This window comes from Paenalcaligenes hermetiae, assembly GCF_039543645.1.
Classification (GTDB): domain Bacteria; phylum Pseudomonadota; class Gammaproteobacteria; order Burkholderiales; family Burkholderiaceae_B; genus Paenalcaligenes; species Paenalcaligenes hermetiae.
Genome location: NZ_BAABKD010000001.1, coordinates 170733 through 346996, shown reverse-complemented (window position 1 = coordinate 346996; position 176264 = coordinate 170733). Strand labels below are relative to the sequence as shown.

The following is a 176264-nucleotide window of genomic DNA, read 5'->3' as shown; positions in this document are numbered from 1 at the left end:
GGTGAGCTAACGAATAAAGGCTTAGTATTTGGTGCCAACGAGGGTGGTCCATTTACATCTAAGCTGGGTTCCAGAGTGACGGTTGCCGGTGCTCAGGACAATGCTGATTGGTCGAAGTTCGACGAAGGCCAGAACATCATGACGCAGATTGAGCAGGATGCTGATGGCAACAGTGTGATTCGTGTGGCCTTGTCCAAAGACATCGATCTGGGCGAAGAGGGTAGCCTGACGACAGGAAACACAGTCGTAAACAATGCTGGCCTGACGGTGAAAGACGATCAGGGCAACGAGACCTCTACGACAGCGGCAGGCACTACGGTGAAGAATGCCGCTGGTGACACGACTACCGTAGGTGCAGGTTCGATCACGGTGGCAGATGCAGCCGGTAACAGCACAGATATCGGCAGCACGCAGGTCGTGGTGGGCGGAGCAAACCCGGTCACGATCAATGGTGATACCGGCCGAATCGGCGGACTGACCAATACAACCTTTGATCCAAACAACTTCACCAGCGGCCAGGCGGCTACTGAAGACCAGCTCAAGTTAGTCAGTGATGTTGCGAATGCAGGCTGGACGGTGACTGATGCGAAAGGCAAGAGCGCCAATATTGGTCCGAAAGGAGTTGTGACCTTTGTGGGTGATGAGAACATCACGGTCGCGCAAACGGGTGTCGACAATGACGGTAGGGTCGAGGTCAAACTGAATAAAGACATTGACCTGGGTGAAGAGGGCAGTCTAAAGACCGGCGGCACTACCATAAATAATGCGGGTGTTGCGATTGGTGAAGCAGTTCACTTGGGGAGCACGGGCCTAGTCCTAACGGGTGGGCCTAGCATTACCCTAGGTGGCATTAATGCGGGTGATATGCGCATCACCAATGTAGCCGCCGGAACGGCCCCAACTGATGCTGTTAATTATGGGCAGTTAAAACCGATTGAGTCGTTTGTTGGCTTAGATGGTAACGGATCCTTTGCGTATAACGGCGGCCAGCATACATCTTTGAAAGATGTTCTGGATAGCTTGCATTGGAACGTCGAAGCACCAGTTGAGAATGGTAATACAGGGGGGGCAAACACTGGTGGTACCGGTGGTGGTTCTAACACCGGAGGCTCAGGTGGCAGTGGTGTGGGGGATAGTTCTACTCCGATCCACAACGGCAACACCGTGGGCTTCGTGGCCGGTGACAATATCGTCATCTCCAAGACCGAGCGGCCGAATGGTGCAGGTGCGGATATTACGGTAGCAGTCTCCCAGGATATGAAGGTGAATTCCATTACGGCTGTAAAGGTTCAAGCTGATGAAATCCATATTAGCAACGGAGGTCCTATTATTAATGAGAATGGGATCAATATGGGAGGTAAGCACATTACCAATGTAGCAGCGGGCGTCAATGACACCGATGCTGTGAATGTGAGTCAGCTGAATCAGGTTGCGGGTAATCTGCAAGGCCAGGTTAATAACATTCGTCATGATATTCATCGTATGGATAACCGGTTAAGAGCAGGTGTGGCGGCGGCGATGGCAACAGCTTCTTTGCCGCAGGCATACTTGCCCGGTAAGAATATGATGTCTATGGCGGCTGGAACCTGGCGTGGAGAGTCTGGTATGGCCATTGGGTTTTCCGGAATTACCGATAATGGTAAATGGGTATACAAGCTTTCCGGTAATACCTCATCACGTGGTGATTATGGTGGTGCAGTAGGTATTGGTTATCAATGGTAAGTCAGCCTTGATGATAGTTGCATCGGTGCTTTAAGCAGCACCGATGCACAACACTCATATTTAAAGGAATTCATATCATGAAAAGAAGTTGGCTTGGAGCTGCTCTCTTTAGCAGTTTTGTGCTTGTGGGCTGCGGTACCTTGAGTCAGGTCGACTCTAAGGGGGAGACGGATAATCCAGTATTTCCCGAGATCGATAAAGTGACATTTGAAGTAGGTTCCTACCCGAATATTGAAAACTTACGACAAGTTCAGAAAGGAGTGACTCGCGATCAGCTCTATAATTTGCTAGGGCGCCCACATTTCTCGGAAGGGTTTAAAGTTCGTGAGTGGGATTATTTATTCCATTTCAACACGCCCCAAGGTGTCAAAACTTGTCAGTTTAAGGTCCTTTTTGATAAAGATAAGTTAGGCCAGAGTTTTTACTGGAAGCCAAGCGAGTGTGCCTCAGTGTTGGATGATACGCCTAAACCGGAGCCGGAGCGCTCTCTTTCCTTATCGGGCGATGTGGCCTTTGCTTTTGGCAGTGCTGTTTTAACAAGTGCCGGATTAGGTAAGATTTCTGAGCTGGTGGATCAATTGGGTCAGGTAAATGAGCTAGAGCGAGTTGTGGTATCAGGTCATACTGACCATATCGGGAGCTCAGCTTTTAATCAGCGTTTATCTCAACAGCGAGCAGAGGCAGTCAGGCAAGCCTTGATTAGCGCTGGTATTAAGCCAAATATAATTCTTGCGCAAGGTTTTGGTGATCAGCATCCTTTAGTGCACTGTGATCAAGGAAATCGTAGTGACTTAATAGCTTGCTTAGCTCCTAATCGTCGAGTAGAGATTGTGATCAATGCTGTTAAGTAAAACAAATATGGCGTATATATGCGGGATTTTTAATCGGAAAAGAAATGAGATTACTATATAAGTTAGTGACTGTATTGGCTTTGGCCATTGGGTTAACGGCATGTCAGCACACAGCTTCACAAAGAGCCCCAGAGGCTGTAGATCCAGTACCTCCTGTAGTTCAACAAGGAAATACTGGGGGAGCCCAGTCTCAATCACAATCTTCTGTGGTCATTACTTTGCATTTAGCGCAAGAGCAAAAAGAAGATACGTTAGTAGCAGTTGATGTAGGTGGAGAGAACTTATACGCTTTACCTCAACCTGTTTTAACTCAGGCGGACTTGTTGCGAGTGACACCTGTTACTACAGCTGATCAGCGAACCTTTCTTTTATTGGAAATGAATCAAAGAGGATTGGGTAAATTACATAGCATTACAAGACAGGCGCAAGGGCACTTTCTTTTGTTAAGTGTGCAAGGGCAGCTGGCCAGTATTGCACGTATAGGAGAGGTGATAACAGATGGACGCCTGTTAATCCAAACTCAAAATGCTCAGCATACACAGGCTATTTTGAATATGATGAAAGGCGGCTAGTGGGGAATCCATATAGGCCTACCGTTCTTTAGCAAGGAATTAATAGCTAAGTCCGACTTGAGCTTGCTTCTGTTTGACTCTTTTTTGGGTTGGTCAGAAGCAAGCTCTTTTTGTTGTATGAATACGGCATAAATCGTTGGGAGTTAAAGAAAAAGCTTGCCTAAATGCTGTTTTTTGCTAAAATGATAGATTACTTGATTTTAAAATAGTATTTGCTATACAAAAACAAGTAGACCAAACACACGTTTTGTTTCTCGCAAGATTTCAACCCAGGGTTCGGCGCTAAGCTACTACAACCAATTGCAGTGGTTATCAACAACGTCGAATCTGACGGGACCAAAACTGGTTGCGTTGCTTGGTAGACTATAGTTAGTTCGTACCAGGTTGTGCAGTTAAGTTGGAACAGGAAAAATCATGATTCAAATGCAGACCACGCTGGATGTGGCCGACAACACTGGTGCGCGCTCCGTAATGTGCATTAAAGTGTTGGGTGGCTCCAAGCGCCGTTATGCCGCAATCGGTGACATTATTAAAGTCACTGTAAAAGAAGCGGCCCCGCGCGGACGCGTCAAAAAGGGCGAAATTTACAACGCTGTGGTAGTTCGTACTGCCAAAGGTGTTCGCCGCAAAGACGGTTCGTTGATTAAATTTGGTGGCAATGCCGCCGTTTTGCTTAACGCAAAACTAGAACCCATCGGCACCCGTATCTTCGGTCCCGTTACGCGCGAATTGCGTAGCGAGAAATTCATGAAGATCGTGTCGTTGGCACCCGAAGTACTATAAGGAGCCTAGGATATGCAAAAAATCCGTAAAGGCGACGAAGTCATTGTGCTAGCCGGTCGCGACAAACGTCGCCGTGGCACTGTGTTGCGCGTTGATGGTGACCGCGTTGTGGTCGAAGGGATTAACGTTGCTAAAAAACATGTGCGTCCTAACCCCATGGCTGGCGTACAAGGTGGCATCGTAGACAAAACCATGCCTATTCACATCTCTAACGTTGCTTTGATTAACCCCGAAACCGACAAAGCTGATCGCGTTGGTTTTGACGTTGTTGACGGTCGCAAAGTGCGTGTATTTCGCTCCAACGGTAAAGTCGTTGGCGCTAAGGCATAGGGGACGACATCATGGCACGTTTACAAAAATTCTACCGCGATACCGTTGTAGCTGACTTGCAAAAGCAGTTTGGCTACAAAAGCATCATGCAAGTACCTCGTATTACAAAAATCACTCTAAATATGGGTGTTTCCGAGGCCGTTGCTGATCGTAAAGTCATCGACCATGCCGTCGAAGACATGGCGAAAATCGCAGGTCAAAAACCTATTATTACCAAAACCCGCAAAGCGATTGCTGGTTTTAAAATCCGCGAAGATTACCCAATTGGCTGTAAAGTCACATTGCGTGGTCGCCGCATGTACGAGTTCCTCGATCGCTTGATCACCGTGGCATTACCACGTGTTCGCGACTTCCGTGGTGTACCAGCTCGTGCTTTTGATGGCCGCGGTAACTTCAACCTAGGGGTAAAAGAACAAATCATTTTCCCCGAAATTGAATACGACAAAATTGACGCAGTTCGTGGTTTGAACATTAGCATCACCACCTCTGCTAAGACCGACGAAGAAGCCAAAGCGCTATTGAACGCTTTCCGCTTCCCGTTCCGTAACTAAGGGGCGATGACGTGGCAAAACTATCACTCATCAATCGCGATATTAAACGCGCAAAACTGGTCGAGAAATACGCTGCTAAGCGCGCTGCGCTAAAAGCCATTATCGACGATCAGTCTAAGTCCGACGAAGAACGTTATCAGGCGCGCTTGGATCTACAAAAGCTTCCTCGCAATGCCAACCCAACACGTTTGCGTAATCGCTGCGTTGTTACTGGTCGTTCTCGCGGTGTTTACAAACAATTCGGTTTAACTCGTCATAAAATCCGTGAAATGGCGCTCAAGGGCGAAATTCCGGGTATGACCAAAGCTAGCTGGTAGGAGAAATCACATGAGCATGAGCGATCCAATCGCCGACATGTTGACCCGCGTTCGTAACGCACAAATGGTCAACAAGCAGTCGGTATCCATGCCCTCCTCGAAGCTAAAAGCTGCCATTGCAGCAGTGCTAAAAGACGAAGGCTACATTGAAGACTTCCAAGTAACTGGCGATAAAAAGCCTGTTTTGGAAATCACCCTAAAATATTACGCTGGACAACCCGTTATCGAGCGCATCGATCGCGTGTCGCGTCCTGGTCTACGTATCTACAAAGGCAGCAATCAGATCCCTCAGGTGATGAACGGCCTAGGCGTAGCGATTGTTTCCACCTCTCGTGGTGTGATGACTGATCGCAAAGCCCGCGCTGCTGGCGTAGGTGGCGAAGTCCTCTGTTACGTGGCATAAGGAGATCATCAATGTCACGTATTGCAAAATATCCAGTCGCTTTACCTAATGGCGTAGAAACAACCATCGCAGAAGATCAAATCACTGTTAAAGGCCCACGCGGTACTTTAGTTCAGCCTTTGACTGGCGATGTTAAAATCGAGCTAAACGAAGGTCAGCTTACTTTTGTAGCAGCTAACGACAGCCGTCATGCTAAAGCTATGTCCGGTACCGTTCGTTCCTTAGTGAACAACATGGTTACTGGTGTTAGCGCCGGTTTTACCCGTAAACTACTTTTAGTTGGTGTGGGTTTCCGTGCACAAGTACAAGGCAACGCCGTTAAGCTCCAACTTGGTTACTCTCACGACATCGTGCATGAACTGCCCGCTGGTGTGACAGCCGAATGTCCAACCCCAACCGAAATCGTGTTGACAGGTGCGGACAAACAGGTTGTCGGTCAGTGTGCTGCTGAAATTCGCGCTTACCGTCGCCCTGAGCCCTATAAGGGTAAAGGCGTACGCTACGCCGAAGAGCACGTAGCCCTGAAAGAAACCAAAAAGAAATAATCGCACAGGCAAGGACGAATTATGGACAAGAAACAATCTCGTTTGCGTCGTGCAGTGGCAACTCGCAAGAAAATTGCCGAGTTACGCGTACATCGCCTGGCGGTACACCGCACCAATCTGCACATTTACGCCAACATTATCTCGCCCGAAGGCGACCGCGTTTTGGTCAGCGCCTCTTCGGTGGAACCCGAAGTGCGCAAAGAGCTGGCCAATGGTGGCAACGTTGCAGCTGCTGCACTCATCGGCAAACGTGTTGCCGAGAAAGCCAAAGCCGCTGGTATCGAAACCGTTGCATTCGATCGTTCGGGCTTCCGTTATCATGGCCGCGTGAAAGCGTTGGCTGACGCCGCGCGTGAAGCCGGCTTGAAGTTCTAAGGAATTATCAAATGGCTAAAGCACAAGGCAGACAAAATGCCGACCAGGAGCGCGACGACGGCCTGCGTGAAAAAATGATTGCGGTTAACCGCGTCAGTAAAGTCGTCAAGGGTGGTCGTACCATGAGCTTCGCTGCATTAGCAGTAGTAGGTGATGGGGATGGCCGTATCGGGATGGGCAAAGGAAAAGCCCGTGAAGTACCCGTTGCTGTACAAAAGGCCATGGAGCAAGCCCGTCGTGGTTTGTTTAAAGTGGCGCTAAAAGACGGTACGCTACATCACTCCGTAGTTGGTAAGCATGGTGCCTCCACTGTACTTATCTCTCCCGCTGCTGAAGGTACTGGTGTGATCGCCGGTGGTCCTATGCGCGCGATCTTCGAAGTAATGGGTGTACGTAACGTTGTAGCTAAGAGCTTAGGCTCCAGCAACCCGTACAACATGGTTCGCGCAACCCTAAATGGTTTGCGTGCTTGCTCCACACCGGCTGAAATTGCTGCTAAACGTGGCAAAACAGTTGAAGAAATTCTGGGGTAAATCATGGCACAGAAGCAAATCAAGGTTACTCTCGTGCGCTCTGTTATCGGTACAAAAAAAGACCATCGTGACACCGTCCGTGGTCTAGGCTTACGCCGCGTTAACAGCAGCCGCGTTCTGGTTGATACTCCCGAAGTTCGTGGCATGATCCGCAAAGTGGATTACTTAGTCACCGTTTCGGAAGCCTAAAGGAATCGGCATGTCGCAAATGCAATTAAATACATTAAAACCTGCTGAGGGCGCCAAACACGCAGCCCGTCGCGTTGGTCGCGGTATGGGTTCCGGTTACGGCAAAACAGCAGGGCGTGGTCATAAAGGTCAGAAATCACGTTCTGGCGGTTACCACAAAGTTGGCTTTGAAGGCGGTCAAATGCCTTTACAGCGTCGTCTACCTAAGCGCGGTTTTACTGCCCCAGGTGGTCACTTGCACGCCGAAGTCCGCTTGTCTGACTTACAACGTTTAGACGTAGAAGAAGTCGACATTCAGGTACTGAAGCAAGCTGGCATTGTTGGTCAGCTCGTGCGTTACGCTAAAGTCATTAAATCCGGCGAGCTGTCCCGCAAAGTCGTTTTAAAAGGCTTGCGTGCAACAGCAGGTGCCCGTGCTGCTATTGAAGCTGCTGGCGGGTCTTTGGCTGAATAAAAGGGGTCACGGTGGCTAAAGCACAGGCAAAGGGTAAGACAGGTTCTGGATATGCTGATTTAAAGCGGCGTATTGTATTCCTGCTGCTCGCGCTGGTTGTTTACCGCTTGGGTACACATATTCCCGTCCCAGGGATCAATCCAGACGCACTATCAGATCTATTCCAACAAAACTCAGGTGGTATTTTGGGTTTGTTCAATATGTTCTCTGGTGGTGCGTTGCAACGATTCTCAGTGTTCGCACTGGGGATTATGCCCTACATTTCTGCATCGATTATTATGCAGTTAATGTCGGTGGTTGTGCCTACGCTCGAGGCAATCAAAAAAGAGGGTGAAGCGGGTCGTCGAAAGATCACCCAATACACTCGTTACGGTACAGTGTTTCTTGCACTATTCCAGGCAATTGGTATTTCTGTTGCATTGGAGTCACAACCCGGTCTCGTCATCGACCCCGGTTTGTTATTCCGCTTTACTACAGTTGTGACCTTGGTCACGGGCACCATGTTTCTCATGTGGCTCGGTGAACAAATCACTGAACGTGGTATTGGTAACGGGATTTCCATTATCATCTTTGCTGGTATTGTGGCAGGTTTACCTAGCGCCCTTGGTGGCTTGCTAGACCTAGTACGAACCGATGCTATGTCGATATTATCTGCATTGTTCATCATCGTGCTGGTGGTTGCTGTTACGTACTTTGTTGTATTTGTCGAGCGTGGACAACGTCGTATCACGGTCAACTACGCGAAACGTCAGGTAGGTAACCGTATTTATGGCGGACAAAGCTCGCACTTGCCGCTGAAGCTGAATATGGCAGGGGTAATTCCTCCTATTTTTGCCTCGTCAATTATTCTGCTTCCAGCTACAATTGCCAGTTGGTTCTCCACTACACCGGGTCTGGGCTGGTTACGTGATTTGGAAGCTGCGCTTTCACCTCGTCAGCCTTTGTACATCACGCTGTTTTCAGCTCTGATTATTTTATTCTGCTTTTTCTACACGGCATTGGTTTTCAATAGTCGCGAAACAGCAGATAACTTGAAAAAAAGCGGTGCATTTGTACCTGGTATACGTCCCGGAGAACAAACAGCACGCTATATTGATAGAATCTTGTCCCGCTTAACCTTAGCTGGCTCGATTTACATCACTATAGTTTGTTTGGTTCCGGAGTTTCTGCAGATGCGCTGGAACGTACCATTCTACTTTGGTGGTACTTCCTTGCTAATTATTGTTGTAGTTACTATGGACTTCATGTCACAGGCGCAAGCCTACGTGATGTCTCAACAATATGACTCGTTGCTGAAAAAGGCTAACTTTAAAGGCACGGGTTTGCCTATGCGATAGAAGAAAATGGCAAAGGACGACGTTATACAAATGCAAGGCGAGGTTGTAGAAAACCTCCCAAACGCAACTTTTCGTATCAAGCTAGAAAATGGCCATATGGTGTTAGGCTACGTTTCGGGCAAGATGCGTATGCATTACATCCGGATTCTGCCGGGCGACAAGGTCACAGTGGAGCTCACGCCCTATGATCTTAGCCGAGCCAGAATTGTATTCCGCTCTAAATAAGCAGCGGCCGGTTTAAGAAAACTAGGAGTCAACCATGAAGGTAATGGCATCAGTGAAGCGGATTTGCCGCAACTGCAAAATCATTAAACGTCATGGCGTGGTACGTGTAATCTGCACTGATCCCCGTCACAAGCAGCGTCAAGGCTGATACGCCGAAACGCAACCGATTTAACAAGGAACAACCATGGCCCGTATTGCTGGCATTAACATTCCGCCGCATCAACACGCCGAAATCGGTCTAACCGCGATTTTCGGTATCGGTCGTACTCGCGCTCGTCAAATTTGTGACGCCGCGGGCATTGAATATTCCAAAAAGATCAAAGATCTTACCGACGCCGAACTAGAAGTCATTCGCGAACAGATTTCGCAATTTAACGTTGAAGGCGATTTACGTCGTGAAGTCCAATTGTCTATCAAACGCTTGATCGACTTGGGCTGTTATCGTGGGATGCGCCACCGTCGCGGACTGCCTGTGCGCGGTCAGCGTACACGCACTAACGCACGTACCCGTAAGGGACCACGTCGCGCAGCGCAGTCTCTGAAGAAATAATCGAGGAATAGAAGATGGCTAAAGCTTCTGGCGCATCGCGCGCTCGTAAGAGAATCAGAAAGAGCGTCTCCGACGGCATTGCGCACGTTCAGGCGACCTTTAACAACACAATCATCACTATCACCGATCGTCAAGGCAACACATTGTCTTGGGCGACATCGGGTGGCGCTGGCTTTAAAGGCTCGCGTAAATCCACACCGTTCGCTGCACAGGTAGCCGCCGAAATGGCTGGCCGCTCTGCAATGGAATACGGTATTAAAAACTTGGAAGTTCGCATCAAGGGCCCTGGCCCTGGCCGTGACTCGTCGGTTCGCGCATTGAATGCACTTGGTATCAAAATTACCAGTATTGCAGACATTACGCCGATCCCACATAACGGCTGCCGTCCGCCCAAGCGTCGTCGCATCTAAGGGGAAGATACGTGGCTCGTTATATTGGACCTAAATGTAAACTCTCACGTCGTGAGGGTACTGATTTATTCTTGAAAAGCGCTCGTCGCTCCTTGGACTCCAAATGTAAATTGGATTCTCGTCCAGGTCAGCACGGTCGCACCTCTGGTTCCCGTACCTCCGACTACGGCTTACAGTTACGCGAAAAGCAAAAACTAAAGCGTATGTACGGTGTATTGGAAAAACAATTCCGTCGCTACTTCCATGAAGCAGAGCGTCGTCGCGGTAATACCGGTGAATTGTTAATTCAATTGCTCGAATCCCGTTTAGACAACGTTGTCTATCGTATGGGTTTTGGTTCCACACGTGCAGAAGCACGTCAGTTGGTAACTCACCGCGCAATCGAAGTTAACGGCCGTACTGCGGATATCGCTTCCATGGCAGTTAAACCCGGTGATGTGGTTTCCATTCGCGAAAAAGCACGTTCCCAAGTGCGTATTAAAGAAGCACTCGAACTTGCACAAAGCGTTGGTCTTCCACAATGGGTTGAGGTCGACACCAGCAAACTTAGCGGTGTATTTAAACAGGTTCCAGATCGTGCTGATGTGGCACGTGATGTGAACGAATCGCTAGTTGTTGAGTTGTACTCACGCTAATTAACCCAAGTCTTCGGATTACGGTTATTATCACTTGGCCCACTTTCTTTTTATAGATGGTGGGCCTTGTGGTCTCTTACCACTTGTTGGTTTTTATTATTCCATCAGCCTTATCGGTGTAACGAGCCGAGGGTATTGAAAAGGAAATCTCATGTCTCAAGCCTTTCTAAAGCCGCGTTCTATTGAAGTCGAGGCCATCACTAAACATCACGCCAAAGTTATCATGGAGCCTTTTGAGCGTGGTTATGGCCATACGTTGGGTAACGCACTCCGTCGAATCTTATTGTCTTCCATGACAGGTTATGCACCCACCGAGGTACAGATTACCGGTGTGGTACACGAATATTCCACCCTCCCCGGTGTACGTGAAGACGTGGTTGACATCATGTTGAACTTAAAAGGGGTGGTATTCAAATTACACGGTCGTGAAGAAGTCACCTTGACGCTCAACAAATCCGGAGCTGGTGAGGTTTACGCGCGTGATATTGAGCTGCCACATGATGTGGAGATCATTAACCCCGATCATCACTTGGCGACCCTAACTGACGAAGGCAAGCTTGAGATGCAAATCAAGGTCGAGCAGGGCCGTGGCTATGTGCCTGGTAACGTTCGTGCTTTGTCCGAAGATCGTCAGCACACGATTGGTCGTATTATTTTAGATGCGTCTTATAGCCCGGTGCGTCGTGTTAGCTACGAAGTAGAAAACGCGCGTGTGGAGCAGCGTACAGACTTGGATAAATTGGTGTTAGACATCGAAACCAATGGCGTGCTCACCCCCGAAGAGGCTGTACGTCAAGCAGCGCGCATTTTGATGGATCAGATCTCTGTATTTGCGGCGCTAGAGCACGAGGAAGACACCTTCGAGACCACCGAGCGCGCCGCTCCGCAGATTGACCCTGTCTTGTTACGTCCTGTGGATGACTTAGAGCTAACCGTACGCTCTGCAAACTGCTTGAAAGCAGAAAACATCTACTACATTGGTGATTTGATTCAGCGCACGGAAAACGAGCTGCTTAAAACACCTAACTTGGGTCGTAAATCGCTTAACGAGATCAAAGAGGTATTGGCGGCACGTGGCCTAACCTTGGGGATGAAGCTAGAAAACTGGCCTCCGCTAGGTCTAGAGCGCCCTTAATCGCCGACACCTAAAAAAGCAGGCTATGGCAGATAGTGATGGGTCATTGTTTGCCATAGCCACGCTGTTTTCGGGGTATAAGCAACGGATTTGACGAAGGTCTTGTCATCAGTTTTTAAAACTCTGCTATAATTATTCGTCTTTTTTACTGCCAATTGGCCCGCAGCTGTGCTGATAGAAGAGCCTGGGCAGCGTATGGCATTAAGCCATACAAATAAGATTCACTTTATTTAATAGGAAAATTATCATGCGTCATCGTCATGGTTTACGTAAACTAAATCGTACTAGCAGCCATCGTTTGGCTATGTTCCGCAATATGTCGGTTTCTTTGATTGAGCACGAAGCCATCAAAACCACTTTGCCTAAAGCCAAGGAATTACGTCGAGTGATTGAGCCTTTGATCACGTTGGCTAAAAACCCAACTGTAGCAAACCGTCGTTTGGCTTTTGCACGTCTACGCGACCGTGATGCGGTGACCAAGCTTTTTGACGTGTTGGGACCTCGTTTTAAAGATCGTAACGGTGGTTACACTCGTGTGCTTAAAATGGGCTTCCGCCAGGGCGACAATGCACCCATGGCCTACATGGAGCTAGTAGAGCGCACCGAAGCAGAAAACAACGACGCTGAATAATAGTTATTAAGCGTGTTAAAAAACCCGTTTCCATATGGAAGCGGGTTTTTTTATGAGGATGCGTTTAGGGTTTGATTGCGATTTTTAACACACCATCACGTTGGTTAGCGAATAAATCATAAGCTTCTACAATGTTGTCGAGTTGGTATTCGTGGGTAACCAATGCGGTAAAGTCAAAACGATCAGCGGCAACCACACTCATCAGCCGACGCATACGCTCTTTGCCCCCTGGGCAGAGCGCTGTATTGATCCGATGATCGCCTAAGCCTGCAGCAAAAGCATTCACTGGGATGACAAGGTCTTCGGCATAGACGCCAAGGCTAGATAGCGTACCACCAGGTTTAAGCACCCGCAGCGCTTGTTCAAAGGTTATCTGTAGTCCTAGGGCTTCAATACTTGCATCGACGCCACGGCCAGCTGTGATTTTTAGGATCTCATCAACGACATCCACCTGATTGAAGTTGAGCGTAATATCAGCGCCCATTTTTTTAGCGATTGCTAAACGATCATCGTTACCATCAATGGCAATAATGACACTAGCGCCTAATAAGCGCGCACCAGCGGTAGCGCATAAGCCAATTGGGCCCTGCGCAAACACAGCAACCATATCACCAATTTTGATGTTCGCGTTTTCTGCGCCTTTAAAGCCGGTGGACATGATATCAGGACACATCAGTACGGATTCGTCGCTAAGGCCATCGGGGATAGGGGCTAGGTTGGCTTGTGCATCGGGGACAAGCACGTATTCGGCTTGGGTGCCATCAATCATATTACCAAAGCGCCAGCCCGCGGTGGCTTTGTAGCCGTGGCATGGGCATGTGTCATCATCGTCCAGAAGATAAGCCCCGTCTTGGGAGGGAAAACCGTCTTGGGAAGGATAAGAAGTGAAGCTTGGGCAAATTGCCCCTGCAATGACGCGTTGGCCTTCTTGGTAGCCTCGCACATTACTGCCTAGCTTTTCAATGATACCAACCGGCTCGTGTCCAATCGTCAGTCCAGATTTGACCGGGTATTCTCCCTTTAGAATATGGATGTCCGTGCCACAAATCGTGGTGGTAGTGATTTTGACGAGGGCATCGTTTGGCCCGACATCCGGAATGGGTTTGTCGACGAGTTCGATGCGGTTTTTTTCTACAAATACTGCAGCTTTCATCATTGCCATAATGGTTCTCCTGAGGCAAAAAGGATGGTTGGTACAGCTTTAAAAAAACACGTCTATTATTCACAATAACATAAAAAAACGGCACTAAAGGGAAATATAAAACGATTAAAACGCCTCTAATAGTCTATTTTTAAATGCGGTCGCAGCAGGGGCTAAGGTACGGGCAGAACGTTCATAAATATAAAAACGACGGTAGACCGCTGGGTTATTAATCGGTCGCATCACCAGTCCATAGCGCTCGACCAGTGGGCGAGCATAAGGCATACATACGGTTAACCCCAATCCTGCATGGACCATACTTAAAGCCGTAGACATAAAGCTCACTAAATGGGCCGGTTTAAGATTGAGCTCTGGACCATATTCTGTGCTATCTAAATCCCCAGAAAGCCGTTTTGTAAACTGACCTTGTAATAAGATAAGGGCTTGGCCTTGTAGCTGTTGCCAAGACAGGCGATCGGCTTGAGCAAGCGGGTGTTGCGGTGGCAGCACCACATGAAAAGGGCTCTCAAATAACAAGGTGGATTGAATCTCTACGCTGCTATCACGCTCAGGGCCAACACCAAAATCCACTTCGGCAGCGAGGACTTTGTTGGCCACCTGTTCTACACCACAATCATAAAGTTGAACCTGAATATCTGGATAGTGTTGGTGAAATTGCGCTATGACGGTGGGAATAACCGTGCTGGAAAGCAATTGTGGAGCTGCTATACGTACAATACCTTTTTTTAACGCTTTTAGACTAGCGGCCTCGTCTAATACATTACCTAAGTCCGATAAAATTTTATCGACTAAGGGGTATAAGTCTTTACCCACATCAGACAATTGCACGCGGCGTGTGCTGCGATCAAAAAGCTGCAGACCAAGGGAGCGCTCCATCTGCTTAATTAGGCTGCTTAAAGCGGACTGGGTGATAAATAGGTTTTGAGCGGCGACGGTAAAACTTTGGGTTTTGGCAAGCTCTACAAAGGCACGTAATTGGCGCAGGCTGATATTCATTTGGGCTATCTCTGAGGTTGATCTATTTATTAGTTTAATTGATAAATCAAAGGAAAAAATCCATTTGATTCATAGATGGTTTTCGTTTTTAATGAAGTAGCTATCAGTGTTTTGTCGTCGTGACTTATCTTGATGACGTTCAGCAAGGAGACTGCTGCCATGATTAAAAAAATACACCATGTGGCTTATCGCTGCAAAGATGCGTATGCCACCGCAAAATGGTATGAAAAAAATCTTGATATGAAATTGGTTTTGGCGATTGCCGAAGACAGTGTGCCATCAACGGGTGAGCCTGACCCTTATATGCATATTTTTTTAGATGCGGGAATGGGTAATGTGTTGGCTTTTTTTGAGCTGCCAACACGTCCTGAAATGGGGCGTGATGAAAATACGCCAAAATGGACGCAGCATTTGGCCTTAGAAGTGGATTCCATGGATACCTTATTGCAGGCAAAAGCACGCTTGGAAGCCAATGGTGTCAATGTGATTGGTCCGACGGATCATGCTTTATTTCAATCCATTTATTTCTTTGATCCCAATGGTCACCGTTTAGAGCTGGCCGTAAATACCCCTTTGCCCGGTATGAATGAAGCCTTGGATGAGGTGAAGTGGGACATGCTCGAGGAGTGGAGTCGCACCAAACGTGCGCCTAAACATGCCGCGTGGTTGCATGATGGAAGCTATAAGGAGATGTTTAAATGAAATTAGCCAGCCTAAAACAAGGCCGTGATGGTGCTTTGGTGGTAGTGAGCCGTGATCTAACCCGTTTTAAGGTGGTGGCAGATATTGCCCCCACTATGCAATACGCTTTAGAAAATTGGGAGCAGTGTGAACCAGCACTACAGCAGGTCTATGAACAAATTAATGCTTCAGCGGATCATACTCAAGCTTTTGATGTGAACTTGTTTCACTCTCCGTTGCCGCGCGCTTATCAGTGGGCAGATGGCTCAGCGTACATTAACCATGTGGAGTTAGTACGCAAAGCACGTAATGCCGAAGTGCCAGCCTCGTTCTACCATGACCCGCTGATGTATCAGGGTGCTTCCGATGGTTTTTTAGCGCCTACGGATAAGGTGGTTGCAGACCCTGATTGGGGCATTGATTTTGAGGCTGAGGTCGCGGTGATTACGGGTGATTTGCCTATGGGGGCAACCGTAGAGCAAGCCGCTCAATCCATTCGCTTGGTGATGCTAGTCAATGATGTGAGCATGCGCGCACTGATCCCCGCGGAACTAGCAAAAGGGTTTGGTTTTTTACAAAGTAAGCCGGCGAGCGCATTTAGTCCAGTGGCCGTCACACCCGATGAATTAGGAGACAAATGGGCCGATCACAAGGTACATCTTCCTTTGCTTGTGGAGCTAAACGGTCAGCCCTTTGGTCAACCCAATGCGGGTGTAGACATGACGTTTAATTTTGCTCAGCTTGTAGCTCATGTAGCTAAAACCCGCACCGTTTGTGCAGGTACGATTGTTGGTTCGGGCACTGTTTCAAATAAACAAGGCAGCTTATGGGGCTCTTCTATTGAAAATGGGGGCGTAGGCTACTGTTGTTTGGCGGAGGTACGTATGTATGAAACCATCGAGCAGGGCAAGCCCTTAACGCCTTTTATGCAGCCGGGTGATGTGGTACGGATTGAAATGAAAGACGAGGCAGGGCAAAGCATTTTTGGTGCGATTGAAAACGAAGTGGAGCGCTTTTAAGCGTTAGCCGATAAGAAAAAAGGGTGCTTTGCCCGCACCCACCAAAGGAGTATTTATGCGTTTATATACGTATTTTCGTAGTTCAGCCGCATATCGAGTGCGTATTGCTTTAGGTTTAAAGCAATTGGATTGGGAAGCGGTTCCGGTTCATTTACTGCGTGACGGGGGGCAGCAACACAGCGAGGCGTATAAAAAAAAGAATCCTGCTGAGCTGGTTCCAGTCTTAGAAGACGCAGGACAAGTGTTTACGCAGTCGTTGGCGATCATCGAGTATTTAGATGAGGCGTACCCAACGACACAGGCCTTACTGCCGGATGATCCTGTCGCACGCGCCCATATTCGTGGGTTGGCGCTGCAAATTGCTTGTGATATTCACCCTTTAAATAATTTACGTGTTTTACAGTACCTAGAAAAAAATGCCGCGTGGGATACAGCACAACGCCAGGAGTGGTATTTGCATTGGGTGGGGACCGGGCTAGAAGCCTTTGAAAAACAATTAGCGGTTTATAATACATCGGGTGAGTATTGCTATGGTTCACAGCCAACCTTAGCGGATGTGTGCTTGATACCGCAAGTCTTCAATGCGCAGCGCTTTGGTTATGCAATCGACCATTTACCGCGGGTAGCACAGGCGGTACAGGCTTGCTCGCAACTACCCGCTTTTATTCAAGCTGAGCCTGCTCAACAAATGGATGCAGAGTAATGCAGTTACAGCCTCATTCGGTGGATCAAATTGTTTTAGTCTTATCAAATGCGCCCGACGAGGCGTTGGCAAAACGGATAGCGCACCTCACCGTAGAAGAGGGTTTAGCCGCTTGTGTGAACCTTGGGCGCCCTGCCTTGTCTATGTATATGTGGCAAGGCACGCTGGAGGGCGCCGAGGAAATCCCCCTCACCTTTAAAACCACAGGGGCAAAAGTAGGAGCATTGATGGAAAGAATCCGCTCCTTACACCCTTACGAGGTTCCCGAAATTCTTGTTCTCCCTGTCATTGCGGGGTTGGATACATATGTTAACTGGGTAAAAGAACAGACCTCCGCGTAGCCTTGGTGTGATAAAAAGCTAACATCAAACCAAAGGAATGATTCTATGTTGGGTTCTACACCCGCTTGGCAAGGCGGACGGTGGTATCGTCTTTTCTTTTTATTCTGGGTCAGTGTGGTACTGCTCATTGCGCGTCCGGCACAGGCTTTTGATGAGTTTTTAGACCCTGAACAAGCGTTTCAGTTATCGGTAGCCATGCATAGCCCCACCGAGGTGGATGTGCATTTTCAAATCGCGCCAGAATACTACATGTACCAATCGCGGTTTGCTTTTAGTTTGAATGATGACGAGCAAGCGGTGGGTGATCCGGCTTTCCCCCCCGCTCAAGTCATTTATGACCCCACCTTTGATGAGGAAATGGCGGTATTTAGGGAACAGGTAACGGTTCGTGTACCGGTTCAACCTGGCTTAGGCATACCGGGGTTACCCCTGTCATTGGCGATTACGTATCAAGGGTGTGCTGATGCTGGGCTTTGTTATTCCCCTATGACAGAGACGATCCAGCTCACCGCTGTGGAGGGGGGCTACAAAGCGCAAGGGCGCTGGGTAGTGGATAGTGTGCCAGAGCCCTTAGATCATGTGGTCGAGGCACCAGCCGCTGCAGTCAGCTTTACCGAGGCATTTAGCTTAAGTGATACCGGCATCGCTGGTTTTCTTGCCCAGGCCTCGTGGGCAGAAATGATGGCCTTGGCTTTTGTGCTTGGTTTGCTGTTGTCATTTACCCCTTGTGTTTTACCGATGGTGCCCATTTTGTTAAGCATTATTGCTGGCCAAGGGGTCAAACCCACGGATTCACGCTGGCGGGGCTTAACGTTGGCTGCGGCTTATGTATTGGGTATGTCGTTGGTTTATACCGCTCTAGGGGTGGCCGCTGGCTTAGCGGGTGCGAGCTTAGCAGCCTGGTTGCAAACCCCTTGGGTGTTGAGTCTGTTTGCTGTCATTTTGGCCGTTTTAGCGCTCTCCATGTTTGATGTGTATAACTTGCAGGTACCTGCCGGTATGCAGTCATCGTTACAAGGGCGGCTAGCTAAAATTCCCGGTGGTAAATACGGCGGTGTGTTTTTAATGGGCATGCTTTCAGCATTGATTGTGGGGCCATGTGTGGCCGCACCGTTAGCTGGTGTGTTGTTATTTATCTCGCAAACGGGTGATGTGGTCTTAGGGGGCGCAACATTATTCGCGCTGGCCTGGGGCTCAGGTGCACTATTGCTTGTAGTGGGGGCATCGTCTGGGGCGCTATTGCCTAAAGCCGGTGGTTGGATGAATGGGATTAAATACGGCTTTGGGATCCTGTTACTTGCCACGGCGTGGTGGATGGTGAACTCAGTCTTACCCACATGGGTATTGATGTTGGGTTGGGCTGTCTTAGCGATTTGGTCCGCTACGCTATTAGGAGCATTCCGTCGTTTAGAAGCCGAGGCAGGCGTATTCCAACAACTATTAAAAGGGGTTGGTATTTTGGTGGCGGTATGGGCCATAGCACTTACCGTTGGGGTGGCGTCAGGGAGCCGAAGCATTACCCAGCCTTTAGCTGGATTAGGGCTGGGTGGTAGTGCAGGAGCGGTAAATAGTGTGGCAGCGCCTCCATTTGAGCCGGTGACTTCTATTCAGGAGCTAGAGGCCGCACTGGCGGCGGCAGACCGACCTGTTATATTGGATTTTTATGCAGATTGGTGTGTGTCGTGCATCGAAATGGAGCAGTTCACCTTTACGGATCCAGAGGTTGCTCAAAAAATGGGGAACATGATTTTGTTACAAGCCGATGTGACCAAAAACACCCCAGAGGACCGTGAGCTGTTAAAGCGTTTTCACTTATTTGGGCCACCCGGCATCATTTTCTTTGATGCGCAGGGCAACGAGCTTCCCGACCCTCGGGTCGTTGGATTTATGCCGGCGGATAAGTTTAGCGCTGAGCTAAACAAAGTCGTACGTTAAGTAACACGAGCTGCACATAAAAAACGCCAGCCTAATACGCTGGCGTTTTTATTAGGGCATCGGATTTATTGATTTGCCTGCATCCATTTAGCCGCTTCGATCGCAAAGTACGTCAAAATACCATCGGCACCGGCACGTTTAAAAGCGAGTAGCGATTCCATCATGACTTTATCGTGATCGAGCCAGCCATTTTGTGCAGCGGCTTTGAGCATGGCGTATTCTCCGCTGACTTGGTAGACAAAGGTTGGCATACCAAACGCGTCTTTGACCTCGCGCACAATGTCTAAATACGGCATACCTGGTTTGACCATCACCATGTCGGCGCCTTCGCGTATATCGGCGGCGACCTCGCGGACTGCTTCTAAGCGGTTAGCAGGATCCATTTGATAAGAGGCTTTGTCGGACTGACCCAGGTTCGCGGCAGAGCCTACGGCATCCCGGAAAGGCCCGTAAAACGCACTCGCGTATTTGGCCGAATAGGCCATGATACGTGCGTCAATAAAGTGGTTTTCATCCAAGATGTTACGGATCGCGGCAACACGGCCGTCCATCATGTCGCTAGGAGCAATAATATCCACACCTGCTTGGGCTTGGGTGAGTGCTTGTTTGCACAAAACAGCTACTGTGGGCTCGTTAAGCACGTAGCCGTTTTCATCAATAATACCGTCTTGACCGTGACTGGTATAAGGATCCAGCGCCACGTCAGTTAGCACGCCCAGCTCTGGAAATTCTTTTTTTAACAGTGCAACGGTACGAGGCACCAGACCATCTGGATTCGCAGCCTCTAGTCCTTGAGGGCATTTTTTTTCGGGCTCGATAGAAGGGAACAGCGAAAGCACAGGGATACCAAGTTTTACGCATTCTTCGGCTACGGCTAAGAGCTGGTCAGGCGAATAGCGATAGACGCCAGGCATAGAATCGACCGCCTCGCGGACGTTTTTGCCCTCGCGAATAAAAACGGGGTAAATAAAATCATCAACGCTAACGGCGGATTCGCGCACCAAACGGCGGGTGAAGTCATCACGACGGTTGCGGCGTGGACGGCTTTGGGGGAAATGAACGTCAGGAATAAATTTTGTCATGGTACAAATTGGGGGGAAATCCAGTTTTCGATATGTTGCGTGGCGTCTTCGATACCAATACGGTGCGTCGCGGAAAAGGGCAACGCATGCAAAGCACCAATGTCTTTAAGCTGCTTACGTGCGGCAGCTACCGCTTGGATACGTTTACCATACGCAAATTTATCGGCTTTAGTTAATAATACTAATACCGGTCGTCCGGTGGGCGCAATCCAATGGGCCAGTTGTAAGTCTAAATCGGTCAGTCCGCGACGAATATCAATCACTAAGACAATGCCAGCTAGGGAATTGCGCGTCCGTAAATATCCGCCAAGCACTTGGTCCCACTGCTGTTTTTCTTGACGATTAACCGCCGCATACCCATATCCGGGCAAATCGACTAAATAACCAAGCTGGGCATCGGCTTCTAGAGGGTCCGGAATGCCAAACATGTTGATCAGACGTGTTCGCCCCGGTGTTTTACTGGAAAAGGCAAGGCGGCGTTGGTTTGTTAAGACATTGATAGCAGAGGACTTACCCGCATTAGAGCGCCCCACAAAGCAAACCTCTGGAGGGCCTTCGGGGGGGAGCTGGGACAGTTGTGCCGCAGAGATGGTGAAGCGAGCGCGATGTAATATAGACATGATTGCAGCAAATTCCGTTTAATTTTGTAGCTCTATTGTATAATCACTAAGTTTAATACGGTAACGTCGTGTTCTTGGCAAAGATTCTTTCGCAGAATGCGGCGGGTTTGGCGGCATAAGCCCCTTTTTTGCTTATCCAGTTGAATCGCGATTGTCGAGGACTACATGAAGCGCGTGCTATCAAAATTTATTATCACAAGCAGCCTAATCGCGGGTTGTTCCGTGCTAAGCCTAGCTTATGCTGCCGACGCAGCAAAGCCGGACTTACAAAAAGGCGAACAGCTCTACCTAAATGGTAACGTCTCTAAAGGCGTTTTAGCCTGTGTCACCTGTCACGGAGAAGCTGGCAACAGCACCCTAGAGGCCAACCCAAACTTGGCAGCTCAGCCTTTTGAATACTTGGTTAAACAGCTTAATGATTTTCGCCCTAAAAAAGAGGGCGAGCCTGCAGCTCGTTTAGCCGCTGGTGGCGCTCCTGCCGTCATGGCAAGCATTGTGGCAAATATGACCACCGAAGAAATGCGTGATGTCGCGTTTTACCTTAGCCAGCAGCCTTTAGACCCCGAAAAGGCCGCCACAGCAACTAACTTAGATACATTAGAGCGCGGTCAGCAGATTTGGCGGGGTGGTTTACCAGAACGCGGTGTAGCGGCTTGTGCTGCCTGTCATGCACCGAATGGTGCTGGGATCCCCGGTCAATACCCACGCTTAAGCGGTCAGTTCCCTTCTTATATTGCAGAGCAATTACGTTTATTCCGTAGTGGTGACCGCAACAATCAAGTCATGATGCATGATATTTCCGATCGCATGAACGATGCCGATATCGATGCTGTGGCGGATTACGCAGCAGGCCTACGTTAATTCTGCTCTGACTAACGCTTTTTAAAGCTCACCTTGTACGTATAAAACACAAGGTGAGCTTTGCTGTGTTTATGTGTAGGTAATAGTGGGGAACTTATTGCTTACTGTGCGTTCTAATGGGATCAACCCTTCCTCTTACTTTTATCGTTATCTAATTCTGTGACTGTATCTACCACCCAGCGTCGAGCAACTGTTGAAGATGTCATGGAGCTGCTTGGCTCCATGCGGTTCGCTATTAGCCTTTTGGTTTTTATCTGTGTTGCCAGTCTTATCGGCACAGTACTCGCACAAAACCAGCCACTTAATGTTTATATCGATCAGTTTGGTCCTTTTTGGACGGCTTTATTCGATAAATTCACCATTTGGAATGTGTATAACAGCTGGTGGTTTTTAGTTATTATGGGTTTTTTGGTGGTGTCGACCACTTTATGTGTGATTCGACATACCCCTAAAATGCTCCGAGACTCTCGCACCTTTAGGGAATATGTACGGGGGACAAGTTTACGAGCATTCCCCCATCGGGTCGAGATCACATCCAGCCACACCCCCCAAGATAACCTAGCGCCGATCCAGCAGTGGCTTAAAGCACATGGCTATGCTTACCGCGTTCGTGATGACGAAGACGGTAGTTACATGGTAGCGGCGAAAAAAGGGGGAGCAAATCGTTTAGGCTACATTTTTGGGCATGTGGCGATTGTGGTGATTTGTATAGGGGGGCTGCTAGATAGTGAACTACCGATTCGTATTCAAGCATGGTTGGGGGATAAAACCCCCATCACGGAAAATATGTTTATTTCCGAAGTCCCCCCCGCTGGGCGGTTGAGTTTATCTAATCCTAGCTACCGCGCTAATATGCTTTTGCCCGAGGGCGCAAAAACCTCTCATGCTATTGTTAGTTACGGAGAAGGGGTTTTGATCCAGCCAGTGCCATTTATTGTGGAGCTAAAGCGTTTTATCATTGACTATTACTCTACTGGTATGCCAAGCAATTTTAAAAGCGAGGTAGAGGTCATTGACGAGGAAAATGGTAAGCGCTTTACTCAGGTGATCGAGGTGAACGAGCCTTTGCGTTATCGTGGGGTAACCATCTACCAATCTGGCTTTGATGATGGTGGTAGCAAACTGGTGCTAAGCGCTTATCCTTTACAAGGGGCTGAATACGAGCCCGTCCGCCTAAAAGGGGTGGTTGGCGAAAGCGCGCCCGTGATTTATAACCAACAGGGCGATAGCGTAGAGGCAACCTTTACAGAGTTACGAGTCTTTAACGTTGAGGACCTTACCGATGGTGATCCACAACCTAAAGCTTTGATGGATCATGTGGCCTCCGTAGCGGGCAGTGGCGTTAAGCCCAAAGACGATCACTTAACCAATGTGGGGCCAAGCATCCACTATAGGCTTACGACCAAAGATGGCCAGGCGATGGAGTATGTGAACTACATGGCTCCCATGACCTTAGACGGGTTTCCGGTGTTTTTGCTTGGTATGCGCCGTAATCAAGCCGATTTTTTCCGTTATGTACGAATTCCTGCCGATGCAAAAAGCTCAATGACAGAGTTTATGCAGTTACGAGCAGCGGCAACCGACACGGCTAAATTGCAATTGGCAGCTAAACGTTTTGCCATGCGCAGCGGGCAAATGGAGGCCGGCTCTTTGATTGAGTTAGCGGCTTTTAAAACCATTGATACCTTTGTACGTAAAGGGTTTAATGGCATTATTGAACCAGTGCCAGAGGCGGAACGCGAGCGTATTTTGGGTTTAACGGTGCCCATGCTCCAGATGACGCTTTTGGAGCTGCGTAATCTGGTGCGCGAAGAGCACGGTTTAGCACCTATTGATTATAGTGGGGAAAAAGGCGCCCACGAGGAACAATGGGTACAGCTCGCTTTATTGGCTTTTGCGAACTTGCCCGAATATCCGGCTCCCGTGGTGTTAACGCTAGATAGCTTTGACCAGGTGCAAGCCAGTGTTTTTCAGGTCTCACGTAGCCCTGGTATGTATATTGTGTATACCGGTAGCTTGTTCTTGGTGATCGGTGTGTTTGTGATGATTTATGTGCGTGATCGTCGTATTTGGGTGTGGGTGCGCCCACAGGATACGGGCAGCATTTTGACGGCAGCCATGACATCACAGCGCCGTAATTTAGACTTCCAACAAGAATTCCAACGCTTCCAAACGGCGTTTGAGCGTTTGTCTGCAGATCGAGGTAATCAACATGTCTAATTCCGCTGTTACATCTTCTCCCTCTATGTGGGGTGATGATCCGCGGTCTCCCAGCGGGGACGCGCGAGGGGTGCGCGGTCGTCCAACCATAAGTGATGCCATCTACTTTGTTGTATTGGCTTTGGCGGCAGTCTACTGTTTAAAAACCTATCCCGATAGCATGGATTACTACGAGCGCATTATTCTTGTCGCCACCGTGCCAATGCTGGTGTGGATGGGTTGGCTCTGGCGGCCACTGCGCACCATGACGATTGTGATCTCGTTGGTGGCGTTGTTTGCTATTTGGCTTTATAGCCCTGATGGAAACTTAGCCAATGGCGATATCAATCGCGCTGAGACCGTCTTTTTTCTGAAATACCTGATCTCTTCTCAATCCGCTATTTTGTGGATGTGTGCATTATTTGTATTAGCTACGGTAATGTACTGGATAGGGATGGCAAGCCCGACTGCGGCTTGGATTGGCTCTGGGCTGACATGGGCAGCAGTGTACGCAGGCTCGATCGGGTTATTGGTACGTTGGCGTGAAGGGCACTTATTAGGCCCTGATATTGGTCATATTCCTGTGAGCAATTTATACGAGGTTTTTGTCCTCTTTGCGCTCATGACCGCTTTATTTTACTTGTACTATGAACGCCGTTATGCCACCCGTGCTTTAGGCGGTTTTGTCTTGCTGGTGGTGTCCTCCGTCGTGGTGTTTTTGTTGTGGTATTCCTTTACGCGTGATGCCCATCAAATTCAGCCCTTAGTGCCAGCACTGAAAAGCTGGTGGATGAAAATCCACGTGCCAGCTAACTTTATTGGTTATGGTACGTTTGCGCTATCTGCGATGGTGGGTTTTGCCTATTTAATCAAAGAAAATGGTGAGACCACTTCCTGGGCGAAACTATCTCCCGTATTTATTTTAGGGGTGCTGCTTTGTGCGGAGCCGTTAATTTTTAGCTCGGGTAAATTTTCAGCCACATGGATGCTGTATTTTGGTATTAGTGCCATCATTGTTGGTTTAATTATGGCATTCCGCCGTCCTATTGCACAGCGCTTACCTGATTTGGAAATCCTCGATGACATTATGTATCGGGCGATTGCAGTGGGCTTTGCTTTCTTTACGATTGCCACGATTTTAGGTGCCTTATGGGCAGCTGATGCCTGGGGAACTTATTGGCAGTGGGACCCTAAAGAAACATGGGCCTTAATCGTTTGGTTAAACTACGCCGCTTGGTTGCATATGCGCTTCATGAAGGGACTACGAGGTACATTTAGCGCCTATTGGGCATTGGTAGGCTTGCTTGTGACGAGTTTTGCCTTCCTCGGTGTAAATATGTTCTTATCGGGTTTGCATTCTTACGGTGAGCTGTAAGACTTTTATAAAATTACCCCACCCTGTACAGGGTGGGGTAAGTGATTTTTGCCAAATAATAGTTAAAAACTAATATGGCTAGTCAATAAGACGTTCGCTATCAAATAAACTTTCTAGACTTTCTCGGGGGCGAACGAGGTGCACGGATTGGTCATCTACGATGACCTCTGCAGCACGAGGGCGTGTGTTGTATTGACTGGACATCGTAAAAGCATACGCCCCAGCAGACATGATGGCGAGCAAATCGCCTTGGGCTAGGTGTAAAGCGCGATCTTTGGCCAGCCAGTCGCCGCTTTCACAGATTGGCCCCACAATATCATAAGCCGGGGCAGGCGCAGAGCCAGTGCGTGGGCGAACAGGCTCTACGTCGTGCCAGGCGTCGTAGAGAGTAGGGCGAATTAAGTCATTCATTGCTGCATCAACGATTGCAAAATGCTTGTCTTGATTGGTTTTTACGTATTCAACCCGTGTTAGCAATACGCCGGCATTACCCACCATGGAGCGCCCGGGCTCCAGCACGAGCTGTAAATGCCCTAGATCCGCAGCGTCCAGCGCTTTGAATACCGCGCTTAATAGTTCGGTAGGCGTGGCTGGGGTTTCGTCGGTATAGCGGATCCCTAAGCCGCCACCAATATCTAAATGGCTAAGAGTAATGCCCTGGGATTGGAGCTGCTTAATGAGGGCAATAAGTTTATCGAGTGCGTCTAAATAGGGACTGATCTCAGTGATTTGTGAGCCAATATGGCAATCTACGCCCACGATTTCTAAGTGAGGCATAGCCTGAGCGCGTGCATAAATAGCAGGGGCTTCGTTGATATCCACACCAAACTTATTGTCTTTAAGGCCAGTAGAAATGTAGGGGTGGGTTTTTGCGTCCACATCGGGATTAACTCGTAGGGAAATAGGTGCTTTTACGCCTTTTTCACCAGCGATTTGGTTAATACGCTCTAATTCGGCTTCAGATTCGACATTAAAGCATTTAATACCCGCATCCAGAGCGGCTTCGATTTCCCAACGTTGTTTGCCAACGCCGGAGAAGACGACTTTAGCGGGGTCGCCTTTGGCGGCGATGACGCGCGCGAGTTCCCCGCCTGAAACAATATCAAAACCTGTGCCTAAGCGAGAAAATTCATTTAAGATAGCCAGATTTGAGTTCGCTTTCATACCGTAGCACACCAGCACATCGCGCCCTTGTGCGGCGACATGATAGCTATACCATGCATCATGCAGGGCCTGGCGTGAATACACGTATAAAGGTGTACCGAAATCATGCGCTAATTGCTCTAAAGAGACATTTTCAGCATGCAAGGTGTCATCTTTAAGTTGAAAGTGCTTTGCTACGGTCATAATTAAGTCAAAGTAAAAATTAAGCACGCGCGGCTGCTTGAGCAAACTCAGGCAAAGTCAAAGGACCTTTGTATCCGCATCCAGTCATAGCCACTATCATAGCGATAAATAGCAAAGTACGCAGGGGTTTCAGTACGGTTTTCATGGATTAAAAAGGAATCAATCCTGGTGTGGTAAGGGGGTCAAGGGCATCGCCTGGGCGTTCAAGCTGTTCTAGAAGTTGACCAATACCGTCTTCGTTGTCTTCAGCCCCTTCTTCGATATAAAGAGTATCATCCAAAACTGAGGGCAGACCTACACGCAAGATGGCTTTGCCAGGAGGGAACTCGTCAAAGTAGAAATTACCATCGATTTGCTTTAGGCCCGAGGGGACAGGTCCAAGCGGCTTTTGGGGAATGTCTTTGAGTGCGGTTTTCATATAGTCAATCCAAACCGGCATGGCTAAGCCACCACCGGTTTCACTGGCTCCTAAAGAGCGGGGCTGATCAAAGCCTAGCCAAGCAATGCCAACGATATCTGGTGTATAGCCGGCAAACCATGCATCATGAGAGTTATTGGTTGTGCCCGTTTTGCCACCAATATCATTGCGTTTAAGGGTAGCTGAAGCACGAGAGCCAGTGCCAGAAGTGGCCACACCGCGTAGCATATGGTTCATGACATAAGCCGTTCTTGGGTCGATAGCGCGGGCATTACTGTCGCCGGCGACTACGGGTTTAGCTCTCATGATGACCTTGCCGCTACCGTCTGTAATATGATCAATCAGATACGGTTGGACGCGGTAGCCATTATTAGCAAATACGCTGTAGGCAGTAGCGAGTTGTAGAGGGGTTACACTGCCTGCACCCAAAGCAAGGGGTAATACAGCGGGTTGACGGGCACGATCAAAACCAAAACGCACAATATAGTCTTGGACGTATTTAGGCCCAACGGCTTGCATGATACGGATAGATACCATGTTTTTGGACTTGTAGAGTCCATTGCGCATGGTGAGCATGTTTTCATAGCGACCACCATAGTTTTTTGGATTCCATGGCTTTGAGCCGGTTTGGGCAGACGTTAGGCTAAAAGGTTGGTCCGAAATCAAGGTTTCGGGGGTGAGCCCTTTTTCTAGCGAAGCGGCATAAATAAAAGGTTTAAAGGCGGAACCGGGCTGGCGCCATGCTTGGGTGACACGGTTAAATTTACCATCAGAGAAATGGAATCCACCGACCATGGCTTGAATCGCACCGTCTTGGGGGCGCATCGAGACAAAGGCGGCTTGAACGGCCGGCATATTGATGACTTCCCAGTAGTCGCCGTTATTGAATAAATACACCACGGCACCACGATCAATGCGCTCTTTGTCATTGGCGTTTTTGGTTAAGCCCCGCGCCACAATGCTTAGAGCCCGTTTATTGTCAACGGTAATAATATTGTCAGCGGTGCGGGCGACGGTGATTTGTGTTGGGCTGGCCGATAGCACTACCCCCACTAATAAATCACCTGCATCAGGGTGTTCGCGTTGGACTTTTGCCAAAATGTCACTAAAGGCTTCGGTGTCTTGTTCGATATTAGCGGGTAAGTTGACGCGAGCCTCAGGACCGGGGTAGCGAGCACGGCGTGTGTATTGCAGCACAGCATCGCGTACGCTTCGGTAAGCAGCTTCTTGTTGTTTCGAGTCAATGGTGGTGTAAACATTGAAGCCACGTGAATAAATACCATCTTTATACACACCATATAGTAACTGGCGTGCTAGCTCTGCTGCATATTCCCCATGAATGGCATAACCACCTGCGGGCATGCCTTCGGCGGAACGGATCTCAATAGCTTGATCTAGGGCGGCTTGATGCTCATCTTGTGTGATGTAGCCTAAGTTCAACATGCGGCGTAGGACGACCACCTGTTGGCGTTTCGCCTCGTTATAGTTGGCAATGGGGTTGTAGCGCGAGGGGGCACGCGGAATACCGGCGAGCATAGCGGCTTCGGCTAACGTGATTTCAGTTAAGGGTTTTCCAAAATAAGCCCGCGATGCTGCCGCAAAGCCATAGGAGCGGTGTCCTAAAAAAATCTGATTCATGTAGAGCTCTAAAATTTGGTCTTTGCTCAACATGGATTCAATTTTAAAGGTCAGTAATAGCTCATAAAACTTACGTGTGTAGGTTTTTTCTGAGGAAAGGTAAAAGTTACGAGCGACCTGCATGGTGATCGTACTGGCTCCTTGTGATTTAGCGCCTGATGCTAAGTTTGCCAGTACCGCACGACCGATACCTTTCAGGTCTACCCCACTATGTTGATAAAAGCGATCGTCCTCTGCTGCTAGGATGGCGGATTTCATCACGTCCGGGATTTCGTCCAAGCGCATGACATTGCGCCGCTCCTCGCCAAACTCGCCGATGAGGACTTTGTCCGCCGTATAAATACGCAATGGTACACGTGGTTTATAGTCGGTCATTGCGCTAAGATCAGGAAGGTTTGGCCATGCTAAAGCCAACGCCAAAGCCACAACTAATGCTCCACATGCCGCAAGACCTGTGAAGAAAATGGCAGTCTTAAGAATAAGACGGATCAGCCACGAACCGGAGGCGGGCGCAGTAGTATGAGTAGATGAATCAGTAGAGCTCATTGTGGGCAAATAGTGGTTATCTTTTAGAGATAAATAGGTGGGTTTTTATAAGTAAATAAATACTCGATAAAGCTGAAATCAATAGGCAGCTAATGCGATAATACACAAATGACAGATTTTTTATCCGCAGACCTCATGCAAAATGAAATTTTAACACCTCTTAGTCCGGCTGATTTACAGCGATTGTTACAACCAGGTCATCAGTCTATTTTTTTAATAGGCATGATGGGAGCTGGAAAAACCACGTTAGGGCGCCAGTTAGCTCGTCATCTGAAACGTGAGTTTTATGATTTAGATCACGAGCTAGAAGCGCGCTGCGGAGTGCCTGTTGCTACGATCTTCGACATTGAAGGCGAAGCCGGTTTTAGACGACGTGAAACCTTGGAGCTGGACATTTGTTCGCGTCGTCCTGAAATAATCTTAGCCACAGGGGGTGGCGCCATTTTGGCCGAGGCCAATCGACACATGCTCAAAGAGCGGGGTACGGTTGTTTATTTACGCGCTAATATTAATGAATTATATCGGCGACTAGAGCGGGATAAAACCCGCCCTTTATTACAAACTGCAAACCCGCAAGAGCGTATTGCGTCTTTGTTAGCAGAGCGTGAGCCGATTTATGAACAATTAGCAGACGTGGTGTTTGAAACGGGGTCTGCACCGGTGCATTTAGCGGCCAAACAATTACTAGATGTCTTAAAAGAGCAAGAGGTCATTTCATGAGTGTAGTACAAGTCAACACACCAGGTGGCAACTATCCCATACATGTTGCATCCGGGCGTTTAACTCAGCTGGCACAATCTATCCCCGCTGACGCTACCACTATTGCGCTGATTTCTAATCCTACCGTTTTTGCGCTGTATGGTGAAACTGTATTAAATGCACTACAGTCCACAGAAAAAAAAGTCGTGCAAGTGCTTATCCCTGATGGGGAGCAGTATAAAAATAGCCAAACATTGGATCAGATTTTTGATGCTTTGTTACAAAACCGATTGGATAGAAAAGCGGTTATTGTCGCGTTAGGTGGGGGCGTAGTTGGGGACATTAGTGGTTTTGCGGCGGCTTGTTTTATGCGAGGCATTCGTTTTGTGCAGGTGCCGACTACATTGTTGTCCCAAGTGGATTCATCAGTAGGGGGGAAAACCGCGATTAACCACCCCTTAGGTAAAAATATGATCGGGGCGTTTTACCAGCCAATCGCTGTAGAAATCGATATTGACGTATTAGGGACGCTTGGACAAAGAGAAATCGCAGCTGGGCTGGCCGAGGTCATCAAATACGGCATGATCACGGATGCTGATTTTTTACATTGGTGTGTGGAAAATGCCGCGGCGCTTACCGCCTTGCAGCCTGATGTGGTGCAGTATGCTGTACAGCGCTCATGCGAGCTTAAGGCCTATGTGGTGTCACAAGATGAGCGCGAGTCTGGTCTGCGTGCCATATTAAACTTTGGTCATACTTTTGGTCATGCCATTGAAGCGGGGCTGGGTTATGGTGAATGGTTGCATGGCGAGGCCGTGGGCTGCGGCATGATAATGGCTGCTGCCTTATCCGCCGAGGTCTGTGGCTTGGCGCCAGAGCATGTGCAGTTAGTCAAAGATCTCGTTGCTGCTATCGGTTGTCCTACCCAGCCTCCACAGTGGGAAGCAGATAAATGGATTGATCTGATGGGGTTAGATAAAAAAGCCGAGGGCGGTCAGCTGCGCTTTGTTTTATTACCTGAGCTAGGCAAAAGTGTGGTGCAAGCCGTAGATGTAACTACGGTGAAAAAAGTCTTAGCTCAATTTTAGGAGTGATGATGTTAGCCGCGTATGCATGTAATCCTGAGCAGTCCCAAGGTCGTCTTTATCCTGAACCCCCGCCCAGTGGGCGTAACGCTTTTCAGCGTGATAAAGACCGAATCATTCATTGCAATGCATTTAGGCGCTTGGAATACAAAACCCAGGTGTTTGTGAACCACGAGGGGGATTTATTTCGGACGCGGCTAACACACAGCATCGAGGTCGCACAAATAGCCCGAGCCATTGCGCGCCGCTTAGGTCTACACGAGGACTTGATCGAAGCCATCGCCCTAGCGCATGATTTAGGGCATACGCCTTTTGGGCATGCCGGACAAGAGGAGCTGAACCTGTGTATGCGTGAGCTAGCACCCGAAGCCGGTGGTTTTGAGCATAATTTACAAAGCCTGCGTATTGTGGACCATATCGAAGAGCGTTATGCGCAATTTAATGGCCTAAACCTATGCTTTGAGACGCGCGAGGGGATTTTAAAACACTGTAACCGGCGTCATGCTGAGCGCCTTGGTGCGGTGGGTTTGCGCTTTTTAAATGGCACGCAGCCTTCTTTAGAGGCTCAGGTAGCCAATCTGGCCGATGAGATTGCGTATAACAACCATGATATTGATGATGGGCTACGCTCGGGGCTCATTACCCTAGAGCAGCTCTTAGAGGTGCAGGTTTTTGCTGAGCATCACGAGCTGGTATTGCAGCAATACCCACAGCTGCAGGCACCCACTATGCGTAAGCGCCTGATTGCTGAGATTATTCGGCGTATGATTCATACCTTTGTGGTGGACTTATCAGAAACTACCTTGGCCAATCTAGCGCAACATCAGCCCCAGTCGGTGGACGAGGTGCGACAATGCCCGCGTTTAGCCGCATTTAGCCCCGATATGCGAGCTCAAGCTGATGAGCTTAAGCGCTTTTTGCGCCAAAACTTGTATTATCACGATCGGGTTTTACGCATGACCCACAAGGCACGGCGTATTGTGCGAGATTTGTTTGAGGCCTTTATTGCTGAACCAGGGCTTTTGGCAGCTGAGCATCGACGCGAGGATTTTAACGAGCAAGCACGAGCCATAGCGGACTATGTGGCGGGCATGACAGACCGCTTTGCTATTAAAGAACATCGTGACTTGTTTGTGATGTAAAGCGTTAATAGGTGTACGGGTAGCTTATGCTTGCGTGTTTAGTTACCTGTTAGCAGGGGCTGTAAGTAACGGCCGGTGTAGCTTTGGTCGCAGCGGGCAACCGTCTCAGGGGTGCCCTCTACAACGATTTGTCCGCCCCCATCGCCCCCCTCTGGACCAATATCAATAATCCAGTCAGCGGTTTTGATGACATCTAGGTTGTGTTCGATCACGACCACTGTATTGCCGGCATCGACCAGTTGATTCAGTACATCGAGTAAAAGCGCAATATCTTGAAAATGTAGCCCTGTGGTGGGCTCATCTAAAATATATAGTGTATTGCCAGTACTACGTTTAGAGAGTTCTAAAGCGAGCTTAACCCGCTGTGCTTCCCCCCCAGACAGGGTGGTAGCGCTTTGACCCAGCCGTAGATAAGACAAACCGACATCCATCAAGGTTTGGAGCTTGCGCGCAATCGTGGGGACCGCCTCAAAGTAGGTCATGGCCTGGGCTACGGTTAGATCCAATACCTCGCTGATATTTTTGCCACGATAATGAATTTCTAGGGTTTCACGGTTATAGCGCGCACCATGACACACATCACAAGGCACGTAGACATCAGGTAAAAAGTGCATTTCAACTTTTACCACGCCGTCACCCTGGCACGCTTCGCAACGCCCCCCTTTCACATTAAAAGAAAAGCGACCGGCGTCATAGCCGCGTACACGAGCTTCGGGCACACCAGCAAAGAGCTCTCTAATAGGCGTAAACAGGCCCGTGTAGGTTGCGGGATTGCTTCGTGGTGTACGGCCAATGGGACTTTGATCTACGGTGATGATTTTATCTACATGCTCAAGACCGGTTAGGCGCTCATAGGGAGCGGGCTCGCTTTGGGCGCGGTGTAAGGCTTTAGCCACGGCTTTGGCGAGCGTGTGATTGATTAAGGTGGATTTTCCGGATCCGGAAACCCCCGTAATGCAGATAAAGCGCTGCAAGGGTAAGTGTAAATCCACCTGTTTTAAGTTGTTGCCGTGTGCTCCCCATAGGCTTAAGCGCGGTAGATCAGGGGTGACGGGGCGCGTATGAATGGCTTGGATTTTTTTAGCGCCACTTAGGTACTGACCAGTCATCGAGTTTGGGTCGTTCATTATTTCAGCTGGCGTGCCCTGAGCAATAATTTCCCCGCCAAGCTCTCCAGCACCTGGCCCCATATCGACCAAATAATCGGCTTGACGCATCATATCCTCATCGTGCTCAACCACAATGACGCTATTGCCTAAGTCTCGCAATTGTTGCAACGTGAGAATCAGCTTGTCATTGTCACGCTGGTGTAAACCAATGGAAGGTTCATCCAGCACATACATCACACCGGTTAAGCCAGAGCCAATTTGACTGGCGAGGCGGATACGCTGCGCTTCCCCCCCCGAAATGGTGTTGGCTCGGCGATCTAAGGACAGGTAGCTTAGACCCACATTATTTAAAAAACGTAAACGTGCTTGGATTTCTTCAATGATGCGTGCTGCGATATCTTGTTTAGCACCGCTTAACTGCAGGTTGGCAAACCACTCCAAACAGTCTTGTAAGGACAAGTGTTCCACTGCATAAATGGGTTGCGGGTCATTGTCGCCTAAGTAAACATGGCGAGCAGCGGTATTAAGCCGTGCTCCATGACAAGCAGGGCAAGTTTGAAGACGCCGTAGTTTGTTGAGCTCTTCACGTACCGCACTGGAGTCGGTCTCCTGCCAACGTCGCATTAGATTGGGGATGACCCCTTCAAAGGGGTGGTGTTTAATCGTGGTGGTGCCTTTTTCTGTCAAGTAGATAAACGGGATGGCTTCCTCGCCCGAACCATATAAGATACAGTGCTGTACGTTAGGGTCTAATTGATCAAAAGGCTCATCAATGTCAAAACCATAATAATCCGCGAGGCTTTTGAGTAGATTAAAGGTGAATGCATTGCGACGATCCCAACCAGCAATCGCGCCACCTGCTAGGCTGAGATCCGGCACAGCGACCACCCGCTTTGGATCAAACACCTCGGTTTCTCCTAAGCCCGCGCATTCTGGACAGGCTCCTGCCGGGTTATTAAAACTAAATAAGCGAGGCTCGAGCTCATCAAGATGATAGTCGCATTCGGGGCAGGAAAAATGCAGGTTAAAACGCTGGATGGCTTCGGTATCCATATTGAGCACATCGGCTTTGCCTGCACTGAGCTGTGTGGCCGTTTCTAAGCTTTCGGCTAGGCGCTGAGCGCTATCGGCGCGAACGCGCAAGCGATCGATAACCACCTCGATCTGTGGCGTGGTGTCTGTAGTGGCTAAGGGCTCATCAAGACTTTGCATGACCCCGTTGTAACGTACCCGCACAAAGCCTTGAGATTGCAGGCTGCGCCCGAGCTCTATTAGGTCTTGGTTTTGCTCTAAGGCAATAGGGGCTAAAATGGCGACGCGCGTTTCTTGTGGCCAAGCCAATAGTGCATCTACCATCTGGCTAATCGTATGTGATTGCAAAGGCAGCTGATGGATAGGACAATAGGGCGTACCGACACGGGCATACAATAAACGTAAGTAATCATGGATTTCGGTGGTGGTCCCCACGGTGGATCGCGGGTTATGTCCTGCTGCCTTTTGTTCAATAGCGATAGCAGGAGACAGGCCTTCGATTAAGTCCACATCAGGCTTATCCATGATTTGTAAAAATTGGCGTGCATAGGCAGATAGGCTTTCCACATAGCGTCGTTGACCTTCCGCATATAGGGTGTCAAAAGCTAAGGAAGACTTACCTGAGCCAGATAAACCGGTAATAACAACCAGTTTCTGACGGGGTAAGTCTACTGAAAGGTTTTTCAGATTATGCGTGCGTGCACCGCGAATACGTATTAATTCCATTCGATTTTTTACGTGCTAGGGTCAAAAGGCTAACGTACTACTATAGCGCGCTATGTGTCTTCCTGTCCTAAAACCCGTAGGCTATTGGCTAAAGTATTAAATTATTCAATGAGGCATGAGCCAGTTCATGAGCAGGCAAACCATTTCATCTAAACGTGAGCGAATATCACTTAACCCCCAAGAGCGTAAAGCCAGTGTATTGTTGGCTTTGTTGTTTTCTACACGCATGTTGGGCTTGTTTTTATTGACCCCTATTTTTGCTGTGGCCGCCCAATCGATACCTGGTGGAAATAATGCAACAAAAGTCGGTATTGCGTTGGGTGCGTATGGGCTTACCCAAGCAATTATGCAGATTCCTTTAGGGATGGCTTCGGATAAGTGGGGGCGCCGCCCTGTGATTATGGGCGGAATGTTGCTTTTTGTTTTAGGTGGGGTAGTGAGTGCCCTAGCACAAAGTGTAGATGGCATTATTGTGGGTCGCGTTTTACAGGGTTTAGGTGCGATTTCTGCAGCGATTACCGCTTGGGTAGCCGATGCGACCCGCCCCGAGGTGCGCACCCGTGCCATGGCGATGGTGGGCTCGGCAATAGGCTTGTCTTTTGCTGTGTCTTTGGTTTTATCGCCCGTATTAGTGGGGCAGTTTGGCTTATCGGGGCTTTTTTGGGCTATTAGCTTATTAGGCTTTGTTTGCTTATTGCTCGCCACTTTTGCTATTCCCGAATACCCGCAGGCGGAACCGATCATACGTGCTAAAGCATCGGATGTATTGAAGCAGGGGGACTTATTACGGCTAAATTTTGGTGTATTTGCCTTGCATTTTATTTTGATGATGCTGTTTGTGGTGATCCCAGGGGTGTTGGCGCAACTAGGACAGTTTGATTCTGGCTCTCTGTGGAAGGTATATTTGCCGGTAATCGTGCTGTCGTTTGCTTTGATGATACCGATGGTAATTTACACGGAAGTACGTAAAGCGCACCGTCGCGTTTTGCAATGGTTAGTCTTAGCATTAGCCGCGATTATGGCGTTGATGCCATGGGCCAGTTTTAGCTTGTGGGCGATGGTGGTGGCTTTATTTGTTTTCTTTGTGATTTTTAATACCTTAGAGGCATTACAACCCTCTATGGTGTCCCGCGTTGCCCCTGCCGAATATAAAGGTTTAGCCATGGGTTTTTACAATACAACGCAGTCGCTGGGCGTGTTTGGTGGTGGTTTAACGGGGGGTGTTATCGCCGCCACGGTTGGTGTACATTGGGCGTTATGGATCGGTGCGGCACTAGCTCTATTATGGTGGCTAACAACCCGACAGTTTAAAACGGTTTTATAAACCATTAGGCGAAAAGATCACATTGGTTGGGTTAAGCCACTGGGGCAGAGAAATAAAATCCCGCATAATAGATCATCGAATTTACTTGAGATAGGAATACAACATGGCATCAGTTAATAAAGTCATTTTAGTTGGCAACCTTGGGCGTGATCCCGAGGTGCGCTACACAGCGAGCGGGTCGGCAATGTGCAATCTGTCCATCGCGACTACATATGCTACGCGTGATAGCCAAACTGGCGAGCGTCGCGAAGAAACCGAATGGCACCGCGTGGTGATGTTTAACCGTTTAGCGGAAATCGCTGGGGAATACTTGCGTAAAGGCCGCCCGGTTTATATCGAAGGCCGCCTTCGTACCCGTAAATGGCAGGGGCAAGATGGCCAAGACCGTTACACCACTGAAATCATTGCTGATCAAATGCAAATGCTAGGCGGGCGCGGGGATAGTGGTGGAGACTTTGGTGGTGATGACTATAATCAAGCCCCACAGCCTCAGCGCCAAGCCGTACCACAGCAAGCTGCTGCGCAGCCCGCACCTCGACAAGCTCCGCCTCAGCAAAATTATCAAGCGTCCCCAATGGATAACTTATCGGATATGGATGACGATATTCCGTTTTGACCCGGTGCGCGACAAGTTCCGCCATTCAGGGCGGGGAAGGATAGCGCGGACGGCGCAGCCGTCCTATAATGGCATTGCTGCCGACAACCAAGGCAGCCTACGGCAGGGCATGCCGGAAGTAACGCCTGTGGAGATACGAGCAGCGGTTGCGCACTCGGCCCAGGAACCCACCGAAGCGACTCAGGAGTGGCTCAATGCCGCACCTGAGCGCCGTAGGAATCTCCGGCCTTCAGGCCGGGGAGGATGTCAATGTTGTGGATGCGTTTTTGAAAAGAAGATGGGTTTGCTTACATTTATGCGCGGCACTTAGAGGGTAAAGCAGTATGCTGAAAGTGTGCCATGTTGCATAAGCCGAATACTTAAAAAGGAGGCAGTATGAAATCCATTCTCTTATGGTTGTTGGGTGTGCCTATTCCTATTATTTTATTGATTTGGTTGATTTGGGGATAACCCTTGCTAAAAGTAAAAAATTATGCGTTAATGGGTGGCTTAGCTTAATTTTGTAAGCTAAGCCACTTCTTCATTTTTTGCAGCGTTTTGCTGCCATGTCATCGCGTTTTCTGACCCCCCGCCTGTTTTAGCATATATATGCCTTTGCTTATTAGGTTGATTGGTCGGCCCGATGCTTTCCAATTAATCTTTGCACCTGTTTTTTGATAGGTGTAATTGTTGTTGTGCTTACAACAAAGGTCATATATGTCTTTTGAAACCCTAGGTTTATCGACTCATTTGGTTTCCGCCCTAAAAAAAGCGGGTTTTGAATCCCCAACATCGGTGCAGTCGGCCTCCATCCCTAAAGCGCTTGAGGGCCATGATTTAATGGTATCGGCACAAACAGGCAGTGGTAAAACCGCGGCTTTTATGCTGCCTGCCTTACATCGTATTGTTTCCAATCCCCAGCGGCCTCGGGGCGTGTCCGTATTGGTATTAGCACCAACGCGAGAGCTGGCGATGCAGGTAGGGGACGCAGCAAAAACCTACGCTTCTCAGTGTCGAGATTTGCGGGTGGCGGTGGTTGTGGGCGGCATGCCTTATGGCGCTCAATTAAAAGCCTTGTCGCGCCGTGTGGATGTGCTGGTAGCAACTCCAGGGCGCTTGATGGATCATTTGCAGTCTAAGCGCGTTAAATTAAATACAGTACAAACGCTGGTGCTGGATGAAGCGGACCGTATGTTAGATATGGGCTTTATCGAAGACATTGAGCGTATCGTAGCGCGTACCCCTTCCGAGCGCCAAACCCTTTTATTTTCTGCAACCTTAGATGGCTCAGTGGCAAAATTGGCTAGCGCTATGATGCGCGACCCGTTGTCGATAGAGGTCTCGGGTCACAAAGAAAAACACCAGAATATTACTCAGGCTTTGCTCTACGCTGATAATCAGCACCATAAAGAGCAGCTGTTAGATCATTTACTACGCGATAGCAACTTAGATCAAGCGATTATTTTTACTGCTACCAAGCGTGGTGCGGATGAACTGGCCGATCGTTTATGTGACGAAGGGTTTGCGGCAGGTGCATTACATGGGGATATGAATCAGCGTCAGCGCACGCGCACCCTGAACTTATTACAGCGCCGTCGTTTACGTGTGTTAGTTGCTACGGATGTTGCCGCGCGTGGTATTGATGTGCAGGGGATTAGCCATGCCATCAATTACGACTTGCCTATGCAGGCCGAGGACTACACCCATCGTATTGGTCGTACAGGGCGGGCAGGCAAAGATGGTTTGGCTTTTACTTTAGCGAATGTGTCTGAGCGTCATAAAGTGCGTCGTATTGAGCATTTTATTGGGCAGCCGATTCCGGTAGAAACCATTCCTGGTTTAGAGCCTACTAAAGCAGTACGTCCTACTTATAAAGCCCGTAAAGGTGGGGGCGGTGGGCGTGGACGTCGTCCGGCTTTTGCCGCTGGGGCGCGAGCCACAGAGGGGCGTCGTGATACCCGTCCTGCGCGTCCATTGGGGCCAGACACACGTCCGGCAGCTCCAGCCCGTGGGGAAAAGGCTGGTGCTTTAGATAAGTCACGTCGTCCACGTGGGGCGAAACCACAAGGGCGTGCTGAAGGATTTGCACAGAAAAAAGGGCGCGGCCGTTTTGAGGCGCGTGCCGGGCAGCGTTAAACGTATATGCTAGTTACAAAACACCCCAAATGCTGATGGCATTTGGGGTGTTTTTATTAGAAAATCACCGTGCAATTAACGAATAAGATTGGGTAGCCCTGTGGCAATTTGCGGTAAGCAAAACACCAAAGCGAGTACGGCAATTTCAATGATCAAAAAGGGTACCGCAGCACGGTAAATGTGTGGCAGACGGATTGAGCTGGGCACTACACTTTGCATCACAATCAGTAGCAGACCAAACGGTGGGGTGAGTAAACCAATTTCCAGTGTAATCAGGATCATTACCCCTAACCATACGGTATCCACCCCAGCGGCTACTGCCAGCGGCATAAAAAACGGTAAGGCAATCATCATCATACTTACCTGATCCAACACCATCCCCAGCACGAGTAAAATCAGTAGCATACCGATTACCAAAGTGACTTGGTTTAAGCCCAAGCCTTTAATTAGGCCTAAGAAGCCTGTGCTTGCACCAGAAAAACTGAGCAATTGAGCAAAGGTGGTAGAGGCCGCTAAAATAAATAAAATAACAACGGATACCTTGGCTGTTTCGATTAGGCTTTTCCATAAGGCCGGCCAGCTAAAGGCTCGATAAAACAAGGTGGCTACCACAGAAGCCGTAACGCCAATGGCCGCGGATTCTGTAGGAGAGGCCCAACCCGCCAGCATAGAACCGACCACAGCGATAAAAATACCAAGCAAGGGAACCACGTCTTTGACAAAGGGCCGCCATTTTTGCCAGCCGCTCAACCCCAGGTCATCGTTAGGGTCAGAGGGGGCGTCTTGGGGGCGCAAACGGCTACGAATCACCACATAGGCCAAAAAACCCATAGCCATGACCAAGCCCGGCAAAATGCCACCAATTAAAAGACGCTCAATAGAAATACCAGCTAAGCTGCCGAGCATCACAGCCAAAGCAGATGGGGGAATGAGCATAGCAATCCCCCCGACCGCCATGATCGGCCCCATGGACATGGTAGGGTGATAACCACGACGTTGCATTTCTGGCATCATGACTCCGCCCATCATGGCTGTATTCGCAATAGAGGAACCAGACAGCGTAGCAAAAGTAGTACCACCCAAAATACTTACGATAGAGAGTTTGCCGGGGACGCGTGAGATCACACGCTCAATTGCTGTAATCGCTTTAAAAGCCAAGCCGGTATGAAATAAGACTTCTCCCATCAACACAAAGAGGGGGATAGGAGTCAAAGAAAAGCTGGTAATGGAAGAGGTCGTATTGCGTACCCATTGGGCCAGACCGGCTTCTTGACCTAAAAACACCCAAGCTCCAATCAGGTTGACGGCCAAAAACGCAAAAACCACTGGCGTGCCTACTGCCATTAAGAAAAATAGGGTGCCCAGCATCAGGGCTAATGCAGATTGCCATTCCATGGTTAGGCCTTTTGACGAAATTCAAGAGCAAGGCGACGACCAAACTCAATGGTTAATAAGCTTGACCCAAAAAGTAGCGGCACACTTAGCCACCATTCAGGAAAAATCAGTTCTTTAAACACCACACTGCCTTGCTGCTGGGCGTCCAACAACACCATTAGCGATTGGTAGGCCAACACAGCACAGACGATGAGCCCAACGGCATGACAAAATAAGGCGAAAAAGCGTTGTAAAAAGCGCGGTAAAAGATGCAAAATCACATCGACTCGAATATGGCCATTGTGATAGAGCAGCCATGGCGCTGCGATAAAGGTGGCTACCATTAACATATATTCGGTAATTTCCACGCCTGCAGGAATTAGGTCGATGTTGAGGTTACGCAGCACTACATCAGCGGTGACCAGTACACTCATCAAGCCAAAGGTGATAGCTGCGAGCGCACCACAACAGGACATCAGAGCGTGATAGAGACGATTTTGGCTAAGGGTCGAAGATGCAGACATCGTGTTCTCTTTGGTTCAGAAAGGAAAAGGCATCGTTGGCCTAAGCACGCCGATGCCTTTTATGGGATACATCAGAATTAAGCAGGGTCTTTACCAAAAAGGCGTTTAATTTCTTTAGCATTTTTGGGGCTGACTTTGTGTAAATTATCCCAGCCAGCTTGATACGCTTTGTTGAGCAGATCGGTGGCAGCTTCTTCAGGCAAAGTAAGCACTTGAACCCCCGCGTCTTCTTGTCGACGTTTCTCTTGTTCACCACGCTCTAGCTCTGCCTCGTTAAGCGACTCCACCCACTGTACTTGTTTCTGTAAAAAGGCTTTTTGCTCATCGTTCAGCTTTTCCCAGCTGTTTTTGTTCATAAAAAAGCCGACTTCTACGTTATAAAAACCGGGTTCTACACGATATTTGGTTTTTTCTTGCCATCCTAAGTCCAATAAACCGACAGAGGGCCAGCCGTAGCCGTCTACCACCCCACGCTCAAGCGCGGTATAGGTTTCTCCAGGAGCAATTTGAATAGCGGTTGCTCCCAGTGTACGTAATAGCGCTAAGTAGACTGGAGTGCTGCGGATCTTAAAGCCTTTAAGCTCGGCTTTATCAATAGGCTTATTCACATAGAGATGGTATTGCAGACCATCGGTAACGCGAGCTAACCACACCATATTTGCTTTGTCTTGGTGGATTTGGTTCATAAGCGCATAACCGCCATTTTCGCGTAGCTCGCTCATGCGACGATCGGTAAGCGTCATGGCAAGGGCTTCAGGCACTAAATTGGCATGAAAAACCGCGCTGGTATTAGCAAAGTCGACAACCCCAGAACGTAAAGCATTGCCGACCTCAAAGGTAGGGATAGACTCAGGGCCACCTACGACGTGAATCTGTAAAATGCCTTTGCCTTCGTTGTTCACCTTTTCTACAAAAGCATGAAAGCGCTCGGAGAAAAAAGCGTCTTGGGTGAAAGCGGACACGGCTTTAAGCGTGGTTTCCGCAGCCTGTAAGCCAAAGGCGCTTAGTGCTAGTGTGGCACCAATCAGTAGACGAGAAGAAATGTTGAACATGATAGGCCGTTCCTGTGTTGTCGCGTAAAGCATGAAATCCAATATATTTATAGTTAAATATATTACCGATAAACTATCTCTTCGGCTGCATAGGGTTTTTACCAGTAAGCCGGCTTAGTCTTGTGGTATTTAACGTTAAGGATTGTGGGTAGGTACTGGATTGACCCAAAGCTCAGGTACAATTTTGTGGTGTTGTGAGCATGTGACAAGGAAATAGAATGCGGGTGGCATGGCTTTTATTTGTGGCAGGATTGGTAGCAGGGTGCCAGCGCGCGCCCTCTTTTGCATTAGTGGGCTCGTACTTTCCGGCGTGGCTAATTTTTATTTTATTGGCGACTTTAGTCACTATTGTGATTCGCTTTGTCTTTATTCGTCTGGGGATTGATGATGCCTTGCGTTTTAAATTATTGGTCTATGTTTGTATTGCGCTGAGCTTATGCTTTGGTGCGTTATTGCTGTTTTTTACACGGTAAACCCCCATGGAATCTTCAACCATTTCTACCCATAAAAAATGGGCTTCGTTAATTAGCGTGGTGGTGATAGTGTTAGCTATCGTTCTGGGTGCGTGGCATGCTTATCGTACTACCTTTAACCCCTTGTCAGAAGATGCATCCATTGAGGCCAATGTGGTGCATATTGTGACGACCGTGCCTGGACGTATTCAACGCTTATATGTGAAAGAGGGGGATAAGGTAGAAAAAGGGCAGTTGTTGTTTACGCTGGATCCCGAGCTATATGAAATGCGGCTAGCTCAGGCAAAAGCTGAGCTAGCTTTTGCACAAGCCACACTAGCAGCAAAAGAGCGTCATATCCAAGCGCAGTTGCATAATTCCAGCATTACGAATGAACAGATTGAGCGTGCTCGCACGAACTTAAAGCTTGCTACACAAAGCCAGGCTCGTATGGCGGCTTTAGCTCCAAAAGGCTATGTGCCCCAACAGCAATTAGACCAAGCAAATACCATGAAGCGAGACGCAGAAATTTCTTTGCGTCAAGCTTTAGAGCAAGCGGGGGCTGCCGAGGCTATGGTGAGCACCACTGATGCTGAAATTGCTATGGTGGAAATGCGGCAGCAGGGGTTGGCTATTGCAGAGCGAAATTTACGAGAAACACAGGTGCGAGCCCCCCAGACAGGGCGTGTTGTTGGGCTGCACGTGAGCGAGGGCGAACATTTAATGCCAGAGATGAATCTTTTTACCCTGATTGATACCACGCATTGGCATGCAACGGCCATGTATAGAGAAACAGCTTTAAAACATATAGAGCCAGGTCTATGTGCCACAGTATATGTAATGGCTAATCCTAATGTGGCGATCCAAGGCAAAGTGGAAAACATTGGTTGGGGCGTTTCGTCAGAGGACATTATTCATTTGCCACGTGGGATGCCTTATGTACAAAAAACCGTGAACTGGGTAAGAGTCGCACAGCGGTTCCCCGTACAAATTGCACTGGATGTAAAACCAGAGCACGAGTCATTATTAAGAATGGGAGCTTCTGCAACCACCATTATTCATGATGGGCAATATTGTGACTAGTTCAATTTGGTCTCGAGTCAAATCAGATCTGCGGCCGTTTAGTGGCCGTTGGGAGCAGTCTTGGCGTATTGCTTTGTTATGTGCGCTGATGACATTAGTCGCAATGACCTACCAAATCCCCGAGGCAGCCATTAGCTGTTATGTGATTTTTTTTGTTATGAAGTCCGATGCTGCCGAAAGCACGGTATTGGCTTTGGCATTAGTGGTTTTGGTTTCTATCGTTATTTTGGCTCTTGTTGGGCTAGTGAATCTTACCATTGACTCACCTCCAGCACGGCTAACTGCTTTGGTCGTTAGCTCATTGTTTTTTTTATTTTTAGGTGCAGCCAGTCGTTTGGGCCCTTTAGGTGGCATTATTGCGTTGGTAATCGCTTTTGTCCTGACTTTGCTTATGTACGTGCCAGTCGGGGAGCTGGCCACTCGAGCTTTACTGTATGCTTGGTTGATGGTAGCCGCCCCAATGGCGTTGGTGGTTGGATTTAATTTACTTGTGGGGCGTCAGCCCAAGCACGTGCTAGTCAATGAGCTTATTGAGCGCTTACAGTTGGCGGCGATGGCGTTAGAGGGACAAGCACCAACAACCGCATTGCGTCAAAATCTAGCACTAGGTGTCGAAGCACAGCAAAAAAGATTAAAGTGGCTTAAAGCTTTTCATTTGGTGCCTACGACTACGTATAAATGGTTAGATGCGGCGGTGTTACAGAGCTATCGTATCTTATTGGCAGTGTTGGCGTTAAGGAATCAACAGCAGACAGAGCATAATGTAGAGCTAGCCGCTGCTTGTCGTGCCGCTGCACACGATTTAGCACAGGGGCGACGACCACAGTTATGGTCGTTTACGCAGTCATACACCACCAACAGTGCTGCACATGAAATCAAAACCGCTTTGATGGCGTTAGCCAGCGAGGATAAGCCGCCGGTTATCCCCGAGGAAAAGCGTCCTTTTTTTGCTGCCGATGCACTAACTAACCCGATCTATCAACAAATAGCTATTAAGGCGACTGGTGCGGCTGTACTGTGTTATTTGATTTACAGTGCTATTGACTGGCAGGGCATTCATACAGCGATGATTACGTGTTATGTGGCCGCTCTAGGCTCCACAGGAGAAACCATTCATAAGTTATTTTTGCGTATTGTTGGTTGCTTGATCGGCGCTTTGTTTGGGGCGGTGGTGCTGTTGCTGTTTATGCCGTATATGATATCGGTTGGTGCTTTGATGATCGCGGTGTTTGCGGTATGTTTGCTTGCCGCTTGGGTGGCACTGGGGTCTGAACGCATTTCCTATGCAGGCATTCAAATTGCGTTTGCTTTTTTGTTGATTACTTTACAAGGGTTTGGGCCTGATATTGATTTGAGTGTGGCACGTGATCGGGTGGTTGGAATTTTATTGGGTAACGTGGTGATGTATTTGGTTTTTACCCATATTTGGCCGCAAAGTGTTATGCGTTCGGTGCAGCGGCGCCTTCAGGTGATAGAGAATAAGCTTCAAACGTTAAGGCAGCAAAGCACGCAAAATAAAGCGGCGGCGGTACAATGCGCCGCTGGTATCGCCCAAGAGCTTGCTTGGGTGAAATATGAGTTTGGGCTAGTGCTTTTAGAGCCGAATGACCTACGCCCCGCGGCAACGGTGATTAAGCAGACGCGTGCGCAAATCAAACAGTTACAGCAGCGCTTTGAACAGCGTGGCTTGTTAACAGGGGGGTCGGAAAAGCTAGCGTTGGTGTAGTGGAGGCAAGGCCGCGATGTCGATTTGTCCCATCATAAAGGCTAAATTTGCCGAGGCAATTAAAGCTGCTGAGTAGGCGACGGTTTGAGCTTGAGTGGCGTCAATAAGAGCATTGGCGGCCTCGGTGGCTAGCATCATGCTGCCTAGTCCAACCTCGTAGGACTCGAGTGCCGCATCATAGGTTAGGCGAACCGCATCGACCAATTCGGTAGCGGCGGTATAGGCCTCTAGTGCAGAGCGTAGGCTATTGGCAGCAAAATGAATTTCACGTAGTGCATCGTTTTGATTTTTACGTACGAGCTCTTTAGCGGCGGCGGCGCGAGCTTCGGCTTCGCGCAAACGCATGCGACGTAATCCACCATCGAATAAAGGAATACTCACCCCCAATAGCACAGCCGTAGAGGCAGATTGCGGGCTGGTTTCAGCCAGGCCATTGATATTAAAGTGGGTGGAGCCGGCTGATGCTACGCCCATTAGGGCAACTTTGGGTAAGAAGTCAGCTTTTACCGAATCGATGGATTTTTCCGCGGCACGTCGTGCCGCGTCAGTAGCGATGAGATCAGGGCGATAGGCCAGTGCTGCTTGCAGCGTAGCATCGTCGGGTAGGTCCTCATAGCGTGGTAATTGTCGATCAGAGGCGTCAGCAATATGAATCTGCGTAGTGGGGGGTAAGCCCGCTGCAGCAATTAGAGCGTGATAAGCGTTACGCTCTGCGCCTTGGTTTTGAACCAAGCGGAAATTAGCTTGTGCTTGTAGTTGTTTAGCCTGAGCTACGTCTATCGCTGTGCCGACCCCTGCTTGAAATCGAGACTGGGCGGCGTCGACAAGCTTAGTGGTGTTTTGTAAGTGTTGGCGAGCTAGCTCGGTTTTTTGACGTGCTGCACTGTATTCGTAAAAGGTGCGTGCCACATTAAAGATGATGGCTTGATGCGCGGCATTAAATTTAACTTGGCTGGCAAAGCTCATATCCGAGGCTGCACCATGTAAAGCATTTCTTTTGCCAAAATCAAAAAGCAGCCATTTCAAGCTTAAGGCGGGTACAACACCATGGACAGAGCTATGTGTACGGGTGTCAATATCTATAAGAGGTAAGTCTAGGTCTGTGTGGCGTTTGCTGCGTTGGTAGCCCCCAATGACGCTGGCTGAAATCATTGGTAGGTAGGTAGCTTTAACCATGCCGGCAGCAATGGCGGCCTGCTCGGCTTCTAGCCAGGCAATGCGAGTAATAGGGTTATTGGCTTGTGCTAAGTGAATGAGCTCTTCGAGCTGATAACTATGTTGTGTATCCAGCTGCTCCACTTCTGGTAGGTGGCTTAAATTAAATTGAGGAGGGTAAGTGGGTACCGTAGGCGCTGGCTGTTGTGGGTTAGCGCTTACCGTTGGTGGTGGGTTAGGGATGGGCGGCAAAGCCGTTTGGCAACCTACCAGTAAAGATACCATCAATAAAAAAACGCCCGATCTAAACATAGATAAAAAACCAAAAAACTGTAGTAGCACTAAGTGTACCCGTATCTTTACTTTTGGTTTAGGCGTTTTGTTGTAATGTTACAGAGGGACGTACCCCATATAGACGTTGGTAATCGGCGGCAAACTGACCCAAATGACTAAAGCCGGCAAGAAGAGCGAGCTCGGTGACCGTGTGGCGCTGGGGGTCTGCTTGTAATAAGCGTTGGTGCACATCGTGTAGACGCTGTTTTTTAACGTATTGCATGGGGCTAATGCCTACAAAGTCTTTAAATCCGGCATAGAGGGATCGGGTGCTAATCCCAACATGTTGGGCAATACGAGTTACGCTTAAAGGCTCTGTTAAATGTTGGTGAATATAGTCCTTGGCTTGTTTGATAGCGTGAGGTGTTAATGTTTGTATGCTAGGTAAGAGTTGATTGTGCTCCCATACATCTAATAAGCAAGCAAAAAACGTGTCTTCTAGTTGCCGTTGGGTCTGTGCCTGTTCGAACCAGCTGCCTTCAGAGGCTTCTTGAAATTGCCATTGTAATAAGCGCCATAAACTGGCACCAGCCCCTTGGTCCAGAGCTAATACTGGAGTAAAGAGAAGCTCACCCTGTAAAGGACGCTGGTAGTGTTTTTGAAAAAAATGTTCCAGGCTGGTTTTACAGATACGAATAAAAAGCTTGTCAGTGTGCTGACTATGTTGCATAGAAAACATTTGGTTTGGGTTAAGTAACGAAGCACGTTGTGAGCTGTAATAAAAGCTTTGATGAGAAAGCTGAATTTTTTCGTGGCCCTGAATAGGAATTTGTAAAAGATAAAAATCGGTTAAAGGTTGGGGCTGAATATGAACCGTAGCACCATAACGTAAGCGCCCCCAGCCCAGTCGTTGGCTTGCGCGATAGTAAAGGTGGGTATTGAGTTGGGAGGCGTTATTTATTTTCAGGTGGTGGGGACAGAGTACTTGTGCGACATGATGTTGCACCTGATCTACGTCGTAGGAGTGCAGTTGAGCATAACGCTGTAGAAGTTGATGCATACGAGCCTCCTTATAAACGATTCCACAAAAATACTATAGTAGTAATTAATTTAGGCCTAATCTATTAGTACATATACGCAGCAAGTCAAGAGCTGGGAATCCACAGGAAAAATGTGCGGTTTTTTGATAGGGGTGCAGTTTTTAGATAGTAGCAGTCAGCGTTATGTTTTTAAATATAAAACAAAGACTTATTATGTTTAGGAGACAAGCATGGCGCAAAACCGTTTATTAACTAAGGACCATTTTTTGCTCGGTACATTTGCCACGAATTGTGGTGGTGGTATGACCGTGTCAACTTTACCTGATCGCTGGCAGGCTACATGGGAAAACAACGTAAAACTGGCGCAGATGCTTGATGAGGCTGGCATTGATTTTATGTTACCAATCGCGCGCTGGGTGGGGTATCGCGGCGAGACGGATTTTCATGGCTATGTGTTAGAAACTATTACCTGGGCGACGGCACTGTTAGCACATACGAAAAATATCAATGTTTTTGCAACAGTACATACCGTTGCTAACCATCCTGTGGCGTTGGCTAAGCAGATAGCCACGATGGCTCAAATTAGTGGCAATCGTGTGGGTCTAAATATCGTAGCGGGTTGGAATAAGCCTGAATATGATGCACTAGGTCTAGATTTGCCTAATGATCATGAAACGCGATATGGGTATGCGCAAGAATGGTTCGATGTTGTGCGTAAACTGTGGGATCATGCGGGACGTTTTGATTGGGAGGGAAAATATTTTCAGCTTAAACAGGTGCATAGTGATCCACGGCCTGATTATCACCCTCCTATTTTTAACGCAGCGGGTTCTGGTCAGGGGCGAGAGTTTGCAAGCAGTAATGCGAATTTTTTATTCACGCCGGCCATGGAGCTAGAGCGCTCACGTCAAGAGGTCGCTGAGCTTAAAAAAATGGCGGCAGATAAAGGGCGTGAGGTTGGGGTGATGACTTTTTCCCATGTAATTTGTCGCCCAACCCAGGCAGAGGCAGAAGCAGAGTGGCAGCGCATGCTTGACCATGCAGATACTGGGGCTGTGGATAATTTAGTGAATTTGCAGTTTGCGCATGCTCATTCTTTTCCCCATGAGCTTTTAGCTCAGATTCGAGAGCGTATGACAGTAGGGCATGGTGGTTTCCCGCTGGTAGGGACACCAGAGCATGTGGCAGATCAAATCTGTGCGCTGCATGAGGTCGGTTTTCGGGGGACGACACTCTCATTTTTTGATTACGTCAAAGAGTTTCCTTATTTCCGTGACGAGGTGCTCCCCATTCTAAAAGCGCGTGGTATTCGTGACGCCTAAAATGGGGAACGGTTTTTTACCTACTGAGCTAGCCATTGTAGGAGCTGCTGGCTCAGTTGGTCCCCAGCCATCCCAAAGGCTTGGATGACGGCAGGGATATCGGTACTGGTCGCCGGCTGCTCAATGACAAAGCGTTGACTGCGCTGGATAATGGATTGTGCTCTGTCGACGAGCTGGGCCTCGAGCTGTACCACAACCACGGGCTGTTGTTGGCGGTATTGCACTTGAAAATGACGTAGATAGCTCTCTAGCGCCCATTTTGTTTTAACGGCGGCATCGGTGCTAACCGCTTGAAACAGCTGTGCATCGTGTAGAGCTTGTACCAAGCGGTCACGTAAAATGACAGGAGCATTATCGGCCCATTGGGTGCCTTTATACACCTGCATTTCACTACCATCTGGCTGTACGATCACACGATTGCTATTAATTAGGCGATTTGCATTAGGTGTTGCCACATAAAGGCTGTGATCTTTGTTTTGTTTCAGTGCTGCCATTGGGGCGGCGGGCAGGTCATAACGAGTTTGAGGCTCGGCTTCAGGCAGAATGGAGCAGCCCCCAAGTAATAAAGCGGCGCTAAGCAAAACAGGTTGAATCAAATGACGAGTGGTGCAAATCATGGTTGGAATTCCTGTATGGTGTCACCGCCCAACATATATTGAGCCGGATTATTATGAAGCTCTTGGGTAATGGCTTTGATATTAGCAAGGGTCTGGCGTAATTCTTGCATAGCCGGTGCGATTTGAGCAAAACCCTGACTGCCTTGATTGATGGCTGGCGCATTATCTTTGAGAATATGTTGTAGCTCTTGGGTGGCTTGCGTTAGGTTTTGCATGGCTTCGTTGGCTTTAGCAAAGGCGCCACTGCCTTCTTTTGTAATCAGCTGGCGTGTTTCTTTGAGCATTTTTTCTGCTTCGGCGCTTGCGCTATTTAGACTTGCAAATAAGTCGGGAAGGTCTTGAGTACCGTCAGCAAGTTGTTCGAGTAGTTTTTCGAGTTGCTCAATGCTGTTACCAATACGTTTGGCATTATCGGAAGATAAAAAAGCGTTAGCATTAATCAGTAGCTCGGAGACATTGGTCATTAACTCCTCACCACCGGCCATCAGTTGTGCAATAGGTGAGGGTGTAGCCATGATAATGGGTTTTTTCTCACCCTCAGGGGCAACCAGATCAGGGCTATCTGGCGTGCCGCCTGTGAGTTCAATTACAGAGGTGCCCGTAATACCTGTTAAGGCTAAGCGTGCTTTGGTGTTTTCTTTTACGGGGATGGTTTCTTGAATCGTAATACTCACAAGTACACGACGGATATCTTGTGGGTCTAGCTCTAATCGTGTGACCTCACCAATACGAATCCCATTGTATTGCACGGCGCTGCCGCGGCTTAGCCCTCGGACAGCCTCGGTAAAGACCACGGTGTAGTCTTTTGTTTTATTATCATTACCGGTTTTGGCTAGCCAGAGCGCAAACAGGACTGCGCCGGTAGCGATGAGTAAAGTAAAAACGCCGATCAGAATATGATGTGCGCGTGGTTCCATTATGTATTCTCCTGACGTCGTTGTTCTGCTTTTTGAGCGGCGCGCCCACGGGGCCCCTGAAAATAATCCTGAACCCAGGGGTCATCAAACTGCTCGACGACGTCTAAACTATCATTGATGATGACTCGCTTCTGGGATAGCACGGCGACACGATCACAAATGGTGTAGAGCGTGTCTAAGTCATGGGTGACTAAATAGACCGTTAATCCTAAGGCATCACGTAAGGTCAAAATAAGTTGATCAAAATCGCTGGCCCCAATAGGATCCAATCCGGCCGTGGGCTCATCCAAAAACAAAATTTCAGGATCTAAAGCAAGCGCTCGTGCCAAAGCAGCGCGTTTTATCATTCCACCGGACAACTCGGAAGGGTATTTATGTGCCGCATTGGCAGGTAAGCCTGCGAGAGCCATTTTAAGCCGTCCTAGGTCTTCGGCTTCGGCGCGGCTCAGACCACTGTGTTCTATTAGGGGCATGGCAATGTTTTCGACCACTGTTAGGGATGAAAACAACGCCCCTTGTTGAAACAACACCCCAAAACGACGCTCTAATTTAGAACGTTGTTCAGCATTAAGATCGGCAATTTTTTGACCAAAAACGGTGATTTCGCCCTCGTTAGGTGGACGTAATCCTAAAATGGCACGTAATAAGACGGATTTTCCAGTACCGGATCCGCCCACAACCCCGACGATTTCGCCTGGGTAGACGTCCATATCCAGATTCTCATGGACCACATGTGAGCCAAACTGATTGCGTAAATGGCGCACTTTAATGATGGGTTCTTGTTGCTCACGCTTTTTTTGACGAGCTTTACGGTCGGTTAAGTCGGTCATTTACCACCCCATTTCCATATAAAACAAGGCGGCCAGCGCATCCAGTAAAATTACGATAAAAATGGAATGGACCACCGCTGCGGTGGTACGTTCCCCGACGGATTGTGCACTTCCTGTGACCTTAAACCCTTCTAAGCAGCCGATCACTGCAATTAAAAAGGCAAAAATAGGTGCTTTCGCCATGCCTAAAAAGAAATGCCGCACTGAAACGTCTTGCTTAAAAATCTCAATAAACATGGTGGGCGAGATGTCTAAGGTCCAAAAGCTGACTAAAGCGCCCCCGAAAATCCCCGCAATCATACCAATAAAGGTCAGCATGGGTAAGGCAAGTAGCATGGCTAAGACACGGGGTATTACGAGAATCAGCAAGGGGTTGAGCCCTTGAGCACGCAACGCATCAATTTCTTCGTTGGCTTTCATGGAGCCAATCTGAGCTGTAAACGCACTGGCGGTGCGTCCGGCCATGAGGATTGCTGTCAAAAGGACCGCAAACTCACGTAGAAAAGAAAAGCCGACCAAGTTAACGGTATAAATTGTTGCTCCAAAATCCGCTAAGATCGTAGCCCCTAAAAACGCAATCACGGCGCCGACTAAAAAAGTTAGGAGTGCAATAATGGGTACGGCATTAAAAGCGGTTTCTTCGACCTGCGCCACAATCGCTGTTACACGCCATTGGCTGGGGCGTAGCATATTGAAAAACAGGGTCTCTAGAGTAAGACCAATAAAAGCGAGTAACTCTATTGCTTGGCGCCAAAAGCGGTGGGTCGCTTCGCCGATACGTACAAAAAAATCGCCAATAGCAGAGTGCTGTGGTAGCGGCGGGGGTGGTTCTTGAGTACTGAGAGCATGGGCCACGGTGCGTAGCAGGGCGGCGCGTTCCGCTGATAGCCCTTGAGCATGATCGAGCTGCTCTTCAAGATGTTCTGGTGTCATGAGCAAACACAACTGTTCTGCGCCTGCTGTATCCAGTTTTTCTAATGAGGAAAAATCAATATGCTCGTATTTTTGGGCATGCTGCGTAAACTGAGCGAGCTCGTGACACAGCTGACGGTAGTGCGCTAACACCCATTCACCCTGAAGAAACAGGGTGTTGTTTTCATAGCGAAGAAAGTGAAAGGAGGATTGAGCCATAGACACAAAGTCTACCGTAAAAAAATAAACCGGTTGTTGTTTATCAGCGATAGCTGGGGGCAATCACGCTCGTTTTGGCGAATCTTTGCAATTTGTGGCAGGCTTTGGCTCTGCTGTTTAGACAATCTATGCATTTTAGTACAAGTTAGAGGTTATGCACGAAGTGTGATTGAAAAAAGGATGGGGGCAGACTCCTAGGGTTTACCACTAAACAAAAAGGGCATGTGGCGAAAAAACAAGGTATACACTTAGAGTTGGTGAGTAGGATTGAAATAGAAATTGCTATAGGAAACATTTATGTTTGAACATGTCGCCCCTTATGCAGGGGATCCTATTTTTCGTATCGCCGCGCAATATCAGGCGGATCAGCGTGAAAACAAGGTTAACCTAACTATTGGCCTGTACTTTGAGGATGACGGCAGCGTACCTTTGCTCGACTGTACCCAAGCGGCAGAGAAACATTGGGCAGCAAAGAAATTGCCTCGTACTTATTTGCCCATGGAAGGATTAGACACGTATCGGGATGGGGTTCAGCGTTTGGTATTTGGCGAGCAGAGCGAAGCGTATCAGTCTAAACGCATTGCTACGATTCAGACATTAGGTGGTACCGGTGCGTTAAAAGTTGGGGGTGATCTTTTGCACGAGGCCTATCCAGATAGTCAAATGTGGATTAGTGATCCGGCTTGGGACAATCACCATGCGATTTTTGGGGGCTGTGGTATCAAAACTAATAAATACCGTTATTTTGATGCCCAGACCCAAGGGGTGGATTTTGAAGGCATGATGGCTGATCTGGCGCAGTTACCTGCTCAGAGCTTTGTGCTATTGCACCCTTGCTGTCATAACCCAACCGGGGCCGACTTATCCAAGGAACAGTGGCAGCAACTGATTGCGCTCATTAAAGAAAAGCAGCTCATCCCCTTTTTAGATATGGCTTATCAGGGGTTTGGGCAGGGGCTCGATGAGGATGCCTATGCAGTACGGGCTATGGCACAAGCCGGTGTATTGTTTTTAGTCGCAAACTCTTTTTCTAAGAATTTTTCTTATTATTCTGAGCGCTGTGGTGGCTTATCGGTAGTGTGCAAAGACCAGGCTGCTGCAGAGCGAGTTTTAGGCCAACTGAATGCATGGGTGCGTAAAAATTACTCTAACCCGCCTTCGCATGGGGGGCACGCAATTGCGACAGTGTTAAATACCCCCGAGCTGTATCAAGGTTGGGTAGGTGCCGTCGATGCGATGCGTGCGCGTATTCATACGATGCGTCAAACGGTTTATGACAGGCTAACAGAACTAGCCCCGCATTATGATGCGAGCTATATGATTAAGCAGCAGGGCATGTTTAGTTATACCGGCTTGTCTTCGGAACAAATTCTACGGTTACGCGAGGAGTTTGGAGTCTATATGTTAGATTCAGGGCGTATTAGCGTACCAGGGTTAACAACAAAAAACGTAGAGTATTACGCTAAATCACTAGCTGCGGTTGTGTAAATTACTTTTCGTTATCTTAAGAGCAAGGACGCTTTGAGCGTCCTTTTTTTATGCCTAGTGATTACCCTCGTTTTCATGGGTGGATGCCTAAAAGCACAAATTCTCATGCACAAAAACACAAATGTGGCGAGCGCTGCTTTTTATACTTGAAGTGTAAAAAAACGCCTTAGCCCGTATAACGAGGAGACCAATTTATGACAACGCAGACAATTTCAGGGATTCGAGAGCATATGATTATTGGCGGCCAGCCAGTAGATCAAAGCCAAGGTGAACGCATTCCTGTTTATAACCCCGCTACAGGGCAAGTGATTGCACAGCAACCAGAGGCAGGGACTCAGGGGGTGGATCTGGCCGTAAAAGCGGCGCATCAGGCATTGACCGAGTCCGAGTGGGCCACCATGCTACCCGCACAGCGTGAGCGCTTGTTATTAAAACTGGCGGATTTGCTCGAGGCCAATGCGGACGAAATGGCGCAGCTTGAAACAGCTAACAATGGTAAGTTGCTTAGCATATCGTATGGGCTTGAGGTGTATTCGGGCGCACAGTGGTTACGTTATATGGCGGGCTGGGCGACAAAGGTTTCAGGGGATGTATTAAATGTTTCTATCCCTTTTCCACCAAAGACGGGCTATCACGCTTATACCCGTTTGGAGCCCGTAGGCGTGGTAGCGGCTATTGTGCCATGGAACTTTCCTTTGTTGATGGCGATTTGGAAAATGGCCCCAGCGCTTGCTGCTGGGTGTACCGTGGTTTTGAAACCCGCAGAGGAAACCCCCCTAACCGCCATTCGTCTTGCTGAATTAGCGTTAGAGGCCGGTATCCCCGCCGGGGTATTTAATGTGATTACAGGACGTGGAGAAAGCACCGGAGCAGCGTTAACCGCTCATCCTCTGGTCAATAAAATTTCCTTTACAGGGTCAACAGAAGTTGGGCATATCATTGCCGCACAAGCGGCTAAAGATATGAAACGAGTAGCCCTAGAGCTTGGTGGAAAGTCGCCTGTTTTGATTTTTGACGATTGTGATGTAGAGCAAGCCATTCAAGGGGCGGCGAATGCGATTTTCTTTAACCAAGGGCAGGTGTGTACAGCTGGCTCTCGGATTTATGTGCAATCCGGTATTTATGATGAGGTCGTCAATGGTATTGCCGCTTTAGCCGATCAGATGGTGTTGGGTGATGGCTTTGATGAGAAGACGCAAATCGCACCATTGATTTCGGCTCGTCAAAAAGAGCGTGTGGAAAAGTATATTGCGATCGGTCAAAAAGAAGGGCGCCAATTGACCACAAACACCGAGCGACCAGAGCAAGGTTTTTTTGTACGACCGACCGTTTTTGCGGATGTGGATATTGGGGCCCGTATTGCTCAGGAAGAGATTTTTGGCCCGGTACTGGTGGCGAACCGCTTTGAGCAAGAAACACAAGCCATCGAGCTTGCGAATCAAACCCCTTTTGGCTTAGGTGCCAGTGTTTGGACCAACGATGTCAATCGCATTCATCGTCTTGTTCCGGCTATTCAGGCAGGAACAGTATGGGTGAATACACATAATATGCTTGACCCGCATATGCCATTTGGAGGCTTTAAACAGTCAGGGGTCGGGCGCGAGCACGGAAAAGCCTCTGTAGAGGCGTATTTAGAACCTAAGTCTGTATGTATTGCGTATAGCAAATAAAAAGGGGGCTATTGCCCCCATCAAAAATAGAAAAAATAAAGTAAGGAGACAGCCATGTCATGGAAAGGGTGGACATGCGTGGGGTTGTTGTTAGCTAGCTCAGCGAGTTGGGCAGACCCCAGTGCTAGAGATTGGATCCCTGCGCCCGCAGGCACCAACATTATTGCTGGCTATCTTGGCTACCAAAAAGCAAATCGTATGTATGAAGATGGCCGTCGAGTTCAAGGCGCCCCTAAACTCGATGTGCAGTATGGTATTTATCGCCAAATGCATTATCGCGAACTCGCGGGTAAAACGGTGCAATATGAGGTCATCGTTCCGGTTAGTCGAGCCACGCTAAAGGGGAATGGTTTTCCTAAAGATCGTCTTAGCGGAGTCGGAGATGTGAATATCGGCGCTGCGGTGTGGCTTCATAACAATGATGAAACGCGAACTTATGTTGCTTGGGAGCCGTTTTTAGTGCTACCGACTGGGCGCTATCGTGGATCTCAAGCGGATGTATCGCCAGGAGAGAATAGGTGGAGCCTAATCCAGGATTTTGCTTTTGTAAAAGGGATAGGCAAAAGTAGTTATATCGAGGGGATGGCTGAGTTCGAGGTTTTTGGGAAAAACACGAATTATTACGGTCAAACGCTGAAAAAAAATCCGGCGATGCGACTTATGGCGTTTGCCTCTACCGATTTGAGTCCCTCTACTTACGTAGGGTTACGCTATCGTTATGAAACAGGGGGCAAAGAAAAGATCCATGGACAAAAGGTAGCTGGGTCAGCTAACGATCATCAGATTGCGGCAGAATTAACGCACCAACTTAATGATCAACATCAGTTGCAGCTGCAATATGCACACGATATCAAAGTAAGAAATGGACCAAAATTTAACGGAGTGCAGTTGCGCTATGCCTTTCTATTTTAAAGCGTAATACCAAGCCAACAAAGGAGATAACAATGCAATTATGGAAAAAGCGTGGGGTGCAGACAGCGTTAGCCGTCGCTGGAGGTCTATTCGCTTTAGGAGCGATGGCACAGCAGTACCAACCGATGGAGCGGTTAACGGGTGGGCATAAACTATCCCCAGAGGCGCAAGACCGGATCTATGTGATGGATACGGTTTTTCATCATCTAACAGAAAGCCGTGTTCATATTTTTGATGGGGCCAACGGTAAGTTTTTGGGCATGATTCCTACGAGCTTTAATGGCCACATGCAGGTATCAAATGATGGTAAAAAAATCTATACCATGACTACATATCACGAGCGAGTCACTCGGGGTAAGCGTACGGATGTCGTGGAGATTTGGGATGCGCTATCACTTGAGTTCGAAAAGGAAATCATCCTACCGAATAATCGTGTACAAGGCTTGAACTATCGAGGCATGTTCCGTCAATCCACGGATGGAAAATTCATTATTTTACAAAACGCGACCCCTGCTGTATCGGTAGCGGTGGTCGATGTAGAAAAGGGCGAGCATGTAGCAGAATTGACGGCTACGGCTGGTTGTTGGAGTGTGAATCCGCTACCTAATCGTGATCGGAGCTTTACGACGATTTGCGGAGACGGCACCTTATTGACCATTGATTTAGATGAGAACGGACAAATCTCGTCGCAGCATCGTAGTGATACCTTCTTTTCCGTTAAAGACGACCCTATTTTTATTACTCCCGGTTTTGTGGATAACAAAGCGCATTTTGTGTCCTTTTATGGAAACCTATACACTGCCGACTTTAATGGGGAGCAGGTCAAGTTAGAGTCATCCTGGTCCTTAGTTAATGACGAGGATAGAGCGAAAGGTTGGACACCAGGAGGTTATAACCTATTAGCGACTCACGATAAAAATAAACGCTTATATGTGCTCATGCATCCCGATGGAGCTGAGGGAACCCATAAAAACCCAGCTGCTGAAATCTGGGTGTTTGATTTAGTGAAAAAAGAGCGTATTGCCCGTGTGCCAGGCTTGGATATTTTATCGTTATCTGTGGATGAGCCAGGTAATCGCTTGCTTGGGATTGATGGGGGCAATGTTCATATTTTTGACATCAGTGCAGCTGAGCCTAAGTTGATCCGCACTATTGAAAATGCGGGAGAGGCCGCTTTGCAAGCTGAGCCACATCCAGCAGTCAAAGGGAGCTAGCCATGGACCCGTTGATACTGTATTTGGTTGCTGCAGCACTGGCTGTGATTCTGCTGACCGGTGCTTTGGATAAGCTGCGGCACTTTAGCGTATTTGAGGGGGCTGTGCTGGCATATCGCTTGATTCCGGCCAGTATAAGCAAAGTATTTGCGGGGGCATTTGTTGCGGCGGAGCTGGCTGCAGCCCTGTTATTACTGCTCCCTCATTGGCGTACTGAAGGGGCGTGGCTTGCACTAGGGGTGCTGGGGGTGGCTACGGCTGGCGTTGTGGTGAATCTAGGACGCGGTCATACCGATGTGGCGTGTGGGTGTGGCAATTTAAAACAGCAGTCCGCGGGTTTATCTTGGTGGTTGGTGGGACGCAATGCGGTGCTGTTATCGGCATTAAGCGTGCTGTTTTTGCCTCGCACTGCTTTTATTGAGCGGTCTTTGGGCTGGGTCGATGGACTTACATTTTTTGGGGCCGCCCTCGCTTTACTAGGGTTGTATTTTGCCGCCAATCAGTTAATTGAATCCCATATCAAGTTACAAAAACTCAAGGAGATTTAAATGGGAGCGCTTGTTATTTCAAATGTGTTGTTGTGGGCAGTCATTGTGGCTTTGGTGATTGTGGTGTTGGCGCTATCGCGTCAAATAGGTGTGCTTTATGAGCGTGTAGCGCCGATGGGAGCCCTGACGATGGACAAAGGGCCAGAAGTGGGCGATGCGGCTCCTACCTTTGAATTAAATGACCTATTGGGACGCCCACAAACCATTGGTATGCCCTCAACGCATAGCCAGTTACTGTTCTTTTTATCCCCAACCTGCCCAGTGTGTAAAAAACTGATGCCCATTTTGCGCTCCATTGCGAGCACGGAAAAATCCTGGTTGCGTGTGGTGTTAGCGAGCGATGGTGAAATGCCAGAGCATTTGGCATTTTATAAGCAGGCCAACCTCGACCCTTTCCCTTACATTCTATCAACGAGTTTAGGCATGAGCTTTCATATTAGTAAATTGCCCTATGCCGTACTCATGGATGAAAACGGGGTGATTCGCGCTAAGGGGCTTATTAACTCACGTGAGCAGCTAGAGAGCCTGTTTACAGCAAAGGAACTGGGGGTAGCATCGATGCAGGACTACTTGCGTCATGCTGAAACCAATCCAGCGGAGCTCAATGAGTTAAATCTTTCACGTAAGGAGAAAAACAATGCATTGGTTGGATAATTTAGGCGAGCAGATTTCGCGGCGCTTAGCGCACCGCTCATCGCGTCGTAGTGTATTGGCGACATTAGGTAAGTCACTGGTGGCTACTGCGGGTGTGTTGCCTGTGCTACCTGTAGCGCGCGCGGCGAATCGATCACCCGGGCTGGATATTTCTGAAGTCAGTGACGAAGAGATGAACTCTTGCGACTACTGGCGTCATTGTGCGGTGGATGGCTTCTTATGTTCATGTTGTGGAGGGACCGCAAATACTTGTCCTCCTGGAACAACGCCATCACCGATTTCTTGGGTGGGCACGTGCCATAACCCGCATGATGGTAAGGACTACCTAGTCAGCTATCACGATTGTTGCGGTAAAACCGCGTGTAACCGCTGTGCATGTAACACGCAAACTCGTGAGCGTCCCGGCTATGAGTTTTTCTTACATAATGATGTGAACTGGTGCATGGCAAATGAAAACAGCACCTTCCACTGCACTACCTCCGTATTAATTGGTCTAGCGAAAAACTAATACCAAAGGGCAAGCCTTTTTGTGCTTGCCCTCTTAAGAGGAGACAAAAATGAAAGCGTATTTGTTTACAGCTTTGGTGGGAGCGCTGTTCATATTGAGTCCGGCTACACAGGCAAAGCGCCCTATTCCAGCGACTAACGCAGAGCAACTGGCGTATTTTTTAGGTAATGAGGGGGCCTATAAAGACTATATGTTGCAGTGCGCAGGCTGTCATCGTTTTGATGGGAAAGGTGCAGAAAACCGAGGAATCCCCAGCTTTGTGGACTCGATTGGTTTATTTACACGTCTTCCTGAGGGGCGCTCTTATATGATTCGTGTGCCCGGTGCTGCCCAGTCACAGATCAATAATGATGAGTTGGCATTGGTGCTGAATTGGATTGTGGCGAATTACAGCCCTGAAGAATACCAAAGTGGCCATTACAGGCCATTTACTGCGGCAGAGGTCGGGGCATCACGGGGCCATCGTTTAGCAGATGTGGCCGCAGAACGCGCTCGACTAGAACAGATAATGCAGGAAAAAGGGTGGCAGCCAGCGAATTACCTTTATGGTCGAGCTGGGCGCTAATAGGCGTGCTAAGGGTTTATCTGCGTAGGCGATTTGGGGTTAAAAGCAGTATAAATAACAGAGAAAATTATAAAAGGCTGCAATGTTGAAGTGACGAGGTAGCCATGTTATTACACACATCACCCGTACAATTTCACTCACTAGACGATTGGCGCACGTTTATTGACCAAACCTTTGTGCCCCTTGAAGTTCAAGTGCGGGGGCGGGGAGGGTTTGTGCCACAAGCAGGGCATTGTGCTGTTGGCCCACTTTCTATTACTGAATTACACATTAGCGCAACCACCGTTGTGCGGACGCCGGCCTTAGCAAAACGGTCTGAACAGGCCATCTATAAAGCATCTTTACAGCTACAAGGCACAAGCGAGATTATTCAAAATAACCGTCGTGTGACCCTGACACCTGGGCATTGGGCCATGTATGACACGACGCAGCCCTATACTGTGCATGTGGGCGATGATGCACAGTTTTTGGTGCTTATGATCGAACCTGATCTACTCAGCATGTGGCAGCCTTACTTATCGGTGGCTTTAGCACGTAGTTTTGATACACAGTCAGGGTGTGGGCACTTGGTGCGGCAAATGCTAAAAAGCATTATTCGTCAACCACAAACCTTTTCTGACACTACCGCTGACAGCGTTGCGCACGCTTTGATTCAGCTCATGGGGGCGCAGCTAAGTGAACCGTTTCTTGCGGATACTCCTAAGCCGCAAACTGTGCGTGAAATTCAACTTGTAAAAATTCAGCACTATATTCAACAGAACCTGCATCGTTCCGATTTAAACGTAGATAAGCTGTGTCAGGTTTTTAGATGCTCGCGGCGTTATTTGTATAACTTATTTGCTCTACAGGATTTAGCTCCAGCAGACTATATACAGCGTCAGCGTTTAATAAGCAGTTGTGAGCGGTTGGCTGATCCAAGCTATCAGCGGCCGATTGCGGAGCTTGCCTACCAGCATGGGTTTAAAGATGCCACCGCCTTTAGTCATGCTTTTCGGCGTCGTTATGGGGTGTCGCCGACGGTATGGCGTCAGCAGCAGCTCTCTCAGGCTGTGATGTAACGCGTAGTGCCAAGCTAATAAAACGATGAAAAGCACGGGCTTGCGGCTTATTGAATACCGCCGGTTGCCAGGTCATGACATAGGGCCACTCTAAATCTAAAAAACGCGCTCCCACAGGCATGCAAAGTTGTTGTTGTGCCAACAGAGGCTGCACATAGGCGTATTGGGCCAACATGATGCCATGCCCAGCCTGAGTCGCAGCAAGTGCTTGGTGCGATAAGCTAAACGTAAGCCGAGGGGGAGGAGGGGTAATTGGTTCTGCTTGAGCATAGTGAGCAAACCAGTTTTCCCAAGAGGGTGGGGAGCTAAAACGCGGTTGCCAATCCACCGCAATAAGAGGGTGTTGACACAAATCCGTCAGCTGATGGATGGGGTGATTAGCGATCAGGCTAGGGTGACACACCGGCACGACCCGATCTGTAAAAAGCGTTAGATAATGTAGGTTCTGAGGGATAGTTTGCGCATAAGTAAACCGAAAATCCACCCGCTCATTGGCGTAATCAGGCTCGTGATGTGATCCATGCAAGTGCAAACGCACCACTGGCTCTTGGGCTTGTTGCCAAGCGTGGAGTCGCGGTAATAGCCAGTCATTTAAAAAAGAAGGCAGCGCACTAATGTGTAAGCTGCGTTCTTGTTCATCAAGCAATAGTTGTGTTTGCGCTTCGCGTAGCTGCTCAAACGCTTCTGTACAACGCTGATGAAAATCCACCCCAGCGGCAGTAAGGCGCAAACGTCGGCCCTCTTTAAAAAATAACGCCGCACTCAGGTGTTTTTCTAGTAGTTGGAGCTGTTGGCTCACCGCACCGGTGCTAATTCCTAAGCGGCGTGCCGCGTCTTGAATACTTTCACTATGGCCGACCGTTTCAAAAATTTGCAACGCACGTAGTGGGGGCAACGTCTGCATACTCACCACCTATTGTTTAGAAAAACTAAAATAAAAAGCAAAATTTATTAGATATTATTGTTTTATCATCCGGTTATCTACTCTTATTTATGCTTCCATTACTATGTTCTTAGAAAATGCTTGGTATGTTGCCGCCTTATCGACCGATGTGAGCCGTCGTCCTTTTGCGGTAAAAATGTTGAATCAGTCGTTGGTATTGTTCCGTAAACAAGATGGCACGGTGGTGGCCTTAGAAGACTCCTGTCCCCACCGTCGTCTTCCGTTATCCATGGGACGCGTACAGGGTGATACCATTGAGTGTGGCTATCACGGCTTACGTTTTGATTGCTCGGGAGCCTGTGTGGGCGCTCCCACCGCAACAGATATTCCCCCCACCGCTGTCGTGCGCCAATACCCGGCTGTAGAAAAATATGGGGTCATTTGGGTGTGGATGGGTGATGCCCAACAAGCCAATGCAGACGATATTATCCAAATTAAAGAATGGGATGATCCCAACTGGGGTGTTAATCGGGGCGATGCCATGGAGGTAGCTTGTAATTATCTCTATATTACGGATAACCTTCTTGACCCTTCACACGTAACGTGGGTTCACCAAAGCTCATTTGGTAGCCATGATTTGGTAGGAGTACCGCTGGAAGTCACCGAGGCCGACAACGGAGTAACAGTTTGGCGCTGGTTGCGTGATATTGAAGTGTCTCCGTTTTACAAAAAATTTGTGAAATTTGAAGGTAACTGTGACCGTAAACAGCAGTATGAAATGCGCTACCCCGCCCATGCCGTAATTCGTGCTATTTTTACGCCAGCCGGCACCGGTAGTGACGAGGGGGATTTTCATCCTGATGTGTTCTTGATGGACTCGTATAACTTTTTGACGCCTATTGATGAAAAGAACACGCGTTATTTTTGGTTCCAGCTACGTAACTTTAGTCCAAATGACGAGGAGGTCTCGCGTATTTTTAACGAAGACGTGCGCGCAGCGTTTCACGAAGACAAGGTGGTGCTCGAAGCGGTACAGCAGGGTATGGATGCCAAAGGCGCTCGTTTGAGCTTGCCTTCGGATAAAGGCGCCTTGTTATTCCGTCGACGTATGAGTGAAAAAATACGAGCAGAAAAAGCCTAGCTATTCACGCTTTTGGTTTAATACTGTAATCTAGTGTGTATAACTTTATTAATTGATGTATTAACCGTTTTTTAAGCAGGGTCATCGTCACATCATGGATTCTCACACCCCTTATACGTTTTCTAATCGGGCTAATCAGCTCACCAGCTCCGCTATTCGAGAGATCCTAAAGGTCACCACTCGACCTGAAATCATTTCTTTTGCGGGTGGTCTGCCCTCAGCTGACGGTTTCCCTATTACTGAACTACGCCAAGCCTTTGATACGGTACTGGCTACTGATGGTCGTGCTGCGTTGCAGTATGGTCCTACCGAGGGTTACACCCCGTTGCGCGAGTGGGTGGCACAGGACCTGAGCACCGAAAACGTCAACATCGATGTGAACGAGGTATTGATTGTCTCTGGTTCACAGCAAGCATTAGATATGCTTGGCAAGCTATTTATCGATGTGGGTAGTAAAGTTCTAGTGGAATCGCCCACTTATTTGGGCGCGTTGCAATCCTTTTCTGTTTTCGAACCAGAATACGTGGCAATGGACACGGACGATGGCGGTTTAATCCCCGCCGAGGTCTCTACAGCCAAAGCGGCTGGTGCCCGCTTTTTGTACGCTCTGCCTAACTTTCAAAATCCCACTGGGCGCACTATGAGCGAGGCACGGCGTCAGGAACTCGTCGAGCGTTGTGCCGCTGCTGGTATCCCTATTATCGAAGACGATCCTTACGGAGAGCTGCGCTACAAGGGCACACCTCAGCCGAGCTTGCTCCATCTGGGCCGCAAAGCCGGTGCTACCGTGGTACGCTTAGGCTCGTTTTCTAAAGTCTTAGCACCCGGATTGCGTCTAGGCTATATTGTGGCGCCAGCTGCGATTATCGATAAATTGGTCCAAATCAAACAAGCCACCGATTTGCACTCGCCCTCGGTGACACAAATGGCAGTGTACGAAGCCGTAAAAGGTGGGTTTTTACAGCAGCATTTGCCAACGGTACGTGACTTGTATAAACAACAATGCCAATACATGTTGGATGCCATGGCGCAGCATTTCCCCGATAATGTAAAATGGACACGCCCCGAAGGGGGGATGTTCTTATGGGTAACCTTGCCTGAACACATGGACTCGCAAGAGCTATTGCATAAAGCCATCGAGCGCAATGTGGCTTTTGTGCCGGGCGAGCCTTTTTATGCTGCCGGCGAACCCAAGCGGAACACGTTCCGTCTAAGCTTTGTGACGGTTTCCGAAGATCGTATCCGTGAAGGGATTGCGATCTTAGGCCAACTCATTCGCGAGCAAATGTAATTGGTTCATTGAGCATGAGCAGCCGTGCTTTGTCACGGCTGTTTGTTTTTGAGCGGTCTGATTATGCAGCCTCATTTTCCTTCTCCTTTTGATTCCTCTCGGCCAGATCTGGCGGATATGCGCCCCAATGATTGGGTGGCGCGCTGGCTACCACCGTCTTGGGGGCCGTATGCACGGCTTTGCCGCTTAGATCGTCCTGTAGGCACGTGGTTAACGTTGTTGCCTTGTATTGCCGCCCTGATTCAAGCGGCAGGGGGCTGGCCGGATCTTTGGCGGCTTTTTATTTTTTCTTTCGGTGCGTTATTGATGCGCGGCGTGGGCTGCTGTTTTAATGATATTTTTGACCGAGATTTTGATCATCAGGTTGAGCGCACTCGCTTTAGACCTTTGACAAGTGGACAGCTAAGCCTTAAGAACGCGTGGATTTTTGTTTTTGCTCAGCTCGTCATTGCCGCCTTATTATTATTGGCGATCAACAGCTACAGCCGTTGGCTTGCTTTGTTGTTATTGCCGTTAGTGGTCATTTACCCGTTATGTAAGCGTTTTACGCATTGGCCGCAAGCGGTGCTTGGTATTGCTTTTAATTGGGGCATGTTGATGGCGTGGTCGGATACGCAAAACACGGTGCCTTTAGCCGCTATCGCTATGTGGGCGGGGGCGGTAACGTGGCAAATTGGCTACGACGCGATCTATGGCTACATTGATATGGAGGACGATCTAAAGCTTGGTCTTAAATCCGCGGCAATTCGCTTTGGGGATCAGGGCAAACTGTGGTTAAGCGGTTTTTATGGGGTGAGCGTATTACTTTGGATATGGGCAGGCTATGCCATGGGTATGCATTGGGCATACTTTGTGATTATGGTGGGGATCGCACTGCACTTAGCGTGGCAAATCTATCAGTTTGATCCCAAAAAGCGTGAATTAGGCCTGCCGTTGTTTAGGGCAAACATGACGGTTGGTGTGCTTTTAGTCATAGCGGCTTTAGGTGGCACATTACTGTAAAAGGGTGGGCCTCATCATAGATCCATGTAAAATGACGCCTGATCCGGTGCTTGCCAGATCAATTGAGATTGAGACAGTCCGCCCAGTGGGGCGTTACAAAAAAGGTGCTTTATGCCAACCACAATGGAAATGGTTGCAACTATATTGTTTGCAACGGCAATTATTCATACGTTTTCGGTCCCCGTCTTTGCGCGTTTAGCTAATAAGGGCGGGCCCCATGCAGGCCTTTGGCATATGTTGTCCGAGGTCGAAGCCGTTTTTGGTGTGTGGGCGTTTGTTTTAATTGTGTTTATCTCTGTGTTTATCGGCCTGGATCAGGCGGTTGAATACATGGATACACGTAATTTTACTGAGCCAGCTTTTGTTTTTGCGATCATGGTAGTCGCAGCGAGCCGCCCCATATTAGAAATGGTGTCTAAGCTCGTCAAAGTCATTGCTAATATCCTACCGATTCGTAATGAGTACGCCATGTTCTTTGTCACCATGTCCGTGGTGCCACTTTTTGGTTCCCTAATCACTGAACCGGCAGCGATGACACTGGCGGCGTTGTTATTACGGGATCAATATTTTAAACGCTCTGGTAGAGCAGTCTTTAAATACCTCACTATTGGGGTTTTGTTTGTCAATATTTCCATCGGTGGGGTACTGACTTCGTATGCGGCCCCACCCGTACTCATGGTGGCGCAAACCTTTAATTGGGACACGGCCTATATGGCGACACACTTTGGTTGGCGTGCCGCGGTGGCTGTGTTGATCAATGCTGCGCTTTTGACCTTTATTAGCCGCTCTGCCTTAGTGGAGGCCCCCGAATCGATTCCCCAGCCTACCGATACCAAGCAGCGTCCAGATGTACCATGGGTTGTTATGGGCATTCATTTGCTGTTTTTAGTGGGTATTGTTTTGTCTGCTCACCACCCGGTGATCTTTTTGGGTATGTTGATGATGTTTGTGGGGTATGCACACGCCTACTCCAAACATCAAAACCCGCTCTTGATTCGCGAGGGGTTGATGGTGGGCTTTTTCTTAGCGGGATTGGTGATTTTAGGCGGCTTGCAAAAATGGTGGTTGCAAGACCTCTTGGGCGGTATGTCACCCTTGGCGCTTTTTGTGGGAGCGACGGCGCTAACAGCGATCACAGATAATGCGGCGCTGACTTATCTTGGCTCTTTGGTCGAGGGCACTAGCGAGCTTTGGCGTTATATGCTGGTGGCGGGGGCGGTGACCGGCGGTGGCTTAACTGTAATCGCGAATGCACCTAACCCAGCGGGTTTCTCGATTCTAAAAGGTACTTTCCCCGATGGCGCGATTTCTCCCTTGCGCTTGTTAATGGCCGCAGCCGTCCCCACGTTAATTGCGGCGGGTATGTTTTTATTACCTACCTCTTTTTAATGAAAACTGGGTGTTGCGTACCCAAGCACTGTACGTTGGGTGCGCAAACGCGCTAAAATTAGCGCATTGTGTTTGTTTGATTATTGATTTATAGGATTAGTCGTGCCTATTTATGCTTATAAATGCAGCGCTTGTGATCATGAACAAGACGTCTTACAGAAAATGTCTGATCCTGTGCTGACGGTTTGTCCCGCGTGCAATCAGTCAACCTACGTAAAACAGGTCACAGCCGCTGGCTTTCAACTAAAAGGTGATGGTTGGTACGTAACCGATTTCCGCGATGGCCCTAAATCCAATAGTGCCCCATCCGGCGGTTCCTCTGACTAAACCATAGGGCGCTCGGCGCCCTTTTAATCCTATATTGTTTACAAGTTTACTGGAGTCATCCTAGATGCGTACCTGCTACACCGGCGAATTAAACACCCAACATCTGGGTCAAACGGTCACCTTATTCGGGTGGGTTCACCGCCGCCGCGACCATGGTGGTGTGATTTTTATCGACTTACGCGACCGCGCTGGCTTAGCGCAGGTGGTGGTTAATCCGGACAATGCCGATATGTTCGCCACAGCCGAGCGCATCCGTAATGAATACTGCTTACGTATCACTGGCGAGGTCCGTGAGCGCCCCGAGGGCACGGTTAATCCCGATCTACCCTCTGGTCAGGTCGAAGTGGTGTGCTCTGAAATCGAAATCCTTAATCCTTCTGTAACGCCTGCGTTCCAGCTGGATGACGACAACCTATCCGAGACCACGCGCTTAACGCATCGTGTCTTGGACTTACGTCGCCCCCAAATGCAAAAAAACCTCATGTTGCGCCATCAGGTCACACGTGCCGTGCGCAACTACTTGGACGACTTAGGTTTTATTGATATCGAAACCCCCGTGCTAACCAAAAGCACCCCCGAAGGCGCGCGTGACTATTTAGTCCCATCTCGTGTTAACCCCGGCGAATTCTTTGCTTTACCCCAGTCGCCACAGCTATTTAAACAGATGCTGATGGTATCGGGCTTTGATCGTTACTACCAAATCACCAAATGCTTCCGTGACGAAGACTTACGCGCGGATCGCCAGCCAGAATTCACTCAGATTGACTGCGAGGTCTCTTTCCTTAACGAGGAACAAATCCGTGAGATTTTTGAAAACATGGTACGTCATGTTTTTAAAACGGTTTTGGATGTCGAGCTCCCTAACCCTTTCCCTACCATGACTTGGCAAGAAGCCATGCACCGTTTTGGTTCGGATAAGCCCGACTTACGCGTTAACCTCGAGTTCACCGATGTGGCTGACCTCATGAAAGACGTGGACTTTAAAGTTTTCTCCGGTCCGGCCAACGACCCTAACAGCCGCGTCGTAGCACTGCGTGTTCCAGGTGGTGGCGAGCTGACCCGCAGCGAGATCGATGCCTACACGAAATTTGTCGGGATTTATGGCGCCAAAGGGCTGGCTTACATCAAAGTTAACGATGCCAAAACCATTCCTGGTGGCCTACAGTCTCCTATTGTAAAAAACATTCACGATACCGCCCTTAGCCAGCTGATTGAGCGCACCGGAGCGCAGGATGGCGATTTGATTTTCTTTGGTGCTGACAAAACTCAGGTCGTTAATGATGCGATCGGGGCGCTACGCATTAAAATCGGTCACAGTGAGCATGGTCGCAAAAACGGTCTGTTCACCCCTGGTTGGAAACCTTTGTGGGTGGTGGATTTCCCCATGTTTGAGTACGACGAAGAAGACAAGCGTTATGTCGCCGCTCATCACCCCTTTACCAGCCCTAAAGACGGTCACGAAGACCTACTCACAACCGAGCCTCAAAAAGTCTTAGCCAAAGCCTATGATATGGTATTGAATGGCTGGGAAATGGGCGGTGGTTCCGTGCGTATTCATCGCGCTGATGTCCAAAGTAAAGTCTTTGCCGCGTTGGGTATTGATGAAAACGAAGCCCGTGAAAAATTTGGTTTCTTGCTTGATGCCTTGCAGTACGGGGCGCCGCCGCATGGTGGGGTCGCTTTTGGTTTGGACCGCATGGTCACAATGATGGCCGGGGCCGACTCCATTCGCGATGTTATTGCTTTCCCCAAAACCCAGCGTGCGCAGTGCTTGTTAACCCAAGCGCCTTCCGCAGTGGATGAGAAACAGCTCAAAGAGCTACATATCCGCTTGCGTCCTACGGAGCCTAAACCTACGGTTTAATAGGAGTCATGTGTGTCCATTGTCCGCGTTGTTAGCTATAACATTCACAAAGGTCGTTCAGCTACGGGAAATCGTGAATCGTTAGCTGACTTGCGGCTTGGGCTCTACAATTTGGCACCGGATTTATTGTTTCTGCAAGAGGTCCAAGGCCGTAATGAGCGGCGTGCTACCTTAGATGCGCAACACGAGTCTTTAGCTGCCGCGCTGAGCATGCAAACGGCGTATGGTTGTAATGCCGTACGCCAACATACGGATCATGGTAATGCGTTGCTCTCCCGCTATCCCATTTTACAGTTTGAAAACCAAGACGTTTCAGATCATCGCTTAGAGCAGCGGGGTTTGCTGCACGCGGTGGTTGAGATTGATGACACGCCAGTGCATTGTATTGTGGTGCATTTGGGGTTATTTGCGGGTGGGCGTACACGCCAGACACAAGCGCTAGTACAGCGCATCAAAGACCTGGTTCCAGAGCATGCGCCGTTAATTATTGCGGGTGATTTTAATGATTGGACCAATAAATTGGCGCCATTATTTGTCGACCAGCTTAATTTATACGAAGTTTTTTCTTTTTCCCCCGAAGGCCTAGATAAAAAGCGGTTTCGTCTAAAAGCCCCTTCACGCTGGTTAAAACAGGGGTTTACGAACGATGGCCAGCAGATGACAACTATTCCCGAGCTTGGGGCAAATGGCGCAGCACGTATGACGCCGCCACCACGTACTTTTCCCGCTGTCTTCCCTTGGTTGCGCCTGGATCGTATCTATCAGCGCGGTTTTGCTGTGCGTAGCGCCCGAGTCTTGCACGGGGCGCCTTGGTCACAGATTTCTGACCATGCGCCAATCTTTGCTGAGCTTGAGCTGCCTTAGTCTGCGCGTTATTTTGCTACCCCTCTTTTCAGCAGTTTTCCCCATAACGGCGTTTAGCAATAGCTGTTAAACTGGGCTTTTTTATGCCACACAGATATTGGGAGGGCAACAATGATTAAAACCAAAGCAGCCGTAGCTTGGAAAGCAGGCGCCCCATTAACCATCGAAGACGTCATGCTACAAGCACCCAAGGCCGGTGAAGTCCTGGTAGAGGTCAAGGCCACAGGGCTTTGCCATACGGACTTATACACCTTGTCCGGTGCTGATCCCGAAGGTTTGTTTCCTGCCATTCTCGGTCACGAGGGTGCCGGGGTGGTGCTCGAAGTGGGCGAGGGGGTGACCTCGCTCAAACCGGGCGACCACGTGATCCCACTATACACTCCTGAATGCCGTCAATGTAAATCCTGCCTTTCACAAAAAACCAACCTGTGTACGGCGATTCGTGCCACGCAGGGCAAAGGCCTGATGCCTGATGGCACGTCGCGCTTTAGCATTGATGGGCAACCTATCCATCACTATATGGGGACCTCTACCTTTGCTAACCATATTGTTGTGCCAGAAATTGCTTTGGCCAAAATCCGAGAGGATGCGCCTTTTGACAAGGTGTGTTATATCGGTTGCGGTGTCACCACAGGCCTAGGCGCGGTTTTATTTACCGCTAATGTCGAAGCCGGTGCAAATGTGGTGGTCTTTGGCTTAGGGGGTATTGGGTTAAACGTGATTCAGGGCGCTAAGATGGTGGGCGCAGATAAAATTATTGGGGTAGACATTAACCCAGATCGGGAAGCACTTGGCCGTCAGTTTGGCATGACGGATTTTGTGAATCCTAACGATGTGGAAAACGTGGTGGATCATATTATCCAACTAACCGATGGCGGAGCCGATTATTCCTTTGAGTGTATTGGCAATACGCAAGTCATGCGTCAGGCTTTAGAGTGTACCCACCGTGGCTGGGGACAGTCCATCATTATTGGTGTGGCTGAGGCCGGTGCCGAAATTTCCACACGTCCTTTCCAACTGGTTACGGGACGTGTTTGGAAGGGGTCGGCGTTTGGTGGGGCGCGTGGTCGTACGGATGTACCAAAAATTGTGGATTGGTACATGGACGGCAAAATTAATATCGATGATCTCATCACCCACCATTTACGCTTGGATCAAATCAACGAAGGTTTCGAGATGATGAAGCGCGGTGAATCCATCCGTTCTGTGGTGATGTACTAGTCCCACATACTATCCATCTATCCCCGCCGGTGACGGTGGGGGCATTTAGGAGATCAAATGACAGTTCAGTTGGAATTAGTCAGTGAGCACCGTTGTTACGGGGGCTGGCAACGCTATTATCAACATGCTTCCACCGCGATTGGTTTGCCGATGCGCTTTGCTGTATTTTTACCAGAGCAAACCGAAGCAAGCTCGGCCAAAGCCGAAGGCGGTCAGCCTATGGGTACTACGCGACGCCCTGTTTTGATTTATTTAGCTGGTTTAACATGCACCGAGGACACCTTTACGGTGAAGGCTGCTGCCCAACAATATGCTGCGCACCATGGGTTGATCTTGATCACACCAGACACCAGCCCTCGTGGTGCAGGGGCACCTGGCGAAGAGGAGAGCTGGGATTTTGGGACGGGTGCTGGGTTTTATGTGGATGCCACTACGCCTGATTTTGCTAAGCATTATCGTATGGAATCTTATGTAGCCGATGAATTGTTTACCCTGGCTACGACCGTACTGCCTGGTGATGCGGAGCGGGTTGGGATTTTTGGGCATTCCATGGGGGGGCACGGCGCGCTTGTTTTGGCACAGCGTCACCCTGATAAATTCAAATCCGTGTCAGCATTCGCTCCCATCGCGGCACCCACACGCTGTCCTTGGGGGGAAAAAGCTTTTACGGGTTATTTGGGTGAGGATCGTAGTCAGTGGGAACAATACGACGCGAGCTGCTTAATGAGTCAGCAAACCACCGCTCCCTATCCAGGGGGGATTTTGATTGATCAAGGGTTGGCGGATCAGTTCTTAGAGCGCGAGTTGTATCCACATGTGTTTGAAGAAGCCTGCGCTAAAGTTGGGCAGCCTTTGGTTCTGCGTCGTCATGACGGTTATGACCACGGTTATTTTTTCATTATGACATTTATGGGTGATCATATTGCCCACCATGCACGTCAGTTAGGTGCGTAGTCCGCTCCTACTTTTGGCCGGTTGAGCAGGGCTTAACCGGCAGCGTTGTCACAAAAAAGCAACATTACAAAATGAGCCGCATTTGTTAATTTTTTTGCAAAAAAACACAAAAAAAGGGAACTTTAGGGAGTTTTTCGTCTCTAATCTAGTGTAAAGTGAAAATAATATAGTTATTAGCACTCCCAATCTAGCAGTGCTAAAATAGTAATATTAGACATTTATCATTTGGTGTGATAGTGGGTTTTCCCCTTACTACCATTTAATAGGACACGATAATGACCCAAGGTACAACAACATTGGCTCTACCAAACAACCAGTTGGCCGCAGCGGTATCCAACCCTGGCGCGTTGGGCACCATCGAGGCCTATATCACAGCAGTTAACCAGCAACCCATGTTAACTGCTCAAGAAGAAATCGACTTAGGGCGTCGTCTGCAGCAGGACGGCGACCTTGATGCCGCACGTCAACTCATTATGTCGCATTTGCGGCTGGTGGTATCGATTGCACGTCAATACCTTGGCTACGGTTTGCCCCATGCTGACTTAATTCAAGAGGGCAATATCGGCCTAATGAAAGCCGTTAAACGTTTTGATCCTAATCGTGGTGTGCGCTTGGTGTCGTTTGCGGTGCATTGGATCAAAGCCGAGATTCACGAGTTTATTATCCGTAACTGGCGTTTGGTTAAAATCGCCACAACCAAAGCACAGCGAAAACTATTCTTTAATTTACGACGCATGAGCCCCGAGGACGGGCAGACACTTGATCCAGAACAGGTGGACGAAATTGCGCGAGAGCTTAATGTACGTCCTCAAGACGTTTCTGAAATGGAATTACGGATGTCTGGCGCCGAAATGGCACTAGAATCCCCTTATAACGATGATGACGAAAATGGTTTTGCTCCCATTTCTTATTTATCAGATGACGGCGCGTGGGAGCCATCCAATGTACTAGAGCAGCGTGCACATGTACAACTACAGGGCCCTGGTCTAGAAAACGCGTTGGCACGGCTCGACGATCGTTCACGCCATATTATTGAATCCCGTTGGCTCCAAGACGATAAAGGTTTAACCCTGCACGAATTGGCTGCGCAATATGGGGTATCGGCTGAACGTATTCGTCAAATTGAATCTGCCGCTTTGAAAAAACTGCGTGGTTTTCTTGAAGCAGAGGCTGCCTAAAAGATTTTTACAAACTGTTACGTGATGATTGGGAACTTAGCGCTGTCATCAGGGACTAACATCTATCAGCCATACAACATCCCCCTTGTTTGGTATGGCTGATAGCCTGTCTTGGCTTCTCCTTACCCAAGAGTCAGGCGCTGAATGTGCCCCAACATTCACATTTACCCTCCTTACGGAGGGTTTTTTTTTGGGATTTAACCAAACCACTGCTGCATTTTTTCTCTTGCTTTGGTTTTGGTTTCATCGGAGATATGCATAGCTACCGTACCAATAGCGGCGACGATCATACCTAAATCATCGGTATAGCCCACAAGGGGCGCAAAGTCAGGAATAGCATCTAAAGGAAAAATAAAATACCCCAATGCCCCGATCATTACGGTTTTTGCCCAGGCTGGAGTTTTAGGGTCTTGGGCACCATAATAGAGCCACAAGGCTTTTTCCACGACTTCTGCCCCCGCTTTTTTGGCGTAGTGTGCCAGTTTGTTCCAAAAACGGGATTCTGAGTAATGTTGGGCATGGTTTTCGGGTTGTTCCATTACAATCTCCTAATCAGTTATTTATAGATGGGGGCAAAAAGTATTTTTACATCATGGGTAAAGCATACGCTTAGGGTTTGATAAAACACAACGGCTTAGAGACAACACATGACATCTTCACATAAAAATGCCAGCTGGGGAGAGCTGTTATCGGGGCGCAATGGCTTGCGCGCCATTGCCTTGGCGGGTGGGGTGGCCGTCTATGCTATCAATATTTATATTGTGACGACTATCATGCCGTCGGTGGTGCAAGATCTTGGGGGGATAGACTACTATGCGTGGAATACGACCCTATTTGTGGCTGCCTCTATTTTAGGGTCAGCTTTTGCGGCAAGCCTGATAGATTTTCTTGGCTTACGCGCTGCTTATTTATTAGCGATCTTAATCTTTGTATTAGGCTCGATGGTAGCAGCCATGAGCCCAAACATGGGCTTTTTATTAGGCGCACGTACCGTTCAAGGGGTGGGGGGCGGTATGTTATTGGGTTTAAGCTATGCTTCTGTGCGTTTAGTGTTTGCGGAACGTCTTTGGCCAAGAGCCATGGCTCTGATTTCGAGCATGTGGGGGATCGCAACCTTGTCTGGCCCTGCTGTAGGCGGAGTGTTTGCTAAAAGCGGTCAATGGCGTTTGGCTTTTTGGTCTACCGTACCAGTAGCACTACTCATCGCTTTGTTGGTGGCCTCGCAATTAACTTCTCGCCAAGAAAATCGCGACAATGAGCTTAACCGCCCCCCATTATTAAAAATCGCTTTGTTAACGGCTTCTGTTTTTGTTTTAGCGTTTGGTAGCTTAGGATATTCGTGGCTTTGGGTAGCACTCTCTATTGTTGTGGTGTTGACGATTCTATACGGAATTGCTCGGGATGATATGCAAGGCCATAACCCACTTTTTCCACAGGGTACTTATTCACTACGTCATCCGTTAGGGTGTTTATATGCGGGTATTGGCTTAATGAGTATTGGGGTGACCAGTGAAATTTTTATCCCTTATTATTTGCAGCATATACATGGTGTACGTCCTTTAGCTGCAGGCTATATGACGGCATTGATGTCAGCAGGTTGGACTACTGGCTCCATATTAATGGCCAGCCGATCGCCGCGTTTTGCTAACCGGTTGTTTAACATAGGTCCTGTGATTTCAGGGCTAAGCTTAGCCGCGCTTGGAGCATTATTGCCCTGGTTCGGTTTAACCACCTATTACGAAATGACGTGGGTATTATATATACCTTTGTTTGGGGTGGGTTTTGGGGTGGGGATGATCTGGCCGCATTTATTGACACGAGTGTTTAGGTCAGCGCGAGCAGGCCAAGAAAATTTGGCGTCTGCCTCGATTACCACACTGCAACTGTATGCTATGTCGATTGGGGCCGCCATGGCGGGGATGGTGACCAATGCCGCGGGTTTTAATCGTGGTGACCTGATCGGGGCGCAGCATTCTGCCGCGGCGCTGTTATGGGTGTTTGCCGTGGTGCCCTTTGTGTTTTTATTTATTAACCGGCCAGTCAAGCAGGTGGTATAAGCCATTATGCCTTGGGCACAGTTTGCTTTTGAAATGCCCATAAAGGGGGTAAGAAAACTTCGCAAACAAGCACTTGCAAGCTGTCTTTGCTAAAACAGGAGCGTCGAGCCCAAGCGTTATGCTGGTTAAAAGGTTCGGGTAGCCACGCGGCGGGGTAGGAGCAAATCTGCATTTGCCCCCGTACAAATGCTTCGTGCAAAGATAAGACCTCGCCTAAAGGGCGTGTGCCGAGCTGATCCAAAGGGAAGCCACTGCTTTCTAGCGAGGCTTTGGTGGCGAGGCTGCGCGCAAACACCCAGGGCGTACCATGCCCCCGTAGAAATACCTCTCGAACCCATGTAGGGGTATCAGGGGTGACAGCCAGTGCTTGGGCTTCATCATCACGTATGTCAAGCCAACCTTCGGCCAAAGGCTCAACCGCAAATTGCTGTTGGCTGAGCTGTTTGAGCCGTGCCGTTAAGGAGCCTGGCTCGAATAGCCAATCGTTTAATAAGGGGTGAGGGTGTGGGTCTTGGGACCAGTGAATAGCCATAGTGTGTGGGTATCAAAGCAAAAAGCAGCAAAACCCCAAGAATACCACGAGCTTGCCCTTATTTAGGTAAACGGAAAAGCACAGGGTCTGGTCCAAGCCGGTTCGCATCATCATGCAACGCAGCAATAGCGCGCATGTCTTCAGCGTCTAATGTAAAATCAAAAATCGCAAAGTTACCGCGGATACGTTCAGGGGTAACGCTTTTACTGATCACCATGTTGCCAAGTTCAATTTGCCAACGTAGCATAATTTGGCCTACATTGCGTTGATGCTTTGCCGCAATTTCCGTTAAAGTTGGGTTATCCCAAAGCGTGCCTAACCCCATCGGGCTCCAAGCCTGTGTTTGGATCTGATGTTGTTGATTAAATGCGCGCATGGCGGCTTGCTGAAAACCTGGGTGGAGTTCAATCTGATTAACCACGGGGGTTTCACCGGTTTCGTGGATTAAACGCTCTAGGTGATCCTGGTTGAAATTACACACCCCTATGTTTTTAATTAAGCCTTCGTCGCGCAGCTGGATCATGGTCTGCCAGGTTTCAACATATTGGTTGATTTTAGGAACAGGCCAGTGGATTAAATACATATCCACATAATCCAGTTTTAAGCGCTCTAGGCTTTGGTAAAAAGCAGTTTTGGTAGCGTCATGACCATGGCTATCGTTCCAGACCTTGGTTGTGACAAAATAATCGCTGCGGGGCAAGCCACTGGCAGCCAGACCTACGCCCACGCCCGCTTCGTTTTCGTAGATGGTGGCTGTGTCGATGAGCCGGTAGCCGGTTTCCAGCGCGGTTTCAATCGCTTGGGGAACGTCATCGTTTGGAATTTGCCAGACCCCAAACCCCAGTTGTGGGGCGGTATGGCCGTTGTGAAAAGAAACCAGAGGGCTGACTTGCATGGTTAAAGCTCCTAATTTTGTCTCTTACTAATGAGGGTTGGAATGAGTGTTCATAGTGAAATAAAGCGCCGTACAGTGCCAGAAATTATGGCCTACAAAGGCCAGAAAAAAATCGTTTGCTTAACGGCGTACATGGCTCCCATTGCGCGTTTGGTCGATCCGGCTATGGATTTGATTTTAGTCGGGGACTCCACCGCAATGGTGGGCTATGGTATGCGTGACACCCTAAGTATTACTTTACAGCAAATGGCCGATCATGGTGCGGCCGTAGTTAATAGCACGGAACAGGCTTGCGTGGTGATTGATATGCCTTTTGGTTCCTATCAGGTTTCACCCCAGCAAGCATTTGAAAATGCGGCTTTTATGTTAGCGCGTAGCGGTGCGGCGGCTGTAAAAATCGAAGGGGGGGCTGCCTTAGCACCCACCACGCAGTTTTTGGTGGAGCGGGGCATTCCCGTTCTGGCGCATGTAGGCCTGATGCCTCAGTATGTGAATACCATGGGTGGTTTTAAAGCGCAGGGCATGAGCGACGAGGCCGCAGAGCGTATTTTGGCGGATGCCTTAGCCCATCAAGAAGCCGGTGCTTTTGCCGTAGTGGTCGAGGGGGTAGCAGAAGCCCTTGGGCGGCGTATCACAGAGCAATTGGCGATTCCCACGATTGGTATAGGGGCGTCGCCTGCTTGTGATGGGCAAATTTTAGTCACCGAGGACATTTTAGGTCTAAGCGGTGGCCGTATTCCCCGCTTTGCTAAACAGTTTGGTGATGCCGCGACCGTAATCCAACAAGCGGCGCAATCTTATGCTGATGAGGTACGAAATGGTACTTTTCCTACTTTAGATCATTGTTTTGGCGTAAAAAAATCTGCCAACTCTTAACAAAGTGTGTTAGGGAAATTACCCGTTCGCTCCTTATCTAGACGTTGTAACATGAATCTAACTGGATAATAGGGCAGTAGTGTGCTGCTAAACAGGAGAAAGACGATGCGAAAACGGTTTAAAAAATCCTTCTTTTCCAATGGGCTTCGTTTAACACTTGGAGCCGCCATTTGCTCAATGATGTTGGCACCTTTGCCCGCTGCGGCTCAACAAAAATTTGTGAGCATTGGTACGGGCGGCGTCACGGGTGTGTACTATGCTGCGGGTGGCGCAATTTGTCGTTTAGTTAACAAAGACCGCGCCGAGCATGGTGTGCGTTGCTCTGTAGAGTCTACGGGCGGTTCGGTCTTTAACGTTAATACTATTAAAGCCGGAGAATTAGACCTGGGCGTGGTGCAGTCTGATGTGGGCTACAACGCTTATAACGGCGAAGGTCAGTTTAAAGATGCCGGTGCTTACAAAAAGCTACGCTCTGTTTTCTCTATTCACCCAGAACCTTTTACCGTTGTGGTGGGCAAAGATTCAGGCGTGGAAAAATTCGAGGACTTAAAAGGCAAACGTTTTAATGTGGGTAACCCAGGTTCTGGTACTCGCGCCTCGATGGAGCAGCTGTTAGCAGCTATGGGTACAGATAACAGCTTTTTTTCTCTAGCTTCAGAGCTCCGGCCTGATGAACATGGTCAAGCTCTATGCGATGGCAAGATCGATGGCTTTTTCTATGGTGTTGGCCACCCTTCGGCAAATATCCAAGACCCCACGACGACATGTGGCGCTAAAATTGTCTCGTTAACGGGGGAAGCCGTTGATAGCCTAGTTGAAAAATACCCCTACTACGCTAAAGTCAACATTCCTGGGGGGCTTTACCCAAATAACCCAGATGATATTCCTACCTATGGGGTATTAGCGACCTTTGTGACTTCCGAAGACACTGACGAGGCGGTGGTCTACGAGGTAGTAAAATCGGTCTTTAACAATTTTGAAGACTTTAAGCGTCTTCACCCCGCTTTAGGGCATCTGGTGAAAGAAGACATGGTGAAAAACGGGCTTTCCGCACCTTTGCACCCGGGTGCAGAGAAGTTCTTCAAAGAGCAGGGGTTGCTGTAATACGAGCGTGACATCGCTGTGTTACACCGCATCACTGGGTATCACCGGTTGCTATGTTGTACGTAACGGGCTGCCTCATAAGGGCAGCCCGTCTTTCCTAGCTGCAGGGCTAGGCTCACAAGGATGTCTATATGAGTTCCACGCCTAACGAACACGATCTACAACAGTTGGTCGAAGAGGTCGACCGCGGGGGGCGCCGTGTCAGCGGCTTATTCGGAGCCTTAGTTTTTACGGTGGCGCTATTTTGGGCTGTATTTCAGTTGTGGTATGCCTCGCCTTTACCGTTTACCTTTAATTTTGGCATTTTGAACGACACCGAAGCGCGAGCCTTACATTTAGGCATTGCGATGTTTTTAGCTTATGTGGCTTTTCCGGCTACATCGCGTTCGGCGCGGGATCGCATACCTTTGCATGATTGGTTATTGGCCCTGATTGCTGGTTTTTGTGGGGCGTACCTGTTTTTATTTTATAACCAGTTAGCGCTACGCCCCGGTATCCCCACCACTATGGATGTGGTGGCCGCAAGCATAGGTTTAGTACTGCTGCTCGAAGCCACGCGCCGGGCGCTGGGAATGCCGATGGCGGTATTAGGCACGGTGTTCATTTTGTATGTGTTTTTAGGGCCGTGGTTGCCCGATGCTCTTGCCCATCGCGGGGCCTCATTAGAGCGCTTGGTCTCGCATATGTGGCTAACCACCGAAGGGGTATTTGGGGTAGCGCTAGGGGTATCGGTTTCTTATATCTTTATTTTTGTGATGTTGGGCTCGTTGCTAGACCGATGCGGCGCTGGCAACTATATGATGCAGGTGTCTTTTTCTTTGCTAGGGCATTTGCGTGGTGGCCCAGCCAAAGTAGCGGTGTTATCGTCGGCAGTCAATGGGGTGGTGTCGGCGTCTTCGACCGCTAACGTAGTGACTACGGGTATTTTTACCATTCCGCTTATGAAGCGAGCAGGTTATGGGGGCGTACGCGCTGGTGCTATTGAAACCGCCGCCTCAGCCGACGGACAAATTATGCCACCCGTTATGGGGGCTGCCGCGTTTTTAATGATTGAGTACGTGGGGATTCCCTACACCGACATTATTAAACACGCCTTATTGCCCGCGCTATTATCGTATATCTCACTGTTTTATATTGTGCATTTAGAAGCCCTAAAACTAGGGATTCAGCCAATGATGGCAGCGGCCACACCACGCACCTTAATCCAAAAAGTCGCTCGCATCGGTATGGGGGTATCCGGTACGCTGATCGTGATTGCCGCTATTTATTGGATTGGGGTGGGCACCCAGCGGCTGTTCCCACAGCAGGCTTTTGGTATCTTGGTCACGCTGCTGGCGTTGCTTTATGTGGGCTTGGTCTGGATGGCCTCACGCCACCCGGACTTGCCTGATACGGTCAGCGTGACCGATCCTGTTCGTCCAGAGGTCTGGCCTACGGTGCGCACTGGTTTATTTTTTCTTATCCCTATCGGTATTTTGGTGTGGAGTTTGACCATTGAACGTTTATCCCCTGGGTTATCCGCTTTTTGGGCGGTAGTGGCGATGTTGGTTCTTATGGTGACACGGCGTCCACTGCAAGCCTTTTTCCGTCAACAACAGATTAGCGCTGCTTTTGTGCAGGGGTTGCGAGACGCTATCGATGGCCTGCAAGCGGGCGCGCGTAACATGATTGGGATCGCTCTGGCATGTGGCACGGCTGGGCTGATTGTGGGGGCGATTACGTTAACCGGCTTAGGCCTACGCATGACCGCTTTTGTAGAGCTGGTTTCTATGGGCAATGTATTGCTCATGCTGGGCTTTACGGCGTTGGTGTGTTTAATCTTAGGTTTAGGCATGCCTACTACCGCTAACTACATTTTGATGGCTACGCTTATGGCGCCAGTGGTGGTGGAGCTTGGGGCGCAGAATGGCTTGATTATCCCCTTGATCGCTGTGCATATGTTTGTGTTTTATTATGGGCTGATGGCCGATATTACCCCTCCAGTGGGTTTGGCGACATTTGCAGCGGCGGCGATTGCTGGTGAAGACCCGTTACGCATTGGTATTCAAGGGGTGAAATATGCGATGCGCACGGCGGTGTTGCCTTTTATGTTTATCTTTAATCCACTTCTGTTGCTAATAGGCATAGACAGTTGGTACGAGCTAATTTTTGTGGTGGTGGGATCCATTATTGGCTCATTAGCTTTTGCGGCAGCAACCATGGGGTGGATGCGCGTTAAATCCAAACCTATTGAAATTATCCTGTGCTTGGTGGCGACATTTATGTTGTTCCGCCCCGATTGGTTTATGGATTATTACCAACCTAAATATCTGTCGGTAGCTCCTTCTCAGATCTACGAGGTCGCAGCGGATCTGGCGCCCGGTAAACGTTTTGTTGTGGAAATCGAGGGCATGAACTTAGAAGGGGACGAGCTACGCAAAACGGTAGGTACGGTCTTACCCCCTTTACCAGAAGGCGCAACCGATCTGGATACCCAAGCGGCTGGGCGTAAACGTTTAGCCGATGCTGGCATTGGTTTGATGGCGTTTGGGGATATGGTGCAGATTTCAAACATCAGCTTTGGGAGCCAGGCGCGTCGAGCGGGTTGGGAACAAGGTTGGGACGTGGTGGCGGTAAAGCAGCTGAATCCGCAGCGCCCCTCTGAGTATTTGGTGTATATTCCTGCTTTATTGATTTTATGGTTAATTTGGTGGCGTCAGGGGGCTCGTCTCAGAACGGAGCCTCAGCCGGTGTTACAAGCTGGTCAGAGTATATAAGATCAGCCTAGGATAACGACATGAAAGAAACCGCAGGGCAGCAAGGGGGGCTTCAGGCCCCTCTTGCTGTTAAAAATGGGATTGCACCCAGCCGCGTTTGGTTACCAGAGGGTGATTGGCACTCTGTAGGCGAATTTTTACTGCAACGTTTTGAGCATGTGGCACCCGAGGCATTACAGAAACGCTTAGCACAAGGGGATATTGTGGATGCACAGGGCAAGCCCGTGCATTTTCATACACCGTATCGGCCGCAGCAGTGGCTCTGGTATTACCGCTATGTGGAAAACGAGGTGCCCGTGCCTTTTGCGATGCCGATTTTATATGCAGATGACACACTGATCGCCGTGGATAAACCCCATTTTTTAGCTTCTATACCGGGGGGGCAGTATTTGCAGCATACGGCGCTAACGCGTGTGCGCCAGTTGTTTGATGATGCCACTATTACCCCTTTGCATCGCCTTGATCGCGAAACGGCTGGTGTCTTGTTATTTTGTCGGCAGCCCGCTTTGCGTGGAGCGTATCAGAGCCTTTTTCAAAGCCAATTAGTGGATAAGGTTTATGAAGCCATTGCCCCGGTTTCTAGGGTAGTTCAGTTTCCTTTGCAATACCGCAGCCGTATCGTGGCACCTAAAGGGCAGTTTTTGATGAAAGAGGTAGCGGGTGAGCCCAATAGTGATACGTTTATTTCCTTGCTGCGTACGTGGCAGGACCCCGATCACGGTGTTTTGGGCTGGTACAAATTACAGCCCAGCACAGGGCGTAAACATCAGCTGCGTGTGCATTTACATGCGCTAGGCACACCGATTATTCATGATAGCTATTATCCCCCAGGGCAGCCGCCATTGGCAGCTGACGATTTTAGTCATCCTTTGCAGCTACTAGCGCGCTCTATTGCTTTTATCGACCCGATCAGTCACGAGTATCGCGTATTTACCAGCCAGCAGCAGTTAGCTTGCTTGCCAACGGTGAAGTCTTAGTAGTGTTGTAAATAATGGTGGATTTGTTGGCGATCGGCGGACTGAGCAAGGGCTAACGCACACAGACTGCGCGCCGCTAGTGCTGAAAGCTGATAGGCGGGCAGGGTATGGTAGCGCTTATCTTGCTCCGAAGGCGCAACTGGACCATTGGGGATACGGCTGGCGCGCACACAAAGCACCCCTTTTTCGGCGGCATACAGGGCACCTGCACGCGCAGAGGGGCTCAAGCTACCATTGCCGACGGCGGCAATGATTAACGCTTGTGCGCCGGTATCCACGGCAGCTTGATATAAGGCAAGGGGGGCGTCGACGTAATCATAAATCAGATCAACACGGGGCAGATGAGGGGTAGCAGGCAGTTGTAGCGCACATGCCTTACCAAAAGCAGGGCGGGGGGCGTGGTGGATATAGACTCGTCCCTGACTGACCAGCCCTAGGGCTCCAGCTGTGGGGGCTCCAAAAGCCTCTGGCATAGAGGTATGCGTTTTTTGTACAAAGCGTGCACTAAAGAGCTGGTCGTTCATTAAGACCAGTGTGCCAAGGCCTTGTGCGGCTTCGGTACAAGCCGTTAAAACGGCATGATATAGATTTAATGGACCGTCGGCACTTAAAGCCGAGGCAGGGCGCATGGCGCCTGTGACCACCACAGGTTTAGGGCTTTTAATGCACCAGTGTAAGAGCAGGGCGGTTTCTTCGAGCGTATCGGTACCATGTGTGATCACGACGCCATCAACGGTGTCTTGATCCACAAGCTGTTGTACGGTTTGGATCAAACGGTGCTGAACGGCAAAATTCATATCTCGGCTATCAATATGACTGACCTCATGCAGCATTAGGGTAGCGAGATCCGTTAATTCCGGCACGGCGGTAATCAGGTCGTGGGCAGATTGCGCTACTTTGTAGTCTCCCAAATGGGTTTGATTGGGGTGACACGCGGCAATGGTGCCCCCGGTTGTGACAATAGCAATGGTTTTTTTAGACATACTATGCCCCAAGAGGGTTAGCTAGAGGCTTTTAGATGTAATTGGCGCTCAATCAGATGAATAACGGCCAATAAGCTAAAGTTAATGGCCAAATACAAGAGCCCAGCAATCACAAAGGTTTCAACGATGGCATAGTTTTGACTCATAATACGGCGAGCGTAGCCGGTGAGCTCAAGCACCGCAATGGTAGAAGCTAAACTCGTGCCTTTGATAGCAATAACAATTTCGTTGCTATAGGCGGGCAGGGCTTGGCGTATAGCAAGAGGTAAACGCACTCGTTTAAAACACTGCCAGGCAGACATGCCAATGGCTTGAGCGGCTTCGATTTGCCCTTTGGGCACGGCCTGAAAGCCCCCACGAAAGACTTCGCCCACATACGCACCACTATTGAGCGCAATCGCTAAAATCGCCGTGCGGGTGCCATCACTAAATAACCACCATAAAAAGGGGACTTGTTTGACCCAGCTGATCATGCCTACGCCGTAATACAGTAAAAATAACTGCACTAATAAAGGCGTGCCCCGAAAAGCGGTACTGTAGCTAAATGCCACGGCACGTAATACGCGTTGATTGGATAAACGCATCAACGCTAACCCAACGCCAAGCAAAAGCGATAGGGCAATCCCCCATAGGCCAATATATAACGTCAGCCCAAAGCCTTTCCATAGCACACCTATGGTGTAAGAAAACTCGTCCCAACTCATCATGCCACGGCTCTCATGCCACGACCGGCGTATTTTTCTGCGATGACAAACAAGGCCTGACTACCTATACCAATAATAAAAAACAAAAAGCCGGCAATTAAATACATGGCTAAAGGCTCGCGCATAGCAGCGGCGCCAAGCTGTGCCGCACGCATGATTTCAACGAGACCAACCAGAGCAATCAGCGCTGTGTCTTTGAGGGCGGTTTGCCACACGTTATTGCACCCGGGCAAAGCAAACCACGTCATTTGTGGAATAACGACGCGCCATAAACGCTGCCAGCGCGACATACCAATGGCTTTTGCGGCCTCGATTTGACCGGTAGGAATCGCTTGTAAAGCACCCCGAAACACTTCTACGCTATAAGAACCCGCCACTAAGCCTATCGCTAAAATACCCACCGCGGCAGGAAACCAGCGGTTGATGAGTTCTTCCAGTTGGAGAAAGTCACCCAGCTGGCTAACAGAGTGAATCGAGCCAAAAAATAACAGGTAAATAATAAGCAGTTCGGGAATACTGCGAGTAATGGTGGTGTAGACGCTAACCAGCCCGCTTAACCACCGCGGGCCGTTTAGTTTAATGCTGGCACCGGTTACACCGATGAGCACACCGAGTGCCATGCCCAAGACCGAAATAAATAAGGTCATGGCAGCACCGCGCAAAAACATCCAGCCCCAACCATCGTTGAGGATGCGTAACAGGGTTTCCAGCATGGTTATCCGTCGTTAGGCCTTACTTGCACGCATCATAGTTAGCGATATCAATGTCGAACCATTTTTCGCTGGCGCTTTTAATGGTCCCGTCTTCGATGAGCTCGCAGAGTGCGGCATCCACACGGGCTTTTAAGTCAGCATTGTCTTTGTGAATCCCCACAGCAATGCCATAGCCTAAGGTTTCGGGGTCAGAAGAGCCCTTGATGACGGTTTCGGTTAGTGCATAATCTGTGGTATTCATTTGCTTTAAAAAGCGTGACTGTGAGGTCAGGTCAGCAAAGGTGCCGTCTAAGCGTCCAGAGTCCAAGTCAATCTGCATTTGATCAAGGGTCTCGTAGTCTTTGATATTGACTTTTGGGGCTACCTTGGCAAGAAAAGCGCCATGTGTGGTGCCGCCTTGGACGCCAATGGTTTTACCCGCCAAATCGGTGTAGATGCTTTCGGCGGAATCGGCTTTAATGGCAGGGGTATCGGCTTTAAGAATAAAAATGGCGTCTTCTACCGCATAAGGCAAGCTAAAGTTAATACGCTTGGCTCGCTCAGGAGTATAGGACATACCAGAAATAATCAGGTCGAAACGGTTTGCGCTTAACGAAGGAATTAAGCTATCAAAGGCTTGCACCACGAACTGACAGTCCGCGTCCAGTTTTTTACAGAGTGCGGCGCCTACATCCGCATCAAAGCCAGTGACGTTGCCTGCGGCATCTACCATACTCCACGGGGGGTAGCCGCCTTCGGTGCCGATTTTATAAGAGGTTGCGGCGATGCTGGCAACGCTAAACAGAGCAAGTCCTGCCCCGATAAGGGTTTTTTTCAGATTCATAAGGGTCTCCTTTAAGCCAAAGGCTGTAAAAACTGCTGTAAACGCGTGGATTGTGGATGATCGAAAAGCGCAGCAGGTGTGCCAGCTTCTTCGCACAAACCATTGTGCATAAAAATAGCATGGTTGGAGACTTCACGGGCAAATTGCATTTCGTGGGTCACCAAAATCATGGTGCGGCCTTCTTCAGCCAGTTGACGAATAACTCGTAAGACCTCGCCGACCATTTCAGGGTCCAGCGCCGAGGTAGGCTCGTCAAACAACATGACCTCTGGATCCATGGCCAGAGCGCGTGCTATTGCTACGCGTTGTTGTTGACCACCAGAAAGCTCAGAGGGGTAGGCGGTGGCTTTGTGAGCCAAACCGACTTTATCCAATAGGTGTAAAGCATATTCGCTGGCTTGCGCCTTGGCGATTTTTTTTACTTGGATAGGCCCTTCGATCACGTTTTGCAAAACGGTACGATGTGACCATAAGTTAAAGTTTTGGAACACCATCCCTAGACGGGCACGCACTTTTTCGAGCCGTTTTGGGTCGCTACTGACCATCGTGCCATCACGTTTGGCGTGGCTGCGTAATACATCTTGACCAATATGGATCTCGCCTTGGTCAGGGACAACCAAGTGGTTGATGCAACGCAGCAGCGTGCTTTTACCTGAACCGGAAGCACCAATAATGGATAGCACATCGCCCTGTTGGGCTTGGAAAGAAATCCCTTTTAGGACAGGTAGGTCGCCAAAGGATTTATGAATGTTGTGTACCTGTATCGCACAGGTCGCAGAATCAGTAGGAACGGTCACTGTTTCGGCCGTAGCAAAGAGTTAAAAGCAGTATTATAAACGGCTTTTGCGTTTCGGGCGCACCACGCGCCTGTTCAAATATATCGCGTGGTGAAAAGCCCTTAGCATTCAGGTAAAAAGAGCGCGCATGCACGTGTTTAGGGATATAAGCCACGCAGGTCGCGTGCTTCTAAAATGCGGGTACAGGCGCTGATGAAAGCCGCTGTGCGTAAGGTCACATTGTGAGTTTTAGCAACGGCTGCTGTGGCATGATATGCATCGCGCATCATACGACCTAAGCGCTCATTGATAAGGGCTTCTTCCCAGAAGTAGCTGGAGAAATTTTGTGCCCATTCAAAATAGCTAACCGTGACACCACCGGCGTTCGCGATGACATCTGGCACCACGGTAATACCGTTTTGGGTCAGAATATCGTCGGCCTCTGGTGTGGTGGGGCCATTTGCGCCCTCGATCACGATTTTGGCGCGGATTTTGTCGGCATTGGCAGCGGTGATTTGGTTTTCCAAAGCAGCCGGAATCAAAATATCACAGTCCAACGCCCAGAATTCGTCGGCTTGTAAACATTCACCCGCTTGCGTATGGGCGGCTAACCCGTCTTTGGGGTGATATTGGCTTAAGATTGTAGGAATATCCAGCCCTTGATCCTGATAAAGGGTGGCGGTGTGGTCTTGGAGTGCAATGACTTTTGCTCCTGCCTCATGAAACAGTTTTGCGGCAATGCCACCCACATTCCCACAGCCTTGAACAATGACGCGTGCGCCTTGCAGATCAAGGCCAGCATCTTTAGCGGCTTCTACGCCAACGGTAAAGACCCCGCGCCCGGTGGCTTCCACGCGGCCTAAGCTCCCGCCCAAGGATAACGGTTTGCCAGTGACCACGCCGGTGCTTAACTGCCCCGTATTCATGGAATAGGTGTCAACCATCCATGCCATGGTTTGAGCGTTCGTGTTGACATCGGGGGCAGGAATATCTTTATCGGGCCCGATAATCATGCCGATTTCAGTGATATAACGACGGGTAACACGCTCTAGCTCACGCTCAGAATATTGCCGTGGGTCGATACGGATCCCGCCTTTAGCGCCGCCAAAAGGCACATTGACCGCCGCGCATTTAACGGACATCCAAGCAGAAAGTGCCATGACCTCGGAGAGCGTCACGTCTTGATGGTAACGTACACCCCCTTTACCCGGGCCGCGGGATAAATTATGTTGAACGCGGTAGCCTTCAAAATGGGCGATGGTGCCATTGTCCAACTCTACTGGCACATCAACCGTTAAAATACGCTTAGGACGTTTTAGGGTTTCGACCCATTTTCCCAGTTTGCCCAAATAAGGGGTGACACGCTCTACCTGTTCTAAATAAATACCCCACGGGCCGAGCTCGTTTGGGTTTAAATAGGAGGGTAATTCGTGTTGAGATGGTTGGTTCATAATTTCCTCTTGCATGGATGCGGAGGTGGACATCGGTATAGATGCGAGATTATTGATATTATTTGCGCAGAAAAATACCGAAAATTTGACAAATAAGGCGCAAATTTTAGTATTTGCTCCCCCAAAGTCAAGTTTACTGTGCCGCCAAAATCAAAAAAGATACTACAGTGTATGGACTTTAGGCAATGATTTTTATGAAAAAAACGCATAAAAAGCCATTAAAAGTCGCTTTTTGCTGGTAAAAACACGAAAAACCCTTCAGGCCGATGATTTGATGAGTAAAGTAATGAAACAGCGACTTCAGCAGTTATTGCAACGTATTGCCATCGCTTGTGAGCAAGCGCAAAGAGAGCCCCAGTCTGTGCGGTTGTTACCTGTAAGCAAAACCTTTTCCCATGAGCTGGTGCAGCAGGCCATTATGCTTGGGTTAACTCGATTTGGTGAAAATCGCATACAAGATATTCGTTCAAGATATGAGTATTTTGCCGAACAGCCGGTGCAATGGGTGATGATTGGTCACGCCCAGACGAATAAAGCGCGCGATATCGCTCGCTATGCCGATGAGTTGCAATCATTAGATCGCTTAGCTTTGGCCGAGGCACTCCAACGCCGTTTGGACGGGGAGCAGCGTTGCTTACCTGTTTACATCCAGGTCAAAACTGCCCAAGAAGACAGCAAGTTTGGCTTAGACCCGAGCCAGCTGATGCCTTTTTTAGCGCAGCTTAAGCATTTTGATCGTTTGCAGCCCCAAGGCTTAATGACCATGGCAACCCAAACCGACGACCCCAAAGAAATACGGCGTTGTTTTGCACAGTTGCGCCTGTTGCGTGACCAAGCCCAAGAGGCCGGCTATGAAAACATCACCCGACTATCCATGGGGATGAGCGGGGATTTTGAGCTGGCCATTGCCGAGGGTGCGACCGACATACGGGTTGGCTCGGCCTTATTTGGGCACCGTGCTTAATCCACGTGTGCAGGTGAGTGCTATTAAACGGTGCGCTTATAAATTAGGGAAATATGTGCAAAGGCGATTTGTAGCTCGGGGCTAGCCCCTTGAAAAACAACGGGCCGCCCCCGCTTAGTAAAGCAAATCAAACGCTTAGAAAAAAATAGCGGTACAAATTTAGCAAATTTTAAATCCTCCCAGGCCAGCTCGCGTTTGAGTATCCAGTCTTGTTGAATACCGTGCTCGCTGATGGTGGTTTGCCCTGTGAGCATATAAAAAGCCACAATAATCATACCGCTATAAGCCAGTATCACCCCAGCGATAATAGGGGTGTCGACTTGCTGACCATAGGTGGTGGCGATATAGACTAATCGCACACCAATAATAGCAATAAGCAGCCATGCCAAGATGGCGATAGCCTTGGGCCAAGAACGCCCCCGCACTGGTAGGGGGCCTATAGTAGAAAATAACGCTGTGGATTCAGAGCTCATTGATTTTTAAGAAATAAAGCGCGACCAGCACGACTATTAGTGGGTTTGCCGATCTGTGCCGAGATCCATGCACCGGTATCCACTAACTGGGGCAGATCTAAACCCGTATGAATACCCATGCCGTGCAGCATATAGACCACATCTTCGGTGGCGACATTACCTGTGGCTCCTTTGGCGTATGGGCAACCACCCAGACCTGCAACAGAGCTATGGAAAATGGATACTCCCACCTGTAAAGCAGCAAGTATATTCGCTAAAGCCTGCCCGTAGGTATCATGAAAATGTCCAGCGATTTGTTCCATGGGAACAAGGGTGGCTACGGCCTCCATGAGCCGTGCCGTTTTCAGCGGTGTACCCACACCAATGGTGTCGGCAATGTCAAACTCTTGGACGCCTAAGTCCTGCATACGTTTTACTACATCCAGCACCGTTTCTATGGCGGTTTCCCCATCATAGGGGCAGCCAAGCGCGCAACTGATGCTTGCACGCAAGCGTACCCCCGCATCCAAAGCGGCTTGGGCCACTGGGGCAAAACGGGTGATGGATTCGGCAATACTGCAATTGATGTTTTTTTGAGAAAAGGATTCGCTTGCGGCACCAAAAATCACGACCTCGTCGGCCTTGGCTGCTAGTGCGGCCTCGAAACCACGTAGGTTGGGCGTGAGGGCAGAGTAAATAGTCTGAGGACGCCGTTCAATGCCGGCCATGACCTCGGTGCCATCGGCCATTTGCGGTACCCATTTTGGGGATACGAATGATGCCGCCTCGATATTTTGAAAGCCTGCCGCACTGAGCCGGTTAATCAGTTCGATTTTGATGGCGGTATCAACAAAATGTTTTTCGTTTTGCAAACCGTCGCGAGCGGCGACTTCGACGATTTTGACGGTGGTGGGCAAGCTCATGATAATGTCTCCTAGCGGCGTTGGTATTTGCCGTCTTTGTGTTGAATAATATGGTCAGAGAGTTCCAGCTGCACTAATAGGGACCCTACCTGAGCGGTACTGAGCCCACTGCGAAGCTGAATATGATCGGCGCTAATGGGATCATAGCCCATGCAGTCCAAAAGCTGTTGTTGTGCGTTGGATAGGGGGGCAGTAGCAGCAGGGATTATGTTTTGGAGCAGCGGCTGAGTGGGTTGTAGCTCCTCTAAGATATGCTCAGCCGACTCGACGAGTTTTGCTCCACTGCGGATCAGCTGATGACAGCCTTTGTGTAAAGGGGAATGGATTGAGCCGGGTATAGCAAAGACCTCGCGACCAATATCGGCGGCAAAGCGTGCGGTAGTCAGTGAACCGCTTTTGAGGGCGGCTTCTACGACCAGCACCCCTTTAGCGAGCGCTGCCACGAGCCGATTACGGCGTATGAAATGATGGGGTAACCCCCGTGTTCCCAAAGGGAATTCACTCAGCAGCAAGCCCTGCATCGCAATCTGATGAGCCAAAGTACGATTACGAGCGGGATAAACAAAATCTAGGCCTGTACCAAAAACCGCAATGGTACTATGGGCTTGCTGGGCGGCTAAAGCCCCTTGATGGGCGGCCGCGTCCACCCCTGATGCTAAGCCACTAATAATGCTCCAGCCTTGTTGGCACAAAAACTGGGCAAAATCATAGGCGTTTTTTTTGCCAGATTCGGTAGCACTGCGTGCGCCAACGATGGCAAGCCCCGGATACTGGAGCTGGCTGAGATCGCCTTTGGCGTAGAGAATTAACGGTGGATCAGCGAGCGTTAACAAAGCGGACGGGTAGTGGCTGTCTGCTAAACAGATCAAGTGCTGGTCGGGGGATTGGAGCCAGTGCAGCGTGGCCTGGATTTTGGCTTCCAGTTCATCGGGCAGGGTGCTGCGTAATTGGGTAGCAAGAGCCGTAGGAATAAAACGGTTGAGCGTACCTACAGACTGCTCATAAATCTGGTGTGGCAAACCAAAATTGGCCAGCAACAAGCGAGCCGCATCTGCCCCCAGATTGGGTTCTAGGGACAGACGTATCCAAGCATAACGTTCGTGATCCGAGGCAGTGGTTGTATTCATGCTGATATTGTAGTTATTTTTAAATACCACGCCTATTGTGACATTTACGTAGAAAGGTAAATCAACCTTGAATTAATGGAGGCATGTGGTCTATATTCCAGCGGGTTTCTTGCTCATAAGCATAGCCAAGTTGTAAAACAGTAATATCATCATAAAGCCTCCCCATTAGTTGCATGCCCATAGGTAGTCGATTCTGATTAAAGCCAACAGGAACGTTCAAGGTGGGTAGTCCCGCTAAGGAAGCTGGGGTTACGACTTCCATCCAACGATGATAAGTATCCATTTCTTTATTTAGAATTGTTTTAGGCCAATAGATGTCAGCATCAAAGGGAAATACTTGAGCTGTGGGCAAGACCAAAATATCGAAGTTTTGATATAGAGTTAAAAAAGCTTGATATACCCGCGACCTAGCTTCTGCCGCTCTAAATGTATCGACTGCATTCATTTTTAATCCGCCTTCTAACTCCCAGATAATCTCAGGTTTGAGCTGTGACTTCTTGTTTGGGTCTAGGTAGGCTTCTTCTAGTAGCCCGGCAGTCATCCAATGACGCCAGCCTAGCCAAGCCTTCCAAATTTCTATTTCGGATAAAGGGAATTGAGTGGGTTCTACGTGATGTCCCATTGCAGCAAGTGTGTTAAGACCCTGTTCGCATAAGTGCAGAATATCGGGATCAATAGGTAGTGACCCGTTTAAATTACCTAGCCACCCTATACGTAGTGATTTTGGTGGTGTTAAGGGCTGTAGAAGTGGAGTTAAGTCTATATGGGCAGAAAGAGGGGCGCGTGGATCTGGACCTGCTTGAGTGGCTAATAGTCGAGCTGTATCAGAAATGGTTCTCCCCATAGGGCCCTCATAGCCCAATTGAGTAATGTAGAGCTCTTTGGTTGGGCCGACAGGGACAATACCTTGACTAGGACGATATCCAATAACATTGTTAAATGCCGCTGGATTACGTAGAGAGCCCATCATATCACTACCGTCAGCGACAGGAAGCATTTTTAAAGCCAGAGCCACAGCTGCACCGCCACTACTTCCTCCCGCCGTTTTGGAGGGATCATATGCATTGAGTGTTGTACCAAATAGGGTGTTGTAAGTTTGTGAGCCATAACCAAACTCAGGTGTGTTGCTTTTTCCAATAAAAATGGCACCCGCTTGACGGATTCGACTCACCATAATGCCATCCTCTTTGGGAATAAAACTTTTAAAAAGAGGGGACCCAAAGGTAGTTGTAATCCCTTGCGTTGCGGAAAGGTCTTTAATCGCGTGAGGAAAACCATGCATCCAACCTAGATAGTTTCCTTGGCTAAGCTGTTGATCTTTTTCACGAGCTTGCTGAATGAGTACCTCAGGATCTTGCAGGGAAACTAATGCATTGACTTTAGGGTTTAATAGATGAATTTTATTCAGATAGGCTTGCATTACCTCTACACAAGATACTTTTTTGTTTTTGATGTTTTTGGATAATGTCAGAGCATCCCAAAGGGTGATTTCATTTTGTAAGATCTGCTGCTCGCTAGGGCTCCAGGTAGTGTTAGCCAAAATACTGCGTGGCAGGATTAAACTGGGGGTGAGTAAAGCCGCAGAGGCTAAATAAGAACTTTTTTTGATAAACTCACGGCGAGAAATGGTCATAGTTTTGTCTCCTTGTTTTATGAGGTTTTTTATTATTATGAGTAAGGAGAGTGGCTCTGGGATTAAGAGAAAACCATAAGTTTTTGTGCGGATGTAAACTTGTTTTTGTGATTTTGTGCACGGGGGTGTCCGATGGTTTCGTATGCCTTTCTAGTAAAAAGAATAAATTAGCTTAAAATAAGTAGAACTGAATATTACTGACTTGGATCTAATCGACATGTGTTTGTCGGTAAAGATCAACTGGAAATTATGGCTCTATTACCTATACTTCAATATCCTGACGAACGCTTACACACGGTAGCTAAACCCGTAGAAAAGGTGGATGATCGTATTCGTCAATTAGTTAAAGACATGGCTGAAACCATGTACGACGCTCCTGGTGTGGGTTTGGCAGCCACTCAGGTAGACGTGCACGAACGGGTGGTGGTCATTGATGTCTCGGAAAATGGCGATGATCTGTTGGTATTAATTAACCCCGAAATCACATGGTACAGCGATGAGAAGCAGGTCTACGAAGAGGGCTGCTTATCGGTATCGGGCATTTATGACAAAGTCGAGCGTGCTGCCGAAATCAAAGTTAAAGCCTTAAACGAAAAGGGTGAAACATTTGAGTTTCATGCGGACGGTTTACTCGCTGTGTGCGTGCAGCACGAGCTGGATCATTTGGACGGCAAAGTGTTTGTAGAACACTTATCGTTATTAAAACAAAATCGCATTTTGACACGTATCCGTAAACAACAGCGCGAAGCCAAAAAAGCCGCAGAAAAGGTAATGGTATGACGCTAAAGGTGGTTTTTGCAGGTACGCCAGATTTTGCTCGATTGGCGCTGGAAGCGATTTTAGCGGCAGGCCATCAGGTTCCTTTGGTTTTAACCCAACCCGATCGCCCTTCTGGGCGTGGCATGAAATTACGTCCATCGCCGGTAAAACAGGCCGCGCTGGATGCGGGCATCCCCGTGGCACAGCCATTAAGTCTTCGTTTAGACGGTAAACACCCTGACGAAGCACAGGCGGTGCAGCAGCAACTGCAAGCCATTGCGCCGGATGTCATGGTGGTAGCCGCCTACGGGTTGATTTTGCCACAGTGGGCCTTGGATTTACCCAAATACGGTTGCTTAAATATTCATGCCAGTTTATTACCGCGTTGGCGTGGTGCTGCACCTATTCAGCGTGCGATTGACGCCGGAGATGCAGAAACCGGTATTACGATTATGCAAATGGATGCAGGCCTAGATACGGGAGATATGTTGCTCGTGCGAAAGCTCGCTATCCAAGAGGATCACACGGGAGCAAGCCTGCATGACGAATTGGCTCAGTTAGGTGCCGACGCAATTGTTGAAGCCTTGGCACAGTTACCACAGCTCACGCCCACACCACAGCCAGCTGATGGTGTGACCTATGCGGAAAAGCTCCATAAATCCGAATCCCCCTTGGATTTTACCCAGCCTGCGGCGGTGTTAGCGCGACGGGTGCGGGCATTTAACCCTGTACCAAGTTGCACCATGATGTTGCCGGGGCTAGAGCAGCCGATTAAGGTCTGGCAGGCGCAGGCTATTGATCAGCCAACCACGGCTACGCCTGGTTCGGTGGTCGCAGTCTCGGCACAAGGTATTGATATTGCGACGGCAGATGGTGTTTTACGTTTAACCGAGCTACAACGGGCAGGCAGTCGGCGCCAACCCGTGGCTAGCTTTGTGCAGGGCTGGCAGCTGCCAGCTTAGCTTTTTGCTGCTGGCGCCATTCCCACACGGCGATTACGGCGCCACTGCCACACACGATACCAATTCCTACCCAGCTCAGCGCGTCGGGAAACTGTCCCCACAGTAGCCAGCCTAGCCCCGCCGCGCTGATAATCTGTAAATACACAAAAGGGGCCAGCACTGAGGCCGGTGCGCGTTGGTAGGCTTGTATTTGTAATAAATGACCGAGGGCACCAAACACCCCAGTAGCGGCGAGCGCAAACCAGTGTGGCGTATCAAAGGTGCTAAAAATCGGCCATACCTCGGGCAAAATAAAAGGCATCAGCAGGGTGGTTAACACCGTACCTACTAAGCCACTCCAAATGAGTGTGGTCATGGCATCATCAACGGCCACGCGTCGCGTCACAATATATTGGGTTGCAAAAAGCACAGCGGTAATTAAACCAAACACCACTCCTAATGGGTGTAAACCAGAGCTGGGGCGAATGATTAGCATCACCCCCAAAAAACCAACTGCGGCGGCGATCCAGCGTGAAATACGCGGGGGCTCTTTGAGTACCCATGGTGCCACAGAGAGCACAAGCAGTGGGGCTAAAAAATTAATTGCCGTGGCTTCGGCTTGGGGTAGATAACGTAGAGCAGAAAAAAAGGACAGCGTGGCAAACAGCATAATTAAGCCACGTAGGATTTGGTCTTTAGGACGCTTAGCCTTAAGGATTTTGATGCCTTTTGTAGGTAAAATAATCCCAAGCACTAAAAGCAAATGGATCATATAGCGCGCCCAGCACATCACCAATAAAGGCAGTCCGGCGGCCATGATCCATTTGCCACTGGCATCCAGAGAGGACAGCGCCCAGGTTGATAAAATTAATAAAATAATACCGAAAATAGGGCGCTGAGGTGTCATAAACGCTAAGAAAGTAAAATTGATTCGATGGTTAAACCCACATTAAGTAGATGCAGGTCATGATAAGCGGGCGCGGCGACCATAAAGCCAACAGGCGCGCTTTGAGCTGGTTGGCAAGGGATTGAGAGCGCGCATCCATTTAAAAAATTGATAATAGCAGGATTACGCAATATCGTCCCATTGATACGGAAATAGGCTTCCTCGTCCTCTAGCTCAGCCAGTGTTGGGGGCACAATGGGGGTGGTAGGTAAAATCAAAGCATCATAGGGCGCTAAGCGTGCTTCCATGCGAGCAATCCAGTCCATGCGCGCATTTTGTAATTCGATGTAATCGGCGGCACTTTGTTCTTTGCCGCGTAAAATACGAGATGCCACGCGCGGATCATAGGCGGCTTCGTGGTTAGCTATGTGGTCTTTGTGATAGAACCAGGCCTCTGCACACACAAAGCCCCCTAAACGATTGATATAAGGCAGCTCATCCAGTTCGGGGATTTCCACCTCGTCAACGTGTACCCCTTGGGCTTTAAGCTGCGCTACGGCATGCTGAAACACTGCAAGCACCGTTTCATCGGCACGTCCAAACACATAGTTGGTAGGCATCAGCAAACGCAGCTGCTGAGCGGGAATGGCTTCAAGCGAGGGTTCGGGCTCACCGCTTAGGACGGCATCGACCAAAGCACAACACTCTACAGACAAGCCCAACGGACCACTGGAATCCAGAGAGTGCGACAACGGCATCACGCCCTCGGAGGGGATCCGATCCGCAGTGGGTTTGAAACCGGTAATCCCACAAAAAGCCGAAGGAATACGAATGGAGCCACCGGTGTCTGTACCAATGGCGGCTACTGCCATGCCATCAGCAACCGATACACCTGCACCCGATGACGAGCCCCCAGGAATGCGACCTGTTGCTCGATCCCAAGGAGAGCGTGGTGTGCCATAGTGGGGGTTAATACCCAAACCGGAAAAAGCAAATTCGGTCATATTGGTACGCCCCACAATAATGGCGCCCGCATTGATTAGGCGCTGCACTAAGGTAGCATTTTCTGTGGCGGCGGGTGCATCCTTTAATAAGGCCGATGCGCCGCGTGTAACATCCCCTTTGTAATCAAATAGGTCTTTAATAGAAATAGGGATACCTTCAAGAGCAGAGCGAGCCAGACCGGCGGCACGAAGCGTGTCAGAGGCACGAGCGGCTGCGCGGGCCTGCTCGGCATAAACGGAAATAAATGTCGTCGCGCCTTCGCCGTTAGGATCAGCGATACGCGCCAGCGCTTGCTCAGTTAAAGCCAAGGCGGTGGTTTCTCCAGCATCTAAAGCACGCTGTAGTTCGCGAATACGGGCAAACTTAGACATAATGGTATCCCTATAAATAAAAATGATTAAGCGATTTCGGGGAGGAACTCAATCTCGTACGTATGGCGGATACGACGGTTTAAACGGGGGTCGAATAACTCCATCGTAAACTGGCTTGCGGGACGAATGGTTCCTATGGTTGCTACTGTACCGCAAGTCATCACCGTTTTTTCTGGTAATTGGTCTTGTTGGAAGTGTTTTTTTATCAAGTCTAGCGGGTGCAATAAGCTAGCCACCGCCCCATCTTGATAGGCAACTTCTTGGCCATCTTCGGTGATCCAGGCGCGTAGAATCAGCTCATCCCAATGCGCGGCCACGTCGCTAAAACGCCATGCCGTCGTGGCCACGGGCTTAACACAGACCTGCTTGGATAAGGCCACACTGTGTGCTTCTAAGGCACGGTCAGTGTGGTCAGAGGCCAAGCCCACACAAAGCTCACCGTTGTGCTGAAAAACCAATACCTCGGCTTCACCAGAGCTGTGTGGACCCACAACTTGTACCCGTTCGCTTTGTACGAGCTGATTGGTCGCAATGCGATAGTACAAAGGCACATCGCTAGGGCGTGGCACACCCAATTCGGCAAGCTCTAAAATATGATGCTCAATGGCTGCACGATCGCGCCCCGCCCAGCCCGCTACAATACAATAGTCCACACCTACCTGAATGGATTCGATACGACCATCCGCTGCTAAAAGCTCAAACTGTAACTGCATAACACACCAACCTTAACCAAAGACACGGGGAAGCCAGAGCGCGATATCTGGGAAAATGGCTAATAAAAACACCATGCCCAATAACATCAGCACAAATGGCAAACTACCTATCATGACGTCATTCATACTGCCTGCGGGACGTAAGCTTTGTACCACAAACAGGTTGAGTCCAACCGGGGGCGTAATCAGTGCGACTTCAACCAAGACAATGATTACAATACCCAGCCATACGGGATCAAAACCCAAAGCCATCATAACGGGCGCAACAATAGGAATGGTGGTGATCATCATAGAGAGGGTTTCCATAAAACACCCCAGCACCAGATAAAACACCACAAGGACAAGCAACATCAATGTGGGTGACACCCCTAAACCAGTGATCGCGCTTGTGATGGCATTGGTGAGTCCAATGCCAGACATAATAAAGTTTAAAAATGCGGCACCAATAACGATCAACATGATCATGGCAGTGGATTTCATGGTGCCCTCAAAGGTTTCTTTGAGCATTTTCCAGCTTAGGCGACGGCTAAATGCCGCTAAAATTAACGCCCCGATCACACCCAATGCTGCCGCTTCGGTAGGGGTGGCGACACCGGCATAAATAGAGCCCACAACTAAAAAGAAAATCGCTAAAGGAGGAAGCAAATGCACCAGGCTTGCAAAGCGTGCACGCCAAGGGGCTTGGACTTTTTTGCCCCCCCATGCGGGTTTGACGATACAGGCTAACGCAATCACTAAAATAAACAGCAATGCCATACCCAAACCAGGCAAAATGCCAGCTAAATAGAGCTTAGGCACCGAGGTATTGGTCAACACCCCGTAAATCACCAAGTTAATCGACGGGGGAATTAAGATCCCGAGCGTGCCCCCAGCGGCTAAACTGCCTAAAAATAGCGGTTCGTGGTAGTTTTGTTTTTTAATTTGCGGCAACGCCACCGTACCGACCGTGGCCGCGGTCGCCACACTGGAACCCGATGTTGCGGCAAAAAGAGCGCTGGCGCCAATATTGGCGTGCATTAAGCCGCCGGGTAACCATGATAACCACAAGCTCATGGCGTTATACATGCGCTCCGCCAGACCAGAACGTAAGAGAATTTCGCCAAGCATAATAAAGAGCGGCACAGCAACCAATAAAAACTCATTACTGGTTCCCCAGGCGACTTCGCCCATAGCACGGCTTAGCGGTAAAAAAGAATACAGCGGATCTAAAATCAGCCCTAGCACACCCAGAGCCGCCCCAACGGGGATACTGACCCCGATTAAAATTAACAACAGAGTTAAAGCGGTAGCGATCATGATTGTTGCTCCATTTGCACTAAACGCTTACCGGATTCGGCCTCGGCGCTGGCTTCTTCTTTGGTGGTGCGGATACCGCAAATACGTTGGACCTCGGCCATGTTACCCGTAACTAAGGCTAAAGAAGCACGAATTAACATCAATGCCAGTACTACACAAAGCCACACTAGCCCCGCTGCCCAAAGGGTCTGAGGGATCCAGAGAGGTGTACCCAAAATGGTGTTTGCGGTGGATTGGCTTTCCCATGACATGCCGGCGACTTCGGCGGCATAACGGGTTAAATACACAATAAATACGGCCAAAGCGACTAAAGCGACCCAGTCTAAAAAGGCCGCAATACGCACTGGCAAATGCTGGTAGATAGCATCAATACGGATATTGGCGCGATCCAGTGTGGCAAATGACAACGCCCATGACACACTAATCGCAAAAGCATAGCCGGACAGCTCGTCCGAACCGCCAAGGGGAGAGTTGAGAAACTTACGACTAAGTACATCCAGCGTAATGTAAATGGCGCTTAGCAAGGTCAAACCGCCGGCGATCCAGATCGCTATGCGTGAAAGCGTGGTCGCACCATTGAGCAGTCGCCCCAACAAAGAAGTGGGAGTAGAAGTTGTCATCGGTCACACCTGATAGAAAAAAGAGGGCGTTTGACCCTGTGTGACATCAAACGCCCTTGGTTTATGGCTGCGGGAGGAGCAGCTAAACCAAAAAGAAAACAAATTATTTGTTAGCTTTTAAACCCAACACTGGGCCAATGTACTGGTTAAAGCTATCCACACAGTCGGCTGAACAACGTTTGGCCCAACCTGGAATCACGGTTTTATCCATGACGTCTTTGAGCAGCTTTTGGTCTTCTGCCGAAGGCTCAACTAGTTTCATGTTGCCTTTAGGCTCAAGCGTACATGCCTCGGCACCGGTGTTGCAGTCGTAACCCTGTTGGGTTTCCGTGGCGGCAGCGGCCCAAATGTCATCAACAAGGGTTTTAACATTGGTTTCTAAGAACTGTTGCACTTTGGGGTCGAGCTTATTCCAAAAAGCTTTGTTCGCCACAATTAATTGTTGGTTCCAGTTAATAGGCAACGCATACAGGTGGTCGCTGACTTCGTACCATTTGGCGGAATAGCCAGAGAGTGAGCCGGTAATCGCGCAGTCCACCACACCATTTTGTAGAGCAGGTACGACCTCACCGAAAGGAATGGTTACGCTGCTGCCACCAAATGCTTGTACAAATTCTGCTTGGGTGCGGCTGCTTGTGCGTACTTTTTTCCCTTTCAAGTCACTTAGGCCTGCAAAGCTGCCTTTGCAGAACAAGACTTGGGCTGGATAAGTAGAAATCCCCAACAGTTTGGTGTTGATGCCATCATAGTGCTTTTCGTAAGCGGGTAAAAACGCATCAGTGATTTCACGTGCGGTTTGAATGTCAGGTGCCAAACCAGCTAAGTCAATGGCCTCGTTGATGGGGTTGTCCGTAGCAAAATAGGCTAATGTAGCGCTACCAATAGGGATTACGCCTTGGCTGACCAAGCGTAATACCTCTGGTCCTTTTAAGCCCATCTCGTTGTAGCCTTTGATGTCTACCGTGATTTTGCCATCCGATAGCTCAGGGATGGTTTTAGACCAAAAAGGGTGCTCGCCATTTTGATAGGCGGTGAGATTACTTAAGCCACCGACAACGGTTAATTTAGTTTTAGGTAGGTCGGTGACTACCTCTTGGGCTTGAGCTGATACAGCGGCCAAGCCTAGAAAAGACGCGGCTAACAGACGTTTCATGAAGGGTCTCCTGAAATTAAGCTCACAGTAGGTATAAGTTTGTTTCAGTTTCGATTGCACCTTATTGTTTGGAAACTGTCCAATTGTATGTTTAGATGTGTGTCTATAAATTATTCTTATACATGGGCCGGGTACTGCTCAGAAATGGATTGTGCTAAACGAGCGACAGTACGCGCAGCATGACTGTCGGGTGAGTCCAGCCAATGGGCATAAAAAGCCAAAGACGGAAGCGGCTTTTCTACTTTCAAACGACGCAGTTTTCCTTGGGAAAGTAGCGGTTTTGCCAGCTCTTCTGCTAGCACGCTAGGTCCCATGCCGCGCGAGGTCATATGTAAAATGGTACTCAGCGAAGCACTGCCATAAATACGCGGAGATTCCACTTTAGCCTCGTGTAAAAGTTGATCAACAGCACGATAAGGTAAGCTGCCTACCGGATACGTAATAACAGGGTAAACCCCTAGTTCCGCAACACTTACTGTACGTCCATGTAAGCGTAATGTAGGGCTGGCAACCCAGACTAAAGGGTACTCACCAATGGGGAGGTATTCGGTTTTTTTATCCGTATCATTTCCCACAAAAAAAGCTAAATCTAACTGATAATTCAGGAGCTTTTCCCGTAATACTTGACTGGTATCCACGTGAATTTCAATAATGAGAGCAGGGTATTGGGTATGTAGCTGCTCAATCAGAATATGCAGCCACGTATGAACTAAGGTTTCTGCCACCCCTAAATGAAAAGTGCCACGAATCACGTTGGGGCTTTGAGCGACACGCAGCATTTCGTTACGTAGCTCTAACATACGCTGAGCGTGTGAAAGTAATTCCTGACCTTTTTCTGTGAGCTTAATACCGCGCGCACTACGGTCAAAAACCCGTGTTGAAACCTGCCGCTCAAAGCTGGCAATACGTTGAGAAATCGATGGTTGCGTGGTGTTTAGTTTTTCGGCTGCGGCACTAAAGCCTCCTAACTCGGCCACCCAAACAAAAGCTTCAATCTGTTTGAAATCAATCATAAAAATTCCCTCGGTGCAGGGAAGAATACGCGTGTAAAAACACGAACACTTCGCCGCTGTTGGCGTAAATCAATTGGAAATGATGGGGATGTCACCTAACTATCAGTTACTATAGCGCTTGATAATAAAAGCTGTTAGTTGTTGTACCCACTATAATCGACGCTATGAGTAAAAAAATCTTAATTGTGCGCACCTCATCATTGGGGGATTTGGTGCATATGTTGCCGGCGATGAGCGATATTGCCACGCATTACCCCGATGCTCAGATTGACTGGGTAGTCGAAGAGTCTTTTACCGAAATCCCACAATGGCACCCAGCCATCCACGAGGTGATTCCGGTCGCGCACCGCCGTTGGCGTAAAAACTGGTGGTCGGCCACATCACGCGCTGAGCGGGCTGCTTTTAAACAGCGCTTGCGTCAAACCCGCTACGACATTGTGTTAGATATGCAGGCACTATTAAAAACAGTATGGATCACCCGTTTAGCCTATGGACAAAAACATGGCTTGGATTGGAAATCCGCGCGCGAACCGCTAGCTTCGTTGTTTTTTCAGAAAAAACATCGGGTCGAGTTTTGGCAGCCGGCCATTACGCGCCAGCGTTTACTGGCATCGTTAGCCTTAGATTATAGCTACCAAGGGGAGCCGGACTATGGGCTACAAGCTATTACCACTGCGGTAGAGATTGAGCCCGTTGCTTTGATTATGCCATCGGCGAGTCGTGACGATAAGCTCTGGCCCGAAGCCAGTTGGCATAAAGTTTTTGATTATTTGCAAAACCAAGGGTTGGGTTTACGTTTATTAGCAGGTAGCCCAGCAGAAGCACAGCGCGCACAACAATTGATTGTAGGACGTCACAATGCTGAGGTTTTGCCGCGTATGGGTTTAACGGATGTGGCCCATGCGCTAGCCAAGGCGACGGTAATGGTGGGCTTAGATAGTGGATTAACCCATTTGTCAGCGGCATTAGAGCGCCCAACCATAGGGATTTATAAAGCATCCACCCCTGTGCGCACGCCACTGGTGAGTCGTGCTTACACTGCCAGTTTAGGCGACAGAGGTCAAGAGCCTAGCGCTGAACTTGTGCTTAGTGCAGTGCAGCAAGCCTTAAGTCGCGGTTAACGGTACAATAAGCATTCAAGGTTAAAGGTTGGATACGTTTGAATCGTTTTATTTACACGTTGTTATTGCGGCTGGTTTCACCCTTTTTATTGGGGTGGATGTATGTGCGTGCGCGTAAATCCGGCGGCCGATGGCAGGTTTTTAGCCCATTACGTTTTGGGTATTATGGCAAGACAGCACGCCCTAAACAGGCGGGGCTAATCATGGTGCATGCTGTCAGTTTAGGCGAAATGCGGGCGGCTCAGCCACTAGTACAAGCCCTACTTTCCGAAGGGCATACGATTTTGTTAACCCATCTGACTTATACCGGTTATGCCGAGGGGCAGCGGGCATTTAATGCCGCCATCGCAAACGGGCAGCTAATACAACAGTGGTTGCCTTATGATTTCCCCGGTGCTGCCAAGCGGTTTTACGCTTTTTATCAGCCTCAGCTTGTGGTGGTGATTGAGCGTGAGGTTTGGCCCAATTTGCTGTATCAGGCGATTCGCGCTGATATCCCTGTGTTTTTAGTTAGTGCGCGTTTTTCGGCTCGCTCATTGCGTAAATCATTACGCATGGGGGCACTTATGCGTAACGCTTATGCGCGATTTGCCGCCATTTATGCTCAAACCTTTCAAGATGCACAGCGTTTAGAGCGCGCCGGTGCTAAAGGGGTACGGGTATCAGGCAATTTTAAATTTGATGTGCAACTTGCTCTGGATCAGGTAGAGCGTGGTAAGCAGTTTGCAGATCGTTTAGGGCGCAAAATTGTCGTGATTGCCAGCACCCGCGAGGGCGAGGACCAAATGTTTATTGATGCTATGCGTCGTTATATTCGGCGCGAGCACCAAATGGATCTAGACGCCCGCGAGCGCACCCTGTTTTATTTGATTCCACGTCATCCTCAACGCTTTGAGTCCGCAGCAATTTTATTAGAAGCCGAGGGCTGGAATGTGGTGCGGCGCTCGCAATTGGTACAGAGCGGTGATTGCACTAGCCGTTCTTTAGCGTGCTGCAAAGAAGCCGATGTGCTTTTAGGCGATTCGCTGGGGGAGATGCCTTGGTACTATGCACAAGCGCAGGTGGCGATCATTGGTGGTAGTTTTGCTCCACTGGGTGGGCAGAATTTTATCGAAGCTTGTGCGCTGGGCGTGCCGGTGATTGTAGGGCCGCATACACGTAATTTTGAGCAAGCTGTAGATGATGCCCTTAAAGAAGGCGCGGCCTTGCGTGTGCAAAATGCTGAGATAGCATTAAAAACGGCAATGCAGCTTCTTGAGGACAGTACGCAGCGCCAACGTATGGCCGATGCAGGCTTACATTGGGTACAAAAGCATGCCGGCTCTGTAGAGCGGGTCATGGCAGGGATTCATGAGATCCTAAAACAACAGCATGTACGCCAAAACCGCTTAGATAAATAAAGCTCAAAGTGAGTAGGCGTAAAAAAACCGCATGGTATACATGCGGTTTTTTTTAATCTTTACAAAAAATTAGATTTTTTGTACGGATTTGGCTTGAGGGCCTTTTTGACCCTGAGCGGATTCAAAAGAAACGCGCTGGTTTTCGTCTAAAGACTTGTAACCGGTGCCAAGAATATCAGAGTGGTGTACGAATAGGTCTTTACCACCGTTTTCGGGGGTGATGAAGCCGAAGCCTTTTTCGTTGTTAAACCATTTTACGATGCCGTATTCTGTTTGCATGATAGATGCTTCCTAAAAAATAAATGAGCGACTGCGCCCGACGAACAGATTTTCAAGGTACAAAATTGGGCAATGCAATTTACTATGTAGCAAACAGATTGAACGAACTTCGACGAACTTGATAACCTACTGATTAAACACTTTAGTATGAATGCTAGGTCTACGTCAAGGAATATATTTAGATATTTTTCATATAAGTTGTGTCATTGTTTTGCAGAAACTCCAATAATATTTTTGCACTGGGCGAAAGCTCCTTTTTTCGCCGTACACCAATGAGGAGTTCGCGTTGTGCCCAAGCATCATTAAGCCAAACAAATCGTGTGTTGGGTATCTGAAATGTTTGTGTGCTCTGATGGGGCAAAACCCCGATCCCCATACCCGCATTGACCAGCAAGCACATGGCCTCGTAGCTGTCGATCTCGGCGCGTACAGGAACACTGCGGTTGGCCTCCATCGCAATTTTGGTAATTTGGTAATTTAGCTGGGTGCCTGCTCGTAAAATAATATGGTCATAATCCAAACACTGTTCAAAAAAAAGACGATCAAATTGAGCTAAATCATGGTCTAAAGGAACCAGCACCCCAAGATGATCATGCCGAAAAAAATAACTCTCAATATCGGCATCGTGGGGTAATGCTGTGTAAATTCCTATATCGGCTTGTGATTTTTCTATTTCATAAACAATTTCTAAACTGTTTTTTTCTTCTATTTTTAATTGCACCTCGGGGTGTGCAGAAATAAAATCCGCTAAAACATGGGGTAAATGCTGGGAAATAACGGATATATTTGCTAACAAATGGATATGGCCTTGTTGCCCCTGTGAGTATCCTTGTAAATGACTTTTTAAATCTTGAACGCTATTTAAAATACTGCGGGCGCGGTATAGCAGTTCCATACCGGCTTGGGTTGGGTGTACCCCCTTGTTTGTGCGCCGCAGCAAAGGTGTGCCGAGCTGATCTTCCAGGTCGGCAATACGGCGGCTAATTGCCGCGGCGGCAATATGCTCGCGCTGCGCTGCTTGGCTAATTGTGCCCTCTTCGACCACGCGCACAAAAAACCGCAGGCTGACCAAATCCATGCCTATCTCCCTATTGGCTTAAAAGCCGTATTTTAACGCAGGCACAAAAAACCCCGCCAATAGCGGGGTTGGGGCTGAAACAGCGATTAAATAGCGGTCTTGCCAGATAGCAAGAAGCCCGCATCGGGTACACGGGTCTCTAGACCCAGGGTTTTAAGCATCTGGTATACCGTGGCCACTGCTGCGGACAGCACGGGTTTGCCAATCATGTCCTCAGCACGCTGGATCGCAGGCAAAGAAGGCATCTGCACGCAGGCAGACAACACAACGGCATCAACGCCATCGTGGTCTAAACGCTTCACGTGCTCTAGTAAGTTTTCGGGGTTGAGCAAACCAACCTCAAGGTTATCCGATACTTCAAGACTGATCGAGTCTTTGACCTCGATGCCCTCGTGTTCGATGTACTCCACCACACGCTGAGTCAGTGGCTTCATGTAAGGGGTAATAACCGAAATTTTCTTGATGCCAAACTCGCTCATGCTGTTTACCAGCGCCCCGGCAGAGCTGAGAACCGGAATATCCACGCCTGTGCTTTTAACAGCGGCCTCTAGGCGCTCTTGGGATTGACGGTGGTAGCCATTACCCTGTGCCATAATCGCCACTAAGCAGGCGTAAGCCATCACATCACAACGCGCATCGGCAAGCTCTACCACACAGCGATCGCTAGCAGCGTCCATGGCTTTAAGCTCTTCGGGTGTGACGTTCATCATGCGCATACGCGAAGAGTGAAACGTAAAGCGATCCTCTGGCAAAATCCCCATGCGAGCATTGAGCATGGCTGGGATTTCGGTTTCCATGGTGGTGTTAGAACTGGGTACGATTTGACCAATACGATAGGTTTTCATTTTTGTCTCCGCCTTAAAAAAATCGGTATGACTAACAGGATAAAGGTAGTGTAGCGTCGCATTGGTCGTGCGTAAAACAGTATTTGATCATGCTGCCATCACAATTTGTGATGGCGAGAGTCGGGTTATGATTAAATACGTTCAAGCCGATAGCTGCCGCTCAGCACGTCTTGCCACCAGCTTTCATTATCTAAATACCATTGCACGGTTTTGCGCAGACCGCTTTCAAAGGTTTCCTCAGGAGCCCAACCTAGCTCGCGTTCGATTTTAGTAGCATCAATGGCATAGCGCACATCGTGCCCAGGGCGATCCGTAACAAACGTAATTAAATCGGCGTACGGTTTAGGCTGACCATCGACCACCCAAGGACGCATCTCATCGAGCAAAGCACAAATCTGTTTGACGACATCGATATTGGCTTTTTCATTATGACCGCCGATATTATAGGTTTCACCAATAGCCCCACAGGTAGCGACTTTGACTAAGGCGCGGGCGTGGTCTTCGACATAAAGCCAGTCGCGAATCTGCTGGCCGTTACCATACACCGGCAGTGGTTTGCCTGCCAATGCGCTCAGAATCATATGGGGAATCAGCTTTTCAGGGAAATGATATGGCCCATAGTTATTCGAGCAGTTCGTAATCACCACCGGTAGCCCATAAGTACGATACCAAGCGCGCACTAAATGATCCGAGCTGGCTTTAGAGGCCGAATACGGAGAGCTAGGAGCATAGGGGGTGGTTTCGGTAAATAAATCGTCGGTACCGTCTAAATCGCCGTAGACCTCATCGGTAGACACATGATGAAAACGGAACGCGGTTTTCTCTGTTTCGGGTAACTGTGTCCAGTAATCTCGTGCGGCTTCTAAAAGCGTATAGGTCCCTACAATATTGGTTTGAATAAACGCACCGGGCCCTGTAATCGATCGATCCACGTGCGATTCGGCCGCTAAATGCATGACGGTCGTGGGCTTAAATTCTGAAAAAATACGTGCCACCGCTTGGGCATCGCAAATGTCATGGTGATAAAAGGTATAGCGATCGGCGTCTTTGGCGTGAGCTAAAGACGCCACATTGCCCGCGTAGGTGAGTTTGTCGAGGTTAGCAACATGAAAAGTCGTGTGATCGATTAAATGGCGAATCACTGCAGATCCAATAAAACCTGCTCCTCCAGTTACAAGGATACGCATAGGCTTTCCAATTGGCATAGGTAGATAAATCACTTAAATTGGTTAGTTAAATAGCTTTTCAGGCTCATAGCTGCTTGATCTTTGGCAGATAGGATTGGATCTCCTGTAAAAGGCCAGTCAATATTTAAATCAGGGTCATTCCAAGCAATAGTGACTTCAAACTGTGGAGCATAATAATCCGTGGTTTTATATAAAAACTCGGCGCTCTCGGAGAGCACCAAAAAACCATGTGCAAAACCCTCGGGCACCCAGAGCTGGTGTTTGTTTTCAGCTGATAAATACGTTCCTACCCATTGGCCACAGGTAGGCGAGTCCGGGCGAATATCCACCGCCACATCAAAAACCTCGCCCTGTATCACGCGTATGAGTTTGCCCTGAGGCTGTTGAGTTTGAAAGTGCAGCCCGCGTAACACATGTTGAACAGATTTAGAGTGGTTGTCTTGCACAAAATTAACTGTACGGCCAATTGCTGCTTCGAATAGGCGGTGATTAAAACTTTCAAAAAAGAAGCCTCGCTTATCATTGAACACCTTGGGTTCAATCAAGAATATTTCGGGAATAGCTAAGGCTGTTGCTTTCACTTCAATAACCCCATTAAATACTGCCCATAGCTATTTTTAGCTAGTGGTGTGGCTAAGCGTTGTAGCTGCTCGGCATCTATCCAGCCTTGACGATAAGCGATTTCTTCTGGACAGGATATTTTTAGCCCTTGACGCTTTTCAATGGTGGCAATGAACTGGCTCGCTTCTAGTAAGGAATCCGGGGTACCCGTATCGAGCCAAGCATAGCCTCGCCCCATAATCTCGACATGAAGTTGGTTTTGGGCAAGGTATAGTTTATTTAAGTCGGTAATTTCTAATTCACCGCGAGCCGAAGGTTTAAGATCCCGTACTAAATGCACGGCCTGATTATCATAAAAATATAACCCCATGACGGCATAATTAGATTTAGGTTGCGTGGGTTTTTCCTCTAGGGATAAGACCTTTCCTGTGGGGGCGAACTCTACTACGCCATAACGCTCAGGGTCATGGACGTGGTAGGCAAACACTGTGGCACCGATCTGTCGTTGACAGGAGCTTTGTAATAGCTTATGAAAATGATGACCATAGAAAATATTATCACCCAGCACTAATGCAGAGGGGTGATTACCGACAAAGTCTGCCCCAATCATATAGGCTTGGGCTAAGCCATCGGGGCTTGGCTGCACGGCGTAGGATAAATTTAAACCCCATTGTGAGCCATCACCAAGCAGCTGCTCAAACCGTGGTGTGTCTTGCGGTGTAGAAATCACTAAAATATCGCGTATACCCGCTAACATTAGCGTAGAAAGCGGATAGTAAATCATGGGTTTATCGTAAATAGGTAAAAGCTGTTTATTAATCGCTAGTGTGACAGGATACAGTCGTGTATTGGATCCGCCAGCTAAAAGGATACCTTTGTGGCCCATTGTGTTTAAAGCTTTGTAATAGGGGGTTAAAGCTGTGCAAATAGAGCTAATTGCGCTACGGCACGTCGTACATGAGTTTGCCAGTGAGGCAACTGTAAGTCTAGCTGCTCCAGTAACAAGCTACTATCCAAATGAGAAAAAGCAGGGCGTGTGGCAGGGGTTGGGTAATCTGATGAGGGGATGGCCAAAACATTGTCAGGCTGTACGCGGGGGCGCATACCATGCGCAATCATCTGTTGCACAATATAGCGAGCAAAGCCATGCCAACTGGTTTGACCAGCGGCGGTAAGATGATATAAACCCGAAGGCATTTGTTGCCGACGATACGCCCAAATGGCAAGGGCTGTCACATCTGCGATCAGCTCAGCAGAGGTTGGCGCTCCAAATTGATCGTCTACTACAGTAAGCTGTTCGCGCTGCATGGCTAAACGCATCATCGTGCGCAAAAAGTTATTACCGTGCCCAGCAAATACCCAGCTGGTTCTAAAAATTAGCTGCTCACAGCCGCTGTTGCGCAGGGCGATTTCCCCGTCCCATTTGGTTTGACCATAGACGTTTTGAGGATTGGGTTGGTCTTTTTCGGTATAGGGTGTAGTTTGTTTACCATCAAAGACATAATCGGTGGAATAATGCACCACTAGGGCATGATTTTTATAAGCAAACTGCCCAATACAGCCAATGGCTTCGGCGTTGATACGCTGTGCGGTGGCTTGGTCGGATTCGGCTTTGTCCACGGCAGTATAGGCGGCGGCGTTTACGATGACGCTGGGTTGAATCTGCGCCAACGTAGTGTGTAATGCTTTTATATTTAATAAATCAGCGCGGTCACGACCTAGCGCCGTTACTTGCCCTAGAGCAGATAAGCTACGTTGTAATTCTGTACCAACCTGTCCGTCTTTACCTAAAATTAAAATATGCTGCATTCATACATTATATGGCTCTAACAGCGAGCCGGTTGGCTCGCTGAGAATAAATAAGAATTATTTCATGCCAAGGGCTTTTAAGCATTGTGTCAAAGAACGTTGCGCGGTTTTTTGATACATGCTTTGTTCATCGATTACAGCACAGCCTAGATCGCGCTCAAAGCGCGCTTGGTTAGAGAGTTGTTTGTATTCAGTGGTGCGATTGTCGCCCAGATTGGATTGAAAAATCCCCGCGGCACTGACGGGCAAAAAATCCTCGTACACAATAGGGTCTAGTTGTACATCACCATTTTCAACAAGCTGAGCGATGGAGGTGTCGGTGGAGTATTGGCCGGCTTTGGCTAAACCTTGTTCCGTTGGAGTGTAATGAAAATACGCTAAATCTTGCTGGAATAGACTGAATAAATCATCGGGGAAGGCCTGAAAATGGTGTTCTAGGGTAGCGTAATACTGCTGAGCATTGGCTTCGGTGGGGGCGCCGCCCATGTCGTTGCGTGTGGCAGCTAGCAGTTGGTCATATAGCTCGCGCCCTTTGGTAGTGAGGGCGGCACCGCGCTGTTCAATTTCCCCAAAGCGGGCGGTGTGGCTACCACGCTCGTGGCCGTGTTGGTCTGTAAAGCGTACGGCCTCTTCTAGGGCTTTAAAGCTGGTTTGGCGCAATAAAATGGGGTGTTGACGGCGGGGTGGGCCTTCGATGACGGCTTTGGGTTGAATACCACGTAGTGGCATTTGGTGTTGTACGGCATCAATATCCAGAGTGCGAGGCGTCAGGTGGTTAATATGCGGGCCTTTAAATGCAACCACGTCGGCGATCAAGCGATGCTGGTCATGTAGCGCGTCGTATTGTGTGCTGGTTACGGTGGCGTCGGCATGCCAACGGAAGGTTTCCAGCGCTTCTTGGACAAATTGCTCGGCATCGGCAGCATGGAGCCCACCCTGTTGTTCGTGTTTTTCAATAAGTGCAAGCGCACCAGGGGTAAAGATTTGTCGGCGTGCCAAAATGGCGGCAGCGTCATCACGCAGTGTGGCGTTGTCGATAAGCTCTAAGCGCAGCAGTGACGTAAATACCCGAAAAGGGCTTTGTTTTAGCTCGTCTTCGTGCAGAGCCCGAAAAGCGGTGGAATGAACCGGCACACCGGCAGGGGCTAGGTCATAGTAGCCTACAGGGAACATACCCATGACTGCAAATAAGCGACGGATGGTGTGGAGTTCTTGGGCGGTGCCCACCCGAATCGCTCCATGGCGCTCCTCGTCTAATCGCGCCAGCTCATGGGTGTTGTGCAGATGTTGGCGCAAGGCGGGGTCGTGCTCTAAGCAGTGCTGGTTCACTGCTGCCACCAAATCCATCAGATCACCATATAAGGGCACTTCGTTTTTGTACATGGCGGACATGGCCGCAGAAAACTGGGCGCGGATTTGGCTAGGTGAAACAAAAGAGGTAGCGCTCATGGGGTCTCCTAAGATTTTTAATGTAGAGGCTGGTGATGTTTTAACACCTGTAAAGGGTGTTGGATTTTTTGTTGGCTAAAGCGGTCGACTTGGCTACGGCATGAGTAGCCGGTAGCAAGCAGGCGACCACTAGCACCATGGCGTGCCACAATGGGTTGCCAAGATTGTTGATAAATGGTGGCCGAGGTGGCTTGGTGCTGGCTCTCGTGACCATAGGTGCCCGCCATCCCGCAGCAGCCACTGGCTAGATTCACCAAATGCAAACCAAATTGCGCAAAGACCTCGCGCCAGAGAGCGGCTGCTTGGGGCGCTGTGGTTTTTTCTGTGCAGTGTCCCAGCAAATAGTAGGTGTTGTCCGCGGTGGTGGCTGGAGCGTTAGGGGCCAGGCCTTTGGCGCTGAGCCACTGGTGGAGCCACTCTTGGGGTAAAAGCACGGTGGGTACGGCGGTGTGGGGGGCGAGCGCTTGTTGGTATTCCTGGCGATAGACCAAGGTCATGGCTGGATCGATCCCAATTAACGCCACGCCCTGTTGGCTAAATTGATGAAGTCGCTGGGCATGGCGTTGGGCTTGTTTTTTAAATGCCGGTAAAAACCCATGAACATGGAGCGGTTTGCCGTTTGGCATAAAGGGGGCAATAAAGATACGAACATCTAGCTGATGCAGCAGTTCGAGCCAGTCTGCCCATAATGGGGTTTCAAAATAACGGGTAAACGCATCTTGAACCAACACCACGCTATTTTGCTTTTGCTCGGAGCTCAGTTGGGACAAGGTTTCTGGTGTGGCAACCTGCGCCCCATAGCGGTTAAGTAGCTCTTGCCAATTGTCTTCGGCAAGTAAAGGAATATCGCTTAGCCCCATGGTTTTTTCCATGAGTTTTTGTGCCCAGGGTTGGCGCATGACCCCGTTATAGAGAGCAGGGACTTTGGCAGCATAGGGCAATGCGTACTCTAGGGATGCTACCGCATAGTCTTTGATTGGGCGCAGATAGCGACTGTGATACAAGTGTAAGAATTTGGATTTAAAATCGGGCACATTGACCTTGATAGGGCATTGGCCAGCACAGGATTTACAGGACAAGCAGCCGTCTAAGGCTTCGTAGACCTGATGGGAATAATCGCTTTGTTTTTTGCGTGGTTGTTGCCAAGTGAATTTTAGTTTTTGTCCAAACTGTTTGGCGTGTTCAAGCCAGCCTTTTGGGGTTTGGTATTGGCTAAGATCCACACCCGCTTGGTTTTGTAAGCGTAGCCATTCGCGTATGGCCGAAGCGCGCCCTTTGGGAGAGTGTAAACGGTCGCGGGTAGCTTTCCACGAAGGACACATGGCATCGTCCACATCGTAGTTGTAACAAGCGCCGTTTCCGTTACAGTACACCGCGCTGTCAAACTGTTGCCAGTTAGAAGAAAAAATTTGGCGATCAAAATCCCCCCGAAACGCGACATCATCTACTGCTAGTAATGTGGCATTGGGTAGGGTGGCGGGGGTGGCGATTTTGCCCGGATTCAGCTGATTATAGGGATCAAAGAGGGCTTTGATCTGTTGGAGAACGGGGTACAGATCACCAAAAAACTTAGGGGCATAACCTGAGCGCAAGCCTTTGCCGTGCTCCCCCCAGAGTACGCCACCGTATTTATGTACCAGCTCGACCACTTGGTCGGTGATGGGGCGGATTTTTGCCGCTTGTTCGGGGTCTTTCATATCGAGCGCGGGGCGCACGTGCAGCACCCCCGCATCCACGTGCCCAAACATGCCATAGCTGAGCTCAGCTTCGTCCAACAGTGCTCTGAATTCGGCTATGAAATCGGCCAGGTTTTCGGGGGGGACGGCGGTGTCTTCCACAAAAGGTTGGGGGCGGACTTCGCCTTGGACGTTACCCAGCAGGCCGACGGCGCGCTTACGCATGCCATATACGGTGTTGACTTGTTGGGCACCGGTGGCCACGGTGTAGCCTAAGCGCGTAACGCTTTGGTCTTGGTCAAGGTGGTCGATAAACGCATCGACCTGTTGTTTTAAGGCAACATCATCATTACCGGCAAATTCGACTAAGTTAATGCCGCGGGTGGGTGTGCCGTCGGCGTTGTCGGGGAAATAGTCGGCAACGCTGTGCCAAACAATGTCATTTTGCGCAAGCTCTAGGACTTTGGAGTCCACTGTTTCGATAGAGAGCGGTTTGAGCGCCATGAGTGCTTTGGCGTCACGCAGCGCCGCTTGAAAATCCGCATAGCGGACGTTGACTAGAATCTGCTCGGTGGGGATGGGCAACACATTGAGCTTGGCTTCGGTAATAAAGCCTAAGGAGCCTTCGGAACCGCAGAGTAAGTTGTTTAGGTTAAATTCGCCATTTTCTTTGATATGCGGCAAATCATAGCCTGTTAGGCAGCGGTTTAGCGGAGGGAAAGTGTCTTGAATTGCTTGGGCATGGGTGGTGATCAAAGCATCGATCTGCTGGTAGATGTCACCAAACTGAGGATCGTTTTTAAATGCTGGAAGCTCGTTTTCGCTTATAGCAAAGGTATCTAGAACATGTCCCCCTAAGACAACGGTTTTGAGCCCTAAAACATGATCACGGGTTTTGCCATAAGTGCAGCTGCCTTGGCCGCTGGCATCGGTGTTAATCATGCCGCCAATGGTAGCGCGGTTCGACGTGGAAAGTTCGGGGGCAAAGAACAAGCCATGCGGTTTGAGTGCGGCGTTGAGCTGGTCTTTGACTACCCCTGCCTGCACAATAGCAACGCGCTCACGAACATCAATGTGCAGAATTTGATTCATATGGCGGGATAAGTCCACCATGATGCCATCGGTAAGTGACTGCCCGTTGGTGCCGGTGCCGCCGCCGCGTGGACTCAATACAATGCCACGGTATTTTTCTTGTGCTACTAGGCGGGTCAAACAGATGACGTCCTCGGTGTGTCGAGGAAACACGGTGGCTTGAGGTAAGCGTTGATAGACAGAGTTATCCGTAGCGAACACGACGCGTTTAGCATAATGCGATTCGATTTCACCTTTAAAGCCTTGTTGCTTTAAGTCGGTTAAGAAATCAGCATAACGCTGCGTTTGCGGCGTGTTCGGAACAGGTAAAAAGGCAATGTGTTTCATGTCTTCCTTAGCAATGGGCTAAGCAGTCACCCAGAATCGCCAGCCCTTGGTTCAGAGTGTCTGCTTCGATAGTAAGCGGGGCGAATAGACGCATCATAGGATGACTTGCTCTGCTAGGCACAAATGGCTGTTTTTTGGAGCATGACCCATTTATCACTACGATTTCGTCAAAGCCATTTTCTATTTTACCTAATACATGGCAAAGCACTGATGGCTTCTTGCACGCAGATGCCCAATCATCATCACACCAAAATTTCATGAGCCTGACAAACGAAATTAACACATGGATTTATTCCTTTTTTTCATGATGGTTTGCGGTGATGCAGGGGTTAGCTTGAATCCAGGTAATAAACTGGCGTAGTGCAGGTTCGTGGGCTTCGTGCTCGGCATAGGTTAAATAGTACGCCCCTTGACTAGCCAGCTCGGCAGGCCATGGTTGGATTAAGTGTTGCTTAGCTAAAGCGGGGGCAGCTAAAAAATGCGGCACTAAGGCGACTCCATATCCGCTGAGTGCGGCTTGAATGCACGCTGACCACGTGGCAAAGCGCGGGCCTTGATAGCTGTGTAGTGGCTCGACGCCTTGTTCGAGGAGATACTGATGCCAAGCGTTGGGACGTGAGCCACATTGAATGAGAGTCATGTGTTGTAGATCAGCGGCCTGTTGGACGGGATGGCGCTGTAATAAATCGGGGTGACAGACGGCAATCATGCCTTCATCAAATAATTTAAGTGCACTGATGCCTTCCCAGTTGCCCTGGCCAAATAAAAAGGCAGCATCACAGTCTAAATGCAACCGCTCGTGAGGGTGGAGTAAATCAACAAAATTTAATTGAATATGTGGATGTTGGTGAAAAAAGGGACTGAGGTAGGGGATCAGCCAATACGCCCCAAAGCTAGGGTGAGCACCGATGGTAAGAGTTTCTAATGTGGCATCTTGGCTGAGCATTTCTAAGGTGGCATGCTCGATATGTTGGAGGATTTTTTGGGTATGTTGTAGATAGCGCAGACCGGCTGGGCTTAGAATTAAACGTTTGCGTACCCGACTAAATAGTTGGGTCTGTAGGTTGGACTCAAGTTGTGCTACTTGTTTGCTGACGGCACTTTGGGTCAGGTTAAGCTCCTGGGCAGCCAGCGTAAAACTCAAGTGGCGTGCAGCGGCCTCAAAACACTGCAACGCGGTGATGGAGGGCACTTGGTGACGAGGTAAGCCAAAGGGCAAAGAATGTCGCATTTTGTTAACAAAAAATGATAAAGTGAGGGTTGCGGCTTTTTAGCATCTTAAACGCTTCTTATTCTCAATGTCTTCATGTCTACCGCATTACAACCCGCTCTTTCTCAGGTTTTGCTCGCTTCAGCGCGCCATATTCAAGACGTGCTTCAGGGGGCGTCGCTTACCGATTGCTTAGCTCAAACACCTGCACCGTTACGGGCAGCGTCGCAAGCGCATAGCTTTTATTGCTTACGCCACCTAGGCTTGGCACAGGAATTACGCCAATTATTGGTGCCGCGCCAGCCTAAAGAGGCATGGTTTGATGCGTTAATGCTACAAGCGTTGTTGTTAGTGGATGTGGCAGTGCAGGTACAAGCAGATAAAAACGTATTTGCAGATCGCCCTGAAACACCGGTGTATTCGGTGCATACGGTGGTAGATCAGGCGGTGGAGGCCGCGCAATCACAGCGATCGATGCGTCCGCTAAAGAACTTGCTGAATGCGGTGTTGCGTCGATTTATTCGTGAGCGTAGCGCGTTATTAGAAAAGGCACAACGTAAGCCGCAAGCTCGTTGGAATCATCCTATGTGGTGGATTCGGGCTTTAAAAAAAGCGTATCCCTCGCAATGGCAAACTATTTTACAGGTCGCTAATATCCCTGCGCCGTTAACCTTGCGCGTGAACCAGCGGCGTTGTTCGGTAGCACGTATGTTGGCTTTATTAGAGCAAGCGGGGATCGAGGCTTGGTCGCCTGCAGAGCCTACCATTGTGTTAGCGCAAGCGCGGCCTGTGCAACAGATTCCAGCCTTTGATTTGGGGTGGTGGTCGGTACAAGATCATTCGGCACAGCTGGCAGGGCAGCTGTTACCGTTGGCGGATGGGATGCGGGTATTGGATGCTTGTGCTGCCCCCGGCGGCAAAACCGCACATTTGCTAGAGCAGGCTGACATTGAGCTTATCGCTTTAGATGCGGATGCCCGACGGCTGACGCGGGTGCATGAAAACTTAGCCCGTTTAGGTTTGGACGGGGCACATGTACAGATTCAAGCTGCAGAGGCTCAAGCGGTGGCGCAGTGGTGGGATGGAAAACCGTTTGATGCCATCTTAGCCGATGTGCCGTGTACGGCATCGGGCATTGTGCGGCGCCACCCAGATATTCGTTGGTTACGGCGAGCTACCGATGTGGCGGCAACGGCAGCATTACAACAGCAGATTTTGCAAGCGCTGTGGGGCACGCTGAAACCAGGGGGGCATTTATTATACGTGACCTGTTCGATTTTCCCCGAAGAGGGGCAGCAACAAATTGATCATTTCTTAACACAGCAGGCAGATGCGGTATTATTACCACAGTCGCCTTTACAACGCTTACCCACCGTAGATACGCCTGAACAAGCAGGTGGCGATGGGTTTTTCTATGCGCTTTTGCAAAAACGCCCAAACTAATGGACACGCAATGAGCTGGCATCGTCTTGTTACTACTTTTATGCTGCTTTGGCTATTGAGCCTGCTAAGCCCTTTAAGCATGGCCGTAGCAGATGAGCTCACCCTATCGGCGACGGAAGAGGTGACTATGGTCTCTCCTCATATCGCTGATAACAAGCTTTATATCGATGCGGATATTCATTTTGACTTGCCTGAGCAACTACGCGAAGTTGCTCTAAAAGGGGTGCCTCTGCATTTCACCGCTGATGTGGAAATTAAAAGCCGACGCTGGTGGTGGTTCGATAAAACCGAAGTCAAAGAAAGTCAAACTTGGCGCGTGGTATATAACGCGTTGACGCGTCAGTGGCGTGTGGGTTCTGGGGACTTATTATGGCCGGAGTCTTCTCTACAAGACGCGTTATACCCCATGCGTCATATTCGTAATTGGGCGGTAGCGTATGCGATTGATCTAGATCCGAACCAAGTGTATGACGGCAAAATCCGCCTGCGTTTAGATACCTCGTTACTCACTCGTCCGCTACAGGTGGACGCTTTAAATGGCCGTGCATGGACTGTCGCCACCCCATGGAAAAATTTCAGTTTCTCCGTCGACGCGCTCCAGCCTTAATCCGCTGGTCGCTACGTACCGCTGCTTTTGTGGCGGGGATCAGTGCCGTGGCACTACTGGCGCTGTTGGTCTGGTCGACGGCGAATGCTTCTCGTTTTGCACAGTACTATGACGTTTTATTTAGCTTAAACGTAGTACTGGCTTTTGCGCTGATGTCTTGGGTGCTGATCCTGACGGTGCGACTATTACGGCAAATTCGTCGGCGTCAGTTTGGCTCGCGCATGACCGCGCGTTTTGCTTGGTATTTTACCTTGATTGGTATTATCCCCGGAGCGTTGATTTATGTGCTTTCCGTACAGTTTTTATCCAAGTCGATCGAATCTTGGTTTAATGTGCGGGTAGATACCGCGCTGGAATCGGGGCTAAATTTAGGGCGTGCGGCGCTGGACCAGCAACTTGATGATTTAAAAATCCGCGCGCGGCAGCTCGCGCGTAATCTTGACGATAGCCAAGGCGACGTGGCATTGATTTTAAGCACGTTGCGCGAAGGCTCCGGCGTGAGCGAGGCCATGGTGTTTACGGGCGGGGGGCGTTTGTTGGCGTTTTCCTCATCAAATTATGCCGTGTTGATGCCTGATATGCCGCCGCAGCAGGTGTTCAACCAGTTGCGGGTAGCACACGAATATGCGGCCGCCGAAGTCGATGAGCAAAGTCCGAATGAAATGGGACTGCGCTTACGTGTGGTTTTGCCTTTAACAGGAAATGACAATACGTTAAGCCAATACGGGATCAATCCTGATAAACGTTGGCTACAGGTATTGCAGCCTGTACCCGAAAAGCTCGCCCGTCATGCTAATCAAATTCAACAGGGGTACAGTGATTATCAAGAGCTGGCCTTATCGCGTACCGGCTTGCGCAAACTATACAGCCTGACGTTAACTTTGGCGCTGGTGCTAGCGGTGTTGGCGGCGGTTTTGTCAGCTTTTGCGTTATCACGGCGTTTAGTACGCCCACTTTTGACCTTAGCCAGTGGCACCCAAGCCGTCGGGGTGGGGGACTACCGTCCCTTGCCTGAAACGGCGGCTAAGGACGAGGTCGGACAGCTGACGCGTTCGTTTAATGCCATGACACGTCAGCTCGAAGAGGCGCGGCGCATGGTGGAAAATAACCGCCGTCAGCTTGAGCGCTCCAATGTGTATTTAGAGTCCGTGCTTAGCCACTTATCTTCGGGGGTGTTGGTTTTTGATCGGGACTTTAGGCTAACGCGTTATAACGAGGGCGCAGCGCGTATTTTGCAGGTGGATTTAGCGGCACTTTTGGGTAAACCTTTGCATCTTAATGATGCCGTCATGGATTTTGAACATCATATTCAAGACGCCTTTGCAGCCCATGTGGCGGTGGAGTCCGAGCGCGAACACTGGCAGCAGCAGTTTGAGACCCAAATCGCCACCGAGCACGATGTGGAGCCGGTGACGATTACGCTGTTAGCGCGGGGCACCACTTTGGTGGTGGACGGAATTCGCAATGGCTATTTAGTCGTGTTTGATGATATCAGTGATGTGATTTCGGCAAACCGTTTGGTTGCATGGGGTGAGGTCGCGCGCCGTTTAGCGCATGAAATTAAGAACCCTTTAACACCGATTCAGTTGTCAGCGGAGCGTCTTGCGTTAAAATTAGTCGACAAGCTTGATGAGCGCGATGCGAATATGTTGAAGCGGGCTACCAATACCATTGTGAATCAGGTGGCCTCGTTAAAACAAATGGTGGAAGATTTTCGTGAGTATGCACGGACTCCACCGGCACAAATGCAGGCGGTAGATATTAACGCGCTGATTACAGAAGTCTTACACTTATATGGTTGGGATCCACAAACCCAAAGCACAGCAGAAAATCAACAGGTACAATTACAAATTAGCCTTCAGGACAATCTGCCTTTGGTGGAAGGCGACCCAACCCAGTTACGACAGATTATTCATAATTTACTTAGCAATGCAACGGATGCATTGCTGCAGGATGCCAGCCAACCGCAGCCGTGTATAGTCGTACGCACGAGCCTGACAGCGGATAACCAAAACTCCCAGTCTGCGGTACGATTAGTGGTGTCGGACAATGGGCCAGGCTTTGACGAAGCCATTTTGGCACGGGTGTTTGAACCCTATATCACAACCAAATCCACTGGTACTGGCTTAGGACTTGCTATAGTTAAGAAAATTATTGAAGAACATGGCGGTAAAATTGATATTGCAAATCGCCACGACGGGGGGGCGCGTATTTCGATTTTATTTACGCACCTAGCCAACACGACGCAAACACTGCATAATCAATCCGAAGGCAGTGATGATGCCTAAAAAGAACGTAGGGACGGTTTATGGCCAGAATTCTGGTAGTTGATGACGAAATCGGTATCCGTGAACTCTTATCGGAAATCTTATACGACGAGGGACACTCGGTAGAGGTCGCCGAAAATGCGGCACAAGCTCGCGAGGCGCGTCTGCGCGCACGACCAGATCTCGTGTTATTGGATATTTGGATGCCTGACACCGACGGGGTCAGTTTGCTCAAAGAGTGGGCAGCACAAGGGCTTCTGGATATGCCAGTGATTATGATGAGTGGTCATGCAACAGTAGACACCGCGATGGAAGCCACCCGCATTGGTGCGGTGGATTTTCTCGAAAAGCCCATTGCCATGCAAAAGCTGCTCGATGCGGTGGCGTCTGGGTTAGAGCGTACGGTGGTGGTACCTAAAAATATCGCGCAAAATACGGCACGCGCTGCGACCGCGCCGGCGGCTGCCGCAGCACCAGCGGTGGTGCAGCAACAAGACGAGTCGTATTTGGGTTCGATATCGTTGGAGCTGCCGTTACGCGAAGCACGTGATGAGTTCGAGCGCATTTATTTCGAATTTCATCTTGCCCGCGAAAACTACAGCATGACACGGGTTTCCGAGCGCACGGGACTAGAGCGTACCCATTTATATCGCAAACTAAAACAGCTGGGCATCGATGCCTCTGCGCGTCGGCGTCAGCAGTCGTCTTAGTTTTTGCGCTTAATACTTGACAAGGGGATATGGATTTCATTCCCTTGTTTTTGTATGGCTGCGCGCCAAGCGTGGCCATAGGCGACTTCTATACTTAAATGAATCGTGCCATCCATATGGCGTTGGGCTTCTAGCGCGTCGATCACACGTAAATAGTCGGCTCGGCCGATAATATGCCGATGGGGGTTTGGGTTGCCGCCCATCGCGCGCACGTCCTGCAATAGGGTTTCTGCCGATTTATACGTCAGGGTGATGATTTCTTGATCCATGACGGGGTCACTAAACCCATTTTGCAGCAGCATATCACCATAATCATGCATATCTACAAAAGCCATGGTTGCCGTCGTGACTTGGGCTTGCTCAAGCGCGTGGCGTAATTCTTGTAGCGTAGCCGGGCCAAAGGTAGAAAACATTAATAATTTATCCGGGCGCAGTAGTCGACGCCACTCTTGAATCACCTGCGGGGGATTAGGGTGCCAATGTAAAGCCAAATTGGACCAAATCAAATCAAAAGATTGGGGGGATAGGCCTGTTTTAGCTAGGTCGGCTTCTACGAAAGTGGGTGATTTTAGGGCTTTTTTTCGTAAACGTTGCCATAGACTAGGCTGGTGGCCGTAGCGTTGTTGGGCAACGGCCAATAACGCAGCGCTGTGGTCTATCCCTACGTAGTCCATATCTACATAGCGTGCGCGCAAGGGGTCAATGGCATGACCCGCACCGCAGCCCGCATCAAGAATCTGCTCTGGTTGCACCACGATATACGCTAAACGGGACAGCATACGTTGGGCGATTTCGCCGTACAAAAACTGGGGCGCATCTAAGGGCGCACGACGATTAAATTGCTGTCGCACGGTTTCGGAAGAAATAGGGCGGGAAGGGGTCATGACACACAGCCTTTTGGTAAACATACTCCTAAAGGTTTTATTATGGCTGATTTCCTATCTCTAGGCGACTTAGGGCGATGGTGGCAGATAGTGGATGCATTGCGTCAGCGTATTCCTACAGCGTGTGTGTTGTGTGGGGAGCGCACACAAGGGGGCGGTTTATGTTCATTTTGTGTCGCCGATTGGCATTATCGTTATAAACATGTGCGTTGGCGCTGCCAAAGGTGTAAAGTAGCGCAGTTGAGTGGTGTATGTCGTGCGCAGCAGCTATGTCAGCGTTGTTTAGTACAGCCGCAGGCTTGGCATGCGCTAGCAGTCGCTTTTGATTATGTGGCGCCTTTAGACAGTTTGATTTGGCGTTTTAAAAATTACCACCAGCTGCGTTTAGCGCCAATGTTAGCGCGTATGATGCAACAAGCGATGTGGCGTGATGGTTGGGAGCTCCCTACAGCGATGGTGGTCACGGCGATTCCTTCGCGGCGGCAGGCATTGCGCCGGCGTGGATTTAATCCCGCCATGGAGCTGGCGCGTTATTTGGCGCGTTATTTGGGTTTGCCTTTAGCCTCGGATTTGTTAGCGTTGACGCAGCCCAAAGCAGATCAAGCGCAAAAACACCGCACGCAATCGCAGCGCTGGGTGCATGCACAGCATGCTTTTGTTTGGCGGGGGGCCCCGCCTCCTGAAACGTTATTATTGGTTGATGATGTATTGACTACGGGCAGTACGCTACACAGTGCCGCTTGTTGCGCCCTAAATCATGGGGTGAAACAGGTCTATGCTGTGACGTTAGCGCGTGTGCCGTGGTCGATGTTGTGATGGTGTTATGTTCCATATTGTTCTTGTATCCCCTGAAATCCCTCCTAACACCGGTAATGTGATTCGCCTTGCGGCTAATACCGGTGCCTATTTGCATTTGGTGGAGCCATTAGGTTTTAGGCTCGAAGACAGCAAGCTTAAGCGAGCGGGTTTAGATTATCACGAGTGGGCACGCTTACAGATCCACCCCAATTTACCCCAGGCATTGCAGCATATTGGGGCAGTACCAGAGCGCTGTTTTGCCATGACGACCAAAGGCTCATCGCTGTTAGGTGGGCAGCGTTTTCAAAAAGGGGATGTATTTGTATTTGGCTGCGAAACGGCAGGATTGAAACCCGAGCAAGTGGCGCTTTTTGCACCAGCACAAAGGCTGCGACTACCCATGATGCCTGAGCAGCGCAGCCTGAATTTATCGAATGCTGTCGCCGTAACGGTGTTTGAGGCCTGGCGCCAGCTGGGTTATGAGGGCGGGGTTTAATCCAGTGTTAATTGTAAGCGCTCGATGACTTCGTCCCAAACCACTTTTTCCGATTGAATGCGTTCGGTCATGGCGGCGGGGCTAGAGGATTCGGGCGTAAAGTACAACGCACGGATTTTTTCTTGTACCTCGGGGCGAGCTAAGACCTCTTGGGTCAGTTCGTTTAAACGGGTTACGATGGCTTCTGGTGTGCCGGAGGGTACAAAGAGAGCATCCCAAGAAATGGCCTCAAAGCCTTCAAAGCCCTTGGTTGCGGCCACGGGTGGCATATTCGGCACCAGCTCGCTTTCCTCCAAACTGGTTACGGCTAAGGCACGGATTTTGCCCGAGTTGACTTGGGGCATGGCAATACCGGGTACCATGAATGCGCCGTGAATATCCCCTGCAATCACACCTGAAATAATCTGCGGAAAACCGCTATAAGGGATATGGGTGAGCTCAATGTCAGCCGCATGTTCTAACATAGCCATGCTCAGATGCGATGCGCTACCGGCTCCGACCGAACCGTAATTTAACGCCCCTTTTTCTTTTTTAGCTAGCTCGATGAATTCAGTTAGGTTAGTAGCGGGTGAATCGGCGGGCACAATTAACACATTGGGACTGGTACCCACTAAAGAAATGGGTTGTAAATCTTTGAGTGGATCGTATCCTAATGATTTTTTATACAGGGTGGGGGCTGTCACCATAGGACCATTGATGGTCAATAGTAGCGTATAGCCATCGGGTTTGGCTCTGGCGACAAAACGTGTGCCAATATTGCCACCTGCGCCAGGTTTGTTGTCGACGATGATGGTTTGCCCGAGGGCTTGAGACATGGGCTCGGCGATCGTGCGCGCCAATACATCAGGCGATGAGCCTGCGGGAAAGGGAACAACCATTTGAATGGTTTTTTTAGGCCAGTCGGCAGCGATCGCCGCGCCAGTCGAGGCCAGTAATGCCACACCAGTGGCAGCGGCAAGCACTGTTTTTTGTAAAAATTTAAGCATAGTTAGTCATCATAGGAATGTTCTAAGCGGGCGACGCGGGCGAGCAGCTGCTGCACGGCTTCCATGGGAGATAAGCCATGAAATAATACGTCGCACACCGCTTGGGTGATCGGGGCTTCGATTTGGTGTTGTTGGGCAATACGCAAGGCGGCTTGAGCACAACGCACTCCCTCGGCCGTTAAGCCCGAAGCCAAAATAGCATCCAAGGTTTTGCCTTGGGCAATAGCTAGCCCCACCTGTCTATTGCGTGATAAGTCGCCGGTAGTGGTTAACACCAAATCGCCTAATCCAGTTAGTCCAGAGAAGGTAGCGGCTTGGCCACCCAGCGCGGTACCGATGCGTTGCATTTCAGCTAAGCCTCGAGTAATGAGTGCCGCGCGGGCGTTAGTGCCCAGAGCAAGCCCGTCGCTAGCACCGCAGGCGATGGCGATGATGTTTTTGAGCGCCCCGCCTATTTCTACCCCGATTAAATCAGTGCTGCTATAAATGCGCGCAGACTGTCCATGCAAAATGGATACGGTGCAGGCGGCCAAATCTGGTGCGTGGCTTGCTACAGTGAGCGCTACGGGTAAACCTTGGGCGACCTCTAGCGCAAATGAGGGGCCCGATAAGGTACCGGTTTTGAGCCATGAGTAAGCAGGCAGGTATTGAGCGGTGATTTGATGCGGCAGTTGGGAGGTTTTCGGATCAAAGCCTTTGCAGGTGCGCAAAATATACAACGGGTGACGACGCTGCGTTGGTAAGTAATCGTGTAAACGAACGCAGATGTCTTGTAAACCGGCTAAGGGCACACCCAGAATAATTAATCCGGGTTGGCTATCATCGCCCAAAACGTGATCAATGGCGCGGGCAAAATCATCGGTAGCCTGTAGCGTGGTGGGCAGCTTTACCCCCGGCAGATAGTGCGGCAGCTGGTGTTGCTGGTTAATGGCGGCGGCGCTGTGGGCATTACGCGCCCAGATTAAGGTGGACGCACGGTGGCTGGCAAGCGCCGCTAATGCGGTGCCCCAGCTACCTGCGCCCAGTACCGTGACGGGAACAGTAGATAGGGCGTTTGGCATTACTGAACCTGTTGGTTTTCTTCACCATTGGCGGCAGCCATTTGCTCTGCCACCCGCTGCTCGTAGAGTGCTTGGAAGTTAACTTCGCTTAGATGCAAAGCAGGCAACGAGGTCCGGTTGATGGCATCGGCGATGGTGGCTCGCAGATAGGGGTACAACATGGTGGGGCAAACAATACCAATGAGTGGATCGAGCTGCTCATCAGGAATGTTGGCGATTTCAAAAATACCGCCTTGGGTGGCCTCGACCAAATATAAGACCTTGTCTTCGATGCGGGTGGTTACGGTGGCGGTTACGGTGGATTCAAATACCGTTTGCGCCAAGCGCTTTGCACCAACATTGATTTCTACGGAAACGCTTGGGCCCTCTTGTTCTAAAAAGATTTCTGGCGCGTTGGGCATTTCCAAAGATAAATCTTTGACGTAGCTGCGTTGCAAGCTAAAGACGGGGGCGTTTTGCTCTTCGGCACCTACGTTTTGATTTTCTTGGTTTTCAGCCATGATGTACTCCTGTGGGGTAAATGAATAAATAATAAATAAGACGTATTACGCCGATAATAAGGGCACTAAGCCACCCGCTTGATCCAATGCGGCTAAATCATCATAGCCGCCAATATGTTGATCGCCAATGTAAATCTGGGGCACAGTGCGGCGTTGCGTGCGCTCCATCATGATGTCACGCTGGGCGGGATCACGATCAATGAAGATTTTTTCAATCTCTGTTACACCGCGTTGTTTGAGTAACATCTCTGCGCGGGTGCAAAATGGGCACACTTGGGTGCAATACATTGTTACCTTAGCCATTCGTCATACCTTTGTAGATAGTTTAGGATTTCTTAGTGGGTAAACCGGCCTGTTTCCAAGCCATGAGACCGCCTTCCAGGATAGCGACTTCTTTAAAGCCTTGTTTACGTAGCAAGGCGGCGCTGCTGTTGGCGCTGCGGCCTGTGTCACAAACCACGATAACGGGTTTGTCTTTAGCGAGTTTTTCTGTCTTGGAGGCTAGCTCTGCTGCTGGAATGTTACGCGCTTGGGGAATATGCCCTGCTTTATAGCTATCGGGCTTGCGTATATCGATTAAAATAGCTTGGCGTTGGTTGATTTGTTGTACGGTATCATTGGGGCTGATGAAGTTTCCACCCCGTTTGGATAGACCTGGAAACAACAACATCATGCCAGAAATAAATGCCACGACTAAAATCAGCAGATTGTTGGTATCGGTTAAAAAGTCCACGATGAGTCCTGTGTAAAACCTAGTTTAAATAAAAGAGTTAATTGGGCAAAATCGACTAATTATAATGGACAAAAATTTTGTAATCTAAAGGCTATTTTTACCATGTATAAACTTGTACTGATGCGCCATGGCGAAAGCCAGTGGAACTTAGAAAACCGTTTTACCGGTTGGACAGATGTCGATCTTACCGAAGCGGGGCGTGAGCAAGCCCGCCAAGCCGGTGAGCTCTTAAAGCAAAACGGTTTTAAATTTGATATTGCCTTTTGCTCCGTTTTAAAACGGGCGATTCGTACATTATGGATTGTTTTGGATACCATGGATAGCGTCCATATCCCCGTAGGCAAAAGCTGGCGTTTAAACGAGCGTCACTATGGGGCGCTGCAGGGTTTGAATAAAGCGGAAACCGCTCAAAAATATGGTGATGAGCAGGTTCATATCTGGCGTCGCGCTTATTCAATTGGTCCAGACCCAGTTGCCGAGGATGACCCTCGTCATCCTAAACATGATCCCCGTTATGCCAATCTTAAACCAGAAGACTTGCCCGCTACAGAATGCTTAGAGCAAACCGTAGCGCGCGTTGTTCCATTTTGGAATGATTCCATTGCACCAGCGATTCGTTCAGGTCGCAGCGTATTAGTCACTGCACATGGTAATAGTTTACGTGCTCTGATTAAACATATCGACAATATCTCCGAAGAGGATATTGTGAATTTGAACCTACCGACGGGGCAACCTTTGGTTTTTGAGCTTGATGAAAATCTTAAGCCGATTCGCCACTATTTTTTAGGCGATGAAGAGGCCATCAAGGCACAAATGGCCGAGGTTGCAAACCAGGCGAAAGCCAACTAATCAATCAAAAGGTAATTATGCTGTTGCGTATCTGGGCGCTTCTTTTACTGAGTATGGGTGTCATGAGTGGGGCCTGGGCTCAGGCATCGCTCAGTGCGCAGCAGGCCGAGGCACAAAAGCAGCGCGCTGAGCTTCAACGGCGCATTGCTGAAATCCAAAAACAAATTGAATCCACACAAAGCGATAAAAAACAAGCGCTCACGGCTTTGCGCGATGTAGAAAGCCGCATTTCAGATACCGATCGTGAGCTAACGCTTTTGCAACAACGGCAAACGCAGGTGCAAAAACATCTGGCTGATCTGAAACAACAAATTCAACAACAACAAAAAAAGCAAGAACAAGGTCAACAGCAGTTGGCGGAACAGCTTCGGGCGCAATATGCCAGTGGCTTATCACCATGGACGGCATTGTTGTCGGGCAAAGACCCCCAGCAGATCCAACGTGAGCTTGGTTATTTAGGGTATGTGACCCAAGCTCAAACTGAACAGGTTCGGGTATTGCAGCAGGGCTTAGCACATTTACAACAGTTGCATGCTGCCGTAGCCAGTAATGAAAAAGAATTGGCGCAGCTAGCCGCACAAACCGAGGTGCAAAAACAACAGTTCATGCAACAGCAGACCGAGCGGGAAAAGGTGTTGGCGCAGGTGCAAGATCAGCTAAAACAGCAGCAAACGCAGGCCAAAACCTTAGCCAATAATGATGTGCGCTTAGGGCAGCTGATCGACGGTTTAGAAAAAGAAATCGCCCGCCAAGCAGAGCTACGGCGTCAAGCCGAAATTCGCCGTCAGGCAGAGCAAGCACGTCGTCGCGCAGAAGAGCAGCGCCGTCAGGCAGAGCAAGCTCAGCGTTTGGCCGAGGAAAAAAAGCGTCAAGCCGAAGCCGCGCAGCGTTTAGCACAGCAGCGTGAACAGCAGGTTCAAGAAACCCAAGCCCTTGCAGCCGTGGAACAAGAGGCAGCTCGTAAAGCCGAGGATGCGCGTTGGCAGGCCTTAGCGCATACGCCCGCTCAGCCAGCAGCACCCGTGGCGCCACCCCCGCCACCGCCTTCTCCCAAAGCACCAGCGCCGCCACCTGCTGTAGAGCCGGAGCGTGGCTTTGCGGGTTTAAAAAGGGGCTTAACCCCACCAGTACGGGGTGAGACTCTAGGGCGGTTTGGTGCTGAGCGCCCTGAGGGTGGGCCATGGCGTGGGGTGGTGTTTCGCGCGCCAGCAGGTACTCCTGTTAAGGCCATCAGTGCTGGGCGGGTTGTATTTGCAAACTGGATGAGTGGCTTTGGTAATTTGTTAATTATTGATCATGGCGCGGGTTTTTTAAGTGTCTATGGTAATAATCAAAGTGTGTTAAAACAGGTCGGTGACGTAGTGCAAGCAGGTGAAGCGGTAGCACGAGTTGGGGCAACAGGCGGGCAGGTAGAGCCGGGTGTCTATTTTGAAATACGACAAAATGGTCAGCCCGTAAACCCCTTGATTTGGCTAGGCAACTGATTGCCTAAACGCCTATAATGCGGCATAAAGCACAAACAGATTGCGTTGTTGATATTACAAATATAGGACTCTTTGCATGGGCTCTCGTAGGCTAAACCGAATTGGGTTAATTTTATTAGGTGGTGTGGGGGGGGTGCTCGCTAGCTTGGCTATTAATGCCGTGGCACAGCGTGGAGAACCTTTGCCATTGCGCGAACTACAACAGTTTGCCAATGTTTATTCAGCCATTAAAAGCAGCTACGTCGAACCCCTCGAAGACAGTGCTTTAATCAACGAAGCCATTAAAGGTTTATTTAATGATCTGGATCCCCATTCCACTTATCTGGATGCCGAGGCGTTTAAAGAAATGGAATCCATGACGCAGGGCGGTTTTGGGGGGTTAGGGATCGAGATTGGCCACGAAAATGGTTATCCCACTGTGATCTCGCCGATCGAAGACACGCCTGCGGCCAAAGCTGGGATTCTCGCTGGTGATGTGATTGTGAGCATTGATGGCAAGTCCACCAAAGATATGTCTTTAAATGAAGCCGTCAAAAAGATGCGTGGCGAGCCTAAAACGTCGATTACATTGAGCATCCAGCGCGGTGAGCAAAAGCCTTTTGACGTCACAATTGTGCGCGACCACATTAAAGTCAAAAGTATTCGTGGTAAGCGGCTTGATAATGATATTTTATATGTACGTATTTCTCAGTTCCAAGAGCGTACGGCTGCCGATCTAATCACACAAATTCAAACCCTAAGCAATAATCAACGTCCACGCGGCTTGGTGCTTGACGTTCGTAATGACCCGGGTGGGTTATTGGATAGCGCTATTGGTGTGACCTCCGCTTTTTTGGATCAGGGGGCATTGGTGGTGTCGACTAAAGGGCGTATTCCCTCGTCCAACCGTGAATACTACGTGAAGCCACTAACACAGGTGGTAGGTAGCAATGATCGGGATGTGGCCCAGCAGTTATCTTGGCTCAAAGATATCCCTATTGTAGTTCTGATTAACGCGGGTTCAGCCTCGGCCTCGGAAATTGTCGCGGGGGCATTACAAGACCATGGCCGCGCTACCGTCATGGGCACGCGCAGCTTTGGTAAAGGCTCTGTACAGAGTGTGTTGCCGTTGGATAGTACGTCTGGCATCAAACTCACTACCGCGTTGTATTACACCCCAAGCGGTAAATCCATTCAGGTCACGGGGGTTGAGCCGGATATTTATGTGGATGATACCGCCCAAGGTAATCTATTCCGTATCCCGCGCGAAGCCGATTTGCAGCGCCATTTGAACAATGCTGGGGTCGAGGATGAGTCCTCTTTTAATGCGGACGAGGACAGCTATGTCAAAGAGCCGAAGATGTTTGAGTTTGGCGGCGAGGATGATTTCCAGCTACAGCAAGCTATTAACCATCTCGAGGGGCGTCCAGTGAAGAAGTCCGATCCTTCTGCACAGCCTAAGTCGGATAGCGACACAAAGGATACCAATGAAACGGCAAGCCCCGAGGCTGAAAAAAAAACTCCAGTAACTAAGTCCGGGGAGGTAAAACGTTACCGTATTACGCCCGAGGGCTTACAACCGGTGCAGTAAATGGCGGATACGTCTTTAGATGATGCGCAGTTAATGCGCTATGCGCGGCATATTTTGCTTGATGAATTTGGCATTGAAGCCCAAGAGCGCATTTCCTCTGCTCGAGTTTTAATCATCGGTGCGGGGGGCTTGGGCTCTCCCGCCGCCTATTATTTGGCCGCCGCAGGGGTGGGGCAGATCACATTGGTAGACAATGACGAGGTGGATTTAAGTAATCTACAGCGCCAGATTTTGCATAACTCCGAACGTGTTGGGGTGAATAAAGCCCTTTCAGGTCAGCAAACCTTGCATGCACTTAACCCCCTCATTCACATTGTTCCTTTACCAGATCGTCTGGATGAGGCAGCGCTGCATCAGCTTGTCCCACAACACGATGTGGTTTTAGATTGCACCGATAATTTTGCTACTCGTCACGCGATTAACCGCGCTGCGGTGGCGCACCGCGTCCCTGTTGTATCGGGCGCGGGGATTCGTTTTTCTGGGCAAATCAGCGTCTATGATCTACGCGACCCCAACGCCCCTTGTTACCATTGTTTATTTCCCGAAGCCGATGATGTGCAGGAATTACGTTGTGCGACTACCGGTGTTTTGGGGCCATTGGTAGGCATGGTGGGGTGTGTACAAGCCGCCGAAGCCTTAAAGCTGCTTGGCGGCTTTGGCGAACCTTTAGTTGGTCGTTTACTAAGCGTGGATGCGCTGACCATGCAATGGCATACGGTTCGCTTTAGAAAAGATCCAGAATGTTTGGTGTGTAAACAGTAGTATTACATTTAAGCTTTTTTCAAAAACTCAGATTTTAGTTCGTATGAAATACCGTTGATGCGACAAGCCACATCGTGATCGCCATCGATAAGTCGAATTCCACGGGCCTTAGTGCCTTTTTTTAAATTGGTGGAAGAACCTTTGACTTTGAGGTCTTTGATTAAAAGCACGTCGTCGCCGTCTTGTAAAAGATTGCCGTTGCTGTCACGGACCTCGCGGCTTTCTTCTACAGGGGTGTCAGCCACCATGGGCCATTCATGGGCGCAGTCGGGACAGATATAAAGATCGTCATCGGGATAAGTGTGCTCCATGGCGCATTGGGGGCAGGCTGGAATATTTTGCATTGGGTTTCCTTTGTATCAATTAGTGCAAATCAGGGTGATTTGCTTACCGTTGAGCGATTTTAACTGCTTTTCTTGTTTTGTAGACTAGCGCCAGCTTGTTGTGGCAAGCGTTTAAAGGAAAAAAAGGAAATCGCAGTGAGCCCGCCGATGACTATGAACCCCCAAAAGAGATCCTGAGTATGGACTTGAGCATGTTGATGCCAATGCATGCTGATGTTTAGCGTGATCGCAGCACAGGCCACGCCTAAGCTGATCCCTAGTTGTTGAGCCATCGCCGCAAAAGAGCTGGCACGGCTCATGGCCTGTTGATCTAGATCGGCGTAGGTAAGGGTGTTTACGGCCGTAAACTGAAGAGACCTAAACACCCCACCTACGCCTAAAATGCATGACATCCACCATAGCGGTGTGGATTCGCTAAAAAAGCCGCATAAGGCAATAAATAGACCCGTGAGCAAAGCGTTATACATCAGCACATTTCTATAGCCAAAGCGGCGAATAATCCGTGGCGCAAGGGGTTTAATTACAATCGCGCCTACGGCACTGGTAAAAGTCACAAGCCCTGCTGCCAAAGCGCTCATGCCAAAGCCAAGTTGCAATAAAAGGGCTAACATAAAGGGTACTGAGCCCAAGGAAAAGCGACATAAATTACCGCCAAAAATAGAAATCGCAAAGCTGCGCGTGCGTAATAATGACAAATCAATAATAGGAAAGGCGACGTGTTTGGCATGCCATATATACCAAGTAGCTGTAATTAGCCCTGTGCCAAACAATAGTGCTAATTGCTTAGGGCTCAATTCGCTATGCCCGATGGACTCAAAGCTCACCACCAGACAAGCTAATGCCATCGCACTTAAAAAAAAGCCCAGCCAATCTAAAGGAGGCGCTTCATTGGGTAAATCGGCTCGTATATAGCGTAAAACCAAAGCAATACCTAATAGGCCAACAGGGATATTGATTAAAAAAATCCAGTGCCAAGAAAAATAGGTCACAAAAAATCCCCCTACGGGTGGGCCCACAATAGGACCAAGTAGGGCGGGTAGGCTTAAAATGGCCATGGCACTGAGCAGATCGGATTTTGGGGTGCGTCGTAGCAAAATAATACGCCCAACAGGCACCATCATGGCTCCTGCCAGCCCTTGTACAATGCGGGCAGCAATTAGCTGGTTCAGGCTTTGTGAGATGGCGCAGGCTAGTGAACTTAGCGTAAAGAGTAAAATCGCGGCAATAAATACGCGTCTGGCGCCAAATTTATCTGCAGCCCAGCCGCTGACTGGCACAAAGACCGCAACGGCAAGCAAATAGCTGGTGATAATGGTGTTCATGCGAATGGCATCGGTGTTCAACGATGCTGCCATCATGGGCAAAGCCGTAGCCACTACGGTGGAATCGAGCATTTGCATAAAGAGGGCACAGCCTACAATGTAGGGAATAATGCGAATCGCACGGCGTTCTTGGGGGGAAAGTGGGGTTGGTTCCGATGACATGTGTTTTGTGGGCTCAGTTTGCAGTACACTACGTGTATGTTTAATGACTTCTCTACGCACCATTATGGCAAAGAATTACGAATCTGAAATCACCCAATTTTTAAATGATTTCAAAAAACAAAACCCTGCAATCGAAGCCGGTCAGCGTGAAGGGCGCGCTCGGCTTTGGGACAAGCATATTGATCCCGAGCTTCAAGAGGGGTATCGTGCTGCCGCTGTGCCACAACCCCCCTATGTGTATTATCAAGACAATTAATTTGTAGCTTAAGGTCTACGGCCGTCATATAGATTGAACACTGCAGCAGATAGTCGTCATTCCGCCTTAGACTCTAAGGAGGTCTACGCTCGCCTATATGGGGAGCCGCTTTTTGCGATTCCACAGGATTTATACATCCCCCCTCAAGCATTAGAAGTGGTATTACAAAGTTTTGAGGGGCCCTTAGATTTACTGCTTTATTTGATTCGTAAGCAGAACTTTGATGTATTAGATATTCCGATGGCCGAAGTCACCGAGCAGTATTTGGAATATGTAGAGCAGTTACGTCAATCTAATCTTGAATTAGCGGGTGAGTACTTGTTGATGGCGGCGCTACTGATCGAAATTAAGTCGCGTATGTTGCTCCCCGTCAAGAAAGCCGATACGGGCGAGGAAGTTGAAGATCCTCGCGCAGAATTAGTGCGTCGTCTTTTGGCGTATGAGCAAATGAAACAGGCGGCTTTGGATTTAGATGCGGTACCACGCGTAGAGCGAGATTTTTGGATAGCGCACGCTAAAGCTGACTTGCATATTGAGGAAATTCTGCCCGAGGTCTGCGCAGAGGATTTACGCCAAGCATGGCAAAATATATTGCGGCGCGCCAAGCTCCATCAGTCGCACACCATTACGCGAGAGCAGTTGTCGGTGCGTGATCATATGAGTCAAATTCTAAGGCGCTTGTCAACGACCGAGTTTTTAGAGTTTAATCAGTTATTTAATGAATTGTTACAGCAGCATACTGCAGATGCTACTGCCGTGGTGGTAGTGCATTTTTTAGCCATGTTGGAACTGGCAAAAGAAGCATTGATTGCGATTAGCCAAGCCAAGCCGTATGATCCGATCTATTTGCGGTTGGCTTATCGGCAGCCAGCAGTACCTGCTTGATTTTTTCCATCGGAGTTCCGAGTGAAAGTTGTTCACACCATTCAAGAGTTGCGTGATCAGTTGCAAGGTCAATTGCGGGTTGCGTTTGTACCCACAATGGGGAATCTGCACGACGGGCATTTGGCCTTAATGAAAATGGCACGGCAACACGGAGACCCTGTGGTGGCCAGTATTTTTGTGAATCCATTGCAATTTGGGCCAAATGAGGACTTTGCTGAATACCCGCGTACCCTTGCACAAGATATTGAAAAACTAGAAAAAGCACGGGATGTCTATGTGCTTTTTGCTCCATCTGAAAAAGAGATGTATCCAGAACCGCAAAGTTTTCGTATGCAACCGCCTAATGACTTAGGGAACATTCTCGAAGGTGAGTTTAGGCCGGGTTTTTTTGATGGTGTTAGCACGGTAGTGATGAAGCTGTTTTCTTGTGTGCAGCCCCGCGTTGCTGTCTTCGGTAAAAAGGATTACCAGCAGTTAATGGTGGTGCGCAAGATGTGTAGGCAGTTTCAACTGCCAGTGGAAATTCTGGCACACGAAACGGTACGTGAAACGGATGGCTTGGCCATGTCCTCGCGTAATCGTTACTTATCCGAAGCCGAGCGCAGCCAAGCCCCACAGCTTTACGCCTGTTTACAAGCGGTGCGAGAGCGTGTGTTGGCCGGTGAAACCGATGTTAAAAAAATCGAAAGCGAAGCAGCAAAGCAGCTAGAGCAACAAGGGTGGCAAGTGGATTATTTATCCTTGCGTCGTCAAAGCGATTTGTTAATGCCATCAGCCGAGCAAATCGCTCAAGGTGAGCCTTTAGTGGCACTAGGTGCAGCCCGTTTAGGGCAAACGCGATTGATTGATAATTTAGAAATCTAATCGCTCATATGGATAGTTTGAGCGCTGAGCTCAAACCCTCCTAGCGGGATACGGAGTGGGATTTTTCTTAAAGCCTCTTATGCTTTTTGTAGCGAAAAGCATAGGAGGTTTTTTTTATGTCTGTAGCTGTGTATTTAAGCCGTTGGACGGTCCAAGAACGCAAAGTGATGTATCAGGTGATGGTTGGGACCCCTAATAAATGTATAGCAGGGGATTTGACCATGTCGTTACGTACTGTGGAAGCGCATCGCGCAAGTGGTATGACTAAAATACGACTGCGCAATGCGTTAGAGCTCCAGAGTGTGTTACAGCGTAAGTCTTTAGAGCAAGCTCAAGGACGACAATTAAGCCCTACGTGGTTTGGTAGCTCCTCGATCGGGTCAATATCGGGTTGACGGCTGAGATGGGTTTCTAGGGTGGGACGTACGTAGTTAAACACATTGACGCGGAGCTGGTGGTCATACATGAAGCTAAAGTCACCAAAAACGGTTTCGTTTTGCGTCATTAACACAATGCGCGTAGGGTTACTGCCAATTTGGTGCCAGCAGCCTTCGCTGGTGACTGGAGCTACATTTTGTGTGATATCGGTGGCACGCATACGCCATACACCCTCTGGGCTCATGGTAACGACTAAGCGTACAGGCATGCAGCTTTTATCCGCTGGTGGGCAGGACATCGTGCCTAAAAAGGTGCGCGGCTCTAGGAGCTCACGGATTTGCCCCGATGTAAGACCGTCAGCTTTGTTTTGGCTAAGGGGTTGATTTAGGCCAAAGTTGACTTGTGACGTTGCTTTAGCCTTATCGCGACCTCCGCGGGCGTGGTCTTGAGCCTCGGTTAAGCTGCCACGTGGGCTGCTCGTTACAGGGTTTTGGGCGCAACCCGCCAAAACAGCGGCGGTAGTGAGTGTACAGAGGGGTAACCACAGGCGTAAAAGTGATTTTTTATGCATAGACAGCTCCTTTTGAGGCGAAGGCGGGCAGGATGTATTTATGGGCATTATATATTGGGCTGAGCGCAGCCGTCATAAGTCGTGTGTATTTGGATGCGCTCCCATTTTATGCACAACGAGTGCATTTAGGGCAGACTGCTGACGAGTCCTTGTGGTGGATGAGTGTACGGCATGGTTTCCTGCAGCGCTCCTCCTATGCTTTGGTGTGGCGCGTAGGCACCGCAGGACTATTTGGGATGGGGCTGGCTGTCTTTGCTCTTTATTGGCCATGGCTACCAACTCAGCCAGACTTAAACGTAGTAATGATGAGTGTATGGCTTGGATGTTTGCTATGTTTAGCACGTATCGATGCACTCTGTAGGCTATTGCCAGATGTATTAACCCAGCTTTTATTGTGGATAGGGCTCCTTTATCAACTGCTCATTTCAGAGCCAGTAGTAACACAGGCGTTGTGGGGGGTGCTGGGCAGTTATGTATTTTTGCGGGCCTTGAACGCTTTTTGCGTTTTTTGTTTTAAACATCCAGTCATGGGGCACGGTGATGTTAAATTACTGGTGGCATTATCTGCTTGGCTAGGGCTAGGTACGCTGGGGGTGTTATGGTTTTGGGCGGCGCTTTTTTGTTTTATCATACAGATAATTTGGCAAAAAACGTGTTGGCCCACAGGGCAGTGTGCATTTGGTCCGTATTTGGTTGCGGCAGCTTTTTTGGTGTGGTTACTTCCTGATAGCCGACTCTTCTAGGTGATCAAAATATGTTGAAAATAGGGTTAACTGGTGGGATTGGTTCGGGTAAGTCTTTTGTGGCGGATCTTTTACAAAAGCATGGTGCAGCCATCGTGGACACCGATGTGGTGGCACATCAGCTAACAGCTCCAGGTGGTGCTGCGATACCTGCCATTCGCCAGCAGTTTGGCAGTGCATACATAACGGCTGAGGGCGCTATGGATAGAGCGCGTATGCGCGAACTCGTCTTTCAGCAGCCAGATCAGCGCGAGAAGCTACAAGCTATTTTGCACCCTTTGATTCGAGACTTTACATTTAGAAAGGTGCAGCAAGCTCAAGGGTGTTATGTTGTTGTGGTTGTGCCATTGCTGGTTGAGTCTGGCACATGGCTTCAGTATGTGGATAGGGTTTGTGTCGTGGATTGTGATGAGCCAACACAAATCGAACGTGTGATGCAGCGCAGCGGGCTGACAGCCTCTCAAGTCCAGCGTATCATGGAGGTTCAAGCCTCTCGCCAACAAAGGCTAGCGCATGCTGATGATGTCATCGTCAACGACGGGACCACCTCTATTGAGCAGTTAAATGTGCAGGTGCAGCAAATGCACGCAAAATGGTGTGAGTAGGCAAAAAAGTAGTAGCCTCTCAATAACTGATTGAATCATTTAGGGTTTTTATTACGTGATTTTGTACGAGTACCCCTGTAACGAACGAGTACGGACTTTTCTGCGTATTGAATCTTTATTCAAGCGCCTTTTTTACTTTACCCAAGGCTCAGACCCTTATTTACATCAGGTGGCGATAGCGACCTTGTTTGACCTGCTTGATGTAACTGAACGTACCGATTTGCGTGGGATGGTATTACAAGATTTAGAGCGCCAGCGTGTGGCGCTTAATGCATTGCGTGAGCACCCGCAGGTCTCTTTGGATGTTTTAGAAAGTACGTTAAATGAGATTGCACGCATTGTTCAGGGTTTATCAGCGCAAGGTCGGATCGCTCAAGATTTGCGTGATAATGAGTGGTTATGCAGCATACGTGGGCGATTAGCTGTTCCTGGAGGGGCGTCTCAGGTTGATATCCCTTCTTTTTATAGTTGGCAGATGTTGAGCCCTGAGCATCGTCAGGCCGATATTAAAGCGTGGACGCAGTCTTTTATGCCGTTGTATCAGGCGTTGGATCTTATTTTGCGTATTTTGCGCGGGGCGGGTGATCGCGTGCAGCAGGTGGCAGAAGCGGGTGCTTATCAAGAAATGCTGGGCGGAAAAACTTTTCAATTGTTACGGGTTTGGGTCGATGAGCAATATGGGGTCTATCCCGACATGAGTGCAAATAAATACGTGATTTTAGTGCGGTTTTCTCGTCATGGCGCTGATCATAAACCCGTTACGGTTAAGCAGGCGATTCCTTTTCAGCTAGCGCGCTGTAATATAGGTTAACACTAGGTTAGGGATCCGACATATATGGCAGAAAAAACGGGGCAGCCCATCGCTAAAAAGCGTAGCTGGCTATTGATAGTGATTTTTATTCTCGTTGTAGGCGGGACATGGTTCTGGTGGGCAAAAAAGCCAGCAGCACCGTCTGCGGGGCGACCTCCTATGGGCATGCGTGCTCCTCAAACACCCGTGCGTGTGGCTGAAGCCATTCAGGGTATAGTCGAGGAACGTTTGCATGCGGTAGGGACTGTGCAGGCGTTTAATACCGTTACTGTACGTAGTCGCGTCGAAGGCGAGCTACAAACGTTATTTTTTAAAGACGGTCAATTTGTGCAAGCGGGCACTGTCTTAGCTCAGATTGATCCACGTCCTTATCAAGCAAAACTGGACCAAGCTCAGGGGCAGTTACGTCAGGTTCAGTCTCAGTTGCAACTAGCACAAAGCGATTTACAACGGTTTCTCCAGTTAGAAAAGCAGCAATCCATTGCTAAGCAACAGGTTGATAATCAACGGGCTTTGGTAGAGCAGCTTAAAGGCTCAGTTACCACGGCACAAGCGGCCGTTGAGGACGCGAAGCTACAACTTGAGTACACCAAAATCACCTCGCCTATTGATGGACGTCTAGGGCTGCGTAATTTAGATGAGGGGAATTTAATTTCTGCAGCCAATACGGATGGTCTAGTCGTGATTACGCAAACGCAACCGATTGCGGTGAGCTTTTCACTACCAGAAAAAGATTTATCCCGCTTATTTGAGCATTTGCAACTTGAGCAGTCGCTGCCTGTGCAAGTTAGTGATCGTCAAAATAAGCTCATTAGCACAGGGTCGATTTTAGCGGTAGATAATCAAATCAATTTGAATACTGGTACGGTGCGAGTTAAGGCCTCAATGCCAAACTTAGATAATCGATTATTTCCTAATCAGTTTGTGAGCGTGAATGTATTGCTAACCAAACATCAGGGGATTGTGATACCTGCTGCCGCTGTTCAAACTGGCTCTATTGGGGATTTTGTGTATGTGGTTGGCGCTGATCAAAAGGTGTCTATACGCCCAGTAAAGGTTCAGCTTACGGCCGATGAACAAAGCTTAATTGCAGACGGTTTGGCTCTGGGTGAGCAGGTGGTGGTAGAGGGCACTGATAGGCTGCGAGAGGGTAGTCAAGTCAATCCGATTAACGGTAAAGGGCAGGCTCAAGGGGACGCAGCGCGCGCAGCAGCTCCCACGTTGGTACAACCCTAAGGGGGAATAGGTGAGCATTTCCCGTACATTTATTTTGCGGCCAGTAGCGACTACTTTAGCCATGGTGGCGTTATTGTTAGCAGGGCTAATGGGATATAAGGCGTTGCCCGTGGCCGCTTTGCCACAGGTGGATTATCCGACTATTCAGGTGGTGACCTTGTACCCAGGGGCTAGCCCAAGCGTAATGGCATCCTTGGTGACTTCACCACTGGAGCGGCAGTTTGGACAAATGCCAGGTTTGGCACAAATGAGCTCCGCCAGCTCTGGGGGGGCGTCGCGGATTACATTACAGTTTGATTTAGGGCTGTCGTTAGCTATTGCAGAACAAGAGGTACAGGCCGCAATCAATGCAGCGTCAAATATGCTGCCTTCTGATTTGCCCTCGCCACCTTTATATAACAAGGTAAATCCGGCGGATCAGCCGGTCATAAGTTTGGCGGTGACCTCACCGACGATTCCGTTGCCACAGGTGCGCGACCTAATTGATTTGCGTGTGGCACAAAAGCTGTCACAGGTAAATGGGGTGGGTTTGGTCAGCATTGCGGGTGGGCAGCGCCCAGCCGTGCGCATCCAAGTGGACCCCGAGGCGTTAGCAGCGCGTCAGTTGACCATGGCATCCGTGCGCCAAGCGGTCGTGGGGGCGAATGTCAATCAGCCTAAAGGCAGTTTGGATGGACCACAGCGCTCGACCACAATTAGCGCTAACGAGCAGCTACGTTCGGTGGCTGACTATGAAAATCTCATAGTGCAATATGTGGACGATGCGCCGTTACGATTAGGGGATATTGCCACCATTGTGCATGATGCCGAAGACATTCGCCAAGCGGCATGGTTGGGCACAGAGCCAGCGATTTTGTTGAATATTCAACGCCAACCTGGGGCAAACGTGATCGAGGTGGCCGATCGTATCAAAGCCCAGTTAGCTAGCCTACAAGCATCATTACCTACGGGTATTGATATTCAAGTGGCCACGGATCGTACGTTGACAATCCGTGACTCGGTCAAGCAAGTGCAAGCAGAAATGCTGATGGCGATAGGGCTCGTGGTGCTGGTGACCTTTGTGTTTTTGCGCACTTGGACGGCGACTTTTATTCCCTCGGTGGTGGTGCCATTATCTATTGCGGGCACGTTTGCTCTGATGTTTTTGTGGGGGTTTAGCATTAATAACCTCACACTGATGGCGCTGACCATTGCGACGGGTTTTGTGGTAGATGATGCCATCGTCATGATAGAAAACATCGCCCGCTACATCGAAGAGGGGATGGCGCCTTTGCCCGCTGCCTTAAAAGGGGCGCAGCAAATCACTTTTACTTTGATCTCGCTGACGGTGTCTTTGATAGCTGTGCTGATTCCGTTGCTGTTTATGTCAGATGTGATCGGACGCTTATTTCAGGAGTTTGCGATCACGTTGGCAATAGCTATTGCGCTGTCCTTATTGATTTCACTTACCTTAACGCCGATGATGTGCGCTCGTTTGTTACGTGCGCCAGAGGCCATGGAAAAACGGCCTAATGCGTTTATACACTGGGCAGATCAGGCCATGCAGCGTGTGGTGCACGCCTATGATCGTGGTTTACATTGGGTATTGGCACACCAGCGTTTAACGCTATGGGTAGCAGTGGCTACGTTGTTGCTGACGGCAGGGTTGTACTGGATTGTGCCTAAAGGGTTTTTTCCGCAACAAGATACCGGCATGGTGCAAGCTATCACCGAAGGGCCACAAACAGCCTCGTTTAAGGCAATGGCGCGGCTACAAACTCAAGCTGCAGAAACCATTTCGCATCATGAGGATGTGGCGACTGTGACGTCTTTTATTGGGGTGGATGGCAATAACCCCACGTTGAACACGGGACGTATGCAGATTGCGTTGACACCGCATGCGCAACGCACAAAAACCGCGGCGCAAATTATCGAGGAGTTGGCGCGTGATTTTGGCAATGAGCCCGATTTCAGAGTGTATTTTCAGCCAATCCAAGAGCTTACGGTAGATGATCAAATCAGTCGTACTGCGTATCAAATGGCGTTGTCAGATCCCGATCCTCTTGTGCTTAATACCTGGGTACCATCGTGGTTAGAGCATTTGCAACAGTTGCCTCAGCTGGCAGAGGTAGCGACGGACCTGCAGAGCCGAGGTCAGCAAGTGATGGTAGAGATTGATCGGGATGCTGCGGCACGGCTAGGGATCAGTAAATCTACCATTGATGATGTGTTGTACGATGCCTTCGGGCAGCGATTAATTTCAACGATTTATACGCAGTCTGCTCAGTACCGTGTTGTGCTTGAGGTGGCGCCCTCGTTTAGTCAGTCTCCCGAAGCATTACGTGCTATTTATGTGCCTACGCGCTCGGGCGAAGTCGTGCCTTTGGCAGCGATTGCTCAGATGCGGCAAATGGCGGTAGAGCTGTCTATTGATCGTTTGGACCAGTTTCCTGCAACGCAGTTATCGTTTAACGTGGCAAAAGGGTATTCCTTATCCGATGCGGTGCAGGCAATACAACAAAGCGCAGTGGATTTAGGGTTGCCAGATTCCACGGAGCTGCGGTTTTTGGGGGCAGCGCAAGCGTTTGAGGCGTCTTTGTCGAGCACATTATGGTTGTTGTTGGCAGCGGTGGTGACGATGTATATCGTGCTGGGTATTTTATACGAAAGCTATATTCATCCTATCACGATATTGTCTACCTTGCCTTCAGCCACGATAGGCGCCTTAGCGGCTTTGTTAATAACAGGGCGAGAGCTCGATATGGTGGGGGTGATTGGCATTATTTTGTTAATAGGTATTGTGAAAAAAAATGCCATCATGATGATTGATTTTGCCTTGGTCGCACAACGCCAAGACAAGCTGCCTGCTCAGCAAGCCATTCACCAAGCCGCACTCTTACGCTTTAGACCTATTTTAATGACGACGTTTGCCGCGTTATTTAGTGCGATTCCCTTGATGTTAGCCAGCGGCTCGGGGGCTGAAATGCGTCAGCCTTTAGGGCTGGTGATGGTAGGGGGGTTGATTTGCAGTCAGGTATTAACGCTGTTTACGACACCGGTGATTTATTTGTTTTTTGATCGCTGGTCACAGCGTTGGTCACGTATGCGACAGAGGTCAGCATGAAACGCTGGTTAACCGGCTTTATTATGCGACCGGTGGCGACCACGTTGTTGTGTGTGGCGATGGTGTTTACGGGGTTGCTAGCTTTACGGCAGCTGCCGGTGGCGCCTTTGCCACAAATGGATTTTCCGATGATCTCGGTCAGCGCAAGCCTACCGGGGGCGAGCCCCGAAACCATGGCTTCCAGCGTGGCTACGCCTTTGGAGCAGGCTTTGGGGGCGATTTCTGGCTTGTCAGAAATGAGTTCCCGTAGTTCTGAAGGCTCGACTCGTATCACGCTCATGTTCGAGTTGGAGCGGGATATTGATGAAGCAGCACGAGACGTACAAGCAGCCATTAATCAGGCACGCCCCATGTTGCCGTCGGGCATGCGTGGTGTTCCTACTTACCACAAAGTGAATCCATCTTCGGCGCCGATTATGGTGTTAGCGATGACCTCGCCAACGGCAAACCAAGCGCAGTTATATGATTTGGCGACGACGATTGTGGCGCAAAAATTGGCGCAAGTAAAAGGGGTGGGAGAAGTATCCGTGGGTGGGGGGTCACTGCCGGCGGTACGGATTAGTATCAACCCCCAAGCGTTGGCGGTGGCTGGATTGGCTTTAGATGATGTACGCACAGCGATTACAAATGCGAACCCATTACGCCCGAATGGGTTTTTAGAAAATGACCACGAGCAGTGGTGGTTAAGCACAGATCGCCAAATGAATCAGGCGCAGCAGTTTGCTCCGTTAATTGTTGGTTGGAGTAACGATAGCCCGATTCGCTTACAAGATGTGGCTACGGTCGAAGATTCTGTAGAAGACATTAATAATTTTGGTTATGTGAATGATCAGCCGGCGGTATTGTTGATGGTGCGGCGTCAAGCCGATGCCAACATTATTGAAACGGTTGAAGCCATTCGTGAGCGTATCCCTCAGTTTGAAGCCATGATGCCCGCTGGGGTACAGATTCATGTGGCGCAAGATCGCACCCCGAGTATACGTGCCTCGATGCAAGAAGCACACAAAACGCTGTTCATTGCAGTGGGATTGGTGGTGTTGGTGGTGCTGGTGTTTTTACGTGATTGGCGTGCGGCATTGATTCCTGCCGTAGCGGTTCCTGCCTCCTTGATCAGCACATTTGCGCTCATGTATCTTTTTGGCTTTACGCTAAATACGATTTCGTTAATGGCGTTGATTGTAGCAACGGGCTTTGTGGTGGATGATGCCATTGTGGTGCTGGAAAGCATTATGCGCCATTTAGAAAAGGGGGCAACGCCGCTACGGGCCGCCGCCCGAGGGGTTCGGGATGTGGGCTTTACCGTTACCGCCATGAGCGTTTCTTTGGTGGCGGTGTTTATCCCGATGTGGTTGGTGGGTGGTTTAGTGGGGCGGCTTTTTAAAGAGTTTGCCGTCACGCTGTCTGTGGCCGTGATGATTTCTTGGTTGATTTCCTTGATGCTAACGCCAATGATGTCTGCCAAGCTATTACGTGTACGCCCACGTCATGAGCAACAACGTTCTGGAAAAATAAGCCGATTGTTTTATCGGACGGGGCAGTATGTGGTACATGGCTATCAGCGTAGTTTAGGCTGGGCGTTACGACATAAGTTTCTGACCTTGTTGTCGTTGTTTGCCACGATTATTTTAAATGGTTATTTATATACGGCGATCCCTAAAGGCTTGTTTCCTCAGCAGGATACGGGGCAATTGATGGGATTTTTCCGTACAGATCGTGGGATGGCTTTTGAGGCCATGGTGCCAAAATTAGATAAATTTAGAAAAATTATTTTAAATGATCCCGCCGTAGCGAATGTGGCGGTGTTTGCTGGGGGTAGAGGGGGGAGCAACTCATCAATGATTTTGGTTGAGTTGTTGCCAATGAATGAGCGCGAGGCCACTGCGTTCGAAGTGGTGGCACGGCTGCGTAACCAATTGCAGTCGGAGCCAGGAGCACGGATGTTTTTAACGCCACAGCAAGATATTTTTGTAGGGGGCGGTTTAGGTCGTGCCGGTTCGTATAGTTACAGTTTATTAGCGAGTGATTTAGCTCTACTAAAAGAGTGGCAGCCCAAAGTTCAGCAGGCGATGGCCGCGCTACCAGAGCTAACGGATGTGGATACCGATTCTGATGATAAGGGCTCGCGTATTGAATTGCGTATTGATAGAGAAAAAGCGACTGCCTTAGGTATTGATATGGCTTTGGTGGCTTCAACGCTAAATAATGCGTTTAGCCAACGACAGGTGTCGGTAGTATATGGGCGCTTGAATCAATACTATATCGTAATGGGGGTAGAAAAGCGTTTTGCGCGAGACCTCGAGTCATTACAGCAACTGGAGGTCGTGGCGCGCGATGGGCGGCGTATCCCGCTGGCGGCTTTTACACATTTTGAGCATGGCAATGCCCCCTTGAGTGTGAGCCATCAGGGGTTGTTTGTGGCAGAGAGTGTGTCTTTTGGCTTAGCGGACGGTGTGTCTTTGGATCAGGCGTTAGTTGCTATTGACGAGGCAATGGCAAGAATTAGCCTGCCTACGCATGAAATCCAAGCAGGCTATGAGGGCTCGGCACGCATGATGCAAAATGCCTTAGCGCAACAGCCTTGGTTGATTTTAGCTGCCCTAGCAGTGATGTACATTGTCTTGGGCATGCTTTATGAAAGCTATATGCACCCACTGACCATTTTATCCACATTACCTTCGGCCGGGATTGGAGCGTTATTAGCACTTATGTGGGTAGGGCAAGAGTTTTCTATTATTGCCATGATCGGGGTGTTTTTATTGATTGGTATTGTGAAAAAAAATGCCATTATGATGGTGGATTATGCTTTAGATGCGCAACGCCATCATGGTATGACAGTGACCGAGGCCGCTTACGAGGCCTGTCTGGTGCGATTCCGACCTATTATGATGACAACCATTTCGGCAATTTTAGGAGCCGTGCCGCTGATTATTGCGACCGGCCCCGGGGTAGAGATGCGACAGCCTCTCGGTTTAACGATTGTGGGTGGTTTGATTTTAAGTCAACTGCTTACGCTTTACACCACACCAGTGGTCTATATTTATCTTGAAAAACTCGCCCAACGATTCCGGATTAAAAAGGCATAACAAGCATGATGCGATGGTATAAAACAGTAATAGCTTGCGGTGTAATCATTTTAGCTGGTTGTGCCGTGGGTCCGGACTATGTACGCCCTAATATAGACGTGAATGATGAATATGCGCATTCGCTGGCAGCGGACCGTTCCGCTTGGGTGCCGGCAACGCCTTTGGGGCAAGCAACAGATCAGTGGTGGCAACGCTTTAATGATGATCAGCTGGCACATTGGATACAGGAGTTATTTGAGCATAATCAGAACCTTGCGCAAGCGGAAGCGCGTTATCGCCAAGCTCAAGCGGCGTTAGGACAAGCGCGAGCCGGCTTATTTCCGACTTTAGATATGGGGGCATCGGGGCAGCGTGCTGGCTCCGGGCAAAGCGCACCTACCAATCAATATAATCTGAACGCGAGCGTTAGCTGGGAGCTGGATGTCTGGGGGCGTGTGCGGCGTAGTGTAGAAGCGAATCAAGCAAACTTAGCGGCTAGCCAAGCAGATCTAGCGGCGACGCGTTTAAGTCTTGCTTCAACGTTTGCACAAAGTTATTTTCAGGCCAAATATGTACGTGCAGCTCAACAGCTTTACGACCAAACTATTGCCGCTTATGAGCGCAGTTTAGCTATGAATCAGCAGCGCTTGGCTGTTGGTATGGTGTCTGTGGCGGATGTGGCAGCGGCTCAGTCTCAGTTGGAAAATGCGCGTGTACAACGGCTAGCCTTGGATCGACAATGGGGGCAGTTACGGAATGCGATGGCAGTGTTATTAGGGCGTGTGCCATCCCACTTTGCTTTACAGGCTGATGCGGTGTTTTCCGCACTTCCATCCGTGCCCGTAGGTCTACCTGTACAGCTATTATTACAGCGACCAGATGTAGCCGCTGCTGAACAACGAATGGCTGCTGCCAATGCCCAGATAGGGGTGGCAAAAGCGGCGTGGTTACCGAATCTTAGCCTTTCAGCGCAAGGGGGCTATAGAAGCGGGTCGTGGTCGGATTGGATCAGTGTGCCAGCTCGTTTTTGGTCGTTAGGGCCGGCATTGGCATTAAGCATTTTTGATGGGGGGGCGCGTACCGCACGTGTCAATGAGGCCATGGCGGCCTACGATGCACAGGCAGCGGCCTATAAACAAACGGTACTCGAAGCCGTGCGCGAGGTTGAAGATGCTCTAGTGCAATGGCATGGCCTGCATAAAGAGCTAACGAATCAACAACGCGCTTTAGACGCTGCTCGTGTATCTTTACAATTAACGCGTAATCAATATGAAGCGGGGCTGATTGACTATTTGTCGGTAGTGCAAGTCGAAACTAACGCATTAAATGCCGAGCGAGCAATGCTCAGTCTACAAAGTGAGCTATTTATTGCCGCGACTAAACTCATGACGGCGCTTGGGGGGCAGTGGTAGAGATATAAAGAGTAACCCTACTAGTAACGATAGCTCTTCTCAGTTACTTTACTCCTAAATATTTTTTATAAAAATAATGGAGACATGAATGAAATTTTGGAAGCTGAGCTGTTCTGTCCTGGGGGTTAGTTTACTTTTTGGCTGTGCAATCTCGCCTAGTGATTTAGGTAATCAAGTAACAATCAAAAGAGATACCTATGGCGTACCACATATTTATGCAAAAGATACCTACGGGTTATTTTATGGATACGGCTATGCCATAGCGACAGATCGCTTATTCCAAATGGAAATGGCTAAAAGAATTGGGCAAGGAAGGGTAGCGGAGGTTCTAGGCAGGGACTATTTGTCGTTAGATGAAGTTACCCATAGTAGATTTGACCCTAAAAGTATTACTACACAGTTGAGCCAGTTGTCTGATGAGGATAGACAAATTTTCAAAGGTTATGCTGCTGGATTTACTAAGAGAGTTGAAGAAGTTTTGGCCAGTCCTGAAACCTTATTGCCAAAAGAGTTTATTGATTACGATTTTTTGCCGACAGTCTGGCAAGAGGAAGATATTGCTCTCGTGTGGGTAGGGCTGATTTTGAATCGGTTTTTTGCCACGAGCTCAGAGATTGCTAATTTGACTCTTTTAGAAAGGTTGAGAGACACGCTGGGTGAGGATTTAGGGCGGGATTTTTATGAACAAGTAAAATGGTTAAATGATCCTAGTGCCCCTGTAATTATTCAATCAGAGCATCAGGAGGTGCGCTCTCAGACCACCACAACTTATTTGAGTTCTTTATCACAGCATACAGCGAGTTACTTATTAGAAAAAGACCGTTTAGCCTTAGGAGATGCTTTTATTAATGGTGTTCCTACGGCGAGTAATGCTTGGGTGTTACGAGCAGAGAAAACGCAAGAAGGAGTTCCCGTTTTATATAATGGGCCACAGCAAGGTTGGTATACCCCGGCTATGACATATGGTGTGGGCTTACATGGTGCTGGTTATGATTTGACAGGCTTAACGCCTGTAGGTCTGCCTGCTATTTTATTTGGCACTAATGGAAAAATAGCATGGGGATCTACAGTAGGTTCTTTAGATACGAATGATGTGTATCAGCTAAAACTCAACCCCAATAATCCAAAAGAGTATCTTTATAATGGGAAGTATATTCCTTTTGAGCATAAACAGGTTTCTATACCTGTCAAAGGGGAACGTGAAAAACTTATCGACGTTTACAAAAGCAAGCAGGGGTTTGTGAGTGCTTTTGATCTGGAAAGTAAGACAGCTTACGCAAATAGAAGAAGTTGGGAGGGATTAGAAATTGAAACGCTACTAGGCTGGGCAGAAGCCGCTAAAGCGACATCATGGGATGAGTTCATGGAACAAGCTAAGCGGGTAGCGGTTTCAATTACATGGTTTTATGCGGATAAGAATAATAATATTGGAGCGGCTGGTTTAGGTCGTTTACCCATTCGGTCAGAACAACAACATATTCAGTTCCCAGCAGTAGGTGACGGAACTATGGAGTGGTTAGGCTTTTATGATTTTGACCATAATCCTAAAATATTAAATCCTACAAATGGATATATTGCTAGCTGGAACAACAAGATATTTTCAGGGCTTCTAGCAGACTCCGCCCATTTTTCGTATGTGGATCGAGTGCAGGAATTATTAGTAGAGCTAGAAGCCAAAGAGAAGCTTACCCAAGATGAAATTTGGGGGATTGATAATAAAGGGGCGTGGGCGGATTTACATGCTCGTTATTTTGTTCCATATATTATTCAAGCAGCGTCTAAAGCAAATATGCCTGATTTTTTTCAGCAGGTCGCCGTAGAGCTTGAGGGTTGGGATTACAAGTTAATACCTGATGAGACAAAATCGTATTATCAAGGAGCTGCACCAGCGATTATGCGAGCATGGCTAGAAGAAATGGCACATTTGCTTTTATCTCCCGTTTTACCCAAAGACATCTTGGAGGGATATCTCTCTGATTTATACATATCAAATGACGATCCACGCAGTGCGCAACCAGCTTTAGTTGCTAAATTAGTTTGGAATGCACTACAGGGAGAGGAGTCTTCAGTGCTTCAAACGATTGACCTATTGCAAGGTCAGGCCGCGAGTGATGTGGTGCTGCAAGCCTTAAAAAATGCAGTGGCGTCTTTAATAAAGCAACATGGAGAGAATATAGATGATTGGCGAGTGCCTGTTGCTACCATGCTTTTCTCTCATCAAAGTGCGGTGAGAGTGCCTTGGGGAGACAAAGATAATGAGGTCAGAACTCCTGTTTATGGCAATACGGGTAGCTCAAGCTACATGGTGTCTTTAATGGGAGGGAAGTTTACGATGTGTTCGGTTACCGCACCAGGGCAGAGCGGTTTTGTTAGCCCTGACGGAGTAACTCATCCTCATTATAAGGATCAGGTGCCTTTGTTTGAGGCATATAGTTGTAAAAAGGATCCCGTTGGGGAAAAGCAGATTAAAAAAGCGATACATTCGCAACAGAAAATTTTTTATTAGGTTGTTTTAGTCCCCCTGCATCCACTGCTCTAATCCCTCCACCCAGTCTGCTGCTGGCAACCCGTAAGCCATGGTGATTTGGGTGGCGCGGTCATAGAGAGCCTCAAAATCAACCACCGGCGGGGTTTTGAAGGCGATGGCAACAATGTTGCCATCATGGGATTCAGGAAGCCAAGCCACGGCGCCAAAGGCCTGTTGTAAATAGTTTAAATGGCGAGCATGAACATGAGCATTGCCTAAAATATTTATAGTTAATAAGCCTTCATCCGTTAGTACGCGTGCGCATTCATTATAGAAATCTTGTGAGCCGAGGGCCGGTGCATGCGCTTCGGCACCATATAAATCCACTTGTAGCACTTCTACGCTTTGCATTGGTGCAGATTGTAGATGCGCGAGAGCACAGCGATGAATGACATGTAAACGCTGATCATCATCAGGTAATGCAAATAATGCCCTACAGGCACGAATGACATCGAGGTTGATTTCGACGGCAGTGATTTTGCTATCGGGGTAGTTCTGATAACAAAACTTAGTCAGCGAGGCAGCGCCCAGACCTAATTGCATAATATGCGTGGGCTGGTCCATAAACAGCTGCCACATCATCATTTGCTGAATATACAGCAGCTCTAGCTCATTGGGTTGGCTTAGGCGCATAGCGCCTTGTACCCATTCGGTGCCTAAATGTAAATAACGTACGCCATCGTGTTCGGATATGGTGACAGGGTCCATGGTCTTAATCAGTAATGAGTTGTCGGATACCGGCAATACCGTGCGCACCAAATGTTTGCGCTTGTTTAAAGGTGGTAGGGGATTGTCCCCCAATTGCAAAGGCAGGTCGCCCTGCTTGTTGTGCGAGCTCGTAAAACCTTTCCCAGCCTAGTGCCGGTTGATTTGGGTGGGATGGCGTATCTAATACATGCCCAATCACAACAAAATCACTATTTAGTTGTTGTGCGTGCTTTATATCTTGCGCGTGGTGAGCCGAGACGGCAAGGAGCTGGCGCTTGTTAATGGGGGCTGCGTGTTGATTTTGTGCAAGGCGAGCCGCATCGTGACTGCGTAAATGGAGTCCGTCAGCATAACCAACCCAATCCCAAGGGTGGATACTATTCAGTAAGCAGAGGGCTCCCCATTGGTGACATAAATCCACTGTTTGCTGTAAGGCGGCTAAACAATCAGGGTCATTGGGATGGTTGTTCTCCCAAGCAGGCTCTCTGAATTGCACCAGTCGTACTCCCTGTTGTAATGCCTGATGCAGCTTTTCTAGCCAGATCGATACGCCACTTTTTTGTCCGATATTGCTAAGTAAATAGTGTTTGGGTAAGCGTAACCAACGGAGAATCGGGAAGGTGGCAGGCAAAATAGGTCCTATCGTTAATGGAATAGGCTGCTCGGGATGACACCAAGCTAACTGCTGATTTTCTTGTGGGGTTGGAGTGCCCTGCCACTCGGTGACTTGATAAAAGTTAAGCTCTACCGTACTGCGTGGATAGTGATGGATATAGCGGATCCAAGGTGATAGGGTCGTTGCATGGATACCGATTTCCTCGTGGAGCTCGCGGATGAGCGCTTGGGGCACGCTTTCATTGGTTTCGATTTTACCGCCTGGCAGCTCCCACCAATGTGGCCAGGGTTTATCGGCAGGACGACTGCCAAGTAGTACATGTCCCATTGGATCCAGAATAACGCCCACGGCAACCCGAACGTAGGGGGGATGGGTTTTAGTTGTCATGGCGTGCTACCCAGTCCCGTGCAAATTGTTGTGCAACACGCCCCGAGCGGGAGCCGCGGTGTAAGGCCCATTGTAAGGCTTCGCGACGGGCATCCTCGACACGCTCAGCAGGATAGCCCAGTGTTTTAAGCCAGTAATACACAATATCCAAATAATCGTCTTGTTTAAACTGATAAAACGATAACCAAATCCCAAAGCGTTCAGATAAAGAGACTTTTTCCTCTACGGCTTCGCCATAATGCAGTTCGCCCGTAGCAGGTGTACTGGTCTGTAAGTTTTCCGCTGCGTATTCCGGCATAAGATGGCGCCGGTTTGAGGTCGCATAAATCAAAACATTATCACTGGGAGCGGCGACGGAGCCATCCAGTACAGATTTTAATGCTTTATAACCGCTTTCGCCGTCTTCAAAGGATAAGTCATCACTAAAAATAATAAAGCGTTCGGGGCGGTCAGCAATCAATTCAATGATATCTGGTAGGTCTCCCATGTCGTCTTTATCAATTTCAATCAAACGCAAACCTTGATCTGCAAATTGATTGAGCATAGCTTTGACTAAAGAGCTTTTGCCCGTGCCGCGGGCTCCTGTCATAAGGACATTATTGGCGGGTTTGCCTGCTACGAATTGAGCGGTGTTGCGTGTAATGATATCTTTTTGTTGCTCAATATGTTGTAAATCTTCAGGGGCAATGGTGGCAATATGTTTTACGGCATCTAACCAGCCACGCGCGCCTCGACGCCGCCAGATAAACGCGTGGGCATCCCAATTAATAGCGGGTGGGGCTGGCGGCAAATAGGCTTCGAGCTGTTCAAGCACACGTTCGGCGCGTTGTAACAAATTGCTTAAGTCGTAATTCAACATATTCTCCATTTAGGCTAAAAGACGTATGATGCTGGGTAGACGTGGTTTTTTTGTCTTTGTGATTTTTATGCGGCGCTAAATTCGGCGTTATCGCCACAACACCGTATAATTATCCCTTTACTCTTGGATTTTTACCAAGGTTGGTATTTTTTTCGTTCGGAACGCGCTTTGAATCTCCCAAATCTAATGACCCCCATCGCAGATGACATGAAAGCCCTTGATGCGGTAATCCGCGGGCGATTAAACTCAGAAGTCGTCCTTATTCGTACTATTGGGGAATATATTGTGGGCGCGGGTGGCAAAAGAATGCGCCCCGCTTTGTTATTGTTAATCGCCAATGCATTAGGCTACAAAGGCTCACATCATCATCTATTGGCGGGTGTGGTGGAGTTCATCCATACTGCCACGTTATTACATGATGATGTGGTTGATGAGTCCGACTTACGCCGAGGCCGTAGCACGGCTAATGCGGTGTTTGGTAATGCTGCCAGTGTGTTGGTGGGTGATTATTTATACTCTCGCTCTTTTGAGATGATGGTGGAAACGCAGTCAATGCGTGCTATGGCAGTACTCTCTGAAGCCACTACTATCATTGCCGAGGGCGAGGTCTTACAGCTGTTAAACGTACACGATCCGGATGTGTCCGAAGAACGCTATATGCAGGTGGTGCGCTATAAAACCGCCAAGCTTTTCGAGGCCGCAGCACAAGTGGGGGCGATCTTATCTGCAGCCAGCCCCGAGCTTGAGTCGGCCGCTGCTGCGTATGGGCGTCATATTGGTACGGCTTTCCAGCTGATTGATGATGTCTTGGATTACAGTGGTGACGCGGAAGCGCTAGGAAAAAATGTGGGCGACGATCTGCGCGAGGGCAAGCCTACGCTTCCTTTAATTCGCGTGATGCAAGTCGGTACCCCAGCCGAACAACAGTTAATTAAATCCGCCATTGAAACCGGGGATGCGGATTTTGAGGCGGTGGCAGCCGCCATCGCGAATACCGATGCGGTTGACTATACCCGTCAAGCTGCTGATGCCGAGGCTGGGCTAGCTTTACAGGCCATACAGGTTTTTCCTGACAGTATTTATAAGCAAACATTGGTTGATTTTTGTACCGCTGCGGTGCAGCGCGACCATTAATCACTATGCAGCGGGTTTTTGGTATTGTTGGGCGCTCAGGTAGTGGTAAAACCACGCTGATTGAAGCCATGATGCCTTGGTTTAATGCCCAAGGTCTAGAGGTGGCTGTGATCAAGCACAGTCATCATCGCTTGGAATTCGAACCACCCCATAAAGATAGCGCTCGTTTCCGTAATGCCGGTGCACGCGAGGTCATTGTGGCCTCCCCCTATCATTACGCTTTGTTTCATAACTTAAATCAAAACGACGAGCCGTTATTGGTAGACTTAGTACAACGTTTGCAACCGGTTGATGTGGTTTTAGTAGAAGGATATCGGCAAGCAGATATTCCGCGCTTAGAGGTTTATCGCCCTTCGCGTGGGGTAGAGCCAGTTTATCCGCATACAGAGCAAGTGGTCGCCATTGCGACAGATACACCATTGGCTATGACTGATCGTATCTGCTTAGATTTAAATCAACCTCAGGATGTTGCTGCTTTTATTTGGGAGCAGGTACGCGCTCGTTGCGCTTAGGGCTACCACGTCGCACAGAGGATAACCATGCTTATACAGCTTGATATGGCACAAACCGTAGCGTTGGCAGCGGTGTTTTTAGTGATAGGGAAACTTATCAAAAATCGAGTGCCTGTTTTATCGCGTTATTTTATTCCGAGTCCCATTATTGGTGGGCTGGTATTTGCGCTTATTGCTTTATATGGGCATCAGACGCAAAGCTTCTCGGTTGAGCTGTATGACAATATGCGTGCCTTTTTGCTAATGGCATTTTTTACAACCATTGGTTTTTCTGCCAGTTTTGAAATGCTGAAAAAGGGTGGGGTAGGGGTGGCCCTGTTTTTAGTGGCTGCAGTTCTACTGTTGACCTTGCAAAATATCATTGGTGCGGGCTTGGCTTATGTCATGGGAGCGAGCCCCTTATTAGGACTAGCGGCGGGGTCGATTTCTTTAACCGGTGGACATGGGACATCGGCAGCGTTTGGTCCCTTGTTGGAATCGTATGGGGTAACCGGTGCGCTACCTGCTGCTATTGCTGCTGCCACGTGGGGCTTGGTTGCAGGGTGTGTGATTGGGGGGCCTGTGGGCTCACGTCTCATGCGTAAACATGGCTTAAAAGGTCCTCGGCAGCGAGCCGCTGTGTCAGTGCCAACCCCTACTACAGGGGGGGCTGCTACTCAGGAAAATACCACCCCTCAAAAAGAACCACTTTTTGATTTGTCGATGTACTCTGTGCTGTTACTAGCCGTATGTATGGGGCTAGGTTCGATGCTTATTGAGTGGCTGCAAACCAAAGGGGTGACGTTGCCAGCGTATTTGGGGTCGATGCTGATTGCTGTGGTCGTGCGCAATATTATTGACTGGCGTGGTTTTCGTTTTCCACAAGCACAGCTAGATGCTATTGGATCCGTCTCTCTGGGGTTTTTCTTGGTAATGGCTTTAATGTCTATGAAGCTTTGGGAGCTAGCGGATGTAGCGGGGCCGTTACTTGTGATCCTAGTTGTGCAAACAGCGGTCATGTTTTTATTTGCGACCTACGTTACCTTTAGGATTATGGGCAAAGATTATGATGCGGCCGTAATGGCCGCTGGTCATTGTGGTTTTGGGATGGGGGCCACTCCTAATGCGATGGCTAATATGCAGTCATTCACCGAGGTAAATGGTCCGTCACCTAAAGCGTTCTTTGTTATTCCTTTGGTTGGCTCCTTATTCATTGATTTTGTGAACGCTATCATTATTACCGCCTTTGTAGGAGTGTTGAGCTAACGGTAGGGGCTTGGTTCTATTAATCAAAGACCTTACCGGGGTTTAGGATCTGATGGGGGTCTAAAGCCTGCTTTAGGGTACGCATCAGAGCCAGCTCGGCGGGGGTACGGCTGTAGGCAAGCCAGGGCTTTTTGTGTAAACCAATCCCATGTTCCGCAGAGATCGACCCCTGAAGCGCTTGGGCTACTTCATAACAGCGTTTTTCAATCTCGTGTTCCATGGTTTTATCTCCGTGGGGGATAGGGCCAACGAGCAGATGAATATTGCCATCACCCACATGACCAAAAAACATTGTGGTTAATGTTGGGTCTACCGCGTGTACGCTTTGTCGTAAACGCTCAACTCCTAACCCAATTTGTGAAATAGGGAAGGAAATATCAAAGTTAATGGTTGGCGCATAATGGGGTAGGATTTCGGCAACGGCGTCGCGTAATATCCAAAAATCTTCTGCATCGGCATGTGATTGTGCGATGGCGGCATCCAGCGCCCAGCCTTCATTAAAAGCATGCTCTAGCACCGCCTCAAAGGGGGCGGCGGTTGTTTCAGGATTGGCGGATTGCAGATCCATTAATACATAGAGAGGATAATCGGCGGCAATGGGTGCGCGGCTGCCCCCTACAGTGGTGGCGATGCGGTAATAATCCTGCCACATGACCTCAAAGGCGCTCACCAGCCCCGATAGCTCTTGTTGTGCGTAGCGTAAAAGGCGCGTTACGGCGCTGAAATCAGGTAAAGCGATCAAGGCGGTATTGGCGCCATTGACTTTAGGGTGCAAGCGCAGGACGACTTGTGTCACGATGCCTAGGGTGCCTTCAGAACCAATAAACAAATGTTTCAGATCAAAGGCTGCATTGTTTTTTGCCATTTTATTAAGCATAGACAAAACCGTGCCATCGGCCTGAACCACCTCTAGTCCCAGCACCAAATCGCGAGTCATACCATAGCGGATGACGCGGTTACCACCTGCGTTAGTAGAAACATTCCCACCAATTTGGCAGGAGCCACGCGCTCCAAGATCCAACGCAAACAAAAAGCCCGCTTTTTCGGCTTCGTTTTGAATGACCTCTAATGGCGTACCTGCCCAGACAGTCATGGTAGCGGATTCGGCGTCCAGCTCAATGACCCCTTTGAGTCGCTCTAAAGAAAGCGCGATGGCTGCGCCGCGTACTGTTGCTCCTCCAGCTAAACCTGTTAGTCCTCCTTGGGGGACAACAGCGCAACGCTGTTGGTGGCAAAGCGCGAGAATACGGCTGACATCTTCAGTGGTTTTAGGGCGAACGACAGCCAAAGGAGCGTTGCCCTGTTCGCCACTCCAATCCGTGAAATAGCTTTGGCTTTGACTGGGATCCGTGATCACATGATCTGGACCCACGATAGCGGTTAAGGCTTGTAAAAAAGCAGGTTCGGGTTGGTGCATGGTTTGTCTCTAAAAACAATTAACAATGGGTTAAATCATAATCCACAATGAGCGGTGCGTGATCACTATAGCGCTCGTCTTTGTATACCCATGCTTTTTTGGCGGCCGCGGCAGCGCCAGAGGTGGCCACATGGTAATCAATACGCCAACCGGTGTTATTGGCCCATGCTTGTCCGCGATTGCTCCACCAGGTGTAGCTTTCTCCGGTGTGATCGGGGTAAAGGTGGCGGTAAACATCCACCCAGCCCATTTCATTAAACACCTTGGTTAACCAAGCTCGCTCTTCGGGTAAAAAACCGGAGTTTTTTTGGTTACCACGCCAGTTTTTTAAGTCGATTTCATGGTGAGCAATATTCCAATCACCACAAATAATATATTCCCGACCGGTAGCTTGATGGTCAGCCATAAAGCCTTGCATAAGCGCTTCAAATCGATCTAAAAAGCGATATTTGGCCGCTTGGCGTTCGTCACCACTGGTGCCTGAAGGCAAATAAGCACTGATGACACTCAGTTTGTCGAAATCAGCACGGATCACACGCCCTTCGGGGTCGAATTCATCGCAATCCATGCCAATATGAACGGCTTGGGGCTCGTCTTTTAGGTATAAACCCACACCACTGTAGCCGGGTTTTTCGGCTAGATTAAAGTAGCCGGTATAGCCGTCGGGATGGCGCATGGGATCTTTTAGGTCTTTGTCTTGAATGCGAACCTCTTGTAAGCAAACCATATCGGGTTGGTGAGCTTGAAGCCAATCAGCAAAGCCTTTTCTATAGGCGGCACGGATGCCGTTCATATTTAAACTACAAATGCGTAACACGGAAACTCTCTAAAAAAGACGGATGAATCATCCTAACCGAAACGATAACTGCCGTTCATAATACCGGTTGTACTGGTGCTATTCAAAATTCGTGTGACGGGGTCTTGCTCTGTGGCGGCTCCAGCAACCACAAATAAAGGCACTAGATGGTCTTCGCGCGCATGAGCCACACGCGCTCCAGGGGCTTGGTCCCAATGTAAGAGGGCTTGCTCGCGTGCAGGAGCTGGGGTGTGTAAAAGTGTTTGATCTAACCATGCATCAAAGGCTTGCGAGGCGGGCGCGGCCTCGGGTCCCATCAAACGTAAATTATGGTAGCTGGCACCACTGCCGAGAATCAATACGTCTTCGTCGCGTAAAGCGCGTAAGGCTGCACCCATGCGTAAATGGAAAGCCGGATCATAGTGCGCATCAATAGAAAGTTGCACCATAGGGATAGAGGCGTCGGGGTACATGACATAAGCAGGAACAAATGCCCCGTGATCAAAACCGCGTTCAGCGTCTTGTTGCACATCGAATCCGGCTTGCTCTAAGCGTTGCTGGACGTGCTGAGCTAATGCGGGCTGACCAGAAGCCGGGTAAACGACCTCGTAGGTATGGGCAGGAAAATTATAATAGTCATAGACCATTGGGGGGTTAGGGTGGCTTTGTACTCGTAGGGGGCCTTCGGTTTCCCAATGCGCAGATACCATCAAAATCGCCTTGGGTGGGCGGGGTAGGCTTGCAGGAAGCGCCGTTAGGCTTCGCTGTAAATCCGCATAGCGCACCAGACCTTGTTCCATCCAAGGCCATGGGCCACCACCATGGGAGAAGTAAAAAACGGGCATGCTCATAAGAATTCTCCTTTTTAGGTAAAGCCGATGGGCTGATTTTAGCCATACATCTTTGAGGCTTTCATGGAATAATAGTGGGGTTTATGGATGCACTTTATTTGGAAGCACATCATGCTCTCTCAACGTAATGAATTTGTGCGCTTCGCTCTGGAACAGGGCGTATTGCGTTTTGGTGAATTTAAAGTTAAATCAGGTCGTCTAAGCCCCTATTTTTTTAATGCTGGGTTGTTCAATAGTGGTGCTGCCGTGGGGCGTTTGGCACAGTTTTATGCACAAGCGCTTGTTAGCTCGGGGGTGCCTTTTGATATGTTGTTTGGTCCAGCATACAAAGGCATTCCGTTAGCGGCGACAACAGCCGTGGCCTTGGCACAGCATCCTGATCTTGCTGGTCGCGATATACCGTTTGCTTTTAACCGTAAAGAAGCCAAAGCCCATGGCGAAGGGGGCACGCTGGTGGGTGCCCCATTACAGGGCAAGGTCATCATCATCGATGATGTGATTACCGCAGGTACTTCTGTGCGCGAATCCGTGGATATTATCCGGGCAGCGGGTGCGGAGCCGGCGGGTGTATTGATCGCTCTTGATCGCATGGAGCGCGCGGGCACGGATCAACAGCTTTCTTCACACTCAGCCGTACAAGAAGTAAGCCAAAAATATGGGATGCCTGTTATTAGTATCGCATCATTGGCCGATATTATGTTCTACCTGGAGAACAATTCAGAATTAGCTGCGCATCAACAATCCGTCGCTGCTTATCGTCAAAAATATGGGGTGTAAGCAAGTTAAGCAGTTTGCCTATAGTTGAGCTTTATAATTCTTGACATTGTCATAAAATAAAATAATTGGTCCATTTTTATTATTTTATGATCAAATAAGTCGCCGCACGCCTTGTACGTGCGGCTTTTTTATGTCGAATCCATATATTTTAAGCTTAAAACACATTTGGTTTAATTGTGTTATTTTTCGATACGCCTACTAGCAGTAGTGTTTTTTTATAGCTTAGCTTTTAGGTTCATTAGCATAAAGAGCAAGACCTACTTGTCGGTAGGTCAACTACACACAGATATTTTTCCCTAAAAGGGTACAAAACAATCATGCCTTAAAAGGGCATTTAAGAGGTGAAATGATGGCAAAAGGTCTTCCTATGACACGACGCCAGCTCTTGTCCATGATTGGTTACGCCGCCGGAGCCTCGGTGATGTATCAATCCATGACAAGTCTAGGCTATGCAGCAGAATCCCCTTACCGTAGTGGTAAGAAATTACAAGGCGCACCGAAAAAAGGGTCTTCAGTCGTTGTATTGGGTGCTGGTTTGGCTGGTATGGTGGCTGCTTTAGAGCTACGCGATGCAGGTTATAAAGTGAAGATTCTGGAGTATCAGGATCGTGCTGGTGGTCGCAACTGGTCTTGGTACGGTGGCACCGAATATACCGAGCTAGGTGGCGAAAAGCAGGTTTGTGAATTTGATGAGGGCCTTTACTTAAACCCTGGACCATGGCGTATTCCTTATCATCACTATGCCGTCTTAGAGTACTGTAAGCGCTTAAATGTGAAGCTAGAGCCGTTCATTCAGATGAACTTTAATGCGTATTTGCATGCTCAAAATGCTTTTGATGGTAAGCCACAGCGCTATGCGCATGTGGTATCGGATTTTCGAGGTGGGATCAGCGAGCTGTTAGCCAAAGCGGTGAATACCGATAAGCTTGATATGCCTGTAACGGATGAAGATAAAGAAATTCTTCTGGCAGCATTGAAAAATCATGGCGCTTTGAATGACGAGTATAAATATGTAAAAAGCTTGGATACCAGCGCGCGCCGTGGCTATGCCAAAGCACCGGGCGGTGGATTGAATGCGCGTCCAGAGCCTTCTGAGCCTATTAATTTTAAAGAGCTAATCGATTCTCGTGTTTGGGCAAACATGGATGTGCATTTTCTGGAAGAGTTCCAAAACACCATGTTTCAACCAGTCGGCGGAATGGGCAAAATTGGGGAAGCCTTTCATCGTGAGCTAAAAGACTTGATTCAGCTAAACGCACAAGTGGTAGAGATCAAGCAGGATGATAACGGCGTAACCATTAGCTACAAAGACCGCAATGGTGGCGAAGAAGTAAAAACAGAGACGGCGGACTGGTGTGTTTGTACCTTGCCCTTGTCTGTTTTAAGCCAAATCCCCATGAATGTGGATCGCAAAATGCAAGATGCCATTAATGCGGTACCTTATGCGCCAGCAGTGAAAGTGGGCACGCAGTATAAACGCCGCTTCTGGGAAGAAGACGAACAGATTTATGGTGGTATCAGCTACACAGACTTACCTATTACACAGATTTCTTACCCCAGCGACAATATGTTTAGCTCGGGCAAAGGGGTGCTTTTAAATGGGTATGTGTTTGGGGTTGATGCCGTACAGTTTAGTGCGATGCCACCCAAAGAGCGTATTGCTAAAGCGTTGGAATACAGCGCACAAATCCACCCGCAAATTAAAGAAGAAGCGGAAAACAGTATGGCAATGGCGTGGAGCCGAGTACCTTGGACGCTGGGGTGTTTTGGGATCTGGACGGACCGTAAGCGCGAAGAGCACTACGATAATTTGTGTCGAATGGACGGGCGTATTGTTTTAGCAGGGGAGCATGCTTCTTATATTCCAGCCTGGATGGAAGGAGCCATGTTGTCGGGTTTAGCTGCCATTGAACAGCTTCACGAAAAAGCCATGGCGCAATAAGGAGTCTAGATCATGAAAAAATCCCTGTTATCTTTAGGTCTAGCGTCGGTGTTATCGGTCGTGTCTGTAGCCAGTTTTGCGGATTCGGCGGTGATGAATGATGTGACGACGGGTATTGAAGCCAAAACCGGTAAAGAAATTTACCAAACCGTTTGTATTAGCTGTCATATGGCCGAAGGCAAAGGTGCTAAGGGCGCTGGGCAGTTCCCGGCTTTTGCGAATAATATGCGTTTAATGGCGGCGGAGTACCCAGCTTATATTGTGTTATATGGTCAAAAGGGCATGCCTGGTTTTGGAAATTATTTAGATGACGACCAAATAGCAGCGATTGTGAATTACATTCGTACGAGCTTTGGTAATGATTTCAAACCTGACTTCACGCCTGAGCAAGTGGCAAAAATGCGCAAGCCGGATGCGGATTACGGCACGTTAGATTAAGGAGTGCTTATATGTTAATGCGAACAACGTTAAAAACGGTTGGTTTGGTGGCGGGGGCATTACTTGCCTTTAGCGTGCAGGCGCAAGAGATTCAACGTGTGCCAGCTCCGAATGACTTTCCTATAGCTACCTCTGTGAGTATTCCTGCAGGGGCACAATTACATTATTTAAGTGGTGTGGTTCCCAGCAAGGACGCTCAAGGTCATTATGGTGATACCGAAGCCCAAACCATTAGCGTTTTAAAAACCATTGAATCCAACCTTAAAGCGTTAGGTTTAGGTATGGGCGACGTGGTTAAAATGCAGGTGTATTTGGTTGCTGACCCGAACAAGGACAATAAAATGGACTTTGAGGGGTTTATGAAAGGCTACCAGCAGTTTTTTGGCACTAAAGACCAGCCTAATTTACCCGCTCGCTCTGCGATGCAAGTTGCCGGTTTAGTGATGCCAGAATGGCTCATTGAAATCGAAGTAGTCGCGGCGTCTAAATAGTATTTACTATAAAAAACCCCAGCTTATTACAAGCTGGGGTTTTTTTATGGGGATGTGCCAGAGTGTTAACCCAGTTTGGCTTTTAGAATATCAGAAACCTGTTTGGGGTTGGCTTTACCTTTAGCGGCTTTCATGACTTGACCGATTAATGAGTTAAAGGCTTTGTCACGACCCGCGCGGTACTGTTCCACAATCTCGGGATTTGCGGCTAAAACCTCATCGACCATGGCTTCGATCGCACCGGTATCGCTGATTTGTTTTAAGCCACGTTTTTCAATAATGGCGTCAGCGTCGGCGTTTTCTTCGCCTTCCCACATGGCAGCAAAAACATCGCGAGCGATTTTGTTAGAGATTGTGTTATCCGCAATACGTGTGATGAGTTTAGCCAACTGTTGGGGGGTGATTTTACTTTGGGATATTTCCAGTTCTTCGCGGTTTAATACCGCTGTTAGATCAGTAATAATCCAGTTAGCCGCCAGCTTAGCGTGATCCTGCCCTAAGGCCGCATAGGTTTGCTCAAAGTAGTCCGCCACATCGCGTGATACGGTCAGCTGGTTGGCATCATAAGCGCTTAAACCCAGTTCGGATTCGAAACGGGCTCGCTTTTGTGCGGGCAGCTCAGGCATATCGGCTTTCACGCGCTCGATCCACTCGGGGCTAATAAATAGTGGCGCTAAGTCAGGATCGGAAAAATAACGGTAATCGTTCGCATCTTCTTTGGTGCGCATGCTACGCGTTTCATCGCGGTCGGCATCATAAAGACGTGTTTCCTGGATCACCGTGCCCCCGTCTTCGATAAGTTCGATTTGGCGGCGAGCTTCGTAGTTAATGGCACGCTCTAAAAATCGGAATGAGTTGATGTTTTTTAGTTCACAACGCGTACCGAATTCTTTTTGGCCTTTGGGGCGTACGGAAACGTTCGCGTCACAGCGAAATGAGCCTTCTTGCATGTTGCCATCACAAATCCCCAACCAGACAACAAGCGCATGCAGCGCACGGGCATAGGCTACGGCTTCGGCGGCAGAGCGCATTTCGGGCTCAGAGACAATCTCTAATAACGGTGTGCCAGCGCGGTTCAGGTCAATTCCGGTAGAGGATTCACCATGTAAACCGGTAAAGTTTTCGTGTAGGGATTTGCCGGCGTCCTCTTCGAGGTGAGCACGGGTCAGATTGACGCAGTGCGGCTCGTCACCCACAAAAAAATGGATTTTACCACCGACGACTACCGGTAGATCAAACTGACTGGTTTGATAGTTTTTAGGTAGGTCGGGGTAAAAATAGTTTTTGCGTGCGAACACGGAGCGCGGGGTGATGGTCGCGTCGACGGCTAAACCAAAGCGAATGGCTTTTTCTGCGGCGGCCTCGTTAAATACGGGCAGCGTGCCTGGTAGCGCCATGTCGATGGCTGAGGCTTGTGTGTTCGGCGCAGCACCAAACGCTGTGCTGCTGTTAGAAAAAATTTTCGATTTTGTTGATAGCTGGGCGTGCGTTTCTAGCCCAATCACAATTTCCCATTCCATTATTTTGTTCCTGCAATGCGTTGGTGCCAGTCGCTGTGTTGTTGGAAACGGTCGGCAATGGCAAGGAGCTGACCTTCGCTAAAGTAGTTTCCTATTAGCTGTAAACCAATGGGCAGCTGGTTTTGGCTAAAACCACATGGAATAGACATAGCGGGTAAGCCAGCAAGGTTTACACATAGGGTGTAAACATCATTGCGCCAATCCGCCGTTGGGTCGGATTCTTGATGATCTAAGCGAGGAGCCGGCCGTGGAGCAACGGGCCCCATGATCACATCACATTGCTCAAAAGCGCTGAGAAAGCTTTGGGCAATTAAGCGACGCACGCGCTGTGCTTGTAAGTAATAGGCATCGTAATAGCCCTCGCAAAGTACATAGGTACCTGTCAAAATACGGCGAATGACTTCGGGACCAAAACCTTCGGCGCGGCTATTGCTGATCATACTCTGAAGGTCGGTGTATTCAGCAGCGCGGTGACCAAAGCGAACCCCATCGAAACGCGACAAGTTACTAGAGGCCTCGGCGGGTGTGATCACATAATAAGCGGGGATGGCTTTTTGTGTGAGCGGCAATGAAATAGCAACGCGTGTGGCACCCAAGGATTCATAAAGCTGTAAAGCGGCTTCAATGGCAGCGGCACTGTCGGTATCGATATTGCCATTGAAAAATTCGTCCGGTACCCCAATGCGTAGGCCTTTGAGGGGTTGTTCTCCTTGTTGCTCATAGTGGGTTTGATGTTGGGTAAACTGCTCGCGCACACGAGCGCCCGTGTTAGGCTGCCCCGAGCAGTCCGATAAACTGGTGGGGTCATTGGCATCAAAACCTACCATGGCTTCGAGTAACGCCAAAGCATCACGTGCGCTACGGGCTAGTGGACCGGCCTGATCCATGCTGGAGGCGTAAGCAATCATGCCAAAACGAGAAATGGTGCCGTAGGTGGGTTTAATCCCAGTGATGCCGCAGTGAGCGGCTGGTTGGCGAATCGAGCCGCCTGTATCTGACCCTGTGGCAGCCATGACTAAGCCAGCGGCAACGGCTGCCGCAGAGCCACCTGAGGAGCCACCAGGGGTGCGAGTTGGATCCCATGGGTTTTTAATCGCTCCAAAATAAGAGGTGGTGCTATCGGAACCCATCGCAAACTCATCACAGTTGAGCTTACCTAAAGAGATGGTTCCTGCCTGTTGTAAGCGTGAAACCACAGTAGCATCAAAAGGGCTAAGGTAGTTTTCTAGCATTTTGCTGCCTGCGGTGGTGCGCCAGCCTTGGGTGACAAAAACGTCTTTGTGCGCAATAGGAATACCCGTTAGTGCAGTGGCCTGCCCAGATTGTAAAAGCGCATCTGCGGCATCGGCTTGTGCCAAGCTGAGATCAGGGTTGACGTCAATAAAGGCGTTCAGATCGCTTTGTTGTATATGGGTTAGGCGATCTTGGACAAGCTCGCGCGCGCTCATTTTGCCATCGCGTAGCGCCTGTCCCAATGCGGTGATATCGGGAAAATCGGAAAATAAAGACATAGTAATAAACGCTTATTCGATAACAGTAGGAACCAAAAACAACCCTTCGGTTTGTGCTGGAGCATTACGCATGAGCTGCTCACGCTGTTCGGGGGTGTTGGTGGGAGCAGGTTCGTCGGGGCGCATGCGCAGATTGACCTCTTGGATAACCGCTAAGGGTTGTACCAATGGCTCTACTCCCGTGGTGTCCACGCTTTGTAGCTCTTGAATAAGCTCGATAATTTGAGTGAAATCCTGTTCGGCTTGGGCAGTTTGCTCAGGCGTCAGCGCAATATGTGCTAATTGTGCAATATGCGCGACATCTTGCTGTGTAATTGCCATAAATAGATCCCTGAGTCCGTATCAAAATTAAAAAATGAGTGCATTGTCCCCATTTTGGGGCTATTTTATTTAAAAATATAGCCTAGCAGATGTTTTAGGCTGTAATTCATCCTGAATAGACTTAAATTATAAGTTATCATTGACAGTTTCATTGTCAGGTTTTTTGCGTGTTCGCCTACGTAGGGCAGGTGTGCCTACTTTGCGTTGTGCGAAGGCCGCGTCGAACTGACACCTGTTTATACCAATCCTTATCTACATTGCGCACCCATGTTCGGATTCCTACGCAGTTATTTCTCTAGCGACATGGCTATTGACCTTGGTACCGCCAACACCCTTATTTACGTGCGGGGTAAAGGCATTGTACTGGACGAGCCATCGGTTGTTGCCATTCGCCATGATGGCGGTCCTAACGGCAAAAAAATCATCCAAGCAGTTGGTCAAGAAGCCAAACAAATGCTGGGCCGTGTTCCCGGCAACATCGAAGCCATACGCCCCATGAAAGACGGGGTGATCGCGGATTTTACCGTGACTGAGCAGATGCTTAAGCAGTTTATTCGCATGGTGCATCCGCGTAGCATGTTTGCGCCGAGCCCACGTATTATTGTATGTGTGCCGTGTGGCTCGACTCAGGTAGAGCGTAGAGCGATACGTGAATCAGCACTGGGAGCGGGTGCTAGTCAAGTTTACCTTATCGAGGAACCCATGGCAGCAGCGATTGGTGCGGGCTTGGCAGTTTCAGATGCAAGCGGCTCAATGGTTGTAGATATTGGGGGGGGCACGACCGAGGTTGCCGTCATCTCTTTAGGCGGGATGGTTTATAAAGGCTCGGTGCGAGTTGGCGGTGATAAGTTCGACGAAGCCATTATCAACTATATTCGTCGTAATTACGGTATGCTTATTGGTGAGCCTACTGCTGAGCGCATCAAAAAGGAAATCGGTTCGGCTTTTCCAGGTACTGAAATTCGTGAAATCGAGGTCAAGGGCCGTAATCTTTCTGAAGGGGTGCCCCGCAGTTTTACGGTGTCCTCTAATGAGATTCTTGAATCCTTAACTGATCCGTTAAATCAGATTGTTTCTGCTGTTAAAACGGCGCTTGAGCAAACCCCTCCAGAATTGGGGGCGGATATTACAGAAAAAGGGATTGTTCTAACAGGTGGTGGTGCATTAGTGCATGACTTTGATCGTTTGCTCCAAGAGGAAACTGGATTGCCTGTAGTGGTGGCAGAAGATCCGTTAACATGTGTGGTGCGTGGTTGTGGTGAGGCATTAGAACACCTAGAAAAACTAGGTGCCGTATTCATTTACGATTAATCTTGCCGTCCAGTTCAGATAGCGCCAGCTTTGGCTCTCTTGGCTGGTGCTATTGATGGTTACACATGCAAGTACAGCGTTCTATTCGTTTATTTAAGCGTGGCACGGCGCCAGGGGTGCGCTTAGCCCTTTTTGCGTTGCTTTCAGTTGTGTTAATGGTAACGGATGCACGTTGGACGGTTTTAGAGCCGGCGCGGCAAGCGTTGTCGATGGCGATTTACCCTTTTCAGCGCGCAGTGATGGCGCCGGGTGATTTGTTTCAGTATATCGATACGTGGATGAATGCCACAGCGTTGGTGCATAGTGAAAAAGAAGCCTTGCAGCGTCAGCGTATTGAACTGGCACAGCTTTCCACCCATGCAGCACAACTAGCAACTGAAAATGAACAGCTGCGACGTTTACTACAAGTCGCTGATACGGTAACACAGCCAGCGGTCGCCGTTGAGGTATTTTATGAGCCCCCCAATGCTTTTAATCGTCGTTTGGTGTTTAACAAAGGGGCGACAGATGGTATTCGACCAGGTATGCCGGTAATTGACGAAGGTGGTGTTGTTGGGCAGGTCATACGTGTAACCCCCTATACGGCAGAGGCCGCATTAATCACCGACGACAAAGTTTCTATTCCCGTACAGGTGTTACGCAATGGCTTGCGTCTGGTGGCTTTTGGGGGGCACTCAGCAGCAAAAGTTGAAGCACGTTACCTTACGAATGAAGTGGACTTAAAGGTTGGGGATGTTTTAATTACTAGTGGTATCGGGGGCCTATTCCCAGCTGGCTTGCCAGTGGCCGAGGTCGAGCGTATTGATTTTGATCCTGCAACAGGTTTTGCGGTAGCCGTAGCGCAACCATTATCTCATCCTGAGCGTTATCGTCACTTTTTGGTTTTATTGGTGGATGAACCCAAATTGCAGCTAGATGCTGAGCAGCACCATGAATAATACTTCCTATTCTCAATCTAAAAAATCTGCTGCGCCCCAAAAAAGCTCGCTGAGCTCATTGCAACCTATTGATAGCTCGCCTTTTAAACCTACTTCCAGCCCTTGGATGGTGTGGGGGTCGGTTTTTCTGATGTGGTTGTTAGCCTTGTTGCCTTGGAGGCTATGGCTGATGGCTCCAGACTTGTTATTGATGGTGTTGTGCTTTTGGAATTTGCACGAGCCACGTCGAGTCAACATGTTATCTGGCTTTGTGCTAGGACTGCTTTTGGATGTACACGGAGGGGCATTACTAGGTGAGCATGCTTTAAGCTATGTGTTAGCAATTTATGGGGTAGGGCTATTACGTCGACGACTACTCCTATTTGGGCCATGGGTACAGTTAATCCACTTGTTACCGATTTGGCTGTTGGCGTTTATTCCCTCACGCTTTGCTCACGCTTGGTTAGCAGGTGAATGGGCGGGGTGGGATTGGCTGTGGTCAGCTGTTTTTATGGCTGCTTTATGGCCTATTGCCGATTTATTGTTGTTACTGCCTCATCGTCTGATGGATGAGGATACTGAAAGCTCCGCCTAGCAGGATTGTATGTTTGAGTTCAAAAAAACGTCTCAGCTCTTACGTCGACGCACAGTGATTCGTGCCAGTGTGGCTGGGTTGGTTGTGATTTTGATGCTCGGCATTTTGGTTTCTCGCTTATGGTATTTGCAGGTAGTACGTTACGAGGGGTTAGCGGCGCGTGCGGACCAGAATCGCATTGCAGTGGTCCCTATCCCACCACGGCGAGGCGAGGTTGTTGACCGTAATGGTGTTGTACTTGCGCGTAATTATCGTGACTACACGTTAATGGTCACTCCGGCTCGAGTAGAGGGTGGGATAGAGTCCATGCTCGATGAGCTAAGCACATTGGTTTATATTTCTGCCCGTGATCGTCGTCGATTTTTACAGAGTTTAGGCAAGACCAGTCGTTATGCGCAGGTAGTACTGCGTAATAATCTAAATGAAATAGAAGCGTCGTGGTTTGCCGCTCATTCTTTTAAATTTCCTGGGGTAGAGTTACAGGCGCGCTGGGTACGGGAATATCCCCAAGGCGAGTCCGCAGCGCATGTGATTGGTTATGTAGGTCGTATATCTCAAGCCGATGAGCAACAACTCGAAGAAGAAGGGCGTTTGGGGAACTACCGAGGCACATCAATTATCGGTAAAAAGGGGATAGAGAAAACGTGGGAAGAAGTTCTACATGGGCAAACGGGGTTAGAAGAGGTTGAGGTGACCGCATCGGGGCGCCCCGTACGCGTATTAAATCGGGTGGATCCGATTCCTGGGGCTGATTTACAGCTTTCTATTGATATCGGTTTGCAAAAGCATGCTGAGTCACTTTTTGAGGGGCGACGCGGTGCTCTTGTTGCCATTGAGCCTGCTACAGGAGAGGTATTGGCTTTTGTTTCCGCTCCTTCATTTGACCCAAACCTATTTGTTGATGGTATTGATGTAGATAATTGGCGCAAGCTTAACGAATCTCCTGATCACCCCTTGATTAATCGTCCTTTGTTTGGGACGTATCCTATTGGGTCAACTTATAAGCCATTTGTGGCGCTAGCCGCTCTAGAAATGGGCAAACGTAAGGCGCATGAGCGTATTCCGGATCCAGGCTATTTTGAGTTTGGTGGTCAGCGTTTTAGAAATGCAGGAGGAGCCGCTTATGGGTGGACCGATATGCATCGAGCCTTAGTGGTGTCCTCTGATACATATTTTTATTCTTTGGGGCCTGAAATTGGTGTGGACGCGCTTCATGACTTTAGTAAACAATTTGGTTTCGGGCAAATAACAGGTATTGATTTAGAGGGGGAACGTCGAGGGATTTTGCCATCGCGCGAATGGAAGCGTAAAGCGTATAAAAACCCATCGCAGCAACGTTGGTATGCGGGAGAAACGGTGTCTGTTGTGGTGGGGCAGGGCTATAACTCGTTTACGCTTTTACAGTTAGCTCAAGCTACTTCGGTCTTAGCCAATGATGGCGTTTATATGAAGCCACATCTTGTACAGCATATTGTAGATCCTGCAACAGGGGAAAAAACAGCAACAGTGACAGAGCCGTCGCATGTGATTCCGTTAAAGCAGGAGAATATTGATGTGGTAAAGCGGGCTCTTGTGGATGTGACGCGTACGGGAACAGCACGCCGTGCCTTTGCGAATGCGCCCTATCAAGCGGCTGGCAAAACGGGGACAGCACAAGTGTTTAGTTTGCGTGGTGCTAAGTACAACGCCAGTACGATTGATGAGCGTTTACGTGATCATGCTTTATTTATGGCCTATGCTCCTGCAGATAACCCTAAAATCGCAGTAGGATTGATTGTGGAAAATGCGGGCTGGGGGGCGACAGTGGCTGCGCCGGTAGCTCGCTCTGTTTTTGATTATTGGCTTATCGAGCGAGGAAATCTACTGCAATGAAACGGTTATGGCTAGGTATAGCGCACGCATTTCGTTCGTTAGATTTGCCCCTGTTTGTACTGCTTATGTTGATGGCCGTGTTGGGGCTAACCGTCATGCATTCTGCTGTAGGTGGAACCGATTGGCGTTTTGCAGAGCAAACCAAACATTTTATGGTGGCTTTTTGTGTTATGTGGGCGGTTGCCATGATACCGCCGCCGTGGGTCATGCGCGCTGCACCCTATGTCTATGCGGTCGCAGTAGCTTTATTACTAGGGGTGGAGTTTTTTGGGGAAACCAGTAAAGGAGCTACTCGTTGGTTAAATTTAGGCTTCACGCGTATTCAGCCATCTGAAATGCTGAAAATTACCGTGCCGATTATGCTGGCTTGGTATTTTCATAAGCGTCAAAACACCGAGCTGCGACTCGTGGATTTTATGGTGGCTACGGTGTTGTTGGCAGTGCCTTTTGTGCTGATTGTGCGTCAGCCTGATTTAGGGACCGCATTATTAGTATTAGCTGCTGGTTTTTTTGTGATTTATTTTGCGGGTTTATCCTTTAAGCTTCTTGTCCCAGCGGCTATTTTACTCGTGTTAGGGCTTGGGGTGATTTTGTACTTTGAGGATACTTTATGCGAACCGGGTTTTGACTGGGTGATTTTGCGAGAATATCAAAAACATCGTGTTTGCACCCTGCTTAACCCAGGTATGGATCCTTTAGGAAAAGGTTTTCATACGATTCAGTCGATGATTGCCGTAGGCTCGGGTGGGATTTATGGTAAAGGGTATATGCTTGGCACCCAGTCCAGATTAGATTTTATTCCTGAACGCACCACAGACTTTATTTTTGCTGTGTTTGCCGAGGAATTTGGTCTTTATGGTGGGGTAATGCTTTTGGCTTTATACGCGTTAATCATTGTGCGGGGTTTGGCGATCACCGCGAATGCCTCTGATCAATATAGCCGATTGGTAGCAGGGGCTTTATCAATGATGTTGTTTACCTATGTGTTTGTCAATGTTGGGATGGTGACAGGGGTTTTGCCCGTGGTGGGTGTGCCGTTGCCGTTTATGAGTTATGGGGGAACGGCACTGTTAACCTTAGGGGTAGCGTGTGGCATGCTGATGGGCATTAGTCGTTATCAGCCTGTGGTGGACTCTACTCATCGCCGACTTTAACTTTAGTAGCGCATATTGCTTGTATAAGCTTTTTAATCGGGGCTGGAAAAGCGGCGTGGGGGGCCTGAGTTAAAGATAGCCATTGTTGATGAGGTGCAGGCTCATGGACAGTTACTTGGCGTACCCACCAAGGGGTAATATGCAGTTTAAAATGACTAAAAACATGGGTGAGTGTCGCCATTTTTTGTTTGGTTGACAGTGATACGCCATGATTAAGCAAAAACTGTTGTAGTTGCTCTTGATTTTCAAATTGTGGTAGGGCTAGTAAGCCACCCCATATGCCTTGATCTGGGCGTTGTTCTACTAAAATCTGTTCGTTTTGTTCCCAAATTAATAAATGACAACGACGCTCGGGTTGTTTGGCGCGTGGTTTTGGCGTGGGCAGTAGATGTTGTTTTTGATGTGTTTTGGCATAACAGCCGTCTTGAAGTGGGCATTGCGCGCAAGAAGGTGTCCCCCGTGTACAAATTTGGGAACCAAGATCCATTTGGCCTTGGGTATACGCGGTCATATCAAGATCCGTAGGGGCGAGTTTTAGTACTTGATGGGCTAGCTCCCACAGTTTTTTTTCGGTAGCGCGAAGATGGGTGAGCCCCTCTATACCAAAATAACGACAAAAAACACGCTTAACGTTGCCATCCATGATGGGGGCGCGTTCACCGTAAGCAAAGGCTGCAATAGCAGCAGCCGTAGAAGGACCAATACCAGGTAGAGTCGCTAAGACCTCACTATGGGGTGGAAATACCCCTTGATAGTCTTTGACGATGACTTGAGCGCAACGGTGCAAGTTACGGGCTCGAGCATAGTAGCCAAGTCCAGCCCAATAAGGCATGACCTCGTCTTGTTGGGCTTGGGCTAAGCTTTGCACGGTAGGAAAGCGCGTCAAAAAACGCGTGTAATAATCGAGTACCGTGGTGACTTGGGTTTGTTGGAGCATAATTTCTGACAGCCAAATTCGATAGGGGTCTTGGGTATGCTGCCAGGGTAGATGTTGGCGACCGTGTTGCCGCTGCCAGCGCACAATGCGCTGGGCAAAGGTAGAAAGATAAACAGACATTAAAAGGTAGATTGACGAGTAACGGACCAGCGCGCGGCGGTGGCGGCCAGCACCATAACAACGAGGGTAGCAACCAGCAGGTCGCCAGAGTCAGGGAGTGTTAAGCTTAGTTGCGTATTGTAGCTTAGGGCGAGTCGGTTTAAGGCTTCACTAATAGGCCTGAGAGCAATTTGACTTAGTCCCATAGCTAATAAGCAGGATAGCCCGCCGCTTAGTGCACCGACGTATAAAAAGGGGCGTCGGACAAAGCTTTCGGTGGCACCAACGAGGCGCGCGACAGCGATTTCTTGGCGTTGAGTAAGCGATTGCAGGCGAATCGTGTTAAATACAGTAGCAATTACAATAATGCCTACACTAGCACTCAAAATAAATAAGGCAATACGCCCAAAACTTAATAACGCTTCGAGGCGCTTAAGCCAGTCACGGTCCAGTTGGACGCGATCGACTTGTGCCATTTGTTGGATTTCGTTAGCAAGCAAGACCGCTGCTGTGCTTTGAGCCTCGCCGGATTTGAGGCGTAGCACTAGTGTATCGGGGAGCGGGTTATGAGGCAAAACGGCGAGGGCATCGGCCCAGGTGGGGTCTTTTTTTAGTTGGTCAATAGCTTGGTTTTTATCAATTTTTTGAATGTTTTCTATGAGTTCTGCGTGCTGCGATTGCAACTGCTTGGCTAAAGCCTCTGTTTGCTTTGCTTCGAGATCAGGCTTCAGGTAGATCGTCACCTCTGTGGCAACGGGGATTTGTTGCACAACGGGTTGTGCTGATAACAAGATCGCCCAGCTGACGAGGGGCACACTCAAGGCCAGCGCTATGACCACAATATTAGTCAACGAGGAAAAGGGTTGGGCTAATAAACGTAAAATAGCCACCCGAAATGCGTATTGATGTTGTCTAAGCCAGCTTTTCATAGAGAATGTTGTGTAATGTCGGGGATTAAAGAGGGGTGCCTATGAGATCGCTAAAACGATCTGGCTCAATGAGTAGAGTACGGCGTGCATAGTGGGCCATGAGAGCTCGATCATGTGAAGCGATCAAAGTGGTAACCCCCACGCGGTTAAAATCTTTAAAAACATCCATAATGCGTTTGGCGCTGACGGCATCAAGGTTAGCTGTCGGCTCATCAGCAATAACAATGGCAGGTTTGTTTACAATAGCACGAGCTATTGCTAGGCGTTGTTGTTCACCCCCAGACATTTCAATAGGGTATTGGTCCTCTTTGCCAGCTAAACCGACTTTTTCCATGGCAGCACGTGCACGCTTTGCGGCGATTTTATACTCTACACCTAAGACTTCTAGAGGGAGCATGACGTTTTGGATAGCACGACGGTCATTGAGTAAATGTACGTCTTGTAAAATTAGGCCGATATTTCGTCGAATATAAGGTTGAGCGCGAGCAGGGAGCTGATCAATACGATTCCCTTTGACATGTACTGCTCCACGTGTGGGAGTTTCTAAACCGCCAATTAAGCGTAATAATGTTGATTTACCTGCTCCAGATGGGCCAGAAATGAACACAAATTCGCCAGGCTGAATATGAAAATTAATATCCGCCAAAATATTTGGCCCTCGACCGTAGGATTTAAAAACGTGTTTGAACTCAATCATAAGGGCAAAGAGAAAATAGCATAAAGTCCTATTATGCCGTAAAGCATCCCAAGAGTGGGAACCGTATAAAAAATGCGTTTTTGGTTAAGCTTTGTTAAAAGCCCTTTAATAAGCGGTCTTTGTAACAATAGGGTACAGACTCAATTGCCCACATCGGTTACATTTTAAAGTGAGATTGATATAACAAGGAGAAGCAAATGAAAAAACTCAGTCAAATTGCAGCCAGTGTGAGTATTGTGGCGTTGCTAGCAGGTTGTGCTGCCACAGACACTCAGGGTGGGCGCACTGCAGTGGGTGCTGGTGCTGGTGCCGCTGTAGGCGCGGGCTTAGGTGCTTTAATTGGGGATAGCAGTAAAGCAGCTGCTATTGGTGCAGGGATTGGTGCGGTTGCAGGTGGGGTGGCTGGCTACAACTGGGCCGGAATTAAACAAGATGTACAGCAATCAGGGGCAACCAGTTTAGGTGTGGATGTAACAGAAATGCCTGATGGCACGTTACGCGTGAATATCCCAAGCCATGTTTCTTTTGATTCTGGTAAAGCCCAATTAAAAGCAGAGCTATTGCCTGTATTGGATAGCGTTGCTCGGGCGTTGGTTCAGCACCCTGAGCTTCGCGCCAAAGCAATTGGTCACACCGATAGCACTGGTGGTGCAGATTTGAATCAGCGCTTGTCGTTAGAGCGAGCTCACGCGGTAACGAACTACCTTGTGCAGCGTGGTGTTAATGGTGGGTATTTGATGGCAGAGGGCCGTGGACCTAATAGCCCTATTGCTGATAACAGCACACCAGAGGGCCGTGCGATGAACCGTCGTGTTGAGCTATATTTGTACGCCATTCAGCAGTAATTTTACGCACTTTATGTGCCACCGCCCCAAGCGAATCGATTGGTAACGGTGCGCTTGGGGTTTTTTAATTATCCGCCTGCAGCCGCTGATAGATGGGGTGCGAGGGGGCGATCAGCTCCATTAGGCGTTGGCTTAATTCGGGCGCATAGTCCTGATGACGAATTAGGGTTAGCAGCAGCTCCACATCATGGGTTTGCTGCAATAGCAAACTGAGCCTGGCCTCTAAATAATGGCGCCAATTAATTAAAAACGGGCTGTTGCTTTGTGGCATAAAAAGACCGGTTAGGTTTTGTAGTGCGGCCTCTATATAGCCGGCGGTGATCAGGGCTTCTAATTCTAAAAAGTCCGCACTAATAGGTACAAGTAAGCGATAGGGGCGCGAAGCAATTACCCCACCAAGTCGACGGCGTAGGTGGGAAATCTCGGCTTTTAGTGTGGTGGCGCTGACTTTGCGCTCCCCATAAAGCGCATGGTGCAGTTGATCCAAGTGCAAACCTTTAGGGTGTAAAGCTAATAGGATCAGCACTTCGATTTGTCTTGGGGTAAGCTTTAGGGGTTTTGTGCCAAAATGCGCTTGTGGTGTGCCCAAAGCGCGTAGTGTTAGCGTGTGTTGATGTTGGTGTTGTAGATGTTTTTGAATCCGTTGCGCACAATGGGTTGCAGCAATAAGCCCAAGCTGATTTTGCCGCGAAAAATGCGTCGATAGATCGATTACACCAATAAGCTGTTGCGTTAAGGGATGAAAAATAGGCGCCGCATAACAAACCCAATCACAAATAGAGACCATGGTGTGCTCGGCCGCAATCACCGAACTAGGCTGGGCGATTTTAATGGCCAGCGCCAACGCATTATGCCCAACGGCACTTTCTGCCCATTGCCCACCGGCTACAAAATGCACTTGCTCTGCGGCCTGTTGCATGGAGCGTCCAGATTGCGTCCATAAAATAGTGCTGCCCGCATCAGCTACGGCTAACACCATATCGGCTTGGTTTGCGATATGCTGCAGTTCGGCTTGGCAATGCTGTAGTGCGAGCAACAAAGGTGATTGATAATGTCGAGTGGATAAATCCACCAAAGGCGCGGCCGTCTGCGGGTGACCGGCGGGCTGCATGAGAGAATCAGTAGAAGTGTTCATCGTTGTCTCCTAGCCATAATTGCCGTACCAACCTATTACCAACCGGGTTTGTTTATTCTGATTTTTCACGTAGATGATTGGCTGTGGTAGTCAGTCTGAACTTCTACTGTAGTCGAAAAACGTGAGTAAATAAACGTACTAGGAAGGAGACAATCATGCGTTACACCGATCCTAATCAACCTGGCTCCATCGTTGAATTTAAATCACAATACGAAAATTTTATTGGAGGCCAATGGGTGCCCCCTGTAAAAGGGCAGTACTTTGATAACCTTTCCCCTGTTAATGGGCAGGTCTTTACGCGTGTACCGCAATCGACCGCCGAAGATGTAGAGTTGGCTTTGGATGCCGCACATCGAGCAAAAATCCGCTGGAACGCTTCGTCGCCTGCAGAGCGCGAGCGTTTACTTAATAAAATTGCAGATCGCCTAGAGGAAAACCTGGAAAAAATCGCCGTGGCAGAAACGTGGGATAACGGCAAGCCCGTCCGTGAGACCTTGGCTGCTGATATTCCGTTGGCCATTGATCACTTTCGCTATTTTGCGGGTTGCATTCGTGCCCAAGAGGGGGGCATATCGGATTTAGACCAAAATACCGTTGCGTATCATTTTCATGAGCCATTGGGGGTGGTTGGGCAAATTATTCCTTGGAACTTCCCTATTTTGATGGCGGCGTGGAAAATTGCGCCGGCTTTGGCAGCGGGTAACTGCATTGTGTTGAAACCCGCAGAGCAAACC

At 49.1% G+C, this 176264-nt stretch carries 174 protein-coding genes (1 of these 174 only partly in view); 104 read left to right on the top strand and 70 right to left on the bottom strand.

Going from position 1 to position 176264, the window contains the following annotated elements; translation table 11 throughout:
* The 21 genes from ABD980_RS01680 to rplQ form a co-directional block, all read left to right on the top strand.
* Positions 1–1722: YadA family autotransporter adhesin (locus ABD980_RS01680; RefSeq protein WP_345369122.1), on the top strand; the 1722-nt coding region annotated here is incomplete at its 5' end.
* Positions 1723–1799: 77 nt separating this feature from the next.
* Entirely contained in the window at positions 1800–2573 is a 774-nt protein-coding gene (locus ABD980_RS01675) for an OmpA family protein (protein WP_300648616.1), read from the top strand.
* 44 nt (positions 2574–2617) lie between these two features.
* On the top strand, positions 2618–3145 hold the full coding sequence (locus ABD980_RS01670; protein ID WP_345369118.1) for a hypothetical protein: 528 nt from the start codon (positions 2618–2620) through the stop codon (positions 3143–3145).
* Between the two features lie 414 nt (positions 3146–3559).
* Positions 3560–3928: a 50S ribosomal protein L14 gene (gene rplN / locus ABD980_RS01665; protein ID WP_260650562.1), complete on the top strand. Its 369-nt coding sequence runs from the start codon at positions 3560–3562 to the stop codon at positions 3926–3928.
* A gap of 12 nt (positions 3929–3940) precedes the next feature.
* Entirely contained in the window at positions 3941–4258 is a 318-nt protein-coding gene (gene rplX / locus ABD980_RS01660; protein ID WP_260650563.1) for a 50S ribosomal protein L24, read from the top strand.
* Positions 4259–4269: 11 nt separating this feature from the next.
* A complete protein-coding gene (gene rplE, locus ABD980_RS01655; protein WP_260650564.1) occupies positions 4270–4809 on the top strand; it encodes a 50S ribosomal protein L5 in 540 nt (179 codons plus the stop codon).
* A gap of 11 nt (positions 4810–4820) precedes the next feature.
* The gene (gene rpsN / locus ABD980_RS01650; RefSeq protein ID WP_260650565.1) at positions 4821–5126 is read left to right on the top strand and encodes a 30S ribosomal protein S14; all 306 of its coding nucleotides are present in this window, start codon (positions 4821–4823) and stop codon (positions 5124–5126) included.
* Positions 5127–5136: 10 nt separating this feature from the next.
* Positions 5137–5529, top strand: a complete 393-nt coding sequence (rpsH, locus tag ABD980_RS01645) for a 30S ribosomal protein S8 (protein WP_260650566.1) — start codon at positions 5137–5139, stop codon at positions 5527–5529.
* Between the two features lie 11 nt (positions 5530–5540).
* Positions 5541–6074, top strand: coding sequence for a 50S ribosomal protein L6 (rplF, locus tag ABD980_RS01640; protein ID WP_260650567.1), 534 nt, complete (start codon positions 5541–5543; stop codon positions 6072–6074).
* A gap of 21 nt (positions 6075–6095) precedes the next feature.
* Positions 6096–6449, top strand: a complete 354-nt coding sequence (rplR, locus tag ABD980_RS01635; RefSeq protein ID WP_260650568.1) for a 50S ribosomal protein L18 — start codon at positions 6096–6098, stop codon at positions 6447–6449.
* A gap of 11 nt (positions 6450–6460) precedes the next feature.
* On the top strand, positions 6461–6982 hold the full coding sequence (gene rpsE, locus ABD980_RS01630; RefSeq protein ID WP_260650569.1) for a 30S ribosomal protein S5: 522 nt from the start codon (positions 6461–6463) through the stop codon (positions 6980–6982).
* Between the two features lie 3 nt (positions 6983–6985).
* On the top strand, positions 6986–7171 hold the full coding sequence (gene rpmD, locus ABD980_RS01625; protein WP_260650570.1) for a 50S ribosomal protein L30: 186 nt from the start codon (positions 6986–6988) through the stop codon (positions 7169–7171).
* Between the two features lie 10 nt (positions 7172–7181).
* Positions 7182–7625: a 50S ribosomal protein L15 gene (gene rplO / locus ABD980_RS01620; RefSeq protein ID WP_260650571.1), complete on the top strand. Its 444-nt coding sequence runs from the start codon at positions 7182–7184 to the stop codon at positions 7623–7625.
* Positions 7626–7636: 11 nt separating this feature from the next.
* On the top strand, positions 7637–8962 hold the full coding sequence (secY, locus tag ABD980_RS01615; protein ID WP_260650572.1) for a preprotein translocase subunit SecY: 1326 nt from the start codon (positions 7637–7639) through the stop codon (positions 8960–8962).
* 6 nt (positions 8963–8968) lie between these two features.
* On the top strand, positions 8969–9187 hold the full coding sequence (gene infA / locus ABD980_RS01610; protein WP_077734070.1) for a translation initiation factor IF-1: 219 nt from the start codon (positions 8969–8971) through the stop codon (positions 9185–9187).
* A 34-nt stretch (positions 9188–9221) separates the two neighbouring features.
* Entirely contained in the window at positions 9222–9335 is a 114-nt protein-coding gene (gene rpmJ / locus ABD980_RS01605) for a 50S ribosomal protein L36 (RefSeq protein WP_003805360.1), read from the top strand.
* A 36-nt stretch (positions 9336–9371) separates the two neighbouring features.
* Complete coding sequence (rpsM, locus tag ABD980_RS01600; protein ID WP_260650578.1) at positions 9372–9737, top strand: 30S ribosomal protein S13; 366 nt, start codon at positions 9372–9374, stop codon at positions 9735–9737.
* Between the two features lie 14 nt (positions 9738–9751).
* A complete protein-coding gene (rpsK, locus tag ABD980_RS01595) occupies positions 9752–10147 on the top strand; it encodes a 30S ribosomal protein S11 (RefSeq protein ID WP_260650579.1) in 396 nt (131 codons plus the stop codon).
* Between the two features lie 11 nt (positions 10148–10158).
* Positions 10159–10782 (top strand): 30S ribosomal protein S4, encoded by a 624-nt coding sequence (gene rpsD, locus ABD980_RS01590; protein ID WP_345369105.1) that lies wholly within the window; start codon positions 10159–10161, stop codon positions 10780–10782.
* 151 nt (positions 10783–10933) lie between these two features.
* Complete coding sequence (locus ABD980_RS01585; RefSeq protein WP_345369103.1) at positions 10934–11917, top strand: DNA-directed RNA polymerase subunit alpha; 984 nt, start codon at positions 10934–10936, stop codon at positions 11915–11917.
* A gap of 247 nt (positions 11918–12164) precedes the next feature.
* Positions 12165–12548, top strand: coding sequence for a 50S ribosomal protein L17 (rplQ, locus tag ABD980_RS01580; RefSeq protein WP_260650582.1), 384 nt, complete (start codon positions 12165–12167; stop codon positions 12546–12548).
* 64 nt (positions 12549–12612) lie between these two features.
* On the opposite strand, the gene ABD980_RS01575 is transcribed toward rplQ, so the two are convergent.
* Both ABD980_RS01575 and ABD980_RS01570 read right to left on the bottom strand, forming a co-directional pair.
* Positions 12613–13713, bottom strand: coding sequence for an NAD(P)-dependent alcohol dehydrogenase (locus tag ABD980_RS01575; protein ID WP_345369144.1), 1101 nt, complete (start codon positions 13711–13713; stop codon positions 12613–12615).
* A gap of 102 nt (positions 13714–13815) precedes the next feature.
* Positions 13816–14706 (bottom strand): LysR family transcriptional regulator, encoded by an 891-nt coding sequence (locus tag ABD980_RS01570; protein WP_345369100.1) that lies wholly within the window; start codon positions 14704–14706, stop codon positions 13816–13818.
* 159 nt (positions 14707–14865) lie between these two features.
* Here ABD980_RS01570 and ABD980_RS01565 point away from each other — a divergent pair, with 159 nt between their 5' ends.
* Genes ABD980_RS01565 through dsbD form a run of 5 tightly spaced genes read left to right on the top strand, consistent with a single transcriptional unit; the run spans position 14866 to position 19385 of the window.
* Positions 14866–15408, top strand: coding sequence for a VOC family protein (locus tag ABD980_RS01565; protein WP_260650584.1), 543 nt, complete (start codon positions 14866–14868; stop codon positions 15406–15408).
* Positions 15405–16406, top strand: coding sequence for a fumarylacetoacetate hydrolase family protein (locus ABD980_RS01560; protein ID WP_300646577.1), 1002 nt, complete (start codon positions 15405–15407; stop codon positions 16404–16406). The genes ABD980_RS01565 and ABD980_RS01560 overlap by 4 nt, the downstream gene beginning before the upstream one ends.
* A gap of 55 nt (positions 16407–16461) precedes the next feature.
* Positions 16462–17109 (top strand): maleylacetoacetate isomerase, encoded by a 648-nt coding sequence (gene maiA, locus ABD980_RS01555; RefSeq protein ID WP_345369097.1) that lies wholly within the window; start codon positions 16462–16464, stop codon positions 17107–17109.
* Positions 17109–17450 (top strand): divalent cation tolerance protein CutA, encoded by a 342-nt coding sequence (cutA, locus tag ABD980_RS01550; protein ID WP_260650587.1) that lies wholly within the window; start codon positions 17109–17111, stop codon positions 17448–17450. The genes maiA and cutA overlap by 1 nt, the downstream gene beginning before the upstream one ends.
* A 45-nt stretch (positions 17451–17495) precedes the next feature.
* Entirely contained in the window at positions 17496–19385 is a 1890-nt protein-coding gene (gene dsbD / locus ABD980_RS01545; RefSeq protein WP_345369093.1) for a protein-disulfide reductase DsbD, read from the top strand.
* A gap of 65 nt (positions 19386–19450) precedes the next feature.
* On the opposite strand, the gene hemB is transcribed toward dsbD, so the two are convergent.
* Entirely contained in the window at positions 19451–20467 is a 1017-nt protein-coding gene (gene hemB / locus ABD980_RS01540; protein WP_345369091.1) for a porphobilinogen synthase, read from the bottom strand.
* A complete protein-coding gene (gene yihA / locus ABD980_RS01535; RefSeq protein WP_260650590.1) occupies positions 20464–21087 on the bottom strand; it encodes a ribosome biogenesis GTP-binding protein YihA/YsxC in 624 nt (207 codons plus the stop codon). Before yihA ends, hemB begins: the two co-directional genes overlap by 4 nt.
* Before the next feature lie 165 nt (positions 21088–21252).
* Between yihA and ABD980_RS01530 the strand changes: the two genes are divergently transcribed.
* The 3 genes from ABD980_RS01530 (at position 21253) to ccsB (ending at position 25522) form a co-directional block, all read left to right on the top strand.
* Positions 21253–21948 (top strand): c-type cytochrome, encoded by a 696-nt coding sequence (locus ABD980_RS01530; RefSeq protein ID WP_260650591.1) that lies wholly within the window; start codon positions 21253–21255, stop codon positions 21946–21948.
* Between the two features lie 222 nt (positions 21949–22170).
* On the top strand, positions 22171–24168 hold the full coding sequence (locus ABD980_RS01525; RefSeq protein ID WP_345369142.1) for a cytochrome c biogenesis protein ResB: 1998 nt from the start codon (positions 22171–22173) through the stop codon (positions 24166–24168).
* Positions 24161–25522, top strand: coding sequence for a c-type cytochrome biogenesis protein CcsB (gene ccsB / locus ABD980_RS01520; protein WP_300647497.1), 1362 nt, complete (start codon positions 24161–24163; stop codon positions 25520–25522). The genes ABD980_RS01525 and ccsB overlap by 8 nt, the downstream gene beginning before the upstream one ends.
* 78 nt (positions 25523–25600) lie before the next feature.
* Here ccsB and lysA read toward each other — a convergent pair whose 3' ends face one another.
* From lysA to ABD980_RS01510, 3 genes are read right to left on the bottom strand one after another with little or no spacing between them, the layout of a single operon-like run.
* On the bottom strand, positions 25601–26869 hold the full coding sequence (gene lysA / locus ABD980_RS01515) for a diaminopimelate decarboxylase (protein ID WP_345369140.1): 1269 nt from the start codon (positions 26867–26869) through the stop codon (positions 25601–25603).
* Positions 26870–26888: 19 nt separating this feature from the next.
* The gene (gene lptM, locus ABD980_RS11180; protein WP_300647499.1) at positions 26889–27014 is read right to left on the bottom strand and encodes an LPS translocon maturation chaperone LptM; all 126 of its coding nucleotides are present in this window, start codon (positions 27012–27014) and stop codon (positions 26889–26891) included.
* Between the two features lie 3 nt (positions 27015–27017).
* Complete coding sequence (locus ABD980_RS01510; RefSeq protein WP_345369086.1) at positions 27018–29471, bottom strand: penicillin-binding protein 1A; 2454 nt, start codon at positions 29469–29471, stop codon at positions 27018–27020.
* A gap of 135 nt (positions 29472–29606) precedes the next feature.
* Here ABD980_RS01510 and ABD980_RS01505 point away from each other — a divergent pair, with 135 nt between their 5' ends.
* The 3 genes from ABD980_RS01505 to ABD980_RS01495 are packed head-to-tail and all read left to right on the top strand — an operon-like array spanning position 29607 to position 32397.
* A complete protein-coding gene (locus tag ABD980_RS01505) occupies positions 29607–30191 on the top strand; it encodes a shikimate kinase (RefSeq protein ID WP_300647501.1) in 585 nt (194 codons plus the stop codon).
* The gene (gene aroB, locus ABD980_RS01500; RefSeq protein WP_345369084.1) at positions 30188–31258 is read left to right on the top strand and encodes a 3-dehydroquinate synthase; all 1071 of its coding nucleotides are present in this window, start codon (positions 30188–30190) and stop codon (positions 31256–31258) included. The genes ABD980_RS01505 and aroB overlap by 4 nt, the downstream gene beginning before the upstream one ends.
* Before the next feature lie 5 nt (positions 31259–31263).
* Positions 31264–32397 carry a deoxyguanosinetriphosphate triphosphohydrolase gene (locus ABD980_RS01495; protein ID WP_345369082.1) on the top strand — a complete coding sequence of 378 codons (1134 nt, stop codon included), beginning with the start codon at positions 31264–31266 and terminating at the stop codon, positions 32395–32397.
* Positions 32398–32435: 38 nt separating this feature from the next.
* Here the strand turns inward: ABD980_RS01495 and uvrA are convergent, their stop codons facing one another.
* Positions 32436–35264, bottom strand: coding sequence for an excinuclease ABC subunit UvrA (gene uvrA / locus ABD980_RS01490; RefSeq protein WP_345369080.1), 2829 nt, complete (start codon positions 35262–35264; stop codon positions 32436–32438).
* Positions 35265–35391: 127 nt separating this feature from the next.
* Between uvrA and ABD980_RS01485 the strand changes: the two genes are divergently transcribed.
* The 3 genes from ABD980_RS01485 to ABD980_RS01475 all read left to right on the top strand — a co-directional run bounded on the left by ABD980_RS01485 (position 35392) and on the right by ABD980_RS01475 (position 39319).
* Positions 35392–36588, top strand: coding sequence for an MFS transporter (locus ABD980_RS01485; RefSeq protein ID WP_300647505.1), 1197 nt, complete (start codon positions 35392–35394; stop codon positions 36586–36588).
* Between the two features lie 103 nt (positions 36589–36691).
* On the top strand, positions 36692–37204 hold the full coding sequence (gene ssb / locus ABD980_RS01480; RefSeq protein WP_345369077.1) for a single-stranded DNA-binding protein: 513 nt from the start codon (positions 36692–36694) through the stop codon (positions 37202–37204).
* Positions 37205–37900: 696 nt separating this feature from the next.
* Entirely contained in the window at positions 37901–39319 is a 1419-nt protein-coding gene (locus ABD980_RS01475) for a DEAD/DEAH box helicase (protein ID WP_366524649.1), read from the top strand.
* 75 nt (positions 39320–39394) lie between these two features.
* On the opposite strand, the gene ABD980_RS01470 is transcribed toward ABD980_RS01475, so the two are convergent.
* The 3 genes from ABD980_RS01470 to dctP all read right to left on the bottom strand — a co-directional run bounded on the left by ABD980_RS01470 (position 39395) and on the right by dctP (position 42269).
* A complete protein-coding gene (locus tag ABD980_RS01470; protein WP_345369075.1) occupies positions 39395–40714 on the bottom strand; it encodes a TRAP transporter large permease in 1320 nt (439 codons plus the stop codon).
* 2 nt (positions 40715–40716) lie between these two features.
* Entirely contained in the window at positions 40717–41217 is a 501-nt protein-coding gene (locus ABD980_RS01465; protein ID WP_345369073.1) for a TRAP transporter small permease, read from the bottom strand.
* A 77-nt stretch (positions 41218–41294) separates the two neighbouring features.
* Positions 41295–42269: a TRAP transporter substrate-binding protein DctP gene (gene dctP / locus ABD980_RS01460; protein ID WP_260650997.1), complete on the bottom strand. Its 975-nt coding sequence runs from the start codon at positions 42267–42269 to the stop codon at positions 41295–41297.
* A 224-nt stretch (positions 42270–42493) separates the two neighbouring features.
* Here dctP and ABD980_RS01455 point away from each other — a divergent pair, with 224 nt between their 5' ends.
* The 3 genes from ABD980_RS01455 to ABD980_RS01445 are packed head-to-tail and all read left to right on the top strand — an operon-like array spanning position 42494 to position 45530.
* A complete protein-coding gene (locus tag ABD980_RS01455; protein WP_377536188.1) occupies positions 42494–42742 on the top strand; it encodes a YtcA family lipoprotein in 249 nt (82 codons plus the stop codon).
* Between the two features lie 6 nt (positions 42743–42748).
* Positions 42749–43804, top strand: a complete 1056-nt coding sequence (mdtN, locus tag ABD980_RS01450) for a multidrug transporter subunit MdtN (RefSeq protein ID WP_345369068.1) — start codon at positions 42749–42751, stop codon at positions 43802–43804.
* Positions 43797–45530 (top strand): FUSC family protein, encoded by a 1734-nt coding sequence (locus ABD980_RS01445; protein WP_345369066.1) that lies wholly within the window; start codon positions 43797–43799, stop codon positions 45528–45530. The genes mdtN and ABD980_RS01445 overlap by 8 nt, the downstream gene beginning before the upstream one ends.
* On the opposite strand, the gene ABD980_RS01440 is transcribed toward ABD980_RS01445, so the two are convergent.
* Positions 45516–46997, bottom strand: coding sequence for a TolC family protein (locus tag ABD980_RS01440; RefSeq protein WP_345369064.1), 1482 nt, complete (start codon positions 46995–46997; stop codon positions 45516–45518). The genes ABD980_RS01445 and ABD980_RS01440 overlap by 15 nt on opposite strands.
* A gap of 58 nt (positions 46998–47055) precedes the next feature.
* Positions 47056–48018 (bottom strand): AraC family transcriptional regulator, encoded by a 963-nt coding sequence (locus tag ABD980_RS01435; RefSeq protein ID WP_345369062.1) that lies wholly within the window; start codon positions 48016–48018, stop codon positions 47056–47058.
* Positions 48019–48228: 210 nt separating this feature from the next.
* On the opposite strand from ABD980_RS01435, the gene ABD980_RS01430 reads away from it, so the two are divergent.
* A complete protein-coding gene (locus ABD980_RS01430) occupies positions 48229–49320 on the top strand; it encodes an LLM class flavin-dependent oxidoreductase (protein WP_300647582.1) in 1092 nt (363 codons plus the stop codon).
* A gap of 20 nt (positions 49321–49340) precedes the next feature.
* Here the strand turns inward: ABD980_RS01430 and ABD980_RS01425 are convergent, their stop codons facing one another.
* From ABD980_RS01425 to ABD980_RS01410, 4 genes are read right to left on the bottom strand one after another with little or no spacing between them, the layout of a single operon-like run.
* Positions 49341–49937, bottom strand: coding sequence for an ABC-type transport auxiliary lipoprotein family protein (locus ABD980_RS01425; RefSeq protein WP_345369059.1), 597 nt, complete (start codon positions 49935–49937; stop codon positions 49341–49343).
* A complete protein-coding gene (locus ABD980_RS01420; RefSeq protein ID WP_260650689.1) occupies positions 49934–50854 on the bottom strand; it encodes an MlaD family protein in 921 nt (306 codons plus the stop codon). Before ABD980_RS01420 ends, ABD980_RS01425 begins: the two co-directional genes overlap by 4 nt.
* Positions 50854–51684 (bottom strand): ABC transporter ATP-binding protein, encoded by an 831-nt coding sequence (locus ABD980_RS01415; protein WP_345369055.1) that lies wholly within the window; start codon positions 51682–51684, stop codon positions 50854–50856. Before ABD980_RS01415 ends, ABD980_RS01420 begins: the two co-directional genes overlap by 1 nt.
* A complete protein-coding gene (locus tag ABD980_RS01410; RefSeq protein ID WP_377536187.1) occupies positions 51685–52815 on the bottom strand; it encodes an MlaE family ABC transporter permease in 1131 nt (376 codons plus the stop codon).
* 297 nt (positions 52816–53112) lie between these two features.
* Between ABD980_RS01410 and ABD980_RS01405 the strand changes: the two genes are divergently transcribed.
* From ABD980_RS01405 to ABD980_RS01365, 9 genes are all read left to right on the top strand, one after another.
* Entirely contained in the window at positions 53113–54303 is a 1191-nt protein-coding gene (locus ABD980_RS01405; RefSeq protein ID WP_345369053.1) for an amino acid aminotransferase, read from the top strand.
* 194 nt (positions 54304–54497) lie between these two features.
* Entirely contained in the window at positions 54498–55973 is a 1476-nt protein-coding gene (locus tag ABD980_RS01400; RefSeq protein WP_345369051.1) for an aldehyde dehydrogenase family protein, read from the top strand.
* A 54-nt stretch (positions 55974–56027) separates the two neighbouring features.
* Entirely contained in the window at positions 56028–56885 is an 858-nt protein-coding gene (locus ABD980_RS01395) for a transporter (protein ID WP_345369049.1), read from the top strand.
* A 32-nt stretch (positions 56886–56917) separates the two neighbouring features.
* The gene (locus ABD980_RS01390; RefSeq protein WP_345369047.1) at positions 56918–58099 is read left to right on the top strand and encodes an amine dehydrogenase large subunit; all 1182 of its coding nucleotides are present in this window, start codon (positions 56918–56920) and stop codon (positions 58097–58099) included.
* Positions 58100–58101: 2 nt separating this feature from the next.
* Positions 58102–58647, top strand: a complete 546-nt coding sequence (locus tag ABD980_RS01385; RefSeq protein ID WP_300647444.1) for a MauE/DoxX family redox-associated membrane protein — start codon at positions 58102–58104, stop codon at positions 58645–58647.
* On the top strand, positions 58648–59301 hold the full coding sequence (mauD, locus tag ABD980_RS01380; protein WP_300647443.1) for a methylamine dehydrogenase accessory protein MauD: 654 nt from the start codon (positions 58648–58650) through the stop codon (positions 59299–59301).
* Entirely contained in the window at positions 59285–59809 is a 525-nt protein-coding gene (locus ABD980_RS01375) for a methylamine dehydrogenase light chain (protein ID WP_260650679.1), read from the top strand. The genes mauD and ABD980_RS01375 overlap by 17 nt, the downstream gene beginning before the upstream one ends.
* 49 nt (positions 59810–59858) lie before the next feature.
* On the top strand, positions 59859–60374 hold the full coding sequence (locus ABD980_RS01370) for a cytochrome C (protein ID WP_345369041.1): 516 nt from the start codon (positions 59859–59861) through the stop codon (positions 60372–60374).
* A gap of 104 nt (positions 60375–60478) precedes the next feature.
* Complete coding sequence (locus ABD980_RS01365) at positions 60479–61432, top strand: AraC-like ligand-binding domain-containing protein (protein WP_345369039.1); 954 nt, start codon at positions 60479–60481, stop codon at positions 61430–61432.
* Here the strand turns inward: ABD980_RS01365 and ABD980_RS01360 are convergent.
* A complete protein-coding gene (locus tag ABD980_RS01360) occupies positions 61353–62336 on the bottom strand; it encodes a LysR substrate-binding domain-containing protein (protein ID WP_260650676.1) in 984 nt (327 codons plus the stop codon). The two genes, ABD980_RS01365 and ABD980_RS01360, sit on opposite strands and share 80 nt — an antisense overlap.
* Positions 62337–62439: 103 nt before the next feature.
* On the opposite strand from ABD980_RS01360, the gene ABD980_RS01355 reads away from it, so the two are divergent.
* The 10 genes from ABD980_RS01355 (at position 62440) to rpoH (ending at position 73546) form a co-directional block, all read left to right on the top strand.
* Positions 62440–63456, top strand: coding sequence for an aromatic ring-hydroxylating dioxygenase subunit alpha (locus ABD980_RS01355; RefSeq protein WP_260650675.1), 1017 nt, complete (start codon positions 62440–62442; stop codon positions 63454–63456).
* Between the two features lie 94 nt (positions 63457–63550).
* Positions 63551–64747, top strand: coding sequence for an aminotransferase-like domain-containing protein (locus ABD980_RS01350; RefSeq protein WP_345369036.1), 1197 nt, complete (start codon positions 63551–63553; stop codon positions 64745–64747).
* Between the two features lie 63 nt (positions 64748–64810).
* A complete protein-coding gene (gene ubiA / locus ABD980_RS01345; protein WP_345369034.1) occupies positions 64811–65749 on the top strand; it encodes a 4-hydroxybenzoate octaprenyltransferase in 939 nt (312 codons plus the stop codon).
* Between the two features lie 111 nt (positions 65750–65860).
* Positions 65861–67138: a putative Na+/H+ antiporter gene (locus tag ABD980_RS01340; protein ID WP_300647626.1), complete on the top strand. Its 1278-nt coding sequence runs from the start codon at positions 65861–65863 to the stop codon at positions 67136–67138.
* Positions 67139–67240: 102 nt separating this feature from the next.
* Complete coding sequence (locus ABD980_RS01335; protein ID WP_300647321.1) at positions 67241–67465, top strand: FmdB family zinc ribbon protein; 225 nt, start codon at positions 67241–67243, stop codon at positions 67463–67465.
* Positions 67466–67529: 64 nt separating this feature from the next.
* The gene (aspS, locus tag ABD980_RS01330; protein WP_300647322.1) at positions 67530–69329 is read left to right on the top strand and encodes an aspartate--tRNA ligase; all 1800 of its coding nucleotides are present in this window, start codon (positions 67530–67532) and stop codon (positions 69327–69329) included.
* 12 nt (positions 69330–69341) lie between these two features.
* Entirely contained in the window at positions 69342–70193 is an 852-nt protein-coding gene (locus ABD980_RS01325; protein ID WP_300647323.1) for an endonuclease/exonuclease/phosphatase family protein, read from the top strand.
* Positions 70194–70307: 114 nt separating this feature from the next.
* Entirely contained in the window at positions 70308–71414 is a 1107-nt protein-coding gene (locus ABD980_RS01320; protein WP_260650701.1) for an S-(hydroxymethyl)glutathione dehydrogenase/class III alcohol dehydrogenase, read from the top strand.
* Positions 71415–71471: 57 nt separating this feature from the next.
* Positions 71472–72368 (top strand): S-formylglutathione hydrolase, encoded by an 897-nt coding sequence (gene fghA / locus ABD980_RS01315; protein WP_300647324.1) that lies wholly within the window; start codon positions 71472–71474, stop codon positions 72366–72368.
* 275 nt (positions 72369–72643) lie between these two features.
* Complete coding sequence (rpoH, locus tag ABD980_RS01310) at positions 72644–73546, top strand: RNA polymerase sigma factor RpoH (RefSeq protein ID WP_300647325.1); 903 nt, start codon at positions 72644–72646, stop codon at positions 73544–73546.
* 197 nt (positions 73547–73743) lie between these two features.
* Here rpoH and ABD980_RS01305 read toward each other — a convergent pair whose 3' ends face one another.
* Positions 73744–74085: a YkvA family protein gene (locus ABD980_RS01305; protein ID WP_345369030.1), complete on the bottom strand. Its 342-nt coding sequence runs from the start codon at positions 74083–74085 to the stop codon at positions 73744–73746.
* Positions 74086–74193: 108 nt separating this feature from the next.
* Between ABD980_RS01305 and ABD980_RS01300 the strand changes: the two genes are divergently transcribed.
* On the top strand, positions 74194–75603 hold the full coding sequence (locus tag ABD980_RS01300; protein WP_345369029.1) for an MFS transporter: 1410 nt from the start codon (positions 74194–74196) through the stop codon (positions 75601–75603).
* Positions 75604–75607: 4 nt separating this feature from the next.
* Here the strand turns inward: ABD980_RS01300 and ABD980_RS01295 are convergent, their stop codons facing one another.
* Positions 75608–76135, bottom strand: coding sequence for a chorismate--pyruvate lyase family protein (locus tag ABD980_RS01295; protein WP_300647327.1), 528 nt, complete (start codon positions 76133–76135; stop codon positions 75608–75610).
* Positions 76136–76193: 58 nt separating this feature from the next.
* Positions 76194–77030 (bottom strand): aldo/keto reductase, encoded by an 837-nt coding sequence (locus ABD980_RS01290; RefSeq protein ID WP_260650663.1) that lies wholly within the window; start codon positions 77028–77030, stop codon positions 76194–76196.
* Between the two features lie 42 nt (positions 77031–77072).
* Here ABD980_RS01290 and panB point away from each other — a divergent pair, with 42 nt between their 5' ends.
* The 4 genes from panB to ABD980_RS01270 all read left to right on the top strand — a co-directional run bounded on the left by panB (position 77073) and on the right by ABD980_RS01270 (position 82743).
* On the top strand, positions 77073–77906 hold the full coding sequence (gene panB, locus ABD980_RS01285) for a 3-methyl-2-oxobutanoate hydroxymethyltransferase (RefSeq protein ID WP_345369026.1): 834 nt from the start codon (positions 77073–77075) through the stop codon (positions 77904–77906).
* Positions 77907–78011: 105 nt separating this feature from the next.
* On the top strand, positions 78012–79010 hold the full coding sequence (locus ABD980_RS01280; protein ID WP_260650700.1) for a TAXI family TRAP transporter solute-binding subunit: 999 nt from the start codon (positions 78012–78014) through the stop codon (positions 79008–79010).
* A 131-nt stretch (positions 79011–79141) separates the two neighbouring features.
* On the top strand, positions 79142–81766 hold the full coding sequence (locus tag ABD980_RS01275; RefSeq protein ID WP_345369023.1) for a TRAP transporter permease: 2625 nt from the start codon (positions 79142–79144) through the stop codon (positions 81764–81766).
* A gap of 20 nt (positions 81767–81786) precedes the next feature.
* The gene (locus ABD980_RS01270) at positions 81787–82743 is read left to right on the top strand and encodes a pseudouridine synthase (RefSeq protein ID WP_345369021.1); all 957 of its coding nucleotides are present in this window, start codon (positions 81787–81789) and stop codon (positions 82741–82743) included.
* Here ABD980_RS01270 and ABD980_RS01265 read toward each other — a convergent pair.
* The 6 genes from ABD980_RS01265 to ABD980_RS01240 all read right to left on the bottom strand — a co-directional run bounded on the left by ABD980_RS01265 (position 82740) and on the right by ABD980_RS01240 (position 88226).
* On the bottom strand, positions 82740–83726 hold the full coding sequence (locus ABD980_RS01265) for an asparaginase (protein WP_300647332.1): 987 nt from the start codon (positions 83724–83726) through the stop codon (positions 82740–82742). The genes ABD980_RS01270 and ABD980_RS01265 overlap by 4 nt on opposite strands.
* A 17-nt stretch (positions 83727–83743) precedes the next feature.
* Complete coding sequence (locus ABD980_RS01260) at positions 83744–84433, bottom strand: ABC transporter permease (protein ID WP_300647333.1); 690 nt, start codon at positions 84431–84433, stop codon at positions 83744–83746.
* The gene (locus ABD980_RS01255) at positions 84430–85143 is read right to left on the bottom strand and encodes an ABC transporter permease (RefSeq protein ID WP_300647334.1); all 714 of its coding nucleotides are present in this window, start codon (positions 85141–85143) and stop codon (positions 84430–84432) included. Before ABD980_RS01255 ends, ABD980_RS01260 begins: the two co-directional genes overlap by 4 nt.
* A 19-nt stretch (positions 85144–85162) precedes the next feature.
* The gene (locus tag ABD980_RS01250; RefSeq protein ID WP_260650656.1) at positions 85163–85966 is read right to left on the bottom strand and encodes a transporter substrate-binding domain-containing protein; all 804 of its coding nucleotides are present in this window, start codon (positions 85964–85966) and stop codon (positions 85163–85165) included.
* A gap of 11 nt (positions 85967–85977) precedes the next feature.
* Complete coding sequence (locus ABD980_RS01245; protein ID WP_345369017.1) at positions 85978–86763, bottom strand: ABC transporter ATP-binding protein; 786 nt, start codon at positions 86761–86763, stop codon at positions 85978–85980.
* Between the two features lie 137 nt (positions 86764–86900).
* Complete coding sequence (locus ABD980_RS01240; RefSeq protein ID WP_377536186.1) at positions 86901–88226, bottom strand: Glu/Leu/Phe/Val family dehydrogenase; 1326 nt, start codon at positions 88224–88226, stop codon at positions 86901–86903.
* A 253-nt stretch (positions 88227–88479) separates the two neighbouring features.
* Between ABD980_RS01240 and ABD980_RS01235 the strand changes: the two genes are divergently transcribed.
* A complete protein-coding gene (locus ABD980_RS01235) occupies positions 88480–89157 on the top strand; it encodes a YggS family pyridoxal phosphate-dependent enzyme (protein ID WP_300647336.1) in 678 nt (225 codons plus the stop codon).
* A 23-nt stretch (positions 89158–89180) separates the two neighbouring features.
* Here the strand turns inward: ABD980_RS01235 and ABD980_RS01230 are convergent, their stop codons facing one another.
* From ABD980_RS01230 to ABD980_RS01215, 4 genes are all read right to left on the bottom strand, one after another.
* The gene (locus tag ABD980_RS01230) at positions 89181–89630 is read right to left on the bottom strand and encodes a hypothetical protein (protein ID WP_345369013.1); all 450 of its coding nucleotides are present in this window, start codon (positions 89628–89630) and stop codon (positions 89181–89183) included.
* Entirely contained in the window at positions 89627–90532 is a 906-nt protein-coding gene (locus tag ABD980_RS01225) for a hydroxymethylglutaryl-CoA lyase (protein ID WP_345369011.1), read from the bottom strand. The genes ABD980_RS01230 and ABD980_RS01225 overlap by 4 nt, the downstream gene beginning before the upstream one ends.
* Positions 90533–90543: 11 nt before the next feature.
* Complete coding sequence (dprA, locus tag ABD980_RS01220; RefSeq protein ID WP_300647341.1) at positions 90544–91659, bottom strand: DNA-processing protein DprA; 1116 nt, start codon at positions 91657–91659, stop codon at positions 90544–90546.
* Positions 91660–91720: 61 nt separating this feature from the next.
* A complete protein-coding gene (locus ABD980_RS01215) occupies positions 91721–93292 on the bottom strand; it encodes an amidase (protein ID WP_345369008.1) in 1572 nt (523 codons plus the stop codon).
* 249 nt (positions 93293–93541) lie between these two features.
* On the opposite strand from ABD980_RS01215, the gene def reads away from it, so the two are divergent.
* Positions 93542–94072 carry a peptide deformylase gene (gene def / locus ABD980_RS01210; protein ID WP_260650650.1) on the top strand — a complete coding sequence of 177 codons (531 nt, stop codon included), beginning with the start codon at positions 93542–93544 and terminating at the stop codon, positions 94070–94072.
* Positions 94069–95013, top strand: a complete 945-nt coding sequence (gene fmt, locus ABD980_RS01205) for a methionyl-tRNA formyltransferase (protein WP_260650649.1) — start codon at positions 94069–94071, stop codon at positions 95011–95013. Before def ends, fmt begins: the two co-directional genes overlap by 4 nt.
* Here the strand turns inward: fmt and ABD980_RS01200 are convergent.
* The 7 genes from ABD980_RS01200 to ABD980_RS01170 form a co-directional block, all read right to left on the bottom strand.
* Positions 94979–95899: a DMT family transporter gene (locus ABD980_RS01200; protein ID WP_300648892.1), complete on the bottom strand. Its 921-nt coding sequence runs from the start codon at positions 95897–95899 to the stop codon at positions 94979–94981. The genes fmt and ABD980_RS01200 overlap by 35 nt on opposite strands.
* A 5-nt stretch (positions 95900–95904) precedes the next feature.
* On the bottom strand, positions 95905–97254 hold the full coding sequence (locus ABD980_RS01195) for an amidase (RefSeq protein ID WP_345369004.1): 1350 nt from the start codon (positions 97252–97254) through the stop codon (positions 95905–95907).
* 26 nt (positions 97255–97280) lie between these two features.
* Complete coding sequence (locus tag ABD980_RS01190) at positions 97281–97967, bottom strand: DUF2848 domain-containing protein (RefSeq protein ID WP_345369002.1); 687 nt, start codon at positions 97965–97967, stop codon at positions 97281–97283.
* A gap of 12 nt (positions 97968–97979) precedes the next feature.
* Positions 97980–99263 (bottom strand): TRAP transporter large permease, encoded by a 1284-nt coding sequence (locus ABD980_RS01185; protein ID WP_345369000.1) that lies wholly within the window; start codon positions 99261–99263, stop codon positions 97980–97982.
* Complete coding sequence (locus tag ABD980_RS01180) at positions 99260–99883, bottom strand: TRAP transporter small permease subunit (RefSeq protein WP_260650644.1); 624 nt, start codon at positions 99881–99883, stop codon at positions 99260–99262. Before ABD980_RS01180 ends, ABD980_RS01185 begins: the two co-directional genes overlap by 4 nt.
* A gap of 103 nt (positions 99884–99986) precedes the next feature.
* On the bottom strand, positions 99987–101036 hold the full coding sequence (locus ABD980_RS01175; protein ID WP_345368997.1) for a TRAP transporter substrate-binding protein: 1050 nt from the start codon (positions 101034–101036) through the stop codon (positions 99987–99989).
* 116 nt (positions 101037–101152) lie between these two features.
* Positions 101153–102049, bottom strand: coding sequence for a LysR family transcriptional regulator (locus tag ABD980_RS01170; protein WP_260650642.1), 897 nt, complete (start codon positions 102047–102049; stop codon positions 101153–101155).
* Positions 102050–102213: 164 nt separating this feature from the next.
* On the opposite strand from ABD980_RS01170, the gene waaC reads away from it, so the two are divergent.
* The gene (gene waaC, locus ABD980_RS01165) at positions 102214–103170 is read left to right on the top strand and encodes a lipopolysaccharide heptosyltransferase I (RefSeq protein ID WP_300648904.1); all 957 of its coding nucleotides are present in this window, start codon (positions 102214–102216) and stop codon (positions 103168–103170) included.
* 38 nt (positions 103171–103208) lie between these two features.
* Positions 103209–104570 (top strand): 3-deoxy-D-manno-octulosonic acid transferase, encoded by a 1362-nt coding sequence (locus ABD980_RS01160; protein WP_345368992.1) that lies wholly within the window; start codon positions 103209–103211, stop codon positions 104568–104570.
* 69 nt (positions 104571–104639) lie between these two features.
* Here the strand turns inward: ABD980_RS01160 and ABD980_RS01155 are convergent, their stop codons facing one another.
* From ABD980_RS01155 to ABD980_RS01110, 10 genes are all read right to left on the bottom strand, one after another.
* Positions 104640–104849 carry a cold-shock protein gene (locus ABD980_RS01155; RefSeq protein ID WP_260650639.1) on the bottom strand — a complete coding sequence of 70 codons (210 nt, stop codon included), beginning with the start codon at positions 104847–104849 and terminating at the stop codon, positions 104640–104642.
* A gap of 178 nt (positions 104850–105027) precedes the next feature.
* Positions 105028–105927, bottom strand: a complete 900-nt coding sequence (locus ABD980_RS01150; RefSeq protein ID WP_345368990.1) for a LysR substrate-binding domain-containing protein — start codon at positions 105925–105927, stop codon at positions 105028–105030.
* 86 nt (positions 105928–106013) lie between these two features.
* Entirely contained in the window at positions 106014–106772 is a 759-nt protein-coding gene (locus ABD980_RS01145; protein ID WP_345368988.1) for a maleate cis-trans isomerase family protein, read from the bottom strand.
* Between the two features lie 131 nt (positions 106773–106903).
* Positions 106904–107959, bottom strand: a complete 1056-nt coding sequence (gene rfbB, locus ABD980_RS01140) for a dTDP-glucose 4,6-dehydratase (RefSeq protein WP_345368986.1) — start codon at positions 107957–107959, stop codon at positions 106904–106906.
* Between the two features lie 29 nt (positions 107960–107988).
* Positions 107989–108540, bottom strand: coding sequence for a dTDP-4-dehydrorhamnose 3,5-epimerase (gene rfbC / locus ABD980_RS01135; RefSeq protein WP_345368984.1), 552 nt, complete (start codon positions 108538–108540; stop codon positions 107989–107991).
* A complete protein-coding gene (gene rfbA / locus ABD980_RS01130; protein WP_345368982.1) occupies positions 108537–109406 on the bottom strand; it encodes a glucose-1-phosphate thymidylyltransferase RfbA in 870 nt (289 codons plus the stop codon). The genes rfbC and rfbA overlap by 4 nt, the downstream gene beginning before the upstream one ends.
* 26 nt (positions 109407–109432) lie before the next feature.
* Complete coding sequence (gene rfbD, locus ABD980_RS01125; protein ID WP_345368980.1) at positions 109433–110329, bottom strand: dTDP-4-dehydrorhamnose reductase; 897 nt, start codon at positions 110327–110329, stop codon at positions 109433–109435.
* A 57-nt stretch (positions 110330–110386) separates the two neighbouring features.
* Positions 110387–111778 carry a 2-oxoadipate dioxygenase/decarboxylase HglS gene (hglS, locus tag ABD980_RS01120; RefSeq protein ID WP_345368978.1) on the bottom strand — a complete coding sequence of 464 codons (1392 nt, stop codon included), beginning with the start codon at positions 111776–111778 and terminating at the stop codon, positions 110387–110389.
* Between the two features lie 17 nt (positions 111779–111795).
* Positions 111796–114873, bottom strand: a complete 3078-nt coding sequence (ydiJ, locus tag ABD980_RS01115; RefSeq protein WP_345368976.1) for a D-2-hydroxyglutarate dehydrogenase YdiJ — start codon at positions 114871–114873, stop codon at positions 111796–111798.
* Between the two features lie 289 nt (positions 114874–115162).
* The gene (locus tag ABD980_RS01110) at positions 115163–116104 is read right to left on the bottom strand and encodes a LysR substrate-binding domain-containing protein (protein ID WP_300647112.1); all 942 of its coding nucleotides are present in this window, start codon (positions 116102–116104) and stop codon (positions 115163–115165) included.
* Positions 116105–116179: 75 nt separating this feature from the next.
* On the opposite strand from ABD980_RS01110, the gene rsmB reads away from it, so the two are divergent.
* The 4 genes from rsmB to ABD980_RS01090 are packed head-to-tail and all read left to right on the top strand — an operon-like array spanning position 116180 to position 121110.
* Entirely contained in the window at positions 116180–117526 is a 1347-nt protein-coding gene (rsmB, locus tag ABD980_RS01105) for a 16S rRNA (cytosine(967)-C(5))-methyltransferase RsmB (RefSeq protein ID WP_345368973.1), read from the top strand.
* Positions 117527–117536: 10 nt separating this feature from the next.
* Positions 117537–118133, top strand: a complete 597-nt coding sequence (locus ABD980_RS01100) for a DUF4390 domain-containing protein (RefSeq protein WP_345368971.1) — start codon at positions 117537–117539, stop codon at positions 118131–118133.
* The gene (locus ABD980_RS01095) at positions 118133–120421 is read left to right on the top strand and encodes a sensor histidine kinase (RefSeq protein ID WP_345369136.1); all 2289 of its coding nucleotides are present in this window, start codon (positions 118133–118135) and stop codon (positions 120419–120421) included. The genes ABD980_RS01100 and ABD980_RS01095 overlap by 1 nt, the downstream gene beginning before the upstream one ends.
* A 20-nt stretch (positions 120422–120441) precedes the next feature.
* Positions 120442–121110 (top strand): response regulator, encoded by a 669-nt coding sequence (locus ABD980_RS01090; protein WP_345368969.1) that lies wholly within the window; start codon positions 120442–120444, stop codon positions 121108–121110.
* Here ABD980_RS01090 and ABD980_RS01085 read toward each other — a convergent pair.
* Entirely contained in the window at positions 121107–121994 is an 888-nt protein-coding gene (locus tag ABD980_RS01085) for a methyltransferase domain-containing protein (protein ID WP_345368967.1), read from the bottom strand. The two genes, ABD980_RS01090 and ABD980_RS01085, sit on opposite strands and share 4 nt — an antisense overlap.
* 42 nt (positions 121995–122036) lie before the next feature.
* On the opposite strand from ABD980_RS01085, the gene ABD980_RS01080 reads away from it, so the two are divergent.
* Positions 122037–122810: a ComF family protein gene (locus ABD980_RS01080; protein ID WP_300647117.1), complete on the top strand. Its 774-nt coding sequence runs from the start codon at positions 122037–122039 to the stop codon at positions 122808–122810.
* Positions 122811–122817: 7 nt separating this feature from the next.
* Positions 122818–123288, top strand: coding sequence for a tRNA (cytidine(34)-2'-O)-methyltransferase (locus tag ABD980_RS01075; protein ID WP_300647119.1), 471 nt, complete (start codon positions 122818–122820; stop codon positions 123286–123288).
* Here ABD980_RS01075 and ABD980_RS01070 read toward each other — a convergent pair.
* The 5 genes from ABD980_RS01070 to ABD980_RS01050 are packed head-to-tail and all read right to left on the bottom strand — an operon-like array spanning position 123285 to position 126568.
* Positions 123285–124274: a Bug family tripartite tricarboxylate transporter substrate binding protein gene (locus tag ABD980_RS01070; protein WP_300647120.1), complete on the bottom strand. Its 990-nt coding sequence runs from the start codon at positions 124272–124274 to the stop codon at positions 123285–123287. The two genes, ABD980_RS01075 and ABD980_RS01070, sit on opposite strands and share 4 nt — an antisense overlap.
* A 2-nt stretch (positions 124275–124276) precedes the next feature.
* Entirely contained in the window at positions 124277–125335 is a 1059-nt protein-coding gene (locus ABD980_RS01065) for an NAD(P)H-dependent glycerol-3-phosphate dehydrogenase (RefSeq protein WP_300647121.1), read from the bottom strand.
* Entirely contained in the window at positions 125335–125835 is a 501-nt protein-coding gene (gene secB / locus ABD980_RS01060) for a protein-export chaperone SecB (protein ID WP_377536185.1), read from the bottom strand. Before secB ends, ABD980_RS01065 begins: the two co-directional genes overlap by 1 nt.
* Positions 125836–125880: 45 nt before the next feature.
* Positions 125881–126138 carry a glutaredoxin 3 gene (grxC, locus tag ABD980_RS01055; RefSeq protein WP_260650623.1) on the bottom strand — a complete coding sequence of 86 codons (258 nt, stop codon included), beginning with the start codon at positions 126136–126138 and terminating at the stop codon, positions 125881–125883.
* A 22-nt stretch (positions 126139–126160) separates the two neighbouring features.
* Entirely contained in the window at positions 126161–126568 is a 408-nt protein-coding gene (locus tag ABD980_RS01050) for a rhodanese-like domain-containing protein (RefSeq protein ID WP_260650622.1), read from the bottom strand.
* Between the two features lie 102 nt (positions 126569–126670).
* Here ABD980_RS01050 and gpmA point away from each other — a divergent pair, with 102 nt between their 5' ends.
* The 4 genes from gpmA (at position 126671) to ABD980_RS01030 (ending at position 131233) form a co-directional block, all read left to right on the top strand.
* Positions 126671–127417 carry a 2,3-diphosphoglycerate-dependent phosphoglycerate mutase gene (gene gpmA / locus ABD980_RS01045; protein WP_260650621.1) on the top strand — a complete coding sequence of 249 codons (747 nt, stop codon included), beginning with the start codon at positions 126671–126673 and terminating at the stop codon, positions 127415–127417.
* A 17-nt stretch (positions 127418–127434) separates the two neighbouring features.
* The gene (locus tag ABD980_RS01040) at positions 127435–128901 is read left to right on the top strand and encodes a murein hydrolase activator EnvC family protein (protein ID WP_345368963.1); all 1467 of its coding nucleotides are present in this window, start codon (positions 127435–127437) and stop codon (positions 128899–128901) included.
* 76 nt (positions 128902–128977) lie between these two features.
* Positions 128978–130471 carry a S41 family peptidase gene (locus ABD980_RS01035; protein ID WP_345368961.1) on the top strand — a complete coding sequence of 498 codons (1494 nt, stop codon included), beginning with the start codon at positions 128978–128980 and terminating at the stop codon, positions 130469–130471.
* Complete coding sequence (locus ABD980_RS01030) at positions 130472–131233, top strand: HesA/MoeB/ThiF family protein (RefSeq protein WP_260650618.1); 762 nt, start codon at positions 130472–130474, stop codon at positions 131231–131233.
* 8 nt (positions 131234–131241) lie between these two features.
* Here the strand turns inward: ABD980_RS01030 and ABD980_RS01025 are convergent, their stop codons facing one another.
* Positions 131242–131577, bottom strand: a complete 336-nt coding sequence (locus ABD980_RS01025) for a zinc ribbon domain-containing protein YjdM (RefSeq protein ID WP_345368958.1) — start codon at positions 131575–131577, stop codon at positions 131242–131244.
* A 59-nt stretch (positions 131578–131636) separates the two neighbouring features.
* Positions 131637–133085 (bottom strand): DHA2 family efflux MFS transporter permease subunit, encoded by a 1449-nt coding sequence (locus ABD980_RS01020; RefSeq protein ID WP_377536192.1) that lies wholly within the window; start codon positions 133083–133085, stop codon positions 131637–131639.
* Positions 133086–133125: 40 nt separating this feature from the next.
* Here ABD980_RS01020 and ABD980_RS01015 point away from each other — a divergent pair, with 40 nt between their 5' ends.
* From ABD980_RS01015 to ABD980_RS01000, 4 genes are all read left to right on the top strand, one after another.
* Complete coding sequence (locus ABD980_RS01015) at positions 133126–133317, top strand: DUF3460 family protein (protein ID WP_260650695.1); 192 nt, start codon at positions 133126–133128, stop codon at positions 133315–133317.
* Between the two features lie 33 nt (positions 133318–133350).
* Positions 133351–134202 (top strand): segregation and condensation protein A, encoded by an 852-nt coding sequence (locus tag ABD980_RS01010; RefSeq protein WP_345368954.1) that lies wholly within the window; start codon positions 133351–133353, stop codon positions 134200–134202.
* A 21-nt stretch (positions 134203–134223) separates the two neighbouring features.
* On the top strand, positions 134224–135066 hold the full coding sequence (gene panC, locus ABD980_RS01005; protein WP_260650614.1) for a pantoate--beta-alanine ligase: 843 nt from the start codon (positions 134224–134226) through the stop codon (positions 135064–135066).
* 116 nt (positions 135067–135182) lie between these two features.
* Entirely contained in the window at positions 135183–135461 is a 279-nt protein-coding gene (locus ABD980_RS01000) for a LuxR C-terminal-related transcriptional regulator (RefSeq protein ID WP_345368948.1), read from the top strand.
* Here ABD980_RS01000 and ABD980_RS00995 read toward each other — a convergent pair.
* The gene (locus tag ABD980_RS00995) at positions 135398–136015 is read right to left on the bottom strand and encodes a hypothetical protein (protein WP_300647129.1); all 618 of its coding nucleotides are present in this window, start codon (positions 136013–136015) and stop codon (positions 135398–135400) included. The genes ABD980_RS01000 and ABD980_RS00995 overlap by 64 nt on opposite strands.
* Before the next feature lie 32 nt (positions 136016–136047).
* On the opposite strand from ABD980_RS00995, the gene ABD980_RS00990 reads away from it, so the two are divergent.
* The 8 genes from ABD980_RS00990 to ABD980_RS00955 all read left to right on the top strand — a co-directional run bounded on the left by ABD980_RS00990 (position 136048) and on the right by ABD980_RS00955 (position 149493).
* Entirely contained in the window at positions 136048–136758 is a 711-nt protein-coding gene (locus tag ABD980_RS00990; RefSeq protein ID WP_300647130.1) for a prepilin peptidase, read from the top strand.
* An 11-nt stretch (positions 136759–136769) separates the two neighbouring features.
* Positions 136770–137363, top strand: a complete 594-nt coding sequence (gene coaE, locus ABD980_RS00985; protein ID WP_345368945.1) for a dephospho-CoA kinase — start codon at positions 136770–136772, stop codon at positions 137361–137363.
* Positions 137364–137418: 55 nt separating this feature from the next.
* Positions 137419–138174: a cell division protein ZapD gene (zapD, locus tag ABD980_RS00980; RefSeq protein ID WP_300647132.1), complete on the top strand. Its 756-nt coding sequence runs from the start codon at positions 137419–137421 to the stop codon at positions 138172–138174.
* A gap of 24 nt (positions 138175–138198) precedes the next feature.
* Positions 138199–139410 (top strand): efflux RND transporter periplasmic adaptor subunit, encoded by a 1212-nt coding sequence (locus ABD980_RS00975; protein ID WP_345368942.1) that lies wholly within the window; start codon positions 138199–138201, stop codon positions 139408–139410.
* A gap of 10 nt (positions 139411–139420) precedes the next feature.
* Positions 139421–142513, top strand: coding sequence for a multidrug efflux RND transporter permease subunit (locus tag ABD980_RS00970; protein WP_345368940.1), 3093 nt, complete (start codon positions 139421–139423; stop codon positions 142511–142513).
* Positions 142510–145596, top strand: a complete 3087-nt coding sequence (locus tag ABD980_RS00965) for an efflux RND transporter permease subunit (RefSeq protein ID WP_345368938.1) — start codon at positions 142510–142512, stop codon at positions 145594–145596. Before ABD980_RS00970 ends, ABD980_RS00965 begins: the two co-directional genes overlap by 4 nt.
* Before the next feature lie 5 nt (positions 145597–145601).
* Positions 145602–146987 (top strand): efflux transporter outer membrane subunit, encoded by a 1386-nt coding sequence (locus tag ABD980_RS00960; protein ID WP_300647137.1) that lies wholly within the window; start codon positions 145602–145604, stop codon positions 146985–146987.
* Positions 146988–147075: 88 nt separating this feature from the next.
* Positions 147076–149493, top strand: coding sequence for a penicillin acylase family protein (locus ABD980_RS00955; protein WP_345368936.1), 2418 nt, complete (start codon positions 147076–147078; stop codon positions 149491–149493).
* A gap of 6 nt (positions 149494–149499) precedes the next feature.
* On the opposite strand, the gene ABD980_RS00950 is transcribed toward ABD980_RS00955, so the two are convergent.
* The 3 genes from ABD980_RS00950 to ABD980_RS00940 are packed head-to-tail and all read right to left on the bottom strand — an operon-like array spanning position 149500 to position 152084.
* Entirely contained in the window at positions 149500–150222 is a 723-nt protein-coding gene (locus ABD980_RS00950; RefSeq protein ID WP_300647139.1) for a class I SAM-dependent methyltransferase, read from the bottom strand.
* 4 nt (positions 150223–150226) lie between these two features.
* On the bottom strand, positions 150227–151225 hold the full coding sequence (locus tag ABD980_RS00945) for a Nudix family hydrolase (RefSeq protein WP_345368934.1): 999 nt from the start codon (positions 151223–151225) through the stop codon (positions 150227–150229).
* A complete protein-coding gene (locus ABD980_RS00940) occupies positions 151215–152084 on the bottom strand; it encodes an ATP-binding protein (RefSeq protein WP_300647141.1) in 870 nt (289 codons plus the stop codon). The genes ABD980_RS00945 and ABD980_RS00940 overlap by 11 nt, the downstream gene beginning before the upstream one ends.
* A 168-nt stretch (positions 152085–152252) precedes the next feature.
* On the opposite strand from ABD980_RS00940, the gene ispB reads away from it, so the two are divergent.
* Genes ispB through gltS form a run of 3 tightly spaced genes read left to right on the top strand, consistent with a single transcriptional unit; the run spans position 152253 to position 154975 of the window.
* Entirely contained in the window at positions 152253–153218 is a 966-nt protein-coding gene (gene ispB / locus ABD980_RS00935; protein WP_345368931.1) for an octaprenyl diphosphate synthase, read from the top strand.
* Between the two features lie 5 nt (positions 153219–153223).
* The gene (gene mobB, locus ABD980_RS00930; RefSeq protein WP_345368929.1) at positions 153224–153730 is read left to right on the top strand and encodes a molybdopterin-guanine dinucleotide biosynthesis protein B; all 507 of its coding nucleotides are present in this window, start codon (positions 153224–153226) and stop codon (positions 153728–153730) included.
* A gap of 27 nt (positions 153731–153757) precedes the next feature.
* Positions 153758–154975 carry a sodium/glutamate symporter gene (gene gltS, locus ABD980_RS00925; protein WP_345368927.1) on the top strand — a complete coding sequence of 406 codons (1218 nt, stop codon included), beginning with the start codon at positions 153758–153760 and terminating at the stop codon, positions 154973–154975.
* 19 nt (positions 154976–154994) lie between these two features.
* Here the strand turns inward: gltS and ABD980_RS00920 are convergent, their stop codons facing one another.
* Genes ABD980_RS00920 through ABD980_RS00910 form a run of 3 tightly spaced genes read right to left on the bottom strand, consistent with a single transcriptional unit; the run spans position 154995 to position 158039 of the window.
* Positions 154995–156392, bottom strand: a complete 1398-nt coding sequence (locus ABD980_RS00920; protein WP_345368925.1) for an FAD-binding oxidoreductase — start codon at positions 156390–156392, stop codon at positions 154995–154997.
* A 19-nt stretch (positions 156393–156411) separates the two neighbouring features.
* Positions 156412–157209, bottom strand: coding sequence for an exodeoxyribonuclease III (locus ABD980_RS00915; protein WP_345368923.1), 798 nt, complete (start codon positions 157207–157209; stop codon positions 156412–156414).
* Positions 157210–157241: 32 nt separating this feature from the next.
* Positions 157242–158039 (bottom strand): DODA-type extradiol aromatic ring-opening family dioxygenase, encoded by a 798-nt coding sequence (locus ABD980_RS00910; protein ID WP_345368921.1) that lies wholly within the window; start codon positions 158037–158039, stop codon positions 157242–157244.
* 111 nt (positions 158040–158150) lie between these two features.
* Between ABD980_RS00910 and pyrE the strand changes: the two genes are divergently transcribed.
* The 4 genes from pyrE to ABD980_RS00890 all read left to right on the top strand — a co-directional run bounded on the left by pyrE (position 158151) and on the right by ABD980_RS00890 (position 161687).
* Positions 158151–158816, top strand: a complete 666-nt coding sequence (gene pyrE, locus ABD980_RS00905; protein ID WP_300647148.1) for an orotate phosphoribosyltransferase — start codon at positions 158151–158153, stop codon at positions 158814–158816.
* Positions 158817–159162: 346 nt separating this feature from the next.
* Complete coding sequence (locus ABD980_RS00900; protein WP_377536184.1) at positions 159163–160758, top strand: flavin monoamine oxidase family protein; 1596 nt, start codon at positions 159163–159165, stop codon at positions 160756–160758.
* Positions 160759–160770: 12 nt separating this feature from the next.
* Positions 160771–161196, top strand: a complete 426-nt coding sequence (locus ABD980_RS00895; RefSeq protein ID WP_260649998.1) for a c-type cytochrome — start codon at positions 160771–160773, stop codon at positions 161194–161196.
* Between the two features lie 11 nt (positions 161197–161207).
* The gene (locus ABD980_RS00890; RefSeq protein ID WP_260649999.1) at positions 161208–161687 is read left to right on the top strand and encodes a RidA family protein; all 480 of its coding nucleotides are present in this window, start codon (positions 161208–161210) and stop codon (positions 161685–161687) included.
* A 65-nt stretch (positions 161688–161752) separates the two neighbouring features.
* Here the strand turns inward: ABD980_RS00890 and gatB are convergent, their stop codons facing one another.
* The 3 genes from gatB to gatC are packed head-to-tail and all read right to left on the bottom strand — an operon-like array spanning position 161753 to position 165039.
* Positions 161753–163207, bottom strand: a complete 1455-nt coding sequence (gene gatB / locus ABD980_RS00885) for an Asp-tRNA(Asn)/Glu-tRNA(Gln) amidotransferase subunit GatB (protein WP_300647150.1) — start codon at positions 163205–163207, stop codon at positions 161753–161755.
* On the bottom strand, positions 163207–164724 hold the full coding sequence (gatA, locus tag ABD980_RS00880; protein ID WP_345369131.1) for an Asp-tRNA(Asn)/Glu-tRNA(Gln) amidotransferase subunit GatA: 1518 nt from the start codon (positions 164722–164724) through the stop codon (positions 163207–163209). Before gatA ends, gatB begins: the two co-directional genes overlap by 1 nt.
* A 6-nt stretch (positions 164725–164730) precedes the next feature.
* The gene (gatC, locus tag ABD980_RS00875) at positions 164731–165039 is read right to left on the bottom strand and encodes an Asp-tRNA(Asn)/Glu-tRNA(Gln) amidotransferase subunit GatC (RefSeq protein ID WP_260650001.1); all 309 of its coding nucleotides are present in this window, start codon (positions 165037–165039) and stop codon (positions 164731–164733) included.
* 267 nt (positions 165040–165306) lie between these two features.
* On the opposite strand from gatC, the gene ABD980_RS00870 reads away from it, so the two are divergent.
* The 5 genes from ABD980_RS00870 to rodA all read left to right on the top strand — a co-directional run bounded on the left by ABD980_RS00870 (position 165307) and on the right by rodA (position 170888).
* On the top strand, positions 165307–166350 hold the full coding sequence (locus tag ABD980_RS00870; RefSeq protein WP_300647151.1) for a rod shape-determining protein: 1044 nt from the start codon (positions 165307–165309) through the stop codon (positions 166348–166350).
* A gap of 65 nt (positions 166351–166415) precedes the next feature.
* On the top strand, positions 166416–167288 hold the full coding sequence (gene mreC, locus ABD980_RS00865; RefSeq protein WP_300647152.1) for a rod shape-determining protein MreC: 873 nt from the start codon (positions 166416–166418) through the stop codon (positions 167286–167288).
* Positions 167281–167862, top strand: a complete 582-nt coding sequence (gene mreD / locus ABD980_RS00860) for a rod shape-determining protein MreD (protein ID WP_300647153.1) — start codon at positions 167281–167283, stop codon at positions 167860–167862. Before mreC ends, mreD begins: the two co-directional genes overlap by 8 nt.
* A 9-nt stretch (positions 167863–167871) precedes the next feature.
* Entirely contained in the window at positions 167872–169734 is a 1863-nt protein-coding gene (mrdA, locus tag ABD980_RS00855; RefSeq protein WP_300647155.1) for a penicillin-binding protein 2, read from the top strand.
* Entirely contained in the window at positions 169731–170888 is a 1158-nt protein-coding gene (gene rodA, locus ABD980_RS00850) for a rod shape-determining protein RodA (RefSeq protein ID WP_300647156.1), read from the top strand. Before mrdA ends, rodA begins: the two co-directional genes overlap by 4 nt.
* Here the strand turns inward: rodA and mutY are convergent.
* Genes mutY through ABD980_RS00835 form a run of 3 tightly spaced genes read right to left on the bottom strand, consistent with a single transcriptional unit; the run spans position 170869 to position 173550 of the window.
* On the bottom strand, positions 170869–171945 hold the full coding sequence (gene mutY, locus ABD980_RS00845; RefSeq protein WP_345368915.1) for an A/G-specific adenine glycosylase: 1077 nt from the start codon (positions 171943–171945) through the stop codon (positions 170869–170871). The genes rodA and mutY overlap by 20 nt on opposite strands.
* Positions 171945–172853, bottom strand: a complete 909-nt coding sequence (locus tag ABD980_RS00840) for a cell division protein FtsX (protein ID WP_345368913.1) — start codon at positions 172851–172853, stop codon at positions 171945–171947. The genes mutY and ABD980_RS00840 overlap by 1 nt, the downstream gene beginning before the upstream one ends.
* A gap of 25 nt (positions 172854–172878) precedes the next feature.
* Positions 172879–173550: a cell division ATP-binding protein FtsE gene (locus ABD980_RS00835; protein WP_300647159.1), complete on the bottom strand. Its 672-nt coding sequence runs from the start codon at positions 173548–173550 to the stop codon at positions 172879–172881.
* Between the two features lie 197 nt (positions 173551–173747).
* Here ABD980_RS00835 and ABD980_RS00830 point away from each other — a divergent pair, with 197 nt between their 5' ends.
* Positions 173748–174395, top strand: coding sequence for a YiaD family glycine zipper/OmpA-like lipoprotein (locus ABD980_RS00830; RefSeq protein ID WP_300647160.1), 648 nt, complete (start codon positions 173748–173750; stop codon positions 174393–174395).
* 64 nt (positions 174396–174459) lie between these two features.
* On the opposite strand, the gene ABD980_RS00825 is transcribed toward ABD980_RS00830, so the two are convergent.
* Complete coding sequence (locus ABD980_RS00825; RefSeq protein WP_260650010.1) at positions 174460–175530, bottom strand: helix-turn-helix domain-containing protein; 1071 nt, start codon at positions 175528–175530, stop codon at positions 174460–174462.
* Between the two features lie 155 nt (positions 175531–175685).
* On the opposite strand from ABD980_RS00825, the gene exaC reads away from it, so the two are divergent.
* Positions 175686–176264 carry the beginning of an acetaldehyde dehydrogenase ExaC gene (gene exaC / locus ABD980_RS00820; protein ID WP_345368908.1) on the top strand. The gene runs 933 nt beyond the window's last position, so the window shows 579 of its 1512 coding nt (coding positions 1–579); the start codon lies at positions 175686–175688; its stop codon lies beyond the right edge, outside the window.

What these genes read in the sequence shown, in the direction of transcription:
- ABD980_RS01675 (WP_300648616.1), top strand. Translation starts at nt 1,800, where the DNA reads ATGAAAAGAAGTTGGCTTGGAGCTGCTCTCTTTAGCAGTTTTGTGCTT.
- ABD980_RS01670 (WP_345369118.1), top strand. Translation starts at nt 2,618, where the DNA reads ATGAGATTACTATATAAGTTAGTGACTGTATTGGCTTTGGCCATTGGG.
- rplN (WP_260650562.1), top strand. Translation starts at nt 3,560, where the DNA reads ATGATTCAAATGCAGACCACGCTGGATGTGGCCGACAACACTGGTGCG.
- rplX (WP_260650563.1), top strand. Translation starts at nt 3,941, where the DNA reads ATGCAAAAAATCCGTAAAGGCGACGAAGTCATTGTGCTAGCCGGTCGC.
- rplE (WP_260650564.1), top strand. Translation starts at nt 4,270, where the DNA reads ATGGCACGTTTACAAAAATTCTACCGCGATACCGTTGTAGCTGACTTG.
- rpsH (WP_260650566.1), top strand. Translation starts at nt 5,137, where the DNA reads ATGAGCATGAGCGATCCAATCGCCGACATGTTGACCCGCGTTCGTAAC.
- rplF (WP_260650567.1), top strand. Translation starts at nt 5,541, where the DNA reads ATGTCACGTATTGCAAAATATCCAGTCGCTTTACCTAATGGCGTAGAA.
- rplR (WP_260650568.1), top strand. Translation starts at nt 6,096, where the DNA reads ATGGACAAGAAACAATCTCGTTTGCGTCGTGCAGTGGCAACTCGCAAG.
- rpsE (WP_260650569.1), top strand. Translation starts at nt 6,461, where the DNA reads ATGGCTAAAGCACAAGGCAGACAAAATGCCGACCAGGAGCGCGACGAC.
- rpmD (WP_260650570.1), top strand. Translation starts at nt 6,986, where the DNA reads ATGGCACAGAAGCAAATCAAGGTTACTCTCGTGCGCTCTGTTATCGGT.
- rplO (WP_260650571.1), top strand. Translation starts at nt 7,182, where the DNA reads ATGTCGCAAATGCAATTAAATACATTAAAACCTGCTGAGGGCGCCAAA.
- infA (WP_077734070.1), top strand. Translation starts at nt 8,969, where the DNA reads ATGGCAAAGGACGACGTTATACAAATGCAAGGCGAGGTTGTAGAAAAC.
- rpmJ (WP_003805360.1), top strand. Translation starts at nt 9,222, where the DNA reads ATGAAGGTAATGGCATCAGTGAAGCGGATTTGCCGCAACTGCAAAATC.
- rpsM (WP_260650578.1), top strand. Translation starts at nt 9,372, where the DNA reads ATGGCCCGTATTGCTGGCATTAACATTCCGCCGCATCAACACGCCGAA.
- rpsK (WP_260650579.1), top strand. Translation starts at nt 9,752, where the DNA reads ATGGCTAAAGCTTCTGGCGCATCGCGCGCTCGTAAGAGAATCAGAAAG.
- ABD980_RS01585 (WP_345369103.1), top strand. Translation starts at nt 10,934, where the DNA reads ATGTCTCAAGCCTTTCTAAAGCCGCGTTCTATTGAAGTCGAGGCCATC.
- rplQ (WP_260650582.1), top strand. Translation starts at nt 12,165, where the DNA reads ATGCGTCATCGTCATGGTTTACGTAAACTAAATCGTACTAGCAGCCAT.
- ABD980_RS01570 (WP_345369100.1), bottom strand. Translation starts at nt 14,706, where the DNA reads ATGAATATCAGCCTGCGCCAATTACGTGCCTTTGTAGAGCTTGCCAAA.
- ABD980_RS01565 (WP_260650584.1), top strand. Translation starts at nt 14,866, where the DNA reads ATGATTAAAAAAATACACCATGTGGCTTATCGCTGCAAAGATGCGTAT.
- ABD980_RS01560 (WP_300646577.1), top strand. Translation starts at nt 15,405, where the DNA reads ATGAAATTAGCCAGCCTAAAACAAGGCCGTGATGGTGCTTTGGTGGTA.
- maiA (WP_345369097.1), top strand. Translation starts at nt 16,462, where the DNA reads ATGCGTTTATATACGTATTTTCGTAGTTCAGCCGCATATCGAGTGCGT.
- cutA (WP_260650587.1), top strand. Translation starts at nt 17,109, where the DNA reads ATGCAGTTACAGCCTCATTCGGTGGATCAAATTGTTTTAGTCTTATCA.
- dsbD (WP_345369093.1), top strand. Translation starts at nt 17,496, where the DNA reads ATGTTGGGTTCTACACCCGCTTGGCAAGGCGGACGGTGGTATCGTCTT.
- hemB (WP_345369091.1), bottom strand. Translation starts at nt 20,467, where the DNA reads ATGACAAAATTTATTCCTGACGTTCATTTCCCCCAAAGCCGTCCACGC.
- yihA (WP_260650590.1), bottom strand. Translation starts at nt 21,087, where the DNA reads ATGTCTATATTACATCGCGCTCGCTTCACCATCTCTGCGGCACAACTG.
- ABD980_RS01530 (WP_260650591.1), top strand. Translation starts at nt 21,253, where the DNA reads ATGAAGCGCGTGCTATCAAAATTTATTATCACAAGCAGCCTAATCGCG.
- ABD980_RS01525 (WP_345369142.1), top strand. Translation starts at nt 22,171, where the DNA reads ATGCGGTTCGCTATTAGCCTTTTGGTTTTTATCTGTGTTGCCAGTCTT.
- ccsB (WP_300647497.1), top strand. Translation starts at nt 24,161, where the DNA reads ATGTCTAATTCCGCTGTTACATCTTCTCCCTCTATGTGGGGTGATGAT.
- lysA (WP_345369140.1), bottom strand. Translation starts at nt 26,869, where the DNA reads ATGACCGTAGCAAAGCACTTTCAACTTAAAGATGACACCTTGCATGCT.
- lptM (WP_300647499.1), bottom strand. Translation starts at nt 27,014, where the DNA reads ATGAAAACCGTACTGAAACCCCTGCGTACTTTGCTATTTATCGCTATG.
- ABD980_RS01510 (WP_345369086.1), bottom strand. Translation starts at nt 29,471, where the DNA reads ATGAGCTCTACTGATTCATCTACTCATACTACTGCGCCCGCCTCCGGT.
- ABD980_RS01505 (WP_300647501.1), top strand. Translation starts at nt 29,607, where the DNA reads ATGCAAAATGAAATTTTAACACCTCTTAGTCCGGCTGATTTACAGCGA.
- aroB (WP_345369084.1), top strand. Translation starts at nt 30,188, where the DNA reads ATGAGTGTAGTACAAGTCAACACACCAGGTGGCAACTATCCCATACAT.
- ABD980_RS01495 (WP_345369082.1), top strand. Translation starts at nt 31,264, where the DNA reads ATGATGTTAGCCGCGTATGCATGTAATCCTGAGCAGTCCCAAGGTCGT.
- uvrA (WP_345369080.1), bottom strand. Translation starts at nt 35,264, where the DNA reads ATGGAATTAATACGTATTCGCGGTGCACGCACGCATAATCTGAAAAAC.
- ABD980_RS01485 (WP_300647505.1), top strand. Translation starts at nt 35,392, where the DNA reads ATGAGCAGGCAAACCATTTCATCTAAACGTGAGCGAATATCACTTAAC.
- ssb (WP_345369077.1), top strand. Translation starts at nt 36,692, where the DNA reads ATGGCATCAGTTAATAAAGTCATTTTAGTTGGCAACCTTGGGCGTGAT.
- ABD980_RS01475 (WP_366524649.1), top strand. Translation starts at nt 37,901, where the DNA reads ATGTCTTTTGAAACCCTAGGTTTATCGACTCATTTGGTTTCCGCCCTA.
- ABD980_RS01470 (WP_345369075.1), bottom strand. Translation starts at nt 40,714, where the DNA reads ATGGAATGGCAATCTGCATTAGCCCTGATGCTGGGCACCCTATTTTTC.
- ABD980_RS01465 (WP_345369073.1), bottom strand. Translation starts at nt 41,217, where the DNA reads ATGTCTGCATCTTCGACCCTTAGCCAAAATCGTCTCTATCACGCTCTG.
- dctP (WP_260650997.1), bottom strand. Translation starts at nt 42,269, where the DNA reads ATGTTCAACATTTCTTCTCGTCTACTGATTGGTGCCACACTAGCACTA.
- mdtN (WP_345369068.1), top strand. Translation starts at nt 42,749, where the DNA reads ATGGAATCTTCAACCATTTCTACCCATAAAAAATGGGCTTCGTTAATT.
- ABD980_RS01440 (WP_345369064.1), bottom strand. Translation starts at nt 46,997, where the DNA reads ATGTTTAGATCGGGCGTTTTTTTATTGATGGTATCTTTACTGGTAGGT.
- ABD980_RS01435 (WP_345369062.1), bottom strand. Translation starts at nt 48,018, where the DNA reads ATGCATCAACTTCTACAGCGTTATGCTCAACTGCACTCCTACGACGTA.
- ABD980_RS01430 (WP_300647582.1), top strand. Translation starts at nt 48,229, where the DNA reads ATGGCGCAAAACCGTTTATTAACTAAGGACCATTTTTTGCTCGGTACA.
- ABD980_RS01425 (WP_345369059.1), bottom strand. Translation starts at nt 49,937, where the DNA reads ATGATTTGCACCACTCGTCATTTGATTCAACCTGTTTTGCTTAGCGCC.
- ABD980_RS01420 (WP_260650689.1), bottom strand. Translation starts at nt 50,854, where the DNA reads ATGGAACCACGCGCACATCATATTCTGATCGGCGTTTTTACTTTACTC.
- ABD980_RS01415 (WP_345369055.1), bottom strand. Translation starts at nt 51,684, where the DNA reads ATGACCGACTTAACCGACCGTAAAGCTCGTCAAAAAAAGCGTGAGCAA.
- ABD980_RS01410 (WP_377536187.1), bottom strand. Translation starts at nt 52,815, where the DNA reads ATGGCTCAATCCTCCTTTCACTTTCTTCGCTATGAAAACAACACCCTG.
- ABD980_RS01405 (WP_345369053.1), top strand. Translation starts at nt 53,113, where the DNA reads ATGTTTGAACATGTCGCCCCTTATGCAGGGGATCCTATTTTTCGTATC.
- ABD980_RS01400 (WP_345369051.1), top strand. Translation starts at nt 54,498, where the DNA reads ATGACAACGCAGACAATTTCAGGGATTCGAGAGCATATGATTATTGGC.
- ABD980_RS01395 (WP_345369049.1), top strand. Translation starts at nt 56,028, where the DNA reads ATGTCATGGAAAGGGTGGACATGCGTGGGGTTGTTGTTAGCTAGCTCA.
- ABD980_RS01390 (WP_345369047.1), top strand. Translation starts at nt 56,918, where the DNA reads ATGCAATTATGGAAAAAGCGTGGGGTGCAGACAGCGTTAGCCGTCGCT.
- ABD980_RS01385 (WP_300647444.1), top strand. Translation starts at nt 58,102, where the DNA reads ATGGACCCGTTGATACTGTATTTGGTTGCTGCAGCACTGGCTGTGATT.
- mauD (WP_300647443.1), top strand. Translation starts at nt 58,648, where the DNA reads ATGGGAGCGCTTGTTATTTCAAATGTGTTGTTGTGGGCAGTCATTGTG.
- ABD980_RS01375 (WP_260650679.1), top strand. Translation starts at nt 59,285, where the DNA reads ATGCATTGGTTGGATAATTTAGGCGAGCAGATTTCGCGGCGCTTAGCG.
- ABD980_RS01370 (WP_345369041.1), top strand. Translation starts at nt 59,859, where the DNA reads ATGAAAGCGTATTTGTTTACAGCTTTGGTGGGAGCGCTGTTCATATTG.
- ABD980_RS01365 (WP_345369039.1), top strand. Translation starts at nt 60,479, where the DNA reads ATGTTATTACACACATCACCCGTACAATTTCACTCACTAGACGATTGG.
- ABD980_RS01360 (WP_260650676.1), bottom strand. Translation starts at nt 62,336, where the DNA reads ATGCAGACGTTGCCCCCACTACGTGCGTTGCAAATTTTTGAAACGGTC.
- ABD980_RS01355 (WP_260650675.1), top strand. Translation starts at nt 62,440, where the DNA reads ATGTTCTTAGAAAATGCTTGGTATGTTGCCGCCTTATCGACCGATGTG.
- ABD980_RS01350 (WP_345369036.1), top strand. Translation starts at nt 63,551, where the DNA reads ATGGATTCTCACACCCCTTATACGTTTTCTAATCGGGCTAATCAGCTC.
- ubiA (WP_345369034.1), top strand. Translation starts at nt 64,811, where the DNA reads ATGCAGCCTCATTTTCCTTCTCCTTTTGATTCCTCTCGGCCAGATCTG.
- ABD980_RS01340 (WP_300647626.1), top strand. Translation starts at nt 65,861, where the DNA reads ATGCCAACCACAATGGAAATGGTTGCAACTATATTGTTTGCAACGGCA.
- aspS (WP_300647322.1), top strand. Translation starts at nt 67,530, where the DNA reads ATGCGTACCTGCTACACCGGCGAATTAAACACCCAACATCTGGGTCAA.
- fghA (WP_300647324.1), top strand. Translation starts at nt 71,472, where the DNA reads ATGACAGTTCAGTTGGAATTAGTCAGTGAGCACCGTTGTTACGGGGGC.
- rpoH (WP_300647325.1), top strand. Translation starts at nt 72,644, where the DNA reads ATGACCCAAGGTACAACAACATTGGCTCTACCAAACAACCAGTTGGCC.
- ABD980_RS01305 (WP_345369030.1), bottom strand. Translation starts at nt 74,085, where the DNA reads ATGGAACAACCCGAAAACCATGCCCAACATTACTCAGAATCCCGTTTT.
- ABD980_RS01300 (WP_345369029.1), top strand. Translation starts at nt 74,194, where the DNA reads ATGACATCTTCACATAAAAATGCCAGCTGGGGAGAGCTGTTATCGGGG.
- ABD980_RS01295 (WP_300647327.1), bottom strand. Translation starts at nt 76,135, where the DNA reads ATGGCTATTCACTGGTCCCAAGACCCACACCCTCACCCCTTATTAAAC.
- ABD980_RS01290 (WP_260650663.1), bottom strand. Translation starts at nt 77,030, where the DNA reads ATGCAAGTCAGCCCTCTGGTTTCTTTTCACAACGGCCATACCGCCCCA.
- panB (WP_345369026.1), top strand. Translation starts at nt 77,073, where the DNA reads ATGAGTGTTCATAGTGAAATAAAGCGCCGTACAGTGCCAGAAATTATG.
- ABD980_RS01280 (WP_260650700.1), top strand. Translation starts at nt 78,012, where the DNA reads ATGCGAAAACGGTTTAAAAAATCCTTCTTTTCCAATGGGCTTCGTTTA.
- ABD980_RS01275 (WP_345369023.1), top strand. Translation starts at nt 79,142, where the DNA reads ATGAGTTCCACGCCTAACGAACACGATCTACAACAGTTGGTCGAAGAG.
- ABD980_RS01270 (WP_345369021.1), top strand. Translation starts at nt 81,787, where the DNA reads ATGAAAGAAACCGCAGGGCAGCAAGGGGGGCTTCAGGCCCCTCTTGCT.
- ABD980_RS01265 (WP_300647332.1), bottom strand. Translation starts at nt 83,726, where the DNA reads ATGTCTAAAAAAACCATTGCTATTGTCACAACCGGGGGCACCATTGCC.
- ABD980_RS01260 (WP_300647333.1), bottom strand. Translation starts at nt 84,433, where the DNA reads ATGATGAGTTGGGACGAGTTTTCTTACACCATAGGTGTGCTATGGAAA.
- ABD980_RS01255 (WP_300647334.1), bottom strand. Translation starts at nt 85,143, where the DNA reads ATGCTGGAAACCCTGTTACGCATCCTCAACGATGGTTGGGGCTGGATG.
- ABD980_RS01250 (WP_260650656.1), bottom strand. Translation starts at nt 85,966, where the DNA reads ATGAATCTGAAAAAAACCCTTATCGGGGCAGGACTTGCTCTGTTTAGC.
- ABD980_RS01240 (WP_377536186.1), bottom strand. Translation starts at nt 88,226, where the DNA reads ATGTCCACCTCCGCATCCATGCAAGAGGAAATTATGAACCAACCATCT.
- ABD980_RS01235 (WP_300647336.1), top strand. Translation starts at nt 88,480, where the DNA reads ATGAAACAGCGACTTCAGCAGTTATTGCAACGTATTGCCATCGCTTGT.
- ABD980_RS01230 (WP_345369013.1), bottom strand. Translation starts at nt 89,630, where the DNA reads ATGAGCTCTGAATCCACAGCGTTATTTTCTACTATAGGCCCCCTACCA.
- ABD980_RS01225 (WP_345369011.1), bottom strand. Translation starts at nt 90,532, where the DNA reads ATGAGCTTGCCCACCACCGTCAAAATCGTCGAAGTCGCCGCTCGCGAC.
- dprA (WP_300647341.1), bottom strand. Translation starts at nt 91,659, where the DNA reads ATGAATACAACCACTGCCTCGGATCACGAACGTTATGCTTGGATACGT.
- ABD980_RS01215 (WP_345369008.1), bottom strand. Translation starts at nt 93,292, where the DNA reads ATGACCATTTCTCGCCGTGAGTTTATCAAAAAAAGTTCTTATTTAGCC.
- def (WP_260650650.1), top strand. Translation starts at nt 93,542, where the DNA reads ATGGCTCTATTACCTATACTTCAATATCCTGACGAACGCTTACACACG.
- fmt (WP_260650649.1), top strand. Translation starts at nt 94,069, where the DNA reads ATGACGCTAAAGGTGGTTTTTGCAGGTACGCCAGATTTTGCTCGATTG.
- ABD980_RS01200 (WP_300648892.1), bottom strand. Translation starts at nt 95,899, where the DNA reads ATGACACCTCAGCGCCCTATTTTCGGTATTATTTTATTAATTTTATCA.
- ABD980_RS01195 (WP_345369004.1), bottom strand. Translation starts at nt 97,254, where the DNA reads ATGTCTAAGTTTGCCCGTATTCGCGAACTACAGCGTGCTTTAGATGCT.
- ABD980_RS01190 (WP_345369002.1), bottom strand. Translation starts at nt 97,967, where the DNA reads ATGCAGTTACAGTTTGAGCTTTTAGCAGCGGATGGTCGTATCGAATCC.
- ABD980_RS01185 (WP_345369000.1), bottom strand. Translation starts at nt 99,263, where the DNA reads ATGATCGCTACCGCTTTAACTCTGTTGTTAATTTTAATCGGGGTCAGT.
- ABD980_RS01180 (WP_260650644.1), bottom strand. Translation starts at nt 99,883, where the DNA reads ATGACAACTTCTACTCCCACTTCTTTGTTGGGGCGACTGCTCAATGGT.
- ABD980_RS01175 (WP_345368997.1), bottom strand. Translation starts at nt 101,036, where the DNA reads ATGAAACGTCTGTTAGCCGCGTCTTTTCTAGGCTTGGCCGCTGTATCA.
- ABD980_RS01170 (WP_260650642.1), bottom strand. Translation starts at nt 102,049, where the DNA reads ATGATTGATTTCAAACAGATTGAAGCTTTTGTTTGGGTGGCCGAGTTA.
- waaC (WP_300648904.1), top strand. Translation starts at nt 102,214, where the DNA reads ATGAGTAAAAAAATCTTAATTGTGCGCACCTCATCATTGGGGGATTTG.
- ABD980_RS01155 (WP_260650639.1), bottom strand. Translation starts at nt 104,849, where the DNA reads ATGCAAACAGAATACGGCATCGTAAAATGGTTTAACAACGAAAAAGGC.
- ABD980_RS01150 (WP_345368990.1), bottom strand. Translation starts at nt 105,927, where the DNA reads ATGGATTTGGTCAGCCTGCGGTTTTTTGTGCGCGTGGTCGAAGAGGGC.
- ABD980_RS01145 (WP_345368988.1), bottom strand. Translation starts at nt 106,772, where the DNA reads ATGAAAACCTATCGTATTGGTCAAATCGTACCCAGTTCTAACACCACC.
- rfbB (WP_345368986.1), bottom strand. Translation starts at nt 107,959, where the DNA reads ATGCGTATCCTTGTAACTGGAGGAGCAGGTTTTATTGGATCTGCAGTG.
- rfbA (WP_345368982.1), bottom strand. Translation starts at nt 109,406, where the DNA reads ATGGGCCACAAAGGTATCCTTTTAGCTGGCGGATCCAATACACGACTG.
- rfbD (WP_345368980.1), bottom strand. Translation starts at nt 110,329, where the DNA reads ATGCAGCATATTTTAATTTTAGGTAAAGACGGACAGGTTGGTACAGAA.
- hglS (WP_345368978.1), bottom strand. Translation starts at nt 111,778, where the DNA reads ATGAGCGCTACCTCTTTTGTTTCACCTAGCCAAATCCGCGCCCAGTTT.
- ydiJ (WP_345368976.1), bottom strand. Translation starts at nt 114,873, where the DNA reads ATGAAACACATTGCCTTTTTACCTGTTCCGAACACGCCGCAAACGCAG.
- ABD980_RS01110 (WP_300647112.1), bottom strand. Translation starts at nt 116,104, where the DNA reads ATGCGACATTCTTTGCCCTTTGGCTTACCTCGTCACCAAGTGCCCTCC.
- rsmB (WP_345368973.1), top strand. Translation starts at nt 116,180, where the DNA reads ATGTCTACCGCATTACAACCCGCTCTTTCTCAGGTTTTGCTCGCTTCA.
- ABD980_RS01100 (WP_345368971.1), top strand. Translation starts at nt 117,537, where the DNA reads ATGAGCTGGCATCGTCTTGTTACTACTTTTATGCTGCTTTGGCTATTG.
- ABD980_RS01090 (WP_345368969.1), top strand. Translation starts at nt 120,442, where the DNA reads ATGGCCAGAATTCTGGTAGTTGATGACGAAATCGGTATCCGTGAACTC.
- ABD980_RS01085 (WP_345368967.1), bottom strand. Translation starts at nt 121,994, where the DNA reads ATGACCCCTTCCCGCCCTATTTCTTCCGAAACCGTGCGACAGCAATTT.
- ABD980_RS01080 (WP_300647117.1), top strand. Translation starts at nt 122,037, where the DNA reads ATGGCTGATTTCCTATCTCTAGGCGACTTAGGGCGATGGTGGCAGATA.
- ABD980_RS01075 (WP_300647119.1), top strand. Translation starts at nt 122,818, where the DNA reads ATGTTCCATATTGTTCTTGTATCCCCTGAAATCCCTCCTAACACCGGT.
- ABD980_RS01070 (WP_300647120.1), bottom strand. Translation starts at nt 124,274, where the DNA reads ATGCTTAAATTTTTACAAAAAACAGTGCTTGCCGCTGCCACTGGTGTG.
- ABD980_RS01065 (WP_300647121.1), bottom strand. Translation starts at nt 125,335, where the DNA reads ATGCCAAACGCCCTATCTACTGTTCCCGTCACGGTACTGGGCGCAGGT.
- secB (WP_377536185.1), bottom strand. Translation starts at nt 125,835, where the DNA reads ATGGCTGAAAACCAAGAAAATCAAAACGTAGGTGCCGAAGAGCAAAAC.
- grxC (WP_260650623.1), bottom strand. Translation starts at nt 126,138, where the DNA reads ATGGCTAAGGTAACAATGTATTGCACCCAAGTGTGCCCATTTTGCACC.
- gpmA (WP_260650621.1), top strand. Translation starts at nt 126,671, where the DNA reads ATGTATAAACTTGTACTGATGCGCCATGGCGAAAGCCAGTGGAACTTA.
- ABD980_RS01040 (WP_345368963.1), top strand. Translation starts at nt 127,435, where the DNA reads ATGCTGTTGCGTATCTGGGCGCTTCTTTTACTGAGTATGGGTGTCATG.
- ABD980_RS01035 (WP_345368961.1), top strand. Translation starts at nt 128,978, where the DNA reads ATGGGCTCTCGTAGGCTAAACCGAATTGGGTTAATTTTATTAGGTGGT.
- ABD980_RS01030 (WP_260650618.1), top strand. Translation starts at nt 130,472, where the DNA reads ATGGCGGATACGTCTTTAGATGATGCGCAGTTAATGCGCTATGCGCGG.
- ABD980_RS01025 (WP_345368958.1), bottom strand. Translation starts at nt 131,577, where the DNA reads ATGCAAAATATTCCAGCCTGCCCCCAATGCGCCATGGAGCACACTTAT.
- ABD980_RS01015 (WP_260650695.1), top strand. Translation starts at nt 133,126, where the DNA reads ATGGCAAAGAATTACGAATCTGAAATCACCCAATTTTTAAATGATTTC.
- ABD980_RS01000 (WP_345368948.1), top strand. Translation starts at nt 135,183, where the DNA reads ATGTCTGTAGCTGTGTATTTAAGCCGTTGGACGGTCCAAGAACGCAAA.
- ABD980_RS00995 (WP_300647129.1), bottom strand. Translation starts at nt 136,015, where the DNA reads ATGCATAAAAAATCACTTTTACGCCTGTGGTTACCCCTCTGTACACTC.
- ABD980_RS00990 (WP_300647130.1), top strand. Translation starts at nt 136,048, where the DNA reads ATGTATTTATGGGCATTATATATTGGGCTGAGCGCAGCCGTCATAAGT.
- coaE (WP_345368945.1), top strand. Translation starts at nt 136,770, where the DNA reads ATGTTGAAAATAGGGTTAACTGGTGGGATTGGTTCGGGTAAGTCTTTT.
- ABD980_RS00975 (WP_345368942.1), top strand. Translation starts at nt 138,199, where the DNA reads ATGGCAGAAAAAACGGGGCAGCCCATCGCTAAAAAGCGTAGCTGGCTA.
- ABD980_RS00965 (WP_345368938.1), top strand. Translation starts at nt 142,510, where the DNA reads ATGAAACGCTGGTTAACCGGCTTTATTATGCGACCGGTGGCGACCACG.
- ABD980_RS00960 (WP_300647137.1), top strand. Translation starts at nt 145,602, where the DNA reads ATGATGCGATGGTATAAAACAGTAATAGCTTGCGGTGTAATCATTTTA.
- ABD980_RS00955 (WP_345368936.1), top strand. Translation starts at nt 147,076, where the DNA reads ATGAAATTTTGGAAGCTGAGCTGTTCTGTCCTGGGGGTTAGTTTACTT.
- ABD980_RS00950 (WP_300647139.1), bottom strand. Translation starts at nt 150,222, where the DNA reads ATGGACCCTGTCACCATATCCGAACACGATGGCGTACGTTATTTACAT.
- ABD980_RS00945 (WP_345368934.1), bottom strand. Translation starts at nt 151,225, where the DNA reads ATGACAACTAAAACCCATCCCCCCTACGTTCGGGTTGCCGTGGGCGTT.
- ABD980_RS00940 (WP_300647141.1), bottom strand. Translation starts at nt 152,084, where the DNA reads ATGTTGAATTACGACTTAAGCAATTTGTTACAACGCGCCGAACGTGTG.
- mobB (WP_345368929.1), top strand. Translation starts at nt 153,224, where the DNA reads ATGCAGCGGGTTTTTGGTATTGTTGGGCGCTCAGGTAGTGGTAAAACC.
- gltS (WP_345368927.1), top strand. Translation starts at nt 153,758, where the DNA reads ATGCTTATACAGCTTGATATGGCACAAACCGTAGCGTTGGCAGCGGTG.
- ABD980_RS00920 (WP_345368925.1), bottom strand. Translation starts at nt 156,392, where the DNA reads ATGCACCAACCCGAACCTGCTTTTTTACAAGCCTTAACCGCTATCGTG.
- ABD980_RS00910 (WP_345368921.1), bottom strand. Translation starts at nt 158,039, where the DNA reads ATGAGCATGCCCGTTTTTTACTTCTCCCATGGTGGTGGCCCATGGCCT.
- pyrE (WP_300647148.1), top strand. Translation starts at nt 158,151, where the DNA reads ATGCTCTCTCAACGTAATGAATTTGTGCGCTTCGCTCTGGAACAGGGC.
- ABD980_RS00900 (WP_377536184.1), top strand. Translation starts at nt 159,163, where the DNA reads ATGATGGCAAAAGGTCTTCCTATGACACGACGCCAGCTCTTGTCCATG.
- ABD980_RS00895 (WP_260649998.1), top strand. Translation starts at nt 160,771, where the DNA reads ATGAAAAAATCCCTGTTATCTTTAGGTCTAGCGTCGGTGTTATCGGTC.
- ABD980_RS00890 (WP_260649999.1), top strand. Translation starts at nt 161,208, where the DNA reads ATGTTAATGCGAACAACGTTAAAAACGGTTGGTTTGGTGGCGGGGGCA.
- gatB (WP_300647150.1), bottom strand. Translation starts at nt 163,207, where the DNA reads ATGGAATGGGAAATTGTGATTGGGCTAGAAACGCACGCCCAGCTATCA.
- gatC (WP_260650001.1), bottom strand. Translation starts at nt 165,039, where the DNA reads ATGGCAATTACACAGCAAGATGTCGCGCATATTGCACAATTAGCACAT.
- ABD980_RS00870 (WP_300647151.1), top strand. Translation starts at nt 165,307, where the DNA reads ATGTTCGGATTCCTACGCAGTTATTTCTCTAGCGACATGGCTATTGAC.
- mreC (WP_300647152.1), top strand. Translation starts at nt 166,416, where the DNA reads ATGCAAGTACAGCGTTCTATTCGTTTATTTAAGCGTGGCACGGCGCCA.
- mreD (WP_300647153.1), top strand. Translation starts at nt 167,281, where the DNA reads ATGAATAATACTTCCTATTCTCAATCTAAAAAATCTGCTGCGCCCCAA.
- mrdA (WP_300647155.1), top strand. Translation starts at nt 167,872, where the DNA reads ATGTTTGAGTTCAAAAAAACGTCTCAGCTCTTACGTCGACGCACAGTG.
- rodA (WP_300647156.1), top strand. Translation starts at nt 169,731, where the DNA reads ATGAAACGGTTATGGCTAGGTATAGCGCACGCATTTCGTTCGTTAGAT.
- mutY (WP_345368915.1), bottom strand. Translation starts at nt 171,945, where the DNA reads ATGTCTGTTTATCTTTCTACCTTTGCCCAGCGCATTGTGCGCTGGCAG.
- ABD980_RS00840 (WP_345368913.1), bottom strand. Translation starts at nt 172,853, where the DNA reads ATGAAAAGCTGGCTTAGACAACATCAATACGCATTTCGGGTGGCTATT.
- ABD980_RS00835 (WP_300647159.1), bottom strand. Translation starts at nt 173,550, where the DNA reads ATGATTGAGTTCAAACACGTTTTTAAATCCTACGGTCGAGGGCCAAAT.
- ABD980_RS00830 (WP_300647160.1), top strand. Translation starts at nt 173,748, where the DNA reads ATGAAAAAACTCAGTCAAATTGCAGCCAGTGTGAGTATTGTGGCGTTG.
- ABD980_RS00825 (WP_260650010.1), bottom strand. Translation starts at nt 175,530, where the DNA reads ATGAACACTTCTACTGATTCTCTCATGCAGCCCGCCGGTCACCCGCAG.